Below are 230,686 nucleotides of genomic sequence, written 5' to 3' on the forward strand. Positions count from 1 at the left end.
ATTCCGATTGCGGCGCGCGACCTGCTGCGCGTGGTGGGCTCCTGTGTGGTGGCCTCGGCGGTAGCGGGAGGACTGATTATGGTATGGGGCGTTGAAAGCCCGGTTCCGCACGGCGGTATGTTCGTGGTCCCACTCTTTACGCACCCGCTGTTGTTTTGCCTGGCGCTGGGGATCGGCACGGTGATTTGCGGCGTCATGCTGTCGCTGTGGAAGAAACCGGTGACCGAGCGTGACGAAGAGTTTGACGAACTCAGCGATCAAAAGCTGAAAGACGAAGAAATCACCTTCACCCTGGAATAAGCGGAGGTCGTATGTTTGCCGATATGAAAAGCATGGTGACGAAAGCCTGGCGCGAGCAGTACGCGCTGCTGGCCATCAACTGCATGAACCTGGAAAGCGCCCGCGCGGCGGTTCGGGTGGCAGAGAAACATCGTGCGCCCATCATTCTGAATCTGTATCAGGGGCATCTGGAGCATTTTCCGGCCCCGATAGCGGCTGCGGTCGTCAAAACGCTGGCAGAGGAAGCCTCAGTACCGGTCGCGCTGGCGCTGGATCATGGAAAGGATCCTGTACGCATTCGTCAGGCTTTTCGCGCCGGATTCAGCGGGTTAATGATCGATGCCTCCGCCTTTGCGCTGGAGGAGAACATTCGCCAGACCCGGGCAGTGGTCGAGCTCGCAGCCAGCGTTTCTCTGTGCGTGGAAGGCGAGCTGGGCCATCTGGCCGATGCTCCGCGCTATGACCATGCCGCTAACGCTGATTTGATGACTCAGGCCGCCGACGTGGAACCCTTTATCCAACAGACCGGGATCGATTTGCTGGCGGTGTCGGTGGGTACGGCACACGGCATGTACGCGCCGGGTATCACACCTGCTATTGATTTCCTGCGGCTGGAGGAAATAGCCCGTTTATCAACGGTACCTTTGGCGCTGCATGGCGGCAGCGGGACGCCGTTTGATCAGCTACAGCGTTGCCCGACGTTTGGTGTCGCCAAGATAAACGTTGGTGCGGCGGTTTTCGAAGCCGGAAAGGTTGCGCTACTGCATACCCTGTGTCGTGACACATCCGGTGAGCTCGTTGATGCCCTGGCCCTGATGGAGCAGGCCTGCGAGGAAGCCATTATTCCGTACCTGCAGGCCAGCGGCGCTATCGGCAAAGCCTGATTCATTTTCTGTAACGCCTTCTATGCCTCTGCGATGACGCACTGGCAGGGCTTTCTACACCCTGAAACTGGAGAATTAACATGTTAGTTTCGATGAAAGAATTACTGCAACCTACTCGTCAGCACGGTTTTGCTATCGGCGCATTCAACGTGGCGGACAGCTGCTTTGTACGTGCAGTTGTGGAAGAAGCGGAAGCGACCAACACCCCGGCGATTATCTCCATTCACCCCAGCGAACATGATTTTGTCGGCGATGCGTTTTTTAGCTACGTCCGTGATATCACGATGCGTAGCTCAGTGCCGTTTACTCTGCATCTGGACCACGGTGCTTCGGTTGAGCATGTTCTGCGGGCGATTCAGTGTGGGTTTACCTCGGTGATGATTGATGGCTCGCTGCTGCCGTATGAAGAGAACGTGGCGCTGACCCGCGAAGTGGTCAAGCTGGCGCATGCGGTAGGTGTTTCCGTGGAAGGGGAGTTGGGTACGATTGGTCAGACCGGGACGTCAGTGGAAGGCGGCGTGTCGAAGGTTACTTATACCGATCCTGCTCAGGCAGAGGATTTTATCGCCCGAACCGGTGCAGACACGCTGGCGGTGGCGATTGGAACCGCGCACGGGATCTACCCGAAAGGGATGCAGCCAGAGCTGCAAATGAACATCCTGCGCGACATTGCCGGGCGTGTGGATATTCCGCTGGTGCTGCACGGTGGTTCCGCGAACCCGGATGCGGAAATTGCCGAATCCGTGACGCTGGGTGTTGGCAAAATCAACATTTCCAGCGATATGAAATACGCCTACTTCCAGAAAGTCCGCGAAATCCTGGCGAAAGAAACCTGGTGGGACCCGAACGTAATCTACCCAGAAGCCATTAGCGCCGCGCGGGACGTGATCCGCCACAAAATGAAATTGTTCGGTTCAACCGGCAAAGCATCACTTTACTAACGGCATGCAGGCGGGGTGACCCGCCTCTTTCGCAACAAGGAAAAGTGGAATGAAGCGTTCACATATTAATTATGCCGTCGATAAAGCGCATGCCATTGCCGAGACTTTTCGGGTCTGTCTGCCTGATTTTGCATATTTTACGATCGATGCCTGGCGACAACAGGATCAATCTCTGTGGCGTGAAGTGTGCGATCTCCAGCTGGGCTGGGATATTACCGACTTTGGGCGTGGAGATTTTGCGCAAACGGGACTGACGTTACTGACGTTGCGCAATGGTCTGCCAGGCTCAGCTAATTACCCCAAACCGTATGCTGAAAAGATGCTGCAAATTCAGCAGGATCAGCAAACGCCATGGCATTTTCATCGCCATAAAATGGAAGATATCGTGAATCGCGGCGGCGGTGACTTATGTATGCAGCTGGCATGGGCCGCGCCTGATGACGGGTATGACGCACGGCGTATTGTTGAAGTTAGCGTCGATGGTCAGCGGCGTACCGTTGACGCTGGCGAGACGCTGGTATTGAAACCGGGACAGGGGGTGTGCCTGCCGCCGCGCTTGTATCATCGCTTTTGGGCGGAGAAGGCGTTCGTGCTGGGCTGGGAAATCTCGATGGTCAATGACGACCAGCATGACAACCACTTTCTGGAGCCTGGCGGTCGCTTCCCGGCGATTGAAGAGGATGAGCCGGTGAAGTGGCTGTTGTGCAGTGAATATATTCGTTTATGAGCGTGAGTAAGCCCGGTAAGCGAAGCGCCACCGGGCAATAAATTATTGCGCAGGTGGTGGTGCTGTGACTTCACTCCCTGAAACCACACCCGCCTGCATAGTCTGCGTGACCTGCTGTTTCTCCACGTTCACCGCATGCAGTTGCCCGCTGACCGTTGGCTTGAGCGGCGCATCGGCCTGAATATTGCCGCTGGCGGTAAGCTGAATATTACCATCACCGGAAAGCGGCAGTGCGGGCCAGCCCCACTGCTGCAGGATCGTCATTGGCACGCCGCGTCCGTTCAGGCTGATCTGAGCCTGGCGCTGAGGCAACTGCGAAATGCTGGCGGTGGCCTCCAGCAGCCCTTTTTCCGTATAGGCGCTCAGTTCACTGATATTGATGGTGCTGTTGTTCGCCGTCAGCGCCAGCGAAGGACGACGTACATCCGTGCGGTTAAAGGTAGCGGCAGCGGCGTTGAGGGTGGCGCTCCCGCTCCAGATCCCCCACTGATTGTTCTGTACCAGCCCGAGGTTAGCGCCGTAACCGTCAAGCGCGGTGAGCTGCCACGGGAAACTCGGGTCGATATCAATTACCAGATTGCGGCTGGCGCTGAATTTCTTCAGCGTCAGGCTGTTTAGCCATGTTGGCAGAGGTTTCATCCACTGCTGCTTCCAGTTTTCCGGCAGCGTGTATTCCAGACCGGCAATAGCGGCATCATCGAGGACCAGCGCTTTGTTGCTGCGTAGCCAGTTTCCGGATGTTCTGACCATACCGCCTTCCCAGCGGGTGGTGAACTGGCGCAGCGCAATACCCTGTGGTGAGAACTCGGCGTTCAGAATCGGATCGAAGAAGTGCAGAGAGCCGTAGATAAACTCGCTGGCGTTCATCGACAATTTTCCTTCCTGAGTTTGCCAGTCGTCCTTGCTGAAGGTCATGTTGCGCAAGCTCAGATCGAGATCCGTCACCGCCCAGTCAGGGCCTTGCAGACGGGCATCCGTTACTTCCAGACGACCAATTTGCAGGGAAGGAATGGTGCTTAACGGGGCAAAAAAGTCGGCCAGCGATTTGTCGCTTTGCAGCCGGATATCGTTCAGGCGCAGATTCTCCACTAACCAGCTCCCGTCGGCATTGCGTTGCGCTACGCCGGTTAATGCTCCACGCGCCACGTCTGCGCCAATATTGCTAAGCGTCACCCGGTCATGGTCAATGCTGCCTTCAATCAAGACGTTGGTGGTCGGGACATCGTTGAGCGTCAACGAACTGGCGCTGAGCTGAATTTGCGCTTTGCTGCCGAGAATTTTACCTGCTTCAGGGCTCCAGGGAATGACGCCGCCGTTAACGCGCTGGGCGCTGAGGTTCCACTCGCTACCGGGGCTGTTAAGCGCCATATCCTGCAATTGCAGGCGATCGGCCTGAAACGGTAACGGCGCGGTTTGCTGGGAAAGATTCAGCGTGCCGTTTTGCAACAAAATGGTGTCTACGTGCAGCGGGTCGGTGATTTGGCGGCTACTGAGTCCAATATCGACCGTTTTGGCGACCAGCGTGGCGGGCTGACCATCCCGGCCAAAGGTGACGTTTTCCAGCAGAATATGGGAAGGGGAAGAAAACCGGTGATCGATGGCATCAAAGGCCAGATGGTAGCTGCTGTTCTGTGAAACCCAGGCACTGACGTGCTCTGCGCCCCAGCGGGTTTGCAGTAGAAAATAAAGGCCGAGGATCGCCACTGCAAGGGCGATCAGCACGTAAAGAAGCAGCTTTCCAATAAATTTCATGGTCTTCCATCCCGCGAAGTGCACATAGTCAAGTTATGCACGATTTAGACGCAATGCTCAAGGCGGGAATGGTGAAAGAGCGTTACAGCGGCGTTGATTCAGAATCAACGCCGTAGTTTGCTTATTGCTTTTCTGGTGGGAACACCAGGTTCAGAACGATAGCGGTAATACCGCCTGCGGCAATGCCGGAAGAGAGCAGGTTTTTCACCCAGTCCGGGGCGAACTGCAGGATCAACGGCTGCTGGGAGACGCCCAGGCCGACGGCCAGCGACAGCGCGATAATCAGAATCGCGCGGCGGTTCAGTGGCTCGCGGGACACAATACGCACGCCGGATGCGGCGATAGTACCGAACATTACCAGCGTTGCCCCGCCCAGTACTGGCTCAGGAATATGCTGTACAAAACCGCTAACCGCCGGGAACAGGCCCAGCGCGATCAACATCAACGCCACCACAAAACCGACGTAGCGGCTGGCAACGCCCGTTAACTGAATAACCCCGTTGTTCTGCCCAAAACAGGAGTTCGGGAAGGTGTTGAACACAGCGGAAACAAACGAGTTCAGGCCGTTCGCCAGCACGCCGCCTTTCAGGCGTTTCATATACAGCGGACCAGAAACCGGCTGCTCGGAGACATCAGAGGTGGCCGTAATATCGCCGATGGTTTCCAGCGAGGTGATCATAAAGACCAGCATCAGCGGCAGCAGTAAACTCCAGTCGATACCCAGGCCATAATACAGCGGCGTTGGCACCATTAGCAGGTCCTGGCTTACCGGTGCGGTATTTTGCGGCAGCATGTCCATAAACCAGGCCAGCAGATAGCCTGCCGCCATCGCAATCACCAATGACGCAACACGCAGGTAAGGGTTGCGTTGACGGTTAAGCAGGATGATTAGCGCCAGTACCACGCCTGCCAACAGTAAATTCTTCGGTGCACCAAAGGTGTTGTCGCTCATTGCGGCATAGCCACCACCAATTGATGTCAGACCCACCTGAATCAGCGACAGGCCGATAATCATCACCACCACGCCTGAGACCAATGGGGTAATGATCCGCCGCGCCAAATGCAGTACGCGTGAGATAACCATCTCGGTGCAGCTTGCCAGCATCAACGTACCGAACAGCGCCGCCATCATGGTTGGGACATCTGCGCCACCGGTTTTTAGCGCCGTACCGCCCATAATCAGTGGCGCAACAAAGTTAAAGCTGGTGCCCTGAATGGATAGCAGCCCTGAGCCTACCGGCCCCCAGGCTTTGATCTGAATGATAGAAGCTACGCCGGAGGCGAACAGCGACATACTGATAATGTGTTGAGTATCCTGAGCCGGTAAACCAAGCGCCTGGCAAATTAACAGAGCGGGAGTAATTACCGCGACGAACATGGCCAGCAGATGCTGACAGGCGGCAAACAAGGTCTGGGCTAACGGGGGGCGATCTTCAAGACGGTAAATCAGTTCACTGTTGTGAGTCTGCGCAACCGGTTGCGCATTTGTTGACTCTACGGCGTTAACGGACATCAGAGGCAATCCCATGGTGGAAAAGCGGTGATTTTATCTGACCAGGGCAGAAAAGCAAACGTTTGCTAGCAGGTATTCTTAATATTTAAAACGGATAAACAAACATTTTTATATAACTTTTCATCATTTTCTGCTTAAAATCCACCCCGAAAACTCAATAAGAGCTAAAAATCGGTCTGGAATGCATCGTGCGTGATTGTGCTAAACGCACTAATGGAGCTGTAAATGTTTTATCTCGATACGTTATCAACGCTGGTTGCGGCAACCCTTGTGTTGCTGCTGGGACGTAAGCTCGTCCAGTCTGTTTCCTTCCTGAAAAAATACACCATTCCCGAACCCGTAGCGGGCGGCCTGCTGGTGGCGATTGCGCTGCTGGTGCTGAAAAAAAGCATGGGCTGGGAAGTGAACTTCGACATGACACTGCGCGATCCGCTGATGCTGGCATTCTTCGCCACCATCGGCCTGAACGCCAATATCGCAAGTTTGCGTGCTGGCGGCCGCGTGGTGGGTATTTTTCTGATTGTGGTTGTTGGCCTGTTGCTGATGCAAAACGCCATCGGTATTGGTATGGCGACCCTGCTGGGTCTGGACCCGCTGATGGGTCTGATCGCTGGCTCGATCACCCTCTCTGGTGGACACGGAACCGGGGCCGCATGGAGCAAGCTGTTTATTGAACGTTATGGCTTCACCAATGCGACTGAAGTGGCGATGGCTTGCGCAACGTTTGGTCTGGTATTGGGTGGGCTGATTGGCGGCCCGGTGGCACGCTATCTGGTCAAACACTCCACCACGCCAGACGGTATGCCGGACGATCAGGCTGTGCCGACCGCATTTGAAAAGCCGGACGTTGGGCGCATGATCACCTCACTGGTGCTGATTGAAACCATCGCGCTGATCGCTATCTGTCTGACGGTGGGTAAAATCGTTGCGCAAATGCTGGTTGGAACGGTACTGGAACTGCCGACCTTCGTTTGCGTGCTGTTTGTTGGGGTGATCCTCAGCAATGGTCTGGCGCTACTGGGCTTTTACCGGGTGTTCGAACGTGCGGTTTCTGTGCTGGGTAACGTTAGTCTGTCACTGTTCCTGGCGATGGCGCTGATGAGCCTGAAGCTATGGGAACTGGCTTCTCTGGCCTTGCCGATGCTGGCAATCCTGGTTGTGCAGACCATTTTCATGGCGCTGTATGCGATATTCGTTACCTGGCGCATGATGGGTAAGAACTACGATGCCGCTGTGTTGGCTGCCGGACACTGCGGTTTTGGCCTCGGCGCGACGCCGACGGCGATTGCCAACATGCAGGCGATTACCGAGCGCTTTGGGCCATCCCATATGGCGTTTCTGGTGGTGCCGATGGTGGGGGCATTCTTTATCGATATCGTCAACGCGCTGGTGATTAAGCTGTATCTGCTGTTACCGATTTTTGCGCAATAACGGCTGTGCGGCGGGGTAACATCCGCCGCCGCTATGAATCGACTATGCGTTGGAGTAGCGTTCGGTTTCCGGCATCCAGCGCTCTATTAGCGCCACGGCCTGTTGCGGATAGCGTTCGTGAATATGGCGAGCAATGCGCTGAACTTCCGGGATAATCGCCTGATCACGCAGTAAATCTGCGACCTTGAACTCTGCCGTTCCGGTCTGGCGAGTACCTAACAGCTCGCCGGGGCCGCGAATCTCTAAATCTTTTTGCGCAATCACGAACCCGTCGTTGCTGTCTCGCAGAACCTGCAAGCGTTTCTGCGCGGTTTTAGACAGCGGTGATTTGTACAGCAGGACGCAGTGGGAGGCCACCGCGCCACGACCTACGCGGCCACGCAGCTGATGCAGCTGGGCTAGGCCCAGGCGCTCCGGGTTTTCAATAATCATCAGGCTGGCGTTTGGCACGTCCACGCCCACTTCAATCACCGTGGTGGCAACCAACAGATGCAGTTCACCCTGCTTAAAGGCCGCCATTACTGACTGCTTCTCGGCGGGCTTCATACGGCCGTGTACCAGGCCAATATTGAGTTCTGGCAGCGCAATCTTAAGCTCTTCCCACGTTGCTTCTGCTGCCTGAGCTTCTAACAGATCAGACTCTTCAATCAGCGTACAAACCCAGTATGCCTGGCGCGCTTCGTGGGTACAGGCGTTGCGCACGCGATCAATGATGTCGCTGCGGCGGGTATCCGGAATGGCGACCGTGGTGACCGGCGTACGTCCCGGTGGGAGTTCATCAATTACTGAGGTGTCGAGATCAGCATAGGCGGTCATCGCCAGCGTGCGCGGGATTGGCGTGGCAGTCATGATGAGCTGGTGCGGGTGGAAACCCTGCTGCTGACCTTTTTCCCACAGCGCCAGACGCTGATGCACCCCGAAGCGGTGCTGTTCGTCGATGATAACCAGTGCCAGACCGTTGAACTGAACCTGTTCCTGGAAAATTGCATGGGTACCGACAATCATCTGCACCTGACCGCTGGCGATGGCTTCCTGTTGCGCCAGACGCGCTTTGCCTTTCTGCTTGCCCGCCAGCCAGCCCACTTCAACGCCCAGCGGTGCGAACCAGCTGCGGAAGTTATTCGCATGTTGTTCAGCCAATAATTCGGTGGGGGCCATCAGCGCAACCTGCTTCCCATGTGCGATAGCGCGCAGGGCGGCTAACGCCGCAACCAGCGTTTTACCGGAGCCGACATCACCCTGTACCAGGCGCATCATTGGGACATCCAGTGCCATATCACGTTCGATCTCCGCGGTAACGCGAGCCTGTGCGCCAGTCGGTTTAAATGGTAGCGCCGCCAACAGCTTATCTTTCAGCGCATTGTTTGCGCTCAGCGGCTGGGCATGAAAACGCTGCGCCCCGGCGCGTAATGCCAGCATGCTGAGATTATGCGCCAGCAGTTCTTCGAGAATCAGACGTCGCTGCGCCGGATGTTGTCCTGTTTCCAGATCGCTGAGTTGCAGCGACGGTGGAGGGCGGTGCAACGTGCGCAGTGCTTCGGGCAGGCTCATCATGCCCTGTAACAGCTCTGGCGGTAGCAGTTCGGCAATGGCGCAAGTATCGAGCAGATCCAGTGCCTGATCGGTCAGCTTGCGCAGCGTGGCCTGCTTCACGCCTTCGGTAGTCGGATAAACAGGGGTCAGCGTTTCCTGTAATTCCGGCGTGCTGAGATCGCCCTGCACACGGTATTCCGGGTGGATCATCTCTGCGCCGTATTTCCCGCGTTTGGCTTCACCGTAGGCCAGCACCCGGCGACCGGTGGCTAGGCTGTTTTTCATTGCTGCGCTGAAGTTGAAAAAGCGCATGGTGAGAATGCCGGAGCCATCGCTGATCTGACAGGTCATCATCCGGCGACCGCCGAAGGTGATATTGCAGTTCAGCACTTCGCCTTCAACGGTGGCATAGACGCCCGGCAGTAGTTCGCCAATTGGGTACAGATGGGTACGGTCTTCGTAACGCAGGGGGAGGTGTAGCAGGAGGTCCTGTACGGTGTGCAGGCCAATTTTCGCCAGTTTACTGCTTTGCGCTGCGCCAACGCCGGTCAGAGAGTTGAGTGGGATGGCATCCAGTAAACGGCCTTTCATCGCGTTTATCTCGCAGATTGCATAGTGGCCCACCACGTTGCATCGGCTTCAATTTCGCCCTGCGTGTTTACGTGAGGGTAGGGAAGACCTTTGCGCTTAGCGACATTCGCCAGCACCGGATAACCGCCTTCAAACAGTAAGCGCTGCTGCTCGTCTTGTGGCAGCATGCTGTTTTCTCGTCGGTACATCCCAGCGTTTTGCCGCTGGCGTTGTGCTTCGTACAGAATCAGCGCGGAGGCGACCGAAACGTTCAACGACTGCACCATGCCAGTCATGGGAATGATGATGTCCTGATCAGCCAGATCCAACGCTTCCTGAGTGATGCCGGTTTTCTCCTGGCCCATCAGGATGCAGGTGGGGCGCGTGTAATCAATATCGCGAAAATCCACGGCTTTATCTGACAGATGAGTTGCCAGAACCTGCATGCCGCGGTTTTTTAAATGTGTGACCGCATCGCCAATAGTAAGGTGAGTTTTCACCTGCACCCAACTGTTGCTGCCTGCGGCAGAAGAGGCCATGGTGCGCATACGACTACCCGGCCAGACGGCGTGGACTTCATGCACGCCGACCGCATCTGCAGTACGAATGATAGCGGAAACGTTATGAGGTTTGTGAACCTGCTCCATGCAGACGGTCAGATCGGGCTGACGACGTGCGAGCATCTCGCGGATACGTGCATAGCGCTGTTCATTCATAAGACTAGTTTCGGTTACGGGTGACTTTTATCACGTCCGGCATGACGCGGATTTTGCGCATGATATTCGCCAGGTGCACGCGATCGCGAGCGGTCAAGCGAATAAAGGCGCTATAGACGCGACCATCTTTCTCTTCCGTATTCAGGCTTTGAATATTGGAGGTGGTCGTGTTGATTGCCGCCGTCAGGTTCGCCAAAGCACCCTGGTGGTTAAACATATCCACCTTAATCTCAGTGATGAATTCCTGCTCTGTTTCTTTATCCCATTCCACCGCCATAAATTTCTCTGGTTCTTTCTGGTAGCCACGAATATTACGGCAGGACTCATGGTGAATCACCAGACCTTTACCCGGACTGACGTGGGCAATGATGGGATCGCCTGGAATTGGACGGCAGCATTTCGCGAAGGTGATCAGCACGCCGTCTGCACCTTTGATCGGCAGATGACCATGGCCAGATTGTGCCGGTACGTTCGCTGTTGCTTCGCCCTGCTGGAGGTTTTTCGCTACCACCACGCTCATGGCATTACCCAGACCGATTTCTGCGAGCAGATCGTCAAGAGTGGCGAGCTTCATGCGCTCAAGCTCACGCTGGATGCTCTCTGGCGGGATCTCAGCCAGTTTACGGCTACCGCCCAGGGCATGGTTGAGCAGTCGACGGCCCAGACTGACGGAATCATCGCGCTTGAGGTTTTTCAGCAGTTGGCGAATCTTGGCGCGCGCTTTCGAACTGACGACGAAGTTGAGCCACGCGGCATTCGGGCGCGCACCCGGGGCGGTAATAATCTCAACTGTCTGACCGCTAAAGAGCGGTTGTGAAAGCGGGTAAGGCTGTCTGTCGACGCGCGCGCCGACGCAAGCGTGACCGATATCGGTATGCACGGCGTAGGCGAAGTCGACAGGCGTTGCACCGGCGGGCAGTTCGACAATGCGCCCTTCCGGTGTGAAAACATAAATCTCATCCGGGAAGAGATCAGATTTAACGCTTTCAATAAATTCAAACGAGCTACCGGCGCTCTGCTGCAGTTCCAGCAGGCTTTGCATCCAGCGCTGAGCGCGGATTTGCGCAGTGGTGCTGCTTTCGCCGCCGTGCTCTTTGTAAGCCCAGTGCGCTGCGACACCCATCTCTGCCATCTGGTCCATGTCTTCAGTACGAATCTGTACTTCAACCGGGACGCCATGAGGGCCGATCATTGAGGTGTGCAAAGACTGATATCCGTTCGCTTTTGGGATGGCAATATAGTCTTTCACGCGGCCAGGACGTGGTTTGTACAGGCTGTGCATCTGGCCGAGTACGCGATAGCAGGTATCGGAATCATGAACGATGACGCGAAATGCGTAGATATCCATGATGGAGTGAAAACGCTGCTCTTTGAGCACCATTTTGCAGTAAATAGAGTACAGGTGCTTCTCACGCCCGCTTACGCGACACGGAATACCTGCCTCCTGCAAACGCCCTTCGATTTCTGAGAGGATTTTTTGGATCATCTCTTTGCGGTTGCCGCGGGCGGCTTTAACCACTTCTTTAATCACGCGATAGCGGTTTGGGTACAGCGCTTCAAAACCCAGCTCTTCCAGCTCGGTTTTAATGTGATGAATACCTAAACGGTGTGCCAGCGGACTATAGATTTCGAGGGTTTCACGGGCGATGCGGCGACGCTTGTCCGGGCGTAATGAGCCCAGCGTGCGCATATTGTGGGTACGGTCGGCAAGTTTGATGAGAATGACGCGGATATCCTGCACCATCGCCATAATCATCTTGCGAAAGTTTTCGGCTTGCGCCTCTTTCTTATCGCGAAACTTAAGCTTATCAAGCTTCGATACCCCTTCTACCAGCTCTGCAACGCTTTTACCAAAAAGCTGTTCCATGTCCTGATAGGTGGCTGGGGTATCTTCAATCACGTCATGCAGCAGTGCAGCCATCAGCGTTTCGTAGTCGAGTTTCATCTCGGCCAGAATACAGGCTACCGCTACCGGGTGCGTGATATAGGGTTCACCGCTTGAACGTGTCTGGCCCTCGTGAGCGTCACGTGCAACGAGATACGCCTGCCGAAGACGCCTAATCTGGTCTTCCGGCAGGTAGTTTTGAATCAGTTGATTCAGGCTTTCAAACAGATACAAGGGCGACCCGCTTTGTGATTAACGACGACCTTCAGCAATAGCGGTAACGGCTTGTAATTCAGCGGCTTCCTGCTCTTGCTGTTCCTGGCGCTCACGCACGTCGAGGATCTGGTTGTTGATCAGACCTTCTTCGATTTCGCGCAGCGCGATAACGGTAGTTTTATCGTTTTCTTCCGGTACGAGCGGATCCTTTCCGCCTACCTGCATCTGACGAGCGCGACGCGCGGCGACCAGTACCAGGTCAAAACGGTTACCAATTTTCTCTACAGCGTCCTGAACAGTTACGCGTGCCATACTTAAAATGCTCCACAGGTGAAGAAATGACTGGGCATGATACTGAATGTGGGTTCAGTCTGCCAACAGTTTGCTGATTAAAGCGTCATGACGCTGCTTTTGGCGGCTCATGCGCAGACGTTCGGCGCGAATGATGGTTTTCAAATCGCCCAGGGCGGTATCGAAATCATCGTTCACAATAAGATAATCATATTCGGCGTAATGGCTCATTTCTGCAACAGCTTGCGCCATACGTTTTGCGATCACGTCTTCGCTATCCTGACCGCGGCCACGCAGACGGCGATCCAACTCAATCTTAGATGGCGGCAAAATAAAAATACTGCGCGCATGCGGCATTTTTTCACGAATTTGCTGCGCACCTTGCCAGTCGATATCTAAAAAGACGTCTACGCCGGATGCTAATACTTGCTCAATGGTTTCACGTGAGGTGCCGTAGTAATTACCGAAAACCTCCGCGTGTTCCAGGAACGCGTCTCTGCCAATCATGGTTCTGAATTCATCATGGTTCACAAAGAAATAGTGTTCACCGTGCACTTCCCCCGGGCGCGGTGCGCGCGTGGTGTGCGAAACAGAAACCTGGGTGTCATACAACGGTTGGGTCTTTAATAAAGCCTGAATCAGGCTGGATTTACCCGCGCCACTGGGGGCAGAAACAATATAAAGCGTGCCTTGAGCCATGAGTATCTTAATGTATGTGATTGTCGAAAGAGAGCCTACATACGGGCTTATTATACACGTAGCCGCTATGTGACGTAGCCCTTGTCACACTTTTTGCGCATGTTTATTGCGTTTTGCGTATCAGTTTCCTGTTTTATCGATGATTTGCAGCAATACGTGCAAATGTCAGGAACGGTGCTCGCAGGATGCTTTTTTGCCGCTCTGTTTCCCTATTATTTCGCGCTATACCTGCCAGGAAATGCAGTGCTCAGCGGAGGTAACATGGGATTATGGAAAGGCATAGGGCTGGTTTTGCTAATGGGGTATCTACCCGCATGGGCGGTATGCCCCGTCTGGTCGCCTGCCAGGGCAAACGAGGAAATTTCACGACTACAGCAGCAGATAACACAGTGGAATGACAGTTACTGGAAACAGGGTGAAAGTGCCGTAGATGACGGCGTTTATGACCAGCTCAATGCGCAACTAATTCAATGGCAGCGCTGTTTTGGCGATGAAGTTCCACCAGATCTGTCTGCGCCACCAATGGGTGGCACAGTATCACACCCCGTTCCCCACACGGGAGTTCGAAAACTTGCCGATAAGCAAGCGCTACAGCAATGGATGCACGCGCGCAGCGATCTCTGGGTGCAACCGAAGGTGGATGGCGTGGCAGTGACGTTAGTCTATCGCAATGGCAATCTGGTACGGGCGATTAGCCGTGGTAATGGCCTGAAAGGCGAAGACTGGACGCAAAAGGTTCTTCAGATCCCTTCCGTACCACATTCGACCAAGGGGAATCTCGCTAACAGTACGTTGCAGGGTGAGATTTTTTTGCAGCAAGAGGGGCATATTCAGAAGCAGAGAGGGGGAATGAACGCCCGCTCGAAGGTTGCTGGATTAATGATGCGCCAGAGCAATCCGGAATTATTAGGCTCGCTGGCTATTTTTATCTGGGCCTGGCCCGATGGTCCTGCGGTCATGTCGGAAAGGCTGGAGAAGCTCACTGCTGCCGGGTTCAGTTTCACGCAACATTTTACCAAGGCCGTGAAGAGTGCGGATGACGTAGAGCAAGTGCGAGCAAAGTGGTGGACTTCAGCATTACCTTTTGTCACTGATGGCGTGGTCGTGCGAACAGGAAAAGAGCCGCAGGCGCGATACTGGCTACCCGGACAGGGAGACTGGCTGGCTGCGTGGAAATATCCTCCCGTGGCCAGGGTATCTGAGGTAACCGGTATTCAGTTCTCCGTTGGTAAAAGCGGGAAAATTGCGGTGGTAGCATTGCTGACTCCCGTCATGCTGGATGATAAACGCGTACAGCGCGTCAATATTGGCTCCGTTCGACGCTGGAATGAATGGGATATCGCGCCTGGCGATCAGATTCTGGTGAGCCTGGCCGGACAAGGGATCCCCCGTATAGATGAGGTGGTCTGGCGCAGTACCCAGCGTAGTAAGCCAGTGCCACCTGAGGGGCGCTTCAATTCATTAACCTGTTTTTATGCCACAGCGGAGTGCCAGGAACAGTTTGTTGCCAGACTGGTCTGGCTGGGGGCCAATGAGGTGCTGGGGCTGGAGGGCATCGGCGAGGCGGGATGGCGGGAGCTCCATCAGGTGTATCGCTTTGAGCATATCTTTTCCTGGCTCGGGCTAACTCAGGAACAACTACAGTCGACATTTGGTATAAGCAAAGGGGAGAAGTTATGGCATCAATTCAACCTGTCACGCGATCTTCCGTTCACGCGCTGGGTGATTGCCATGGGAATACCGTTAACACAGGCAACGCTGAATGCTAGCCGGGATGGTTCGTGGCAGCAATTGCAAGAACGCGATGAACAAAGCTGGCGGCAGCTTCCTTTCATGGGGGAGCAGCGGGCACGGCAGGTTATTCAGTGGCTGGAGGATCGAGAGGTCACAGCGCTGAGCAACTGGTTAGCTGCTCAGCGGATCGCGGGCTTTATGCCTTAATGGCCTTCATGGCGATAGTAAAATACCGGCAGACCTAACTTCAGGCGCAGCGCCAGTAGTCGGGCAGTAAAGCCGAAGAGCAGGGTAGAGATAACCACCACATCATGACTGGAGACATAATGCTGTAGCACGATGTATAGCACAGCAGCGGCAAATGATACGCCGGCATACAGCTCTTTCTGGAACACTAACGGGATGCGTTTGCAGAACATATCGCGTAATACGCCGCCGAAAACCCCGGTAGTGACCGCAGCGACCACGGCGATAATCGGTCCATGGCCCATATCCAGTGCCACCTGAGCCCCGATAATAGAAAAGACCACCAGGCCCAGCGCATCCAGTACGAGGAATATTTTGCGCAGATAGGGCATCACGGGAGCAATAATAGTGGTCAGTACCGCGGCAGTGGCTACGATAATGACGTATTCAGGGTGCTTTACCCAGCCGAGCGGATAATGGCCGAGAAGAATATCACGTACTGAACCACCGCCAATGGCTGTCGCGGTGGCAATGATAATGACGCCAAATGTATCCATACGACGACGCCCAGCCGCAAGTGCACCGGTCATGGCTTCGGCAGTAATACCAATTAAGTATAAAACGTGTAACAGCATGTATTCCCCCTGATTTGCTGGGGGCTAAGGTTAACGATTTGTGCGCACTGTCACGATTGAGATTTTCTAAGGTGAAGTGATTTTAATTACTACAGCTAATGCGAAATTGTTGTAAACACGTTATGGCATGCGCTTTGTGATATGAATGGTGACAATAAATGATGAGAAAATATAATTCTTGTCGCATAGATGAGAACTGATAGCGTCGGGAAAAGCACGTAGCGCCGCCGTTTATTGACGGGCTACGTGAGGTGGTGACTTACTCGATATTCTGAATTTGCTCGCGCATTTGCTCGATCAATACCTTCAGTTCAATTGCGGAGTTAGTCACTTCGGCATTGATAGACTTCGATGCCAGAGTATTCGACTCACGGTTGAATTCCTGCATCATGAAGTCCAGACGACGGCCAACCGCCTCTTTTTTCTTCAGAATGTTGTAGGTTTCTTTGACGTGAGCTTCCAGGCGATCCAGTTCTTCAGCCACGTCGATACGCTGTGCCATCAGCACCAGTTCTTGCTCAAGGCGGTTATTTTCCAGCTGCACCTGAGCATCTTCCAGTTTGGCTACCAGACGCTCGCGCTGCCATTGCAGGATTTCCGGCATATGTGCGCGCACTTTTGTGACTTCAGCGCTGACGCCTTCCAGACGCTGCTCGATCAACGCCTTCAGTGCCTGACCTTCGGTTTCACGCGCAACGATAAAGTCATCCAGCGTACCGTCAAGCGCGGCGAGGATTTCGGCGGCAATGGCGTCCAGATCTTGCTCCTGGGCTGCCATTACGCCTGGCCAACGCAGGATATCAACCGGGTTAATTTCACCTTCATCACTCTGCATTTTGACCCAGTTAGCAGCGCTAACGAGCTGTTTAGCGAGTTTTTCATTCAGAATCAGCTCGCCTTGTGCACTGGCATCAGGCTCAAAACGCAGCGTACATTCGACTTTACCGCGCGTCAGACGCGTGCGAATACGTTCGCGAACTACGGGTTCGAGACTACGGAACTGCTCCGGCAGGCGAAAATAAGTTTCCAGATAACGCTGGTTTACCGAGCGCATTTCCCAGGTAGCGCTACCCCATTCACCCTTGATTTCACGCCGGGCGTAAGCGGTCATGCTGCGGATCATAGACGTTCCTGTTTTTAAAGATGAGATGGGAGGATTATAGCCATCCACGTCTTGTCAGGATAGGAATAACAGTCGGAAGTCCGTATAATGCGCAGCCACATTCGTTTCAAGCCGGAGATTTTATCATGCGTCCAGCAGGTCGTAGTGCCAATCAGGTGCGTCCCGTCACCCTGACCCGTAATTATACAAAACACGCTGAAGGCTCCGTGCTGGTCGAATTTGGTGATACCAAAGTGCTATGTACCGCTTCTATTGATGAAGGCGTACCGCGTTTTCTGAAAGGTCAGGGCCAGGGTTGGATCACCGCAGAATATGGCATGCTGCCACGCGCCACACACACCCGTAACGCCCGTGAAGCGGCGAAAGGTAAGCAGGGCGGTCGTACCATGGAAATCCAGCGTCTGATCGCTCGTGCGCTGCGCGCTGCCGTTGACCTGAAGACGCTCGGTGAGTTCACCATTACGCTGGACTGCGATGTTATCCAGGCAGATGGCGGTACCCGCACCGCATCAATTACCGGCGCATGCGTTGCGTTGGCGGATGCGCTGAACAAGCTAGTGGCGAGCGGTAAACTGAAAACTAACCCGATGAAAGGGATGGTCGCCGCGGTTTCCGTGGGCATTGTGAACGGTGAAGCACTCTGTGACCTCGAGTACGTTGAAGACTCTGCTGCAGAAACCGATATGAACGTAGTGATGACTGAAGACGGTCGCATTATAGAGGTTCAGGGCACGGCGGAAGGTGAGCCATTCAGCCATGAAGAACTTCTTACCCTACTGGCGTTGGCCCGAGGGGGAATCGAATCCATTGTAGCGACGCAGAAGGCGGCGTTAGAAAATTGATTTTAAAGGCGACTGATGAGTCGCCTTTTTTTTGTCTGTAATAAAGTGAGATGAGGAGCGAATCCATGAAACCGTATCAGCGCCAGTTTATTGAGTTTGCGCTTAGCAAGCAGGTACTAAAGTTTGGCGAGTTTACGCTGAAATCCGGGCGTAAAAGCCCCTATTTCTTCAACGCCGGACTGTTTAATACCGGGCGCGACCTGGCTCTGTTAGGCCGTTTTTACGCCGAAGCGCTGGTGGATTCCGGTATTGAGTTCGATTTGCTGTTTGGCCCAGCGTACAAAGGTATTCCGATTGCGACTACAACGGCCGTTGCGCTGGCTGAACACCACGATAAAGATTTGCCGTACTGCTTTAACCGTAAAGAGGCGAAGACCCACGGTGAAGGTGGCAATCTGGTCGGTAGCGCACTTGAGGGGCGCGTGATGCTGGTGGATGATGTTATCACCGCAGGTACGGCGATTCGTGAGTCGATGGAAATTATCCAGGCGAATGGCGCCACTCTGGCGGGGGTACTGATTTCTCTCGATCGTCAGGAACGCGGTCGCGGCGAGATTTCCGCTATTCAGGAAGTGGAACGTGATTACGGTTGCAAAGTGATCTCTATTATCACCCTGAAAGACCTGATTGCGTATCTGGAAGAGAAACCGGAGATGGCGGAGCACCTGGCGGCAGTACGAGCCTATCGCGAAGCATACGGTGTATAAGGACAGCCGGATAGCGCTGCGCTGATCCGGCCTACGCACTTACCGGGCCTACGGTATACGTAGGCCGGACAAGACGAAATCGCTACTGCAATTGAGCGGCAACCAACGGCCAGCGGGTGTCAAAATCATCCGTTGGGCGGTATTTAAATTCGCTACGTACAAATCGGGATAGCATACCTTCGCAGAAAGCCAGTAACTGGCTGGCCAGCAGCGTTTCATCCACGGTGTAGCCTTCACCTTCACGCATTCTTTTTTCTCGTAGAACCTGGCGCAACTGCGCTTCAATGCGCTCAAAAAGTTGGTTAATGCGACCTTGCAGACGGTCTTGCTCGAACATCAACGCGTGTCCGGTCAGAATTCGCGTCAGGCCCGGATTACGCTCACCAAACCCTAAAATCAGCAGAACGATCAGACGCAGACGCGCGCTGGTGTCTTTTTCATCTTTCAAAATCAGATTGATGCGCGTAATCAGACTATCTTCGATAAACTCAATCAGGCTATCGAACATACGGGTCTTGCTGGGGAAATGGCGATACAATGCCGCTTCGGATACGCCAACTGAGGCTGCCAGCTTTGCTGTGGTGATGCGTTGGCTACCATCGCTGGACTCAAGCATCAGTGCCAGAGACTGAAGTATTTCTTCGCGACGATTCCTTTTCGCAGTTTGCTTTTCTACCATGTTACAAAATACCCCTGAAAATAAGCTCTTGCCAGGCAGGCATCCACACAGCGACCGCAAACTGTTGTTTGCGGTGTGTTATTGCGTTATTACGCTATGGGATACTTTTCTGCGGGTTACTTGCGCCCGGAATGGCCGAAGCCACCTTCGCCACGATCGGTGGCTTCAAACTCTTCCACCAGATTAAATTCAGCCTGCACGACTGGTACAAATACCATCTGCGCGATACGTTCGCCCGGCTCAATAGTGAAGCTGTCCTGACCACGGTTCCAGATGGACACCATCAGTTGGCCCTGGTAGTCGGAATCAATCAAACCAACCAGATTGCCCAGCACGATACCGTGCTTATGGCCCAATCCGGAGCGCGGGAGCATCACCGCTGCCAGAGAAGGATCGGCAATGTGGATAGCTAACCCGGTTGGCACCAGCGTTGTTGCGCCCGGTGCCAGTTCTACGGCGTCATCAAGACAAGCACGCAGGTCAAGTCCGGCAGAACCAGAAGTGGCGTACGTCGGGAGCGGAAATTGTTGCCCTACGCGCGGGTCCAGAATCTTAACGTCGATTTTTTTCATCATAACGGGTCACGATCTCGTCGAGTAATAATTGGCCCAGGAGTTCTTTACGCTCAAGCGGTAAGACTTTGTCTCCATCCTGCCAAAAAAGGTGTAATGCGTTGCTATCGCTGTTAAACCCTTGAGTTGACAGCGAAACGTCGTTCGCACAGATCACATCAAGGTTTTTGCGGATGCGTTTTTGCCGGGCATATTCTTCCACATTATTTGTTTCGGCGGCAAACCCAACGACAAAAGGACGGTTAGCATCCAGTGCGGCAACACCGGCGATAATGTCCGGGTTTTTGACCATTTTTACAGTTAATTCATCACCCTGCGTCGCTTGTTTTTTTATTTTTTCGTGGGCGACAGTTTCAGCGCGATAATCAGCGACTGCAGCGCAGCCGATAAAAATATGCTGTTGTTGCACTGCAGACTGCACAGCGGCTTCCATTTCCAACGCGGTCATCACATCAACCCGCTGAACAAATGGTGGTGTGGATAACGAAACCGGACCCGATACCAGTGTGACGTTTGCCCCGCGCTTTGCTGCAGCTGCCGCGATAGCAAATCCCATCTTCCCGGAGCTATGGTTGGAAATATAACGCACGGGATCAAGCGGTTCACGCGTCGGGCCCGCCGTAATCATGATGTTGAGATGTTGCAGATCGTTGACAGGCGAAAAATGTTCTGCCGCCATATCCACAATCGTTAACGGATCCAGCATACGTCCAGGACCGACATCGCCACATGCCTGGCTACCGCTGTCCGGGCCCCAAATGAGCAAACCGCGTGAGGCAAGAATACCCAGATTGTGCTGGGTCGCGGCAGCGCGATACATCTGCTGGTTCATGGCTGGCAGTACAGCAACAGAAGCAGGCGTTGCCAGACAAATCGTTGACACCAGGTCGTTGGCCATACCTGCGGCGACACGAGCAATCAGGTCTGCTGTAGCGGGCGCCAGGATGACCAAATCGGCCCATTTTCCCAGCTCAATGTGGCCCATCGCAGCTTCGGCTGCAGGATCAAGCAGGCTGTCGGAAACGGGATAACCTGAAACTGCCTGTAAACTCAGGGGAGTAATAAATGCTTTTGCCGCTTCGGTCATTGCCACGCGGACGTCAGCGCCGCGTTCCCGTAAACGACGCACCAGCTCAGGGGTCTTGTACGCAGCAATCCCGCCACTGACGCCAAGTACGATTTTTTTACCGGCCAGGCTCATCATGATCTTTCCTGTTGGGTTTCACCAGAAGGCAGATATTTTATCACAATCCGCAATTTGTCGTGCTTTTGACCGCCTTCTACTTTGCGAGGCACTACGAAGAAGTGAAAACAGCGCGTCGATTCACCGTCGGTGTTATGCCACTATGCGGACGCGAAAGGAGGGAAAAGTATGGACAATACAGGAAGTATGATGCCCAGGGAAAAGCTGTTGGCACAGGGGGCCAGTTCGCTGACCGATGTTGAGTTACTGGCGCTTTTTTTACGTACCGGTATTCAGGGTAAAGATGTGCTTACGCTGGCGAAAGAGATGCTTCAGCATTTTGAGTCGTTGTATGGTTTGTTGTCTGCTGATTACATGGATTTTAGCTATGTTTCGGGAATCGGTATCGCGAAGTATGCACAGTTGAAGGGTATTGCGGAGCTGGCAAGACGCTACTACAACGTGCGAGTGATAGAGGAGCGTGCTCTACTTAGCCCGGAAATGGCGCGTGAATTTCTGCAAAGCCAACTCTCGCAAGAGGAACGCGAGATCTTTCTGGTGATCTTTATGGATTCTCAACATCAAGTGATTAAACACAGCAAACTTTTTTCCGGGACACTAAGCCACGTCGAGGTACATCCGCGAGAAATTGTCCGCGAAGCGATAAAAATGAATGCTTCCGCCGTGATCCTTGCGCATAATCACCCTTCGGGGTGTGCAGAGCCGAGTAAAGCAGATAAACTCATCACCGAGCGTGTTGTGAAATGCTGTCAGTTCATGGATATCCGGGTGCTTGATCATCTGGTCATTGGGCGCGGAGAGTACGTTTCTTTTGCGGAACGCGGTTGGATTTAACGCACTTTACGCGATCCATCGGGATCTTTGTCTGTTCGGGACTTGAGCATAACGCCGGGTCAGCGTATACTACGCCACCTTTGAGAATCTCGGGTTTGGCATTTGGGCCTGGCAATCGAGAGTTCACTTAGAACTATGCGATGACCGGGCTGTAAAGCCTGACGAGGCGCCGATACCCCATACGAAGCTCGAGCTAATTTGATTTTTGGAGAATAGACATGTCCCGAGTCTGCCAAGTTACTGGCAAGCGTCCGGTGACCGGTAACAACCGTTCCCACGCACTGAACGCGACTAAACGCCGTTTCCTGCCGAACCTGCACTCTCACCGTTTCTGGGTTGAGAGCGAGAAGCGTTTTGTCACCCTGCGTGTATCTGCTAAAGGTATGCGTGTAATTGATAAGAAAGGCATCGAAACAGTTCTGTCTGAACTGCGTGCCCGTGGCGAAAAGTACTAAGTACTAAGAGGAAATAAATCATGGCTAAAGGTATTCGTGAGAAAATCAAGCTGGTTTCTTCTGCTGGTACTGGTCATTTCTATACCACTACGAAGAACAAACGTACTAAGCCGGAAAAACTGGAACTGAAAAAATTCGATCCAGTTGTACGCCAGCACGTACTGTACAAAGAAGCTAAAATCAAATAATTTTAGTTTCGATGTAGCAAAAAACCTCGCCTCGGCGGGGTTTTTTGTTTTCTGGCCGTCCCCATATAAATGAGACCTGATACACCGCCGGAGATACTATGCCTGAATTACCTGAAGTCGAAACCAGTCGCCGTGGGATTGAGCCGCATCTGGTGGGGGCAACGATTATGCACGCGACTGTGCGTAACGGTCGTTTGCGTTGGCCGGTATCAGAGGAAATCTATCGCCTGAGCGATAAACCTGTCCTGAGCGTACAGCGGCGCGCAAAATACCTGCTTCTGGAGCTGCCGGACGGCTGGGTAATCATTCATCTGGGGATGTCGGGTAGTTTGCGTATCCTTCCTGAAGAGCTTCCGGCAGATAAGCACGACCACGTTGACTTAGTGATGAGCAATGGCAAAGTTCTGCGTTATACCGATCCCCGTCGCTTTGGTGCCTGGCTGTGGACTAAAGAGCTGGATGGACATAATGTCCTCGCCCATCTTGGCCCTGAGCCGCTGAGTGACGATTTCAACGCCGGTTATCTACAGCAGAAATGTGCAAAGAAGAAAACGGCGATTAAACCCTGGCTGATGGATAACAAGTTAGTGGTGGGGGTGGGAAACATCTATGCCAGCGAGTCGCTGTTTGCGGCTGGTATCCATCCTGACCGTCTGGCGTCATCGCTGTCACAGGATGAGTGCGAACTGCTGGTACGCGTTATCAAGGCGGTTTTGCTGCGTTCTATCGAGCAGGGCGGGACGACGCTGAAGGACTTTCTGCAAAGTGACGGTAAGCCGGGCTATTTTGCCCAGGAGCTGCAGGTCTATGGGAGAGAAGGTGAACCTTGCCGCGCATGTGGCGCACCGATTGTTGCGACAAAACACGCCCAGCGTACAACGTTCTATTGCCGTCGCTGTCAGAAATAGTGTCATTGCTGGCCGGATGCAGCATCCGGCCAGGCACATTACTTCAACTTACTCATTAACGCCTGATGGACGTTTTCCGGCAGAAAGTGCGTCACATCACCCTGATGGCGGGCGACTTCTTTCACCAGTGACGATGAGATAAATGACCACTCTTTAGACGGCATCAGAAAGACGCTTTCCAGTTGCGGCATTAGGTGGCGGTTCATGTGCGCCAGCTGCATTTCATACTCAAAATCTGCTACCGCGCGTAGGCCTCGGATCAGAATGTTAGCCTGATTATCACGGGCAAAATTTGCCATTAAGTCGCTGAATCCCAGAACTTCCACATTGCCGAGATGCGCCGTTGCCTGTTGCGCCAGCTCGACGCGCTCTTCAAGGGTAAACATCGGTTTTTTACTGGGACTTGCAGCAATCGCCAGGATCACGTGATCGAACATGCTGGTCGCACGCGTCACGATATCAAGATGGCCGTTAGTTATGGGATCAAAGGTTCCTGGATAAATCGCCCGTTTTTGCATGGCTTGCCTCAATGCGTTTTGGGTGGCAGATAAGGTTCCAGCAGCTGCAGCAGACGCTGTAACGCGCCCTGATTTTGATACAGAACTTCAACTGCGTGACGGCCATAAAAATTACGATAATCTGCATCGGTCAGTAAAGAAGATACTTCTTTTACCAGCGTAGGTGCGTCGGTGACGGTGATCAATCCGCTTGCCTGTTCGAGGCGGGCGCAAATATCTTTAAAATTAAACGTATGTGGTCCCATCAGCACTGGAATAGCATGTGCCGCGGCTTCCAGTGGATTGTGTCCACCACGTTCAACCAGTGAACCGCCGACAAAAGCAAGGTCGGCAATGCCATACAGCAACATCAGCTCACCCATGGTATCGCCGATCACAACCTGAGTGCCTGAGGACGGAACTTCACCCGAAGAACGAGTGGTATAACTTAGCCCAGCCTGGCGTACGAGGTTAATTGCATCCGGGAACCGTTCAGGATGTCTGGGAACCAGAATTAGTAAAAGATTCGGGAACTGATTTAATAACGCCTGATGGGCGGCAATGATGATGCTTTCTTCGCCGTCGTGGGTGCTGGTTGCAATCCATACCGGGCGGTGAGGCGCCCATTGACGACGTAATGTCACCGCTTTTGCGGCCAGTTGTGGCGTGACGGATATATCAAACTTCAGGCTGCCAGTAACGGTGACCTGGTTGCTTCTGGCGCCAAGCGTAATAAAACGTGCGCCATCTTCTTCGTTTTGTGCGGCAATTAACGTAATTCGACGCAGTAGTGTGCCAACAAATTTACCTAATTTCGCATAGCCAGCGGCTGAACGAGCAGAAAGACGTGCGTTGGCAATGACCAGAGGAATGTGACGCTTATGAAGTGCCGCGATCAGATTTGGCCACAGCTCGGTTTCCATAATTAACACCAGTTTGGGGTCAACTTTATTCAGAAAACGGTTCAGGGCATCCGGTAAATCGTAAGGCAGATAAATATGCTGAACGTCAGTGCCAAAAGCAGATTGTACGCGCTCGGAACCGGTTGGCGTCATGGTGGTGACCGTGATCGGTAAGTCGGGATAACGGTGACGCAGAGCGCGAACTAATGGGATTGCAGCCAGCGTTTCGCCCACAGAAACCGAATGAAGCATGATCCCGCCGGGTTTTAGCGAGCGGCGATAAAAGCCGTAACGTTCACCCCAGCGTTTACGGTAGGCCGGAGCCTTACGTCCGCGCACCCAAAGCCGTATCCAGATCAAAGGCTGAATAAGGTAGAAAAGGGCGGTGTAAAGCAATTCGAGCATAATGGTAGCTGACTTATGAATGTGCTGGGGATTCTATGTATTTAACTATGGCTTTACCATCATTTTTATCCAGGTTGTATCAAAACGATGGAATTGGTGGGGAACTGATTTCGCTGATGGCTATTTCAAAAATTCACATGGCCGCATTTATATGTCTTAACCTCTTGTGCGGTGTGCGTTTCCTGATGAACTGGTGTCTTATTTATCTGTATGTTTTTAATGATTTATTTTGTTTTTTGTTTAAAAAATATTCATTTCGGAATGCTTGGTAATAAATGATATACTACTGCGCAATTTCAGGTAGCTAGCGGGCAGAAACGTTTCGAAAGCACAGAAAGTCATCTTTGGATGCTTTAGGCAAGGATTACACGATTCTGATGCTTCAAACCTGATATGCCTGGCGACGCGATGCGGATATTAATGCATGAATATTGCTTTTTGTTTGTACAAGTATTTTCCCTATGGTGGGTTACAGCGTGATTTCTTGCGAGTAGCGCTGACGGTTGCTTCTCGTGGCCATCATGTTCAGGTATTTACCCAGTCATGGCAGGGCGAGCGTCCGGAAGGGCTGGAGATTATACTCGTCCCCGTTACATCCAGAACGAATCATGGGAAAAACGAGCAATATTATCAGTGGGTTCAGAATTATTTAACTCAACATCCCGTCGATCGTGTCGTTGGTTTTAATAAAATGCCTGGCCTGGATGTGTATTACGCTGCGGACGTTTGCTATGCGGAAAAGGTTGCCCGCGAGAAAGGCTTTTTCTACAAATTGACGCGCAGGTACCGACACTACTCTGCATTTGAAAAAGCCGTATTTCAGCAGGGTGCCGGCACTACGCTTTTGATGTTAACCGATAAACAAATTGGTGACTTCAAACATCATTACCAAACTGAGAGCCAGCGCTTTCGTATTCTGCCTCCAGGAATCTACCCTGACAGAAAGTACAGCCAGCAACCTGAAAACAGCCGGCTGATTGTTAGAGAAAAACATGGTATTGGTCTCGATCAGTTCTTGCTCTTACAGGTAGGTTCCGATTTCAAACGCAAAGGCGTGCCAAGAACATTACAGGCGTTGGCTTCTTTGCCTGATGTCATTCGCCACCGCACACGATTGATGGTTGTTGGTCAGGATAAGGCCGATCGCTATCGCGCTCAGGCTCGTCAATTGGGGGTTGAAGAACAAGTGCAGTTCTTCTCGGGGCGGGACGATGTCGCAGAATTGATGTCTGCTGCTGATTTATTACTTCACCCAGCTGTACAGGAAGCCGCCGGTATTGTCTTGCTAGAAGCTGTAGTTGCCGGACTGCCGGTTTTAACTACCGAAGTTTGCGGCTATGCGGGTTATATCAACGCCGCCCAATGTGGGGTGGTGATTCCTGAACCTTTTGAGCAGGAAAATCTGAATACAGCACTTTTCGATGCGCTGCAAAATAATGAGCAGAGAAGTCGTTGGGCCGGGAACGCACGGCATTTTGCTGATACAAAAGATCTCTACAGCCTGGCAGATAAAGCTGCAGATATCATTTTAGGTCCTAAGAATGATTGAATTAAAAGAACCATTTGCCACGCTGTGGCAAGTAAAAGACCCGTTTACTGAAGTCGCTAAGCTGGACGGTGAGGTTTTTCGCGCCCTGGAAACACGACGCACCCTGCGTTTTGAGATGATGGGTAAGGGTTATTTTCTTAAATATCATCATGGAACCACGCTTAAAGAAGTGGTGAAGAATCTTATATCTTTACGTATGCCTGTACTGGGCGCAGACCGGGAGTGGCTGGCAATTCATCGCTTACAGGAACTGAGTGTTGACACCATGACCGGCGTGGCATTTGGGCAGAAAGGACTGAATCCGTTAGAGCGTACCTCATTTATCATCACTGAAGATCTCTCTCCTGCTATCAGCCTTGAAGATTTTTGTGCAAGGTGGAAAGTTGAGCCCCCTGATTATGTATTAAAACGGACAATTATTACCCGGGTGGCAGAAATGGTGGGTAAAATGCATCGGGGCGGGGTAAATCACCGGGATTGCTATATATGCCATTTCCTGCTCCAGCAGCCGATGCCGGAAGACGTTGCGAATATCAAACTTTCCGTAATTGATTTGCATCGTGCACAAATACGCCAGCATGTGCCACGCCGCTGGCGGGATAAGGATCTGATTGGACTCTATTTCTCTTCACTTGAGATCGGGTTGACGTCCAGAGATATCTACCGTTTTTTACGTGTCTATTTTTCGAAGCCACTACGTGAAATCTTTCGTCAGGAAGTCAGGTTGTTTGAACAGGCTGTCACAAAAGCGCAAAAAATAAGACAAAGAACAATTAGAAAAGCGCTATAAATCACAGATAAAGTTTGAGGCCATTTTACTATGAACATTGATTTCCAAAAGCTAGTTATCCAAAAACACGTCATAGACAGCTCTACGCATGAGAAGAGTAAAAAATTAAGTGTTGCGTATGGTGTCGACCGTAATTTTTTATTTGGCTCTGGTATTTCAATGACCTCAGTATTAGTGAATAACCCTGATATTGATATTCACTTTTATATAGTAACAGACTATATAGATGACGATTATCTGGAGAGTGTAAAACGCCTGACCCAAATGTATAGTACGACTGTGACGGTTCTTATGTTCGATAACGCGGCGTTTCGTGAATTGCCGAGTACAAAAGCATGGACTTATGCAATGTACTATCGTTATTTCGCATTTGAATATTTAAGCACAGAGTTAAGCTCCGTACTATATCTTGATGCAGATGTTATTTGCAAAGGCTCTCTTCGCGAGCTTACCGAGATTAATTTCTGTGGAGAATATGCCGCTGTTATTAATGATATTGATGAAGTGCGTATTAAATCCGGTAACAGACTCGGTATTCCCGAATTGAGTAACGGTTACTTTAATTCCGGTGTGGTATTTGCGAATCTTCAAGTTTGGCATGAACAGCAGTTGCTGACCAAAGCATTTTCTATTTTAGATAAACGCCAAAAAGAACTCCTTTATTTTGATCAGGATGTATTAAATATATTATTTGTAGGGAATGTTATTTTCCTGAGAAGAGATTTTAACTGCATTTATGGTGTGGATCAGGAACTAAAAAACAAAAATGATAAAATTTATCAGGATTATATTACAGATAATACTGTTTTAATTCATTATGTCGGTGTTACTAAGCCATGGCATACATGGGCTAAATATCCGGTAGCTAAATTCTTCATTGATGCCTATAAAAAATCCGCATGGGCAGAAAAATCCTTGTTAAATGCAAACACAGCAAAACTGTATAAACGTAAATCACGGCATGAAAGAGTGCAGCGTAAATATATTCGCTCGGTACTTAGTCATGTAATGTATATAAAAAATAAGTTACACAATTCAAAAGCATATTGAATATAGAAACAGTAACTTATTGATAATCGATTAAATAGGTGTAGCGAATGAACTTTGATTGTCATCAGTCTATAAAAAAGATACTTGAGTTTAATCAAGCGCCGACCGAACAGAAAATACAACTTAACATCGCCTGGGGTGTTGACAGGAATTTTATGTTTGGTGCTGCAATTTCGATGACATCGGTACTATTGAATAATAAAGATTTAAATATCCATTTTCATCTTTTTACTGACTACATTGATGCTGATTACCAGCAGCGAATTGCTAAATTAGCAGAGCAATTTTCCACAAACATCTCAATTTATGTTATGGATGCTAATGAGTTAAAAGTTTTGCCAAGTGGTCACGCTTGGTCACACGCAATGTACTTCAGGTTTATTGCCTTTGAATATCTTGGTGAGAAAATTGATTCACTTTTATACATTGATGCGGATGTAATGTGTAAAGGTTCACTTTTTGAACTCACGCAGATTGATCTTGGAGAACATGTTGCAGCGGTAATTACCGATGTGGATGATAGCCCTGCCAGAGATATTGAGATAAATAAAGATTATTTCAATTCAGGTGTCATATTTGCAAACCTAAAAAAGTGGAAAGAGCAGAATTTTATCAATGCAGCTTTTGATATCTTATTAGACAAAAATAATAAACTTTCATTCCCGGATCAGGATGTCTTGAATATTCTTTTCTTTAAGAAAGTAATTTTTCTGGAGCGAAGGTTCAATGCTATCTATGGAATTAAGCAAGAATTAAAAAGCAGAGATCTTGCGAAATATAAAGAATATATTACACCTGATACTATTCTAATTCACTATGTTGGCGTGACTAAACCCTGGAATTCATGGGCAAATTATCCTTCAGCACAGTTTTTTGTTGACGCCTGGAAGGCTTCGCCTTGGGCGGATGTTCCATTGTTACCCGCCAGAACGCCAAAACAATATAAAAAGAAATCAAGGCATGAAAGATTACAAGGGAAGTATTTCGCCTCGATAATAAGCTATATTGGTTATTTGCGGGAAAAATTAAAAAAGTAAGTAAAAAAACTCCCGTAAGGGAGTTTTTTATTAACGTAATTTAGTCTTAAGGTATTTCAAATACCATTTGACAGATGCGCAGTAATTCCCTTTTTTAGCTTCCTGGCGTGAATAGACCCGATAATCAGTAGGTCTCATGCGTGGAGCATAGGAGCGCAATGCAGTATTTCGCCATGGCGTGAAATGATGGTAGAAGAGATAAAGTTGCTGTGAAAGCCCAGTATGTTCTTTATACCAGGGCTTCCTTCCACCAGTGAAGTGGATAATTCTTGGCAGAATATCTTTTTGGTAGAAGAATATCTCTTTTTGTTGATCGGTAAACCAGTTGAACAAAAAATTCCATCGGTTATCAATAAACTTAACGTTACCATCCATTGCGATATTCAGTGCATCCTGGTCAAAGTAAGGCAAGGATTTACCTTGTTCAAATAACACCGTGTTTGCTTTATTTTCAATATCATACTTGACCCAGTTTTCAATATTGATATACAAAAAACCGGCGTTGAAATAATTACCAGTACTCAGGCCCAGACGCTTGGCATTTTTTGTATCGTGAATATCGAGAGAGTCGTGACTGACAGCACAAATGACGTTGCTGATATCAATGCTGTTAATGTCATTTAGCTTATCAAAACACAGGGTATCGGCATCTAAGTAGATAAAACGCTCAACTGTATCTTTTAGTAAGCGCGGTACGGCCAGACGCATATAGGTCGAACGGTTCAAGTGTTTGATTGCAAAGTCATTATTATACTTTTCAATCTCTTCTTTATCGATATTGATAACCTGAATTTTATCACTGGTTGAACGCAGTTTATTGATTTCTTCGTCAGTAACGTCATAGACAAAGACAAAAAATGACAGGTCCTGTTCCGGGTTGTTCATTATGACAGACATAATGGACACTGCTACATATTCCAGATAATTGGCATCCGTGCAGTAAGCAATATTAATGACGTTATTTTTGTTGTCCATTTATGCTTTCTCATTACTTTTATTAAAGCCACTATCATGAAGTACCGTATCGATAGCGTCAATCACGGCCTGTTCCGGTATCCATGTCAGATATTTTTTTGACCGGTCGAGTTCATCCCGAGAAGGCATCGGATGATAATCGCCAGCCCAAATCAAAACGGCTTTATCCGACCATGGCTTCCACTGTTGATAATTGGTGGCGCCAAACAGGCAGACCTGTGGTGTCTTTAGCGCTGCTGCCATATGCATCGGTGCAGAATCGACACCAATGTACAAAACTGCATGATCGATCAATGCAGCCAACTGCAAAAAGGTGGTTTTACCTGCCAGCGTCAGGTCAGGGGAAGATTGACACAGTTCAGCAATGCGCTGAACCTGCTGCTGCTCACTTAGCGCTGGCCCACAGGTAAGATAGACGTGCAGACCTCGTTGGTGCAGGTGGTCTATAACATGCGCGAATTTATCATCATCCCAGCATTTAAACTCTTGCCTGGCAGTGGGCTGAATAACGACATATTTCTGCGCTGGCAACGTGGGTAACAGGGATACCAGATGTTGATAATCGTCCTGACGATAACTCAGCGACATCTCTTTCTTCAGTTCTGTTTCGCTAAACCCGATACCTTTTAGAATAGATAAATTTTGTTCAACAATATGCGTACCAATGAATGGCGTTACGCGCGTAAAAAGTCGATTCCACAGATCTTTTTCGCGCTCAAAAGCAATTGAAGGGCAACGTAAAGAGGCTATAAGAGCGCCGATCGGCCATTGTTCGGTGAGGTTAACGATCAGGTCGTAGTGATTTTTCTTCAGTTGTTTACGCACTGAAAGGTAATTTTTCACTGTTGACAGCAGGCCCTGCTTTTTCTCAATCAGATAAAAATTATTAATATCTTTATGGGCGGCTAAGATTGCTTTGGTATCTTTATAGAGTAGCAGATCGATCTTAGCTTGCGGATAACGAGCCCGAATGCTGGCAATAACAGGTGTAGTTAGCAGAACATCCCCATAAAACTTGAGCTTGCAAATAAGAATCCGGTCAATTTTTTCAAACATGTTAAAATCCCTTTCGCAAGAATAAGCTTTTGCAAGCAGATATTATCTTATATCTTGTTTCAGAAATAGAACGATCGATATGGGGATATTTCATCTTCAGAATTATTTTCTTCTTAACGATTTTCGTATCGCAGCATGCAAGTGCATTCTGAATGTCATTTAGCATACTTTCGCTATAACGATAATAGCCTTTTTTCTTGCGTAAAATTTTACGTCCTTCGAGAAAGCAATTGATAATCATAAATGTCGCAACAGTACGCTTGGCGCTATTTTCATTAATATATTTATACATTTTTCGCATAGCAAAGAAGATGCTGTCAGCATCACTATCAATAATGTTCTCGGTAATGCTTTTATCATTTACTCGGTAGTAATATAGCTTATTCTCGATTTTTAGAATCTTATTGCATTTAAAATACTGGAATGGGCAAAAAATCACGTCTTCGTAGCGATGATGTTCCTCGAACTTATCGCTACCAATGATATTGCGGTGAAAGATTTTTGTCATCAGATGCCATTGCCCAGCCTTGAATGTTGGTAACAGAGGAGCGTAATTATCATCTGATAATATTATTTCGCGCTGGGCAATGTTGTTTTCCATTTCCGGCGCGTTTTTATACAAATTGTTTATATCTCGAGTTAAGTTAAATTCGATAATGTCATATTTTTCGTCTCTTAACTTAGGCAGGAGAATTGTAAAATAATTCTGGCAGACAATATCATCACTGTCTACAAAGCCAATATATTTCCCTGTCGCATGGGCAAGCCCAACGTTACGAGTGATTGCAACGCCCTGATTTTTTTGGCTTATATATTTAACATTATGGCAATCTTTTTCGCGGTAAAACGCATTTATACGCTCTTCGGTTAAATCCGTAGAGCCATCATTAACAATTATTACCTCTACATCATCGGTGATGCTCTGATGTATAGACGCCAATGTCGCTGTGATGAGTTCAGCGTTGTTGTATGTAGGTATAATAATGCTCAGTAAATAACCGGAAGTGTTAACCATGGCATCGTTCTCTTGTTGGATTCGAGCTCAGTACTGCTGCTACACATAACGCCAGTACGCTGCTCAGGGCTTCACCTTTGGCATACAATAATAAATCACTCAAGCCATAGACAGCGATAGCGCCTGAGACGACGAACAACAGAGGACTACGTTGACAGTAACCTATTAAAAACATGGCAGTATAGAGCAAGAGTAGCACAACAACACCTGGGATGCCTTTCAGCGAGAAGGTATCAACTATTTCGTTATGCAGGTGAACGTTAATGAACTCAAGTGCCCCTTGTAAGGAAGTATCTTGCACGGCAAGTCGCTGAATTTCTGCTCCGCGTTGTTCAAGTGACTGCCCCCAGTAATGACCTTTCCCAGATTCAATCCCTGCCCGTTGCATCGCAAGTCGCGCACCAATAGAGGTATTACTATTGTCTTGATTATAAGAGTGCAGATCGACCAGGAAGTTCTGGTAGCGGCTTTCAATGATTGGTTTTAAGGGAATCGCAGCAACTCCCACCAGTATTACAAAACCCAGCAGTGCCCTTAATAGCATGGTGCGGTTGTGACGATAGTACATCAAGAATAGGCCGACACTCAGGATCGGGTATACCAAAATAGCAGCCCGAGTTTGCGTTGTGATGATGACTGCCAGCGATATCAAAAAATGTAACAGATAAAGTGCAACGGTGTGTTTTAGACGGAGATTAATAATAGCCTGAGACGCTAATAATGCAATTAGCGTCAGAGCGTAGGCTGTGCCGGTTTGGTGTTCAAAACCGAGAGCAACACGGTAGGTCATAATATCTGGTGCCCCGGCGACCTGATAGCCCGCGAAAAGATATAAACCCACTGCTGTAAGGATCGTCCAGAGACTGGTAATGCGAGTTTTGTTAGCACACGGCTCTCGCGTTGCCAGAGCTGTCATAACCAGTGCGGCAAAAATCATCACTTTGCCACCGTTCTGGTATGAACGATAGGCACCGGTAAAGGCTGAGCCAGATTGTTTAAATACTTCTACCCAAATAATCTGGAGTAAACCAAAGAGCAGCAACATAACAGGCAAAACCAGGTTTTGTTTGTTACTGCACACATGCTTTATATTTTTTCCTATAAGCGGCAGAGACAGAGCCGTGGAGAAAATAAATACCTTCAGCGCTTCATCTGGATTGACCAGGACCATCGCAAGAGTTGCCAGGATCCCAGCATAAAATAAGACGTATATAAAATCGAATGGATTATTTTTTATACTACAAACAAAGCGAGAAAACATGTGTTGGCGAAGCATGGTTCATCTCTTAAAGTTAAAGCAAATTATTCTCAACCAGCGATACGTTGACTAAGCTTGCGTCCAGATCCTGCAATTTTCCGGAATGGCTCTGCTGTGTGTATTGATTCTTCCCATATCCACCAATCAATCCCGGGTCTGTCGGGCCATACAACGTAATATTGGGGCGATCCAATGCGGCGGTTAAATGGCTGAGACCTGTATCAACCGACACCACAAATTTTGCTCCCGCCAGGATGCGCGCAACGTCTTCCAGACTCATTCGCGGCAGGACATCAACGTAGGGAAAACCTTCCGCCAGCCTTTTGGCACGCTCTTCTTCATGAGGGGCGCCCCAGGGGAGTTTAATACGGATGCCCGTATTATTTAACAGCCCGATCAGGTCCCGCCAGTTGGCTTCAGGCCAGTGCTTATCGTCACGTGTTGTGGCGTGCAGAAATACGGCATATTGGCCTGTATCAGCATTACATTCATTCACAAAATGCTGAGCGATAGCGTAATCACCCTGCGATTGCGGTTTGGCATATCCCAGACTTTTGGCGAACAATTCACGCGTACGTTCTACCGCATGCTGCTGTTTAGCAATGTGATGTTTGCGATTATAAAACAGGCTAGCCAGCGGCTCGCGGGCCGTACTCCAGTCCATACCATGCTTGACGCCACGTGCCAGACGCGTCACCAACGCCGCACTTTTAACCAGACCCTGCGCATCAATTATCGCGTCATACTGCTGCAAACGTACCGCATCGCGAAACGCTTTACGCTCGGCTTTAATCGGCGCTGAAAACCAGGCTTTACGCCAGCGGCGAATCGCCACTGGGATGACCCGGTCAACGGCTGCATGCCAGGAAGGGATCTGCGCGAATCCTTCTTCCACCACCCAATCAAATTGAATACCCGGAATAGCCTGCTGCGCATCGGTTAATGCGGGCAACGTATGCAGTACATCGCCCATAGACGACGTTTTAACGATCAGAACCCGCATCCGTCAGGCTTCCTCTTGTAACAACAGGTCGTTGAGTTCTTCCAGTACACGCTGGGGTGTGATGTCAATCAGGCTTTGGTGATAGCCTTCTGCCGCATCGCCCTTGCGCACTTTGTGATAGCCCGTAATCAGACGAATGACCCGTGCTTTGTGCGACAACGGCGGGGTAAAGTCCGGACTACTTGGGCCATACAACGCTACCAGAGGTCGATTCAACGCTGCGGCAACGTGCATTAATCCAGAGTCGTTGGTGACGACCGCTTTGCAGGCGGCGAGCAGAATAACGGCCTGCTCCAGCTGCGTTTCGCCCGCCAGATTACGACACCAGGCCTGCTGCTCAACGCTTAACGTTGCCAGGATTTCATTTCCGGCTTCATGATCTTTTGCCGAGCCAAACAGTACAATCTGATGACCTTCGTCGATCAGCTGTTTTGCCAGTTCAGCATAATGGTAGTGTGGCCAGCGTTTCGCCGGACCAAATTCCGCACCCGGGCAAAAACCGATGATGGGGCGTTCGGCAGAAAGGGAGAACTGACTACAGGTCAGAGACTTTTCACCTTCGCTGACCTGCAACTGTGGCCACAGCAGAGGCTGCGGCAAATCTTTAGCCGACAGCATCACACCTTTATCGTAGGCCAGGGCCACATAGCGTTCGACCATCAGCGGCCATGCGTCTTTGTCCAGCACGCGCGCATCGTTGAGCAGGCCGTAGCGCATTTCACCACGCCAACCGGTACGATGTGGAATACCTGCAAAAAAGGGCACCAGCGCGGATTTAAACGAGTTAGGCAGCACATAAGCGCGGTCATAGCGCTTCTCACGCAGGCTATGACCGAGCTTACGCCGTTCGCCAATTTCCAGAGCGCCATGCCCAAGCGGCATCGCGATCGCTTCATTGACTTCCGGCATCCGCGACAGCAGCGGACGGCACCATGCAGGTGCCATCACGTCGATTATCGCCTGGGGATAGCGCGCCTTGAGCGTGCGATAGAGACTTTGCGACATCATCATGTCGCCCACCCATGACGGGCCGATCACCAGTATTTTCATGCTAACTTCTTACGCGTCGCGGTTCAGCCAAGCCATATATTCCGTTACGCCTTCGGCAACGGTCTTAAACGGCTTGTCATAGCCCGCTGCGCGCAGGTTGGTCAGGTCTGCCTGAGTAAACGCCTGGTAGCGACCTTTCAGTTTTTCCGGGAATGGAATGTACTCAATGCTGCCTTTTTTGTGGTACGCCAGCGTTGCGTCAGCAACGGCCTGGAAAGATTCCGCACGACCGGTACCGAGGTTAAAGATGCCGGATACCCCGTTTTCCAGGAACCACAGGTTTACCGCAGCCACATCGCCAACATAAACGAAATCACGTTTGAAGTTTTCGCTGCCTTCGAACAGTTTTGGTGTTTCGCCATTGTTAAGCTGGGTATTGAGGTGGAAAGCAACGCTTGCCATGCTGCCTTTGTGGCCTTCACGCGGTCCGTAGACGTTGAAATAGCGGAAGCCAACAATCTGTGAGTTGGCTTCTGGCAGGATCTGACGCACGTACTCGTCGAACAGGAATTTTGAGTAGCCATAGACGTTCAGCGGTTTCTCATATTCACGGGATTCGATGAAATCAGAAGTGCGCCCGCCATAGGTGGCGGCAGAGGATGCGTACAGGAACGGGATTTCACGCTCCAGGCAGTAGTGCAGTAGCTCTTTGGAGTATTGATAGTTGTTATCCATCATATACTTGCCGTCCCACTCGGTGGTGGAAGAGCATGCGCCTTCGTGGAAAATCGCTTCGATATCGCCGAAATCTTCCCCGGCCATAATCTGGATCAGGAAGTCTTCCTTGTCCATGTAGTCAGCAATATTCAGATCCACCAGGTTAACAAACTTGGTGCCGTCTTTCAGGTTGTCCACCACCAGGATGTCGGTGATGCCTTTATCATTCAGGGACTTAACGATGTTGCTGCCGATAAAGCCCGCGCCGCCGGTAACGATGATCATAAATGTAACCTTCGAATTATGGAGTCAGAGACAATCTCAGACACGAATACTTTCTATCATATCACTACATGGCTCAGGCTTCAGCCATTCACCGATAAGCCGTGCGGGTACACGTGATTTATGCTTCATTTTGAAGAAGTGATGATGCGTCATCTCGTATCAACGTATAGCTTTGGGTAATATGTGCTGAAATTTGCCCAGTCTGGAGAATTGAAATGCGTGGGGATTTTTACAAACAGTTAATCAACGATCTCGACACCGCACGTGCGGAAGGATTGTTTAAAGAAGAGCGCATTATTACATCTGCCCAGCAGGCGGATATCACCGTGGCGGACGGAAGCCACGTTATTAACTTTTGTGCGAACAACTATCTGGGACTGGCTAATCATCCAGAACTGATTGCAGCAGCAAAAGCGGGTATGGATTCTCACGGATTTGGTATGGCTTCGGTTCGCTTTATTTGCGGTACCCAGGATAGCCATAAGCAACTGGAGCAAAAACTGGCGGCATTCCTCGGTATGGAAGATGCCATCCTTTACTCTTCCTGCTTCGACGCCAATGGCGGCCTGTTTGAAACGCTGCTGGGCGCAGAAGACGCAATTATTTCCGATGCCCTGAACCACGCTTCTATCATTGATGGCGTTCGTCTGTGTAAAGCAAAACGTTTCCGTTACGCCAACAACGATATGGTGGAACTGGAAGCTCGCCTGAAAGAAGCGCGTGAAGCGGGCGCTCGTCATATCCTGATCGCCACTGATGGCGTGTTCTCTATGGATGGTGTGATCGCTAACCTGAAAGGCGTTTGCGATCTGGCGGATAAATACGACGCGCTGGTCATGGTTGATGATTCCCATGCCGTCGGTTTTGTCGGCGAAAATGGTCGTGGCTCCCATGAATACTGTGACGTGATGGGTCGCGTGGACATCATCACCGGTACGCTGGGTAAAGCACTCGGCGGCGCATCCGGTGGTTACACCGCAGCGCGCAAAGAAGTTGTTGAGTGGCTGCGTCAGCGTTCCCGTCCTTATTTGTTCTCCAACTCACTGGCGCCAGCGATTGTTGCGGCCTCCATTAAAGTGCTGGAAATGGTTGAAGCTGGCAGTGACCTGCGCGATCGCCTGTGGGCGAACGCACGTCAGTTCCGCGAGCAAATGTCTGCCGCAGGCTTTACGTTAGCCGGTGCGGATCACGCGATCATCCCGGTGATGTTGGGTGATGCAGTAGTGGCGCAGGCGTTCGCCCGCGAGCTGCAAAAAGAGGGGATTTACGTTACCGGATTCTTCTATCCGGTGGTTCCAAAAGGCCAGGCGCGTATCCGTACCCAGATGTCTGCGGCGCATACCCCTGAGCAGATTACGCGTGCTGTTGAGGCGTTCACACGCATTGGTAAACAACTGGGCGTTATTGCCTGAGGATGTGAAATGAAAGCGTTATCCAAACTGAAAGCGGAAGAGGGCATTTGGATGACTGACGTTCCTGAACCGGAAGTCGGTCATAACGATTTGCTGATTAAAATCCGTAAAACAGCCATCTGCGGGACTGACGTTCACATTTATAACTGGGATGAATGGTCGCAAAAAACCATCCCAGTACCGATGGTCGTTGGACATGAATATGTCGGCGAAGTTGTTGGCATCGGTCAGGAAGTTAAAGGCTTTAAAATCGGCGATCGCGTTTCAGGCGAAGGTCATATCACCTGCGGACATTGCCGTAACTGCCGCGGTGGACGTACTCACCTGTGCCGCAATACCACCGGTGTCGGTGTAAACCGTCCGGGCTGCTTTGCGGAGTACCTGGTGATCCCGGCATTTAACGCATTTAAAATCCCGGACAATATCTCCGACGACCTGGCGTCTATCTTCGATCCGTTCGGTAATGCAGTGCACACGGCGCTGTCGTTCGATCTGGTTGGGGAAGATGTACTGGTGTCCGGTGCGGGTCCAATCGGTATTATGGCGGCGGCGGTCGCGAAGCACGTTGGCGCACGCCACGTGGTGATCACCGACGTTAATGAGTATCGCCTTGAGCTGGCGCGCAAAATGGGTATCACCCGCGCGGTCAACGTGTCGAAAGAGAATCTGACCGACGTGATGGCTGAACTGGGTATGACCGAAGGGTTTGATGTGGGCCTGGAGATGTCCGGGGCGCCGCCAGCGTTTCGCGCTATGCTGGACACCATGAATCACGGTGGCCGTATTGCTATGCTGGGTATTCCGCCATCTGATATGTCCATCGACTGGACCAAAGTTATCTTTAAAGGACTGTTTATTAAAGGTATCTACGGTCGTGAGATGTTTGAGACATGGTACAAAATGGCTGCACTGATCCAGTCTGGTCTGGATTTGTCGCCGATCATCACCCACCGATTCTCCATCGATGAATTCCAGCAGGGCTTTGACGCGATGCGTTCAGGCCAGTCAGGGAAAGTGATCCTGAGCTGGGATTAACCGTATCCACCCTGTGGATTCTGTGTGTTGTCCCCGGATGTTGATTATCATTAATCATCCGGGGCGTTTTTTGCCTGCACAATCTCTCCCGCCCGGCGCATTTTCCGCTAAAGAATTAATAATTTTTTCTGAAAATCTACCGCTTAATATGCTAAAAAGTGCCGATTACTCTATTGTCTGGCTGGATTTGATATGACCTATATCCCTGGTCTCCTGAGCGTCATTATGCCGCTTTACAACACGGGTGAACCGTTCATTGCGTGTATGGATTCGCTGATTGCGCAAACCTGGAAGAACCTGGAGATCATCATTGTTAATGATGGCTCTACGGATAACTCTGCGGAGCTTGCTCAGTCTTATGCGGATCGTTATCCGCACGTTCATCTGCTGCACCAGCGCAATGGGGGCGTTTCGGCGGCGCGCAATACCGGTATGAAAGTCGCCAGGGGGGAGTACATCGCGTACGTAGACGGCGATGATATTGCCTACCCGGAAATGTATGAAACGCTGATGACTATGGCGCTGAAAGACAACCTGGATGTTGCGCAGTGCAACGCTGACTGGTGTATTGCCGAGACGGGCCACACATGGGCATCCATTCCTACCGATCGTATTCGTTCTACCGGCGTGATGACCGGGCCAGACTGGTTACGCAAAGCGTTAGCCAGCCGCCGTTGGCGACACGTTGTCTGGATGGGCGTTTATCGTCATCAGACTATCCGCGACGCGGGGCTGACCTTCCTGTCTGGCCTGCATCACCAGGATATTATCTGGACGACGGAGTTTATGTTTAATGCGAAGCGCGCGCGTTACACGGAAATCCCTTTGTATAAATACTTCCTGCACGGCGCATCTGTTAGCCGTCTGCCGCGCACCGGGCTGAAAAACCTCGCTTACCAGCGCCACTACATCAAAATTACCCGTCTGCTGGATAAGATGAATCACGACTACGCTGGGCGTATTCCCATTTACCCGGAATTCAAACAGCAGGTGATTTACGAAGCGCTACGCGTTTGTCATTGCATCCGTAAAGAGCCGGATGAAAAAATCCGCCAGCGCATGATTGCTGAAGTATTCGTGTCGGGTATGTTCAAGCGTATGGTAAGCAATATTTGCAGCGTTAAGCTGGGTTATCAGGTGCTGTTGTGGGCCATCCGCTTTAGCCAGTGGCGCGATAAAGCACTGACGCCGCGCCGCCTGGCTCATTTAACGCTGGATAGCAAAGACTGATTATTGCCAGCCCTGCCACTGCAGGCGCATATACTGCACCAGCGTGCTTTGGGTAATGCTTTCGCCGAGCACGCTGAAGAAGCGGCTGGCGTACACTGGCTCTAACGGCTGCTTCGGTTTGCATAATTTCACCCCGCGGAAAGGATTACGCGGCGCATCAGGTGTACCGTTCTTCGGTGGCGTGAGGTTTGGTCTGGAGGTATCCACCTGCGGTTCATTGAGCAGGCTGCTTGGGCGAACCAACGTGATGTCGGCTGGCAGGCTATACAGCATCTGCTGCAGGACACGAACCGTAGACGGGTGAGGGTGGCCAATGGCGATTGCGGAACCGTTGCGGCGCGCCAGCTCGACTGCACGATTAAACTGACGGCGAATATCGGCTTCGTTTTGCGTGTCATCCAGGAAGACTTTGCGTTTGATGACTTTCACACCGGTCCCTGACGCTGCGCGCATTGCCTGGCTGTTACCAATGGTCATGCTGTCCAGGAAGTAGAGATCGTAGCGCTCCAGCGCCTGCATCACCTTCTGCATGCCAAACAGGCTGGAGGTCATCGCGCTGCCCATATGGTTGTTCAGACCGACCGCATTCGGTACTTTGCTTACCGCGTCGCGAATAATTCGCTCAATCTCTTCGCTGCTCATTTCAGGGCGTAAAGTGTCTTTCTCTAACGGCTGCTTGCTCAGCGGTGCCATTGGCAGATGGATTAAGACTTCATGCCCGCTGTTATGCGCTTTGATTGCCATTTCACGCGCATGTGGGGCGTTAGGCAGAACGGCAACGGAGATGGTAGAAGGCATCGCCAGTACCTGGTTTTCAGTGTGTGGGCGATAGCCGAAATCATCAATGACGATGGCGAGTTTGCCAGCAGAAACAGGTGTTGCGAAGGCCAGCAGGCTGGCGAGAGAGAGTAGTAGACGACGAAATTGTTGTGGCAAAACTTATCTTCCCAACCACGGCTGTGGATTGACCGCCTGACCCCGGCGACGAATTTCGAAATAGAGTGCCGGCCTGCCCTGACCGCCGCTGCTACCCACTAGTGCTATAGGCTGCCCGGCGCGAACCTGCGTACCGACGCTGACCAGTGCGCTCTGGTTATAACCGTACAGGCTCATATCGCCTTTACCGTGCTCAACGACGACCACCAGGCCATAGCCCTGCAACCAGTCCGCCAGAATGACGCGACCATCGGCAATGGCTTTAACTTCGGTGCCTTCGGATGCGCCAATAACCATCCCCTTCCAACGTAGCTCACCCTGCAGTTGTTCGCCATAACGATGTAGGGTTGGACCCCGAACGGGCCAGAATGCCTGGCCGCGTGGCGAACCCAAACCGCCGGTACGTGACATCAGAGATTTTTCACTTTCGGTCGGTTTGTAGGTTGAGCCTTTCCGTGATGCATCCTGTTGCTTATCGCGTACGGCCTGCGCCTCGCGGGCTTCACGTTCCGCGCGTGCTTTGGCTGCGGCTTCGGCGCGAGCAATGCTGTTGCGCAGGCGCGATTCGTTGGCGCGCATTTCGCCTAGCTGCTGCTGACCCTGTTGAATCGATGATTCCAGACTCGAAAGCGTTTTCTGGCGTTCGTTACGTGCCTGTTCCAGCTTAGCCTGCTGAGCGCGCTGTTCGTACAGTAGCGTCTGCTGTTCGCTTTGCTTATCTTCTAGCTCGGCTTTTTGCGAGTCGACTTCTTCGCGGGTTTGTTTCAACTGCGCGATAGTTTCTTGCCTCGCCTGGTTCAGGTAGCCGAAATAGGCCTGCAGGCGCTGTCCGCGCTGGCTCTCTTCACCGCTGAGGATAAGCTGAATACCGGTGTGTTCACCCTGGCGAAACGCGGCGTCTAACTGGGCTGCCAGACTGCGCTCTTGCGCTGCTCGTTGCTTTTCCAGCTTCGCGAGTGCTGCGTTCATCTCTGCGATTTGCGCGTTCAGCTGTGCCAGTGAGTTCTGCGTTTCGCGTAACTGCCTTGCGGCAACGGCGATGGCTTGTTCCTGAGCTTTAAGCTGAGCGAGGAGAGTGGAACGTTGTTGTTGCTGTTGGCGTACCGCGCGTTCTTTTGCCGCGATATCGGCCTGAATAGATTTAAGCTGGTCGCGTTCGTCCGCGTGGGCGGAAAAGGCGCACAGCAATACGCCAGCGCTAAGCGCGCTGGCGTAGAACAAGGGCCTGACTGAAAACTTACGCGGTTTCACGGCCCGAGTGATGGTATTAATCGCCTTTCCCCTCATGGGGAGGGATTATTCCACGATGAACAGCGGCTTACCAGTCATCTCTTGCGGGATTTCCATACCCATCAGCGTCAGCATGGTCGGGGCGATATCAGAAAGTTTGCCGCCTTCGACTGCTTTGACGTTCTTACCACCGACATAAATCAGCGGAACGGGCAGGTTGGTATGTGCAGTATGTGCCTGACCGGTGGACGGATCGCGCATCTGCTCTGCGTTACCGTGGTCTGCGGTGATCAGCAACTGGCCGCCAACGGACTCAACCGCTTTAGTCACCTGCTCAACGCAGTGATCCAGCGCTTCAACCGCTTTAACCGCTGCTTCCATCACCCCGGTGTGACCAACCATGTCGCCGTTCGGGTAGTTACAAATGATGGTGTCGTATTTACCGCTCTCAATCGCTGCAACCAGCTTCTCGGTCAGTTCAGCAGAGCTCATTTCCGGTTGCAGATCGTAGGTCGCAACTTTCGGAGAGTTGATCAGGATGCGGTCTTCGCCTTTGAACGGCTCTTCTACGCCGCCGTTGAAGAAGAAGGTCACGTGCGCATATTTTTCAGTTTCGGAAATACGCAGCTGCGTTTTTTCGTTCTTCGCCATCCACTCACCAAAGGTGTTGGCCAGAGATGCTGGTGGGTAAGCAACCGCAGTTTTGATGTCTGCCGCGTATTCGGTCAGCATCACAAAGTTGAGGTTAACGACTTTCTTACGGGCGAAGCCGTCGAAATCAGCGTTAACAAACGCACGGGTGATTTCACGCGCACGGTCAGCACGGAAGTTCATGAAAATCAGCGTATCGCCATCTTCCATAGCAGCATCTGCCTGACCTTCGGCACGGATCACGGTGGCTTTAACGAATTCGTCGTTTTCGTCGCGGGCATAAGCAGCCTGCAGACCTTCAACCGCCGTAGCGAACTGGAACTCGCCCTTCGCCAGCGTCATCAGATCGTAAGCCTGTTCAACGCGATCCCAACGGTTGTCGCGGTCCATAGCGTAGTAACGACCGATGATGGACGCTACGCGGCCTTTGCCCAGCGCGGCAAATTTCTCTTCGAATTTCTGCAGTGAATGTTCAGCGCTGCGCGGCGGAGTATCACGACCATCAAGGAAAGCGTGCAGATAGATTTTATCAGCGCCGCGTTCAGCGGCCATTTCTACCATCGCCATGATGTGATCTTCGTGGCTGTGAACGCCGCCAGCAGAGAGCAGACCCATGATGTGTACCGCTTTCCCGGCATTTTTTGCCTGGTCGACCGCATCGGTCAGCACCGGGTTAGCGAAGAAAGTACGTTCTTTGATTTCAACGTCCAGACGGGTAAGGTCCTGATACACGATACGGCCCGCGCCCAGGTTGACGTGACCCACTTCGGAGTTGCCCATCTGGCGATCGGGCAGGCCGACTTCCAGACCGGACGCATCAATCAGGGTATGCGGACGTTTTGCCCACAGCGCATCCATTACCGGGGTTTTAGCACTAAAAATGGCGTTATCCTGGCTGTCTTCGCGATAGCCGTAGCCATCCAGAATCACCAGTACCATAGGTTTTTTAGAAACCGACATTGCGACAACCTCACACTCAAGAGATAAAAAATAATTGCGTAATTTTACTACAGCTGAATCGATAAAGTAGCCCCCGAAGATCAAATAATGGGGGATCGCGTGCTAAGGGGAACACCGATTTACATTTTTTTTTCCGTAGCGCCCCGCAAAAATGCAATCCAATGCACGCTCTGGCTGTATTTGCGCCAACGCGCAGGTATACTCCTTTCCTGGTTTTTTAATCACTGAGTCGGGAGTTGTTACCCCCCATGCAAGAAATTATGCAATTTGTTAGTCGCCACCCTGTCTTGAGTATCGCCTGGATTGCGTTACTGGCGGCTGTATTATTTACCACGTTTAAGAGCCTGACCTCAAAAGTGAAGGTGATTACTCGCGGCGAAGCTACACGTCTCATCAACAAAGAAGACGCCGTTGTTGTGGATTTACGCCAGCGCGACGACTTCCGCAAAGGCCATATCGCAGGCTCCACTAACCTGCTGCCGAGCGAAATCAAAGCCAACAATTTTGGCGAACTTGAAAAACACAAAAACAAACCTGTGATTGTGGTTGATGGTTCAGGCATGCAGTGCCAGGATTCAGCAACTGCGCTGATTAAAGCCGGTTTTGAGCAGGTATCCGTACTGAAAGACGGCGTAGCGGGCTGGAGTGGTGAGAATCTGCCACTGGTTCGCGGCAAGTAATTTACCCGTCTTCTTTCATGCCGCAGGGTAAAAAGAACACTGGAGATAAGTCATGGCCAATATTGAGATCTACACCAAAGCAACCTGCCCGTTTTGCCATCGCGCAAAAGCGCTGTTGAACAGCAAGGGTGTGAGTTTCCAGGAGCTTCCGATTGACGGTGATGCCGTGAAGCGTGAAGAGATGATCAAGCGCAGTGGCCGTACGACGGTTCCGCAGATTTTTATTGATGCACAGCACATTGGCGGTTGTGACGACTTGTATGCGTTGGATGCGCGTGGTGGACTGGATCCCCTGCTGCGATAAGGCGTACTGAAAGTATTTAAAGGACAACACTAAGGGTTTTCTAAACATGTCAGAACAAAATAACACTGAAATGGCTTTCCAGATCCAACGTATCTATACCAAGGATGTGTCTTTCGAAGCGCCAAATGCACCGCATGTTTTCCAGAAAGATTGGCAGCCAGAGGTTAAACTGGATCTTGATACCGCATCTACCCAACTGGCAGATGACGTGTATGAAGTAGTGCTGCGTGTCACCGTAACGGCTTCCTTGGGTGAAGAAACTGCGTTCCTGTGCGAAGTTCAGCAGGGCGGTATTTTCTCCATCAGTGGTATCGAAGGGACTCAGATGGCGCATTGCCTGGGCGCATACTGCCCGAACATTCTGTTCCCGTATGCCCGTGAATGCATCACCAGCCTGGTATCACGCGGTACGTTCCCGCAACTGAACCTTGCGCCGGTCAACTTTGATGCGCTGTTCATGAACTATTTACAGCAGCAGGCTGGCGAAGGTACTGAAGAACATCAGGATGCCTGATGAACCAAAGTAATGCTTCAATGACTGTGATTGGTGCCGGCTCGTACGGCACCGCTCTTGCCATCACCCTGGCAAGAAATGGCCATCAGGTTGTCCTGTGGGGCCATGATCCGAAACATATCGCGACCCTTGAGCACGATCGCTGCAACGTCGCGTTCCTCCCTGATGTGCCTTTTCCCGAAACGCTGCGCCTGGAAAGTGATTTAGCCACTGCGCTGGCCGCCAGTCGTAATATCCTGGTGGTGGTGCCGAGCCACGTCTTTGGCGAAGTGCTGCGTAACATCAAACCGCTGATGCGTCCTGACGCACGACTGGTCTGGGCGACAAAAGGTCTGGAGGCGGAAACGGGACGTCTGCTGCAGGACGTCGCACGCGAAGCACTGGGGGATGCTATTCCACTGGCGGTCATCTCCGGTCCGACGTTCGCCAAAGAGCTGGCAGCAGGTATGCCGACGGCGATCTCTCTGGCCTCGACGGACGACGCCTTTGCTGACGATCTCCAGCAGTTGCTGCACTGCGGCAAAAGCTTTCGCGTTTACAGCAACCCGGATTTCATTGGCGTGCAGCTTGGCGGCGCGGTGAAAAACGTCATTGCGATTGGTGCGGGGATGTCTGACGGCATCGGTTTTGGCGCGAATGCGCGTACCGCATTGATCACCCGTGGACTGACCGAAATGTCTCGCCTTGGCGCGGCGCTGGGTGCCGATCCTGCCACCTTTATGGGGATGGCGGGTTTAGGCGATCTGGTGCTGACCTGTACCGACAACCAGTCGCGTAACCGTCGTTTTGGCATGATGCTCGGCCAGGGTATGGACGTGCAGGGCGCGCAGGACAAGATTGGTCAGGTGGTTGAAGGCTACCGCAATACGAAAGAAGTTCGTGAATTGGCGCACCGTTTTGGTGTCGAGATGCCAATAACCGAGGAAATTTATCAAGTATTGTATTGCGGAAAAAACGCGCGCGAGGCAGCATTGACATTATTAGGTCGTGCACGCAAGGACGAGCGAAGCAGCCACTAGCCGTCAGGAACCGTTTCAATCTAACGACCCGACCCGCGAAGAACGGGTCGGTCGTTTTGCTACCTTCTGGAGTACGCAATGCCGTGTGAAGAACTGGATATCGTCTGGAAAAACATTAAAGCGGAAGCCCGGGCACTGGCGGAATGTGAGCCAATGTTGGCCAGTTTTTACCACGCAACGCTGCTCAAGCATGAAAATCTCGGCAGTGCGCTAAGCTATATGCTGGCGAATAAACTCGCTTCTCCAATCATGCCCGCCATTGCGATTCGCGAAGTCGTGGAAGAGGCCTATGCCGCCGATCCTGAAATGATTGCCTCAGCGGCCTGTGATATTCAGGCGGTACGTACGCGTGACCCGGCTGTCGATAAATATTCCACCCCACTTCTGTACCTGAAGGGTTTTCATGCGCTTCAGGCCTACCGTATCGGTCACTGGCTGTGGCATCAGGGGCGTCAGGCGCTGGCGATCTTCCTGCAAAATCAGGTGTCCGTTACCTTCCAGGTAGACATTCATCCGGCGGCAAAAATTGGCCGTGGGATTATGCTCGATCACGCAACCGGCATTGTGGTCGGTGAAACGGCAGTGATTGAAAATGATGTCTCTATTCTGCAATCCGTCACACTCGGCGGGACCGGTAAAGCCGGCGGCGATCGTCATCCGAAAATTCGTGAAGGTGTAATGATTGGCGCGGGAGCAAAAATTCTCGGCAACATTGAAGTCGGGCGCGGCGCGAAGATTGGCGCAGGTTCCGTGGTTTTACAACCGGTACCCCCGCATACCACTGCGGCAGGCGTACCTGCACGCATTGTCGGTAAGCCTGACAGCGATAAACCGTCTATGGATATGGATCAGCATTTCAACGGGATACATCATACTTTCGAATACGGCGATGGCATCTGATTTCGAGCTATCTTACTTGTCATCTTGAACCCGGGCTGTGCTCGCCATCCTCAGGTACTGCGCGCAGTCCATGTTCAACCTGACTGCGCCGATAACGCTCGAAAAGTAAACGTTATATTCTGCTGTAGGTCGGATAAGGCGTTAGCCGCACCCGACACAAATCAACTACGCAATACCGCGCCGGGATAACCTAACTGGCGCCAGGCCTCATACACCACCACCGACACCGCATTTGACAGGTTCATGCTGCGACTGTCCGGCATCATCGGAATTCGAATTTTTTGTTCGGCTGGCAGCGCGTCGAGGATGCTGGGTGGCAGACCGCGAGTTTCCGGGCCAAACATCAGATAATCCCCATCCTGATAGCTTACTGCGCTATGCGCTGGCGTACCTTTGGTGGTCAGGGCAAACAGACGTTGCGGATTTTCTGCGGCGACGAAGCTGGCGTAATCAGGGTGGCGCAGCACGGCGGTAAACTCATGGTAATCCAGCCCCGCGCGACGCAGGCGCTTGTCGTCCCAGGTAAAGCCCATTGGCTCAATAATATGCAGACGAAAGCCGGTGTTGGCGCAAAGACGGATAATATTGCCGGTATTTGGCGGGATTTCTGGTTCGAATAAAACGATGTTAAGCATACTGCCCCCTTGATAACGGGGGGCAGAATAGCAGAAAGAGCGGGTACTATGCGACGGTCAGCGCGTGCGGTTTATAGCGTTGCAGTTTGTAAATCGTTGCGGCAGCCGCAACCAGCGCCGGAAGGCTGAGGAACATTAATATACTGTCTGCCTGCCATTGCAGGGAAAGCAACTGGGCGCTCATCATCGTTCCGGCTACGCCACCGAAGCGGCCCACGCCCTGCATCCAGGCAATGCCCGTCGCGCGACAGTGGGTCGGATAAAACGTGGCGGCCAGCGTCTGCAGCCCGGACTGCGCGCCGTTCATGGTAATCCCCATCAGGAAGATCAGTGCGCCGAACAAGATGATATGGTTATGTTCAAACCCGAGAGCGAGGGCAAACAGCATCGTCAGAATAAAGCCGAGTGACACCACTTTATGTGCTTCCCAGCGATCCATTAACCAACCGGCCAGCAGGATCCCCGCAGTACCGCCGAAGGTAAATAGCGATGTCAGCCAGGCGGATTCAGCCAGCGGATAGCCCATTCCCAGCATCAGCGTTGGCATCCAGCTCAACAGCACGTAATAGATAACCAATCCCATAAAGTAGGTCATCCAGAGCATCAGCGTGCCCGGCAGCCAGGGCATACTGAATAGCTGTGCCACGCTGCCTTTTTTGACCGTGACGCGGTCTTCATCCAGATAAAACTGGGTAACCTGTTCCAGACTTCCCGACATAAAGCGTTGAGCAATGCGTTTAACCTGTGCAACCCCTTTACCGCGGTGAACCAGATACTTCACCGACTCCGGCAGGAACAGCACCAACAATACGGTGAGGGCCAGCGGGGCGATCGCACCGGCAAGCAGGACGCTGTGCCAGCCGTAGTTAGGGATAAGCCAGGAGGAGATCACCCCGCCGCCTGCAGCCCCTAACGGAAAGCCGCAGTACATGGTGTTAATCGCCATTGAACGACAGCGTTTTGGTGCAAATTCTGACACCAGGGTGATGGCATTGGGCATTGCAGCACCAAGACCCAGCCCGGTGAGAAAGCGCCAAAATGTGAGCATATTCAGCGTCTGGGCATAGGCAGTTCCCAGACTGGCGAGGCCAAAAAACAGACAGGAAAAGACCAGAACACGCTTACGGCCCATACGATCGGAAATCGGCCCGGCCAGCAGTGCACCAAATGACAGGCCCAATAGCGCGGCGCTTAACACCGGTCCAAGGTCCTGCTTCTTGATGCCCCAGTCGGCTGAGAGCGTGGGCGCAATATAGCCCATCGCCGCCGTATCGAAGCCGTCGATGGCCAGGACCAGAAAACCCAGGACAATAATGACCCAGTGGAAGCGCGAAAAAGGACTGTCATCTATCGCCTGCTGGATATTCACTTTTCCGGAATAAGCCATGTTACCCTCGCCCGTTATGATGGTTGTTATCTGTATATTTCGCCCTTGTATTAGCTTGTATATACATCTGACAGGTGGATAAAAACTTGTCAAATATATTGGTTATAAATGTTAACTGGTCGTTATTTTTGGATGAAAAATGGCCGGACTGAGAACAGACCGACCATGCAGAAAGTGGGTTTTATGGGGATATTGTTACGCCGCGCTACCCTGAACCAGAGGTGCCAGCGCAGCAGGCAGGCTTTTTCCAAGTTCTTGTACCAGCGAATCATGACTGATGTCGCTAATCGATTTTGCACCGGTCAGGGTCATTGCCACCTTCATCTCTTTCTCGATCAGATTCAGCAGATTCGCTACCCCAGCCTGACCGTGGGTTGCCAGCGCGTACAGATAAGCACGTCCCAGCAGAACACTATCCGCGCCCAGCGCAATCATGCGTACGACGTCCAGACCGTTGCGGATCCCACTGTCTGCCAGAATGGTGATATCGCCTTTTACCGCATCGGCAATAGCGGGTAACGCGCGAGCTGAAGACAGCACGCCGTCTAACTGGCGACCACCGTGGTTAGAGACAACGATGCCATCAGCGCCGAAGCGTACGGCGTCGCGAGCATCTTCAGGATCGAGGATCCCTTTGATCACCATCGGACCATCCCAAAATTCGCGGATCCACTCGAGGTCTTTCCAGGAAATTGACGGATCGAAGTTATTCGCCAGCCAACCGATGTAATCCTCAAGGCCGGTGGGTTTGCCAAGATAGGTCGAGATATTGCCTAAATCATGCGGGCGACCGTTCAGGCCAACGTCCCATGCCCATTGTGGATGGGTGACTGCCTGCCAGTAGCGGCGCAGTGCGGCATTTGGGCCGCTCATCCCGGAATGGGCGTCACGGTAGCGTGCGCCAGGTGTTGGCATATCGACGGTAAAAACTAGCGTGGAGCAACCTGCCGCTTTGGCTCGTTCCAGGGCGTTACGCATAAAGCCGCGATCGCGCAGAACATACAGCTGAAACCACATCGGACGCTTGATAGTCGGGGCGACTTCTTCAATCGGGCATACGGATACTGTGGAAAGCGTAAACGGAATGCCTTTGGCATCAGCGGCGGCGGCGGCCTGAACTTCGCCCCGACGCGCATACATGCCGCACAGACCGACAGGTGCAAGGGCCACCGGCATGGAGAGCGTTTCGTTGAACAGCTTTGTCTCCAGGCTCAGGTCGGACATATTCTTCAGCACGCGCTGGCGAAGGGCCACCTCCGACAGGTCTGCCACGTTACGGCGCAAAGTGTGCTCTGCATACGCCCCACCGTCAATATAGTGGAACAAGAAGGGGGGTAGGATGCGCTGGGCTGCGGCGCGATAGTCGCTGGCTGCTGAAATAATCATGTGTTGTTCTCCCTGCTATTCTCACCAGGGTCACCGGGCAGGCGGGTGATTCGCGCCTGGCGGGCCTGATCTTCATCAAATCGTTTAATCGTGGTGTGGACAAAACTGAGGTGCGCCATCATCGCTTTACGCGCGCCGTCGGCATCTCCGGCAACAATCGCATCCAGTACAGCCTGATGCTGTGCCGTCAGTTGTGAAAATACGGGCGGCACGAGGTACATACGCTGGCGGCTCTGTTTCACCGAAGACTGCAATACGTCGAAGAAACCGCGCATGGTCTGTAACAGCACCACGTTGTGTGAGGCCTCTGCAATGGCGAGATGAAAGCGAACGTCTGCCTGCGAGGCGAGATCTGGATCTTCGCTTTGTGTGGCCTCGAAACAGAGCCTGATCTTCTCTTTGTCGGCAGCAGTGGCACGCATAGCTGCGTGCCAGGCGGTGCTGGCTTCGATGGCGTGGCGGGCTTCCAGAATATCGAAACTGTAATCAGGATCGTCCGCCAGCAGGGTTTTCAGCGGCTGAACGATGTTTTGTTCAGACCATGCCTCATGCTGCCAGCGGATAAACGTCCCACCGCCACGACGGCTAATCAGTACGCCTTCACTCACCAGCTTTGCTAACGCCTCGCGCAGCGAGTTGCGCGATACGCCGAGCTGTACGGCCAACTGACGCTCAGCGGGCAACTTCATGCCCGCTTCCAGCTGTTGTTCTTCAATCAGCGCCCGCACACGAGATGCGACTTCGTCTGACAGGCGTCTGGGCATCACTATCATGGAATCATCCAGGTTAAGACATAGGCCTGCAGTGTGGTAATCACACCCACCATGCAGGTGAAAATCAGACTGTGCTTCACGGTAAAGCGGAACAGGTCAGACTCTTTTCCCACTAATCCCACTGCCGCACAGGCGATAGCGATAGATTGCGGAGAGATCATTTTTCCGGTCACGCCGCCGGTGGTATTTGCAGCCACCATCAATACATCCGAAACACCGATTTGCTGAGCGGCCGTGGCCTGTAGGGCGGCAAACAGTGCGTTTGATGAGGTGTCGGATCCAGTCAGGAATACCCCCAGCCAGCCAAGGAACGGCGAGAAGAAGGTAAATGCGCTGCCGGTGTGCGCCAGGGCCAATGCCAGGGTGGATGAAAGCCCGGAGTAGTTAGAGATAAAGGCAAATGCCAGCACCATCCCGATGGAGTAGATAGGTAGCGCCAGATCTTTCAGCGTGCTACCAAAGGTCTGAAGCGCAGCAGACGGCTTCATCTTCAGCCAGACGATGGACAGCAGGGCGGCAAACAGTATTGCTGTACCGGTCGCGGAGAACCAGTCAAATTTGTACACCGCCGCGTAGGCTGTGGCTTCGTGTACGACCGGCGGCATACGGGCAACCAGCTTGTCGAGGAACGGAACCGGAATATTGACCACCCAGTGGTACATCGCGCCGCCTGGAGCAAACAGCGCTTTAAACGGCGGTATGCTCCACAGCGTGACGGTAGCTGTCAGGAACAGGAACGGCGACCAGGCGCGGATAATTTGCCCGGCGGTGTAGCGGGTGCGCGACAGATCCATATCGACCTGCGAAGCGCCCATATCACCAAAGCGGAAGATGCGTACCGGCTGCCAGCGCTTCAGGAACAGCGTCAGACAGACCAGGGAAACCAGAGAAGAGATGATGTCCGGCAGTTCCGGTCCGATAAAGTTAGAGCTGAGATACTGCGCGATAGCAAACGAGCCGCCAGCGACCATCACCGCAGGCCAGGTTTCTTTGACACCACGCCAGCCATCCATAATCGCCATAATCCAGAACAGCACGATAATGGTCAGGAACGGCAGTTGACGGCCCACCATCTGGCCAATCTCGAAGCTGTCCAGCCCGGTAACCTGACCGGCAACCAGAATCGGAATGCCCATTGCCCCAAAAGCGACTGGAGCGGTGTTTACGATCAAGCACAAGCCTGCCGCATACAGTGGGTTAAAGCCAAGGCCAACCAGCAGCGCGGCGGTAATCGCTACCGGAGCACCGAAGCCTGCCGCCCCTTCGAGGAATGCCCCAAAGGAGAAACCGACAATCAGCATTTGCAGACGCTGGTCTGGGGTAATCGAGAGTATCGAGGAGCGGATAATGTCGAACTGCCCGGTCTTCACCGAGATTTTATAGACGAATACCGCGGCGATAATGATCCAGGCAATTGGCCACAGACCGTAGAAGAAACCGTACACTACGGATGCCAGAGCGTGATCGACCGGCATTTTGTAAAACAGCAGGGCGACCGACAAAGCGATCACCACCGTCCATGACGCCGCAACGTAGCCTTTCAGCTTGAGCTTAATCAGGGCGAAGAAAAAGAACAGGATGGGGAGCGATGCGATCAGACTAGAAAGCCAGATGTTACCGGCCGGGTCGTAGTTCTGTTGCCAGAGATTCATTGCAGGTCTCCTGGGGCCGCCGACATAATGGAATGAGTCTTTGCTCAAATCTTCGTCACATTATGTGTAAAAGTGGCCCTGCCAATATTGTTGTGTAGGGGTAATGACAATGAATGGTTAATCAAGTGTTATTTATTGGCAACGGTATTGTACGCACATTTTAATGAAATGTGAGGTACTGGTATGATCTGGCTAAAATTGGTAGGGCCAATTGCGAGGGGGAAGTGAAGGACCGGGCAAGCGGATGTTGCCCGGTGGGAGATCAGAACTCGCTCTTCGCGAAGCCTGTCATTTCTTTCAGGCCCATTTCACGGCCAAGCTCGGTCATCGGGTGAACGACAATCAGGCCGCGCACGCTCTTCTTCAGCTTGCCCATGTCGGCCTGTTCTTTTTTGGTGATGGTACGACGGAAAGGGAGTTTCGTCAGTTTTTGCGCTTCTTTGCTCAGCTTCTGACCATGGACTTCACGCAGACGCGCAATCTCGTTTTCCAGAGTTTCTTTCTCTTGCTCTAGCTCGGCATATTTGTCGGCGGCTTCAACCAGAGACAGGTCAGCCTGCTGGTGGCGGATAGCGTCCAGACGATCGCTCAGGCGTTTAATTTCGTTTTTTTCGACTTCTTTCATAGGATAGCTTCTGATAAAAATAGGATGAATATCCTATAGTATGCGCGCAGAGCGGGATTATTCACAACTAATCGAAGATAAATAATCAAATGTTGCAAGTATTATTCAGCTAATGAAAATATTACTATTTTGATTAATAAGGAATTTTAAGCGATAAGATCGACCATGGCGCATTTTTTTGGCGGGTTCATAGTGAAGCACGTTTTCCTTAATGTATTTGCCAAACCGATCCTAAACTTAAATGATCAACCGCGCAGGCTGAGCGCGGTTAATACATGGAGGAGGGAAGATTATGGCGAAAATAGGTGAGAACGTTTCGGCTCTAATTGATAAGACGGTCGATTTTATGGCTTCAAGCCAGGCTTTTCGCGAGTATCTGAATAAAACACCGCCACGCAACGTTGTCCCTTCTGAAATACCGCAGGAGAATGCGCAGTTGTATCTGCAACGTCTGGCGTACTATCGGCAGCTTTATCGACCGCAGCAGGAAGAGAAATAAGCAAGCATCGTCTTATTTTTGAAAGGCTTTTTTTAAGCTGATTTTAGAAATCAGCTCGGTCAGGGAAAGTACCATCGTGGAGCGCACCATCTGCTGGTAGCGCTGGATCTGCATCGCGTGCAGACCTGAGTCTGAGGTATCAAACTGCGGTGGCGGCGGGAGTGCCGTCACGCAGTGGAGTTCGCCAAACGGACCAAGAATTTCGTCGTCGGTGAACGCATATTCATTGCCGTCATGGTTTAACTCTTCCCGCAGCGCCATCAGAAGCTCGGCGTCTTCATACTCCGGTCGGCTGAGCACGCCCAGACCGTAGATGAGCTTCAGGCGAACGGAAAGATCGCCCAGCGGACCGTCGCCGTCAAGCAGTGGTTCTACAGCATATTTCACCGCATAGTCGTCTTTGCGAAATACCTGAAGCACAAGAATATTCACCGCCTCGGTGAGCAGTTCTACGGCGGTGATGAGGAAGCTGCGTACGGTTTTGCCAGCATTCAGACGCTCAAGCACACGATTTTCAAAGGCCTGCGTTTGTTCCATTATTGCCTGCATATCTGACAATCTATTATTCAGGCGCAGGATATCCTGCGCCAGGTCCTGCATCATTTCTTTGCGTTATACGCGTTAACAGCCTCAAGCACGACATCGCTGTTGGCATCCAGACCGGAAACTTGCGCCAGCGCGGCCTGTGGACCTTTTTCGTCAATCAGCGCGGCCAGTTCCTGTGCCTGCGGATCTTCTTCGCTGCGATAGTGCATCGCTGCCGCAATACCGATAACCAGATTCGCATGCGGCAAACCATACTCCAGCGTACCCAGCAGCGGTTTAATCAGGCGATCTCCCGCACTCAGCTTACGCAGCGGCTGACGACCCACGCGCTCAACGTCATCTTTCAGATACGGGTTTTCAAAGCGACCGAGGATTTTCTGAATGTATGCCGCATGTTTTGCTGCATCAAAACCATAGCGTTTGATCAGTACCGCGCCGCTCTCTTCCATCGCACCTTTTACCACTGCGCGGATTTTCTCGTCGAGAATCGCGTCACGGATGGTCTGATGACCGGTCAATTTTCCGAGGTACGCGGTTATAGCATGCCCGGTGTTCAGCGTGAAGAGTTTACGTTCGACAAATGCCATTAGGTTATCAGTTAATTCCATTCCTGGAATATTTGGTAGTTCACCTTTGAACTGTGTTTTGTCGACAATCCACTCACTGAAGGTTTCTACGGTAACTTCCAGCGGGTCATTGGTTGCTGAAGCTGAAGGCGGAACAATGCGGTCCACGGCGGAATCGACGAAGCCAACATGTTCTTCAACCCAGGCTTTGTCTTCATCTGCCAGCGCGTTCATTACATGGCCTTTCAACTGGGTCGTTCCGCGCACCATGTTTTCACAGGCGATGATATTCAGCGGAGTAGCTATACCCTGTGCCTTGCGTTTAACCAGCCCTTTGGCGATGGCCGGAGCGATACGCTCAAGCACGACTGGACCGACGGCGGTAGTGACTAAATCTACATGGGCAATCAGGTCGACGACATCATCGCCGATGCTGCTCACGGCGTTGACGCCGGAGACGGTATCAACCTGTTCGTTTTCACCTACGACATGAACCTGATAGCTATGACGGGCATTCAGGGCATCGAGTACGACCTGATTTACATCCGCGAACGTCAGCTGTATCCCCGCGTCCGCCAGCAGTTTGCCGATAAAGCCACGACCGATATTACCTGCGCCAAAATGTAATGCTTTCATAGTATTAACCTTCATCAATGTTTTTACCCAAGAGGGCTGGGGTGAGGCTTTTCCCTCAACCTAACCCTCTCCACAAGGGAGAGGATATCGCCTTCATATTTCGAACTGCAGATGCGTTGGCTCTCCTCGCTCACCCCAGTCACGTACTTATGTACGCTCCTGGGGATTCACTGCGTTGCCGCCTTCCTGCAGCTCGAACTATTTTGGAGATACTTAACCGTTAAGCTTTTTTACCCGCCAGCAGCTCCAGAACTTCATCCACGCTGGTGGTATGGGCCAGACGTTCGATCACGGATTCGTCATCCAGCGCGTTGGTCAGGCTGGTAATCACCTGGATGTGCTCGTTGTTACGTGCTGCGATACCAATCACCAGGCGGGCAATATCGTCTTCTTCTTCACCGAAGCGAACGCCTTCCGGGTACTGGCAGAACACCACACCGGTTTTCAGCACACGGTCTTTGGCTTCAACCGTTCCGTGCGGTACTGCAATGGACTCGCCGAGGTAAGTCGGAGTCAGTTTTTCGCGGTCCAGCATCGCCTCGACGTATTCTGGCTCAACGTAACCGCCTTTCACTAGTTGCTCACCAGCAAAGCGAATTGCTTCCTCTTTGTTAGTGGCTTTACGACCGAGGAAGATATTCTCCGCACCCAGTTTGAACAGGTGGGTATCACCCTCTTCAAAGCTGTCTTTCAGGTGATCGCGGACTTTCTCTTCGTTCACGTTGTGGCGCTGTGCAGCGACCAGACGTTCGGTCAGGTTGGAGTACAGGCCGCTGTCGAGGAAGTTGGTCAGCGAAATGTGCTGTGCCTGAGGCACCTGGCGCATCGCGCGTTCGGTCAGGTCACGGTGGGTAATGACCAGATCCACATCCGGCGGCAGATTGTTAATCGCGCTGTTAGTGACGGAAATCTGAGACAGACCTGCATCCTGCACTTTCTTACGCAGTACGCCCGCACCCATGGCGCTGGAACCCATACCGGCATCGCAGGCAACAATGATTTTACGCACATGGCTCAGGTCGTTGGTCACGTCGCCAGCCGCCAGCGGAGATGCGCCTTTGGATTCCGCTTTCATGTCGTGCATACGACGGGTTGCGGCATCAATGTCATCATCTTCTTTCACTTTGCTGGTTTTCAGCAGAATGGCTGAAACCACAAAGGAGACTGCCATAGCAGCACAGATAGCAGCGATGTTAGCGAAGTAAGCACCCTTCGGCGTCATGGCCAGCACGGCCAGGATAGAACCCGGAGAGGCCGGAGAAACCAGACCGCCGTTCAGGATAGTCAGGGTAAATACGCCAGTCATACCGCCGAGGATAACGGCCAGGATCAGACGTGGGTTCATCAGCACGTACGGGAAGTAAATTTCGTGGATACCACCCAGGAAGTGGATGATTGCCGCGCCGCCCGCAGACTGCTTAGCGCTGCCGCGACCGAAGAACATGTATGCCAGCAGAACACCCATACCCGGACCCGGGTTAGCTTCAATCAGGAAGAAGATGGATTTGCCCATCTCATGGGACTGCTGAATTCCCAGCGGTGAGAAAATACCGTGGTTGATGGCGTTGTTGAGGAACAGGATTTTCGCCGGTTCAACGAAGATAGACGCCAGCGGCAGCATGTCATGGACAACCATGAAGTTAACGCCTGCCGCCAGGATTTTGGACAGTGCTTCAACCAATGGGCCAATGCCAAGGAATGCCAGAATGGCGAGGATCATCCCGATGATGCCTGCGGAGAAGTTATTCACCAGCATCTCAAAACCGGACTTGATCTTACCGTCTACCCAGTTGTCGAAATGTTTGATAGCCCAGCCGCCCAGCGGACCTGCGATCATCGCGCCGAGGAACATTGGCATATCTGCACCGACGATAACGCCCATGGTGGTGATAGCACCAACCACGCCGCCACGTTCGCCGCCAACCAGCTTACCACCGGTATAACCGATCAGCAGCGGCAGCAGATAGGTGATCATAGGACCGACAAGCTTCGCCAGCGTTTCGTTCGGCAACCACCCTGTCGGAATGAATAATGCGGTGATAATACCCCACGCGATAAACGCGCCGATATTTGGCATCACCATGTTGCTGAGGAATCGACCAAAGCTTTGCACCTTGATCTTAATATCGGATGACATAAAAACACCCCTTCTTATGTTTGCTATCGCGCAGGCTGAAAGCCCGAGGTTTGTTAATGTAGCGGCAGGAGGTAGCCGGACCCTGTAGATACTGCGAAATCTGGCACTGAATCGTTCAACTGTCCAGTCGACGACCTTTTATGTGATATTCGTCACGTAAATATAGGGTGTATGGCGTTAGTTAATGTGATCTTAATCACAAAATATCGGTACAAAAAAACATCACTGGATCAGAATTCGCCAAAAATGGGGGGTAAATGTGAACTGATTCACATTTTATCCTTTGCTGTTTGTTGAATCTTTGTGATGCAGATCGCAAAGTATTTTCATCTGCATTTGCTCGGATGTGATCTACAGCAGGTTCTACCCCCCGATATTTTTATTGCAAAAGAAAGCAACTTCTCACCAGAAAAAATATTTATTTTGTGGTATGGCGAAAACCCCAAACTGCAGTTATGTTCAAAACATCAGCCTGGGTGCATGCGGCTGCCGGCATAAAAAAACTCTAATTAGCGTGAATTCGAGGCAGGTATGTTTCTAAATTATTTCGCACTGGGCGTGCTGATCTTCGTCTTTCTGGTTCTGTTTTACGGAATCATCGCCATTCACGATATTCCCTATAACATGGCTAAAAAACGCAACCATCCTCATGCTGATGCCATTCATACGGCGGGTTGGATTAGCCTGTTTACACTCCATGCAATATGGCCGTTCCTGTGGATTTGGGCGACGCTCTACCAGCCTGAACGTGGGTGGGGCATGCAATCACACATCATGTCGAACGGAAAGGACCCAGACCCCGAGATTGCCGCACTGGCAGCGCGCATCACCCAGTTGGAAAAAAGACTGGATGGGGAGAAGAAAACAGATTACTCCACCTTTCCGGAGATTTAATCATGGATTTGTTGATAGTCCTGACCTATGTGGCCTTTGCCTGGGCCATCTTTAAAATATTCCGTATTCCGGTAAACCAATGGACGCTCGCTACTGCTGCATTAGGTGGGGTATTCATTGTTGCGGGACTGATCTTATTAATGAACTATAACCACCCGTATACCTTTACGGCGCAAAAAGCGGTTATTTCAATTCCGATCACTCCGCAAGTCACAGGAATTGTTAGTGAGGTAACGGATAAAAATAATCAGTTGATTAAAAAAGGCGAAGTGTTATTTAAACTCGATCCAGGCCGCTATCAGGCACGTGTTGACAGACTGCAGGCTGATCTTGTTACCGCCACACACAACATCGACAATCTGAAAGCCCAACTTTCTGAAGCCGTCGCCAACACTACCCGCGTTTCCGCTGAACGCGATCGTCTGTATAAAGATTATCAACGCTATTTGAAGGGCAGCCAGGCGAAGGTTAATCCCTTCTCTGAAAGCGATATCGACAACGCCCGGCAGAACTATCTGGCACAGGACGCGCTGGTAAAAGGTTCCGTTGCCGAACAGACGCAGATTCAGAGTCAGTTAGACAGTATGGTCAACGGGGAGCAATCTCAGGTTGCGTCTTTGCGTGCTCAGCTCGCTGAAGCCAAATACAATCTTGAGCAGACTATCGTCCGTGCCCCCAGCAACGGCTATGTTACGCAGGTGCTTATTCGGCCCGGGACCTACGCCGCCGCACTACCTCTGCGCCCGGTGATGGTATTTATTCCGGAACAGAAACGGCAAATTGTGGCGCAATTCCGCCAGAACTCGTTGCTGCGTCTTAAACCGGGTGATGAAGCGGAAGTGGTCTTCAACGCGCTGCCTGGTCAGGTTTTCTCCGGTAAGTTGACCTCCATTCTTCCGGTTGTGCCGGGCGGTTCTTATCAGGCGCAGGGGGCATTACAGTCCTTAACTGTGGTGCCGGGTACCGATGGCGTGCTGGCTACGATTGAGTTGGATCCTAATGCCGATGTGGATGCGCTGCCGGACGGTATCTATGCCCAGGTGGCGGTCTATTCCGACCATTTCGCTCACGTGTCAGTGATGCGTAAAGTGCTGCTGCGCATGACCAGCTGGATGCATTATCTTTATTTGGATCATTGAGACCGTCATCACCTGCCATTTACGGTGACCTGAGCCATACTGATATTTTTGTTGGCAAAAAGGACCCGGCATGAAACTCATTGGCAGCTATACCAGCCCTTTTGTGCGTAAAATTTCTGTTCTGTTACTGGAAAAGGGCATCACCTTCGAATTTGTGAATGAACTCCCCTATAACGTGGATAGCGGCGTGGCGCGATACAATCCATTAGGAAAAGTGCCCGCGTTGGTCACCGATGAGGGTGAGTACTGGTTTGACTCTCCGATCATCGCAGAATACATAGAGTTGCTGGATATTGCGCCAGCCATGCTACCGGGTGAACCGTTAGCGGCACTCAAAGTTCGTCAACTGGAAGCGCTGGCCGACGGTATTATGGATGCGGGATTAGTCTCGGTGCGCGAGCAGGCTCGCCCCGCCGCGCAGCAGTCAGAAACTGAATTGTTACGCCAGCGGGAGAAGATCACCCGCAGTCTGGATATGCTGGAAGGCTATCTGGCGGACGGTACGCTGAAAACGGATACGGTTAACCTGGCTACCATCGCGATTGCCTGTGCCGTCGGTTATCTCAATTTCCGTCGGGTCGCGCCCGGCTGGTGTGTGGACCGCCCACGTCTGGTCAAACTGGTGGAAACGCTTTTTCAACGCGAAAGTTTTGCCCGCACAGAACCGCCAAAGGCTTGATGCAGATAATACCTGCCTGAGCAAAGTCACGGTACAATCCTTCCTATATCGATAGCCCTCTCCGTGGTGGAGAGGGCCACCAACAGCCAGGCCCTTTCATGACAACCGACATGCGTTCACTCTACAGCCAGCTTCCCGCTATCGATCGTTTATTGCGCGATAGCGCCTTCCCAGCCTTACGTGATTCTCACGGTCATACCCGGGTGGTTGACCTGCTGCGTCATATGCTTGACGAAGCCAGAGATACGATTCGCGACACGCACGCGCTCCCGGCATGGTGTGAGGACTGGGCGCAAGAAGCCAGCGCCCGGCTGGAACGAGAATCGCAAAGCGCGCTGCGTCCGGTGATTAACCTGACCGGAACGGTGCTGCATACCAACCTTGGGCGAGCGTCGCAGGCCGAAGAAGCGATCGAGGCGGTGGTGCAAGCAATGCGCACGCCAGTGACGCTGGAATATAGCCTGGATGATGCCGGACGTGGACATCGGGATCGGGCGCTGGCGGATTTACTCTGTCGTCTGACGGGAGCGGAGGACGCCTGTATCGTCAATAACAATGCGGCAGCGGTTTTACTGATGCTGGCCGCCACGGCCAACGGCAAAGAGGTGGTCGTTTCGCGCGGTGAGCTGGTGGAAATTGGCGGCGCGTTTCGTATTCCGGACGTGATGTGCCAGGCCGGATGTGTTCTGCGCGAAGTCGGTACCACCAACCGGACCCATGCGAAAGATTACCGTCAGGCGGTGAATGAAAATACCGCTCTGCTGATGAAAGTCCATACCAGTAATTACAGCATTGAAGGCTTTACGAAGTCGGTGGATGAGGCTGAGCTGGCCGCTATTGGCAAGGAACTGGATGTGCCGGTGGTGGCGGATCTCGGCAGCGGATCACTGGTCGATCTCAGCCAGTATGGATTACCGCAGGAGCCGATGCCGCAACAGCTGATTGCCGCTGGCGTCAGTCTGGTGAGCTTCTCTGGCGATAAATTACTGGGCGGGCCGCAGGCCGGGATTATCGTCGGTAAAAAAGAGATGATCGCTCGCTTACAGAGCCATCCGCTGAAACGCGCATTACGGGCTGATAAAATGACACTGGCTGCGCTGGAAGCGACGCTGCGACTCTACCTGCACCCGGAAGCGCTGGCGCTGAAGTTGCCGACGTTACGCCAGCTCACTCGCTCGCAGGAGGCTGTCCACGCGCAGGCCCAACACTTACAGGCACGGCTTGCCGAGCATTACGGTGACGAATTCGCCCTGAACGTCATGCCTTGCCTGTCGCAAATTGGCAGCGGCTCGCTACCGGTTGATAGGCTGCCCAGCGCGGCATTAACCTTTACCCCCCATGACGGACGCGGTAGCCGCCTCGAAGCACTGGCCGCCCGTTGGCGTGCACTGCCCGTGCCGATCATTGGCCGGATTTATGATGGCCGCATGTGGCTGGATCTGCGCTGCCTTGAAGACGAGACCCGGTTTATGGAGATGATGCTGAAATGATTATTGCAACCGCCGGACACGTTGACCACGGAAAAACAACGTTATTACAGGCGATTACCGGCGTGAATGCCGACCGTCTGCCGGAAGAAAAAAAGCGCGGTATGACCATCGATCTCGGCTATGCCTACTGGCCGCAGCCGGACGGGCGGATACTGGGATTTATCGATGTACCCGGACACGAAAAGTTTCTGTCTAACATGCTGGCGGGTGTCGGCGGGATTGATCACGCGCTGCTGGTGGTGGCGTGTGATGACGGCGTGATGGCGCAAACGCGTGAGCATTTGCAAATTCTGCAGCTGACGGGTAATCCGCAGATCACCGTGGCACTCACCAAGGCCGATCGCGTGGATGAGGATCGCATCAACGCGGTGCGTGCTGAGGTGCACACTACGCTTGAGAACTATGGTTTCGCCGATGCGGTTCTGTTTGTGACGGCCGCCAGTGAAGGCCGTGGCATCGAGGAACTGCGCGAACATTTGCTGCAATTAACGTCGCGCGAGCATGCCCGCGATCACAGCTTTCGCCTGGCGATTGACCGTGCCTTTACGGTCAAAGGCGCGGGACTGGTGGTGACCGGGACGGCGCTCAGCGGTGAAGTGAATGTCGGTGACACACTGTGGCTCACGGGCGTCAACAAACCGATGCGCGTACGTAGCCTGCATGCACAAAATCAGGCCACCGATCGCGCGCAGGCGGGACAACGTATTGCGCTAAATATTGCCGGTGATGCGCAAAAAGAAGAACTTAACCGCGGCGACTGGCTGCTTGCTGATGCGCCGCCAGAGGCGTTTACCCGCGTGATTGTTTCTTTAGAACATGCCGCGTCGCTGATGCAGTGGCAACCGTTGCATATTCACCACGCTGCCAGCCACGTTACCGGGAGAATCTCGCTGCTTGAAGGGACGCTGGCGGAACTGGTGTTTGATACGCCGCTCTGGCTCGCCGATAACGATCGTCTGGTGCTGCGCGATATTTCGGCTCGCACGACGCTGGCCGGTGCGCGCGTGGTCACGCTCAATCCGCCGCGTCGCGGGAAGCGTAAGCCGGAATATTTGCAGTGGCTGTCGGCGTTGGAAAACGCACAGAGTGATGGTGACGCTCTGGCGCTGCACCTGACGCGTGGAGCGGTAAATATTCCCGACTTCGCCTGGGCGCGTCAGCTCAACGGTAACGGCATGCGTCCGTTGATCGAGCAGCATGGTTTTATTCAGGCAGGATACAGTCTGTTGGATGCCACTGTTGCAGCGCGCTGGCAGCGCAAAATCCTCGATACGCTGGCGACTTACCACGACCAGCACCGCGATGAGCCTGGACCTGGGCGCGAACGCCTGCGCCGGATGGCTTTGCCGATGGAAGATGAAGCGCTGGTCCTGCTGCTGATTGAAAAGATGCGCGAGAGCGGCGTCATCCATAGTCATCATGGCTGGCTGCATTTGCCCGATCACAAGGCCGGTTTCAGCGATGAGCAGCAGGCTATCTGGCAAAAAGCAGAACCGCTTTTTGGCGATGAGCCGTGGTGGGTGCGCGACCTGGCAAAACAGACGGGCACGGATGAGCAAATGATGCGTGTGGTGTTACGACAAGCGGCGCAGCAAGGCATCATCACCGCGATCGTGAAAGATCGTTATTACCGTAACGATCGGATAGTGGCCTTTGCCAATATGATCCGCGAACTGGATCAGGAAAGGGGATCGACATGTGCCGCTGATTTTCGCGACAGGCTTAACATCGGGCGCAAATTGGCTATTCAGATTCTGGAATATTTTGATCGCATTGGTTTTACTCGCCGTCGGGGAAATGATCATTTATTACGCGATGCATTGCTGTTCCCCGAAAAGTAATGAAACAATTAATTCAGGAATTAAATGAATTAATACAAAATAGATATTGATTGAAATAAGCACATTAGATTATGAACCTAATGTGCTTTTTAATTGTGGTTGTTATTAAAATAACAACCATGATCATATTCTGTTGGATATTTCACTCGTATGCTTCCTGACTCTTTTAGAGTAATTAAGGATCGTACAATGGCTGCTTCAACATTTTTTATTCCTTCCGTGAATGTAATCGGCGCTGATTCATTAAAAGACGCAATGAATACAATGGCGGAATATGGTTTTCGCCGTACGCTGATTGTCACGGATGCCATGCTGACGAAATTAGGTATGGCTGGCGAGATTCAAAAGGCATTACAGGAACGTGATATTTTCAGCGTAATTTACGATGGTACGCATCCTAATCCCACAACCAGCAACGTTGCCGCTGGCCTGCAAATGTTGACTGAAAACGACTGTGATAGCGTTATTTCTCTCGGTGGCGGTTCTCCACACGATTGTGCAAAAGGTATTGCGCTGGTGGCGGCTAATGGTGGGGATATTCGCGATTACGAAGGTGTAGACCGTTCTGCAAAACCGCAGCTGCCGATGATCGCCATCAACACCACGGCGGGTACGGCATCTGAAATGACCCGCTTCTGCATCATCACCGATGAAGTACGCCACATTAAAATGGCGATTGTCGATAAGCACGTTACGCCGCTGCTGTCGGTTAACGACTCCTCGCTGATGGTCGGCATGCCGAAGTCTCTGACGGCGGCTACCGGTATGGATGCGTTAACCCACGCTATCGAAGCCTACGTGTCGATTGCTGCCACGCCGATTACCGATGCATGTGCGCTGAAAGCGGTCACCATGATTGCGCAAAACCTGCCGGTCGCCGTTGAAGAGGGCAGTAATGCTCAGGCGCGCGAAGCCATGGCCTATGCGCAGTTCCTCGCAGGTATGGCCTTTAACAATGCCTCTCTTGGCTACGTGCATGCAATGGCGCACTAGCTGGGTGGCTTCTACGATCTGCCACACGGAGTATGTAATGCCGTACTGCTGCCGCATGTACAGGTATTTAATAGTAAAGTTGCTGCCGCCCGCCTGCGCGATTGCGCCTCGGCAATGGGTGTGAACGTTGCTGGTCTGAGCGAAGAGCAAGGGGCAGAAGCCTGCATCGCGGCGATCCGCGAACTGGCGCAGAAAGTGAATATACCGGCCGGTCTGCGTGAGCTGAACGTGAAGGAAGAAGATTTTGCCGTTCTGGCGACTAATGCCCTGAAAGATGCCTGTGGTTTCACTAACCCGATTCAGGCGACACATGAAGAAATCATGGCGATTTATCGTGCTGCCATGTAATTCGTGATACCTGTCGTAAAGCAGTAAAAGGCTGGCGAATAATTCGCCAGTCCCGTCTACCCTTGTAGTACCCCTACAGCAAGGAGACGGTCATGACCAATAACCCCCCTTCAACGCGTATTTACCCCGGCGAGTATGGTTACCCCCTGAAGTTAAAAGCCCGATACGATAACTTTATCGGTGGTGACTGGGTCGCCCCCGTGGACGGCGAGTATTACCAAAACCTGACGCCGGTAACCGGGCAATTACTGTGCGAAGTGGCCTCTTCCGGCAAAAAGGACATCGATCTGGCACTGGATGCCGCGCATAAAGTAAAAGATAAATGGGCGCAGACTTCCGTGCAGGACAGGGCGGCGATTTTGTTCAAAATTGCCGATCGTATGGAGCAAAATCTGGAGCTGCTGGCAACGGCTGAAACCTGGGATAACGGTAAACCCATCCGCGAAACCAGTGCGGCCGATGTGCCGCTGGCAATTGACCATTTCCGCTATTTTGCCTCCTGTATTCGTGCGCAGGAAGGGGGAATCAGCGAGGTTGATAGCGAAACCGTGGCTTATCACTTCCATGAACCTCTTGGCGTGGTAGGGCAAATTATCCCGTGGAACTTCCCGCTGCTGATGGCCAGCTGGAAGATGGCACCCGCGCTGGCGGCGGGTAACTGCGTGGTGCTTAAACCTGCGCGCCTGACGCCGCTGTCCGTACTGTTGCTGATGGAAGTCATCGGCGATCTGCTCCCGCCTGGCGTGGTGAACGTGGTAAACGGCGCGGGTGGGGAGATCGGTGAGTATCTGGCGACGTCAAAACGTATTGCGAAAGTGGCGTTTACCGGCTCAACGGAAGTTGGGCAGCAGATCATGCAGTACGCCACGCAGAACATTATTCCTGTCACGCTGGAACTGGGCGGGAAATCACCCAATATCTTCTTCGCGGACGTGATGGATGAAGAAGATGCGTTCTTTGACAAAGCGCTGGAAGGTTTTGCATTGTTTGCCTTCAACCAGGGCGAAGTGTGTACCTGTCCGAGTCGTGCGCTGGTTCAGGAATCCATTTATGAACGTTTTATGGAAAGAGCCATTCGTCGGGTGGAAAGTATCCGTAGCGGCAACCCGTTAGACAGCGTGACGCAAATGGGCGCGCAGGTGTCGCATGGTCAACTGGAAACTATTCTGAATTACATCGACATTGGTAAGAAAGAAGGAGCAGATGTTCTCACCGGCGGGCGGCGCAAGCAGCTGGATGGCGAGTTAAAAGAGGGGTACTACCTCGAACCAACCATTCTGTTTGGTAAGAACAACATGCGGGTTTTCCAGGAGGAGATCTTCGGGCCGGTTCTGGCTGTCACAACGTTTAAAACCATGGAAGAGGCGCTGGAAATCGCTAATGACACCCAATATGGGCTTGGTGCTGGTGTCTGGAGTCGTAATGGAAATCTGGCGTACAAAATGGGACGTGGGATTCAGGCAGGGCGAGTTTGGACCAACTGTTACCATGCGTATCCGGCACATGCGGCGTTTGGTGGCTATAAGCAGTCGGGCATCGGGCGCGAGACGCATAAGATGATGCTTGAACATTATCAGCAAACCAAGTGCCTGTTGGTGAGCTACTCTGATAAACCACTGGGGCTGTTTTAATTTCACGTCTCTTACTGCCCGGTCGCGTTTAGCGTACCGGGCATCAAGTTATGTCCTGCAGCTCGAAAGACGACGTGTATATATAGAAACCCATATATCGTTATATAAATAAGAAAATTGCATCCAGTCTGGTCATTCCAATACTATTATCAACTCTATTGTTTAAATCAAATTGCATCTGAATTCCTTAATTTAAATCCCTGAGGCAAATATGTTCCTTAATTATTTTGCATTAGGAGTGCTTATTTTTGTATTCCTGGTCATTTTTTACGGGATTATTATTCTGCATGATATTCCCTATCTAATTGCAAAGAAACGTAACCACCCCCATGCCGACGCAATACATGTTGCGGGTTGGGTTAGTTTGTTTACCTTACATGTTATTTGGCCCTTTTTATGGATCTGGGCAACGCTTTATCGTCCGGAGCGCGGATGGGGTATGCAGAGCGCGGATTCTTCCCTGATCCAGCTTCAGGCAAGGGTTGCGGATCTGGAAAAGAAACTGGGTGAGGCCAAGACCTCTCCGGCGGAGTAATATCGATGGATTTACTAATTGTTCTGACCTATGTGGCGTGTGCATGGTCAATATTTAAAATTTTTAAAATTCCTGTAAATAAATGGACAGTTCCTACCGCAGCATTAGGCGGTATATTCATTGTTTGCGGGCTTATATTACTGATGAATTATAACCATCCGTATACCTTTAAAGCACAAAAGGCGGTAATTTCTATTCCCGTGGTGCCGCAGGTAACGGGTGTAGTGACAGAAGTGACGGATAAGAAGAATACGCTAATCAAAAAAGGCGAGGTTCTGTTTAAGCTTAATCCAGGGCGTTATCAGGCACGGGTCGATCGCCTGAAAGCTGATATTGTCACCGCACAGCATAAAGAGCAGGCTCTGGTTGCGCAGTTAGACGAAATGATAGCCAACACGCAGCGGGCAAAGGCCACGCGTGACAAACTGGCAAAAGATTACCAGCGCTATGCGCAGGGTAGTCAGGCGAAGGTGAATCCTTTTTCTGAACGCGATATTGATGCGGCGCGGCAAAACTATCTGGCGCAGGAAGCGTCGGTGAAATCTTCCGTCGCGGAGCAGCAGCAAATCCAGAGTCAGTTAGACAGCCTGATACTGGGCGAGAATTCGCAAATTGCCAGCCTGAAAGCGCAGTTAGCCGAAGCGGAGTTCAACCTGGACCAGACGGTGGTTCGCGCACCCAGCGATGGCTATGTGACGCAGGTGCTGATGCGCCCGGGAACCTATGCCGCCGCGCTGCCGATGCGTCCGGTGATGGTATTCATCCCGGATCAAAAAAGGCAAATTATCGCCCAGTTCCGTCAGAACTCGCTGCTGCGTCTGGAACCTGGCGATGAAGCGGAAGTGGTATTTAATGCGCTGCCGGGTAAGGTATTCAGCGGTAAACTGGCTGCAATTAGTCCGGCAGTGCCGGGCGGGACATACCAGTCGAATGGGGCGCTGCAATCCTTAAATTCTACGCCCGGTTCGGAAGGGGTAATCGCCACGATTGAGCTGAATGATAATGCGGAGGTTAGCACGTTACCTGATGGGATCTACGCGCAGGTCGCGGTTTATTCTGACCACTTCGAACATGTGTCCGTCATGCGCAAAGTCTTGTTGCGCATGACCAGTTGGGTACATTACCTGTATCTCGATCATTAAACTCAGGCTATTTTGCTTGCTCAGTCTGCTGATCCAGCGACTGAGCAAGCTGCCGGCGAATCTCCGCCAACATCTCATCAAGAATAAACTGTACCCGCCATGGCTGATATTCACGTTTGCGGAAAATCGCCACCAGATCCAGCCACCATTCATGCTGTCCGGAGAAACACGGAACCAGCCCGTTAGGCTGACTTTCTTTTTGTACGCTCGCCTTCGGTGCAAAAACAATGCCCAGATGGTTTCGCGCCAACGACAGCGCAGATTGCGTATTGTCGCAAACATAATTACCCGTTACGCGATAATCATTCATCTCTTTACCACCGGGGGAGGAGAATCGCCAAATGTTAGCATCATCAATCATCATGGAATCAATCAGAATACAGGAGTGATGCTCAAGTTCTTCTGGAGTACTGATGGGATGTTGAGCCAGGTATTCCTTGCTGGCAAAAGCGGTAACCACATATTTGGTAATAAAACTGGCGACCAAAGATTCATCTTTTGGATGTGCATAAGTAATTAAAACATCACAGTCATCTGGAAATTCGACTCCTTCATAAAAGGCTTTACGTTCCAGGTTATAGGTTTTTAGCACCAGACTGATATCGCCAATATCCATAATTTTTGCAATAACATGTTGCGATAAGTAAGCGATAATTCCGGTTGGTGCATATACCGTTACTTTTCCACGTTTCTCGTGCTTATAATCAGCAATGAAATTATTTAACTGCTCGTTTCTGTCTAACATGTCATTGATGTAAGGAAGTAACGCTATACCAAACGGCGTGAGGGTCAGTTGCCGGGTGGTGCGGTCAAACACCTTTAATCCAACTTTTGATTCAAAATCAGCAAGATATTTACTGACGTTGGCCTGTGCGATGCCGAGAACAGTCGCGGCATGACTGATATTTTCACTGGCAGCGATTACCGAAATAATCTTCAACTCCCGGTGTTTAAGTTGTAATTTATTCATCGCCAAGCCCAATATATATAATTTTTTATATATTACTATATAAATATGAACCTTGCACCGATGAAATTGTAAGCATTATTATGCACCAGTTTTGTAGCTTATTTTAAAATGGAATGTTGGCATGTTAATTAAACACAATATTGTGGCGCTGCTCGCCTTTTCTTTTATGGCGAGTGCAACTGCCGCAGAGTTTTCTATTGGCGCTGGTGCTGTATATAATGAATCACCTTATCGCGGGTATAATGATAATGTTCACGCAGTACCGCTAGTCAGTTACGAAAGTGAATCATTTTATTTTAGGCAAACAACGCTAGGTTATATTTTGTCTAAGAGTGAAAGTAATGAATTTAGTATTACTGCCTCTTATATGCCGCTTGAGTTTGATCCCGGCGATAATGACGATCATGCGATGAAAAAGCTGGATAAGCGTGACGCAACTGCAATGGCGGGTGCCGCGTGGTATCACCATGAAAGATGGGGTAGCGTGAAAGTCTCCGCCGCTGCGGATGTGCTGGACAACAGTAATGGCTGGGTAGGGGAAGTTTCACTGTTCCGTCCAATGCCGATGGGCAAGCTGACGCTGACGCCATCGATTGGCGTGCTCTACTATGACGAAAACTTCAATGAATACTACTACGGCATATCGGGTAATGAGTCCCGTCGTAGTGGCTTATCAAGCTATTCCCCAGGCGATAGCTGGACACCGTATGTTGGCCTGTCCGCTAAATACGCATTGACCACTAACCTGACGCTGCTGGCAAGCGCCAATTATAGCGCACTGCCGGATGACATTAAAAATAGCCCGATGGTTGATCGCGATGACAGCTTTACCTTTATGTCCGGTCTGACCTGGCGTTTCTGATTCTCACCCGTTTGTCCTCAGGGAGGAGGGCAATCTTTTCATGAGACATTGACGGATGGGGGCTAACCGCCGCCATCCGCCTTATTATTACTGCTCGTTTATCCAGATACGCATTTCGCCTTCACCACGGTTTGCCCAGCTAAACCACGGAATAAACGTCAATGTATGCGCCTGACGCGAAGTTGGGGAAACATCGTAGTGCCACAACGATTGTTGTGCTGCATCGGCTGCACTTTGCTTCACACCTTCAGCCTGAATTAACATTTTATGGCTGAACAATCCCTTACCTTCGAATACTCTGAACTCACTCTCTTTTGGCAACCACAGATTATGTAATTCCTCGCCGTTGTCGGCCTGCTCCAGGCAATATACCAGTGGTCCACGCTGAATGGCGACTTTACCGGCAACATGACGCACTAATGGATTTCCGTATACCCGACGCACCGGCATTGGCAGGGTCAAACTGAGCGTATCGCCTTCCTGCCAGGTTCGACTGATGTGCAAATAGCCTTTGCGAATATCCTGCTCAATCGGCTGACCATTCAACAAAACCTGCGGCGCGGAGCACCAGTCTGGCAGGCGCAGAGCCAGGGTGTGATAAACCGACTGCGGTGATTCGATGGTGATTTTTACCTGCTCATGCCATGGGTAATCTCCGCTAATACGCAGTTTAAGCGAGCCGTTTACAACAGGGACCTCCATGCTATTGCCCACGTACATATTGATATACAGCGCGTCCTGACGCGGTGTATAGATGTAGTGGCCAATTGAGGTTAACACGCGGGCGATATTCGGCGGGCAACAGGCGCAGCCAAACCAGCGCTGACGAACGGGCTTCACGTGGTCATAAATATGATTTAATTTTAATGACTTAGGATGTACTTCCAGCGGGTTCACATAGAAGAAGTGCTTGCCATCGAGCGCCATCCCGCCCAATACGGTATTATACAGGGCGCGCTCCATCACGTCGGCATACTGGCTGTCGGCTTCCATTTCCAGCATTCTGCGGGCGAACATCATCAGGCCGATTGAGGCGCAGCTTTCCGCATACACGGTGTCGTTGGGCAGATCGTAATCGCTGCTAAACGCCTCGCCGCTGCTTTGTGAACCGATCCCGCCGGTAATGTACAACTGGCGCTGGGCCATGTTTTTCCACAGACGCAGGCAATCCTGACGCTTGCCTCCGTCCTGGCTTAAGCGTGCCAGATGAGCGACGCCGGTCATCAGGTAGACAAAGCGCACCGCATGCCCGATCGCCGTTTGCTGTTCTGAAATGGGCTGATGAGCCTGGCTATAGGGTTTATCCTTCACCATCCATGCCGGACCGTAAGTATGCCAGTAAGAGGTTTGGCCGCGCTTTTCGTACTCTTCGTCATAGAAATGGGGCTGTGCTCCGCGCTGTTCCACAAAGTAATTTACCAACGCCATATAGCGTGGTTGCTGGGTCACTTCGTATAAGCGCATTAACGCCAGTTCGATTTCCGGGTGTCCTGGGTAGCCGCGCAGTTGATTCTCCCTGAGTCCAAACACGCTGTCGATGTGATCCGCCAGGCGACACACCACCTCTAACAGACGGCGTTTACCCGTTGCCTGAAAGAACGCGACGCCTGCTTCGATCAAATGACCTGCACAGTACAACTCATGACACTCGGCGAGGTTGGTCCAGCGTTCATCCGGTGCTTTCACTGTGAAGTACGTATTGAGATAGCCGTCTTCACACTGGGCGGCCGCCACCAGTTCAATGACTTCATCGGCCGTTTGTTCAAGTTCCGCATCGGGTTTCTGGCACAGGGACCAGGCAACGGCCTCCAGCCACTTTGCTACGTCGCTATCCTGAAAAACCATGCCGTAAAATTCGCCATCCTGCAGGCCCGCGGCGATACGGAAATTCTCTATCGCATGACTTGGTTCCGCCTCTGCAATGCGGTCATTGAGCGCATCCCATTGATAGGGGATCACCACGTCACGCACCAACTGCTGATATTGTCCGAGGAACGGATCGCTGACGGTGAGCTTATGCAGGTCGACTTCCAGTACGTTCATTTCGTGCTCCTTAAGGCTGTACATGACGCTGACGCAGATCGGTGGCAATGCGCGACATCATCGGATTATTGAGTTTGCAGATGCGGATAGACAGCGCCAACAGCAGGTGGAACAGCGCGGGCAGCAGCGTCTCCATCGCGGTAATTCCTTGCAGCGAGCTGGTGGTTTGGTTACCAGCGCCTGGCTGATAGGCGACAAAAATAAACAGCAGGCTGATGATCCCCGCACTTGAGGCCCAGGCCAGCTTGATGAAGAACAGATTGAAGGCGAAATTCATGCCGGAGGAACGTACGCCGGTTTTCCACTCGCCGTAATCGTCGGCGAAGGCCATCAGTGAGAAGTGCAACGGCAGCGTGAAGCCTAAAATAATGCCGTTTCCGAGGATGACTGCCAGCCACAGCGTCTGATAAGCCGGGCCGGTTGGCAGGAACCACATCAGTATCGCCAGGGCCGTCAGCACCAGATTGGTGTAGTAATAGAGTTTGACAGTATCGATGCGGCGGGTCAGGGGGCTGACGATCACTGAACCGATGATGGACGCGAAAGTGACCATGGTGAAAAACAGCGACGTATAGGCGGTGCTGCCTTCCAGCACGTAGGTAATAAAATACATGTACCCGCCGCCGCGAATATTAAAGACGTTGATCAGCAGGAAAGACATTACCAGCATCAACAATAGCTGATCGTTTTTGCGCAGCCCGCCAATGTGTTCACGCAGGGTAAATTTCCCCATCATCGCCAGCGGCACACGCTCGCGAACCCAGAAGAAACAGCACAGGAACATCACCACCGCGATGGCACACAGGATGCCCACGCCAAACTGATAACCCTGCGCGGCATTGCCCTGACCCAGAATATCCACCATCCACGGCAGACCAACGGAAACCAGGAATCCCGCCACGCCGCACAGCACAAAGCGCCAGGACTGACAGGCGATCACCTCATTATGGCGGGTCGTCATGGTGTTGATCAGCGCACAATACGGTACGTTGATGGCGGTATAGCCGACAGAGAGCAGGAGATAGGTGCCGAATGCCCATGCGATCTTGACCCCCATGCTGGCGTCCGGGACGGTAAAAGTGAGCACGCCAATAATACCGATCGGAATCGCAACCCACAGTTGCCATGGGCGAAAGCGCCCCCAGCGGCTTTGCGTACGGTCGGCCAGCACGCCCATGATGGGGTCGGAAATGGCGTCAAATACACGCAGGGCAATAAATAATGTGCCGACCAGCGCAGGCGTTAACCCGAAGACATCGGTGTAGAAAAATGTCAGGAAGTTCATGATCAGGCAGGTAATTACCGTCCCGCCAGCATCGCCTAGCCCATAACCAAATTTTTCACGCAGGGATAATTTGTCGTCCTGGGCGCGCTGTGCCAAATCAGATGTTGTAATCGGAGCCGAAGTCATAAATAACTCCCGGAGAGGATGTTCAGAAAGTATCCCGCTACGTTGCGGGTTATTTGTTTGTAATTTGCAAAATACGTTATTTATTCTGCACGAAATGTTTGGGTCAACAAGGGAAGAGAAAAGTATAAAAAGATGACAATTCCGACTTCATTATAAAAATGTGATTTCGATCCGGCGGAAAGCGGATTTATCGTAAATAATCAATGATAAAGAGCGGTTTAAATAATGTAGAAAGCGGGAATTTGAATATATATGCTCGAATTATCCATGTCTCTTCCGATTAAAGTTCAAAATGGTGGGCTATTTATTTCCCGGGGCGTGGGCAGTCATCCTGCGCGACGATTGCAATCCTGGGAAATTATCTTTGTTGAAAAAGGGACATTAACAATTAGCGAAGGTCAGACAGTTTTTTGCGTGAATGCCGGAGAAAGTTTGCTGCTGTGGCCGCAGCGCTTGCATATTGGCGTTGGGCAATTTCCGGCTGATTTGAAATTTTACTGGTTGCACTTTGAGGTGACAGCAGAAAATGAAGCATCAATAGCAGGATCGTTACTTGCTATACCTCAGCATACCCGGGTGGGCGAGCCCCAATATATTATTTCGCTGTTTCGCCAGTTCTTACGCGAGCAGGAAAATATTCATCGCAGCATGGCGCTGGAACTGATCCTGCTGCTAATTTTGCAGCAAATTTCTGCGGCTGCCAGCGAGCACCTCGCCGAAAGCCCCGGTAATGCGCTAGCCTGGAAAGCGCAGCAAATCATTCACACCCGGTTCCACCTGCCGATTAGTGCTTCAACTCTGGCGAAAGAGCTGCATTGCAATGCGGACTATCTGGGGCGTGTTTTCCGTGGGGCTTTCCGGCTGACGCTAACCGAAGCGTTGCACCGTCAGCGGGTAAGGGCGGCAGAAAAACTGTTAATCAGCGATTCGCTGTCGCTAACCGAAGTGGCGATGAAATGTGGATTTAATGATGTGGGGTATTTTCGCAAAATATTCCACAAGCACACCAGCCTGACGCCCGCGGCGTGGAAACGGCGCTATTGCAAAGAACATATCAATAGCGCCTGACCCGTTATTGTCCGTAATACGCATTTGCCCCGTGTTTGCGCAGATAATGTTTATCCAGCAACTCAGACTGCATATCCGGCAATTGCGGGGCCAACTGGCGAGAGAACAGCCCCATGTAGGCGCACTCTTCGAGCACCACAGCGTTATGCACCGCGTCTGCAGCGTCTTTACCCCAGGCGAACGGTCCGTGGGAGTGCACCAATACCGCCGGAACCTGCAGCGGATTGAGATCGCGCTGCTCGAAGGTCTGAATGATCACCTCTCCGGTTTGATATTCATATTCGCCGTTGATCTCTTCAGCGGTCATCAGACGCGTACACGGAATAGAACCATAGAAATAATCGGCATGCGTGGTGCCCCATGCCGGGAGATCCAGACCCGCCTGCGACCAGATCGTCGCGTGGCGAGAATGGGTATGGACGATCCCGCCGATCTGTGGATAACGACGATACAGTGCCAGATGGGTTGGTGTGTCGGACGACGGTTTTTTGTTGCCTTCCACTACGTTGCCGCTGGCAATATCCACTACCACCATGTCGTCGGCGGTCATCACCTCATATTCCACGCCGGATGGCTTAATCACCATCAGTTTACGTGTTTCATCCACTGCGCTGACGTTGCCCCAGGTAAAGGTGACTAAGCCATGAGCCGGGAGCGCCAGGTTTGCCGCCAGCACCTCGGCTTTCAGTTGTTCTAACATGGAAATCCTCCTTCCTGCATGCGTGCTTCTATCCAGCGCCGTGCCTGGATAATTTCCAGTACCGGCTCTTTCGCTTTTTCAGTCCACATTTCAATCAGAAACGACCCGCGATAGTTCAGCTGATGCAGCGTTTTGAAGATGCCAACAAAGTCCACGCACCCTTCGCCAAACGGCACATCGCGAAACTGGCCCGGATGAGTTTCGGTTACCGGCAGCGTGTCTTTCAGATGGATAGCAGCGATGCGGTCAATGCCCAGTGTCAATTCGGCAGTGACGTCATTCCCCCAGGCGCTGAGGTTGCCCACGTCCGGATAAACGGTGAACCACGGCGATGACAGCATTTCATCCCACTTTTTCCACTTGCTGATCGAGTTCATAAACGCGGTATCCATGATTTCTACCGCCAGCATCACCTGCGCAGCAGCGGCTTGCTCGACTGCCCATGCCAGCCCTTCGGCAAAGCGCTGCTGCGTTCCTGCGTCATGTTCTTCGTAATAGACGTCGTAACCAGCCAGTTGAATAGTGCGGATACCCAGATCGCGCGCCAGACGAATGGCTTTGGTCATTATTTCTCGCGCCCGCTCACGCACGGCTTCATCGCGGCTACCAAAGGGAAAACGACGGTGGGCGGACAAGCACATTGATGGGATCGCCACGCCGGTTTCCAGCATCGCGCTCACCAGCGATGCGCGCTGAGCCGGACTCCAGTCGAGACGCGACAGACGTTCATCGGTTTCATCCACCGACATCTCGACGAAATCAAAACCGCAGCTTTTTGCCAGCACCAGCCGTTCCGGCCAGGAGAGGTCTTTCGCCAGCGCTTTTTCATAGATACCTAATGGATGATTACGCATGCTGTGTTCCCCAGATGGCGTCGATTTGCGCATGGAATTCGCCAGCAACCTGCGCTGGGTTTTGCGCTCCCGCCAGCGCGCGCCCGGCAATAAAAGCTTTGACGTTAATATCGCGAAACAACGACAGATCGGCGGGCGTGATCCCACCGGTAATCGACAGTTCCAGACCAATATCAGAAAGCGCCTTCATGCGCGCCAGGTCTGCTTCTCCCCACTGTTGTCCGCTGGCCTGAGCATCGCGGCCACGATGGTAAATCGCCTGGCGAACGCCAACGCGATACCAGTCGCGGGCATCATCCAGCGTCCAGTTACCGAACAGCTCCATCTGAATTTCACCGCCGCAGGACTGCGCGATGCCATGACCTTTCTCTACCGTCGCCAGCGGCGCAGCACAGATGATGGTCATCCAGTTGGCACCTGCTCCAAAGGCTTGCTGCGCGAGGGTTTCGCCCGCATCGGCCACTTTCCAGTCGGCGACGATGATTTTATTCGGGCACTGGGCACGCAGTGCTTTCACGGCGCTCAGCCCTTCGGTTAAGCAGAGAATCGTCCCCGCTTCAACGATATCGACGTTCTCTTGTAGCAGCGCGACGTCGCGTTGTGCGGCTTCAAGGCTGGTGTGGTCGAGCGCCAGTTGCAGTAATGGTCGACTCATCATTCGTGCTCCTTAATGCGGGCGTGGTAGCCCTGTAGTGCGGTAATTAAATCCAGGTATTGGCGGTATTTACGCTGGTAGCTCGCCTGCGCGGCGGCGTCCGGCAATAGCGTGCGTACCGGGTGCTGTAGGCTGCGCTGGGCGTCGCTGAAGTTGGAGTAAACGCCGGTGCCGACGCGGGCGGCGAGCGCAGCGCCAAAGCAACCGGTCTCTTCAATCTGCGGCAATTCGATACGTAAACCGCTGACGTCTGCCAGCATTTGCATCCAGATGTCGGAGTGCGCCGGACCGCCGGTGACGCGCAGGGTATGCGCCTTCGTAAAACGTTCGCGCATGCGGTTGAGGTGGGTCATGTGGCTAAAAACCACGCCTTCGTAGATGGCCTGTAATAAGTGGGCGCGAGTGTGTATTGCCTGCATGCCATAAAAGCCGCTGGTCATCTCCAGCCCGGCGTTGCTGCCGTACAAAAAGGGCAGGAAGAAAAGCTCGCTACCGGCTTTCGGTAAGCTGGCGACGGCCTGATTGATCTCAGCAAAAGAGAGTTCGCCCCACTGGGCGGTAAACCATTCCAGATTGCCGGAAGAGGTCGGGCTGGCTTCGTGAACGATGTACTGCCCGTCGTTGACATAGCGCCCATAAACATAGGGATGGGCCTCGTGGTCGCGCAGACCGTGAGCGATCCCGCTGGTGACGGCCCAGGTACCCATCACCGCGTTGAGGGTGTATTCATCTTCGATACCGGCGCAGAGTGCGGTGGAAACCACATCAAACAGTCCGCCGACGACGGGCGTGCCCGCCGCCAGACCGGTTATGGCGGCTGTCTGAGCGGTGATTTCCCCGCATATTTCTGCTGAACCGACAATCGGCGGTAGCGCATTGTCGATCTCACTGATGCCCAGCCACTGGGTCAGGCGCGAGTCGTACTGACCCGAAGCCATGTTGTAGAGGTTCGACTCGGAAATATTGCTCTCTTCACAGCCTTTGACGCCGGTTAAGCACCAGCGCAGATAGTCATGGCCCATCATGACGCAGCCAATTTGCGCGTAACGGTGAGGTTGATTCTCTTTCACCCAGCGCAGCAATGATGCCGGATGCCCGGTCCACAATGTCTGGCGGGTGACCGGGTAGAGCTGCTCAGGGATCCCATCCTGCTGCCAGCGCTGAACGATGTCCATCGCCCGGCGGTCGGAAGAGAGGATGGCATTGCCCAGCGGTTTATCCTGCTTATCGAGAAGGAACAGGCCTTTGCCCTGAGCGGAAATACCGACGCCTTTGATTTGATCGCCGCAGACGCCGGTGCGCGCTAACAGCCCGGCGATCGTGGCTACACACTGTTGCCACAACTGGTGCATATCGCGTTCGGCGTAACCGGGCAATGGCGATGCGGTCTGCAACGATTGCCGGTTAATGCCATGTTCATGACCTTTGGCGTCATACAACCCGGCTTTCAGATACGTACCGCCACAATCAATACCCAGCCAGAAGGTCTCTTTCTCACTCATCTTGTTATCTCATTTTTGCCGGATGGCGCTGCGCTTATCCGGCCTGGGACGGTTGCTACCTGTAGGCCCGGTAAGCGCAGCGCCACCGGGCATTGTTTTACGCTGTACGTTTATGTGGATTCAGTGTCTTTAGCGGAGCGGCACCGGCGTCGCATTTGGCTGGCAGCAGCAGCGCCATCAGCGCGGCCAGAGCCAGTGAGATAGCCAGGCAGTAAACCCCCGCATCTTTGCTATACAGGGTGATGAGTACGCCGACCGCATAAGGGCCGCAGAAGCCGCCGAGGTTGCCCAGCGCGTTGATGACTCCACGCGCGCCACCGGCCATTTCCGCACTGAACAAACGCGCCGGAATGGTCCAGAACACGCCCGCTGCCGATTGCAGGAAGAAGCCGCAGCCGACCAGCGCGGCATAAGCCAGCCAGACGTTATTTTTCAGCGCCACGGAAAGGAACATGCACAGGGCAAAGCCAATCAACGGCAGGCAGACGAACAGCTTGCGTTTACCGGTGCGGTCAGAGAGAGAAGAGAACAGGAACATCCCGGCAATGGCCCCGACGTACGGCAGAATGGCGAGCATACCGACCTGTCCCATGCTGCTGTGCGTCAACTCTTTGAGGATGGTCGGCAGCCACAGGGTGTAACCGTAAATCCCGGTCTGATAGAAGAAGTTCAGCGCGATGAGCTGCCACATGGTTTTATCGGAAAGCACCGCGCCCAGAGAGGCATTTTTGACTTCCGTTCCGGCAATGGCTCTTTGCTCGGCGGCCAGCGTTTCGACCAGGTAATTTTTCTCGGCCTCAGAGATCCAGCGCGCCTCCTGTGGACGGTCGTAAACGGTATAGGCCCACAACACCAGTACAACGACGGAAAGCAAACCTTCAATGATGAACAGCCAGCGCCAGTCGAGAACGGTGATAATCCAGCCCGAGAGCGGAGCGGTAATGATCCCGGCAATCGGCACAAACATAATCACAATCGCATTGGCGCGACCACGCTCGGCGTCGGGGAACCAGTTACTGATCATCGTCAGCACCACCGGCAGCATGCCGCCTTCGGCAACGCCGAGTAAAAAGCGCAGAACCAGCAGTTGGTACTGATTAGTGATTAACCCCGTGAGGACGGAAATAACCGCCCAGGCAACCAGCGACCAGCCGATAAATTTCTTGCCGCTACCGTGAACGGCAATTTTTCCGCCGGGAACCTGTAAAAACAGATAACCGATAAAGAAAATACCGCCAGCCAGTCCTGCCATGGTGGCGGAAATACCTAATTCCTCATCCATTCCGCCCGGCATCGCGAAAGCGATATTGACGCGGTCCATATAAGAAATAATACAGGCGATGAGAATAGGTGGAATAATCCGCAGCCAGCGCTGACGGGGTATATCTTTGAGTGTAGGGCGAGAGGTCATGTTCATATTATTATTCTCGTAGAGTAGTATTTTATTTTTATAGTTTTGCTTTATTTAATGCGGCGATACCGTCGCGCAATATTGCTACGCGATGGTTCACATCTGCATTGGCGTTTATTTCCAGCAATTTAATACCGGCAAATTGCAGTGGTTCGGCTTCTGCACAGGCGAATAATTCGCGGGCATGGTCGGTGGTCATCAGGCTTTGTGGGCAGAATGGGGCAAACGGCGCGTGTAAGTCCTGCCACTCACCGTATTCCCCCGCAAGCGTGGTACCGGAGAACATCAGCGCGCCCAGTTTTCCAGCCCGTTTGGCCTGCTGCGTGTGGTCCAGCGCCAGGGCGGGATTCTGCCCTTCAATGGTCGATCGCGCCCAGTTAATGCACACGCTGATGTCATACCCGGCAATGACCTCCAGCACATTGTCTAACGGCAGAAAGCCTTTGCGCGGCGCAATGCCGGTCATGGCGTCGCAATGTTCCAGCACCAGATCGCAGGACCAGTCCCAGGAGGTAATTTCTTTCAGCGAACGGGCAAACGCGTCGGTGGCCTGTGCAACATTTGGGTTGCTGGCATTGGGGGCGGCATGCAGTTCCAACGCAATCACTTTTCCGGCGTGTGCCGTATTGATATGGTTGATTTTCTGCTGTAGATGACGGTAATACGCCACGCAGGCTTTACGCTGTTCTTCGTCGCTGGAGGCCAGCCCAAAAGCGCTGTTTGCGCCGCGACGGCGCATGGTTTCCATAATGGCGGTGACCACGATTTGCCAGTCGCCCGGCGTATGACGTAATAACCATTCGTCGCCTAACGGGTGAAGATGTTCAAGGCAGGGCTGCTCCAGACCGCGAATATCCGGAGTATCGGCGAGCTGTCGCCAGAATTCCTTCTCTTCCTCTTCACTCTTTTGGTGAAATGAGGGTGCACAGGGGTACGCACCGATAATATAACCGGCATTATTAACGCTCATGTTGTGCTCCTTTTTATAAAACTGAAATAGCAACCTTCACGACTATTTTGCGGATCGGCGTGGCGACAGTTTTATGACATGCAGGGCGATGAACATCCTGCGGGAAAAATATGGCATAACTTCCCGGAATCATTTCAATGAAAGATTCATGTTCGCTGGCGTGATAAAAAATAATATCGCGCTGTTCTAATAACGATTCGCTGATTTGGTTATTCCCGGTATCAATCGCGATCCCGATTTTCTCTTCACCCCAGGCCAGAAATTGAATATCCAGGTAGCGGCGATGCACCTCCGGGCGATTTTCGGCAACGTCACGCGTGGTTAAATCGATAACCTGCGCGAAGATATTTTTACCGTCGATTTCTACTACGCCCGGTTCCAGATTGCGGAAATCTGTGCTGCGCAGAAAGTCGAGTGCCCTTTCAATCGCCGCGGGTAAACGACATGGGTTAGGCTGAGCAATATGTCCGAAGATCATGGTGTTGCTCCTTACAGGGCCTGAATTTTGGCCCAGACGCTGTCATCAACGGTGATACCGTTGCGGCGGTTTTCTTCCAGCAGCTTTGTAAACTCGTGGCCCGGCAGGCGGACAGGTGTGTTTTCATCGGCGCGTTCGGCGGAGGTGATGAAATCCATAATGCGCTGCAGTTTGGCGTCGCGGGTGGCGCCGTCGATAAGCTTATCCACTTCAATGGCGATAAAAATCTGTGAAACGCCATATTCATCGCTGTTGTCCTGGGTGACCTCGGCCACGGAAGAACCGTCTGAAAGCAGGGTGGCGATCATATCCAGCACAATCGACAGACCTGAACCTTTCCAGTAACCCATTGGTAAAATGCGGCGGTTTTTTTCGATAACGCCCGGCTCTTTAGTGAGATTGCCTTCATCATCAAAGCCACCATCTACCGGCAGTTCGCGACCGGCCAGGCGATTCACTTCCAGCATGCCGTAGGAGAACATCGACATCGACATATCAACCATGGTGATTGGCGATGAGGGGATCGCGACGATCAACGGGTTAGTACCAATGCGGCACTCTTTCGAACCCCACGGCGGCATGACGGCAATCGAGTTAGTCCAGCAGATACCGATGTAACCTTTCTCCGCCGCCTGCCAGCCATAGCTGCCGCCGCGCATCCAGTGGTTGGCGTTACGCAGTGCGACCAGGCCAATACCGTGATCGGAGGCCAGCTCAATGGCTCTATCCATCATCTTTTTCGCCGTCAGATTTCCGATCGAACGCTGGGCATCCCATTGTTCAATCGCTCCCAGGCTAGTAATGCGTTGCGGTTTGGCCTCAGGAATTATGTCGCCGTTATCTAATTGCTGAATAAAACGAGGAAAACGATTCACGCCGTGTGAATACACGCCGGACTCGGTGGTGCGCGCAAACATTTCGGCACAGGCATCGGCGGTTTCAACGGCGATACCGCGTGCCAGCAGTACCCGATTGAACGCATCTTTCAACTGCTCAAAAGTGACTTTCATTCCTGTTTCCTTGTTTAAATTTGATCGCTTTTTTATCTCTAAATTTCACTATGCGAAATCTGATTTTAAATATAGCGATCAAATTTTGACAGATCAACGGGGTGGTCTATTTTTTAAAATCATCAAAATCAAATAGTTGTGTTTTTTCGGTTCAGATCGTGAACTGAAACACACTTTGCGCTACCATCAGAGCGCGACGAAAAGGGGAGCGGAAGCGATGGGCACAAAAGAGAGTGAAATGACGCAAGACAAAGAGAGGCCAGCCGGAAGTCAGAGCCTGTTCCGTGGTTTGATGTTGATTGAGATTCTGAGTAACTATCCGAATGGGTGCCCGTTGGCGCATTTGTCTGAACTGGCAGGGCTGAACAAAAGTACTGTGCATCGACTCCTGCAAGGGCTGCAATCCTGTGGGTATGTCACCCCCGCGCCAGCGGCAGGGAGTTATCGCCTGACCACCAAATTTATTGCCGTGGGTCAGAAGGCGTTGTCGTCACTGAACATCATCCATGTTGCTGCGCCGCACCTCGAAGCGCTGAATATCGCCACCGGTGAAACCATCAACTTCTCAAGCCGTGAAGATGACCACGCGATTCTGATTTATAAGCTGGAACCGACGACGGGCATGCTGCGTACCCGCGCTTATATCGGCCAACATATGCCGCTGTATTGCTCGGCGATGGGTAAAATTTACATGGCGTTTGGGCATGCGGATTATGTGGAAGCCTACTGGGAGAGCCATCAGGATCTTATTCAGCCCCTGACCCGCAATACCATTACCGGTTTACCGGCGATGTACGACGAATTGGCGCAGATCCGCGAAAGCAGTATGGCGATGGATCGGGAAGAGAACGAACTGGGCGTTTCCTGTATTGCCGTGCCGGTGTTTGATATTCATGGTCGGGTGCCGTACGCGGTGTCAATTTCACTCTCTACCTCGCGACTTAAGCAGATAGGGGAAAAAAATCTACTCAAGCCACTACGGGAAACCGCGCAGGCGATTTCAAATGAGCTGGGTTTTACCGTTCGCGATTAGGCAGAGATCCATAGTTATTCAGGCACCTGACAATATTTAACCGTTTCCCCTGTCCGATCAAAGCGACAAGGGCGACCTCTCTGGCACTCTGTGGTTTTCACGCAGAGGGAGGGGACAATGAACGCGTTTATTATGGCGGATGCGGCAAAATGTATTGGGTGTCGTACCTGCGAAGTTGCCTGCGTCGTCGCGCACCAGCAAAACCAGGACTGTGCGTCGGTCTCTTCTTCTGCGTTTATACCGCGGATTCGGGTAATCAAAGATGACACCTTTACAACGGCGGTCGCCTGCCATCAATGCGAAGACGCTCCCTGTGCGAATGTTTGCCCAACGCACGCCATTCGTCGTGAACATGGGCATATCTTCGTTGAACAGACACGTTGTATTGGTTGTAAAAGCTGTGTGCTGGCCTGCCCGTTTGGGGCAATGAATGTCGTTGCCCGTTCGTCGCGGGTGCAGGCGATAAAATGCGATTTGTGCTGGCATCGTGAGACGGGGCCAGCGTGTGTAGAAGCCTGCCCGACCAGCGCGTTGCAGTGTATTGATGCCGTCAGTATTCAGCGACAGCGTCTGCGTTCACAACCGCTGTGAAGTGAGCCCGACCCGCACTTGGGTCGGGTTTGCGTTAGCCTTCCAGCCAGGCGCGTTCGATCTCTTCAGCCAGAATCTTCACACCAGCTTCGATTTTCTCTGGTTCTGGCACGTAGTTCATCCGCATGCACTGATGGGTATGTGGCCAGGGTTTATCCAGCCCCGGGAAGAAGTAGTCACCGGGAACCATCAGTACGCCGCGCGCTTTCAGGCGCTGATACAGCAGTTCAGTAGTAATGGGCAAATCTTTGAACCACAGCCAAAGAAAAATCGCGCCCTCTGGTTTATGGATAAGGCAGCGATCTTCTGATAAGTAGCGGCGAATAATCGCAATCGTCTCCTGAACGCGCTGATAGTAAAACGGTTTAATTACCGTTTCGGACAGGCGCAGTAGATCGTTACGTTTAATCATCTCGCACATCATCGCCGGTCCCATCCCGCCAGGAGCAAGGCTGATGATGCCGTTCATATTGGTAATCGCAGTGATGATTTTTTCATTGGCGATAATGATGCCGCAGCGGGAACCTGGCAGGCCCAGCTTGGAAAGGCTCATGCACAGCACAATGTTGGGGTTCCACAGCGGACGCGCTTCGCTAAAGATGATGCCAGGGAATGGTACGCCATAGGCGTTATCAATCACCAGCGGGATCCCATGCAGGTTGGCCAGCCGGTCCAGCTTCATCAGCTCGTCGTCTGTGATCACGTTGCCTGTCGGGTTAGTCGGGCGTGACACGCAGATCATCCCCGTCTCTTCACCGATGTGCAGGTGTTCAAAATCAACGTGATACTTAAACTGGCCTTCCGGTAACAGTTCGATGTTCGGACGCGCGGAGACGAAAAGATCTTCTTCTAGCCCGGAATCGGCATAGCCAATGTATTCCGGGGCTAATGGGAATAACACTTTTTGCGTTGTTCCGTCAGCGCGGCGTCCGGCGAACAGATTGAATAAGTAGAAAAACGCGCTCTGACTGCCATTTGTCAGTGCAATATTTTGTGGCTCGATATCCCAACCCTGCTTCTCACGTAGCAGTTTCGCCAACTCAGACAGGAGCTCGGTTTTCCCTTGCGGACCGTCATAATTGCAAAGCGCATCAGTGGCTTTGCCGTTTGCCAGCATATCTGTCAGCAGAGACTGGAAGTAATTTTGCATCTCTGGAATTTGCGCCGGATTACCACCGCCGAGCATGATGGCACCTGGGGTGCGTAAACCGTCGTTGAGGTCCTCCATCAGGCGGGTGATGCCTGAATGGCGGGTAAATTTGTCGCCAAAAAGTGAGAATGTCATAGCAGGGGGTCTGTCGAACTGAGTAGTAAAGTGGCTAACCATAGCGCTACCCATGGCAGGGTGCAAATCAGGGGAAGCGGACCGGATTGATGTTTTGTGCTGCAGATGTTTGCCTGGCTGGTTTTTTATTTTGTGTTGGGATTCCCGCCGTATGCACAGCGGGAAGCCTGTTGGGATCAGGGCTGGCCGGCCCACACCACCATCACCTTATCGTCGTCATGCTCGCGGATAAATCCGTATCCCTGCTTCAGGGTAAGCGTAGTCTGTTTACCGGTGCCGATGGCGGGATGTCTGGCTCGGAACTGACTGATGCGCTGCCAGTGTGCGACGCTGGCGGCAGATTTCCCGCTCACATCCTGCCAGTTCATTTCTGAGCGCGTGCCCTGCAATGGGTCTGAGCCTGTTGGTCCAAAGGGTCGGGCCGACTCGTCGCCGTAAAAGAGTTGTACCGCGCCAGGCGCCAGCAACAATAGCTCGGCGGCTTTGTCTCCACCTTCGCGAAACAGACGCGTATCGTGCGAGGAGAGATAGCTCAGGACGTTGAAATCCTGCAATTTTTCAGCCATTTGTTGCCAGGTGACATCCATATTTGCCAGACAATCGACGGCCTTTGCCGCCTGCTCCTGATAGTCGAAATTGATCATCGCATCAAAGCCGTGACGGTAATAGTCGCTTTGCATCACGCCGTGACCCCAGGCCTCGCCGGTCATCCAGAAAGATTTATCATCCAGCGCTTTATCCGGGTTGGCTTTCTTCCACTCAGCCAGCGCTGCGCTGGCCTGTGTTTTTAATTGCTGCCAGGCGGGAAGCTCGACGTGTTTGGCGGTATCAACCCGAAAGCCGTCAATCCCGTAATCACGCACCCACTGGCTGAGCCAGTGCGTCAGATAATCGCGGGGCGTGTAACCGGCAATAGCTTTAGCGTGCGTATCTGGTTTGTGCTGATAAAAGTTTGGCAGCCCGGAAGGTGTGGTGGATTCGGTTTTCAGATCGGGCAGGAAGGCCAGTGACATGGTCAGGTCGTCAAAGCCAGGATTGTCGTAATCGCCAATATCGGTACGGATCCAGTTTTTCCCCCACCATTTTTCCCAACCTGTTTTATCGCTGAAGTTGATGTAATCATTAAAGCTGTGCCAGTTTTGCCCGGCGGCTGGCTTCCAGTCCGTCCAGCGTTCACCGAGCGTGTTTTTCAGTTCATCGCCCGACAAGTACAGCGCTCCAAACTGATACTCCTGCATATCCGCCAGCGTGGCGTAGCCGGTATGATTCATGACGACATCGAACAGGATACGAATGCCGCGCTGGTGCGCACCCTCAACCAGGGCACGCAGGTCAGCTTCATTACCCATATTCGCATCGAGCGTGGTCCAGTCCTGAGTGTAATAGCCGTGATAAGCGTAGTGGGGGAAATCGCCTTTGGTGCCACCGCCGACCCAACCGTGAATTTGCTCAAACGGTGCGCTGATCCACAAGGCGTTGACGCCCAACTGTTGCAGGTAGTCGAGTTTACTGGTGAGTCCGCGCAAATCGCCACCGTGGAAAGTGCCAATTTCCTGCATGCCGTCGTTGCGACGTCCGTAGCTGTGGTCGTTGCCTGGGTCACCATTTACAAAGCGATCCGTCAGAACGAAATACACCGTAGCGTTATGCCAGTCGAAAGCAGCCGGGGCATCGGTTTCTGCCCGCTCCAGCAGCAACAGCCCGTTACTGGCTGCGGCAGGTTGTAGGGTAATCGACCCATTCTTTACCGTTGCCGTTTGTTTGCTGTAGTAATCGCGCACCACGGCACCTTCCGGAAAGGTCTGGCTCACATCCAGTGTTAACGGCGAACCATCCCATTTCGGGCACTGGCGAATCTGGGTCGTGACAGGGTCTGCGGCGCTTTTTACCGAGAGCATCAACGTTGGCGTTCCGGAGCGGGTATCGACTTCCAGCGTGTAATCGCCGTCTTTGAATAAACGCCACTGCGGCGGCGCGCCTTCACACGGTTTTAGCGATAGCATCTGGTTGAGTTTTATCACATCAGCAGGCTGCCAGCACTGTTGGTCAAAATTTAGGATTAAAGGACGAGTACCCTTCGTCAACGCTGCATGGCTGACGAATTTACCCGTACCTTCCGCTTCGAAGTTGGGGAATCCCTGAGAAGTCCATGATGAGGCGATGGCAATGCCGGGCATGAGCGCCAGCGCAACGGCGGCAAGTTTCATAATGCTGTCCTTGGTGCTGCTGTTTTCGCCAGTTTGCCAGTGAAATCAGGCTGGAAACTCATCCTTTGAGTCGATTCCGCCAGGAGGAGAAGTGAGGGTGAGCGATCGCGTTCAAAAAATGAACTTATTTTGCGATAACCTCCACATTTTCTTCGAATTAATGGCACCCTGAACCGTTAATGCGTGACATAGTTTCAGAATTGGACTATTCCTTTGGGTGCTCTTGACGGCTATTTTTGATATGATTTGAGATTCATCTCTCATTTTTGTGAAAAATATAAGGTGTTGGAATGTATAAATCCGACCAGGAGACCTAATGATATTGACTCCCATTCGACGATATGGGGCAATGATTCTTATGTTACTCACCGTTGCATTTTCGGGTGAGGTGCTGGCAAAGACACACACGGCGACAACGAGTCACAAGCCTCAGATAACCAAGGCAAGTAATAAACAGGTTAGCAGTAAACAAGAGTATTCTCGCAATAGTGCAAAGAGTAGTTCACTTCCTGATTTGCGAAAATACCCTTCCGGAACACCAAGGAAAAAAGCGTTTCTCCGGACGGTTATGCCTTATATTACCAGTCAAAATGCTGCCATTACTGCGGACCGTAACTGGCTGATTTCAAAACAGTACCAGAACCGCTGGTCACCGACTGAGCGTACGCGTATGAAAGACATCGCGAAGCGCTACAAGGTGAGCTGGTCTGGCAACACGCGTAAAATTCCGTGGAATACGCTGCTTGAGCGCGTAGACATTATCCCGACCAGTATGGTGGCAACCATGGCTGCGGCCGAAAGCGGCTGGGGTACGTCGAAGCTGGCGCGTAGCAATAACAACCTGTTTGGCATGAAATGTGGCAAAGGTCGCTGTAACAATGCCCCAGGTAAGGTGAAAGGCTACTCACAGTTTGAATCGGTGAAAGAGTCGGTGAATGCTTACGTCATCAACCTGAACACGCACCCGGCTTACTCTTCTTTCCGTAAATCACGTGCGCAGTTGCGTAAAGCCGATCAGGAAGTCACCGCTACCGCGATGATCCATAAGCTGAAGGGTTATTCCACTAAAGGACAGAGCTACAACAACTATCTGTTCGCAATGTATCAGGATAACCAGCGTTTAATCGCCGCGCATATGTAATTCTGTGTGCCGGATGGCGGCTTCGCCGTATCCGGCAATAATCCTCACAGCAACACTTCGCTGTTCACATCGCGATACTCTTTTGGCGTCGTGTCGTACTCTTTCTTGAAGACCGAATAGAAATACTGCAGAGACGGATAGCCACACATCTGTGAAATTTCGTTGATTGAAAGCGTGGTAGAAATCAACAGACTGCGCGCTTTTTCCAGCTTTTCGGCATGAATCACGGCGTGGATAGTCTCTCCGACCTCTTCTTTAAAACGCTTCTCCAGATTTGAACGTGAAATCCCTACTGAATCAAGAACTTGCTCAACCTTAATCCCTTTGCAGGCATGATTGCGGATAAAGTGCATCGCCTGAATGACGGCAGGATCGGTCAAGGAGCGGTAATCGGTTGAGCGCCGCTCAACCACGCGCACCGGAGGAACCAGAATGCGTTGCAGCGGCAGCGCCTCATTCGCCAGCAAGCGGTGCAGGAGTTTTGCGGCCTGGTAGCCCATCTGCCGGGCTCCCTGAGCTACGGATGACAGCGCTACCCGTGATAAGTAACGAGTCAGTTCTTCGTTATCTATTCCTATCACGCATAGCTTTTCCGGTACCGGGATATGTAGGTGCTCGCAGACTTGCAGGACGTGTCGTGCCCGCGCGTCGGTGACCGCGATAATGCCGGTTTGCGGCGGCAACGTTTGTAGCCAGTCTGCCAGACGATTTTGCGCGTGCTGCCAGTTTTCCGGCGCAGTTTCCAGCCCCTGGTAGACGACGCCGCGGTACTTTTCTTTAGCCACCAACTGGCAAAAGGCATATTCACGTTCTGCGGCCCAGCGTTTACCGCTTGAGGAAGGCAGGCCGTAAAACGCAAAACGGTTAACCCCTTTCTCTTTCAGATGCAGAAAAGCGCTTTCTACCAGCGCGTGGTTGTCGGTAGCAATGTAATGTACCGGGGGATAATCTTGCTCCCGATGGTAGGAACCCCCAACGCCGATGATCGGAACATCGACATCGGCAAGTAATTGCGCAATGTCATCATCGTCATAATCGGCAATAACGCCATCGCCTAACCAGTCTTTAATATTATCGATACGGGCGCGGAAATCTTCCTCAATGAATATATCCCACTCGGATTGCGATGCCTGTAAATATTCACCCACTCCTTCTACCACCTGACGGTCATAGGCTTTATTGGCATTGAATAACAGAGTGATGCGGTGACGTTTATCAAACATAAGAACCTGTCCTGGAAAGGTTAACGTGGGCCTGTCGATACTAGCAAAACCGCCGGTACGACTGCTTGATGAAGCGTGACAAATTTCCTGATTGCCTGAGGCCAGGCAAAATTTACATACTGTCAGCGGGATGACAATTGTCATTTTTCATCTGCGCATTACGGTTTTTTGTTTAATGGCTAACCTTCGATCGCGATCGCTTTTTTATTTCGTTTTTCAGCGCGTTTTTTTGGGAGCCAGCGCACGTTTGGGTATTCTCTTAATAGCGGTGTGAAATAACGTAATTGAGCAATAAATCAGGAAATTCCAGTATAGCCATATCGCAGTTTACTTACCGTATTACCTGATTATGGAGCTTATTATGCCGGCTTATTTTGACCAACTTGATCGTGTTCGTTTTGAAGGTACTCAATCCACCAACCCGCTCGCATTTCGCCATTACAATCCTGACGAAATCGTGTTGGGCAAACGTATGGAAGATCATCTGCGTTTTGCTGCCTGCTACTGGCATACCTTCTGCTGGAACGGTGCGGATATGTTCGGTATGGGCGCTTTCGATCGTCCGTGGCAGCAGCCTGGTGAAGCACTGGCGCTGGCGAAACGCAAAGCGGACGTGGCATTTGAGTTCTTCCACAAGCTGAACGTGCCTTACTACTGCTTCCATGATGTGGATGTCTCGCCTGAAGGGGCTTCACTGAAAGAGTACAAAAACAACTTTGCGCAGATGGTTGATGTGCTGGCGGCAAAACAGGAACAGAGCGGCGTGAAGCTGCTGTGGGGAACAGCAAACTGCTTTACCAACCCACGCTACGGCGCGGGTGCGGCAACAAACCCGGATCCAGAAGTGTTCAGCTGGGCCGCCACGCAGGTGGTTACGGCCATGGATGCCACGCACAAGTTAGGCGGTGAAAACTACGTTCTGTGGGGTGGTCGTGAAGGCTATGAGACGCTGCTGAATACCGATCTGCGTCAGGAACGTGAGCAAATTGGTCGCTTCATGCAGTTGGTGGTGGAACACAAACACAAAACCGGTTTCCAGGGCACTTTGCTTATCGAGCCGAAACCGCAGGAACCGACCAAGCACCAGTACGACTACGATGCGGCGACCGTCTACGGCTTCCTCAAGCAGTTCGGTCTGGAAAAAGAGATCAAACTGAATATTGAAGCTAACCATGCCACGCTGGCTGGCCACTCGTTCCATCACGAAATCGCCACCGCTATCGCGCTGGGTCTGTTTGGCTCTGTCGATGCCAACCGTGGTGACGCGCAACTGGGCTGGGACACGGATCAGTTCCCGAACAGCGTAGAAGAGAACGCGCTGGTGATGTACGAAATCCTGAAGGCGGGCGGTTTCACCACTGGTGGCCTGAACTTCGATGCCAAGGTGCGTCGTCAGAGTACCGATAAATATGATCTGTTCTATGGTCATATTGGCGCGATGGATACCATGGCACTGTCGTTGAAAATTGCGGCCCGTATGATTGAAGACGGTGGTCTGGATCAGCGCGTGGCAAAACGTTATGCCGGTTGGAATGGTGAGCTGGGCCAGCAAATTCTGAAAGGGCAGATGACGCTGACGGAAATTGCGCAGTACGCTGAACAACATAACCTGGCGCCGGTGCACCAGAGCGGTCATCAGGAATTGCTGGAAAATCTGGTGAACCATTATTTGTTCGACAAATAACGGGTTTCTGAGAACGTCCGTAAGCCCGGTCAGCTCGCGCTACCGGGCCTTTCTTTAAGGAACGATGCCTTATGTATATCGGGATAGATCTTGGCACATCAGGCGTAAAGGCCATCCTGCTCAACGAGCAGGGGGATGTGGTCGCTTCGCACACGGAGAAACTCACCGTCTCGCGCCCGCATCCGTTATGGTCTGAACAAGACCCTGAGCAGTGGTGGTCGGCAACGGATCGGGCTGTGAAAGCATTGGGCCAGCAGCATTCGCTTCGCGAGGTGAAAGCGTTGGGGATTGCCGGGCAGATGCACGGCGCGACGCTACTGGATGAGCAACAGAAGGTATTGCGTCCGGCTATTCTGTGGAACGATGGTCGCTGTGGTGAAGAGTGCGTGATGCTGGAGAATCAGGTTCCGCAGTCTCGTGCGATCACCGGCAACCTGATGATGCCTGGCTTTACCGCGCCAAAACTGCTGTGGGTGCAACGCCACGAGCCGGAGATTTTCAACCAGATTGATAAAGTCCTGCTGCCGAAAGATTACCTGCGTTTGCGCATGACCGGTGATTTTGCCAGCGATATGTCTGATGCGGCAGGGACAATGTGGCTGGATGTCGCGAAGCGTGACTGGAGCGATGTCATGCTGACTGCCTGTAAACTGACTCGCGCACATATGCCTGCGCTCTATGAAGGCAGCGAGATTACCGGAACCTTGTTGCCAGACGTCGCTAAAGCCTGGGGAATGCAGGAGATTGCGGTTGTTGCCGGAGGTGGTGATAACGCGGCGGGGGCGGTTGGCGTAGGCATGATGAATGCCGGTCAGGCGATGCTTTCGCTGGGGACGTCCGGTGTCTATTTTGCGGTGAGTGATGGTTTCCTTAGCAAACCGGAAAGTGCGGTTCACAGTTTTTGCCATGCTTTGCCTGAGCGATGGCATCTGATGTCTGTGATGTTAAGTGCGGCATCGTGTCTGGACTGGGCGGCAAAATTAACCGGACTGGCGAGCGTTCCTGCATTGATTGACGCTGCGCAACAGGCTGATGAACTCGCGGAGACGGTCTGGTTTTTACCTTATCTTTCCGGTGAACGTACGCCGCATAACAATCCGCAGGCCAAGGGCGTATTTTTCGGTCTGACGCATCAGCATGGTCCGGCAGAACTGGCGCAGGCGGTGCTGGAAGGTGTGGGGTTTGCACTGGCTGACGGTATGGACGTGGTACATGCCTGCGGCGTGCAGCCCGCCAGCATTACGTTGATTGGCGGCGGGGCGCGCAGTGAATACTGGCGTCAGATGCTATCTGACATCAGCGGATTGCAGCTGGATTATCGTACCGGCGGTGATGTCGGCCCTGCACTTGGTGCGGCGCGACTGGCGCAAATTGCCATGAATCCGCAGCGGCCTTTATCAGACCTTCTGCCTCAGCTTACGCTGGAACAAGCGCATTATCCTGACGCCGGTCGCCACGCGCTTTACCAACAACGTCGGGAAACCTTCCGCCGAATCTACCAGCAGTTGCAACCGCTGATGTCCTGATCCTCGTTCCCCTCTGGTAAACAGAGGGGATTTATCAAATGTATATTTCAATCCAATAAATAGTTAGTACGCATGGATTTATTCTGAAAGTCCGGCGTAGTGCCATTTTTCTGTGTTGTCTTTAGCGGGTTATTCATATTGTATCCATGATGGATAAGGAGATCCCAATGAAGACGACAAGGCTGTTGCCATGGATGTTATTTCTCTCAGGCATACTGACTTACAGTATTGGCTTATGGCGGGCATGCCCGTTATTGAGTGGCAAAGGCTATTTTTTCGGCGTGCTGATGACGGGAATGTTTGTGACATATGTTTATCAGCGTGCTGAAAATCTCGATCAGAGCGACGATCGCTTCGCCTCTGTATGTCAAATGGTCACACTCATCACGATAGGGTTGCTGCTGGTGGGCGTCTGGAACGCCCCGTTATCGCCCCTCGAAAAAGGGCTGTATCCGGTGGCATTCATCGTATGTTTACTGGGGCAAGTTTTGTTGCTACGTCTGCAAAATATGGGGGATTAACTCACCAGCCTGCGCGTATCGATGCGCTGCAACAGTATGGACAACAGTAAACTGCCTGCCAGCGTGGCGCTGAAAATCCACAGCATATCCAGCGGTGGCCAGTTTTTGAGTTCAATTCCGTTGGTTCGTAGTGCGTGAATGATCAGCGCATGAAAACCATAAATGCCCAATGAATGGCGAGAAATAAGGCCCAGTAGCGGCAGAGTACGTGTGCTGAGCGTATTTTTGACCAGCGTCAGGAGTGAGACGGCGCAAATAAATACCGCAGGGCCGCAGTAGAGGTACCAGGTGTCGGCAAAATTGCCTCGCCAGCGCAGTTCATGCAATGTGCCACGAGAAATAATAAATACTGCGGTAATGAATAACGCCGCACAGAGCCAGCTGAGCGCGCGCTTTTGCGTATCCATCATGCCAATCGCCCGGCCCAGCATGCCGTACAGGATGTAATAGAAGGTGTCGCCGCTGATGTACAGGTTAATGGGTAGCCATTCAAAACCGCCAATTTTTTGCGAGACGGTATTGGGATTGGCAATCACGCCTATCACCACCATCAACGCCAGCAGCATCTTGCCGCTGATATTTTTCACCTGTATCAGCGGAGAAACCAGGTAGATGACGGCGATCGCGAAGAAAAACCACAGATGATAGAACACCGGCTTTTGCAGCAGGTTCTTCAGCGACAGCTCAGCGTTGATCGAGGTAAACAGCAGGATATAGGCCAGCGCCACGCTGCTGTAAAACAGAATGCAGAGCGTGATGCGCAGGAAATGGCGCGGTTTGGCGCTACGCTCGCCAAAAAACAGATAACCCGAAATCATAAAGAACAGCGGGACGCTGACGCGAGAGGCTGAATTGAGCACGTTAGCCAGATCCCAATTCAACGGGCTGACGCTTTGCGCATTGGTGATGTACCAGGTCGTGGTGTGGATCATCACGACCATTAAACAGGCTATCCCGCGCAGGTTATCAATCCAGAAAATTTTGGGCTGCATCAGTTCCTCTGTGTCCATTAAAAAAAGTCTGACCGATATTTTGCGAACGTAGCTCACTGGAATAATCCGAGTTCTTACGCTAAAGCTTGAGATGGTCTGATGAGATTCTCAAAATAGGATCTGTTTCCAGACACTAATAATAAGACTGACCAGCAAACCAGGCGGTAATAAAATGATGATGAAGTATTTCTTTCCCACAATCGCTACCCTTTTGCTGGTAGCGTGCGCTGACACACAACCGTCTGCACCCGCGCAGAAAGCGCAAAAGGTTAAGGTCAGTGCCACACGTTCGCTGGATATGGAGTCATTGTGCAAAAATGAGGCGGCGCAACGCTACAACACTGGCGCGCAGAAAATTGATATCTCCGGCCTGGAGCAATTCCAGGGCAGCTATGAGATGCGTGGTTCTACCTTCCGTAAAGAGAGTTTTGTCTGTTCTTTTGATGCAGATGGGCAGTTTTTGCACCTTTCCATGCGCTAAGTTCCCCCTTTTTCCCGTTTCGTACTGTATATCTTGCAGCCAGCGGGTATACTGATCGCTTCCTTTAAATCCACACGTATCCAGCACGAAATAATATGCAAAAGTTTGATACCAGGACCTTCCAGGGCTTGATCCTGACCTTACAGGATTACTGGGCTCGCCAGGGCTGCACCATTGTTCAACCATTGGACATGGAAGTCGGCGCGGGAACATCTCACCCAATGACCTGCCTGCGTGCGCTGGGGCCGGAACCGATGGCGACTGCTTATGTGCAGCCTTCCCGTCGTCCGACCGATGGCCGCTATGGCGAAAACCCGAACCGCTTACAGCACTACTATCAGTTCCAGGTAGTGATTAAGCCGTCACCGGACAACATTCAGGAGCTGTACCTGGGTTCTCTGAAAGAGCTGGGTATGGACCCGACCATTCACGATATTCGTTTCGTGGAAGATAACTGGGAAAACCCGACGCTGGGTGCCTGGGGTCTGGGTTGGGAAGTGTGGCTGAACGGCATGGAAGTAACTCAGTTCACCTACTTCCAGCAGGTTGGTGGTCTGGAATGTAAACCAGTAACCGGGGAAATTACCTACGGTCTGGAACGTCTGGCCATGTACATTCAGGGCGTAGACAGCGTTTACGACCTGGTCTGGAGTGACGGCCCGCTGGGTAAAACCACTTACGGTGACGTGTTCCATCAGAACGAAGTGGAGCAATCCACCTACAACTTCGAATACGCCGACGTGGACTTCCTGTTCACCTGCTTCGAGCAGTACGAGAAAGAAGCGCAGCAGCTGCTGGCGCTGGAAAATCCGCTGCCGCTGCCTGCGTATGAACGTATTCTGAAAGCCGCCCATAGCTTCAACCTGCTGGATGCGCGTAAAGCCATCTCCGTCACCGAGCGTCAGCGCTATATCCTGCGCATTCGCACCCTGACCAAAGCAGTGGCAGAAGCTTACTACGCTTCCCGTGAAGCCCTTGGCTTCCCGATGTGCAACAAAGACAAATAAGAGGCGGCCATGTCTGAGAAAACTTTTCTGGTGGAAATCGGCACTGAAGAGCTGCCACCAAAAGCACTGCGCAGCCTGGCTGAGTCCTTTGCTGCAAACTTTACCGCGGAGCTGGACAACGCTGGCATCGCGCACGGCAACGTTGAGTGGTTTGCTGCACCGCGTCGCCTGGCGCTGAAAGTCGCGAATCTGGCGGAATCTCAACCCGATCGTGAAGTTGAAAAACGCGGTCCGGCCATTGCCCAGGCGTTTGACGCTGAAGGCAAACCGAGCAAAGCGGCAGAAGGTTGGGCACGTGGCTGCGGCATCACGGTTGATCAGGCTGAGCGTCTGACTACCGACAAAGGCGAATGGCTGCTGTATCGCGCGCATGTGAAAGGCGAAAGCGCTGAAACGCTGCTGCCAAACATGATTGCCACTTCGCTGGCGAAGCTGCCGATCCCGAAACTGATGCGCTGGGGCGCGTCTGACGTTCACTTCGTGCGTCCGGTTCACACCGTGACTCTGCTGCTGGGCGACAAAGTTATTCCGGCAACGATTCTGGGCATTCAGTCCGATCGCGTGATCCGTGGACACCGCTTTATGGGCGAGCCGGAATTCACTATCGATTCTGCCGATCAGTATCCGGAAATCCTGCGTGAGCGCGGCAAAGTCATTGCGGATTACGCTGAGCGTAAAGCGAAAATCAAAGCCGATGCTGAAGAAGCGGCCCGTAAGATTGGCGGTAACGCTGACTTGAGCGAAAGCCTGCTGGAAGAAGTCACCTCGCTGGTAGAATGGCCGGTAGTGCTTACCGCGAAATTCGAAGAGAAATTCCTCGCTGTTCCGTCTGAAGCGCTGGTACACACCATGAAAGGTGACCAGAAGTACTTCCCGGTTTATGCGAACGACGGCAAATTGCTGCCGAACTTTATCTTCGTTGCCAACATCGAATCGAAAGATCCGACCCAGATTATCTCCGGTAACGAGAAAGTCGTTCGTCCGCGTCTTGCGGATGCTGAGTTCTTCTTCAATACCGACCGTAAAAAACGCCTTGAAGACCATCTGCCGCGTCTGCAAACCGTGCTGTTCCAACAGCAACTGGGTACGCTGCGCGACAAGACTGACCGTATCCAGGCGCTGGCGGGCTGGATTGCTGGTCAAATTGGCGCTGACGTTAACCACGCAACGCGTGCTGGCCTGCTGTCCAAGTGCGATCTGATGACCAACATGGTCTTCGAGTTCACCGACACCCAGGGCGTGATGGGAATGCACTACGCGCGTCACGATGGCGAAGCGGAAGATGTCGCTGTGGCGCTGAACGAGCAGTATCAGCCGCGTTTTGCCGGTGATGACCTGCCGTCTAACCCGGTGGCTTGTGCCGTGGCGATTGCTGACAAGATGGACACCCTGGCGGGTATCTTCGGTATTGGTCAGCATCCGAAAGGCGACAAAGACCCGTTTGCGCTGCGTCGTGCTGCTCTGGGCGTGCTGCGTATCATCGTTGAGAAGAACCTGAATCTGGATCTGCAAACGCTGACGGAAGAGGCTGTTCGTCTGTATGGCGACAAGCTGACCAACGCCAACGTGGTGGATGACGTTATCGACTTTATGCTTGGTCGCTTCCGCGCCTGGTATCAGGACGAAGGTTATACCGTCGATACCATTCAGGCCGTGCTGGCGCGTCGTCCGACTCGTCCGGCTGATTTCGACGCACGTATGAAGGCGGTTTCGCACTTCCGTACACTGGAGGCCGCGTCCGCGCTGGCTGCCGCGAACAAACGTGTATCGAACATCCTGGCGAAGTCTGAAGAAACGCTGAATGACCGTGTGAATGCGGCAACGCTGAAAGAGCCGGAAGAAATTGCGCTGGCGATGCAGGTTGTGGTGCTGCGCGATAAGCTGGAGCCAGTTTTCGCCGCTGGCCATTACCAGGAAGCGCTGGTTGAGTTAGCGGAACTGCGTGAGCCAGTTGATGCGTTCTTCGAGAAAGTGATGGTCAACGTAGAAGATAAAGATCTGCGTATCAACCGTCTCTCCATGCTCGAAAAACTGCGCGAACTGTTCCTGCGCGTGGCGGATATTTCGCTGCTGCAGTAACGGTCCTGAGCTGACTTAGAAAATGCCGGATGGCGGCTTCGCCTTATCCGGCCTACGAGATAAACACCAGTAGGCCGGATAAGCATTGCGCCATCCGGCATTTTTTTATGTTGTTAGCGCAGCTGTAATTTAGTCAGACAGGTCTGGCTGTCTTCCATGGTCTTAATGGGATACTCCGCTTTTTTGCCGTTGTAGCTTACTGCGATGGTGCCTGCCATATTGCGCGGTAGCCAAACCCCGACGAAGCCATTTCGACCGCTCTTCATCTCTTTTTGTAGCACTACATCACCCTTGTTATCCGTCACTTTGACATTGAATGTCTTCTCCGGCATTTCGCCCTGGCAACCGGAAAGGCTGTGGTTGAAGCAAGGATGTGTTTGCCATTCATAAGGGGCAAATGACAGATAGAACTTGTCACCGAGCGGCAGGGTATAGATCTGATCGCCTGAAGAGAGCTTCAGTTCAGTGCTGGTGACGGATGCCGAGTAGGGCAGTGGGCGGCTCTGTGGAGACTGGTCAATGGCCTCGACGATTTGCTCGACGGATTTTCCGCTGAGCCCGTGTTCCGCCAAAAAAGTGGCTTCAGGGGTTGCGGCGAACGCGCTACCGGTGGTGAGTAAACCTAAAACCAGCAGTAATGAGGATTTCGACATAGCTTCAATTCCTTGTGAACGTTGTGGAATACAGACTGGCTCACTATAAAGCTTGCCCTTAGGGAAAGGTCAAAGGGGCGGCGGGTAAAGTAATGCAAAGACGCGTGTGGGCGAGGCGTTTTAAGAAGTACAGATAAAAAAAATCCCCGCCGTTTGGCAGGGATTCAGAATCTTGAGCTTTTTAAGCTTACAGGCTGGTTACGTTGCCAGCTGCCGGGCCTTTAGCGCCGCTTTCGATGGTGAAGGAAACTTTCTGACCTTCGTCCAGAGATTTGTAGCCATCGTTCTGGATAGCAGAGAAGTGTACGAACACGTCTTTAGAGCCATCGTCAGGAGTGATGAAACCGAAACCTTTGTCAGCGTTGAACCATTTTACGATACCAGTCATTTTACCGGACATAGTGTATTACCTTTTAAAAAATAAGTGTGCCTTTCGGCGATATGGCGTGCTTTACAGATTTTTTAACAGTAAAGGAAATGCTCACTACGAAGGGTATCAACGATAACTCTTGAAGGGACTTGCCTTACTAACTGCTGTAATGGTCTGTACGTCAAACCGTTGAGGGCATTAACTCATTTTACGCATGTGGATGCAACTACTATTTTCTTTTTTGTGGATAACCTTCGTAAGGGAACGGCCCCGTTACAGGACCGTTCTTAAGCAAAATTGAAAAATAGTTCAATCCATCAGTTGCTTACTTAATCTTGGATCTGCCTGGATCAGGCGCATTAACTTCAATTCGGTAGTGGAAGGCTTTACGCGTTTAGACTCCCATTCATGAACCATCGCGACTGTCACGCCCATTACTCGGGCAAAATCATCTGTTTTTAAACCCGTCCCTCGTCGTAACTGTTCAAATTCGGTGAAAGGGTTGGTTTTTTGCGTCAGAGTGACCGTCTGCGATACATCTTTAAAAACAATCTGCTCCAGACTGCTTAGCAGTTCAAACATAGGATCTTTGTATTCCATTGAGAACTCCTATAAATCACACAGCGGGATCGTGAATTTTCTCGAAGCTCATTAAGAGTAGTCGCAAAAAATGAAGTCGGATTCGGGGTTTGAGAGATGGATTCGTTTCAGCAGATCGCAGGTGACAATCTGTTGCTGGCTAACGAACTGATAAAGGTCGGGATCTCCGACCGATCGATTCCGATTGTAAAGATGACTAAAATATGACGCCGAGTAGTAAATGCAGCATTGTTTAGCAAAACGAACGGTGGTGGGAACGGTTATTTTCCCCCACAAGATTATGCGGAAAGGGTATCTTGCGGGGCTGACCTGGACTATCCTTGTTAACGTCAGGCACGCGGGTGTCGTTGTGCGCATTTTTGGGTGAAAGGAGTATTAAAATGGCGACAGGTAAGTCCTGCTCTCGCTGGTTTGCGCCTGTTTTGGCGCTCTTAATGGTAGTTGGCCTGAGTGGGTGTTTTGATAAAGAAGGCGATCAACGTAAAGCGTTTATCGATTTTCTGCAGAATACTGCAATGCGTAGCGGAGAACGTTTACCAACGCTGACCGCCGATCAGAAAAAACAGTTTGGCCCGTTTGTGTCCGATTACGCGATTCTGTATGGCTATTCGCAGCAGGTTAATCAGGCGATGGACTCCGGTCTGCGTCCGGTGGTTGATAGCGTAAATGCGATTCGTGTTCCTCAGGATTATGTGACTCAGCGTGAGCCGCTGCGTCAGGCAAATGGTGCGCTAGGTGTATTAGGGCAACAGTTGCAGAATGCGAAACTACAGGCAGATGCTGCGCATGGCGCGCTGAAGCAGGGCGAAGATCTGAAGCCGGTCTTTGACCAGGTTTACAATAAAGTCGTTACTGTACCTGCAGAGGCGTTACAGCCGCTGATCCCTGCAGCGCAAATCTTCACGCAGCAGTTAGTGCAGGTTGGTGATTTTGTGGCGCAGCAGGATACGCAGGTGAGCTTTGTCGCCAACGGTATCCAGTTCCCAACGTCACAGCAGGCAAGTCAGTACAACACGCTGATTGGCCCGTTGGCTGCTCAACATCAAGCATTTAACCAGGCCTGGACTGCTGCGGTGAATGCCGCTCAGTAATTAAGCCGCTGTAAGATATGAAGGGCCGGGTGAGTGTAAGCGCTACCCGGCCTTTTGTTTATCGCGCGACCTGCGGGTTTACGCAGTTCTTCTCAACGCGTCCTTGCAGCGCATCGATTAAGTTATCCACCGCACAGGCCGCCATGTTATAGCGCGTTTCGTGCGTGGCTGAACCAATGTGCGGCACAGCAACCACGTTTGGCAGCGACAGCAGCGGTGAGTCTGCCGGTAATGGCTCCTGCTCAAACACATCCAGGCCAGCGGCATGAATTTCGCCGTTTTGCAGGGCGGCAATCAGTGCTTTTTCATCGACCACCGGCCCACGTCCGGCGTTAATGAAAATGGCGGAAGACTTCATTTTGGCAAACTGTTCGGTGCTGAACAGATGATGCGTTTCGTCGGTTAACGGCAGGATCAGGCAGACAAAATCGGATTCTTGTAACAGCGTATCGAGGTCGCAGTAGCGCGCATTGAAGCGTTCTTCTGCTTCCTGATGATGACGGCGCGCATTATAGAGAATCGGCATGCTAAAGCCGAAATGCGCACGTTGTGCCAGCGCCAGCCCAATGCGGCCCATGCCGACAATCCCCAGCGTTTTGTGGTGCACATCCGTACCGAACCAGTCCGGCCCGATACTTTTGGTCCATTCACCGACCTTCACCCGTTCAGCCACTTCTACCACGCGGCGAGCGGTGCTTAACACCAGCGCCATCACAGTATCGGCGACGGTTTCTGTCAGTACGGTTGGCGTGTGCATCAACAGCACCTTACGCGCGTTAAGGGCATCGACGTCGAAGTTGTCATAGCCGACGGAAATCGTGGAGGTCGCACGCAGTTTCGGCATTTTCTCCAGTAGAGCGGTATTGACGGCTTCACTGGAGCCCAGCAGACCTTCCGCATTGGCAAAAGCCTCAGCGTGCTGTGCGACCGTTTCCGGGCGCAGGTTAGGCACCTGAGTCACAGTAAAATGCTCTTCCAGGCGATGCAGTAAATCGTCAGGTAACGCTTTATAGAGAATAATGGACGGCTTCATGCGAATCTCCGTAAGTTAAAATTTAAGCGTGGCGTGCGCCAATAGGTAGCTGTTGATTATTAGCAGGCTCAGGCCGAGTCCTGCCGTTGCACACGCACGTCGCTGGCGGTTATTTTTGCCCAGTGCAAGGCACGAGCAGAGAAGTTTGGTGAACCAAACGAGCTGGGAGTAACGCCGCAATGGGCAAAAATAGCCCCAGCCCTTCGGGACACGCGTCAGAACCACGAACTCTTCGTTGTCTGGCTTGGGCATAGTTCACTATGCCCAGCGCCCTCCGCCTTGATTACGCGGTTCTGCCACAGTGTCGACGGTGTGTTCAATGGCAGGACTCGGCCTCACAATGAGAGTTAGCCATACTGAGACAAAAAGCGCTACCCCCATAAAAATGTACGAGGCGGACGGACTGCCGGTAGCGCCATTGAGGTAGCCGACAAACCATGAACCAAAGAATGAGCCTAGCGCGCCCATACTGTTGATCAGCGCCATTGCACCCCCGGCAACGTTACGCGGCAGCATTTCAGGAATGATGGCAAAGAAAGGACCATAAGGGGCATACATTGCCGCACCCGCAATAACCAACAGCGTGTAAGAAATCCAGAAGTGGTCTGCGCCCACGGCCCAGGAGCCGATAAAAGCGAAAGCAGCTATCAGTAACAGTGGCCAGACAAACAGCTTACGATTTTGCAGTTTATCGGAGGCCCAGGAAACGAGGATCATCGCCGCCGTCGCCGCCAGATAAGGTACGGATGACAGCCAGCCAACCTCAACCATCCCCAGATTTGCACCGCCGTTGCGGATAATCGACGGCAGCCACAGGACAAAACCATAGACGCCAATACTCCAGGTGAAATACTGCATACACAGCAGGATGACGTTACGTGAGCGGAAAGCCTCGCTATAGTTCCGTACGGCTTTGATGCCTTGCTGCTCTTTTTCCAGTTGTGCCTGAAGGGCGGCTTTTTCAGATTCTGACAGCCAACCGACCTGAGACGGTTTGTCTTTTACCAGCACCCACCAGCAGAACGCCCAGATGATGGCCGGGAAGCCCTCGATGATGAACATTTCCCGCCAGCCCAGCGCCTGGATCAGATACCCGGAAACCACGGACATCCACAGGACGGTAACCGGGTTACCGAGGATCAGGAAAGTGTTTGCGCGCGAACGCTCGGACTTCGTAAACCAGTTACTGATATAAATCAGCATTGCGGGCATGACCGCGGCTTCAACGACGCCAAGAATAAAGCGGATGGCGGCAAGCATTGGAATATTGCTGACCATGCCGGTTAACGACGCACAGGCACCCCAGAGGATCAGACAGACAAAAATCAGTTTTCGTACGCTGCGGCGTTCGGCGTAAATTGCGCCCGGGATCTGAAAGAAGAAGTAGCCGAGGAAAAACAGCGCGCCCAGCAGGGAAGAGATCCCTTTGGTAATGCCGAGGTCCTCGTTGATACCTGCGGCGGAGGCGAAGCTGAAGTTCGCGCGGTCAAGGTACGCCAGGCTATACGTGATAAACACGATTGGCATGATGTACCACCAGCGTTTTGCTGCATTAGTTGAGCTATTCATAGACTGCCCTCTGGTTATGCTGTTACGCCGCCTCTGTATGTAGGGTACAGAGACAGAGTTGGCCGGGAATTTATTCCCCTAATTGTTCACGTGTGGGTAATCCTTCGCTGTCGCCCTGAACCTGAATGGCCAGTGCGCCAATTTTATTGCCGCGGGTCACAGCCTGATGCAGCGAGCGGCCTTCCAGCAGGGCGCTAATAACGCCCACGGCAAAACCATCACCTGCGCCGACCGTATCAACCACGTTGTCGACTTTTACCGGTGCAACGCAGCCTTGTTCACCGCCGGCGGTTTTGTACCAGGCGCCATCAGCCCCGGTTTTGATGATCACGGCCTTCACCCCGTGGCGCAGATAAAAGTTGGCGATGGCTTCAGGCGTCTCCTGACCGGTTAAAATCATGCCCTCTTTTAATCCAGGCAAAACCCAGTCGGCCTGGAATGCCAAACGGTTCAGTTTTTCCACCATCTCGGCTTCGCTTTTCCACAGCACAGGGCGTAAATTCGGGTCGAACGAGATGGTCTTCCCTTGTGCTTTCAGTGTGCGGGCGGTATGGGCTAACAGTTCATAAGAGCTGGCAGAAAGTGCCGCCGCTACGCCGCTCAGGTGTAGGTGGCGCGCGCTGGTGAAGTAGGCTTCGTGATAATCCTCAATGCTGAGGTGGCTGGCAGCGGAACCTTTGCGGAAGTATTCCACAATGGGATCGGTTCCATTTTCGACCTTAGATTTAAGCTGAAAGCCAGTAGCGTAACGCCCGTCCTGGGTGACTCCCTGCGCATCAATCCCTTCTTTTTCCAGCGACTTAACGATAAAACGGCCAAAACTGTCGTTGCCTACACGGCTTACCCAACCGACCTTCAGGCCCAGCCGGGCAAGACCGGTCGCCACATTGAGTTCAGCGCCAGCAACGCGCTTGATAAACTGCTCCACATCCGCCAGTTCGCCGGTTTGCGTGGCGACAAACATCGCCATCGCTTCACCAATCGTTACCACATCCAGTGAATTTTTCATGCGTTACTCCTCGCGTAACAACTCGACGTAACGGCGGGTAACCGCCGCCAAATCCTGCCCTTCCAGGGGAAACTCAATGCCGCGTGGAACATCGCCCGGCAGCGTTTTCAACAGCGTCAGCCAGCGCGGATCGGCTGCATCAGGCGGTACGGCACGGTAGCTGTCGCGATGTGCAACGGCGGCTTTGACATGGATATACCCAACGGTTGACGCCAGTTTCTGCGCCGCCTGTTCCGGGGAGTCGCCCACCCATAGCCAGTTGCCCATATCGAAGGTCAGAGATATCGGCAGATTTTGCGTCTGGCAGGCTTCGTTAAAGCGCTGCATCGGCTTCAGGCGTCCGCAGGCGGTCTGATCGTTTTCGACAACCAGTTCCATTCCGCTGTTGTCCAGCCATTCGCGTAACACGTTGAACTGTTCGGTATGGGAGAAATGACCGAGGGAGACTTTTAGCCACAGCGCCTGCAGGGTCTGTGCTTCTTCAAGTAGCGCAGGAAGTCGGGGATTGAGGCTACCGTCCTCAAGGAACAACGGCTCAGGCGCTGAGTAACATGCCAGCAGGCCGAAGATTTCGATAGCAGATGCCACCGTAGACAGCGTGTGCAGCTCGGCGTCGGTCAGCAATTCGCGGCGGATTTCGACGCCGTCAGCACCGGCTTCAGCGATAATGGGCAGCATTGCCGTTTGCCCGCCAGCGGCCCGTACCTGGTCGTGGCCGTAAGCGGCGGTGACCACCATAATTTTTCTTTTCATGGAAACTCCAGACTAGCGTTCTTGCTATAACGCTAGATGGAACCGGTTCCAAAGAAAAGCTTATGATGTTGAATTTATGATCACCATCACGAAGGAAATTTAACGGGCGGTAGAGCCGCGAACGATCAGTTCGCCGGAGAAGACCTGTTCCTGAATGGCAGCAGAGCCGCCATCGATCCGGCGTACAACCTGCTCAACGGCGGTGTAGCCAATCTGCCAGGTAGGTTGTTTCAACGTGGTAATACCAACGCCCGCCAGTTCGGCCCATTCCAGTTCGTCAAAACCGAGCAGGCCGATATCGCTGCCCCAGTTAAGGCCAATGCGTTTCAGGGCGCGGGCAACCTGTAGTGTGAGAGCGCCATTGGCTGAGATAACGGCTTTGCGCATTCCCCGGTGCTGCTGGTGGAACTGGCGCAGGGTGTCGTCCAGTTGCGTATTGTCCGTGAGCGGGACTTCGGCATTTTGCGCGATAACGCCGGGGTACTGTGCGAGGGTGGCGCGAAAAGCGCTCAGGCGCTCGCGGCGGGTATTCACCATGCCGAGTGGTTCGCTGAGGAACAGGATGGCTTCAAAACCTTGTTCGACCAGATGTTCCGTGGCAACCGTTGCCGCCTGGGTGTTATCCAGCCCGACCATATCACAGGCGAAATCGGGAATTTTACGGTCAATCAGCACCATCGGCAGCGCAGACTGCTGCAGCCGATTTAGTCCCTCTTCGCGCATCCCGACGGCGTTGACCACAATCCCTTCGACCTGGTAGCTGCGCAGCAGGTCAAGATAATGCAGTTCCTGATCCACTTCGTTGTTGGTGTTACACACCAGCGGGGTAAAGCCTTTATCACGACAGGCAGCTTCAATGCCGCTCAACACGTTGACGGAGTAGGGATTGGTAATATCGGCGATGATCAGGCCAATCAGGCGGGTACGACCGTGTTTAAGGCCTCTTGCCATCAGGCTGGGACGGTAGTCGAGATCGGCAATGGCTTGTTCAATGCGGGCCAGTAGCGCGTCGGAAAGCAGGTGCTTTTCACCGTTGAGATAGCGTGAAATGCTGGTCTTGCCGGTTTTTGCGGCTTTCGCCACATCGCTGATGGTTGCCCGTGTTGATTTGCTCATCGCTGATTTCCCTGAATTTCGTGTGAATACCTTAGCGGGAAAATCTGACGAAGCAAGTAATTTGCCGGGTGGCGCTGCGCTTACCGGGCCTACATGTCGAACGTAGGCCGGGTAAGGCGAAGCCGCCACCCGGCTCAACGATTACTGCACAGGACTCAACGTAATCTCTACGCGACGGTTCTGCGCTTTACCTTCCGCCGTGCTGTTGCTGGCGATCGGATTTGACGGACCCATGCCCTGAGTGCGGATACGATTAGCGGCAACCCCTTGCGTGATCAAGGCGCTGGCCACGGAGTCCGCGCGTTGTTGAGACAGACGCATATTCAGATCCTGGCTGCCGGTGCTGTCGGTGAAGCCCAGCACGTTGACGGCGGTTTTATTGTACTCTTTCAGTACCATTGCCACGCCGGTCAGAGTGTTGGCACCAGCAGGTTTCAGGTTGGCGCTGCTGCTGTCGAAGGTGACGTTATTCGGCATATTCAGAATGATGTTATCGCCACTACGCGTCACGCTGACGCCCGTTCCCTGCATTTTTTCGCGCAGTTTTGCTTCCTGCACATCCATGTAATAGCCGATACCACCACCAACGGCCGCACCCGCCGCCGCGCCAATCAGTGCGCCTTTACCGCGATCTTTCTTCGAAGAAGAGAGTGCGCCAATGCCCGCGCCGACCAGAGAGCCAATACCCGCGCCAATGCCGGATTTACCCGCTTCGCGTTCGCCGGTGTAAGGGTTTGTTGTGCAGCCAGAAACCGCCAGGGCGCCGCTCACGATGGCAGCAATAACAAAAACACGTTTCTTCATCTTAATTCCTTAATGACTTTTTCTTCTTTGCCACAGCGACCGTGGCGGTTGATTATGACGTGTGAACATGAAGAAAATTCCAGGGAAGACTCTGAAATTTGTAAGTAACATTGAACGGCATAATAAATAAGCCGTCACATCGCATTCAGGAGCGCCATCTTGGCTAATTCACCCGCACATTACTCGGTGTTAACCGCCGCCCACTGGGGACCAATTCTCGTCGACACCGATGGTGAGACGGTTTTCTCCTCGCGTGGCGCGCTGCCCACTTCCCATCCCAACTCTTTGCAAACCGTGGTGCGCGACCAGGTTCACAGTAAAACGCGGGTACGTTTTCCAATGGTGCGTAAAGGCTTTCTCGCCTCGCCGGAGAATCCCCAGGGCGTGCGTGGGCAGGATGAATTTGTTCGCGTCAGTTGGGACGACGCGCTGAATCTTATCCATACGCAGCATAAACGCATCCGTGACAGCTACGGCCCGGCCTCGATTTTTGCCGGTTCCTACGGCTGGCGATCTAATGGCGTGTTACACAAAGCGGCAACTCTGCTACAGCGTTATATGGCGCTGGCAGGCGGTTATACCGGGCATCTGGGGGATTATTCGACAGGGGCTGCACAGGCGATCATGCCGTACGTGGTGGGCGGTAACGAAGTTTACCAGCAGCAAACCAGCTGGCCTGTGGTGCTTGAGAACAGCGAGGTGGTGGTGTTATGGAGCGCTAATCCGCTGAATACACTGAAGATTGCCTGGAATGCTTCCGACGAACAAGGGCTCGCTTACTTTGAGGCTTTGCGCGACAGTGGTAAACGGTTGATCTGTATCGATCCGATGCGATCGGAAAGCGTCGAATTCTTTGGCGAAAAGATGGAATGGATTGCCCCGCATATGGGGACCGACGTGGCGCTGATGCTGGGCATCGCGCATACGCTGGTGGAAAACGGCTGGCATGACGAGGATTTTCTCGCCCGGTGTACCACCGGCTATGACCGTTTTGCAAACTATCTGTTGGGTAAATCTGATGATGTTGTGAAAACGGCAGAGTGGGCTGCGAAGATTTGCGGTATACCCGCAACAAAAATACGCGAACTTGCGGCGATATTTCACCAAAATACCACTATGCTGATGGCCGGATGGGGGATGCAGCGCCAACAGTATGGTGAGCAGAAACACTGGATGATCGTCACCCTGGCCGCCATGCTCGGGCAAATCGGGACGCCAGGCGGCGGTTTTGGGCTGTCGTACCATTTTGCCAACGGTGGCAACCCAACGCGCCGGGCTGCGGTGCTGGCTTCAATGCAGGGCAGCGTTAAAGGTGGTACCGACGCGGTAGATAAAATCCCGGTGGCGCGAATTGTTGAAGCGCTGGAAAATCCCGGTGGTTTTTACCAGCACAACGGCATGGACCGCCATTTCCCGGACATCCGCATGTTGTGGTGGGCTGGTGGTGCTAACTTCACCCATCATCAGGACACTAACCGTTTAATTCGCGCCTGGCAAAAACCGCAGCTGGTGGTTATCTCGGAGTGTTTCTGGACCGCCGCAGCGAAGCATGCCGATATCGTACTGCCAGCGACCACCTCCTTTGAGCGCAATGATTTGACCATGACCGGCGACTACAGCAACCAGCACCTGGTGCCGATGAAGCAGGTTGTGCCGCCGCAGGACGAAGCGCGAAATGATTATGATGTTTTTGCCGAGCTGAGTGAACGCTGGGAAGAGGGCGGTTACGAGCGATTCACCGAAGGCAAAAGCGAGCTGGAATGGCTGGAGACGTTTTACAATATTGCCGGGCAACGTGGGGCCAGTCAGCAGGTGACATTGCCGCCTTTCGCCGAGTTTTGGCAGCGCAACGCCCTGATCGAAATGCTGGAAAATGCCGCCAGCGCGCAGTTTATCCGTTTTGCGGATTTTCGCCGCGACCCGCAGGCTCATCCGCTGAAAACGGACAGCGGAAAAATTGAAATCTACTCCGCGAGGATTGCTGGTTACGGCTACGCGGACTGTGCGGGGCACCCGATGTGGCTGGAGCCGGATGAGTGGTTCGGTAACGCCGAACCGGGCCAGCTACAGCTGCTTTCCGCCCATCCGGCGCACCGTTTGCACAGTCAGCTTAACTACAGCGCGTTGCGTGAGCAGTATGCGGTAGCGGATCGTGAGCCGGTAACGATTCATCCGCAGGATGCCCACGCGCGCGGCATTGCGGATGGCGATACGGTCAGGGTGTGGAATCAGCGTGGACACGTTCTGGCGGGGGCTGTGGTGACGGAGGGCATCAAACCTGGCGTCATCTGTATTCATGAAGGCGCCTGGCCGGATTTGGAGCCGACAGCTGACGGTATTTGTAAAAATGGCGCCGTCAACGTGCTGACCAAAGATCTCCCCAGCTCGAAGCTGGGGAATGGCTGCGCAGGCAACACCGCGCTGGCGTGGCTTGAAAAATACAACGGACCCACGTTGACGCTTACGGCGTTTGATCCGCCTGCCAGCCCATAATCCATGTGGGATGGTGAGTCTCTTCCTGCCATGCGCCGTCTTCAATGCGAAAACCCAGCGCATGGTAGAAGTTCACCGCTGATTGATTCTTCTGGTAGACCTCCAGGCTGAGTAACGAAAAGCGCTGCTGCACATGCTGCACCAGCGCTTTGCCGATCCCGCTTCTGATGGCGGCAGGCGCGACAAACAGCGCGCCGAGGAAGCGGTCATCAATGACGCTGACAAAACCTTTGAGCTCGCCTTCTTCTTCCCACACCCAGGTTTGCGCGGCTGGCAGATAAACATCCCGCACCACGGATTCACTTTCGCGCCAGTAGCGCTCTTCGATAAACGGATGGGCATGGATTGTGCTTTCCATCCACAGCGTCAGAATCGCCGGTAGATCTTCAGCCTTTGATTCACGAATCATGTTGTTCTCCCGGATAACAGATGCAGCTGGTGACATGATCGTTGACCAGGCCGCATGCCTGCATAAAGGAGTAACAAATGGTGGTGCCGACAAACTTAAATCCGCGTTTTTTTAACGCTTTAGACAGCGCGTCTGACGCAGGCGTGGAGGTGGGAATATCGCTCAGGTTGGCGGCGCGGGTCACTTGCGGTTGGTTATCAACAAATGACCAGACGAACTCGCTAAACGACTCTCCGTTTTGTGCCATCGTCAGAAAGGCGCGAGCGTTGCCGATAATGGCCTGAATTTTTCCGCGATGGCGAATTATGCCGGCATCCAGTACCAGCCTTTCCACATCCTCTTCGGTCATGGCTGCCACTTTTTCCGGGTCAAAATGGTGGAAAGCGTGGCGATAATTTTCCCGTTTCTTGAGTACGGTAATCCACGATAACCCGGCCTGCTGGCCTTCGAGGCAGATCATTTCGAACAGCTTTTTGCCATCGGTTTCGGGGACGCCCCATTCCTTGTCGTGGTAGGCAATGTAAAGTGGATCCTGACTGACCCATCCGCAACGCTGCATATTCTTCCTCGCTGTTTTTACTGGCGTAAAAATTTCATTCGGCCCGCCTTGACGCGCCAGCTAAAAAGACAATATTTAATACAAGGCCTGCTGGCCCAAATACTTCACACAATGACAATAATATCGCCGAATTCGGCTCTTTTCTGGAGTCGCGTTGATGCTTATAAGAAACAGTAGTGGTCGCCAAAGGTTAACTCTGGCGAGCGTCATAGTTTGTGCGCTGTCCATCAATACAGCATATGGCTGGCAACAAGAATATATCGTTGATGCGCTGTCAGGGCATACGGCTGAACGTTATACATGGGACAGCGATCACCAACCACGTTATAACGACATTCTGGAAGAACGTATTCGTTCCACTCAGAACGTGGCGGGGCCCGTGGTGAATCTGGCGGATGAGACGCCAATGGATGCCACCAGCGGCATGAGTATGGGCTGGAACTTCCCGCTTTCAAGGCAGGTGACAACCGGTCCGGTTGCCGCGCTGCATTATGACGGTTCCACCACATCTACTTACAACGAATTTGGCGATAGCGCGACGTCGGCAACGCAGAACGATCCGCTGTGGCATGCCAGCGTGAGCTCGTTGGGCTGGCGAGTCAATTCGCAGTTCGGTGATGTGCGACCGTGGGCGCAAATCAGCTATAACCAGCAGTTTGGCGAAAATATCTGGAAGGCGCAGTCGGGTCTCAGTCGCATGACGGCGGCGGGTCAGGACGGTAACTGGGTAGATGTTACCGTCGGTGCGGATATGCTGTTGAACCCGCATATGGCGGCTTACGCGGCGCTGTCGCAGGCGGAAAATAGCACCAACAACAGCGACTATATGTACACCATGGGAGTGAGCGCCAAATTTTAACGTAAACAATCATCACATAAACATCTTGATTACATGTTGAGATCAACAATCACACGCACTCCAGCGATAGCGTGTACTAACTCATGCGATAAAATTCAGTAACCCGACTTTTTGTCTCGTCATTCATTCCGCATTCCAGGCATTTCATTCCGTCCTGGCGGCATTTCATGCCGTTTTCCCCTGCTCATAAAAACGCTTCGGTATGGTTGTTGGCAGAGAATTTCCCATTTTGTTTATGCAGGAAGACTGCCATGAAAACTTCTGATTATCAGCGTACCCGCTGGCTGACACTGATCGGCACCATCATTACCCAATTTGCTTTAGGTTCTGTTTATACCTGGAGCCTGTTTAACGGTGCGCTTTCTTCTAAGCTTGATGCGCCGGTGAGTCAGGTTGCCTTTTCCTTTGGCCTGCTGAGCCTCGGGCTGGCAATTTCTTCTTCCGTCGCCGGGAAACTGCAGGAACGTTTTGGCGTGAAACGCGTCACCATGGCCTCCGGTATTTTACTCGGTGTTGGCTTCTTCTTAACCGCCCACTCTGACAGCCTGATTATGCTGTGGCTGAGCGCTGGTGTGTTGGTTGGTCTGGCGGATGGCGCAGGCTACCTGTTAACGCTTTCCAACTGTGTAAAATGGTTCCCGGAGCGTAAAGGGCTGATTTCCGCCTTCGCTATCGGTTCTTACGGTCTTGGCAGCCTCGGTTTTAAATTCATCGATAGCCAACTGTTGAGCACCGTGGGTCTGGAAAAAACCTTCATGATCTGGGGCGCGATTGTGCTGGTAATGATCGTCTTTGGCTCCACGCTGATGAAAGACGCCCCGAATCAGGAAGTGAAAACGAAAAATGGCGTGGTTGAGAATGACTACACCCTGGCGCAGTCCATGCGTAAACCGCAGTACTGGATGCTGGCGGTCATGTTCCTGACGGCGTGTATGAGCGGGCTGTACGTAATTGGCGTGGCGAAAGATATCGCACAAAGTCTGGCACATATGGATGTGGCAACGGCGGCAAACGCGGTGACCGTGATTTCTATCGCTAACCTGTCCGGTCGTCTGGTTCTGGGGATTCTGTCCGACAAAATCTCTCGTATTCGCGTTATCACCATTGGGCAGGTCGTTTCGCTGGTGGGTATGGCGGCACTGCTGTTCGCGCCGTTGAATGATGTGACCTTCTTTACGGCGATTGCCTGTGTGGCATTTAACTTTGGCGGCACCATCACCGTGTTCCCGTCACTGGTGAGTGAGTTCTTCGGTTTGAACAACCTGGCTAAAAACTACGGTGTCATTTACTTAGGTTTCGGTATCGGCAGCATTTGTGGTTCCATTATCGCCTCGCTGTTCGGCGGATTCTATGTGACCTTCTGCGTTATCTTTGCGCTGTTAATTATCTCGCTGGCGCTTTCTACCACTATTCGTCAGCCGCAGCGTAGCGTCTATACCGAGGCACACGCCTGATCTATTAGTGGTCTGATTAATGCCCGGCGCATATATTTACAAAAATATATGCGCCGTTTGCATTCTCTATAAGCACTTTTCTTCCCTCCTGTGGTCTACTTACCTGCGCTGTAGAATTGTCTTATTATCTGCATTTGTCGCACTTTTCCCCTGTATGGCCTGACAGGCTTTTGCGCAGGGTGTTTTTATCCCTTCCTCCAGGGTTTGTTTGCATGAGATATATCAAATCGATGACGCAGCAGAAGCTGAGTTTCTTGCTGGCGATCTATATCGGTCTTTTTATGAATTGCGCTGTGTTTTTCCGTCGTTTTAGCGGATATGCGCACGAGTTTACCGTCTGGAAAGGACTCTCTGCGGTTGTTGAATTAGCTGGCACTGTGCTGGTGACCTTCTTTTTACTCCGTATTCTCTCTTTATTTGGCCGACGCGCCTGGCGTGTACTGGCAACGTTTGTGGTGCTCTGCTCTGCCGGCGCCAGCTATTACATGACCTTCCTGAACGTGGTCATTGGCTACGGTATTATTGCCTCCGTAATGACAACGGATATTGATTTATCGAAAGAAGTTGTTGGCTGGCATTTTATCGTGTGGCTGGTTTCGGTCAGCATTTTACCGTTGGTTCTGATTTGGAGTAATCGCTGCCGCTATACCCTGATGAAACAGATCCGCACGCCTGGCATGAGATGGCGTAGCGTGGCGGTGGTATTGTTGGCTGGCCTGATGGTATGGGCGCCGATTCGCTTGCTGAGCATGCAACAGAGAAGCGTTGAGCGAGAAACAGGAATCGATTTACCCAGCTACGGCGGAGTCGTTGCGAACTCCTATTTGCCGTCAAACTGGCTCTCTGCGCTGGGTTTGTACGCCTGGGCACAGGTGGATGAATCCTCAGACAACAAATCGCTGATGAACCCGGCGAAGAAGTTTACCTATGTTGCGCCCAAAAACCTCGACGACACCTACGTGGTCTTTATTATTGGCGAAACGACCCGCTGGGATCATATGGGGATTTTTGGCTATGAGCGCAATACCACGCCAAGGCTCGCCCAGGAGAAAAATCTGGCCGCGTTCCGAGGATATTCCTGTGATACGGCGACTAAACTTTCGCTGCGCTGTATGTTTGTGCGCGAGGGCGGGGCGGAAGAAAACCCGCAGCGTACTCTGAAAGAACAAAACGTCTTTTCTGTGCTCGGCCAGTTAGGGTTCAAGACCGATCTTTACGCGATGCAAAGCGAGATGTGGTTCTACAGCAATACTATGGCAGAGAACATTGCCTATCGTGAGCAGATTGGCGCTGAGCCGCGTAACCGTGGCAAAAACGTTGACGATATGCTGCTGATTAATGAGATGCAGCAATCTTTACAGAAGACTGATGATGGCGAAAAGCGTCTGATTATTCTGCACACCAAGGGCTCGCATTTTAACTACACCCAGCGCTACACCCGCGAATATGCACAGTGGAAGCCGGAGTGTGTCAACGTGGATAGTGGCTGCTCGAAAGCTGAGATGATTAATTCATTTGATAATTCGGTAACCTACGTTGATCACTTTATTACCAAAGTGTTTGATCAATTGCGCGATAAGAAAGCGATTGTGTTCTACGCCGCCGATCACGGTGAGTCAATTAACGAACGTGAGCACCTGCACGGAACGCCGCGTAAAATGGCGCCGCCTGAGCAGTTCCGCGTTCCTATGATGGTGTGGATGTCTGACAAATATCTGGAAGACCCTGACCATGCGAAGGCGTTTGCGCACCTGAAGCAGGAGGCGGATATGAAGGTGCCGCGTCGTCATGTGGAATTGTACGATACCGTTCTGGGTTGCCTTGGTTATACCTCGCCAAATGGGGGGATTAACGAGAATAACAACTGGTGTCGTATCCCGGACGCGAAGAAGGTTACAGCCCAGTAACAGAGCTGCTGACTTTCTCGCCGATCAAATGGCATTTTGATACTAAGGGATTGACGGGCGCGCGGCTGAGCAGTAAGATGCGCCCCGCATTCGGTGATTGGCGCAGCCTGGTAGCGCACTTCGTTCGGGACGAAGGGGTCGGAGGTTCGAATCCTCTATCACCGACCAAATTTAAAACCCTGCTCAACGAGCAGGGTTTTTTGCTTTATAGCCCAGGAGGATGAGAACCTCCGGGGGTAAGAGGTTCGACTCGAGCGTAGCGAGAGAACGTTGCGTCAGCAACGGCCCGCAGGGCGAGCCACGTAGTGGCGAGTAATCCTCTATCACCGACCAAATTTAAATCCTGCTCAACGAGCAGGGTTTTTTGCCTTATCCGGCCTACAGACTCAGTTTCATCCCGGCGTGTATGGCGTTATTCCAACCCCACCTTTGACCTTCCTTTTATCTGCAAAAATTGTGCATCACTTCCCACTGACAGTTAACGATTCTGTGACATATTCCATTGCCTTTTTTTATGTTTGCTTGAAACTTTTTTTGCGCTACTTATGGCTGGCGCTGGCATTTTCCGCTGTGCGTTTTAACGTTCATGGCATTAATCGCTCAGATATGCAGCATTCATTGGGAAAATTTGAATAAATTGCATAAATGTTAATCTCCAAATGTTGCGAAGTATGAAGATGTTTATTCTGGCATAGTGCGCGTAGCACAAATTTCCCTGCTGAAAATACCCGCTTGCACTTTTTTTAATCTTTGTTTGCCAATTCTCACCGTTGGTGTAAATCGCGGTTACCTGTATTGACGTTTTCACATTCTGTTGACAGATTGTAGGGTATGAGGGGCATTTCATGGAGAATCCGCACTGCAACTCAGTCGCTTATGTGAACGGAATCCCCATCCTCTTAACGCTGACCCGGCCGGGTAAAAAACAAAAAAGGCCAGGCGGTGCAAACCCATCGCAAATGGGTAAAACAACAAACATCACATTTGGAGCAGAAGAATGAGTATTTCCTTGAAGAAGTCAGGGATGCTGAAGCTTGGTCTGAGCCTGGTGGCTATGACCGTCGCAGCAAGCGTACAGGCTAAAACTCTGGTTTATTGTTCAGAAGGATCTCCTGAAGGCTTTAACCCGCAGCTTTTCACCTCTGGTACCACCTATGATGCCAGCTCCGTGCCGATCTATAACCGCCTGGTCGAGTTCAAAACCGGCACAACTGAAGTGATCCCGGGACTTGCTGAGAAGTGGGAAATCAGCGAAGACGGTAAAACCTATACCTTCCACCTGCGTCAGGGCGTGAAGTGGCAGGACAACAAAGATTTCAAACCGACGCGCGAATTAAACGCCGATGACGTGGTGTTCTCTTTCGATCGTCAGAAAAACGCCCAGAACCCGTACCATAAAGTTTCTGGCGGCAGCTATGAATACTTCGAAGGGATGGGTCTGCCAGACCTGATCTCCGAAGTGAAAAAAGTGGATGATAAAACCGTTCAGTTCGTGCTGACTCGCCCGGAAGCACCGTTCCTGGCTGACCTGGCGATGGACTTCGCTTCTATTCTTTCCAAAGAATATGCGGACAACATGCTGAAAGCCGGTTCCCCGGAGAAAGTGGATCTGAACCCAATCGGTACCGGTCCGTTCCAGCTGCAGCAGTACCAGAAAGACTCTCGTATTTTGTATAAAGCATTCGAAGGTTACTGGGGCACTAAGCCGCAGATCGACCGTCTGGTCTTCTCCATTACGCCAGACGCTTCTGTGCGTTACGCCAAACTGCAGAAGAACGAGTGCCAGGTGATGCCGTACCCGAACCCGGCTGACATCGCGCGCATGAAGCAGGATAAAAATATCAACCTGATGGAGCAGGCCGGTCTGAACGTTGGCTACCTCTCTTTCAACACCGAGAAGAAACCGTTTGATGATGTGAAAGTCCGTCAGGCGCTGACCTACGCGGTAAACAAAGAAGCGATCATCAAAGCGGTTTATCAGGGTGCTGGCGTTGCCGCGAAAAACCTGATCCCACCGACCATGTGGGGCTATAACGACGACGTTAAAGACTACACCTACGATCCTGAGAAAGCCAAAGCGCTGTTGAAGGAAGCCGGTCAGGACAAAGGCTTTACCGTTGAGCTGTGGGCTATGCCGGTACAGCGTCCATATAACCCGAATGCACGTCGTATGGCAGAAATGGTTCAGGCTGACTGGGCGAAAATTGGCGTTCAGGCCAAGATTGTGACCTACGAGTGGGGCGAGTATCTGAAACGCGCCAAAGCGGGTGAACATCAGGCGGTGATGATGGGTTGGACCGGTGACAACGGGGATCCGGACAACTTCTTCGCCACCCTGTTCAGTTGTGCGGCAGCGAAAGACGGCTCCAACTACTCTCGCTGGTGCTACAAGCCGTTTGAAGACCTGATCCAACCGGCGCGTGCGACCGACGATCACAACAAACGTATTGAACTGTACAAGCAAGCTCAGGTTGTTATGCACGATCAGGCCCCGGCTCTGATTGTTGCTCACTCCACCGTGTACGAACCAGTGCGTAAAGAAGTGAAAGGCTATGTGGTTGATCCATTAGGCAAACACCACTTCGAAAACGTCTCTGTCGAATAATTAAAAGCAATTAAGGAAGCGCTGCGCCCCGGTATTGTGTAGGCCGGATAAGCGCAGCGCCCTCCGGCGTAATGCTTTACCCGCGATGCAGTTTGCGTGGGATAAGATTTGTGAGCAATACAGACTCACGGTTCCAGGCCGTGCGTCATTAGAGAGAATCCGGGTTATGTTGCAGTTCATTCTCCGACGTTTGGGACTCGTCATCCCCACGTTTATCGGTATCACTCTTCTCACCTTTGCCTTCGTCCATATGATCCCCGGCGATCCGGTTATGATCATGGCAGGTGAACGTGGGATCTCCCCTGAGCGTCATGCTCAACTGCTGGCTGAACTCGGTCTGGATAAGCCGATGTGGCAGCAGTACCTCCACTATATCTGGGGGGTTATGCATGGCGATTTAGGTATCTCACTGAAAAGCCGCTTACCGGTGTGGGAAGAGTTCGTACCTCGATTCAAAGCCACGCTGGAACTCGGCGTCTGCGCGATGATTTTCGCCGTCGCAGTGGGTATCCCGGTGGGTGTACTTGCTGCCGTTAAGCGCGGCTCCATTTTCGATCACACCGCCGTTGGCCTGGCGCTGACCGGTTACTCCATGCCGATTTTCTGGTGGGGCATGATGCTGATCATGCTGGTTTCCGTGCAGTGGAACCTGACGCCAGTTTCTGGGCGGGTGAGCGACATGGTGTTCCTTGATGATTCCAATCCGCTGACCGGTTTTATGCTGATCGACACCGCCATCTGGGGTGAAGAGGGCAACTTTATCGATGCGTTGGCGCATATGGTCCTACCAGCAATGGTGCTGGGCACTATACCTCTGGCGGTCATTGTGCGTATGACCCGTTCATCGATGCTGGAAGTGCTGGGTGAGGATTACATCCGCACCGCGCGCGCTAAAGGTTTGACCCGTATGCGCGTCATCATCATTCACGCTCTGCGTAACGCGATGCTGCCCGTTGTCACCGTTATCGGCCTGCAGGTTGGTACGTTGCTGGCAGGGGCAATCCTGACCGAGACTATCTTCTCGTGGCCGGGGCTGGGACGTTGGCTGATCGATGCGCTGCAACGCCGTGATTATCCGGTAGTGCAGGGCGGGGTATTACTGGTCGCGACGATGATTATCCTCGTCAACCTGCTGGTAGACCTGCTGTACGGCGTGGTGAACCCGCGTATTCGGCATAAGAAGTAAGGGGCCATCATGTCACAGGTTACTGAAAATAAAGTTATTGCTGCACCGGTGCCCATGACCCCGCTGCAGGAGTTCTGGCACTATTTTAAACGCAACAAAGGTGCGGTTGTTGGGCTGGTGTACGTTGTGGTGATGATCCTGATTGCGGTCTTTGCCAACGTCCTTGCACCCTACAACCCGGCAGACCAGTTCCGCGATACGCTACTAGCTCCGCCTGCGTGGCAGGAAGGCGGTACCATGGCGCATCTGTTTGGTACTGATGATGTGGGCCGCGACGTGCTGTCCCGCCTGATGTACGGTGCGCGTCTGTCGCTGTTGGTTGGCTGTCTGGTGGTTGTACTCTCCCTGCTGATGGGCGTGGTTCTTGGGCTGATCGCTGGCTACTTTGGTGGAATTGTCGATAACGTCATCATGCGTGTGGTCGATATCATGCTGGCATTGCCGAGCCTGTTACTGGCGCTGGTGCTGGTGGCAGTATTTGGTCCCTCGATAGGCAACGCTGCGCTGGCGCTGACGTTTGTAGCATTGCCGCACTATGTGCGTCTGACGCGCGCCGCTGTGCTGGTGGAAGTTAACCGCGACTACGTCACCGCATCCCGCGTGGCGGGAGCCGGCGCGATGCGCCAAATGTTCGTCAATATTCTGCCTAACTGTCTTGCGCCGCTGATTGTTCAGGCGTCGCTTGGCTTCTCTAACGCCATTCTCGATATGGCTGCCCTCGGCTTCCTGGGGATGGGCGCACAGCCGCCTACGCCGGAGTGGGGCACCATGCTCTCTGACGTTCTGCAGTTTGCCCAAAGCGCCTGGTGGGTCGTGACCTTCCCGGGGCTGGCGATCCTGTTGACGGTGCTGGCATTTAACCTGATGGGTGACGGTCTGCGTGACGCGCTCGATCCCAAACTGAAGCAGTAAGAGGTTCGAGATGGCGTTATTAAATGTAGATAAATTATCGGTGCATTTCGGCGACGTAGGTTCCGAATTCCGCGCCGTAGACCGCATTAGCTACAGTGTGAATCAGGGTGAAGTGGTTGGCATTGTTGGGGAGTCTGGTTCTGGTAAGTCCGTCAGCTCGCTGGCGATTATGGGACTGATTGACTACCCTGGCCGCGTTATGGCCGAAAATCTGGAGTTTAATGGTCGCGACCTGAAGCGCATCTCTGAGAAAGAGCGTCGCCAACTGGTGGGTGCGGAAGTGGCAATGATCTTCCAGGACCCGATGACCAGTCTTAACCCCTGCTACACCGTCGGCTACCAGATTATGGAAGCCATCAAGGTGCACCAGGGCGGCAACAAAAAAACGCGTATTCAGCGGGCAATTGACCTGCTGACGCTGGTGGGGATCCCCGATCCGGCCTCGCGTCTGGATGTCTATCCGCACCAGTTGTCCGGTGGGATGAGTCAGCGCGTGATGATCGCGATGGCGATTGCCTGTCGTCCGAAGCTGCTGATTGCCGATGAACCGACAACGGCGCTGGATGTGACCATTCAGGCGCAGATCATCGAGCTACTGCTGGAATTGCAGCAAAAAGAGAACATGGCGCTGGTCTTAATCACGCACGATCTGGCGCTGGTGGCTGAAGCGGCACACAAAATCATCGTGATGTATGCTGGGCAGGTAGTGGAAACCGGGGCCGCGCAGGATATCTTCCGCGCGCCGCGTCATCCTTACACCCAGGCGCTGCTGCGCGCGCTGCCGGAGTTTGCTCAGGACAAAGCGCGTCTGGCCTCACTGCCGGGCGTGGTTCCCGGTAAATATGACCGCCCGAGCGGCTGTTTGCTGAATCCACGCTGCCCCTATGCGACCGACAAATGCCGCGCTGAAGAACCTGAACTGAACCTGCTGGAAGGCGGTCGTCAGTCAAAATGCCACTACCCACTTGATGATGCCGGGAGGCCTGGGCTATGAGTACGCAAAAGGCCGCCGCGCAACAGCCGCTGTTGCAGGCAATTGACCTGAAAAAACACTACCCGGTGAAGAAGGGCATGTTCGCCCCGGAACGCCTGGTGAAAGCGCTGGATGGCGTTTCCTTTACTCTGGAGCGCGGTAAAACGCTGGCGGTGGTAGGTGAGTCGGGCTGTGGGAAATCCACCCTTGGCCGTCTACTGACGATGATTGAAATCCCGACTGGCGGTGAGCTGTATTACCAGGGACAGGATTTACTCAAGCATGACCCGCAAGCGCAGAAGCTGCGTCGGCAGAAAATCCAGATAGTGTTCCAGAACCCCTATGGTTCTCTGAACCCGCGTAAAAAAGTAGGGCAGATTCTGGAAGAGCCGTTGCTGATCAACTCCACGCTCAGCAAAGAGGAGCGTCGTGAAAAAGCGCTGGCGATGATGGCGAAAGTGGGGCTGAAAACCGAGCACTACGACCGCTATCCGCATATGTTCTCCGGCGGCCAGCGTCAGCGTATCGCCATTGCCCGCGGTCTGATGCTTGACCCGGATGTGGTGATTGCCGACGAACCGGTCTCGGCGCTGGACGTTTCCGTACGTGCGCAGGTGCTGAACCTGATGATGGACTTGCAACAGGAACTGGGGCTGTCATACGTCTTTATCTCGCACGACCTGTCGGTGGTAGAGCACATTGCCGATGAAGTGATGGTGATGTATTTAGGCCGCTGTGTGGAAAAAGGAACCAAGGATCAGATCTTCAATAATCCACGGCATCCGTACACTCAGGCGCTACTCTCCGCAACGCCGCGCCTGAACCCGGACGATCGCCGCGAGCGTATCAAGCTGACCGGTGAGCTGCCAAGCCCGCTGAATCCGCCACCAGGCTGCGCATTCAACGCCCGTTGCCGCCGTCGCTTTGGTCCGTGTACTCAGCTTCAGCCACAGTTAAAAGACTATGGCGGTCAGCTGGTGGCCTGTTTCGCCGTTGACCAGGACGAAAACCCACAGCAATAAACGTGGGTTATGACCCGATAACCGGAGCCTTGTGCTCCGGTTTTTTTATATTTTGTTTTTCCGTCCACAATGTGAGTCCTCTGGCAGAACATTATTCCACAGCGTCTAAAATGTAGTCAGGATTCCTCTCGTCACAGAAATATCTATTTCGCAGTTGCTAACTATCAGGAGCAAATGTGGTCACGATACGCTGGGATATTAAAACAATTGATCGTCTGTCGATGGTTGAGGATGTCCTGAAGGAATTTTCCTGCTGCGATATCAATATCATCTCCATGAAAGTCACACCTGGACGGATCCTGATTAAATCCTGGTGCCGCCAGCTACAGGATATTTCCTGTGTGCAATCCTGTTTAAGCCAGCGCGCCGATATTATTAATGTCGCCTACCTCTGTGAGGAGATAAGCGAGCTGTCAACGCCGGAGCCGGAACGCCCGCGTTATTTCTCTGACATTATTTGCAGCAGCCAGAGCATGCACGCGCTTATCGAAAAGGCGATAAAAATTGCTGACAGCAAATATACCGTTCTGATCCGTGGCGATACGGGTACCGGCAAAGAGCTGCTGGCCCGGGCTATCCATAATTCCGGGCAGCGACGTTTTTATCCGTTTATTCCGGTCAACTGCTCTGCACTACCTGAGTCGCTTATGGAGAGTGAATTCTTTGGTTATGAGAAAGGGGCTTTTAGCGGCGCGGATTGTAAAGGCAAAAAAGGGCTGTTTGAAATGGCCGATAAAGGCACCCTTTTTCTCGATGAATTTGGTGAAATGTCGCTGGGCTTACAGGCTAAATTATTGCGCGTCCTGCAGGATGGCGGGATCCGTCGCGTTGGCGGGGCGCAAATTATTCCGGTTAATGTACGCATTATTGTGGCAACCAACGCCAATCTGGAAGATATGGTGGAACAACGTCTGCTGCGCGCCGATCTCTATTACCGCATCAATGTACTTTCCCTGACTATTCCGCCCTTGCGGGAACGCCCGCAGGACATCAGTCTGTTGATTCGCCACTTTGTGCAGAAATACGCAAAGGAATTCCAGCGGCGGATCATTCTGGATAAAGCTTGTTTTGATGCCTTGCACCATCACAGCTGGCCGGGAAATGTGCGCGAACTGGAAAATACCATTATTCGTCTGATGCTAATGGCGGAATCCGATGTCATTACGCCCGAAGAATTAGGGATGGTGAATTTGCCCGCCGCTGAGCAAGGCCCGACAGAACGTCCTTTTAAAGAGCAGGTTTTGTATGCGGAACGCCAGCTTATTGAACAGATGATGGAAGAGAATGTGTCGTCGCGGCATATCGCCAAAGCGCTGGGGGTATCACATACCACGGTACTGAATAAAATTCGCAGCTATCAACTGGAGAGTGTGAGCTAAGCGCCGCCAGGAGCTGACGGCGCAGTTTACGCGGGTTATTCAATCAGCTTCAGTAATGGCGACAGGCACAGCAGGATCCCGTACAACAGGATTAGCCAGGTTTTCAGCCCGCGTAGTTTTTCCAGCTGTGTGACTTTATAGATCAGGAAAAACGGAATAATACACGACACAATCCCGTACAGCGGGCTGCCTAACTGGAAGAACACCAGTACTGACACGCGAAATGATACCCAAATCACCAGGGTGATAACAATAAAGGTACAAATACCCAGCGTAAGCACCAGAGGATTAATTTTTTCCACGTCAATAACGCGGCTCAGTACGTTAAGAATAATTCCTTTGATCGCCTCGTGGAATCCCAAATAAATACCAAAGAACGCGGTTAATACGGCGAAGATATTTAATACCGTTGAGGTGATATGAATAATCTGTCCCGGAATGACCTGTGCCGCCAGCGCCAGTGCGGAAATATTTTGTTCGAAGGCCGAAACGGCTTCTTCATGGCTAATGGAAAAGGTAAAAGAAAAAGAGAAAAACAGGATGACCGCTATCAGCGTAATGTAACTGATCCGATGCGTGCGTATAGCCATACGTGTGGCCAGTACCCGGTCCGCCACCCGTTTGCGGTAGGCGATGTTCATAGGGTTCAACACCTGAATAAACACCGCGGAGAAGAAGCAGAACGGGATAGTCAGCAGCACATCGCGAAAGAACACCGAGGCTTCAGGGAAGGCGCTGATATTAGCGAAGTTCCAGTGCGGAACCATCGCAAAACCAAATACGATGATGATACCCACTTTGACCACTACCATCGGGCCGGAGATTTTGAATAGCAGTTTTTCTCCCCCGGAAGCAATGGCGACCAGCACGGCAAAAATGGCCACTTTGTAGATTATCGACTGTGAAAGATCGGACTCGGTCAAGCCGAAGGTTTTGATATATGAGGCGCTGTCAAAAACCACGGATAAGGAATAAATAAATATGCCGTGAATAATCATCAGAAAATAGATGACGCCAAGAAATACGCCCCAGTTTTTTCCCAGATAATGACTTATAATATCCGTGTAGTCATTACAGGTTTCACTTTCTGATAATGTTTTTAAATAAATATCCTGCACAATATAAGTTGCCGGATAAGCAATAATAAAGGCGACGATAAATACCCAAATGCCGGTTAAGCCAATTTGTACCGGCATCAGTACCGTTCCGGCACCAATGGCCATGCCTATGCACAGTAATACCCAGCCAAAATCGTATTTCGTAAATGGTATTTTTTTTGAGAATGGTACGGCGGTTGCTGTATTGTTGCTTAATTGTAATGTGTTGTCCTGCATAGAACCCCCTGCCCAAAATACACGTTCTCCCCGAAAGAGGATTGCGCGTATTGCCAGACTGTTGTGCCTTGATTCTCAACAACCTGAACCGAACGGCGTCGGTTCAGGCCATATTGGTCAGAATGTTGCCTTTCTGATGGCGTGTTCAAGGTCGTTAATAATATCTTCTGGATCTTCAAGACCCACAGAAAGACGGATAAGCCCGTCGGTAATACCTGCTTTAAGCCGTTCCTCTGGCGCAACGGGCGAATGTGTCATAGACGCTGGGTGCTGAATGAGGGTTTCGGTATCACCGAGACTGACCGCGAGGAGGCATAATTCTACAGAATTGATCATCCGTCTGCCAGCCTCGAGGCCGCCAGCGATTTCGAAGCTGATAATTCCACCTGGCAGGCTCATTTGTCGCTGGCCCAGCTCATACTGCGGATGCGATGACAGGCCTGGATAATACACCCGGGTAATGGACGGATGCCCTTCGAGGAAGCGGGCGATTTTCAGCGCATTTTCACAGTGACGCTCCATACGAATGCCCAGCGTTTTAACGCCGCGCAGCGTCAACCACGCATTGAAAGGACTCATGCAGCCGCCGGTGATATCTTTCAGGCCAACAAACCGCGCCTGGTCGATAAACTCCTGCTTACCAACAATGATGCCGCCAATCACATCCCCGTGACCGTTGATATATTTGGTGACGCTGTGCACCACAATATCTGCGCCCAGTTGCAAAGGCTGCTGACAGTACGGCGACATAAAGGTGTTATCCACCACCAGCAATGCGCCTTGCTGATGGGCGATACCGGCTACCGTTTCAATGTCGACCAGCGACAACGTCGGGTTAGCGGGCGTTTCGATATATACAACTTTGGTTTCCGGGCGCATGGCGGCGCGGATTTCTTCAGGCTTTGCCGCGTCGACAAAGCTGACGTTAATCCCAAACTTCGGCATGCTGTGCGACAAAAACGCGTGGGTACAACCGTAAATCGCGCTGGCGGAAACGATATGGTCACCCTGCTGACAAAGCGTCAACAGCGTTGTGGTGATAGCAGAAATACCGGACGCGGTTGCCAGCCCGGCTTCACCTCGTTCCAGTACCGCCAGCTTTTTCTCCAGCGCATCAGTGGTAGGGTTACCCAAGCGGGTGTAAATGTACCCGGACTCTTCGAGCGCAAAGCGGGCGGCACCTTGTTCGGCGCTGTCAAAAACAAACGTTGAAGTCTGGAAAATAGGCGTACTGAGCGCGCCAGTTGAAGGGTCGGGTTGTTGCCCCGCGTGAACGATCTGGGTGTTGAATCCGTAAGTACGACAGTCAGACATGATATCTCCTTTGATTCGGAACAGAACAGCTCACAGTCAAATAGCAATCGCTGTGCCAGAAAGTGAACTGATAGATATCAATAGGTTATGTATCTGCTGGCATTAATTGTCGGCAGGAATGTTGCCAGCTGGCAAGAATCTTTCCAGCGTACTGGCGAGAAAACCGGTGAAATGCGAAGCGCTACGCAGAGCGCAATATTGCGCAGTGATATGGCGAGTGGGCTACCGTAGAATCAGCGGCAAGCCGGGAGTTCCCGGTGAGGCGCAATGTTGCGGGGGCTTGATCCCCGGCGGCATCGGTTGCTGGAAAGAGAAAACCCCCGCACGTTGTTCGGTATAAACCAGGCAACTAAACGGGGGCTAACTTGACTCCAGACAAGTTAAGAATAGCCGCGAACAGTTGCCATTGCAACACAGGCGGCTATATGACGCTCGCACAGTTAGGCGTGGCTTTCTGGCACGATTTAGCGGCTCCAATTATCGCTGGCATTATTGCCAGCTTGATTGTGAACTGGCTGCGTAACAGGAAGTAATGCACTTTGCGGGCGTCTGCCTGCCGTAATGGCAACATGCGCCCGAACCAGGCCGCAGGGACTAACCTTGCGGCCTTTTTCGGCTTAAATGCAGATAAATCTCGTCGCCAGGTGCCTATCCTGTCGCGATAATGCACGCTGGGAAGTTTTCAGATACCGCCTCTCTTAATACCGCTACGATCGGGTATACTCTGACGGCAGTTTCGTCTATCCGTGGAGAGTCAGTTTGCGTGTCAGTCGCTCGTTAACAATTAAGCAGATGGCAATGGTTGCGGCCGTTGTTATGGTGTTCGTTTTTATTTTTTGCACCGTTTTGTTGTTCCATCTGGTCCAGCAAAACCGCTATAACACGGCTACGCAACTGGAAAGTATCGCTCGCTCTGTTCGTGAACCTCTGTCGAACACTATCCTGAAAGGGGATATTCCCGAAGCGGAAGCTATTTTAAGAAGTATTCGGCCAGCAGGCGTGGTAAGTCGCGCCGATGTGGTGCTGCCTAATCAGTTTCAGGCGCTGCGGATGAGCTTTATACCCGAACGTCCGGTTCCGGTTACGGTGACCCGCCTGTTTGAGCTTCCGGTACAAATTTCGCTGCCGATCTATTCTCTTGAACGTTCCGCTAACCCACAACCGCTGGCGTATCTGGTGCTGCAGGCGGATTCGTACCGCATGTACAAATTCGTGATGAGTACGCTCTCGACGTTAGTGACCATTTACTTACTTTTGTCGCTAATACTGACCGTCGCTATCTCCTGGTGCATTAACCGCTTGATTGTGCACCCCTTACGTAAAATAGCCCGTGAGCTGAACGACATTCAACAGCAGGACCTGATTGGTTATCAACTGGCATTGCCGCGTCTACATCAGGATGATGAGATTGGTATGCTGGTGCGTAGCTACAATCTTAATCAGCAGTTGATTCAGCGACATAGCGAAGATCAAAGCGACTTAGCAATGCGTTTCCCGGTTTCCGAACTGCCCAATAAGTCGTTTTTAATGGGGCTGCTGGAGCAGGTTGTTACCCGCCAACAGACGACGGCGCTGATGATTGTCACCTGCGAAACCCTACGTGACACCGCGGGTGTGTTAACCGAAACCCAGCGAGAAATCCTGTTACTTACGCTGGTCGAAAAACTGAAGTCGGTATTGGCTCCCAGGATGGTGCTTACCCAGGTGAGTGGCTATGACTTTGCCATTATCGCCCATGGTGTAAAAGAACCCTGGCACGCTATTACGCTAGGTCAGCAAGTACTCACTATCGTTAATGAGCGGTTATCGATTCAGGGTATTCAACTACGTCCTACCTGCAACATTGGGGTGGCGATGTTTTATGGTGATTTAACCGCAGAGCAGCTCTACCGCCGCGCCCTGTCAGCCGTGTTAACGTCGCGTCATAAAGGTAAAAACCAAATTCAGTTCTTTGATCCGTTGCAGATGGAAGAGGCGCAGCAGCGTTTAACCCAAGAGAACGATATTTTAACCGCCATGGATAACCAGCAATTTGCGCTCTGGATGCAGCCCCAGGTAGAGATGTCCAGCGGCAAGGTATTGAGCGCAGAAGCATTATTGCGGATGCAGCAGCCGGACGGTAGCTGGGAGCTGCCGGAAGGGTTAATCGACAGAATTGAGTCTTGTGGTCTGATGGTGACCGTCGGTTATTGGGTGCTGGAAGAAACATGCCGCCAGCTGTCAGCCTGGCAAGAACGCGGTCTCATGCTGCCGCTCTCGGTGAATTTATCCGCTCTCCAGTTGATGCACCCAAGTATGGTGTCTGATCTGCTGGAGCTGTTGACGCGCTATCGCATTAAGCCAGGCACATTAATTCTGGAAGTGACTGAAAGCCGGCATATTGACGATCCCCACGCCGCAGTGGCCATTTTGCGACCGCTGCGCAACGCGGGTGTGCGCATCGCCCTGGACGACTTTGGCATGGGGTATGCGGGCCTGCGACAGCTACAGCATATGAAGTCGCTGCCGGTGGATGTACTCAAAATCGATAAGATGTTTGTCGATGGCGTGCCCGAAGATTGCAGCATGATCTCCGCCATCATTCAGCTGGCACATAGCCTCAACTTGCAGATGATCGCCGAAGGCGTTGAAACCGAAGCGCAACGCGAATGGTTATCAAAAGCCGGGGTGGAAGTGGCGCAAGGATTCCTGTTTGCCCGACCCGTTCCGGCAAATATCTTTGAAGAACGTTATCTGGCACCGGAAAGCGCTGATTACAAAAGTTAAAAAAGGTCTCGCTTGTGCGAGCCAGCTCAAAATTTTTAACATTTTTGTATCAATTATGATCCAGGTGCATTTCTGTCATGTTGAGTGGGTGTTACTTTAAGGCCGCAGGTTAAACAAAACCTTACAAGACCTGTGGTTTTTACTTTAAGGACACCCTATGAAGACCTCTATATTCAAAAGCCTTTACTTTCAGGTCCTGACAGCAATTGCCATTGGTATTCTCCTTGGCCATTACTACCCTGAATTAGGCGCCCAAATGAAGCCGCTTGGTGATGCTTTCGTTAAGCTCATCAAGATGGTCATCGCACCTGTCATCTTCTGTACTGTCGTGACCGGCATTGCAGGCATGGAAAGTATGAAAGCAGTAGGCCGCACCGGTGCGGTTGCACTGCTCTATTTTGAAATTGTCAGTACGATTGCGCTGATCATCGGCCTTATCATCGTCAACGTGGTGCAACCCGGTGCCGGAATGAACGTCGATCCGGCGACGCTGGACGCTAAAGCGGTTGCCATTTACGCTGAACAGGCAAAAGACCAGGGGATCGTAGGCTTCCTGATGGATATTATCCCGGGTAGCGTGATTGGCGCGTTCGCCAGCGGTAACATCCTGCAGGTATTACTGTTTGCGGTAATGTTTGGTTTTGCGCTGCACCGTCTGGGCAGCAAAGGCCAGATGATTTTCAACGTGATTGAAAGCTTCTCGCAGGTTATTTTCGGCATCATCAATATGATCATGCGCCTGGCGCCGATCGGTGCTTTCGGGGCCATGGCCTTTACCATCGGTAAATATGGCGTCGGAACGCTGGTGCAACTGGGTCAGCTGATAATCTGCTTCTACATCACCTGTATTCTGTTTGTGGTTGTGGTTCTAGGCTCCATTGCTCGCGCAACCGGCTTCAGCATTTTCAAATTCATCCGCTATATCCGTGAAGAACTGCTGATCGTACTGGGTACGTCTTCTTCTGAATCCGCGCTGCCGCGTATGCTCGATAAGATGGAAAAACTGGGTTGCCGGAAGTCGGTTGTCGGGTTGGTTATACCCACGGGCTACTCGTTTAACCTTGATGGGACATCAATCTATCTGACGATGGCGGCGGTGTTTATCGCTCAGGCAACCAACAGCCATATGGATATCTTCCATCAGATAACCCTGTTGGTGGTGCTCCTGCTCTCCTCAAAAGGTGCAGCGGGTGTGACCGGGAGTGGCTTCATTGTTCTGGCCGCGACGATCTCTGCTGTGGGCCATTTGCCGGTTGCGGGTCTGGCTCTGATTCTTGGTATTGACCGCTTTATGTCTGAAGCACGTGCGCTGACTAACCTGGTCGGCAACGGTGTGGCAACTGTCGTCGTCGCTAAATGGGTCAAAGAACTGGACCATAAAAAGTTGGACGATGTGCTGAATAATCGTGCGCCGGATGGCAAAACGCACGATTTATCCTCTTAATCTCGTCACTTATGCCCGTAGTCCCTTCCAGGACTGCGGGCGTTTGCGCATAATTACCCCCTGTGCCTGAAACCGTCGATTCGGCGGCTCGGGATTTTTTCACTTCTTCCGTGACATTTTTATGTTCTCGCGGTCTAACACGAAGTGTTTTTAACGTCATATTCAGAGAGTCCTTTCGAGGGCTGTCTTTTTATTTCCAGGATAGTTGATCAGGGGTTCACATGCAGGGCACAAAAATTCGACTTTTAGCGGGCGGCTTGCTGATGATGGCCACTGCCGGCTATGTGCAGGCAGATGCGCTCCAGCCTGACCCGGCGTGGCAACAGGGCACGCTGGCAAATGGTCTACAGTGGCAAGTGTTAGCCACTCCCCAGCGCCCCAGCGACCGTATTGAGGTCCGCCTGCTGGTTAATACCGGTTCACTCACCGAAAGTACGCAACAGAGTGGTTTCAGCCATGCGATCCCACGTATCGCGCTGACGCAAAGCGGTGGCCTCGATGCCACGCAAGCCCGTTCATTGTGGCAGCAGGGGTTCGATCCCAAACGTCCCATGCCGCCGGTTATCGTTTCCTATGATTCCACGTTGTACAACCTCAGTCTGCCAAACAGCCGTAACGATCTACTGAAAGAGTCACTTTCTTACCTGGCGAATATCTCCGGCAATCTGAGCATCACCTCTGAAACGGTCAATCATGCGCTGAGCAGCGAAGATATGGTTGCAACCTGGCCGTCAGATACCAAAGAGGGATGGTGGCGCTATCGCCTGAAGGGATCAACGTTGCTGGGCCACGATCCAGCCGATCCGCTGAAAACGCCTATAGATGCGTCGAAAATTCAGTCTTTCTACCAGAAATGGTATACCCCGGACGCGATGACGCTGATTATCGTCGGTAACGTTGATGCACGCAGCGTAGCTGAGCAAATCAATAAAACCTTTGGCGAGTTAAAAGGAAAACGTGAAACGCCTGCGCCAGTACCCACGCTCTCTCCGCTGCGAGCAGAAGCCGTAAGCATTATGACCGATGCGGTACGCCAGGATCGCCTTTCCATCATGTGGGATACGCCGTGGCAGCCCATCCGTGAATCTGCCGCGTTGTTACGTTACTGGCGCGCTGATTTAGCTCGTGAGGCGCTGTTCTGGCACATTCAGCAAGAGCTAACCAAAAACAATGCCAAAGACATTGGCCTCGGATTTGACTGCCGGGTGCTGTTCCTGCGCGCGCAGTGTGCGATTAACGTTGAGTCGCCAAACGATAAACTGAACGCCAATCTGGGTACGGTTGCGCGTGAGCTGGCGAAAGTGCGTGATAAAGGACTTCCGGAAGAAGAGTTCAATGCGCTGGTCGCGCAAAAGAATCTGGAACTGCAGAAGCTGTTTGCCACCTATGGTCGTACCGATACCGATATTTTGATCAGCCAGCGTTTGCGCTCGCTGCAAAATCAGGTGGTGGATATTGCGCCTGAACAGTATCAGCGTTTACGCCAGAGCTTCCTCAACAGCCTGAGTGTTGAGATGCTGAATCAGGACCTGCGACAGCAGCTGTCGCAAGATATGGCGTTAATTCTGCTGCAGCCGAAGGGTGAACCTGAATTCAATATGAAGGATCTGCAGGCGACGTGGGATAGCATTATGGCGCCCGTTACCGCAGCGGCAACATCTGTTGAAACGGATGAATCACACCCTGAAGTGACAGATATCCCGCCGGTACAATAACCTGTAAGCCGGATAAGACGGTTACGCCGCCATCCGGCATTGGAGATGCCGGGGGCGCTTCGCTTGCCCGGCCTACGGTATGCAGACCGGATAATCGACGTTATTGCGGCATAGCGTCGCGTGGGATAATCGCCCCGCGGTGCTGAATCACGGCGCTTGCCGTCAGGTGGCCGCGTTTTGCGGCATCAGCGGCATTGCCACCGGTCAGACGTACCGCCAGATATCCGGCGCTGAAGGAGTCTCCGGCCGCAGTGGTATCGATCACCTTCTCTTTCGGCAATTTAACGGCCGGAACATCGATGAGCGCTTCGCCCGCGATGGAAACCAGGCAAGAGTCTGCGCCACGCTTCACAACCACTTCCTGTACACCAGCTGCGTGAGTACGGGCAATCACCTCAGCAACGGGTTTTTCACCCCACAGCGCGTCTTCATCGTCCAGCGTCAGGAATGCGATATTGGTGCATTCCAGCATCTGCTGATACACCTGCTGGGTTTCTTCTTTGCTGCTCCACAGACGCGGGCGGTAGTTATTATCAAAAATGACCTTTCCACCGTTGGCACGGCATTCACGCAGCAACGACAGCAGCTTGTCACGACTTGCCGGGCTTAAAATCGCCAGGCTGATTCCGCTCAGATACAAGTAATCAAATGTCGCCAGCTCTTCGCAAATCGCGGCAGACTGCTCGCTCTCCAGCCAGAATTTTGCGGCGGCTTCATTACGCCAGTAATAAAAGGTGCGCTCGCCAGTGCTGTCGGTCTCAATGTAGTAGAGACCCGGCAGGCGGTTTTCCATGCGCTGGGTTAATGAGGTATCCACGTTTTCACCCTGCCAGGACTCCAGCATTTGTTGGCTAAAACTGTCGGTACCCAGTGCAGTCACATAGTGTACGGAAAGTGCCGTAGCATCGACCTGACGGGCGATATAAACGGATGTATTCAACGTGTCGCCACCGAATCCGCGCTGAACGTCAGCGCCTTTCTGTGACAGCTCAATCATGCATTCGCCAATCACGGCAATCTTTCTGGACATAGTCGTAACCTGCTCTGAAAAAAATTAGCGTTAGTGTGCGCTGTGGGTGTTAAGCGGTCAACTATATTAAAACATCGTTCCATTATTTTTTTGAGCCAGCACGTGTTCTGCGTTGTTTTTGCCGCTTAGTTTTTATTTTTGCGCACAGCTGAACGTAAAGTTCTGCGTCTGAGCGCCGATAACCTTTGACGAGTCCGGTCAGTCACACTCTTATTTACAGGACATCTCAGATGATAAAGCAGGTTACCCAGCAGCTCATTACGCTCGATGCGAGTATTGAAAACTTGCAGGAGAGACGCTATTGGCTGCAGTGCGAGCGTGCTTACACCTACCAGCCAATTTACCAGACCAACGGACGACTGATGGCCGTTGAACTGCTGACTGTCGTGAGCCATCCTGATAATCCATCCCAACGTATTGCGCCAGACCGCTATTTTGCCGAAGTAACCGTCCGACATCGTGTTGATGTGGTGATAGAGCAACTTCTTCAACTTGAGCTGAAAGGGGACTTTTTCAGAGCCAACAACCTGCTGGCTTCCGTGAACGTCGACGGACCAACGCTCATTGCGATGCGCCAGGATCCCGAAATCCTGAAAATCATTGAAGGCCTGCCGTGGCTGCGTTTTGAGTTAGTGGAACATATCCGCTTACCGAAGGGGTCGTCCTTCGCCTCAATGTGCGAGTTTGGCCCGCTCTGGCTGGATGATTTTGGTACCGGAATGGCGAACTTCTCGGCGCTTAGTGAAGTGAATTATGACTATATCAAAGTGGCGCGAGACCTGTTCGTCATGCTGCGTAAGACGCCGGAGGGACGTAATCTCTTCACACTACTATTACAGCTGATGAACCGCTATTGCCGCGGCGTGATTGTCGAAGGCGTTGAAACGCTGGAAGAGTGGCGTGATGTGCAAAACTCACCAGCTTTTGCCGCGCAAGGCTATTTTCTCTCTCGTCCAGTACCTCTGGACACGCTTGAAGAGGTGATCCTGTCGCTTTGATGAGGACGTAGAACACCTCCTTTTCATCCTGCTGGACTATCTTTAGGACAGGCAAGGAAGGAAGTAGAGAGGTTAGACATGACGAAAGCAGGTAAAATAACCACTTCAGTAATAGGGGTTTTCTTGTTGTTGATCGTCGTACTCATCATTGTGATTGCGACATTTGACTGGAACCGGCTCAAACCGACCATCAACCAGAAAGTCTCTACAGAACTCAACCGGCCCTTTGCTATACGGGGTGACCTGGGCGTGGTTTGGGAACGCCAGAAGCAGGAAACCGGCTGGCGTAGCTGGGTTCCGTGGCCGCATGTTCATGCTGAAGATATCATCCTCGGCAACCCGCCAGACATTCCTGACGTTACCATGGTGCATCTCCCGCGTGTTGAAGCTACGCTCGCCCCACTGGCACTGCTGACAAAAACCGTCTGGCTCCCGTGGGTCAAGCTGGTCAAACCCGATGCGCGGCTGATCCGCCTGTCGGCTGGACCTTTAACTTAGCTGGGGACGAAAACCGCGCTCCTAATGCGCCGCCATCCGCGTGGTCGTTCCGGCTGGATAACATTCTGTTTGACCAGGGACGCATCGCCATTAACGATAAGGTGACGAAGTCGGAGATTGAGATCCTGGTCGATCCGCTGGGTAAACCGTTGCCCTTTAGCGAAGTGACCGGCGCAAAAGGTAAAGAGAGCAACGCCCACGTCGAGGACTACGTGTTTGGTCTGAAAGCGCAAGGGCGATATAACGGCGAACCGCTAAGCGGTAGCGGAAAAATTGGCGGAATGCTGGCGCTGCGTGGTGAAGATACGCCTTTCCCGATTCAGGCTGATTTCCGTTCGGGCAATACGCGCGTAGCGTTTATCGGCACGATAAACGATCCGATGAACATGGGTGGGGCGGATCTACGACTTAAATTCTCGGGAGATTCGCTAGGGGATTTATACGATTTGACCGGCGTGCTGCTCCCGGATACGCCGCCGTTTGAAACCGACGGACGTCTGGTAGCGAAAATTGACCCGGAAAAATCCTCTGTTTTTGATTATCGCGATTTCAATGGTCGCATTGGCGACAGCGATATTCACGGAACGCTGGCCTACACCACCGGCAAGCCGCGACCCATGCTGAAGGGCGATGTGGAATCACGCCAGCTGAGGCTGGCCGATTTGGGGCCGCTGATCGGGGTGGATTCAGGCAAAGGCGCGGAACGGGCAAAACAATCTGAACAGCGTAAAGGTGAGAAGAGCGTTCAGCCTGCGGACAAGGTGTTGCCGTATGACCGTTTTGAAACTGACAAATGGAACGTAATGGACGCTGACGTGCGTTTCAAAGGACGGCGTATTGAGCATGGCAGTAGCCTACCGATCAGCGATCTCTCCACTCATATCATCCTGAAAAATGCCGACCTGCGCCTGCAACCGCTGAAATTTGGTCTTGCGGGAGGCAGCATTGTTTCCAGCATCCATCTGGAAGGGGATAAAAAGCCGATGCGGGGGCAGGCGGATATCCAGGCTCGCCGCCTGAAGCTTAAAGCACTGATGCCGGATGTGGAACTGATGCAAAAAACGCTTGGTGAAATGAACGGTGACGCCAGGTTTAGTGGGAGCGGAAACTCGGTGGCGGCGCTGTTGGGTAACAGCAATGGCAACCTGAAACTGCTGATGAATGACGGTTTGATCAGCCGGAATCTGATGGAAATTGTGGGCTTGAATCTGGGGAACTATCTTGTCGGGCAGATATTTGGCGATGACGAAGTGCGGGTGAACTGCGCGGCGGCGAATCTGGATATTGTTAACGGCGTGGCGCGTCCGCAGATTTTTGCTTTTGATACGGAAAACGCAGTCATTAATGTCACCGGTACGGCAAGCTTTGCGTCGGAGCAACTGGATTTAACCATCGATCCGGAGAGTAAAGGGATTCGTATTATTACTCTGCGTTCGCCGTTGTATGTTCGCGGCACCTTTAAGAATCCGCAGGCAGGCGTGAAGGCCGGACCGCTGATTGCGCGCGGTGCGGTTGCTGCTGCGCTGGCAACGCTGGTGACGCCAGCGGCGGCCCTGCTGGCGCTGATTTCACCTTCTGAAGGGGATGCTAATCAGTGCCGGACAATCCTGTCGCAGATGAAGAAGTGATGAGAGCGCCGGATGAGGTGTAAACACCTTATCCGGCCTACGGGGGATTGCAGTTTGTAGGCCTGATAAGCATAGCGCCATCAGGCCATCAAATTACAGCGATTGATGCCGTGTCTCATGGGTTAACAGCAGCGCAATTAACGTTAACGCCGCCATTGATGCCAGATACGTACCGACTGCCGCCAGACCATAGTTCGCCTGCAACCATGCAGCGATGTATGGGGCAACGGAAGCACCAAGAATCGACGAAACGTTGTACGAGAACGACGCACCTGTGTAGCGCACTTCGGTCGGGAACAGCTCCGGCAGCAGCGCGCCCATCGGACCAAATGTCAGCCCCATCAGGCTTAAGCCCAGCAACAGGAAGGCGAAAACCAGCACCGGATTGCCAGAGCCGAGCAGTGGTTTAAAGGCAAACAGCGCAAACAGAATGATAAGCGTGGTGATGATGAGCATGCTCTTGCGACGACCAAATGCGTCGGCCAGCAGGCCCGCCACCGGCACCATGACGCCAAAGCCAATCACCGCCATCATCAGCATCCACAACACTTCATTACGCGGCAGGCCAAGTCCCACAGGCGCGGCAGCGGTGCTGAACGTCATCGAATAGACGGTCATGATATAGAACAGCGTATAGGTCGCCAGCATGATGAATGTGCCGAGGATCGTCACGCGAACATGTTTGGTCAGCAGGGTACCCAGCGGGATTTTTACCTGCTTTTTCGCCGCGGCTACTTTGGCGAAGACCGGGGATTCATGCAGCGAAACGCGAACGTACAGACCGATAATCACCAGTACCGCAGAGAAGATGAACGGTACGCGCCAACCCCAGCTCATGAACTGTTCGTCGGTCAGCAGCCAGGAGAGCAGCAGAAAGGTACCATTGGCGAAGAAGAAGCCGATAGGCGCGCCCAACTGCGGAAATGATCCGTACAGCGCGCGTTTGCGCGGTGGCGCGTTTTCCGTCGCCAGCAGCGCAGCACCGCCCCATTCACCGCCCAGACCTAAACCCTGACCAAAACGCGCCAGCGCCAGCAGCAAGGGGGCGAAAATGCCGATTGTTTCATAGCCCGGCAGCAGGCCAATCACAACCGTCGAGATCCCCATGGTGAGCAGTGAGGCAACCAGCGTGACTTTACGGCCGACGCGATCTCCGAAATGCCCGAATACCGCAGAACCGATCGGTCGTGCCACAAAGGCGATAGCAAAAGTCGCCAGGGACTGTAGCGTCGCGGCAGTCGGATCCCCCTGCGGGAAGAAGATATGCGGGAACACGATCACCGCGGCGGTGGCGTAAATATAGAAGTCGAAGAACTCAATGGCGGTGCCAATGAGCGAGGCGACGACGACTTTATTGCGCGAGTTGACCGGGGTGTGTTCCTGTTCGTTGTCGAGTGTTGTGGCTGTTGCTTGCATAATATTTTCTTATTTTTGGCCGAACGAAAGGTCATATTACGCACAGCAAAAGAGACATTTCAATCTGTAACAAACTTTGAGGTTGGTCAAAAATGGAGCAAAAAGGGGATAATTTTTAGGCTTGAGATTTCACTTCCATGAAATGCTTCACATAATTTAAAACTTAGATGATAAAACTAGTTTTTGGTTAAATAAAAGTTACGGGTTGGATTTATTCACTAAATCGGTGAGATCGGGCGGCATTATAATTGCCGGATGGCGCTGCGCTTATCCGGCCTACAAAACTCACCCGTAGGCCGGATAAGACGCGTGCGTCGCCATCCGGCAATTCACAACTAATCCAGCGGTGGCTACTGCGTTTTACCTGGCATACGCGGGTCGTCTTTGTATTCAGCCGTGGCAATCCAGGCAGCGCAAAACAGAGTCAGACGAGCGAAGAAGTAGAAGAACGCCATCAATCCAAGCACGGAACCAAATGCCGCGCCTGACGGCGATTGCACCAGTGACGGCAGGGTATATGTCATGATCATTTTGATGACTTCAAACCCCAGAGCCGCAATAAATGTCCCGCGAATCAGCGCCTTTTTACGCGGTCGGTGACGCGGTAGCCGCCAGAAAATCCAGAAGAACAGCAAGTAGTTGGCGAAAATAGAGATGGTCAGGCCGATCAGCCGCCAGGCGGGCTTCAGCCATTCGATACCGTCGAGATACAGCGCAGAGATAATCATCTGCTGGGCGGAACCGGCGATAGAGGTAATGGACAGGGTAACAATCAGCGCAACCAGTAAGCCAATCAATGAGATAAAATCACGCAGATATTTGACCCAAATTTTTTCCTGATCCTGTGGGGTACGCTCCCAGACATCCCGCGACTGAGCACGAATCGCTTCGCGCAGGTTTCCCATCCAGTTAATGCCGGAATAGAGCGCGATGCCAAGCCCTACCAGACCTACAGTGGTACGTTGCTGTACGGCGGTATTAATGGTGTTTTTCAGCGTAGAGGCGAGCGTCGGATCGCTGACGTTCAACAAAATCTTGCTGAAGATATCCTGCAACAGTGTAGGGTGCGAAGCGAGAATAAAACCCGCAGCGGCAAACGACACCATCAGGATCGGGATCATCGAGAGAAACGAGAAGTAGGTAATGGCGGCGCCAAACTGATTTCCCATACGATCGTTAAACCGCTCTGCGGCACGAATAAGATGGGCGATGATGGGCTGACGTTGAATTTTATCGGCGAAGGTCAGAGCCGTTTTCAGCGCCTGGTTCGCTTTAGCGTTTTTCTCCGGCGCGGCGGAGGCTGGTTTATGTTCTGGCGTAGGGTGTTTTGCGTCTTGTTCCTGCGTCATCCGATCGGTTGTCCTTATTTTGTTCACTCATGACATTATAGCCTGCTCAGGGGCGCATCCTGAAAAATGGACTAATCCACATAGTCTTTCATCACGCCAGTCAGCCATTCCATAAACAGATGCACCCGGCGAGAGAGGTTGCGTCGATGCGGATAAAGCAAAGAGACCGGCATTGGCTCGGCGCGATATTGCGGCAACACTTCGACCAGCGTACCGGCGCGCAGGGCATCACGCACGCCAACGCGCGGTACCTGAATAATGCCCAGACCGGCAAGGCATGCCGCGTGATAGGTTTCGGTACTGTTTACCGTTAGCATGCCGCCGGTTTTAACCCATTGCGTGCCGTTTTCTGTCGCCACTTCGAAACCTTGCGCACGCGTTCCCAAATTGACCGAGTAGTGCACCACTGCATGTGAAGCTAAATCCTCCAGGCTTTCCGGATAACCAAAGCGGGCGAGGTACTGTGGGCTGGCGCAGTTAATCTGCGTGAGTTTCCCCACTGGGCGCGCAATCAGCCCTGAATCTTTCAGCGTGCCTACGCGTACCACACAGTCGAAACCTTCGCGGACCAGATCCACCAGGCGGTCGCTGCTGCTGAGTTCGAGCTCAAGGCCGGGATACTGATGCAAGAAAGTGGGTAAGCGGGGCATCACCAGATTTCTCGCCACGCCAACCGGCATATCGACGCGCAGCTTGCCGCTGATGCTGGACGGATCGTGATGAAATAGTCCATCCAGCTCATCCAGATTGCTCAACAAATCTTTTGCGCGTTCGTAATAGATCATACCGTCTTGTGTGAGCTGAACGCGGCGGGTAGTGCGGTGCAACAACTGCGTGCCCAGATGATTTTCCAGGGCCTGGATTTGGCGCGATACGCTACCTTTAGGAAGACCAAGGGTGTCTGCCGCACGCGAAAAGCTCTCCAGTTCTGCGACGCGGATGAACAACTGCATTGCGTGAATTTTATCCATTCTTATGCCCTATTGTTGTTCCAAATGAAACAGTAATGCGCAACAGACGACATTTATTGTTTTTCTATCACCTAATAAGCTTTATCTCAATCATCACAACGTCGGAAATGAGGTTTCTTATGACGCAACGTATCGCATTAGTGACTGGTGGTAGTCGTGGGCTCGGTAAAAACGCCGCACTTAAGCTGGCTGACAGAGGAACGGACATTATCTTTACCTACAACAGCCAGCAGCAGGCGGCGCTGGATGTGGTTGCTGAAATTGAGCAAAAAGGCAGAAAAGCTGCGGCAATACAACTGAATGTCAGCGATGTGGCTGGCTTTGAGTCCTTTACCCATGAGGTACAAGCGCAACTGAAAAGTATGTGGAATCGTGAGGCGTTTGATTATTTAGTGAACAATGCCGGAATTGGTCTGTATGGCGCTTTTGCCGATACCTCCGAAGCGATGTTTGATCAATTAGTGAACATTCACTTTAAGGGCCCCTTCTTCCTGACCCAACGTCTGTTGCCGTTGATCCAGAATGGCGGCAGGATCCTGAATGTTTCATCGGGACTGGCGCGTTTTGCACTGCCAGGGTATGCCGCCTATGCCTCAATGAAAGGGGCGATGGAAGTACTGACGCGTTATCAGGCGAAAGAACTGGGAGAGCGGGGTATTTCAGTAAATATCATCGCGCCTGGGGCGATTGAAACCGATTTTGGCGGCGGTCGACTGCGGGATAATAAAGAGCTGAATGCATATGTGGCATCGCAAACGGCGCTGGGACGCGCGGGCTTGCCGGATGATATTGGCGACGCGATTGCCGCGTTGCTCAGTGATGAGCTGGCCTGGATGACAGCGCAGCGTATCGAAGTATCGGGCGGAATGTTCCTGTAAATCGCTCGTATCTTATGCAGCTTTTGAGCAATAGAAAACCGGTGCGCCACTCCAGGTAAAAATATAGCTGGTGGCGTTTACCGGTATTATCTGCAATCTAATTCAGCGATCGCGGTGCCGAAAGAAATCCGGGATAAACTTTCTGAATAACTCATTTTTCTTCGACAGCGGATTTGTCTCAGAAGAAACCATGATCACTTCCCCATCCCCCACAGATTCAGAATTTAATTCTTTGAAATGTTAAAAATTCGACATTAAAAATTGAGCGTTCGATCGCGTATGTGAAAACATGGCCTATGTGCTAAAAATTTCGCATAGGAAGAATAATAAATCGTGAATTTCATTTATAACCTCAAATCTACCATAAACGAATACTAAACGACCGCTTCCTCATAGTAGATTGGGATGAAGATTGGAAAGCATTTATAGCAGTCATATAATCCACCATACAAACGGTATGGATTATCTCAACGCTTATATGTAGAGGTGCATGTTCGTCTTCATTTAACGTGGGTATAAGATATGGGCTATCGTCTATATGGATTTATGATTGGTGCTGAAATTCATTTTGACATTTCTAATCGCCGACTGTATCGGCTTACGGGTAGCCATACCGAGAAAAACATCGTTTTTGCGTCAATTTACTTTAATGAAACAATGCTCAGGCTTTTCCTGTATTTATTAATAAATGCCAGGAGCCAGCCGGTACCGAAAGAAGAGTTATTTGAGAAAATCTGGGAAGCGCATAATCTGAGCCCCTCTGCACAAAGATTATGGCAAGTCCTGCACAATCTTAATAATAAACTTGGCCTGCTGGGGTTACCCAGGGATTTTATCCTTAATATAAGAGGTCAGGGTTATGTCATCAATTATCCTGATGTCATTCCCGTTTATTACAAAGTGAGCGAACTCCCAACTCATGCTGTCAAAAAAAGGGAGAAAATAGATAACCTGAGTGAGTGATGTCAACCCAGGTATTTGCCCCGAGCATGCAGCGCGAGGGGCTTTTTTTATCGTTATCTTTGCTTTCTATTTTCAATGAATGTTCGCTAAATAGCGTTATTGTTCAATAGATACCAATAACGGCCAGGGCGATTGGGTCAGGTTCTGATGATTGCTGTGCGGTTGTCCTCAATAGGCCACCGCACGCTTGAGGCTCGTGATGATTACCACAACCAGGCAACTCCCGATATTATTCTCTGACGCCAGCGAATTACTGGCCCGTTTCCTCACCTGTGCACCGGTAAAAACGCTGAATGCAGCCATTATTCAGCGCCAGTTCAGACCGGTGTATCAACCCATTTTTAACAGCCAGACGGGTGAAATTGCAGGTATTGAGGTGCTTGCCAGATGGACGCATCCCCAGTATGGCGCTATTCCCCCTGATATATTTATTCCCCTTGCGGAAGAGCATGGTCTTATCGCCTCGCTGACGCATCAACTTATTCAGCAAGTCATTGCCGACCTGCAGTCGCGGCTCCCCCTTTTCCCTAATGGACTTTATCTTAACCTAAATCTGAGCCCCGAAAACTGCCTCGATCCGCGTTTTAAGTCGGACGCCGTGGCGCTCATGCAAAAGCTTGCCCCGGTTCAGGTTCAACTGGTTATCGAAATTACCGAAAGACGCCCTCTGCACTTTACCCCTCAGCTAAGCGAGTGGTTTGCCGCGTTGAGAAAATCCAATATCGCCGTAGCGTTAGATGATTTCGGGACGGGATACTCGAATCTGTGTTACCTCCACGCGCTGGAACCGGAGTTTATTAAGATAGATAAACTGTTTGTCAGCCAGATTGGTGAGGGGGGCGATACCCGCATTGTCGATACGCTTATTGAGCTGGCGCAGAAGATGGGTCTGCGAATGATTGCCGAGGGCGTTGAGACTCAGGCTCAGGCCGATTATCTGCGCATGAAACGCTGTGATTTTTTACAAGGGTATTATTTATGTAGACCCGTTCCACTTGAAGATCTGATCGGAGTGATGCAATCGCCCGCAACCTTTAGTGTCGATTGATACAGCAATACTGCCTGGGGAAACCACAGGTGATGATCAATTGATGCGACATTTTATTTTGTAACATATTTGTCTGTTACTGTGAGTTCCTTATTTTTATTAGAAAATATAGACTCCAAAAAATTAATATTAATAAGCTGATTTTGAGTATTGGATATTAAGGATTTCCTTAATGTTTAGCGCCACTTTTGTCCCTTTGTGTGATTATTTGGTTTGAGCTGTAACTATTTTCGATTTCTACTTTTTTCTTCTCCGTCTATCGGTAAAATGGCCCCTGCCAAATGGTGACTTCTTATTTTACCCCTCGGGTAATACCCTTCCGCGTGTTAAGGCTAGTATCTTATTCAGACGGAGATAAGTAATGCAGGTAATAATGTTTGACAGGCAGTCGATATTTATTCATGGAATGAATGTAAGTTTACAAGAGCGTATTCCAGGAGTGGATGTTCAGGGTGTCAGTCAGGCAGATGACCTTTGGCAGAAACTGGAAGACACCCCTGATGCACTGATAATGCTGGATGGCGACCAGGACGCTGAGTTCTGCCGTAACTTGCTACAGCAGATAGCGCAACGCTTTTCGACAGTAAAAGTGCTGGTAACAGCAACGGACTGCCGTAAAAAATGGCTGCAGGAGGTTACGCAATTGAATGTGCTGGCCATTGTTCCACGCGACTCTGACGCGGAAACCTTCACGCTGGCTCTCAATAGCATTGCGATGGGAATGGTATTTATCCCCAGAGATTGCATGGCAACCCCCGAGTACAGCGGGCAAAATATCAGATCGCTTAGTGCGCGTCAGCGAGAGATTCTGACTATGCTTGCCGCCGGAGAATCAAATAAACAAATTGGTCGATTGTTAAATATCAGCACCGGAACGGTCAAAGCCCATCTTGAATCGCTGTATCAGCGCCTCGAGGTAAAAAACCGTACGCAGGCGGCAATGATGTTAAACGACGCTATTTAACGGGCGAATATTTCACAGTCAGAACGTTTCTGGCTGTGAAATAACCCCCGAGCAGAATTCTGCAGCACAAAACCGGCTTATCCCCACGCTGAGCATCCACGCAATTAACACTTCCTGTTGAAACCTTTCTTTTATTTGCGGCATTTTTTGGTGTATGAATTCCTCGCAGATTTCCAGATCCGCGAGCAGTAGTGTTTCTGCCTGCGTTACCGAAACAGGCGCAGGAAAGCTTTCATCGGATGTGATTTCGTGCCCGTAGCCAATCACCCAGACACCATTTTTGTCCTGATACTTTTCCAGTGACAGGCCTTGCCATTGTTTAATAAATGCAACACAGGCGGGCGTGAAATACGTTGAATGGAGTGGCATATTCATCTCTGTACAAAGAGACCTATTTTAAGAAACCACCCTCGTTACGCCAGTTGCCATACAGCCAGTTTTTTCAGCAAAACGTCTTATGCTGCGGGTGGCTGATAGTCGTGTTTTAACAGGCCGAAAATCCAGTCATCATTCCAGGTTTGATGCAGCCAGTAGCTTTCCCGTAGAGTGCCTTCGTGAATGAACCCGACCTTTTCCAGTAGACGCCGCGAAGCGTCGTTTCCTGCGGTGACGCGGGCCGTAAGCCGGCGTAGCCCTCCGGTGGTAAATGCAAAATCGCAAACTGCATGCAGGGATTCAGTACCATAACCTTTCCCCTGCGCTTCAGGGGCGAGCAGAAAACCGACCTCGGCACATTCATTGTTTTCATGAATATACCCAGTCACCCCAAGCGGTGCTCCCGATGCCTTATCGCACAGGACCAGACATAGCCAGTGCGGGCTGCCGGGAGACCATTCAGGCAGGCGGGAGTTGAAGGCTGTCCGTATCTCCTCTTCAGTACGCGCGTCAGTGACAAAGCGCATCACATCTGGATTCTGCTGTAGCGTTAAGAAGAACGTCCAGTCATTTTCTGTCAGTGGGCGGCAGAGTAGACGTGATGTTTGCAATACAGGCACAGGCTTATCTCCAGAATAATTTTCAATGATTGTGCGGAAGTCACTGTAAAACTTATTTATTTGCTATATGAATGTGTTTTAGTCTACATCGGCACAACGTTGCGTTTAAAAAAGATAATTACATACCATGATGAGGCCGCACGTTTTGGGTCCTTTTAGGGAAGATGATGACCAATAGCGCGTTACAAGCGACATGTACACCCTTTGAACATTGTCTGGGGATTATCCGTCAGGCGTCGACAGAAATATTACTGCTGTTAGGCGTACATGTCACAGAAGGCAAAGACCCTCGGTGGTTTCTCGAACAACTGGATCAGGCACGACTGAATCTGGGCGGCTGGGGGGCTGTCGCCAGACGGTTGCAGATGAATGATGCGCAATTGAGCCAGTTCACTCTGCGGCTACGCCATCTTCAACAGAGTGTACCCCAATATGAAAATGGCCAGGACGTCAGTGAAAACCAGCTGATTTCAGCGCTGCGCTTTGTGGCCTCTCTGGAACAATTACGCCAGCAACAGCCCATCCTGAAGTATCAAACCGAAATTACACCTGTAGAGCCGGATGCTCAGATGCGGGCGCAGCGTCAACTTCGCGCAATAGAATTAACCCTCAAATCCCTGATTGCGCGGGTATGGCCGGATCAGCATCCTCTCAACAGCTTTCTGAAACAGCACTTTGGCGGTGAACGTCTGCGTCGCTGGCTAAAGTTGGGCGAAGGACGAGATGCGCTGGACGGTATGATGTTTAGCGAGCTGGCACTGATGGTCGTCGATAAGAAATTATTTGTTCGCCACTTTACGCAGATTTTTAACGATACCTCGGTGCTGATGTCGTTTGTTGAACCGCGCATCACGCTACGCATGTTTTTGGATGATTGCCGCCTGGCTCGTAACTGCGTTATCGCGCAGCAGCCGCTGACGTCAGTACAACTGATGTTGCTGGACTACCAGTACCGGCAGATAACTCATCCTGTGCAACGGGCATTTGAAGAACGGCGTACGCGCATTAATCCTGCGTCGTATCTGGAATCTGATGAGTCCATGGTCCGCCAGTTTTGGGAAACGGCAAAGCAAAAAGACGAGCAAGCGAGAGGCGATAAGCATGAAATCGCAGACAGTATTGATCCGCCGGAGAAGCGGGCCAAACGCTCGGCGGAAGAACGTGAACAGCTGATTTCCGGCATGTTGTGGGTAGCGGTTGGCGTGATGGTGCTGGCGATTTCGCTGGGTGCGTTCTGGTTATTCACTTCGCCAGCGCCACAGGCGTCATCCGGACAATCCGTTGAAATTGTGCAGGAGGAACCGCGACGTGACGCCCCCAGCGCGCGGGAGGCGGTGACCCGAATGGGTATCACCTGGGATGCCTTTAACATGCGGGCGGCTATCGATCGCAATGACACCCGCGTGACGTCACTGTTCCTGCAGGGTGGGATGGACTGGAAGCTGGCGTGGACGGAGCAGGCGTTCTCAGCGGGCAATACCGAGGTGTTGAGACTGCTGCTGCGTTACCCTTCGCAGATGGATGAAAGCAAACCATGCCGACAGTTTATGACTACGCTCAGCCATGCAATGTCAAATGGGGCGTCACTCACATCGCTGCATAAAAGTTATCTGCAAAGTTTTTGTTCCGTGCCTGAGGTCGTTGCGCGTCAGCAATATGATCTTGAGCAGGCCGAGCTGCGTGTTCGCGCCCAGCCCAGCCCTGAGAACAAGAAATGGCAGAGAATTCATGCCGAGTTATACGATGCGATTAACTGACATCCTGATGACTCAGACCGTCAGCCGCTAGGGTTCGCCATACAAACCGATGAGTCGGCGCACCACGCCATTGGTCCAGCCAAAGCCGTCCTGCAACGGATATTCCCCGCCGCCGCCTTCGCGCGGCGCTGCGTCGGCTATATGGTATTTTTCGATCAGTTTGTGGTGCTCCTGATAAAAGAGATTCACCGTTTTCAACCAGTTACGGGCGATTTCATCCCCGAGGTGGTCATCACCGTACAGTTTGAAGCCCTGGATCGCCATCCACTGCAGCGGCGCCCAGCCGTTGGGTTTATCCCACTGTTCACCCGTTTCATGCTCGGTTGCTAAAATCCCACCGGGCGTGAGCAGGCGACTGCGAACCGCGTTAGCAAGCCGGTCGGCTTGTTCATGTGTTGCCATACCGACATACAGCGGCACAATACTGGCGGCAGAGAACAGGGCCATTTGTTCGCGCCGCCAGTCGTAATCGCGATAGCAGCCGTTTTCATCGTCCCACAGATAGCGGTTTACCGCATCGCGACGGTCACTGGCTTTCTGGCGAAACAGCGCTTCCGTTTCTTTGTCGCCTTTCAGCGCGGAAATATTGGCGATAGTGCTTTCCAGCTTGTAGAGGAAGGCATTCAGATCAATCGGGATGAACTGCGTGGTGCGTATGCTGGCAAGGCGGCCTGCATCGCGTAGCCAGCGCGAGGAATAATCCCAACCAGAGGCTGCACCCGCGCGCAAATCCCGATACACCTCATTGGGCGGGCGACCTGAATGCTTGGCGGTCTCAACGTCTTCAAGCCATGACTCATCGCGCGGCGTATCACGATCGTCCCAATAGCGGTTGAGCAGAGAGCCGTCCGACATTCTGATCACGTGACGGTAGGCCTGGTTGAGCACTAGGGAATCGGCGCCATCCATCCAGAATGCGTATTCCATTTTTAGATGTTCAAGGTAGCGACGCGCGCCGCGCACGCCATCCTCTTCAAACAGTTCCACCATCAGCGCAAAGACCGGTGGCTGCGAACGGCTCAGGTAGTAGGTACGGTTACCGTTGGGGATATGACCATAGTTTTCAATCATCCAGGCAAAGTTATCCGCCATACATTTCAGCAGATCTTCGCGACCGCTCTCTGCCAGACCCAGCATGGTAAAGTAGGAATCCCAGTAGTAGGTTTCGCTAAAACGTCCGCCGGGCACAATATATGACTGCGGTAATGCCAGCAGCGAGGACCAGGGAATGTGATCCTGCGGTTCGCGCGTCAGCACAGGCCACAGCTGATCGATATGCTCTTTCAGCGAGCTTGCCGGATCGGACACATATTCACTGGAGGGCGTTTCCGGTAGCCAGAAATGGTTTTCGATGAAACGTCGCAGATCAAAGTCGCGGTGGCGTTTAACTTTGCGATAGCGGATCAAAATGTCCAATGGGTCCATTTTGGGCGCACAATCAGGGAAAGTTTTGCTATCAGCAAATAGTTTGGATGACTGGACGTGTTCAAACAGCTCGAGGTAACGATCGGCGGGGGTTAACGCATCTGACGCGGGTAACCCTGCAATCATCTCCGGCTCTGGCTCTGCCTCAATCATTTCATCCAGCTTTAACTCGCACGGATCCATTTCATAAAGCAGATCGATATCGATCGTCATTTCTTCTGAAGGGGCGTGGGGTAGTTTCTGGTTGAGCATAATGAGAAAGACCTCCGATGGACGTTGAAAGATTAAGGCTATTGCCCGGTCGTCAGTTAAGCGTAGACATTCGCTTCGGTGTCTGGTGAGTAAAGCGTGCGGTTGATCACATTTTAGTGCTGTATATTATTTAGAAAATAAGACTATCCCAATGAATATAATGAAGAATTCATAATTCTGCGTGACCTGAAGATATTTCATTTTCAGAACATTCGATTGCAACGAGTTGTGAATGGAAAACCATAACGGCTTATCTCCGTAATAGGCACAGGCTATTCTATCGATAGTTATCCCCCATGTAATTGCTTGATACTTATCAAAATAATAAATCCCTTACTTTCTATGATGGTTAAGTCTGATAAAGACTATGCACTCATTATTCTAATTTTTCTGGGTCACAATAACTCACAACGGTGAGGGTAAAATAATGAAAATCATTACCCGTCTTACCGCGATAGCCATAGCTGGCGTCGTGATTTGTTATTTTGGATTATCCGGTTATGTGTGGTATCACGATAATCAACGTAGTAAACAGGCAGATGTTCAGGCCTCTACGCTGGAAGAAAATAATAAAGTATTAGGTTTTTTACGCGAAAAAGGATGCGATTATTGTCACACGCCTTCAGCTGAATTACCTTTCTATTCTTCTTTTCCTGTCGCTAAGCAGTTGATGAATTACGATATTCAACTGGGATACAAATCATTCAATCTTGAGGCCGTTCGTGCGGCGCTGGTCGCAGATAAACCCGTTTCGCAAAGCGACCTGAATAAAATTGAATGGGTGATGCAGTATGACACCATGCCGCCGACGCGTTATACCGCACTGCACTGGGCTGGCAAGGTAAGCGATACGGAGCGAGCAGAGATCCTGGGCTGGATTGCGAAACAGCGCGAGCAGTATTATGCCAGTAACGATACCGCCGCGCAGCATCGTAACGAGCCTGTGCAGCCGATACCGGAAAGCATTCCGACCGATGCCCGTAAAGTGGCGCTGGGCTTTACGCTTTACCACGACCCGCGTATTTCCGGTGACAGCACGATTTCTTGCGCGCACTGCCATGCCCTGAATGCGGGGGGCGTAGATGGTCGCAAAACGTCAATCGGCGTAGGCGGCGCGGTTGGTCCTATCAACGCGCCGACGGTATTTAACTCTGTCTTCAACGTGGAACAATTCTGGGATGGTCGAGCACCAACATTGCAGGCGCAGGCAGGCGGCCCGCCGTTGAACCCTATCGAGATGGCGTCTAAATCCTGGGATGAAATTATCCAGAAACTGGATAAGGATCCGCAACTCAAACAAGAGTTTATCGCGGTTTATCCGCAGGGATTCAGCGGAGATAATATTACCGATGCGATTGCTGAGTTTGAGAAAACGCTAATTACGCCAAATTCGCCGTTTGATAAATGGCTACGCGGTGATGAAGCGGCGTTAACCGCCCAGCAGAAACATGGCTATCAGTTGTTTAAAGATAATAAGTGCGCGACCTGTCATGGCGGTATTATTTTAGGCGGGCGTTCATTTGAGCCATTGGGTTTGAAAAAGGACTTTAATTTCGGCGAGGTCACTGCCGCAGATATTGGCCGCATGAACGTCACTAATGAACTACGTGACAAGCTGCGTCAAAAAGTCCCTGGCTTGCGTAACGTTGCGCTGACCGCACCTTATTTCCATCGAGGTGATGTGCCTACGCTCGACGGTGCGGTAAAACTGATGCTGCGTTATCAGGTGGGTAAAGAACTGTCGCAGGAAGATATCGACGATATCGTGGCGTTCCTTGAGAGTCTGAACGGGGTGTATACGCCGTATATGCAGGGTAAATAATCCCTGACATTATCCAGCCTGACGCGTTTTGCAGGCTGGATAATTTTTCTCCATGAACCGGTATAACATGCCTGCTCGGTCACAACAGTATGTCGATATCGGGTGATGAGTTAAGCAATGTATTCCTCTTCTTCCTGCACATAGCTTTCTTGTGCTTGCGCAAATATTTCTTCGGAGGAAACGAGAGCATGGTACCCCTGACCCTCAGGTTGAATAACAATCTTCAACGATTGAGAAAGGGGAACGCCGCTGTCTTTTTTGTTCTGGCCGATGACGGCACCGGGCGCAAAAGGCGCAACTGCACAAGCGAAAGCCTGAACCATTTTCTCGCGACTAGCGTAATGTGACTTCTTGATGCTGAGGGCGTTACTGATGATAGCGCTGTCAATCATTGTTCCGGTCAACCAGTCACAGGATGAAGAGTAACCTGCACACCAGCGCAAACCACTTCCCTGAGTGTACTCTTTCAACAGCTGAGTTTTGGTTCCTGCAAAACACGATCCCAGCATCAACCCACTGATGTTATTGTCTGCGGCTTTTTCACTGACTGTTTTTAGAATATCTTTCAGCAGAATGCCGCCAATGTGTGATTCGCTACCATGTGCGGCGACGTAAACAATTGTATTGCGAAAAACCTGCATACAAAGGCACTCAAGGGCAATTTCGAAGCTCTTCTTATTGTAGAAATTCAGAAAATAGACCTCAGTGTCGCCCTGGAGTCTGGCGATCCCTTGAATAAATGGAACGACCGAAGAACGATTGGAATCATGATCATCCAGTTTCCAGGGTGATTCAATGACCAGGATACAATTACTGCTTTTGCTTTTTGGCATGAAATATACACCTAAGTGAAATTATTCTTTTTGGTTTGTGTAATAACTGTGTTTTTGAACTTTTATATCGTTACGCAACTCTGCAAATAACTGGATAAAAACGGTCTTGTTTCCAGTTAGTTAAACAGGTCATTTAAAGGTTCCTCATATTTGTTATCCGTCCGGATAACGTCACAATTATTGGAATCTTTATGAACCTTAACGCTAAGCGCCAGGGGACTACCCCTTTGTGTTTGCAAAATACTCGTGAGAAGAATACTTTGCAACATCAAGGAGATAAACCCACACAATTTGCTGTGAATGGCTTACAAGAACACCAGCAATTCATAGGCCAGCATATTCAGAGTCAACCTGTAAAAGCGATATTCTTTCGCAGTAATTTAATTAATAGTAGTTTTAATAAAATTCTTTTCGCAAATTTAACTCTGAATCGTTGTTATCTTGAAAATCTTATTTTCGAAGATTGTGTCATGCGAAATGTTTGGTTTTCATACTGCGTGATCGTACAGCCTGTGGTTCTACGACGTTGCAATGTGGCGGGAATGCGTCTGCTGAATGTGCATCGGAGGATGTTTGTTTTTGAAGAGTGTACCGGTGTCGGGGAATTACTCATTTCCTGACACCGGTCATTCAGATTAACGCATGGTAACGAACTCTTCTGCTGCCGTTGGGTGAATCGCAACGGTGTTATCAAAGTCTTTCTTGGTTGCGCCCATTTTCAGTGCGACCGCGAAGCCTTGCAGCATTTCATCCATTCCAAAACCAATACCGTGAATACCGACAATCTTCTCTTCCGGACCGACGCAAACCAGCTTCATGCGGCACGGCTGACGATGTGAAGTGACAGCGGTATACATCGCGGTAAATGATGATTTATACACTTTCACCTGGTCATCGCCGTGCTGTTCACGAGCCTGCTGCTCGGTCAGGCCCACGGTGCCAATTGGCGGATGGCTGAAGACCACGGTCGGGATATTGCTGTAGTCCAGATGTTCGTCCGGTTTGTTGTTAAACAGACGCTCGGACAGGCGACGGCCCGCGGCAACAGCAACCGGCGTCAGCTCAACGGCGCCGGTATTATCGCCGACGGCATAAATACCCGGCACGCTGGTGTTCTGGAATTTATCCACGACGATGTAGCCTTTTTCGTTGGTTTTCACGCCAGTCGCTGCCAGGTTGAAGTTATCGGTAGCTGGTTCACGACCAATTGCCCAAATCAGGCAATCTACCGTTTCGCTACGACCATCTTCCAGTTGCAGGGTCAGGCTGCCGTCAGCGTTTTTAACGACCGCTTTCGGAATCGCGTGGGTATGCAGAGTCGGGCCTTCGGCGTTCATCACTTCAACCAGCGTGTCGACGATCATCGGGTCGAAGCTGCGTAGCGGCGCGTGTTTACGCACGAACAGATGCGTTTGGGCGCCCAGGCCGTTAATCACGCCTGCCAGCTCAACGGCGATGTAACCTGCGCCGACGACCGCAACGCGCTTCGGCAGCGCGGGCAGCTCAAAGAAGCCATCGGAGTCGATCCCGTATTCCACACCCGGAATGTTCGGATGGCTCGGGCGACCACCGGTAGCAATCAAAATATGATCGGCAGTAATGGTTTCACCGTTCACTTCAATGGTTTTGGCATCCACAAAGCGGGCAAAGCCTTTAATCACATCGACATTATTTTTGCCCAGCACATTGTCGTACGAGGTATGAATACGATCGATATAAGCGGTACGCGTGGCGATCAGTTTATTCCAGTCGAACTTATTGATGGTGGTGTCAAAACCGTAATCCGGCCCGTACATGTGGATCGCTTCGCGAACCTGGGCGGCATGCCACATCACTTTCTTTGGTACGCAGCCCACGTTAACGCAGGTGCCGCCTAACTCTTTGGCTTCAATCAGTGCGCATTTCTGGCCGTACATTGCTGCACGGTTAATGGAGGCAATACCGCCGCTGCCGCCGCCAATAGCGATGTAATCATAGTGCTTGGTCATGACCGCTCCTTCATGTTCATTGTAGGGCGGAGAAGCGTTACGCCATCCGCCAAAATATTCGCGATTGTATACCTGATATTAAAAGGTTCCACCGATGGCTGCGATTACTCCGGCACGATCCAGCTTACCGAGGTATGACCGGTTCCTGCCGGAACCAGTTTGCTGTGCAACCACGGCAGAACGTTGTTCATCTGCTGCTCCAGCTTCCACGGCGGGTTAATCACAATCATGCCAGACGCTGTCATACCGCGCTGATCGCTGTCCGGGCGCACTGCCAGTTCAATTTGCAGAATTTTGCGGATGCCGGTGTCTTCGAGATCGTGGATCATGCGCTTGATTTGTTGGCGCAGAACCACCGGATACCACAGCGCATAGGTGCCGGTCGCGAAACGCTTGTAGCCTTCGTTAATACCGGTGACCACCGCCTGATAGTCGCTTTTGATTTCGTAGGGTGGATCGATAAGGATCAGCCCACGACGTGAAACCGGCGGCAATTTTGCTTTCAACTGCTGATAACCATCGGCTTTGGCCACGCGTGCGCGCTCATCTTTCTGGAATTCGCCGCGCAGCAGAGGAAAGTCGCTCGGGTGCAGTTCAGTTAACTGCAGGCTATCCTGTTCGCGCAGCAGCTGGCGAGCAATTAACGGAGAGCCCGGGTAGTAGCGCAACTGACCGCTACGGTTGAAGTGTTGCACTACGCCAATGTAGGGTTCCAGTTCGGCAGGCAAATCGTCCTGCTGCCAGATACGGGCGATCCCTTCCAGATATTCACCGGTACGTTCGGCATGCTCACTGCTCAGCTGATAACGGCCAGCGCCAGCATGGGTGTCCAGATAGAGAAACGGTTTTTCTTTCTCTTTGAGCGATTCAATGATCAGGCTCTGGACGGTGTGTTTCAGGACGTCGGCGTGGTTGCCTGCGTGATAACTGTGGCGATAACTGAGCATGGGTAATGAAATTCCGCTGAAATGACGATTTGCCACAGTTTACAGCAGATCGGCACAGATTACCCGTAGGCCCGGTAAGCGCAGCACCACCGGGCGTCTTTCCGTCACGGTTAGCATTGAAATCCTCTACACTTAACCCCATTGTACAAATTAATATGCACAGCGCCGGATACGCGCTTCATTCACTCTTTTCAACAGGACCGCGCTAATGACCAATCCATTGCTGACTCCCTTCGAACTGCCGCCGTTTTCTAAAATTCAGCCTGAGCATGTCGTGCCTGCCGTCACTAAGGCGCTGAACGATTGCCGCGAAAACGTTGAACGAGTGGTTGCGCAGGGCGCGCCGTACACCTGGGAAAATCTCTGCCAGCCGTTGGCGGAAGTTGACGACGTACTGGGGCGTATTTTCTCTCCGGTCAGCCATCTGAACTCGGTGAAAAACAGCCCGGAACTGCGCGAAGCCTACGAACAAACGCTGCCGCTGCTGTCTGAATACAGCACCTGGGTTGGACAACATGAAGGCCTGTACAAAGCGTACCGTGACCTGCGTGATGGCGATCATTACGCCACCCTGAGTACCGCGCAGAAAAAAGCGGTCGATAACGCGCTGCGCGATTTTGAGCTTTCTGGTATCGGTCTGCCGAAGGAAAAACAGCAGCGTTATGGTGAAATCGCCACCCGTCTGTCTGAACTCGGCAACTTGTACAGCAATAACGTCCTTGATGCCACGATGGGCTGGACGAAGTTAGTCACCGATGAAGCCGAGCTGGCTGGTATGCCGGAAAGCGCGCTGGCTGCGGCGAAGGCCCAGGCGGAAGCCAAAGAGCAAAAAGGCTATCTGTTAACGCTGGATATTCCAAGTTACTTGCCGGTGATGACCTACTGTGACAACCAGGGACTGCGTGAAGAGATGTATCGCGCTTACTCCACGCGCGCGTCTGACCAGGGGCCGAACGCTGGCAAATGGGATAACAGCCCGATAATGGAAGAGATCCTCGCGCTGCGCCACGAACTGGCACAGCTGCTGGGCTTTGAAAGCTACGCCTTTAAATCTCTGGCGACCAAAATGGCGGAAAACCCGCAGCAGGTCCTCGACTTCCTGACCGATCTGGCGAAACGCGCCCGTCCGCAGGGGGAGAAAGAGCTGGCTCAACTGCGCGCCTTCGCGAAAGCGGAATTTGGTGTTGATGAGTTGCAGCCGTGGGATATCGCTTACTACAGCGAGAAACAAAAACAGCATCTCTACAGTATCAGCGACGAGCAACTGCGTCCTTATTTCCCGGAGAACAAAGCCGTTAACGGTCTGTTTGAAGTGGTTAAACGTATTTATGGCATCATTGCCAAAGAGCGCACCGATGTTGACGTCTGGCATCCGGAAGTTCGTTTCTTCGAGTTGTATGACGAAAACAACGAGCTGCGCGGCAGCTTCTACCTCGACCTGTATGCCCGTGAACATAAACGCGGCGGGGCGTGGATGGATGACTGCGTCGGCCAGATGCGTAAAACCGACGGCACGTTGCAAAAGCCGGTTGCCTACCTGACCTGTAACTTTAACCGTCCGGTGAACGGTAAACCTGCGCTGTTTACCCACGATGAAGTGATTACCCTGTTCCACGAGTTCGGCCACGGTCTGCACCATATGCTGACCCGTATCGAAACCGCGGGCGTTTCCGGTATCAACGGTGTGCCATGGGATGCGGTCGAACTGCCGAGCCAATTTATGGAAAACTGGTGCTGGGAGCCGGAAGCGTTGGCGTTTATCTCCGGCCATTATGAAACCGGCGAACCGCTGCCGAAGGAACTGCTGGATAAAATGCTGGCGGCGAAAAACTACCAGGCGGCGCTGTTTATTCTGCGTCAACTGGAGTTCGGTCTGTTTGATTTCCGTCTGCACGCGGAATTTAACCCGCAGCAAGGGGCTAAAATCCTCGACACGCTGGCGGAAATCAAGAAACAGGTCGCAGTGGTGCCGGGCCCAACCTGGGGCCGCTTCCCGCATGCCTTCAGCCACATTTTTGCTGGTGGCTACGCGGCGGGTTACTACAGCTATCTGTGGGCCGACGTACTGGCGGCAGATGCCTTCTCTCGCTTCGAAGATGAAGGGATTTTCAACCGTCAAACCGGACAATCGTTCCTCGATAATATCCTCACCCGTGGCGGTTCTGAAGAGCCTATGGAACTGTTCAAGCGCTTCCGTGGCCGCGAGCCACAGCTGGATGCAATGCTGGAGCATTACGGGATTAAAGGCTGATTATTCACGTGAAAATCTGCTTAGTCGATGAAACAGGCGCCGGAGACGGCGCCTTATCTGTTCTGGCCGCCCGCTGGGGACTGGAACACGATGAAGATAACCTGATGGCGCTGGTGATGACGACAGCACATCTGGAACTGCGCAAACGCGATGAACCTAAGCTCGGCGGTATCTTCGTCGATTTCGTGGGCGGTGCGATGGCCCATCGGCGCAAGTTTGGCGGTGGCCGCGGTGAAGCGGTGGCGAAGGCGGTCGGCATTAAAGGCGATTACCTGCCGGATGTGGTCGATGCAACCGCAGGGCTGGGGCGCGATGCGTTTGTACTGGCCTCGGTAGGCTGTCGCGTACGAATGCTGGAACGTAATCCGGTGGTTGCTGCGCTGCTTGACGATGGCCTGGCGCGCGGGTATGCCGACCCGGAAATCGGTCCGTGGCTGCAGGAGCGTTTGCAGTTGATTCACGCGTCGAGCCTGACGGCGTTAACCGATATCACGCCGCGCCCGCAGGTGGTGTACCTCGACCCGATGTTCCCACATAAGCAGAAAAGCGCGCTGGTGAAAAAAGAGATGCGCGTGTTTCAGTCGCTGGTGGGGCCGGATCTGGATGCGGATGGGTTGCTGGAGCCTGCTCGTCAGTTAGCCACCAAACGTGTGGTGGTGAAGCGTCCGGACTACGCGCCGCCGCTGGCGGATGTCGCTACGCCAAACGCGGTAGTTACTAAAGGGCATCGATTCGATATTTATGCGGGAACGGCATAGGCCAGATGGTTAGCAATAGTGCCCGATGGCGCTACGCTTATCGGGTCTACAGCTCAGTGCCGTTAGTAGGCCGGATAAGGCGGTAGCCGCATCCGGCATCACGGGTTAAACAAACGGTGCCAGCGGATCGGCAATCTCAAACGCTACCGCGCGGTCCGCCTTCGGCGGGTAAATCAGCTCGCTGACAATCGACACCTTCAGCTTCTTCGCTTCTGCACGCGTCAGTTTCACCTGCTGATCCCATCCTTCGCTATACACCGCACCCCAGGCACCGAGATCCAGGCAGGTGACGTAGTTTTCCTGACGATATGGCAGTGGTGTTATGTTTAACAGGTCTGCCGCGGCATTATTACCGGCGAATTTACCCAGCAAGATGGCGTGCTGGCAGGTCATCAGCGCATGATTGCCTTTGTCGTCGGTGGCGGCATAGGCTACATCGCCAGTGGCGTAGATATCATCGTGACCCACAACCTGCAGATTGGCATTTACATGCAGACGGCCCTGGCGATCGCGCGGGGCGTTAATCTGTGCTGTCAGGCTATTAGCCTGTACGCCGACGGTCCAGATAACTGTCTGGGAAGAAATCACCTGTCCATCTTTCAGCGTGACGCCAGAGGCATCCACGCACTCTACTTCCGCATTGACCAGCCACTCGACACCCAGTTCAGCAGAGGCTTCGATAATCACGTCACGTAATTCCTCGCTCCAGCGTCCGCCCGGCTGAGCGCCGCGTTCAACTACGACAACTCTGGTCTTAGCATCAGCGCCCAATATTTCGCGCAAACGACCTGGTAATTCCAGCGCCATTTCAATGCCGGTAAAGCCGCCGCCGCAGACCACTACCGTATTGCGAGCCTCACTTTCCGGTTGTAATGCCAGATCGTTAATGTGCTGCTCCAGTACGGCGGCGCTCTCAAGTTGGTCGAGGTCAAACGCGTGCTCGGCGGCACCGGTGACGGCGTCGCGGTTTACGTGACTTCCGCTGGCAAGCACCAGGCGGTCGTAGCGGCGCAGATGAATGTCACCGTTGGCATCTTTCCAGCTCACCTCTTTAGAGTCCGGGAGGATTTGCTCGACGTGACCTTGCAGGAAGTTGACGCCGGTAACGTCAAACAGCGGTTGCAGTGGTGCGACCAGCGTATGAACGGCGCTTTCATAAAAACGTGGGCGGACACGCAGCTCTGGCTGTGGCGCAATTACTGTAATATCAATGGCCTGCTGATGTTTATCCGCCAGTCGTGCGGCGCTTAATGCTGCCCACATACCGGCAAAGCCGGCGCCCACGATCAGAATTTGTTTACGCATTGGAGTTTTCTCACTGGTGACTACGAGTTATTTACTCGGATTTTATTTGTCGTAGTTATGAATTGCAATGCGATTGAGATCCTTTTTGCCTCAAAGGGTGAGGGTTTTTTATTATCTATTTGATAAATATGTATTTAAAGTTTTATTGTGAAGAGGGGTTACTTTGCTGTCTGGAATGAGTGAAACGAAAAAGCTACAATAAACTCAGATTAATTTTGACTGAGATAAGAGAATGGCATTCTACAGTTCTGGGGTTGAGTACGGCATTCATAGCCTGATGTGTATGGTCGACAGTAAGGGCGACGCGCGGGATATGAGCGTGCGGGAAATTGCCGAACTGCAAAGTGTGCCATATGACTATCTGGCAAAAATTTTCACCCGTCTGTCCAAAGCGGGTCTGGTGCGCAGCATTGAAGGCAAGGGCGGTGGTTTCCAGTTAGCTAAACCTGCTGAACACATCACTGTGCTGGATGTGGTGAATGCTATTGATGGTGATAAGCGCATCTTTGAATGTCGTGAAATTCGCCAGCGGTTGGCGGTATTTGAGGAGCATCCACCAGAGTGGGCCTGTGAAGGCATTTGTGGTGTGCGTTCGGTAATGGACATGGCCCAGCAGCGGATGGAAGAAGCGCTCGGTCAGCATACGATTCTGGACCTGGCGCGCAAAATGTACCGCAAAGCGCCGGACACCTTTGTGGTGGAAGTGCAGGAGTGGATAGACGCGCGTAAAGGGTAGTGAGTGAAAATGCCGGATAGGGCAATAGCCGCCATCCGGCACTGAAGGTTATTGTTCGGTGCTCGGCGTATTAATCATGCGGTTCAGCCATGGCACCATAATCGCCATCACCACCGTTACGGCCAGGGTCACCAGACCAATCTTACTGAAGACGTTGGTATAGATAGGCAGCGTTTGCAGCGGGTCGGTGATGTTCTCTGGTACGGCGGTGAACGTCGCGACATAACCCCCCATCAGGAAGGCTGCTGCCTGGGTCAGGAACCACATCCCGAGAATAAAGCCCATCAGGTGTTGTGGCACGAGAGCGGCGACCATAGCCAGCCCCAGGGCGCTAATCAGCAGTTCACCCAGGCTCTGGAACAGATACACCAGCACGATAAACCACGGCGACGTCAGCCCCTGCGCATCGGCAAACCACATTCCGGCTGCAGCGGCGGTCAGGAAACCCAGCGAGCACAGGAACATACCGAGCGTAAACTTCATCGGCATGGTCAGGTCTTTACCTTTGTTGCCCAGACGGGTATAGATTGCGGCCAGTACCGGACTCGCCAGTACCACCCAGAACGGGTTCAGCGCCTGGAAGCTTACCGGGTTGATGGCGAAACCAAGAATTTCATGGTGCACGTTATTGATAGCAAAGAAGTTCAGCGAAGTTGGCATCTGCGCGTACAGCACGTAGAACACCACCGCTTCCAGCATCAGGATAAAGGCCACAAACATTTTGTTGCGCCCGGTTTTATCCAGTTTGAAGGCCTGACGGAAGAAGATGATCGTCACGGCAATCGACAGGACGATCAGCACCAGGTTGGCAATCTGCACGTTGTGCATCAGCCAGGCGCAGATAAATACCATCACTACCGTTCCGGCCAGCACGCAGAATAGATTACGGAAATTCAGCGGCTTATGGTCTGGCTCTGAACCGATATTCTTCACCATTCCACGGCAGGCAAAGTAGACCAACAGCGCGACAATAAGCCCGGCCCCGCACAGATTATAGGTCACCGCATAGCCAAACTTATCGGCAATCACCGGTGCCAGCGACAACGACAGCAGTGAACCGATGTTAATCGACATATAAAACAGGGTGAAAGCACCGTCCAGACGGGCGTCTTTCGGTGGATAGCATTTTGACAGCAGGCTTGCCGGGTTGGCTTTAAACAGCCCGTTACCGACGGCAATGGTACCCAAAGCAATAAAAATCAGGTCGGGCTTAAGCAGTGACATCCCGGTCATGAAGTAGCCGATCGCCAGCACAATGGCGCCGAGTACCAGCGTACGCTTAGTGCCTAACAGATGGTCGCCGACGTAGCCGCCGATCGAGATCAGGCCGTAGACCAGCGCGGCAAATGCACCAAAGGTGACAAATGCCTGTTCCTGCGAAAAACCGAGCTGCTTAACAAAAAATACCGCCAGGATGCCCTGAACGCCGTAATAGCCAAATCGTTCCCATAATTCCACAAAGAAGATCATGAAGAACGGACGAGGTTGCTGCAGCAAGCCCGTAGGTGCAGTTTTATTCATATTCCATCGCCTTTCAAAGCCATCCCGAAAAGTATGAACGCGTATGCTTAAACGCGCCGAAAAAGTCTTATTTTGTTATAGACTGCGGTTATTGGCCGCAGGAGTAGAGTATTATAGAGATAGTTTTTGATCCAATTAGTTGATCACACTAATTATGATTTATTTGTTGGATTGATGTACTAATTGTGTCTGAATGATAAAAACAAAAACGCCCGCAAAGGCGGGCGTTTACAGGCTTAACGACTTGTAGCGCGTCGGGTAATCTCCCGACGGCCAGCATTTTATGCTTCTTCGTCGTCACGCAGCGGAACAATCAGCATGTCGACGTGGACAGTGTTGATCAGTTGGCGCGCGGAGGACATTAGCTTGCTCCAGAAATCCTGGTGATGACCACAAACGACCAGATCCATGTCGTATTTTTTGATGGCATCAACCAGAACCTGACCCAGGTCGCCGCTACCGCTCAGGGTTTCGGTGATAGGGTAGCCTGCGTTGGTGGAAAGCTCAGTTAGCGCGTGGTGGGTTTCTTCAGAAATGCGTTTCTGCATGTCGCCCAGATTCACGTCGATAAGCCCGGTGTACAGGTCGGAATAGTTTACGTCAACGTGGATAAGGGAGACTTTAGCATTGTAAGGCCGCGCCATAGAGACCGCTTTTTCAACCAGAACTTTGCTTTCCGGAGAAAGATCAACCGCGATAAGAATGTGTTTATAAGCCATAGTGTTACTCCTTCCATAAGTTGTCGATGACTAGCCTGCTGGCGTTTACCTGCCGCCGCGTCATCCGCATCCTGCGAACCTTGCGCGCGGGGCTAGCCCAGTCGTAAAAACGTACCATATAAGGACTATCCTTACATTATAGCGACCAGGATAATCCGTCAATCCGCCTTGCTTGCCAAGCAGTTAAACAAATTTTTTAGTTAATTGCATTGATAGCGATTAACCTTCTGGCAAAAAAATTAACTAATCTCCTACACTATCTAGAGAGGCGTTCGGATGCGTGATACTAATACGAACGGTTCGGCTGTACTCTTCACTGAATGGTTTGGCAGGGTATCGGGGAGCGGTAGTCCCGGAAAGGAGTTCCGTGGGCGGGTCGCCGGGGAGGAGGTATGATAAGCACCATTGCATTGTTCTGGGCTTTATGTGTCGTTTGCATTGTTAATATGGCGCGCTATTTTTCTTCGTTACGCGCACTGTTAGTGGTACTTCGTGGTTGCGATCCATTGCTTTACCAGTATGTAGATGGTGGGGGCTTTTTTACCTCGCATGGGCAACCGAACAAGCAGATGCGTCTGGTGTGGTATATCTACGCTCAGCGTTACCGCGATCATCATGATGATGAGTTTATTCGCCGCTGTGAGCGGGTTCGCGGTCAGTTCATCCTCACCAGCGCGCTATGTGGCCTGGTGCTAATCAGCATGGTTGCGCTGATTATCTGGCACTGATGCCAACGACAGATACAAAAAAAGCGGGTCAGAAAACTGACCCGCTTTTTTACCGTGCATTCGCTTAGATAAGCTTCAGAGAGAGCCAGTAAAGCCCGCCGGAAAGAAGAATTGCGGCTGGCAGGGTGAAGACCCAGGCCATCAGAATGCTGGTCACCGTTTTACGCTGTAAACCGCCGCCATCAACAACCATCGTCCCCGCAACGGAAGAAGAGAGAACGTGGGTGGTGGAAACGGGCATACCGGTGTAACTGGCGAGACCGATAGAGACTGCGGCAGTCATCTGTGCCGACATCCCCTGGGCATAGGTCATGCCTTTCTTACCGATTTTCTCACCAATGGTGGTGGCTACGCGACGCCAGCCGATCATGGTACCAATGCCCAGCGCCAGTGCGACGGCCATAATGATCCAGATAGGCGCGTACTCAATGGTGCTCAGCATGTCAGCTTTCAGTTTTTTCAGCAGACGCTGATCGTCAGTGCTTACGCCAGGCAGCTTAACCACTTTATCCGTGGTATCAGAGATGCACAGCATAATACGGCGCAGCTGACCACGCTGTTCGACGCTTAACTTGTCGTAGGTTTCCAGGTTCGCCAGCATACCTTTCGCACGTTCCAGCGCGTTGATGGTATTCGCCGGGTGGCAATGGAACTCTGTCGTCGTCGCTGGTGCCGCGTCCGTCGGGGACGGAATCAACTGGTCTACGCCTGTGGCCTGTTTAAGCAGGTCAGGACGCTGCTGGAAGAAGACTTCGACGTTATTGATGGCATCACGGGTACGGGTAATCTCGTAACCGGAAGCATTCATATTCACCACGAAGCCTGCAGGCGCTACGCCAATCAGCACCAGCATCACCAGACCAATGCCTTTCTGCCCGTCGTTAGCGCCATGAGAGAACGCCACGCCGATAGCGGAGAGGATTAGGGCAATACGCGTCCAGAACGGCGGCTTTTTCTTGCCATCTTTCTTTTCACGTTCTGCTGGCGTCAGGTGGATACGGGCACGTTTTTTTGTACCGCTCCAGTAGCGACGCAGAATGAAAATAAGACCACCTGCAACCACCAGGCCGACAATCGGCGAGATGATAAGCGAGGCAAAAATACCCATTACTTTCGGAATGTTAAGTGCATCTACCACAGAAGTGCCGGTCATCAGCGCATTGGTTAAACCAATACCGATAATGGCGCCAATCAGCGTGTGGGAGCTGGATGCAGGCAAACCAAAGTACCAGGTACCCAGGTTCCAGATAATTGCCGCCAGCAGCATGGAGAACACCATGGCGAGGCCATGTGACGATCCCATATTGAGCAGCAGATCCGTTGGCAGCATATGCACGATGGCATACGCCACGCTGAGACCGCCCAGCAAAACACCAAAGAAGTTGAACACCGCAGCCATGACCACCGCCAATTGCGAACGCATTGCACGGGTATAGATCACGGTTGCGACAGCATTGGCTGTATCATGAAAGCCGTTAATCGCTTCGTAGAACAGCACAAAAGCCAGAGCAAGCAATAGTAAAAGCCCGGTATGTAAATCCAGGCCAGCAAACAAATGTAGCATAGGACGTTACGCCATTTTGAGGACATGAACGCGGCGCATTATCAGTGACTTTGGCGGCGCGGGCAAAGTGAAATATAGAGTTTTTTTGATTTGTCTCCTGCTTTGTTTTACACCACTAAAGAATTATCCTATATATTTCAGATAAATACCCTTTATCGGTAGTTTGGTGCTGGTGCGACCACTGAGGAATCTTTACAATTCACACCCGCTTTTTAGAGAGGATCGCAACGTGGAAAGGTTTGATACCGTTATTATAGGCGCTGGCGCAGCGGGTATGTTTTGTGCCGCGCAGGCAGGACAAGCAGGTAGTCGCGTACTGCTGATTGATAATGGTAAAAAGCCAGGGCGTAAGATTCTCATGTCTGGCGGGGGACGCTGCAACTTTACCAATCTTTATGTCGAGCCTGCCGCCTATTTGAGCCAAAACCCCCATTTTTGCAAATCGGCGCTGGCGCGTTACACGCAGTGGGATTTTATCGACCTGGTGGGCAAACACGGTATTGCCTGGCACGAAAAAACGTTGGGTCAGCTGTTCTGCGATGATTCCGCCCAACAAATTGTCGATATGCTGGTGGCCGAGTGTGAAAAAGGTAACGTAACTATGCGGTTACGTAGCGAAGTCCTGAGCGTCGAGCGAGAGGGTGATGATTTCATTCTCGAATTGAACGGGATGACCGTGGGCACGAAAAAGCTGGTTATTGCCTCCGGTGGTCTCTCTATGCCGGGTCTGGGGGCAACGCCGTTTGGTTATAAAATTGCCGAACAGTTCGGTCTGAACGTATTGCCAACGCGCGCAGGGCTGGTGCCCTTTACGTTGCATAAGCCACTGCTGGAGCAGCTTCAGGTGCTCTCTGGCGTGTCGGTCTCCTCTGTTATCACCGCCGAGGACGGCACCGTCTTTCGTGAAAATCTGCTCTTTACACACCGCGGGCTTTCTGGTCCGGCCGTACTGCAGATTTCCAGTTTTTGGCAGCCAGGCGAATTTGTCAGCATTAATTTGTTGCCGGATGTTGACCTTGCGAGCTTCCTCGATGACCAACGCAGCGCCCACCCTAATCAGAGCTTAAAGAATACGCTTGCTATGCAGTTGCCAAAACGTCTGGTGGAATGTTTACAGCAGTTAGGGCAAATCCCGGACGTCTCGCTGAAACAGCTTAACGTGCGCGATCAACAAACGCTGGTTGAGACGCTGACCGATTGGCGGGTGCAGCCGAACGGTACGGAAGGGTATCGTACCGCTGAAGTCACGCTGGGCGGCGTTGATACCAATGAGCTTTCATCGCGCACGATGGAAGCACGTAAAGTGCCGGGACTCTATTTTATCGGCGAAGTGATGGACGTTACCGGCTGGTTGGGAGGCTATAACTTCCAGTGGGCATGGTCGAGTGCCTGGGCGTGTGCGCAAGATTTAGCGCCAGCCTGACTGTGACGCCCGACAACCTGAGCTGCCGGGCGTTATCATTAGTTCAGACCAAGAAAGTGCTGGGCGATTTTAAAGTAGATAATTAACCCGGTACCGTCGATAAGCGTGGCGATAAACGGGGCCGAAACCACGGCGGGATCAATGCCGATACGCTTGAGCACCATGGGGATCACTGATGACACCACGGCGCTCCACAGCGTAATGCAAACCAGCGTCAGGCTGACGATCAGCGTGATTTCCATGCCGATGCCCATCATCCACGCGCGTAAGCACCCTGCCAGGCCCAGCGTCAGAGCGATCAGCAGCGAAGTTGAAACTTCTTTGCGGATCACCCGGCCCATATCGCGCAGCCGCACTTCTCCCAGCGCCATTGAACGTACCAGCGTCGAAGTGATCTGCGTACCGCTGTTGCCGCCAGTACCAATTAATAGCGGAATAAAAAAGGCCAGGGCAATTGCGGATTCCAGCGCCTCTTCAAAATGCTGAAGCACGCTGCTGGTATAGGCTTCTGCGACAAACAGCAGCAGGAGCCAGACCGAACGTTTTTTCCACAATGTCCACGGACTAATTTCCAGATAGGGTTTTTCCAGCGGTAGCGTGGCGCCCTGAAGCTGAACGTCTTCAGTAACATCATCTTCCTGTAGATGAGCGATCTCTTTTTCCATCAGACAACCGACCAGCTCACCTCTCTCAACGACAGCAACCAGATCGACTTCGCGTTCGGCTAACTCGGCAACGACCTGCGCCCGTTCATCATCAGGCTTTACATGAAATAAACAGCTGTCCGTAAGATGGTTGATGTTCAGCGACGTATCTTTTTCCTGCAATAAGCGCTTGATGGATAACACCCCGCGCAGCGCTTTTCCGGCCACAACAAAGACCTGGCCTGGGATGTCATCCGTTGTGAGTTGGGAGACAAAGTACTCGCGAGCGCCGTTCACGCTGAGATGGTCCGGCAGAGTAATAAAATCGGTGCGCATATATTGGGCGATAGCGTCGCCGTTGAAATCCGGCATAGGATGATGAGCGGCGCAGAGTGGCATAGATGACATGGTGTAATTCCCTATAAAAATCTCTCATAGGGGCGAACAAGACAGGGTTAGCGCAGGCAGATCCCTACGTCCTGGTTTTAGCACTGAACAACGTATCTGCCCGATGGTGAAATCGTCAGAAGTTACCTTGGCAACACCTTGATTCGATGGATGCCTGTATTTCCCTGAGTGGTCTCTCTCGATACCAGCAGGGCGATAACTTGTATTTGTACAGGAGCCTCGCCATAACGAGATCGGTAAATGAGCCGCTATTATAAGGATGCCTAATCATTGATTATGTTTATAGTTGCGATTGTTTATCAATCGTTGATATACGAAATATTTCTTGTGCCAGGGCTGAACTGGAAACGACAACCGAATAGACATATTGAATCCAGGTGTTAGTATTCAATAGACAGCAGTTATGAGTATGCGTGTTTCATTTCCGGCCAGGAACGCTGATGATGACAACATTACTACCCGATTTCGCAGCATTTTCGTCACTCACTTCCTTCGCGGTGTGCGTTGCTATAACGCCTGTCCGCACTCTGGCCATTATTTCTCATTCCTTCTCATCCCGGATGGAATCTCCCGCTGAATAGCTGTTCAGTGGGCTTTGTGACACGCATCGTTTGATAACAGGGATTACGGCGGGTCGGATATGGAAAAGATTAAGCGTCATCTGGTGTGGTGGGGCGCGGGTATTGTGGTGGTGGTTGCTGCAATAGCATGGTGGATGTTGCGTCCTGCGGGGATTCCGGAAGGTTTCGCGGCCAGCAACGGCAGAATAGAAGCTACCGAAGTGGATATTGCCACCAAGATTGCCGGACGAATTGACACAATCCTCGTATCGGAAGGGCAGTTCGTTCGTCAGGGCGAGGTGCTGGCGAAAATGGATACCCGCGTGCTGCAGGAGCAGCGGCTGGAAGCTGTCGCGCAAATCAAAGAAGCCGAAAGCGCGGTGGCTGCGGCACGAGCGCTGCTGGAACAGCGGCAAAGTGAAATGCGCGCCGCGCAGTCGGTGGTAAAACAGCGCGAGGCGGAACTGCAGTCGGTCTCTAAACGTCACGTTCGCTCCCGTTCTCTATCCCTGCGTGGGGCTGTATCCGAGCAACAGCTGGATGACGACAGGGCCGCGGCTGAAAGTGCTCGCGCGGCACTGGAATCCGCCAAGGCGCAGGTCTCTGCGGCAAAAGCCGCAATTGAAGCCGCCCGTACCAGCATCATTCAGGCGCAAACCCGCGTAGAAGCCGCGCAGGCCACCGAACGTCGTATTGCCGCTGATATTGATGACAGCGAGCTGAAAGCCCCGCGCGATGGTCGCGTGCAGTACCGTGTCGCCGAACCGGGCGAGGTGCTTTCCGCGGGCGGTCGCGTACTGAACATGGTCGATCTCAGCGATGTCTACATGACGTTCTTCTTACCTACCGAACAGGCTGGTTTATTGAAGATTGGCGGTGAAGCTCGCCTGGTGCTGGACGCCGCGCCGGATCTGCGTATTCCGGCGACCATTAGCTTTGTGGCTAGTGTCGCGCAGTTCACACCGAAAACGGTCGAAACCAGTGATGAACGGCTGAAGCTAATGTTCCGCGTTAAAGCGCGTATCCCGCCAGAGCTGTTGCAGCAGCATCTGGAGTACGTGAAAACCGGTCTGCCGGGCATGGCGTGGGTGCGTGTTGATGAAAATCGCCCCTGGCCTGACGACCTGGTGGTGAGGTTGCCGCAATGACGCATCTGGCGCTGGTTCCCGTTCCTCCCGTGGCGCACCTTGACGGCGTGAGTCAGCATTACGGGAAAACGGTCGCGCTGAACAACATCACGCTGGATATCCCTGCCCGCTGTATGGTGGGGCTTATTGGCCCGGATGGCGTCGGAAAATCGAGCCTGCTGTCGCTCATCTCCGGCGCGCGGGTCATTGAACACGGCAACGTGATGGTGCTGGGCGGCGATATGCGCGACCCAAAACATCGACGGGATGTCTGCCCGCGCATTGCCTGGATGCCGCAGGGGTTAGGGAAAAACCTGTACCATACGCTGTCGGTGTATGAGAACGTCGATTTCTTTGCCCGGCTGTTTGGTCATGATAAAGCGGAACGCGAAGCGCGGATTACCGAGCTGTTGAACAGCACCGGCCTGGCACCGTTTCGCGACCGTCCCGCCGGGAAACTCTCGGGCGGGATGAAGCAAAAACTGGGATTGTGCTGCGCGTTAATCCACGACCCGGAACTGTTAATTCTCGATGAACCCACCACCGGTGTCGATCCGCTGTCCCGTGCCCAGTTCTGGGATCTAATTAACAGCATTCGCCAGCGGCAGACCAACATGAGCGTGCTGGTTGCGACCGCTTACATGGAAGAAGCCGAGCGCTTTGACTGGCTGGTAGCGATGAACGCCGGGGAGGTGTTAGCCACCGGGAGCGCCCAGCAGTTACGCGAACAAACCAACAGCAACACGCTGGAGCAGGCGTTTATCGCGCTGCTACCTGAAGCCCAGCGCCAGGCGCATAAGCCGGTGGTGATCCCGCCGTATCACGCTGAGCAGGAAGAGATTGCCATCGAGGCGAAAGACCTGACTATGCGCTTCGGTAAGTTTGTCGCCGTTGACCACGTTAACTTTCGTATTCCGCGCGGGGAAATCTTCGGTTTTCTCGGCTCCAATGGCTGCGGTAAATCCACCACCATGAAGATGCTCACCGGTCTGCTACCCGCAAGCGAAGGTGAGGCGTGGTTGTTTGGGCAAGCGGTTGACCCGAAGAATATCGATACCCGCCGCCGGGTGGGCTATATGTCGCAGGCGTTTTCGCTCTACAGCGAGCTAACTGTCCGGCAAAACCTCGAACTACATGCGCGGTTGTTCCATATCCCCGAAGCAGAAATCCCCGGGCGGGTACAAGAGATGAGCGAGCGCTTTTCGCTGACCGATGTCGAAGACGCGTTGCCCGGCGCGCTGCCGTTGGGGATCCGTCAACGTCTGTCGCTGGCGGTGGCGGTGATCCATCGCCCGGAAATGCTCATTCTTGATGAGCCGACCTCCGGGGTCGATCCGGTGGCGAGGGACATGTTCTGGCAACTGATGGTCGATCTGTCGCGGCAGGACAAAGTGACCATTTTTATCTCCACCCACTTTATGAACGAAGCGGAGCGCTGCGACCGGATGTCGCTGATGCACGCCGGAAAAGTACTGGCCAGCGGCACGCCGCAGGAACTGGTGAAACAGCGTGGCGCCGCCAGTCTGGAAGAGGCGTTTATCTCCTGGTTACAGGAAGCGGCAGGCCCGGCACCGGAAGCTCAGTTACCGCCAGCCAATGTTCCGATAGCGCATGAAAATAGTCAGCCGCCGCGGCAGGGCTTTAGCCTGCGGCGGTTGTTCAGCTACAGCCGCCGTGAAGCGCTGGAACTACGACGCGATCCGGTACGTTCAACGCTGGCGCTGATGGGCACAGTGATCCTGATGCTGATCATGGGCTACGGCATCAGCATGGATGTGGAGAACCTGCGTTTTTCGGTGCTCGATCGTGATCAGACCGTCAGCAGCCAGGCGTGGACGCTGAATCTGGCGGGATCGCGCTATTTTATCGAACAGCCGCCGCTCACCAGTTATGACGAGCTGGACAAACGGATGCGTTCGGGCGAAGTGGCGGTAGCAATAGAGATCCCGCCAAACTTTGGCCGCGATATCGCGCGTGGCACGCCGGTGAAGATTGGCGTCTGGGTCGATGGCGCAATGCCGAGCCGCGCTGAAACGGTCAGAGGCTACGTACAGGCGATGCATCAGACCTGGCTGCAGGATGTGATGGCGCGTCAACCCAATTCCAGTGGGCAAAACGGGCTGATGACCATTGAAACTCGCTATCGTTACAACCCGGATGTAAAGAGTCTGCCGGCGATTGTTCCGGCGGTGATCCCGCTGCTGCTGATGATGATCCCCTCGATGCTCAGCGCCCTCAGCGTAGTGCGTGAGAAAGAGCTGGGGTCGATTATCAACCTGTACGTTACGCCCACGACCCGCAGCGAGTTTTTACTCGGCAAACAGTTGCCGTACATCGTGCTGGGGATGCTGAACTTCCTGCTGCTGTGCGCGCTGTCGGTGTTTGTGTTCGGCGTGCCGCATAAGGGGAGTTTTTTAACCCTGACGCTGGCCGCGCTGTTGTACGTCACCATTGCCACCGGGCTGGGGCTGTTAATTTCCACGTTTATGAAAAGCCAGATCGCGGCCATTTTTGGTACGGCGATTATTACGCTGATCCCGGCGACGCAGTTTTCTGGGATGATCGATCCGGTCGCCTCGCTCGAAGGGCCTGGACGCTGGATTGGTGAAATTTACCCGACCAGCCATTTTCTGACCATCGCGCGTGGGACGTTCTCTAAAGCGTTGGATCTGACCGATCTCTGGCAGCTGTTTATTCCGCTGGTGGTAGCCATTCCGGTGGTGATTGGTCTGAGCGTATTACTGCTGAAAAAACAGGAGGGGTGATGCGCCGATTACGCAATATTTATAACCTCGGCATCAAAGAGTTGCGCAGCCTGCTGGGTGACAAAGCGATGCTGACGCTGATCGTCTTTGCCTTCACGATTTCGGTTTATTCTTCCGCGACCGTCCTGCCGGGTTCGCTGCATCTGGCGCCGATTGCTATTGCCGATATGGACCAGTCGCAGTTGTCGAACCGGATTGTGAACAGCTTTTATCGCCCATGGTTTTTACCGCCGGAGATGATCACCGCTGATGAGATGGATGCCGGACTGGACGCCGGGCGCTACACCTTCGCCGTGAACATTCCACCTGATTTTCAGCGTGATGTGCTGGCCGGGCGGCAGCCGGATATTCAGGTTAACGTCGATGCCACGCGGATGAGCCAGGCCTTTACCGGCAACAGCTATATCCAGAATATCATCAGCGGCGAGGTGAACAGCTTTGTGGCCCGATACCGTGACAATAGTGAGCCGCCGGTGGCGCTGGAAATGCGTATGCGCTTTAACCCTAATCTGGAACCCGCCCGCTTTGGTGCGGTGATGGCGATTATCAACAACATCACCATGCTGGCGATCGTGCTTACCGGGTCGGCGCTAATTCGCGAGCGCGAGCACGGGACCATTGAGCATCTGCTGGTTATGCCGGTGACGCCGTTTGAGATCATGATGGCAAAAATCTGGTCGATGGGTCTGGTGGTGCTGGTGGTTTCCGGTCTGTCGCTGATGCTGATGGTAAAAGGCGTGCTCGGCGTACCGATTGAAGGTTCGATACCGCTGTTTATGCTGGGCGTGGCGCTGAGCCTGTTCGCCACCACCTCGATCGGTATTTTTATGGGCACGCTGGCGCGCTCTATGCCGCAACTGGGGTTACTGATGATTCTGGTACTGCTGCCGCTACAGATGCTCTCTGGTGGTTCTACACCGCGTGAAAGCATGCCGCAGGCGGTGCAGGACATAATGCTGACTATGCCAACTACCCATTTTGTCAGCCTCGCGCAGGCGATACTTTACCGCGGCGCAGGGTTTGGCATCGTCTGGCCGCAGTTCCTGACGCTGTTGGCGATTGGCAGCGCGTTCTTCCTGATAGCGCTGCTGCGCTTTAGAAAGACGATTGGCACGATGGCGTAATTGGTTGGCTTCATATCTTGACTGCATTGTATGCTGTTATAATATGACTTCAAAGGATGAAGTCATAAGGACATGCGATGAAGGAAAAAGTGTTGTCTTTACGCAAAAAGCAAAAGAACACGCTGGATCAGCTTTTTAAAGCACCGACGCCGCAGGGAATCAAGTGGTCGGAAATTGAGTCACTGATCAAGGCGTTAGGTGGCGAAATCAAAGAAGGACGAGGCTCGCGATGTAAATTTCTTTTAAATAAGAGCATTGCGAGTTTTCATAGACCACATCCTTCTCCGGATACAGATAAAGGCGCGGTCGAAAACGTACGTGACTGGTTAACAAATATAGGGGTAAAACCATGATCAAACCCAAAACGCCAAACTCAATGGAAATCGCCGGTCAACCTGCGGTAATTAATTATGTCCCTGAGCTTAATGCGTTTCGCGGTAAGTTCCTGGGATTGTCAGGCTATTGTGATTTTGTCTCTGACAGCATTCAGGGGCTGCAAAAAGAGGGGGAGATCTCCTTACGAGAGTATCTTGATGATTGCTCTGCCGCAGGGATAGAACCTTACGCAAACCCGGAAAAGCTGAAGACGTTTACTCTGCGCTATCCAGAGTCTTTCGGAGAACGTTTAAGTTTTGCGGCAGCGGAAGAACAGGTATCAGTCAATACATGGATCATCGAAACGCTCAGCAAAAGTCTCAAACAGGCATAGTTGCTAGTTGGTTTGCTCATTATTGCCAGGGGCTTCGCTTGCCTGGCCTACAGACGGTAACGGAGTAGGCCGGATAAGGCGTAGCCGCCATCCGGCAACGAAACAGGCAATTACTCTTCTTTTGGCAGGCACTGCAAATGACCGTGGCGCACGCCGCGCTGGGAAATCACGTCATCGGCAAAATGCTGCACATCGCCCATGTCGCCTTTTAGTACGGCGATTTCCAGGCAGTCGTCATGGTTGATGTGCACGTGCAGCGTGGCGACCGATAAATCGTGGTGGTGGTGTTGGGTAGAAACAATGCGGCTCGCCAGGTCACGCTTCTCATGCTCATAAACATACGAGAGCACCGCGAAGCCCTGAGTGCCGTGTTCCTGAGTGGTTTCCTGCGCCAGTGCGCCGCGCAGAATATCGCGGATCGCTTCGGAACGGTTGTTGTAGCCACGGCGCTGACTCAGGCCGTCGAGCGTTTCCAGTAAATCATCATCGAGGGTAATGGTGATACGTTGCATCCGATTTCAACCTTACGATATGGCGCGGTGGCGCACGGGAATGAGGGCATTACAGACGCTGTACGGCGTCGGCGGTCAGGGTAAACGGCGTGGGGGTGCACACCGCCAGGCTCAGGGTATCGATCTGGCACTGGCTGACGGAGAGTGAGGAGGTCAGCGCGGTACTGTCGACGCTGACGATTTGCCAGGCACTGCCGCCGCGCTGTTTCACGATAGCTTCTTTACGCGTCCAGATGCGCCAGAACGCCGCCAGCTGTTGCTCCGGGTGTTCGGCTTCAACTTCAGCGTGTTCCCCAAGACTGAATACCGTATTTGCCAGCGTTTGCCAGTTATCGCGCGGGCGAACGACTTCAATATCGCAGCCGACTTCCCCTTCGTCGCTGAGCAGCAGGACGATGTCATCGCCGCTATGGCTGAGATTGAACCACAGCGGCGTGTCGGCGGAAAAGGCCGGTTTTCCTTGCTCGCCATAGATGATGTTCGGTAATGGCGAAAGGGCATGGGAAAGCAGCACGCGACCTGCCAGCCAGCGCGCACGGCGAACACCTTGCGGCGCTTGCTCTTTCATCGCGGCAGGCAGTTCGCCAGCGCTTAAAACAGAAACTTTCCCAAGAACGATCCGGTACATATCAGGACTAACCTTTAGTAATAATGGGGTTGTGTACCACTCTTCACATGCTGTTTGCAAGTTTATCCCGGTAATCGACTTTTGGGCCTGCCGGGTCCCAGTAAAATTGCCAGTTTGCTACCGCCTGTGGTCGTTTCCATCCAGATTTTACACACGCTGGTTAACGGCACAGAGAGCAGCATGCCTACCGGGCCGAGCAGCCATCCCCATACCAGCAAAGAGAGGAAGACGATAAGCGTCGATAATCCCAGCCGATGCCCCATCATGCGGGGTTCGAGGATATTGCCAATAACCATATGCACCACCAGGAACAGCGCACCAACCAGTACGCATTCGTAAATGCCGTTGAACAGCAGCGCCTGGATCATGGGCGGGACGGCGGAAATGACCGAGCCAATGTTGGGCACGTAGTTTAGCAGGAAGGCCAGCACGCCCCACATCAGAGCAAACTGAATCCCCATCAGTGCCAGACCCAGCCAGATAATGGCACCGGTCCATAAGCTGAGCAACGTTTTCAGTGCCAGATAGTGAGATACGCCCTTGAGCGCCCGATGCAGCCCCGCAATATGGATTTGTGGGTTGTTCAGCGAAAAGCGCAGCTTATAAGGAACATGACGTACCTCAAACAGCATAAAGACGACTGTCATCACCAGCAGAACGACGCTGGCCATGGCGCCGGAAAGACTTGTCATCAGCGTGGTGGTGAAGGTCATTATTTTGTCGGAGTCCATACGTTGCAGCATGCGCTCCGGGGACATATGCAGATTTAAAAAGGGAACCATCTCTTGCAGATGCAGGACCTTACGTGTCAGCTCCTTGTTGTATTTGGGTAGCATGGCCATGAATTCCGTGATCGAAGACGCGAGGACGCCGATCAGTGCCGTGAGGACGAACAGCATCACCACCACTACGAGCGTAATGGCAACCGGGCGACGTACTCCCCGGCGAATAAACCAGGCGACCAGCGGATTCAATACAATGGCAAAAAAGAGGGCCAGCAGCAGTTGCACAATGATATCCGCCGCGGCATGAATACCGGCGAGGATCACCACCAAAGCAGCCAGTTTGAGTAAAATGTGCAAACCCGTTTTATCGGGCTGAGCGGTTGTCATGTTTTCTTCCTGTTTGCGTTTTTGCATTAAGAGCTCATCCCAGTAGGCGTTATTGGCGCAGACAGTTTGAACACGGTCAGCGCGGAAGAACCGGAGCGTACACGCAGTACGTGAGGATTCTGAGCACTGCCCAGGTTCGAAATGGCAAGCAAAATAGCCCTAATGGGGTTGGCTCTAAGTGTAGCGGCTGGCTTGTGACTGATATTCCTAAACTGGCTGCTGATTTATAGTCTGCAACATGGTAGAAATGAAACACTGTTGTGAAAACGTGGTGACCCTCCATGCCCGAACCCGTCGCTGAACCGACGCTGAGTGGTTTACGCCTTAACCTGCGCATTGTCTCTGTGGTGATGTTCAACTTCGCCAGCTATCTGACCATCGGCCTGCCGCTCGCGGTCTTGCCAGGCTATGTCCATGATGTGATGGGGTTCAGCGCCTTCTGGGCTGGACTGGTTATCAGCCTGCAATATTTCGCTACGCTGCTTAGCCGTCCGCATGCCGGTCGCTATGCCGATCTGCTGGGGCCAAAGAAGATTGTGGTATTCGGGCTGTGTGGCTGCTTTTTAAGTGGTTTGGGCTATTTGCTGGCTGGATCAACGAACGGCTGGCCGTTGGTCAGCCTGCTGCTGCTGTGTCTGGGGCGGGTGATTCTCGGGATCGGGCAAAGCTTTGCCGGAACTGGCTCTACGCTGTGGGGCGTGGGGGTAGTTGGCTCAATGCACATCGGACGGGTGATTTCCTGGAATGGCATCGTGACCTATGGCGCGATGGCGATAGGCGCGCCGCTGGGCGTTCTGTTTTATGCCTGGGGGGGCTTACAGGGGCTGGCTCTGACCGTGATGGGCGTGGCGCTGGTGGCGATACTGCTGGCGCTCCCTCGTCCTGCGGTGAAGGCCAGCAAAGGCAAACCGTTGCCGTTTCGCGCGGTGCTCGGGCGCGTCTGGTTGTACGGTATGGCGCTGGCCCTGGCCTCCGCTGGATTTGGGGTGATCGCCACGTTTATTACCCTGTTTTATGATGCCAAAGGCTGGGACGGCGCAGCTTTCGCGCTGACGCTTTTTAGCTGCACATTTGTCGGCACTCGACTGTTGTTCCCAAATGGTATCAACCGTTTAGGCGGGCTGAATGTGGCGATGATTTGCTTTAGCGTCGAGATTGTCGGGCTGCTGCTGGTCGGGATGGCTTCCATGCCGTGGATGGCGAAAATCGGCGTTCTGCTGGCTGGGGCTGGGTTCTCACTGGTTTTCCCGGCGCTGGGCGTGGTAGCGGTAAAAGCCGTCCCGCAGCAAAATCAGGGCGCTGCGCTGGCGACCTACACGGTGTTTATGGATTTATCGCTGGGGGTTACCGGGCCGCTGGCCGGGTTGATAATGACGTGGGCGGGCGTGCCGGTTATCTATCTGGCGGCAGCTGGGCTGGTGGCGGTGGCGTTATTGCTGACATGGCGGCTAAAAAAACGGCCTCAGGTGGTGTCACCGGAGGCCGCGTCATCGTCTTAACCGTTACTGGATAACCAGCGTGTTAATGATGTTTTCTGCGGTAGTCTGCGCTTTTTGCTGATCGTCAGCAGGCAGCGTGATTTGCAGGGTCAGCAGTTGATTGTCCACTTTACCCAGCACTACGGAAGAGTAAGCGGTCTGGCCTTTGGCTGAGATGATGCTGTCTAACTGCTGCAGCGTGTGGCCTTTCAGCTCAATAGATTTATTGGTGACGACCTGCAGCTGTGGGTCGCGGCTACGCTGCTGATCTTCCAGACGTTTTGCCAGCACAGCCAGGTCTTCGTTGGTGTTGTCGCCAACAATCACAATCACCGCTTTCTGGCCGGTTGCGTCAGAATAGACGTGCATATTGTTCGCCTGGGTGCCCAGCTTGCCGCTCTGATCGGTCATATCCGCTGGCAGGGAAAAACTGAGTTTGCCGTCCAGCAGGCTGACCGGTTGTCCGCTGGCGCTACTTTCTGCGGCAGCACCCTCGGCTGGCGCTTTTGTATCGCTATTATCACAGGCTGCAAGCCCCATAACCAGCAGGCCAATACCGACATATTTAACCAGATTGCGCATTGACTTCTTCCTTTCGATAAACGGCCATAACGGCTCATTCGTCCATCTTATCACAACTCGGAAAATGAACCTTTAACTCGTCTGCAATGCAGCGATTTCGGATTTATCTGCCAGCCTTTTCAGCAACATATTCAGCAGCACGCCGTACATCGGCAGGAAGAAAATAATGCTGATCAGCACCTTGAAACAGTAATCGACCAGCGCGATTTCCATCCAGTGCTCGGCCATGAAGGCATCCGGGCTACGCCAGAAAGCGATAAAGAAGAAGGCCAACGTATCGCTGATATTGCCAAATAGCGTGGACGCTGTCGGTGCCAGCCACCAACGACGGTTCTGGCGCAGGCGGTTAAAGACATGCACATCCAGAATTTGTCCCAGCGCGTAAGCCATAAAGCTGGCGGCGGCGATACGGGCAACAAACAGGTTAAAGTGCAGCAGTGCGCCAAATCCCTGCCACGATCCCATATAAAACAGGGACGAAACGACATAGGAGATCAGCAACGCGGGGATCATCACCGCAAAGATGATACGTCGAGCCAGCGGCGCGCCAAAAATACGCACGGTCAGGTCGGTCGCGAGGAAAATAAACGGAAAGCTAAACGCGCCCCATGTGGTATGGAAACCAAAAATGGAGATTGGAAGCTGCACCAGATAGTTGCTGGAGGTGATCACCAGCAGATGAAATAGCGATAGCCAGAACAACGCTTTTAGGCGCTGAGTTTGTGTAAACGGAGTCATATTGTGACCTTTTTGTTGGATGGGGTGAGGGAACCCAATAAAAAACCGTCGCATGATACTGCTTTAAGAGCACATTGCAATGGTTGTTTTTCACGCAATCGTTAACCTGATTGGCTTACGCCACAACAGAGCGTAAAATAACGCCGTTTTTGTATGAATGAGACGACGATGAGCGACCTGTTTACTTCCCCCGACCATACTCTTGATGCCCAGGGACTGCGCTGCCCGGAACCGGTGATGATGGTGCGTAAAACCGTACGTGGCATGCAGGCCGGTGAAACACTGCTGATTGTCGCCGACGATCCGGCAACAACCCGCGATATTCCTGGCTTCTGTACCTTTATGGAGCATGAGCTAGTGGCCAAAGAGACCGACTCGCTGCCGTACCGCTATCTGCTGCGTAAAGGTCACTAGTTTTGTTTGCCGGATGGCGCTAACGCTTATCCGGCCTACAAAGAACGTGTAACCCGTAGGCCGGATAAGGCCACGCCGTCATCCGGCAAAAAACTATCCTTTACGTAACAACCGCAGCGCGTTAGCGGTCACCAGTACCGTTGCCCCCGTATCGGCCAGCACTGCCAGCCACAATCCGGTTATCCCGAGCAGCGTGGTGACGAGGAAAATCCCCTTCAGGCCCAGCGCAATCGCAATGTTCTGGCGAATATTGGCGTGGGTGGCCCGCGCCAGTTGAATCATTTGCACCAGACCGCGCAGGCGGTTGTGGGTCAGGGCGGCATCGGCGGTTTCCAGCGCGACGTCGGTACCGCTTCCCATCGCAATGCCGATGGTAGCCGCTTTCATTGCCGGAGCATCGTTGATACCGTCGCCAACCATCGCCAGCGGCGATTGTCGGTTGAGATGGGTAACGGCCTGCACCTTATCTTCCGGCAAGAGTCCTGCTTTAAATTCGAGACCCAGTTCACCGGCAATGGCGGCCGCTGCACGCGGGTTATCACCGGTCAGGATCACGCCTTTCACGCCAATCTGATCAAGCTCGGCGATAGCGTTGCGAGCGTCGTCGCGCAGCGTGTCCTGTAGGGCCAGCACGCCGAGTACAGTATCGTTACGCAGCACCAGCACCACCGTTTGGCCCGCGCTTTCCAGCTCGCTTATCTGCCCGGCAAAGGCATCAGCAGGCTGCTTACCGGCGGCGCAAATCAGCACGCGCTCGCCGTCGACCAGCGCTTCAATTCCAGAGCCAACCAGAGCCCGTTGCTCTCTTGCGACAGGAATAGTCAGTTCGCGTGTTTGTGCTTCCCGGACAATCGCTTGTGCCAGCGGGTGTGTCGCACCTTGCTCTACTGCTGCCGCCAGTGCCAGCAGTTCAGCTTCACCAATACCGCTTGCCGGATGAATCGCTGTGACGCGCGGTTTACCGATGGTCAGGGTGCCGGTTTTATCAAACGCCACCTGTGTGACTCTACCCAACTGTTCCAGCGCGGCACCGCCTTTGATTAACGCTCCACGACGCGCCGCGGCGGCAAGGCCAGAGGTAATGGCTGCGGGGGTTGAAATCACCAGTGCGCAAGGACAGCCAATCAACAGCAGCGTCAGTCCTTTATAAATCCACTCCTGCCAGGATGCGGCAAACAGCAGCGGCGGTACGAGGGTGACCAGCAGCGCAACCGCCATAATGGCTGGAGTGTAAATTCGACTGAAACGGTCAATAAAGCGCTCAATGGGGGCGCGACGTTCTTCCGCTTCTTCAATCAGCTTCAGAATACGATCAATGGCGCTGGCGCCCGGTTCGGAGAGCACTTCCAGCGTAACCAGACGGTCCACGCTGGTGGCACCTGCCGGGACTTTCTCGCCGGTGGCGCGTTCAACCGGGATCGATTCGCCGGTCAGGGCGCTTTCATCAAAGCTGGCAAAACCGGAAACCAGTTTGCCGTCGGCAGGTAAACGCCCACCCGCGGCAACTTCAATAACATCGCCAGGCCGGAGGGTATTGATAGCCACCTCTTCGCGCTCGCCGTTACGCAGGCGCGTGGCGGTTTCCGGTTTGAGCGCCATCAGTGCGCTGACCCCTTTACGGGCACGGCTGGCGGCCCATCCTTCCAGGCGTTCGCCAATTAAAAACAGCAGCAGCACCATGGCGGCTTCCGCCGTCGCGCCGATAAACAGTGCACCAATGGCGGCCACGCTCATCAATGTTTCAATGGCAAAGTAGCTGCCGGTTTTCATTAGACGCAGGGCCTGACGGGCAATGGGATACAGACCGACCAGCGTGGTGGCGATAAACGCTATCTGACCGAAGGGATGATTGAACTGCTCCAGCCCCCAGCTAATCGCCATCATGATAATCAGCGAAATCAGCGGTAGGTTTTCTTTAAAACGTGACTCGGGGGCGGCGTCCGTCGCGTGCTCATCGCGCAGGGTATAGCCTGCTTTTTGCACCGCGTTTTCAACTTGCTGGCGGATATCGGAACCGGCATCGACCACCAGTTTTTCAGTGGCGAACAGAACCTGGACCTGGTTGACGCCGCTGACCTGGCGGACCGCATTCTCTACTTTGCGGGCGCAGGCTGCGCAGTCCATGCCTGCCACTTTCCAGGAATAGCGGGTACCTAGTACGGTATCGGATACGGGCGGTGTAGTGGAGCAGCTTCCTTCGCAGCAGCAGTCATCCGCCTTTTGTGGCGCAGGCGCTGGTTTGAAAGAAGAAAATTGTGGGGCCTTTTTGCCACTGGTATCAGGTGTCGACATGGCATCCTCCGGTTGATAATCATTTCGTATTAACCGGAGGATACACTCTGGAGTCGACTCCAGAGTCAAGCGTTTTAAAGATACAACGAACGAACAATCAGGAAATGTCCGGCGAAGTAGCAGGCGGCGGCAATGGCGTTATCGGCGCGAAAGCGACGACGGTAATGGCTACCCAGCCAAACAATATTGCCAATGAACAGGAGCGATGCGCCCATAAATGCCGACAGCGCCGGAGCGGTCGGGCGGAAGAACCACAGTTCGCCAGCCATCCAGACCATCATCAGCGTGATGCCAATAAAGGTGCAGATAGCGACACGCAACTCTTCCAGACGCGTCCAGATCACGGCGATCAGCAACGCCCCCAGTACTACCAGCACCAACGGCAAAGGCCAGAAGAACGACAGCGTCATTTGGCTGGCGAAGTAAATGGTATACAGCAGATGCGACAGGAAGAATGCCCCCACTGCGTACAGCAGGCGTTGGCGCGGCAATAGCGTCAGCGCATCGCCCAGCAGCGAGGCCAGCAGACCAGCCAGCACCAGGTAACTGATAGCGTTAAACATTGGCGCCTGCCAGGCCAGCAGCGCCAGCAGGAGTAACGTCAGGGGTTTAAAGACCCAGCGTTGCCAGGCGGGCCCACGATAGGAAGCATCCACGAACAACCATGCGGAAAGGCAGACAGCGATAAACGACCAAAGCATCTTAGTTCCTTGAATTCGTTATTTTTTCGTAAGCGGGGTGCTTACGGCTCTACTGTCCAGTGTAGAGGTCGACACTGCCAGATGACAACACCATAACGGGCAATGTATGCTTATTTCCGCATTTTCTGATGGGTTAATACTATGAGCAAACCACCACTTTTTTTCATTGTTATCATTATCTTAATTGTTGTCGCCGCGTCGTTTCGCTTTGTTCAGCAGCGGCGTGAAAAAGCCGATAATGATGCGGCGCCGCTGGTGCAAAAGCAGGTGGTGGTGAGTAACAAACGGGAAAAACCGCTTAACGATCGACGATCCCGTCAACAGGAAGTGAGCCCGGCGGGAACCAGCATGCGCTATGAAGCCAGCTTTAAGCCACAAAACGGCGGCCTGGAGCAGACGTTTCGTCTGGATGCTCAGCAGTACCATGCGCTAACGGTCGGGGATAAAGGCACGCTAAGTTACAAAGGTTCGCGTTTTGTTGATTTTACGCTTGAACGCTAAGGTGTCATCTGACTGATGCCGGATGGCGGCTTACGCCTTATCCGGCCTACAGATTTTTTCGCCCCGGCTCGCAACGTGCCGCCGGGCGAAAAGATCGCAGTTACTTCTTCAACTGATCTTTAATCTTTTTCTGCCACACCAGTAGCTCAAAGACGCCGAACAGAAAAATACGGATTTTCTCTCCGTTGGTCATCTGCGGGCCATCTTTAGGCATGGTGCTTTTTAGCAGCGCCAGCTGCATGCCATGCATCAGCACCATAAATATCAGTGCGACGTTAACGAAGATGTTAAGCGGGCGTGGAAAGGGTTGGAAAATATTCAGTAGTAAAAATGCCCAGACGCACAGCATCAGCAGGCGTCCCAGGTTAATCAACATCGTGTTCTCCTCGTGCTTCACGTTGGTACAGGCGATAGGCGACCTGTCCGGCAACTTTCTCACGGTATAGCGACCAGTTCACCGGAACCGGCGGCAAACCGTTTTCTACTTCGCTTTCAACGTAAATATACGCTTCATTTGCCAGCCAGCCATGAGTTTCCAGAAGTGTTAATGTTTCTTCCAGTAACCCTTTGCGAAACGGCGGATCCACAAATACCACGTTATGCGGCGTACCCGTCTGAGCCAAAAATGTCAGCGTATTGGTATTGACGACGCGGGCATGGGAGGCTTTCAGCGTGGCGAGATTCTTTTGTAGCTGCTGAGATACCGCGCGATCCATCTCCAGAAGCGTCGCATTTGCCGCATAGCGAGAGAGGGCTTCCAGCCCCAGCGCGCCGCTGCCGGCGAAGCAGTCCAGACAGTGAGCATCGACCATTACCGGGGCCAGCCAGTTAAACAACGTTTCGCGCACACGGTCGGTGGTCGGACGCAGGCCGGGGCTGTCCGGAACCGGGAGTTTACGGCCACGCCATTGCCCGCCAATAATGCGGATCTGGCCGCTACCAGAGTGATTCGGTTTTTTCATTTCTATTATTGCTCAATCCGCCTATAGCATGTCATTCCAGGCGGTGATGTGAGTTAAGTTAACCCGTCGCTTTTCAAGTTACCTCTTCGTTGGCTGCACTTACTTACCCGAATCACTTACTAAAAGTAAGCTCATCGGGATTCGTGCGCTTGCCGCCTTGACGTAACTCGAAATTCATTGGGTATAAGTGATAGACTATTTCATCATTTTTTTAGCTGCTATGTACATAGCGTTGACGCTGTGCCATGAAGCAACAGCGGGGGAGTGTAGTCGCAAATGGCGAAAGAGAAAAAACGTGGCTTTTTTTCCTGGCTGGGCTTTGGTCAAAAAGAGCAGGCACCGGAAAACGAGACAGAAGTAAAAAACGAAGAACAACAACCGGTTGCTGAAGAAACTACCGTCGTTGACGAACAGCCGCGCGCCGAGGAAACCCGTAGCGAGGCGGAAACGCAAGCCTTTGCTGCTGAAGTCGTTGAAGTAACTGAACAGGTTGCGGAAATTGAGAAACTGCAGCCGGAAGAAGAACCTGTCGCCAAACAAGCGCAGCCGGAAATTGAGCCGGTTGCTGAACCCGTTGCTGAAACTGTAGTGGAAACGCCAGCGGCGGTGGTTATCGAACGCGAAGAATTGCCGCTGCCGGAAGAGGTGAAAACCGAAGAAGTTTCTGCCGAAGAGTGGCAGGCCGAAGCGGAAACCGTGGAAATCGTTGAGGCGGCTGAAGAAGAAGCTGAAAACGAGCCGCAACTGACCGACGAAGAGCTGGAAGCCCAGGCGCTGGCCGCTGAGGCTGCTGAAGAAGCGGTTATGGTGGCGCCGGTAGAAGAACCTGCTGTAGAAGAACCGGTAGAAGAAGAGGTGGTCCAGGAGCAGGAAAAACCAACCAAAGAAGGTTTCTTTGCGCGTCTGAAACGCAGCCTGCTGAAAACAAAAGAAAACCTCGGTTCCGGATTTATCAGTCTGTTCCGTGGTAAAAAGATCGACGATGATCTGTTTGAAGAGCTGGAAGAGCAGCTGCTGATCGCCGATGTGGGCGTAGAAACGACCCGTAAGATCATTGCGAATCTGACAGAAGGTGCCAGCCGCAAGCAGCTTAAAGATGCGGAAGCGCTGTACGGCCTGCTGAAAGAAGAGATGGGCGAGATTCTGGCGAAGGTTGACGAACCGCTGAATGTTGAGGGCAAAACACCATTTGTTATCTTAATGGTTGGCGTCAACGGTGTGGGCAAAACCACCACTATTGGTAAGCTGGCGCGTCAGTTTGAGCAGCAGGGTAAATCAGTAATGCTGGCGGCGGGCGATACTTTCCGTGCGGCGGCGGTAGAACAGCTGCAGGTCTGGGGTCAGCGTAATAATATCCCGGTGATTGCTCAGCATACCGGTGCGGATTCCGCGTCCGTTATCTTTGATGCCATCCAGGCGGCGAAGGCGCGTAACGTAGACGTGCTGATCGCTGATACCGCAGGGCGTTTGCAGAATAAATCGCACCTGATGGAAGAATTGAAAAAAATCGTTCGCGTCATGAAGAAGCTGGACGAAGATGCGCCGCATGAAGTTATGCTGACTATCGACGCCAGCACCGGGCAGAATGCGATAAGCCAGGCCAAACTGTTCCATGAAGCGGTGGGCTTAACCGGTATCACTCTGACCAAGCTGGATGGTACGGCGAAGGGCGGGGTTATCTTCTCGGTTGCCGATCAGTTTGGCATCCCTATCCGCTATATCGGTGTGGGCGAACGTATCGAGGATTTACGTCCGTTTAAAGCGGACGATTTTATAGAGGCACTTTTTGCCCGAGAGGATTAACAATGATTCGCTTTGAACATGTCAGCAAGGCCTATCTCGGTGGGAGACAAGCGCTGCAGGGAGTGACCTTCCATATGCAGCCTGGCGAGATGGCGTTTCTGACCGGCCACTCCGGCGCGGGGAAAAGTACCCTGCTGAAGCTGATTTGTGGAATTGAACGGCCCAGCGCCGGGAAAATCTACTTTAGCGGGCATGACATCAGCCGTTTGAAAAACCGCGAAGTGCCGTTTCTGCGTCGTCAGATTGGCATGATTTTTCAGGATCACCACCTGCTAATGGATAGAACCGTGTTTGATAACGTGGCAATCCCGCTGATCATCGCGGGCGCCAGCGGGGACGATATTCGTCGTCGCGTGTCAGCGGCGCTGGATAAGGTCGGGCTGTTGGACAAAGCGAAAAACTTCCCGATTCAGCTCTCCGGCGGTGAACAACAGCGCGTCGGCATTGCCCGTGCGGTGGTGAATAAACCTGCGGTGTTGCTGGCGGATGAACCAACGGGGAACCTGGATGACGCGCTGTCGGAAGGGATCCTGCGCCTGTTCGAAGAGTTTAACCGCGTCGGGGTCACGGTATTAATGGCCACGCACGATATTGGCCTGATCTCCCGTCGCTCCTATCGCCAAATGGTTCTGAGCGATGGACATCTGCATGGAGGCCTGGCGCATGAATAGACGTGACGCTATTAACCAAATCAAACAGTTCGGTGGCCGACTGGATCGCTTTCGTAAATCGGGCGGTGCGCCGGGTGATGGCGGTCGCAACGCGCCTAAGCGTGCGAAGGCCGCGCCAAAGCCGAACTCGCGTAAAACCAATGTCTTTAATGAGCAGGTACGTTATGCGTTCCAGGGCGCGTTACAGGACCTGAAAAGCAAGCCGCTGGCGACGTTCCTGACGGTGATGGTTATTGCCATCTCCCTGACGCTACCAAGCGTGTGCTACATGGTTTATAAGAACGTAAACCATGCAGCAAGCCAGTATTATCCGTCCCCGCAGATCACCGTTTACCTGCAAAAAACGCTGGATGATGATGCGGCGGCGCGGGTGGTTGGTCAGTTGCAGGCCGAGCAGGGCGTGGAGAAAGTGAATTATCTTTCCCGTGACGACGCGCTGGGCGAATTCCGTAACTGGTCTGGATTTGGCGGTGCGCTGGATATGCTGGAAGAGAACCCGCTGCCGGCCGTGGCGGTGGTGATTCCGAAACTGGACTTCCAGGGTACGGAGTCGCTAAACACGCTGCGTGACCGCATCGCACAAATCAACGGTATTGATGAAGTGCGGATGGATGACAGCTGGTTCGCTCGCCTGGCGGCGCTGACGGGCCTTGTCGGACGCGTTTCCGCGATGATTGGCGTGCTGATGGTGGCGGCGGTCTTCCTCGTCATCGGTAACAGCGTGCGTCTGAGTATTTTTGCGCGTCGCGATACCATTAACGTGCAAAAACTGATTGGCGCGACGGATGGATTTATCCTGCGTCCGTTCCTCTACGGCGGGGCACTGCTCGGTTTTTCCGGTGCATTTCTTTCACTGATTTTGTCAGAAATTTTGGTGATGCGTCTGTCGTCAGCGGTGACTGAAGTGGCACAGGTATTTGGAACCAAGTTTGATATCAATGGCTTATCATTCGATGAATGCCTGTTATTGCTGCTGGTGTGCTCGATGATTGGCTGGGTGGCAGCCTGGCTTGCCACGGTTCAACATTTACGCCACTTTACCCCCGATTAAAAAATCTCTGGTATAATCTTTCCCTGCACTGAGTAGTTCGCTCTGCAGGGAAAGAGTCCCTGTGATCTCTTCCCGGCGTATTCATTGTGATGTCACATTTTGTGCGTAATCTATACACATTACGACATGGAACTTGTGGATAAAATCACTGTCTGATAAAAGATTGAATGATATTCTCGTTGCTCATAAGCTCTGGCATGGTTGTTGCTATTGGTTTTAGCCAATGCGCCAGATGAAAAGATTGAGAGGATTTGAATGACCAAAGAAATGCAAAATTTAGCTTTAGCCCCTGTTGGTAACCTGGAATCTTACATCCGGGCTGCGAACGCGTGGCCGATGTTGTCGGCTGACGAGGAGCGGGCACTGGCTGAAAAGCTGCATTACCAGGGCGATCTGGAAGCAGCTAAAACGCTGATCCTGTCTCACCTGCGCTTTGTTGTTCATGTTGCTCGTAATTATGCGGGCTATGGCCTGCCGCAGGCGGATTTGATTCAGGAAGGTAATATCGGCCTGATGAAAGCCGTGCGCCGTTTCAACCCGGAAGTGGGTGTGCGCCTGGTTTCCTTCGCTGTGCATTGGATCAAAGCTGAGATCCACGAATACGTTCTGCGTAACTGGCGTATCGTTAAAGTCGCGACCACTAAAGCGCAGCGTAAGCTGTTCTTTAACCTGCGTAAAACCAAGCAGCGTCTGGGCTGGTTTAACCAGGATGAAGTTGAAATGGTTGCTCGCGAGCTGGGTGTTTCCAGCAAAGACGTGCGCGAAATGGAATCCCGTATGGCGGCGCAGGACATGACGTTTGACATGTCTTCAGACGATGAGTCTGACAGCCAGCCGATGGCCCCGGTGCTGTATCTGCAGGATAAATCTTCTAACTTTGCCGACGGCATTGAAGAAGATAACTGGGAAGATCAGGCCGCGAACAAACTGACCCACGCAATGGAAGGTCTGGACGAGCGTAGCCAGGACATCATTCGTGCTCGTTGGCTGGACGAAGACAACAAGTCGACGTTGCAGGAACTGGCCGATCGCTATGGCGTTTCCGCTGAACGTGTTCGTCAGCTTGAAAAGAACGCCATGAAAAAATTGCGCGCGGCGATCGAAGCATAATCTTCCAGCCGACCTGGAAATGCTGATAAACCCTGGATGAAAATCCGGGGTTTTTTGTTTTTATCTCTCCCCCTCTCTCCTGACGTTTATGCTTTTTGTCATCAAGTTGTTATCTGCATGTCAAATTTAGCTATTCCAAAATAATAAAAATCGGGTATGTTTTAGCAGAGTATGCTGCTAAAGCACGGGTGGCTATCCAATAATCGAAATAAAGTGCTGAACAACAACATCACAACACACGTAATAACCACAATAATGGGGATTGTCAGGATGAATATGAAGGGTAAAGCGTTATTGGCAGGATGTATCGCCCTGTCTTTGAGCAATATGGCGTTTGCTAAGGATATTAAAGTTGCTGTCGTCGGCGCGATGTCCGGTCCGGTAGCGCAGTATGGCGATCAGGAATTTACTGGCGCAGAGCAGGCGATTGCAGATATCAATGCCAAAGGCGGCGTGAAAGGCGACAAACTGGTCATGGTGAAATATGACGATGCCTGTGACCCGAAACAAGCGGTAGCGGTAGCTAACAAAGTGGTCAACGACGGGATTAAATATGTTATCGGCCACCTGTGCTCATCTTCCACTCAGCCTGCGTCAGATATCTATGAAGACGAAGGCATTCTGATGATTACCCCAGCGGCAACGGCGCCGGAGCTGACCGCGCGCGGCTATAACCTGGTGTTACGTACCACCGGTCTGGATTCCGATCAGGGCCCGACTGCTGCCAAATATATCGTTGAAAAAGTGAAGCCGAAGCGCATTGCGATCGTTCACGACAAACAACAGTATGGTGAAGGCCTGGCGCGTTCCGTGCAGGACAACCTCAAGAAAGCCAACGCTGACGTGGTGTTCTTCGATGGGATCACCGCTGGCGAGAAAGATTTCTCTACTCTGGTGGCGCGTCTGAAGAAAGAGAATATCGATTTCGTTTACTACGGTGGTTACCACCCGGAAATGGGGCAGATTCTGCGCCAGGCACGCGCTGCGGGTTTGAAAACCCAGTTTATGGGACCAGAAGGGGTAGCGAACGTGTCGTTGTCTAACATCGCGGGTGAGTCTGCAGAAGGCTTACTGGTAACGAAACCGAAGAACTACGATCAGGTTCCGGCGAACAAACCGATTGTGGACGCGATCAAAGCCAAGAAACAGGATCCGAGTGGTGCATTCGTATGGACCACCTACGCCGCGCTGCAATCCTTGCAGGCCGGTCTGAACCAGTCTGACGACCCGGCTGAAATTGCCAAATACCTGAAAGCAAACTCAGTGGAAACCGTAATGGGGCCGCTGTCATGGGATGCGAAGGGCGATCTGAAGGGCTTCGAATTCGGCGTGTTTGACTGGCATGCGAATGGTACGGCGACAGACGCTAAGTAATTTTCCTGGCGCCTTTCGCGCTGCAGGTGCGTTGGCTACGTTATTCAACCCCGGTCACTTACTTCTGTAAGCTCCCGGGGACTTCATAACTTGCCGCCTTCCTGCAGCGCGAAATTCTTGGAAAATTGCGAGGTGGTTTTTTATTTTTTCTCCCAGCATGTAGGCCGGATAAGCGTCAGCGCCATCCGGCTTTTTTATCTTTTTTCCCAGCCATTTTCCTGGGCCGTAAACCCTAACGCCTGCATAAACGCGGCCATCACGCTGCGGTCTTCAACGCCGACGTCGGCCATCCACCATGAACTCACGTCAGAGTTTTCCCGGATCACTTCTTCGATCAAATACTGCCCGACGCCGCGGCGGCGGGTGATATCGCGTACGCGCAAGGAATCCAATGCGCCTTGCGTGCCGCTCAGGGTTACGCGAACTGCGCCTAACAGACGCTCGTTAAAGCGCGCGGCGTAGATCCGGTGCGTTTCATCTACGCTTAATGATGAGGCGGAATATTCCGGCCAGATTTTGCCCAGATCAATCTGGTCCTGGTCGCTAAAGTTATCTAAACGAACGATGGTCAGCTTCATTAACAGCATGTCCAAATCACAAAAGATGGAATGAGTGTACCGAAATAATTCGCCCGGATGCTTTCTCTTTTTTATGTGAATAACCAGATTAATAATTTTGTAACAACAGTAATGACAGTTTGAAACCGTAGAGATTGAAAAACAGGCAGAATAATACCCTGGAATGCAGCATTTTATTCGGCTCTTTGTACCGTTATTTTATGCTGACAAACGTGCTTTTTTTTGTTTATCTATAGTGAAAAGCAGAATATTATCTTTTCTTAATCGACTGAAAAATAGAGATTTTAGCCTGATTTTGCTTAAATGACTGCGCTAAACCATTAATGAGACTGGTAAAAATAGTGCAGTTCAAAAAAAGCACAGACTGCTTTTTAACCACATAAATACAAAATATTAATTACGTCACGAATGGGGATTCAGGTAATGAAACGGAATGCGAAAACAATCATCGCAGGGGTGATAGCACTGGCAATGTCACACGCGGTCATGGCGGAAGATATCAAGGTCGCTGTTGTCGGCGCGATGTCAGGTCCGGTCGCGCAGTGGGGTGATATGGAATTTAATGGCGCACGTCAGGCCATTAAAGATATCAATGCCAAAGGCGGGGTCAAAGGCGACAAACTGGTCGCTGTGGAATATGACGATGCCTGCGATCCGAAACAGGCCGTTGCCGTCGCGAACAAAATCGTCAACGACGGCATTCAGTACGTAATTGGCCACCTGTGTTCTTCATCGACTCAACCGGCATCAGATATTTACGAAGACGAAGGCATTCTGATGATTTCTCCGGGCGCCACAAACCCGGAACTGACCCAGCGCGGTTACGCTCACATTATGCGTACAGCGGGCCTGGACTCCTCTCAAGGGCCGACCGCCGCGAAATACATTCTGGAGAAGGTGAAGCCGCAGCGCATTGCCATCATTCACGATAAACAGCAATACGGTGAAGGCCTGGCGCGTTCAGTGCAGGACAGCCTGAAAGCGGGCAAAGCCAACATCGTTTTCTTTGACGGTATCACCGCCGGGGAAAAAGATTTTTCTGCGCTGATCGCTCGCCTGAAAAAAGAAAATATCGACTTTGTTTATTACGGTGGCTACTACCCGGAAATGGGGCAAATGCTGCGCCAGGCACGTTCCGTCGGGCTGAAAACCCAGTTTATGGGACCAGAGGGCGTCGGCAATGCGTCGCTGTCTAACATTGCTGGTGATGCCGCTGAAGGCATGCTGGTGACCATGCCAAAACGCTATGACCAGGATCCGGCGAATAAAGCTATCGTCGATGCGCTCAAAGCTGACAAGAAAGATCCAACTGGACCGTACGTGTGGATCACTTATGCAGCCGTCCAGTCATTGGCGACAGCAATGGATCGCAGCGGTAGCAAAGAGCCGCTGGACCTGGTGAAAGATCTGAAAGCACACGGGGCTGATACCGTGATTGGGCCGCTGAAATGGGACGAAAAAGGCGATTTGAAGGGATTTGAGTTTGGTGTCTTCCAGTGGCATGCGGACGGTTCATCGACCGTCGCGAAGTAATACCTGAAGACGAGTTATCCCACCGCCCGTGTAAAATGGGCGGGTATAAAAAGGTTACCTTATGTCCGAGCAGTTCCTCTATTTCTTGCAGCAGATGTTTAACGGCGTCACGCTGGGAAGCACCTACGCGCTGATCGCCATCGGTTACACGATGGTGTACGGCATTATCGGCATGATCAACTTCGCCCATGGCGAGGTGTATATGATCGGCAGCTATGTCTCCTTTATGATCATCGCTGCGCTAATGATGATGGGCATTGATTCCAGTTGGCTACTGGTCGCGGCGGGCTTCGTTGGCGCGATTGTGATTGCCAGCGCCTACGGCTGGAGCATTGAACGCGTGGCGTATCGACCCGTGCGCAGCTCTAAGCGCCTGATCGCGCTGATTTCCGCTATCGGGATGTCCATCTTCCTGCAAAACTACGTCAGCCTGACGGAAGGTTCGCGCGATGTGGCACTGCCCAGCCTGTTTAATGGCCAGTGGACCGTTGGCAGTAGCGAAAACTTCTCTGCTTCCATCACCACCATGCAGCTGGTTATCTGGATTGTAACCTTCCTGGCGATGCTGGCGCTGACGCTGTTTATCCGTTACTCCCGTATGGGTCGCGCCTGCCGTGCCTGCGCGGAAGACCTGAAAATGGCCAGCCTGCTCGGCATCAACACCGATCGCGTGATTGCGCTGACCTTTGTGATTGGCGCGGCAATGGCGGCGGTCGCGGGCGTGCTGCTTGGTCAATTCTATGGCGTAATTAACCCGTACATCGGCTTTATGGCCGGGATGAAGGCCTTTACCGCAGCGGTGCTTGGCGGCATCGGCAGCATTCCTGGGGCGATGATCGGCGGCCTGATTCTGGGCGTCGCGGAAGCGCTCTCCTCTGCTTATCTGAGTACTGAATACAAAGACGTCGTTTCATTCGCGCTGCTGATTCTGGTGCTGCTGGTGATGCCGACCGGTATTCTGGGTCGCCCGGAGGTAGAGAAAGTATGAAACCGATGCATTTTGCAATGGCGCTGCTCTCTGCCGCCATGTTCTTCGTCCTGGCGGGCGTCTTTATGGGCGTTCAGTTAGAGCTTGACGGCACCAAACTGGTGGTGGATTCCGCGGCGGATATTCGCTGGCAGTGGGTGTTTATTGGTACAGGCGTGGTCTTCCTCTTCCAGTTGCTGCGTCCAGCTTTCCAGAAGGGCATGAAGAGCGTCTCCGGACCGAAGTTTATTCTGCCAGCGATTGACGGCTCCACCGTTAAACAGAAGCTGTTCCTGGTGGCGTTGCTGGTGATTGCCGTGGCGTGGCCGTTTATGGTCTCGCGCGGTACGGTGGATATCGCCACGCTGACGATGATTTATATCATCCTCGGCCTCGGCTTAAACGTGGTGGTGGGGCTTTCCGGCCTGCTGGTGCTGGGCTACGGCGGCTTTTATGCCATTGGCGCTTACACCTTCGCGCTGCTGAACCACTATTACGGACTCGGCTTCTGGACCTGTCTGCCGCTGGCGGGGCTGGTTTCCGCTGCTGCGGGCTTCCTGCTCGGCTTCCCGGTACTGCGCCTGCGCGGTGATTATCTGGCTATTGTGACCTTAGGCTTCGGTGAAATCGTCCGTATCCTGCTGCTCAACAACACCGAAGTGACCGGTGGCCCGAACGGTATCAGCCAGATCCCGAAACCGACTTTTTTCGGTCTGGAGTTTAGCCGTACCGCCCGTGAAGGCGGCTGGGATACCTTCAGCAACTTCTTTAACGTCAAGTACGATCCCTCTGACCGCGTCATTTTCCTCTATCTGGTGGCGCTGCTGCTGGTGGTCTTCTCGCTGTTTGTGATTAACCGTCTGCTGCGTATGCCGTTGGGCCGTGCGTGGGAAGCGCTACGTGAAGATGAAATTGCCTGTCGCTCGCTGGGCTTAAACCCTACGCGCATCAAACTGACAGCTTTTACCATCAGCGCCGCGTTTGCCGGTTTTGCCGGTACGCTGTTTGCCGCGCGCCAGGGGTTTGTCAGCCCGGAATCCTTCACCTTTGCCGAGTCCGCCTTTGTGCTGGCAATTGTGGTATTGGGCGGAATGGGCTCACAGTTTGCGGTGATCCTCGCGGCCATCCTGCTGGTAGTGTCACGCGAGCTGATGCGTGATTTCAATGAATACAGCATGTTAATGCTGGGTGGTTTGATGGTGCTGATGATGATCTGGCGTCCGCAGGGCTTGTTGCCGATGACCCGTCCACAGTTGAAGCTGAAAAACGGGGAAGCAAAAGGAGAGCAGGCATGAGTCAGCCATTATTATCCGTTAACGGCCTGATGATGCGCTTCGGCGGTCTGCTGGCGGTAAACAACGTTGAACTGGAACTGCGGCCGCAGGAAATAGTTTCGTTAATCGGGCCAAACGGCGCGGGAAAAACCACAGTCTTTAACTGTCTGACCGGTTTTTATAAGCCGACCGGCGGGACGATTAAGCTGCGCGACCAGCATCTGGAAGGACTACCGGGTCAGCAAATCGCGCGTATGGGCGTGGTGCGTACTTTCCAGCACGTACGTCTGTTTCGCGAAATGACAGTGATTGAAAACCTGCTGGTGGCGCAACATCAGCAACTGAAAACCGGCGTCTTCTCCGGCCTGTTGAAAACTCCGTCGTTCCGTCGCGCGCAGAGTGAAGCGTTGGATCGCGCCGCCACCTGGCTGGAGCGTATTGGTTTGCTGGAGCATGCCAACCGTCAGGCGAGTAACCTGGCCTACGGCGACCAGCGTCGTCTGGAGATTGCCCGTTGCATGGTGACCCAGCCGGAAATCCTGATGCTCGACGAACCCGCTGCGGGACTCAACCCGAAAGAGACCAAAGAGCTGGACGAGCTGATTGCTGAACTGCGTAACCATCACAACACCACCATTTTGTTGATTGAGCACGACATGAAGCTGGTGATGGGGATTTCTGACCGTATTTACGTGGTGAACCAGGGCACGCCGCTGGCGAATGGGACGCCGGAACAGATTCGTAATAACCCGGATGTTATCCGCGCCTATTTAGGTGAAGCATAATGGGGGCGAGGATTAATATGGATAAGGCGATGTTATCGTTCGACAAAGTCAACGCCCACTACGGCAAGATACAGGCGCTGCACGACGTCAGCTTGTATATCAACCAGGGTGAAATCGTTACTCTGATTGGTGCCAACGGCGCGGGAAAAACCACGCTGCTCGGCACATTGTGTGGTGACCCGCGAGCGACCAGCGGGCGAATCGTCTTTGATGGTAAAGACATTACCGACTGGCAGACGGCGAAAATCATGCGCGAAGCGGTAGCGATTGTGCCGGAAGGGCGTCGCGTGTTTTCCCGTATGACGGTGGAAGAGAACCTGGCGATGGGCGGTTTCTTTGCCGAGAAAGACCAGTTTCAGGAACGCATCAAGTGGGTGTATGACCTGTTTCCTCGCCTGCATGAGCGTCGTATTCAACGTGCGGGAACGATGTCCGGCGGTGAACAACAGATGCTGGCGATAGGCCGTGCGCTGATGAGCCAGCCGAGGCTGCTACTGCTTGATGAACCATCGCTGGGTCTGGCGCCGATTATCATCCAGCAGATCTTTAACACCATTGAGCAACTGCGCGAGCAGGGGATGACCATCTTCCTTGTCGAACAGAACGCTAACCAGGCGCTGAAGCTCGCCGATCGCGGCTACGTGCTGGAAAACGGTCATGTGGTGCTGGAAGACACTGGCGATGCGCTACTGGCTAACGAAGCGGTGCGCAGTGCGTATCTGGGCGGTTAATCATTCTCTGAATAGACAAGGGGCCCGCTGTGGCCCCTTTTTATTGCGCTATGTTATTATTGAGAATAGTTATCAATAATAAAAAATGAACATGGAGAAAGGATGATTCGTTCAGGTACCTGCATGATGAATGGCAGTTTGTTTTTGACGCTTTCTTTAACTACCCTGGCCTCGACACCGCCAGCGTTTGACCCGCGCGATCCCGCAATCTGGGAAGAGAAATCGGACAACCCGTTAGCGCAATCCGACTCGCCCTGCGAAGTGTTTACCAGCTCGGTATGCCCGGGCTGGGAAGATGATAAATCAGATATCCAACGTGAACGTGAGCGACGAGAGCAGCAGCGTTTACAGAATGAGTACGAACGACGCTGGCGCAGAGATTAATCTTTCTCCTGCAGCAACAGATAACGCCATCCTGGCCGGGTAAGGCATACCGCTACCCGGCTTTGTTGTGCACCACTCCGCATTTTCCTGTCACTACGCTTTCACCGCCTTGCCATCTGTTTGTCGCCTTACTATCTTTTTTTTGTAATAAAAAAGTTATTTTTCTGTCATTCGAGCATGTCATGTTACCCCCGCGAGCATAAAACGCGTGATATCGCGCATCCGGCACAACAAGAGAGATAACCGATGATATCGTTACGACATACAGCTTTAGGACTGGCACTTAGCCTGGCGTTTGCAGGTCAGGCACTGGCGGTCACCACCATCCCATTCTGGCACTCAATGGAAGGCGAACTGGGTAAAGAAGTTGATTCTCTGGCGCAACGTTTTAATGCCGCCAATCCCGACTACAAAATTGTTCCGCAGTACAAAGGCAACTACGAGCAGAGCCTGAGTGCAGGAATTGCCGCTTTCCGTACCGGAAACGCGCCTGCGCTGCTACAGGTTTATGAAGTGGGTACGGCAACGATGATGGCTTCGAAAGCCATTAAACCGGTCTATGAAGTATTCAAAGAGGCTGGCATCAACTTCGATGAGTCTCAGTTCGTACCGACGGTTTCTGGTTATTACACCGACTCTAAAAGCGGACATTTGCTTTCTCAACCGTTTAACAGCTCCACTCCGGTGCTGTACTACAACAAAGATGCCTTTAAAAAAGCTGGTTTAGACCCTGAGCAGCCGCCGAAAACCTGGCAGGACCTGGCGGAGTACACCGCGAAGCTGAAAGCGGCAGGCATGAAGTGCGGTTACGCCAGCGGCTGGCAGGGGTGGATTCAGATTGAAAACTTCAGTGCCTGGAACGGTCTGCCGGTCGCTACCAAAAACAACGGTTTTGACGGTACTGACGCGGTGCTGGAGTTCAATAAACCGGAACAGGTAAAACATATCGCTCTGCTGGAAGAGCTGAACAAAAAAGGCGATTTCAGCTACTTCGGGCGTAAGGACGAATCCACTGAGAAGTTCTATAACGGGGATTGTGCCATTACCACCGCCTCTTCCGGTTCGCTGGCTGATATCCGCCATTACGCGAAATTCAACTATGGCGTCGGAATGATGCCGTACGATGCCGATGTGAAGGGCGCGCCGCAGAACGCAATTATCGGTGGGGCCAGTCTTTGGGTGATGCAGGGCAAAGACAAAGCCACCTACGAAGGCGTGGCGAAGTTCCTCAACTTCCTGGCGAAGCCTGAAATTGCTGCCGAATGGCATCAGAAGACCGGCTATCTGCCGATCACCACAGCTGCCTACGACCTGACCCGTGAGCAGGGCTTCTATGATAAGAACCCTGGGGCTGATATTGCCACCCGCCAGATGCTGAACAAGCCGCCGTTGCCGTTCACCAAAGGGCTGCGTCTGGGCAACATGCCGCAGATCCGTACCATTGTGGATGAAGAGCTGGAAAGCGTCTGGACCGGGAAGAAAAACCCGCAGCAGGCGCTGGATGCCGCCGTTGAGCGTGGCAATCAGTTACTGCGCCGCTTTGAGCAATCGACCAAATCGTAATGTGAAATGCCGGGTGGCGGCTGCGCCTTACCCGGCCTACAAATGCGCGTAGGCCGGATAAGCGTAGCGCCATCCGGCGCTGTTCAGGAATCAAACTTCCATGTCCTCATCCCGTCCGGTGTTCCGTTCGCGCTGGCTTCCCTATTTACTGGTGGCTCCGCAGCTGGTTATCACCGTTATTTTCTTTATCTGGCCTGCCGGTGAAGCGCTGTGGTACTCGCTACAATCCGTTGATCCGTTTGGTCTTTCCAGCCAGTTTGTCGGACTGGAAAACTTTGTCGCGCTGTTTCATGACCCGTACTACCTCGACTCATTCTGGACCACCATTAAGTTCAGTACGTTAGTCACGCTAAGCGGTCTGCTGGTGTCGTTATTTTTTGCGGCGTTGGTGAATTACGTGGTGCGCGGCAGCCGTTTTTACCAAACGCTAATGCTGTTGCCTTACGCCGTTGCGCCCGCCGTTGCCGCCGTATTGTGGATCTTCCTGTTTAACCCCGGGCGCGGGCTGATTACCCATTTTCTCGGTGAGTTTGGCTATGACTGGAACCATGCGCAAAACAGCGGTCAGGCAATGTTCCTGGTGGTGTTTGCGTCGGTCTGGAAGCAGATTAGTTACAACTTCCTGTTCTTCTTTGCCGCACTGCAGTCTATTCCTCGCTCGCTGATCGAAGCCGCCGCGATTGACGGTGCGGGGCCGGTTCGCCGCTTCTTTAAACTGGCGCTGCCGCTCATTGCCCCGGTGAGCTTCTTCCTGCTGGTGGTGAATCTGGTGTATGCCTTCTTTGACACCTTCCCGGTGATTGATGCTGCCACTGCAGGCGGGCCGGTACAGGCGACCACGACGCTGATTTATAAGATCTATCGCGAAGGTTTTGTCGGGCTGGATCTGGCTTCTTCCGCTGCACAATCGGTGGTGCTGATGTTCCTGGTCATTATTTTGACGGTGGTGCAGTTCCGCTATGTGGAAAGTAAGGTGCGTTACCAATGATTGAGAACCGTCGTGGGCTGACAATATTCAGCCATGCCATGTTGATTATGGGGATCATGGTGATCCTGTTTCCGTTGTACGTCGCGTTTGTCGCGGCGACGCTGGACAACAAAGCGGTGTTTGAGACGCCGATGACGCTGGTTCCCGGCTCGCAGCTGCTGGAAAACATGAAATACATCTGGGTCAACGGCGTGGGCGTCAACAGCGCGCCGTTCTGGCTGATGATGCTCAACAGTTTCATCATGGCGTTCAGCATTACGGTAGGGAAAATTACTGTCTCTATGCTTTCCGCATTTGCCATCGTCTGGTTTCGCTTTCCGCTGCGCAACCTGTTCTTCTGGATGATTTTTATCACCCTGATGCTGCCGGTTGAGGTGCGTATTTTCCCGACGGTAGAAGTGATCGCCAACCTGAAGATGCTCGACAGCTATGCGGGTCTGACGCTGCCGTTGATGGCATCTGCGACAGCGACTTTCCTGTTCCGTCAGTTCTTTATGACCCTGCCGGATGAACTGGTTGAGGCGGCGCGTATTGACGGCGCGTCACCAATGCGTTTTTTCCGCGATATCGTACTACCGCTGTCAAAAACCAATCTGGCGGCGCTGTTCGTTATTACCTTTATCTACGGCTGGAACCAGTATCTGTGGCCGTTGTTAATTATTACCGACGTCAATTTGGGCACTGCGGTGGCGGGTATCAAAGGCATGATTGCCACCGGTGAAGGCACCACGCAGTGGAACCAGGTAATGGCCGCCATGCTGCTGACGCTCATCCCTCCGGTAATCATCGTGTTAGCCATGCAGCGCGCGTTTGTGCGTGGTTTAGTGGACAGTGAGAAATAAAAATGGCTGGTTTAAAACTACAGGCAGTAACCAAAAGCTGGGACGGTAAAACCCAGGTGATTAAACCGCTGACGCTTGACGTCGCGGACGGGGAATTTATTGTGATGGTTGGACCATCCGGTTGCGGTAAGTCTACGCTGCTGCGGATGGTGGCCGGGCTTGAACGGGTAAGCGGCGGCGATATCTGGATTGATAATAAACGCGTTACCGAGATGGAGCCGAAGGATCGCGGCATTGCGATGGTCTTTCAAAACTATGCTCTCTACCCGCATATGAGCGTGGAAGAAAACATGGCCTGGGGGCTGAAAATCCGCGGGATGGGCAAGGAACACATTGCTGAGCGGGTAAATGAGGCGGCGCGTATTCTCGAGCTGGGTGAGCTGCTCAAACGTCGTCCGCGCGAACTTTCCGGCGGCCAGCGCCAGCGCGTAGCGATGGGACGAGCGATTGTACGTGACCCGGCGGTATTCCTGTTCGATGAGCCGCTTTCTAACCTTGATGCCAAGCTGCGCGTACAGATGCGTCTGGAGTTACAACATTTGCATCGCCGACTGAAAACCACCTCGCTGTACGTGACGCACGATCAGGTTGAAGCGATGACCCTCGCCCAACGGGTAATGGTAATGAACAAAGGTATTGCCGAGCAAATCGGTACCCCAGTTGAGGTGTATGAAAAACCCGCCAGCCGCTTTGTGGCGAGCTTTATCGGCAGCCCGGCGATGAATCTGCTCGATGGGCGCATCAGCGCTACGGGTACCCATTTTGAGCTGGAGGGCGGCATGACGTTGCCCATCGGCAGAAGCGCCAGGGAGTGTATTGGGCGTAACATGACGTTGGGTATCCGCCCGGAGCATATTGCGCTAAGCTCGCAGGCCGAAGGCGGCGTGCCGCTGGTCGTCGACACGCTGGAAATGCTGGGTGCGGATAATCTGGCACATGGACGTTGGGGTGAGCAAAAGCTGGTGGTGCGGTTGGCGCATCAGCATCGCCCGACGGCAGGCAGCACGCTGTGGCTGCATCTGCCAGAACATCATCTGCATCTTTTTGATGGCGAAACAGGACAACGCGTATGAATAACTGGCCTTACCCTCATATTGTCGCCCATCGCGGCGGCGGTAAGTTAGCCCCGGAAAACACCCTGGCGGCGATCGACGTGGGGGCGCGATATGGGCATACCATGATCGAGTTTGACGCTAAATTGTCGAAAGACGGTGAGATCTTCTTACTGCATGACGACAACCTGGAACGCACCAGCAACGGCTGGGGCGTGGCTGGCGAATTGAACTGGCAGGATCTATTGCGCGTGGACGCCGGCAGCTGGTTTAGCGGTGAGTTTAAAGGCGAACCGTTGCCGCTGCTCTCGCAAGTTGCTGAGCGCTGTCGCCAGCACGGCATGATGGCAAATATTGAGATTAAACCCACCACCGGGACGGGGGCGCTCACCGGGAAGGTCGTGGCACTGGCTGCGCGTGAATTGTGGGCGGGAATGACGTCACCACTGTTGTCATCCTTTGAAATTGATGCGCTAGAAGCTGCGCAGCAGGCGGTGCCTGAACTGCCGAGAGGTTTGCTGCTGGATGAATGGCGCGAGGACTGGCGTGAGCTGACCACGCGGCTTGGCTGCGTCTCTATTCATCTTAATCATAAGCTGCTGGATGAGGCGCGCGTGGATGCGCTGCGCGATGCTGGGCTACGTATTCTGGTTTATACCGTCAACCGACCCCAGCGCGCGGCAGAACTGCTGCGCTGGGGCGTAGACAGCATCTGTACCGATGCCATTGATACCATTGGTCCGGATTTCCAGCCCAGTTAAGGCCCAATCGTTTTTAACGGAACGTTAGGTTGCGGCGTGCTGGAGGGCTTCAGCATGTCGCCGTTCTTTTTCTCCGACAGCATATGTTGCTTATTCAGCGAGCTGTCCGGATTACGGGTTCCACTCAACATCCCTCCGTTGCTGTTAGGCAGCATTTGCTGCTGTCCAGGATTCAACTCGCCCGGCTGAGACTGCAGCACGCGCTGGGTGTTGGTGTTGATTTGGTTTTCCATATGCTGTTGCTGCATGCGCGTCTGCGTTTGCAACTGCTGGTTGAGCATCCCTTTCTGCTGAATCTGCTGTGATTGCATTTGGGTTTGCATACGCTGCTGACTCGGGATCTGATAACCGGGTTGATTCGGGTTATTCATGGTGTTGATGGGCTGTGCAAAGCCTGTAAACGGCAACAGCATGGCTAAAAGTAAGAGTCGTTTCATCGCTTTTCTCCTCTCGGGGATCGTTTAAGTTTACTCCTTTCTCGCCGTTACGATGATTATTTCAGAGTTATGCACCAGGCTTAGTGGGGGCCGACCCCCGTACATCTGGAGAATAACGATGATAAAACCGACGTTTTTACGCCGGGTAGCCATTGCTGCTCTGCTCTCAGGAAGTTGTTTTAGCGTGGCTGCCGCGCCGGCTGCGCCACCGCCGGTATCCTACGGTGTCGAGGAAGATGTGTTCCATCCCGTTCGCGCGCAACAGGGGATGGTGGCTTCCGTAGATGCTTTAGCCACCCAGGTTGGGGTGGATATTCTGAAACAGGGCGGGAATGCCGTTGATGCCGCTGTTGCCGTGGGCTACGCGCTGGCGGTGACGCATCCGCAGGCGGGTAATCTGGGCGGCGGTGGGTTTATGCTGCTGCGTACCAAAGACGGTAACACCACGGCGATCGATTTTCGTGAAATGGCTCCCGCTGGCGCGACCCGTGATATGTTCCTTGATGAACAGGGCAACGCCGATGCGAAAAAGTCGCTAACCTCACATCTGGCATCCGGTACGCCGGGTACCGTGGCGGGTTTCTCGCTGGCGCTGGAGAAATACGGCACGATGCCGCTGAACAAAGTCGTGCGCCCGGCGATGAAGCTGGCGGAAGAAGGCTTTGTGGTTAACGACGCGCTGGCCGACGATCTGAAAACCTATGGCAGCGAAGTGCTCCCTAATCACGAGAACAGCAAAGCCATTTTCTGGAAAGACGGCGAGCCGCTGAAAAAGGGCGACAAGCTGGTGCAAACGAACCTGGCGAAAAGCCTGGAGATGATTGCCGAGAACGGTCCGGATGCGTTTTATAAAGGGGCAATTGCCGAACAGATTGCTGGGGAAATGCAGAAAAACGGCGGGTTGATGACCAAAGAGGATTTAGCCAGCTATAAAGCCGTGGAGCGTACGCCGATTAGCGGCGACTATCGCGGGTATCAGGTCTTCTCGATGCCACCGCCGTCCTCTGGCGGTATTCACATCGTGCAGATCCTCAATATTCTTGAAAACTTCGATATGAAGAAGTACGGGTTTGGCAGCGCTGATGCCATGCAGGTGATGGCTGAAGCGGAGAAATATGCCTACGCCGACCGCTCGGAGTATCTGGGCGACCCGGACTTTGTGAAGGTGCCGTGGCAGGCGCTGACCAATAAAGCCTATGCCAAATCGCTTGCCGATCAAATTGATATCAACAAAGCCAAGCCTTCCAGCCAGATCAAGCCCGGCAAGCTCGCGCCGTATGAAAGCAATCAGACCACCCATTTCTCGGTGGTGGATAAAGACGGTAATGCCGTGGCGGTGACGTATACCCTGAACACCACCTTTGGCACCGGGATTGTGGCGGGTAACACCGGCATTCTGCTTAATAACGAAATGGACGATTTCTCCGCCAAGCCGGGCGTGCCGAACGTTTATGGGCTGGTGGGTGGCGATGCTAACGCGGTTGGGCCGAAGAAGCGTCCGCTGTCATCAATGTCGCCGACTATCGTGGTAAAAGACGGGAAAACCTGGCTGGTTACCGGCAGCCCTGGCGGGAGCCGAATCATCACCACCGTGCTGCAAATGGTAGTCAACAGCATTGATTTTGGAATGAACGTCGCCGAAGCGACCAACGCGCCGCGCTTCCATCATCAGTGGTTGCCCGATGAACTGCGCGTTGAGAAAGGGTTTAGCCCGGACACCATTAAGCTGCTGGAGCAGAAAGGGCAGAAAGTCGCACTGAAGGAAGCGATGGGCAGCACGCAGAGCATTATGGTAGGACCGGATGGCGCACTGTATGGCGCATCCGACCCGCGTTCTGTGGATGATTTAACGGCGGGATACTGATTTTTGATTAATAGCCCGGTGTCAGGCACCGGGCGTTTTGTTGGCTATGCCGTGAGCAACCGCGCTGGGTTATCAATACAGAGCCTGCGTAGAGTATCGTTGTCTACTCCACGGGCGGCCAGATAGGCGAGGAAAACATTCGGGACAAATCCCCAACCGTTCCCCCCATTTTTTGCCCACATCTGTTTGAGAAAAACATCATGGCTTAAAACTATCTGATCGGCGTAACCCAATTCAATCAGATGTGCTACCGCATCTGCGGTTTCCTGAACGCCTGGGGCGATACCTTCTTTTGGGAAAGTGATGTCCAGGCCAATCATGTCAAATTCAAGCCATACGCCGCGATCGAGCATTTTTCGTTGATAGGCAACATCTTTTCCCGAAGGATCTGAATGCGCCAGCGAGACTTTTGCCGGAGAGACGTTCATCTCTTCAAGGACAATATCCAGCACCTCATCACCCAGCCGCAGCCACCCTGGCATATGGATATTCATCGCAGTATGAGGATTATTACGTTGTGCCAGAGAAGCCGCTCGCAGACTGTTGCGTTCCGCCTGCGTAAAAGCGGGTGATACGCCAATTTCACCTATCATGCCGGCGCGAATATCCGTCTCGCCTATCCCCTGATTCAGTTCCTTATCAATAAGTGAGGCTAACAACTCGACAGGTTTGTGGATCCTGGCACTTTCAAACTTCTCCAGATAAGGTCCTGATGAAGCTACGATGTTCAAACCGGTTTTTAATGCCACTTCTCGCAATGACAAGACATCTCGACCGATAGATTCAGAACCTGTCGCGTCGACAATCGTCCTGCCTCCCAGTGACATAAAGTTGTTGATTTCAAAGATGACATCATCAATCTCCTTTCTGTCCATGTTATCGGCGCAGCAGTAGGGATCATGTTTCAATCCCCACTGCAGATCAGCGCTGACCTTTTTCCCCACGAGTTGCTGTGAGAATTCATAATGCGGTTCGTCAACAACCGATGATAAATCGTTAAACAGATGCTCATGCGGTAGCGTCAGACCCATATCCGTGTGCGCCACTGGGCCTGTCACGGTTTGCAGGAAACCTTTCATCCTGACACCTCCATTTTTTGCGCCATTTTGGATGCTCTGTATTCGGGGATGGTGGTAACAATTGCGCCTATTAGCGCAAACAGCGTCCCAATGATCGTGACCAGATAGACCGTATTACCCAGTGATGGGATAAGTTCATCAATCAACACTGAGCCAAGCAATTGACCCGCGGTAGAAGCAACACCGAGCATCAACAGCCCTAAGCCTCTGACCAGAATCGCCATCAGCCCGATGGACAGCAGACCCAGCGGGCCACCGAGATACATCCACCACGTATCGGGTAACTGGACGGTGACATGACCTAATGCGACACGTATCGCCAGCGCAGCGCCCAGCACACAAAAGCCGACGATGAAGTTCCAGGTAATGGAAACCAGCATAGAGCCCGTTGCCTCGGCAACTTTGGCATTTCCAGCGGGCTGCCAGCCAGCGAGTAATCCTGCCAAAAATGGAAGGATAGCGAGCAGGATAAAGGAGGTTGAATGCCACTGTGGTGACACGACAAAAATCGTGGCAATAACAGCGAACAATGCGCCAGTAACGCGCCATGGCGTGAAGTATTTCTTCTCGTCCACACCGACACCAAAACGGTCGCACAGCAGGCCGGAAAGGAGGAGGGCGGAAATTAATGCAGTTTGAAACGTGGCAACGCCCAACGCGCTGGCTGATGCCCCTTCCGAAAATACAACCATCGCCCCGCATAATCCGGCAAACCAATTCCACAAAGGGATTTTCCGCGTTTTTATCAGAGCTGGGATCGACGCGAATTGCTGGCGTGTTTCTTTGCGCGCAATAATAATAAAAAACATGACGACCAGACCACTGGCGAACGAGATTACTGCGCAAGCATTTCCATCCTGCAACCAGTGTCCCAATTGCCCATTAACGGCAGACTGCATAGGGGAAAGCATACCGGCTAAGATAGTTGCAAGCATCAGTAAGGGGGTTGAGTACTTATTCTTGTTCATACATCAATCCTTATATTTTATAAAAGGAGTAACTTTCGTTACTCCATTGTTTTTTATTTTCTGGCGATGAATTGAAGCGTGTTAACCCACAGGTCGGTATAAAACGACCAGGACATAAATTGCTGTGTTCCCCAGTGCGGCGAACAGTCGCTCATGAAGCAGGCGGTTTTACCCTGTTGGTATTCACCAAACACTAACAGCGGGTCATTATTTATTGTTAAGACAACATCGGCATCTTCTCTGGAGACAACCTGGTTATATCCAAGAAATGCCGGGTAGTCGGTGAATCCGTTAACGACAGGATGTTCAGGGGAAATAGCCTCAGCGTAGATACCCTCTGGTTTTTCTACCCGGTCATCGCCGTCAAGCATAATAACTGGCAAAACCTCGGCAAGAATGGTGTTCTTGTAATTAGCTTTTGCCTCAATACCCATAAATGACAGATAGCCGCCAATCATGAGCAGTCCACCACCATTTTTGACATACTCTTTAATTGATTCCAGAGCATTGGGCTTTATTTTTAGCTGATAGAACGTCTCGTTTTGCAACAGGAACGTATTGCTGCCGATATCGCTAATGACAATGACATCGTAACGGTTTAGGTCATCAATGCTTTCTGGAAATGCGATTTGCACGGTGTGAGCAGGCATGTAATCAACTTCTACTCCGCCTTTCTTTAAGCATTCCAGTAACCATGTGGCACCCTCTTCATATTTACTGGAGGTAAAACTGTCATAGCCTTTTGAATGGATCATGTGAATATGCCAGGATTCTCCAATAAAGAGCACCTTTAGTTTTTTCTGTGTATTATTCATAGTCTGCTCCTTGATTTAGTGAGTCGAGATAGTTTGTTTGTAATGCGAACCTTGAATGCGATGAAGAACGGATTCGTTTTCTGGCATGTCAGAGGCATTGGGTGTTTCAACAGCAAGCGAGGCGAATGCACTGGCGTAGCACAATGCAGATGCCAGTGATTTTCCTTTAGCAAGGCCAGATGCGAGTGCACCATTGAAGGCATCACCCGCTCCTGCGGTATTTTTTACAACTGCCGGGAATGCCGGAGAATAGATGAATTGTGTTCCGTCATAAGCGAGGGAGCCTTTGCTCCCTAGGGTGATAATGGTATTTTTGACGCCTTTCTGATGAATAATCTTTGCCGCACTTTTTGCCGACTCAATATCATTGACGGACATGTTTGCCAACAGACCCGCTTCGGTTTCATTTGGCGTGATATAATCAATATTATCAATAATGGTATTGACCATTTCATTGTATGGTGCTGGATTTATAATGACAGGGATATCATTTTTCTGTGCGAGACGAATGGTTTGGTGAAGCGCTTCGTAATTTGTCTCCAGTTGTACGAGAACAATATCTGAATGAACGATGGCTTCTTTTTGTATGGTGATTTCATCAGGGGAAATTGTCATGTTAGCACCGGGGTAGATAGCGATGACGTTATCCCCGGTATCTCCATTCACCATAATAGTAGCTGTACCTGTTTGTGTTTCTTTGGTCTGATAGATAACGCTTTTATGGATTTTTGATGAGTTTATAAAATTAATAGCGTAATCACTGAAATGGTCTGACCCTACTTTAGTAATAAAATGCACATCAGAATCGGCATAGCTTGCAGCTAATGCCTGATTGCATCCTTTACCTCCGGGCGAAAAAATAAATTTATCGGCAAGTAATGATTCGCCTGTCGAGGGGAGCCTCGGTAGGTAACTGATAATATCAACATTGAACGAGCCAATAACACATACATTATTCTTCATGGCAGAGAGACCTTTTTTTATTTTCTGCGCTGATTCATATTTTTCCAGCACATAAGCAATTTCGTTTTTTGCAACGTTATCAAGAGAGTCAAGGGTAATAAATGCACCACCATGACAGCGAGTGAGATATCCCTGTCCGGCAAGTTCATTGAGATCTGAGCGAATAGTTTCCTTTGTTACCTTGAGACTTTTCGCCAGATTTGAAACTTTTACAACTCCCGAAATACTGATTTCTTTCAATATTCTATGATGGCGTTCAAATTTCATTTTTTACCTCACCGTGGTTAAGTTAGTCCCAGGGGAAGTATATTGTTGTGATTGTCACCATAAAGTGATGGCAGAAACCAAAAAAAAACAAAAATGTAATATTAATATTATTAAAGTTAAGATAAATAGCGATGAAGATAGTAAGTAAAATAACCCTATGATTCAGGCGGTTGTTACGCCTGAAGATGACGGCGGAGGCGATGGACTGCAATCAACAACTTTATGCCAGGATTGGATGGCAATTCCGCTTTTGCATGTAACGACGGGGAAATTAAGGATAATGACCTACAGCCTTCTGAACGTTGCAGGTCTTATTAGTTCCTTAAGGAACATACTGTTGCAGTGATTCAGACCAGTGAAATATTTGGCTGCTTTTATCCTGCAGGTTCACGACCTCTAAATCATAAAATCCCTGCGTCTTTGCCGACCGCAATTTCAGGATGTACTTACTCTCGCTGATGTCGTGCTGCCTTGTGCCGTCTTTATTCCAGTCTCCGGCGATATCCGAATAGTAATAAACAAGGTCAGAAAACACGTTGATTATCTTGCTGTCTTTGATGGTGTAGAGTTCCAGCACTTCATAAAATGCCCCACCGCCGGAGTAGGCATCGGAGTAGCCACCGCGCACCCCGAACGCCAGAGTATCGGGAGCGATCCGGTACGGTGCCAGATCCAATTTTGTATAATAAGCCAGCGGTCTGACGGACTCATCATCGCTCTCTTTCTCGGCAGCTTTATTCCACGCTGAGATCTGGTTTAATGGTTTTTCCAAGCGGGCAATCGGCTGCAGCTGTTGGTTCTGCCAGGAGAAAACGCCGAGATATAATTTATTGGCGCGTCCGTTGTTGTAGTTTTCCGGACAGGTGTTATCTGCGTACTTTTTTGCCTGCCCGGCATCGGCCTGATTGTCAGCAAAACAGGCGACGCCAATGTATTTCCCGTCTTTTCCCCAGGCTTTGGCGCCAGTGAGGATCAGATTATTAGGATTTTCGTTCGGCGCAACCCAGCCAATCCACTGGTTCTCTGATAATCCCTGTGGAAGTTCACCAAATCCTTTCGCAGGTGTTGCCCCTGCCATTTGCTCAGAAAAAATCTGTTTACCTTCAGTATGTTGAATAGCGCCGGGTACGGCATCGAGATTTTGTACGGTAGTGGCAAAAGCTGGGGAGAGCGAGGCCAGTAAAACCAGGGGAACAAACTTTTTCACTATTGCGTCCTTTCAATAAGCAGGGCGATAAGACTCGCCCTTAAATTTATTTCACGCGTGCCATTAAATACGCATCCACGTACTCGCCGTTGCGCAGGCCGTATTTCTTACCTGTCCCTTCGATCTCAAAGCCATGCTTTTTATAGACCGCAACAGCAGGTTCGTTATCAACAAACACCGTTAACTCGATACGGTCGACGCGCAGCCAGTTGTCGCACATGTCGATCATCGTACGGAGAAGCGCGCTGGCAACGCCGCGATTCTGCCAGCGGGCATCAACGCAGATACCAAAATCGGCGACATGGCTGCGGCGCGGGCGCTGCGCGACCTCAATACAGAGATGTCCGACGACGATATCATCAATGCACGCGACCAGTTGTTTGATTCCGACCCGTTCGGTTAGTCGCTCTTGCCACATCTCCATGGAAGGATGAGGAACCTGTAGCGTGTTGTGATACACCTCTGGCTGGGCATGGATCTGACGAATTGCGTCGTAATCTTTCGGTTCAGCGTGGCGTATCACTATCTCACTCATTCCTTATCTCCTTCAGGGTTAATTGAGTCTTTACCCTCGCTGAGAAAGAAAATTACGTCAACTGCATTTTTTTGCAAAAAGAAGTAGACAAGTGCGAATGAGAATGATTATTATTGCTCTGCGTTCAGGGGAACCCCTACGGAGAACCTGAAAGCACGACATTGCTCACATTGCTTCCAGTATTACTTTAGCCAGCTTTTGCTGGCTTTTTTTTGGGGTTTTGTTTCAGCCTGGCTTACTTGTCATTTTGTCCCCGGGAAGTGCTCGTGCTCCTCACGTACATTTAGTACGCTCCGGGCCCTGCGCGCTTGCCGTGAACAAACTGACCGCGACGCCGACGGCCTATCTTGAGGCATCTGCTTTTGTAGGCCGGATAAGGCTACGCCGCATCCGGCAAAGAATCCAACATTCAGTCTCCAGCCGCTTTGCGCTATGGTGTAGATAATCATCTTCAAAAGGACTGTCTCATGACCTTACACTGCGCATTTATTGGTTTTGGTAAAAGTACCACTCGCTACCATTTGCCGTACGTCCTCAACCGCAAAAATAGCTGGCATGTCGCGCACATTTTCCGCCGTAACGCCAGGCCGGAAGAGCAGGCGCCGCAGTATTCACATATTCACTTCACCAGCGACCTCGACGAGATCTTAAACGATCCGCAGGTGAAGTTAGTGATCGTTTGTACCCATGCTGACAGCCATTTTGACTACGCCAAACGTGCGCTGGAGGCGGGTAAAAACGTGCTGGTTGAGAAACCGTTCACGCCGACGCTGGCAGAAGCAAAAGTGCTGTTCGAACTGGCGCAAAGCAAAGGGCTGACCGTTACGCCGTATCAGAATCGCCGTTTTGACTCCTGCTTTCTCACTGCTAAAAAAGCGATTGAGAGCGGCAAGCTCGGCGAAATTGTTGAGGTTGAAAGCCATTTCGATTACTACCGTCCCGAGGCGGAAACTAAGCCGGGATTGCCACAGGATGGCGCATTTTATGGCCTGGGCGTACACACCATGGATCAGATTATCTCGCTGTTCGGACGCCCCGATCATGTGGCCTATGACATCCGCAGCCTGCGTAATAAAGCGAACCCGGACGATACCTTTGAAGCACAGCTGTTTTACGGCGACCTGAAAGCCATTGTTAAAACCAGTCATCTGGTGAAAATCGACTATCCGAAGTTTATCGTCCATGGCACCAAAGGCTCGTTTGTGAAGTACGGCATCGACCAGCAGGAAACCAGTCTGAAGGCCAATATTATGCCGGGTGAGCCAGGTTTCGCTGCTGATGATTCCATCGGAATGCTGGAGTATGTCAACGATGACGGCATCACAGTAAAAGAAGAGGTGAAGCCGGAGGTGGGGGATTACGGTCGCGTCTATGATGCGCTGTACCAGACGCTGACCGCCGGTACGCCTAATTACGTCAAGGAATCTGAAGTTCTAACCAACCTGGAGATTCTCGAACGCGCCTTCGAACAGGCATCTCCGGCGACGATAACCCTCGCCAAATAGCCTGCACAGACTCCTCTGGGTTTATTCATATTTTTTGAACAGAGGAGTCAATTTTCACCCTCTATGATCCCAGGCGGATTGAGTCCACACTTACTCCATCGAAAACATCTGGGGGTGAACACAATGATCTATTTACGCAAAGCTAACGACCGCGGTCATGCGAATCATGGCTGGCTCGATTCCTGGCATACCTTCTCTTTTGCCAACTACTATGACCCGAACTTTATGGGGTTCTCGGCACTGCGCGTGATTAACGATGACGTGATTGACGCAGGCCAGGGCTTTGGCACTCACCCCCATAAAGACATGGAAATCCTGACCTACGTGCTGGAAGGTGCAGTAGAACATCAGGACAGCATGGGCAACAAAGAGCAGGTTCCTGCCGGTGAGTTCCAGATTATGAGCGCCGGGACGGGGATCCGTCACTCGGAGTACAACCCGAGCAATACTGAGAAGCTGCATCTGTATCAGATCTGGATCATGCCGCAGGAAAACGGTATTACGCCGCGCTATGAACAGCGCCGTTTCGATGCCGCTCAGGGTAAACAACTGGTGCTGTCGCCTGATGCCCGCGATGGCTCGCTGAAAGTGTACCAGGATATGGAGCTGTACCGTTGGGCGTTGGTCAAAGATGAGCAGTCGGTGCATCAGATTGCCGCTGAACGTCGCGTCTGGATCCAGGTCGTAAAAGGCAACGTCACCATTAACGGAACCAAAGCGACCACCAGCGACGGTCTGGCAATCTGGGATGAACAGGCAATTTCGATTCATGCCGACAGCGACAGCGAAGTGTTACTGTTTGACCTGCCGCCTGTATAAAAATACACGGCATCCTTCAAGCCGCATCTGTGTTGGCTTTCCTCGCTCACCCCGGTCGCGTACTTAATGTACGCTCCCGGGGATTCACTGCGTCGCCGCCTTGATGCAACTCGAATGATTTTGTGTATTTCTCACAATAAAAACTCCTTTTTTTCTCTGCAAAGGTTCATGCACGTCCGTGGTAAACTGGGGGAATCTATCCCTTTTTAACGCTTCAGGACGATGAAAAAGAAAAGACCCGTACTTCAGGATGTAGCCGACTGCGTGGGCGTGACTAAAATGACGGTCAGTCGCTTTTTGCGTAATCCGGAGCAGGTCTCCGTGGCGCTGCGGGGCAAAATTGCCGCTGCACTTGATGAGCTGGGTTATATTCCCAATCGCGCTCCTGATATCCTTTCTAACGCCACCAGCCGCGCTATCGGCGTGTTGTTACCGTCTCTTACAAACCAGGTTTTTGCTGAAGTGTTACGCGGCATTGAGGCCGTCACCGACGCCCATGGTTATCAAACTATGCTCGCACACTACGGCTATAAGCCAGAGATGGAACAAGAGCGCCTGGAATCGATGCTGTCGTGGAATATCGATGGCCTGATCCTCACCGAACGTAGCCATACGCCTCGTACGCTGAAAATGATTGAGGTCGCCGGTATCCCGGTGGTTGAGCTGATGGACAGCCAGTCCCCGTGTCTGGATATCGCCGTCGGTTTCGACAACTTTGAAGCCGCGCGCCAGATGACTGCCGCTATCATCGCCCGAGGGCACCGTCATGTTGCCTATCTTGGCGCACGTCTTGATGAACGTACTATCATCAAACAGAGAGGCTACGAGCAGGCAATGCGCGATGCCAACCTGGTGCCGTACAGCGTGATGATGGAACAGTCTTCTTCCTACTCCTCCGGTATTGAACTCATCCGTCAGGCGCGACGCGAATACCCGCAGCTCGACGGCATTTTCTGTACCAACGATGACCTGGCGGTAGGGGCGGCCTTCGAATGCCAGCGTTTAGGGCTAAAAATCCCGGATGACATGGCGATTGCCGGATTCCACGGTCACGACATCGGACAGGTGATGGAGCCGCGTCTGGCGAGCGTGCTCACGCCGCGTGAACGCATGGGCAGCATTGGTGCTGAACGCCTGCTGGCGCGCATCCGTGGTGAAGCAGTCACACCTAAAATGTTAGATTTAGGTTTCACCTTGTCACCGGGCGGATCTATTTAAGCCAACAAGTTTGAAGTAGCTCACACTTATACACTTCGAGCACGAATGGATATTGCTTCTCTATTTATCCGGCTGGACAATGTTACCGATAACAGTTACCCGTAACAATTTCCAGATTCTTGTACCAGTGGGGGCAACGCTTTGAGCACGACTAATCATGATCACCACATTTACGTTCTGATGGGCGTATCGGGCAGCGGTAAATCTGCTGTCGCCAGCGAAGTGGCGCATCAACTGCAGGCCGCGTTTCTTGATGGCGATTTTCTCCATCCGCGCAGCAACATCATGAAAATGGCTTCTGGTGAGCCACTCAACGATGATGACCGTAAACCGTGGTTACAGGCGCTGAATGACGCCGCCTTTGCGATGCAGCGTACCAACAAGGTTTCGCTGATCGTCTGTTCCGCTCTGAAAAAAGTCTATCGCGACCAGCTGCGCGACGGTAACCCGAACCTCTCTTTCATCTATCTGAAAGGGGATTTTGACGTTATCGAAAGCCGTCTGAAAGCGCGTAAAGGCCACTTCTTCAAAACGCAGATGCTGGTGACCCAGTTTGAAGCGCTGGAAGAACCAGGTGCGAATGAAAACGATGTACTGGTGGTCGATATCGATCAACCACTGGACGGTGTGGTCGCCAGCACCATTGAGGTTATTAACCAGGGCAGTAAGTAGTGAGTACATTAACGCTTGTTTTAACAGCAGTAGGGTCCGTTTTATTACTGCTGTTTTTAGTGATGAAGGCGCGTATGCACGCCTTCCTTGCTTTGATGGTGGTGTCTATTGGTGCAGGTCTCTTTTCCGGTATGCCGCTCGATAAAATCGCCGCGACTATGGAAAAAGGGATGGGAGGCACGCTTGGTTTCCTGGCGATTGTTGTGGCGTTGGGGGCGATGTTCGGCAAGATTTTGCATGAGACCGGCGCAGTCGATCAAATTGCCGTCAAAATGCTGAAATCCTTCGGCCACAGCCGCGCACATTACGCGATTGGCCTGGCCGGTCTGATTTGCGCGCTACCGCTGTTCTTTGAGGTGGCGATTGTGCTGCTGATTAGCGTAGCGTTCTCGATGGCGCGTCACACCGGTACCAACCTGGTTAAATTAGTCATTCCGTTGTTTGCAGGCGTAGCGGCGGCTGCGGCGTTTTTACTGCCGGGGCCAGCGCCGATGTTGCTGGCTTCGCAGATGCACGCTGACTTTGGCTGGATGATCCTGATTGGCCTGTGTGCCGCGATTCCGGGCATGATTATCGCCGGGCCGCTGTGGGGTAATTTCATCAGCCGTTACGTTGAGCTGAACATTCCTGATGACATTACCGAGCCGCATCTGGGCGAAGGTAAAATGCCGTCCTTCGGCTTTAGCTTGTCGCTGATCCTGCTGCCGCTGGTATTGGTTGGTCTGAAAACCATCGCCGCGCGCTTTGTGCCGGTTGGTTCTTCAACTTACGAATGGTTTGAGTTTATCGGCCACCCGTTTACCGCGATTCTGGTTGCCTGTCTGGTGGCGATTTACGGTCTGGCGATTCGCCAGGGTATGCCAAAAGACAAAGTGATGGAGATCTGCGGTCATGCGCTGCAACCGGCGGGGATTATCCTGCTGGTGATTGGTGCAGGTGGCGTGTTTAAACAAGTGCTGGTTGATTCCGGCGTCGGTCCGGCGCTGGGCGAAGCGTTAACCGGAATGGGTCTGCCGATTGCCATTACCTGCTTCGTGCTGGCGGCAGCGGTGCGTATCATTCAGGGTTCTGCGACCGTGGCGTGCTTAACGGCGGTCGGTCTGGTGATGCCGGTGATTGAACAGCTAAACTTCTCCGGCGCACAGATGGCGGCACTGTCTATTTGTATCGCAGGCGGCTCGATCGTGGTCAGCCACGTTAACGACGCCGGTTTCTGGTTGTTCGGTAAATTTACCGGTGCAACGGAAGCACAAACGTTGAAGACCTGGACGATGATGGAAACCATCCTCGGTACGGTCGGCGCAATTGTCGGTATGATTGCCTTCCAGCTGTTGAGCTGAGTCTTGTTGCCCGGTGGCGCTTGCGCTTACCGGGCCTGGAAATGAGCACACATCCACATCGTAGGCCGGGTAAGCGCAAGCGTCACCCGGCTTTTTTACAGCACCATCACCCCATCCTCGGTTTTCAACCAACGCGGCGCTTTCAGCGTGTCGGCGAAATAGCCCACCAAATCCTGCAGCAAATCACCCGCTACTCGCTCCATATCATCAGAAAGCGTTTTGCTCATCAGCAAATGCGCCAAAAGCTGGCAGTAACGCCCCATCTGGTCTGACTCAGGCTCGAAAAGGGGAAAACGGGTCGGTAAGGTTTCTACCGTCAGGCTGGCCTGTAGATGCTGCGGTACAGGCTCCGTTAAGGTCGGTTGCAATAATGCGAGACAGGCCGACAAACGTGCACAAATCGCCAGTTTTTCAACCGGGTCATGGCATTCAACCAGTCCTTCGACAAAACGCTCGCAGTTATCCGCCAGTTCGGTGAAATCCGTGGCATGGCTAAAGGGCAGGGTAAATAAAGAGTGTGAAAAGAGAGGGGTAGTCGCCATAGGGCAGCCTCCAGTATGTTTTATTTAAACCACCACCGGAGAGGCTAATCTCGCGGGTGGCGGAATCGAGCGGAGTTAGCCTTACCGGTCATACTGGATACCGGCGCGTCTTGCGACGCCCCCGCTCGACCCGCCATTGAGACGAAATCGGTCGCACGACATAGAAGTATATGTCGCCAGTATGATTTTCAGAAGGCTAATTCTGACACCTGATTTTGCAGGTGCAGCGAGAAGATAAGGCTTATCCACAATGCTGACAAGAGGGCATTCCGGAAGGCGCCTCGCAGAAATGAAAATACGTTTTTTCAGGGGATTAGATGATTGAGGTGTTTCTCATAAACACATTCACGGCGCGGATTGCCCGGTGGCGCTATGCTTACCGGGCCTACAAATGAGCACACATCCACATCGTAGGCCGGGTAAGGCGAAGCCGCCACCCGGCGTGAAACGAGTACATCACCCCTTCATCCACATCCGTACGCCGTCGAGGAACATCTGGGTGGCCATCATCACCAGAATCAGCCCCATCAGGCGCTCCAGCGCGTTCACCCCTTTTTCCCCCAGCAGACGCAAAAACAGCGACGACTGCAACAGAATCACAAACGTACCGCCCCAGGCGATCAACAGAGCAATCACCAGATGCCCCATCTGGTTTGGGTATTGATGCGACAACAGCATTAATGAAGCCAGGATTGTCGGACCGGCTACCAGCGGGATCGCCAGCGGCACGATAAACGGCTCTTCACCCGCCGGAAGCCCGGTGCTATTCCCGGTGGCGCTGGGGAAAATCATCTTAATGGCGATCAGGAACAAAATGATGCCCCCGGAGATAGAAACGGTTTCCGCGCGCAGGTTAAGAAATGCCAGAATTTTCTCGCCCGCAAACAGGAATATCAGCATCACCAACAGCGCAATGAACAGCTCGCGAATCATAATCGCGCGGCGGCGTTTTGGTTCGGTATGTTTCAATACGGACATGAAAATGGGCAGATTTCCGAGTGGATCCATAATCAGGATCAATAAAACTGCCGCTGAAATGATTTCATTCATAACTCAAATTCCCTGATAATTACCACGGACTTTCTGCTTGCTTGCGCAGCGGGATAAGTCGCATTACTGATGGCTTCGCTATCATTGATTAATTTCACTTGCGACTTTGGCTGCATTTTGTATGGTGAAGGATATGCCACCAGGACACTGGCATACATACACAGCACACATCTCTGCAGGAAAAAAACGCTATGAAAAATGTTGGTTTTATCGGCTGGCGCGGTATGGTCGGCTCTGTTCTCATGCAACGCATGGTTGAGGAGCGTGACTTCGACGCCATTCGCCCTGTTTTCTTTTCTACTTCCCAGCTCGGGCAGGCGGCACCGACATTCGGTGGAACCGCGACCGGCACGCTTCAGGACGCTTTTGATCTGGATGCGCTGAAGGCGCTCGATATCATCGTGACCTGTCAGGGCGGCGATTATACCAACGAAATCTATCCAAAGCTTCGTGAAAGCGGTTGGCAGGGTTACTGGATTGACGCGGCCTCTTCGCTGCGTATGAAAGACGACGCCATCATTATTCTCGATCCGGTTAACCAGGATGTCATCACCGATGGCCTGAATAAAGGTATTAAGACCTTTGTCGGCGGTAACTGTACCGTTAGCCTGATGCTGATGTCCCTTGGTGGCCTGTTTGCCAATGACCTGGTCGACTGGGTCTCCGTGGCGACCTATCAGGCGGCTTCCGGCGGCGGCGCGCGTCATATGCGCGAGCTGTTGTCTCAGATGGGTCATCTGTATGGCCATGTGGCCGAGGAGCTGGCGACCCCTTCCTCTGCTATTCTCGACATCGAACGTAAAGTGACGACCCTGTCCCGTAGCGGTGAACTGCCGGTTGATAACTTTGGCGTACCGCTGGCCGGTAGCCTGATTCCGTGGATCGACAAACAGCTCGATAACGGTCAGAGCCGTGAAGAGTGGAAGGGACAGGCGGAAACCAACAAAATTCTCAACACGTCTTCCGTGATCCCGGTTGATGGTCTGTGCGTGCGCGTCGGCGCGCTGCGCTGCCACAGCCAGGCGTTCACCATAAAACTGAAAAAAGATGTGTCTATTCCGACCGTGGAAGAACTGCTGGCGGCGCACAACCCGTGGGCGAAAGTAGTACCAAACGATCGTGAAATCACCATGCGTGAGTTAACCCCGGCGGCCGTTACCGGCACGTTGACCACGCCAGTAGGTCGTCTGCGTAAGCTGAATATGGGACCGGAGTTCCTGTCAGCCTTTACCGTAGGTGACCAGCTGCTTTGGGGTGCTGCGGAGCCATTGCGCCGCATGTTACGTCAACTGGCGTAATGGTTTGTTAATGATCAAAGGGTGCTGAGTCACCCTTTTTTTTGCGTAATACAGGAGTAAGCGCAGATGTTTCATTTTTTACCAGGAGTAAGATAAAGCATTGGCTATTCTTTAAGGGTGACTTAGTACCGGAGGTATTAAGTTGTTGCCTGAAGGTGGGACGACGCAGAGAGGATGCACAATTGTGCTGCGCCGTTCAGGTCAAAAAAAGTGTCGCTACCTGATGTCGAAAATCAGTTGGAAGGGGTGACACCATAAAACAGGATGACAACCATGTCCGTTCGTATCGATAGAGACGTGATTAATGCGCTAATTGCAGGCCATTTTGCGGATCCTTTTTCCGTACTCGGTATGCACCAAACTGACGCTGGACTTGAAGTCCGCGCCCTATTACCTGACGCCACCGAAGTGTGGGTGATCGAACCCAAAACCGGACGCAAAGTCGGCAAGCTGGATTGCCTCGACTCTCGTGGTTTTTTCTGTGCAGTACTTCCCCGCCGTAAAAATTTCTTTCGCTATCAGTTGGCCGTTGTCTGGCATGGACAGCAGAATCTGATTGATGACCCTTATCGTTTTGGCCCATTGATCCAGGATATGGATGCCTGGCTGCTATCTGAAGGTACGCACCTGCGACCTTACGAAACGCTGGGTGCGCATGCGGATACCATGGATGGTGTAACCGGCACGCGCTTCTCTGTCTGGGCACCTAACGCTCAACGCGTGTCAGTGGTTGGGCAGTTCAACTACTGGGATGGCCGTCGCCACCCGATGCGCCTGCGCAAAGAAAGCGGTATCTGGGAGCTGTTTATCCCCGGTGCGCAGCATGGTCAGCTGTATAAATATGAGATGATCGATGCCAACGGTAAGCTGCGAATCAAAGCGGACCCTTACGCCTTCGAAGCGCAAATGCGCCCGGAAACAGCGTCGCTTATCTGTGGTCTGCCGGAAAAAGTGGTGCAAAGCGAGGAGCGTAAAAAAGCCAACCAGTTTGATGCGCCAATCTCTATCTATGAAGTGCACCTGGGGTCATGGCGTCGTCATACCGATAACAACTTCTGGCTGAGCTACCGCGAGCTGGCGGATCAACTGGTGCCTTACGCCAAGTGGATGGGCTTTACCCACCTTGAACTGTTGCCGATTAACGAGCATCCGTTCGACGGTAGCTGGGGTTACCAACCTACCGGCATGTATGCGCCGACCCGTCGATTTGGTACGCGCGATGACTTCCGCTATTTTGTGAATGCCGCGCATCAGGCGGGGCTGAACGTCATTCTTGACTGGGTGCCGGGCCATTTCCCGTCGGACGATTTTGGTCTGGCAGAGTTTGATGGCACTAATCTGTATGAGCACAGCGACCCGCGAGAAGGGTATCACCAGGACTGGAACACGCTGATCTACAACTATGGCCGCCGTGAAGTCAGCAACTATCTGGTGGGCAACGCCCTGTACTGGATTGAGCGCTTTGGTATCGACGCGCTGCGCGTGGATGCCGTGGCATCGATGATTTATCGCGACTACAGCCGTAAAGAAGGGGAATGGGTCCCAAATGAATTTGGCGGTCGTGAAAACCTCGAAGCCATCGAGTTTTTACGCAATACCAACCGTATTCTTGGCGAACAGGTGCCTGGTGCGGTGAGCATGGCGGAAGAGTCCACTGATTTTGCTGGCGTTTCAAGACCGCAGGACATGGGCGGTTTAGGGTTCTGGTATAAGTGGAACCTCGGCTGGATGCACGACACGCTGGACTACATGAAGCTGGATCCGGTTTATCGCCAACATCACCACGATAAGCTGACCTTCGGCATGCTGTACAACTACACCGAGAACTTTGTCCTGCCGTTGTCGCACGATGAAGTGGTGCACGGCAAGAAATCGATTCTCGACCGCATGCCGGGCGATGCGTGGCAGAAGTTTGCCAACCTGCGCGCCTACTACGGCTGGATGTGGGCCTTCCCCGGTAAGAAACTGCTGTTTATGGGCAACGAGTTTGCGCAGGGACGTGAATGGAACCATGACGCGAGCCTCGACTGGCACCTGCTGGAAGGCGGTGATAACTGGCATCACGGCGTACAGCGTCTGGTGCGCGATCTGAACCTCACCTATCGTCATCACAAAGCGCTGCACGAGCTCGACTTTGACGCCTATGGCTTTGAGTGGCTGGTGGTGGATGACAAAGAACGTTCGGTGCTGGCTTTCGTGCGTCGTGACAAGGTCGGCAATGAAATCATCGTGGTCAGTAACTTTACGCCTGTGCCCCGCCACGGCTATCGCTTCGGTATCAATCAGCCGGGGAAATGGCGTGAGATCCTCAATACCGATTCGATGCATTACCACGGCAGCAATACTGGCAACGGCGGTGCGGTGCACAGTGATGAAATCGCCAGTCATGGTCGTCAGCATTCACTGAGCCTCACGTTGCCGCCGTTGGCAACGATCTGGCTGGTTCGGGAGGGGGAATGACGCAACTGGCAACCGGCAACGCCACCCCCCATGGTGCAACGTATGACGGCCATGGCGTTAATTTTACTCTCTTCTCAGCCCATGCTGAACGCGTTGAATTATGCGTATTTGACGAGCAAGGGTGTGAACTTCGCTATGACCTGCCGGGGCGTAGCGGTGATGTCTGGCACGGCTATCTGGCCAACGCCCGGCCCGGTCTGCGCTATGGCTATCGCGTTCATGGCCCATGGCAACCGCAGCAGGGCCACCGGTTTAACCCAGCCAAGCTGCTGCTCGACCCTTGCGCCCGTCGGGTCGAGGGCGAGTTAAAAGATAACCCGCTGCTGCACGGCGGGCTAAATGAACCGGATCACCATGATAATGCCACCATCGCGCTGAAGGGCGTGGTGGTGTCCGACCATTATGACTGGGAGGATGATGCCCCGCCGCGCACGCCGTGGGGCAATACCGTGATTTACGAAGCGCATGTCAAAGGGTTGACGTATTTGCATCCTGACCTGCCGGAAGAGATTCGCGGAACCTATAAAGCGCTGGGTCATCCGGTGATGATCGACTATTTCAAGCGTCTCGGCATTACCGCGCTGGAGCTGCTGCCGGTGGCGCATTTTGCCAGCGAACCGCGACTTCAGCGGCTGGGCCTGTCGAACTACTGGGGCTACAACCCGGTGGCCATGTTCGCGCTGCATCCGGCCTATGCCTGTTCGCCGGAGAGTGCGCTTGATGAGTTTCGCGACGCGGTAAAAGCGCTGCACAAAGCGGGGATTGAGGTCATTCTCGATATCGTTTTGAACCACAGCGCCGAGCTGGATCTCGAAGGGCCTGTCTTCTCGCTGCGCGGAATTGATAACCGTAGCTATTATTGGATCAGGGACGATGGTGATTACTACAACTGGACCGGTTGTGGGAACACCCTCAATTTAAGCCATCCCGGCGTTGTGGAATACGCATGTGAATGCCTGCGCTATTGGGTTGAAACCTGCCATGTAGATGGTTTTCGTTTTGATTTGGCTTCCGTCATGGGGCGTACACCTGCGTTTCGTCAGGATGCGCCGCTGTTTACCGCGCTCCAAACCTGTCCGCTACTCTCACGCGTGAAGCTGATTGCGGAACCGTGGGATATTGGTGAAGGCGGGTATCAGGTGGGGAATTTCCCCCCTCCGTTTGCCGAGTGGAATGACCATTTCCGCGATGCGACGCGACGCTTTTGGCTCCAGCGTAATCTCTCGTTGGGCGAGTTTGCCGGGCGTTTTGCCGCATCCAGCGATGTGTTTAAACGCCAGGGCCGCAAACCCAGCGCCACGGTCAATCTGGTGACTGCGCACGACGGTTTTACGCTACGCGACTGTGTGTGCTTCACAAATAAGCACAATGAAGCGAATGGTGAGGAAAATCGCGACGGCACTAGCAATAACTACAGCGACAATCATGGTAAAGAAGGATTAGGCGGCACGCTGGACCTGATTGAGCGGCGGCGCGACAGCATTCATGCGCTGTTAACCACGCTGTTGCTCTCCCAGGGGACGCCGATGTTGCTGGCGGGCGATGAGCATGGTCATAGCCAGCACGGCAACAATAACGCTTACTGTCAGGATAACGCCTTAACGTGGCTGGACTGGCAGCAGGCAAACAGTGGGCTAACCACATTTACCGCCGCGCTGATTCATCTGCGCCGGCAAATCCCAGCATTAACAGGGGATTGTTGGTGGGAAGAGGGCGATGGCAATGTTCGTTGGCTGAATAAGTACGCACAACCCTTAAGTGCGGATGAGTGGCAAAACGGCCCGAGGCAGATGCAAATCCAGCTTTCAGACCGTTTTCTGATTGCAATAAACGCCACGCTTGAGGTGACAGATATCGTTTTACCTGAAGGGGAATGGCATGCCATTCCCCCATTTGCCGGAGAGGATAATCCGGTGCTTACGGCTGTCTGGCAGGGACCTGCGCACGGACTGTGTGTGTTCCAGAGAAGATAAAAAAGGAGTTAGTCATGGTGAGTTTAGAGAAGAACGATCGTGTAATGTTGGCGCGCCAGCTGCCATTAAAATCTGTTGCCCTGATCCTGGCCGGTGGCCGCGGTACCCGCTTAAAAGATTTGACCAACAAACGTGCCAAACCTGCTGTGCACTTTGGCGGTAAGTTCCGCATTATCGATTTTGCCTTATCCAACTGTATTAACTCCGGGATCCGCCGTATTGGCGTGATCACCCAGTACCAGTCCCATACGCTGGTGCAGCATATTCAGCGCGGCTGGTCGTTTTTTAGCGAAGAGATGAACGAGTTTGTCGATTTGTTGCCTGCCCAGCAGAGAATGCAGGGTGAAAACTGGTATCGCGGTACGGCGGATGCGGTGACCCAAAACCTGGACATCATTCGACGCTATAAAGCGGAATACGTGGTGATCCTCGCGGGCGATCATATTTATAAGCAGGACTACTCACGCATGCTGATCGACCACGTCGAGAAGGGCGCGCGTTGCACCGTGGCCTGTATGCCAGTGCCTATTGAAGAGGCCAGCGCGTTTGGCGTGATGGACGTGGACGACACCGATAAAATTATTGAGTTCGTTGAAAAACCCGCCAACCCGCCAGCGATGCCAGGCGACCCGACCAAATCTCTTGCCAGTATGGGGATCTACATTTTCAACGCCGATTATCTGTATGAACTGCTGGCGGAAGATGATCTCGATGAAAAATCCAGTCACGATTTTGGCAAAGACATCATTCCAAAAATCACCGAAGCTGGCATGGCATATGCGCATCCATTCCCGTTGTCCTGCGTGCAGTCTGACCCGGAATCCGAACCGTACTGGCGCGATGTGGGGACGCTGGAAGCCTACTGGAAAGCGAACCTTGATCTGGCTTCGGTGACGCCTGAACTGGATATGTACGACCAGGACTGGCCAATCCGTACGCATATGGAATCGCTGCCGCCAGCGAAATTTGTGCAGGACCGTTCCGGTAGCCACGGAATGACGCTGAACTCGCTGGTTTCCGGCGGCTGTATTATTTCGGGTTCGGTGGTGGTGCAGTCCGTTCTGTTCCCGCGTGTGCGGGTGAATTCATTCTGTAACATTGATTCGGCAGTGTTATTACCTGAAGTGTGGGTGGGACGTTCATGCCGCTTACGTCGTTGCATTATTGACCGCGCCTGCGTTATTCCTGAAGGCATGGTGATAGGTGAAAACGCGGAAGAAGATGCGCGTCGTTTCTACCGTTCAGAGGAAGGCATTGTGCTGGTCACGCGTGAAATGCTGCGCAAACTGCAGATCAAACAGGAGCGATAATGCAGGTTTTACACGTTTGTTCAGAGATGTTCCCCCTGTTAAAAACCGGGGGACTGGCGGATGTTATTGGGGCGTTACCTGCCGCGCAAATTGCGGACGGCGTGGATGCCCGCGTGTTGCTCCCGGCGTTTCCTGATATTCGTCGCGGCATTCCCGATGCACAGGTCGTGACGCGTCGCGATACCTTCGCTGGACGTATCACGCTGCTTTTCGGGCATTTCAACGGCGTGGGTATTTACCTGATTGACGCGCCACATCTCTACGACCGTCCCGGTAGCCCGTATCACGACACCAACCTGTTCGCTTATACCGATAACGTCCTGCGTTTTGCGTTGCTTGGCTGGGCCGGATGTGAAATGGCCTGCGGCCTTGACCCATTCTGGCGCCCGGATGTGGTGCATGCGCACGACTGGCATGCCGGTCTGGCCCCGGCGTATCTGGCGGCGCGCGGCCATCCGGCGAAATCGGTGTTCACCGTACACAACCTGGCGTATCAAGGCATGTTTTATGCAAAGCATATGGATGACATCCAATTGCCATGGTCGTTCTTTAATGTGCACGGGCTGGAGTTTAACGGCCAGATTTCGTTCCTGAAGGCCGGGTTGTACTACGCAGACCACATTACAGCGGTGAGTCCAACTTACGCGCGGGAGATTACCGAGCCGCAGTTTGCCTATGGTATGGAAGGTCTGTTGCAGCAGCGTCATCGGGAAGGACGGCTTTCCGGCGTGCTGAACGGTGTGGATGAAAAAATCTGGAGCCCGGAAACCGACCTGCTGCTGGCGTCGCGCTATACGCGTGACACGCTGGAAGAAAAGGCGGAGAACAAACGTCAGCTACAGATCGCGATGGGACTTAAGGTTAACGACAAAGTGCCTCTGTTTGCCGTAGTCAGCCGTCTGACCAGTCAGAAAGGGTTGGATCTGGTGTTGGAGGCTCTGCCGGGTCTGTTAGAGCAGGGCGGACAACTGGCGTTGCTCGGCGCGGGCGATCCGGTATTGCAGGAAGGTTTCCTCGCCGCGGCGGCGGAACATCCGGGGCAAGTGGGCGTGCAGATTGGCTATCACGAAGCCTTCTCGCACCGCATCATGGGTGGGGCCGATGTGATATTGGTTCCCAGCCGTTTTGAGCCATGTGGCTTAACGCAATTGTATGGACTGAAGTACGGCACGCTGCCGCTGGTGCGGCGCACCGGTGGGCTGGCTGATACGGTCTCTGACAGTTCGCTGGAAAACCTGGCGGACGGTATCGCCAGTGGGTTTGTATTTGAAGATAGTAATGCCTGGTCGCTACTACGTGCGATCCGGCGTGCTTTCGTATTGTGGTCCCGGCCTTCGCTGTGGCGGTTTGTACAACGCCAGGCCATGACCATGGATTTTAGCTGGCAAGTCGCGGCGAAGTCATACCGTGAGCTTTACTATCGCTTGAAATAGTTATCCAGGAATCACCTATATGAATGCTCCATTTACTTATGCATCGCCCACACTCAGCGTAGAGGCACTTAAGCATTCTATCGCCTACAAGCTGATGTTCACGATTGGTAAGGACCCGGTCATTGCCAATAAACATGAGTGGCTGAACGCCACATTGTTCGCGGTGCGCGATCGTCTCGTGGAGCGCTGGCTGCGTTCTAACCGTGCGCAATTGTCACAGGAAACTCGACAGGTTTATTACCTGTCTATGGAGTTTTTGATTGGCCGCACGCTTTCCAATGCACTGTTATCGTTGGGTATTTATGACGATGTCAAAAATGCGCTGGAAGGTATGGGGTTGGATCTTGAAGATCTGATCGATGAAGAAAACGACCCGGGCCTAGGCAACGGTGGCCTCGGGCGCCTGGCGGCCTGCTTCCTGGACTCGCTGGCAACGCTGGGACTGCCGGGACGCGGCTACGGTATTCGCTATGACTACGGCATGTTCAAGCAAAACATTGTTGATGGCCGACAGAAAGAGTCGCCGGACTACTGGCTGGAATACGGTAACCCATGGGAGTTCAAACGCCACAATACGCGCTACAAAGTGCGCTTTGGCGGGCGTATACAGCAGGAAGGCAAGAAAACGCGCTGGATAGAAACCGAAGAGATCCTCGCGGTTGCCTACGACCAGATTATCCCCGGTTACGACACCGATGCCACTAACACGCTGCGCCTGTGGAATGCCCAGGCCAGTAGCGAGATCAACCTCGGTAAATTTAACCAGGGCGACTACTTTGCGGCGGTGGAAGATAAAAACCACTCCGAGAACGTCTCCCGCGTGCTCTATCCGGATGACTCCACCTATTCAGGACGCGAGCTGCGCTTGCGCCAGGAGTATTTCCTGGTCTCCTCCACGGTGCAGGACATTCTGAATCGTCATTATCAACTGCACAAAACCTACGATAATCTGGCGGATAAAATCGCCATTCACCTCAACGACACCCATCCGGTGCTGTCGATCCCTGAGCTGATGCGTCTGTTGATTGATGAGCACAAGTTCAGTTGGGATGATGCGTTTGAAGTGTGCTGTCAGGTTTTCTCGTATACCAACCACACTTTGATGAGCGAAGCGCTGGAGACCTGGCCGGTGGATATGCTGGGTAAAATTCTGCCGCGCCATCTGCAAATCATTTTTGAGATTAACGACTACTTCCTGAAAACGCTGCAGGAGCAGTATCCGAACGATACCGGTCTGCTGGGGCGGACGTCGATTATCGATGAATCTAATGGTCGTCGTGTGCGTATGGCATGGCTGGCGGTCGTGGTGAGCCACAAGGTTAATGGTGTGTCTGAACTGCACTCCAACCTGATGGTGCAGTCGCTATTTGCTGACTTTGCGAAGATCTTCCCGACCCGCTTCTGCAACGTTACCAACGGCGTAACGCCGCGTCGCTGGCTGGCGCTGGCTAACCCGCCGCTCTCCGAGGTACTGGATGAGAATATTGGTCGCACCTGGCGTACCGATCTCAGCCAGTTGAGCGAGCTTGAACAGCACTGCGATTTCCCGTTGGTGAACCAGGCGGTACGCCGGGCGAAGCTGGAGAACAAAAAACGTCTGGCCACGCTCATTGCCCAGCAGCTTAATGTGGTAGTGAATCCGAAATCGCTGTTTGACGTGCAGATAAAGCGTATTCACGAATACAAACGTCAACTGATGAACGTGCTGCATGTGATCACCCGCTACAACCGCATTAAGGCCGATCCTGACGCCGAGTGGGTGCCGCGTGTGAATATCTTCGCCGGTAAAGCGGCTTCGGCCTATTACATGGCGAAGCACATCATTCATCTGATCAACGATGTCGCGAAAGTGATCAATAACGATCCGCAAATTGGCGACAAACTGAAAGTGGTGTTTATCCCCAATTACAGCGTCAGCCTGGCGCAGGTGATAATTCCTGCTGCCGACCTGTCTGAACAGATTTCACTGGCCGGGACCGAAGCCTCCGGGACCAGTAACATGAAATTTGCGCTGAATGGCGCGTTGACCATCGGTACGCTGGATGGTGCCAACGTCGAGATGCTGGAACATGTGGGCGCAGAAAATATCTTTATCTTTGGTAATACGGCGGAAGAGGTTGAAGCCTTGCGTAGTCAGGGCTATAAGCCGCGTGAATATTACGAGAAAGACGAGGAGTTGCACCAGGTGCTGACGCAGATCGGCAGCGGCGTATTCAGCCCGGAGGAGCCGGGACGCTATCGCGACCTGGTGGACTCATTGATCAACTTTGGCGACCACTATCAGGTGCTGGCGGATTATCGCAGTTACGTTGATTGTCAGGATAAGGTTGATGAACTGTATCGTCACCCGGAAGAGTGGACTACCAAGTCGATGATTAATATCGCCAACATGGGTTACTTCTCATCGGACAGGACGATCAAAGAGTACGCCGAAAACATCTGGCATATTGATTCGGTGCGGTTGTAAAACACGAGGCCGGGGGCGTTTCGCTTGCCCGGCCTACGTTTATGCACTTTTGTAGGCCGGATAAGGCGTCGCCGCCATCCGGCATTTTTATCAGGACGCCAGCGACAGCTGGTGCTTCTCAATGTATTCTGCCAGCCACTGGGTCATGCGCGACTGCTGCTCAGCGTTCAGCCACATACCTTCTTTCGTGCGACGCCACAACGCATCTTCTGCACGACGAACCCATTCGTGATCGACCAGATATTTCAGCTCGGCTTCATAAAACTCATGGCCAAAGTCTTCACCTAACTCGGCAAGCGAGGTGGCTTCGCCGATGACCCATTCGGTGTTGCTGCCGTAGGTGCGAGAATAATGGCGCGCCAGCGACTCGGTCAGGAACGGGTAGCGACGGCGCAGTTTGGCCGCGTAGTCTTCGCGATCGCCGCCAATGTCACCGCCTGGCAGAATGCACTCTTTGGTCCACGCCGGACCAATTCCCTGATAGTACGATGCCAGTTTTTCCATCGCGTGTTCAGCCAGCTTACGATAGGTCGTCAGCTTACCGCCAAAGACCGACAGCAGCGGCGCTTTGCCGTTTTCGTCGTGGATATCCAGCGTGTAATCACGGGTGATTGCCTGCGGTGAGTCAGACTCGTCATCGCACAGCGGACGCACGCCCGAGTAAGTCCAGACGATATCATCACGGCCCAGCTGCTTCTTAAAGTGCGCGTTGTAAACCTTCAGCAGGTAATTGATCTCGCTTTCATCAATTTTCACGGCTTTCGGATCGCCTTTGTATTCAACGTCTGTCGTCCCGATGATCGAGAATTCGTCCATCCATGGGATGACAAACACAATGCGTTTATCTTCGTTTTGCAGAATATAAGCCTGCTTCTGGGTATGTACACGCGGCACCACGATGTGGCTGCCTTTAATCAGGCGAATACCGTACGGTGATGGCAGGTGCATACCGTCGTCGAAGAACTCTTTCACCCACGGACCGGTGGCGTTGACTAGGCCACGCGCCTGCCAGGTGTGTTTTTTGCCGGTATCGATATCTTCAGCTTCAACAATCCACAAACCGTTTTCACGGCGAGCAGAGGTGGCGCGAGTGCGGGTTAATACTTCTCCGCCTTTGCGTACGACCATTTGGGCGTTTGCCAAAACCAGTCGTGCATCGTCTACCCAGCAGTCAGAATATTCGAAACCGCGCACAATCTCAGGTTTCATTACGGAATCTGCGCCAAAACGCAAACCGGTAGAACTTGGCAAACTGGTGCGTTTGCCCAGATGATCGTACATAAACAAACCAATGCGGATCATCCACGCCGGACGCAGGTGCGGGCGGTGGGGCAGACGAAAGCGCATCGGGAAGGCGATGTGTGGTGCCATTTTCAACAGCACTTCACGTTCGGCCAGCGCTTCGCTCACCAGACGAAATTCGTAGTGTTCCAGGTAGCGCAGGCCACCGTGGATGAGTTTGGAGCTAGCGGAAGAGGTGGCGCAGGCTAAATCCTGCGCTTCCAGCATCAGCACGGATAAACCGCGTCCAGCGGCATCTGCCGCGATACCGGCACCGTTGATGCCTCCACCTATCACAATCAGATCTTTGGTTTCCATGCTGGCCTCTCGCACTTTCGTTATAGCTCATTAATGTTCGTTATCGAGCATAATAGCAAAGAATCGCGCCATTGGTAACATCGGATAAACAATTTACAGTGATACATATAACATTATGGCGTTTAACTGCCGTCGGGACGTACACTAAGCAGTAACATGTCCGAAAAGCGTCACCTGCCATATAAAGAAGAGAGAGCAATGGATCAGTTTGAATGTATTAATGTCGAAGAAGCGCATCAGAAGCTGCATCAGGGGGCGGCGGTGTTAGTGGATATTCGCGACCCGCAAAGCTATGCAATGGGCCATGCCCCACAGGCCTTTCATCTGACCAACGACACGTTGGGGACGTTTATGCGTGACCATGATTTTGATACTGCCGTAATGGTGATGTGTTACCACGGCAACAGCAGTAAAGGCGCGGCGCAATATCTTCTGCAGCAGGGCTATGACGCGGTTTACAGCGTTGACGGCGGCTTCGATGCCTGGCATCGACATTTTCCGGCAGAAGTGGCATACGGTTCGTAAGCTAACAAAGATGCAGCCTGAAACAGGCAGGATAGATATACTGTCCTCTTTTGTGTGGAATAAGCGACAGCAACCATGTTGATGATTACCTCTTTTGCTAACCCCCGCGTGGCGCAGGCATTTGTTGATTATATGGCGACACAGGGCGTTATCCTGACGATTCAACAACATCAGCAAACGGATGTCTGGCTGGCGGATGAGTCCCAGGCTCAGCGCGTGCACGCTGAACTGGTGCGGTTTCTGGAAAATCCGGGCGATCCGCGCTACCTCGCGGCAAGCTGGCAGTCGGGTCAGACCGACAGCGGTCTGCGCTACCAACGTTATCCGTTCCTGGCCACATTGCGCGAACGCGCAGGTCCGGTAACCTGGTTGGTGATGGCCGCGTGTGTGCTGGTGTTTATCGCGATGAACGTGCTGGGCGATCAGGCTGTGATGCTCTGGCTGGCATGGCCGTTTGACCCTTCGCTGAAATTTGAATTCTGGCGTTATTTCACCCACGCTTTTATGCACTTCTCGCTGATGCATATTCTGTTCAACCTGCTGTGGTGGTGGTATCTCGGCGGTGCGGTTGAAAAGCGTCTGGGCAGTGGAAAACTGATTGTTATTACCGTGATCAGCGCCCTGTTGAGCGGCTATGTTCAGCAGAAATTTAGCGGCCCGTGGTTTGGTGGATTGTCTGGCGTGGTATATGCGCTGATGGGCTACGTGTGGTTGCGCGGCGAGCGCGATCCGCAGAGCGGTATTTTCCTGCAGCGTGGTTTGATTATCTTTGCCTTGATCTGGATTGTTGCCGGTTGGTTTGATCTATTCGGCATGTCGATGGCGAATGGCGCTCATATCGCCGGGTTGGCCGTGGGTTTGGCAATGGCGTTTGCCGATACTATAAATGTACGAAAACGAACTTGATTCAAGTTTTGTGGTGCCGGAAGGCGGTGTGCGTTTGGACCAATTTGTAGGCCGGATAAGCGTCAGCGCATCCGGCAAAATTTCAGGGAACAATAATGAAGCAAACACAACGACATGACGCGATTATCGAGCTGGTAAAAAAACAGGGATACGTCAGTACTGAAGAGCTGGTGGAGCATTTCTCCGTCAGCCCGCAGACGATTCGCCGCGATCTTAACGATCTGGCCGATCAGAACATGATTTTGCGCCATCACGGCGGCGCGGCGTTGCCATCCAGCTCCGTTAACACCCCGTGGCATGACCGTAAAGCAACGCAGACGGCGGAAAAAGAGCGCATTGCCCGCAAAGTTGCCACGCAGATCCCGAACGGTTCTACGCTGTTTATTGATATCGGAACTACGCCGGAAGCGGTGGCTCACGCGCTGCTCAATCACAGCAATTTACGCATTGTGACCAACAACCTCAATGTGGCGAATACGCTGATGGCGAAAGAGGATTTCCGCATAATCCTCGCCGGTGGTGAACTGCGTAGCCGCGACGGCGGTATTATGGGCGAAGCGACCCTCGACTTTATTTCTCAGTTCCGTCTGGACTTCGGCATCTTAGGCATCAGCGGTATCGACAGCGATGGTTCGCTGCTGGAATTTGATTATCACGAAGTTCGCACCAAACGCGCGATCATTGAGAATTCACGTCATGTGATGCTGGTGGTGGACCACTCGAAGTTTGGGCGTAACGCGATGGTGAATATGGGCAGCATCAGCATGGTGGATGCGGTGTATACCGATACGCTGCCGCCTGCTGGTGTGATGCAGGTGATTGCTGACCATCATATTCAGTTAGAGCTGTGCTAAGGTAATTCCAGGCCTGATAAGCGTCGCGTATCAGGCATTAACTAAACGCCGTATCCCATCATTTTCAGCAGCTTCTGCGCATGTTGCACCGCATCCTGGCGGTGTGCGACGCCGAGCTTTTGGTACAAATTGCGGATGTGCGTCTTGATGGTCGTTGCCGCGACGGCCAGCTCTGCGGCGATCTGCTCGTTGCTGTAGCCCGAATAAATTAGTCCCAGAACCTGCCATTCGCGCTGGGTCAGCGGGCTGGTGCGGATAAGCTCTGGTACTTCCGGGTGAGTCAGCAGACGCTCAACGAACCCTTCATCGAAGTGAGCGAATTTATGGCGATGATGCTGGTTAATTTCACGCAAAATGCGCTGGGCGCGGTGCTGATCGAGTTCCGGTAAGGTATTGAGCTGAATCAGCTGACGCAGTTGTTGCGCCATGGCCTCGCCTTCGATAACAAAGTGGCTGATAAACCCGGTGCGGTTCGCCAGCTGTAGGGCCTCGAGTAACACACGCTGGGCGTCATTTTTGCGCCCTGCCTGCCAGTAGAGCTGATTAAGCAGCAGCAGGTTACGGTTCAGATCGCTCATCAGGCGCAGATTGCGCGCATTTTCATTCAACTCTTCCAGC

General features: G+C 52.5%; 211 protein-coding genes, 1 tRNA gene, 1 other RNA gene, 3 pseudogenes and 1 riboswitch (2 of these 217 only partly in view). Of the genes and pseudogenes, 117 read left to right on the forward strand and 99 right to left on the reverse strand.

The genetic code is table 11. From position 1 onward, the window contains the following. The 4 genes from OGX67_RS02610 to OGX67_RS02625 all read left to right on the forward strand — a co-directional run. Nucleotides 1-300 carry the end of a PTS fructose transporter subunit IIC gene (locus OGX67_RS02610; RefSeq protein WP_181509930.1) on the forward strand. Its footprint begins 792 nt before the window's first position, so only the last 300 of its 1,092 coding nucleotides appear in the window; the start codon falls outside the window, past its left edge; its stop codon occupies nucleotides 298-300. 11 nt (nucleotides 301-311) lie between these two features. After that, nucleotides 312-1,163: a class II fructose-bisphosphate aldolase gene (locus tag OGX67_RS02615; protein ID WP_257651360.1), complete on the forward strand. Its 852-nt coding sequence runs from the start codon at nucleotides 312-314 to the stop codon at nucleotides 1,161-1,163. Nucleotides 1,164-1,243: 80 nt separating this feature from the next. Beyond that, nucleotides 1,244-2,104 carry a ketose-bisphosphate aldolase gene (locus tag OGX67_RS02620; protein WP_257651359.1) on the forward strand — a complete coding sequence of 287 codons (861 nt, stop codon included), beginning with the start codon at nucleotides 1,244-1,246 and terminating at the stop codon, nucleotides 2,102-2,104. Between the two features lie 49 nt (nucleotides 2,105-2,153). Continuing rightward, entirely contained in the window at nucleotides 2,154-2,831 is a 678-nt protein-coding gene (locus OGX67_RS02625; protein ID WP_257651358.1) for a D-lyxose/D-mannose family sugar isomerase, read from the forward strand. Between the two features lie 42 nt (nucleotides 2,832-2,873). Here OGX67_RS02625 and OGX67_RS02630 read toward each other — a convergent pair whose 3' ends face one another. Together OGX67_RS02630 and xanP are read right to left on the reverse strand one after the other, a co-directional pair. Continuing rightward, on the reverse strand, nucleotides 2,874-4,583 hold the full coding sequence (locus tag OGX67_RS02630) for an AsmA family protein (RefSeq protein WP_071696653.1): 1,710 nt from the start codon (nucleotides 4,581-4,583) through the stop codon (nucleotides 2,874-2,876). Nucleotides 4,584-4,704: 121 nt separating this feature from the next. Then, entirely contained in the window at nucleotides 4,705-6,096 is a 1,392-nt protein-coding gene (gene xanP / locus OGX67_RS02635) for a xanthine/proton symporter XanP (RefSeq protein WP_003024026.1), read from the reverse strand. 225 nt (nucleotides 6,097-6,321) lie between these two features. Between xanP and gltS the strand changes: the two genes are divergently transcribed. Next, nucleotides 6,322-7,527, forward strand: coding sequence for a sodium/glutamate symporter (gltS, locus tag OGX67_RS02640; protein WP_003024029.1), 1,206 nt, complete (start codon nucleotides 6,322-6,324; stop codon nucleotides 7,525-7,527). A gap of 42 nt (nucleotides 7,528-7,569) precedes the next feature. On the opposite strand, the gene recG is transcribed toward gltS, so the two are convergent. From recG to gmk, 5 genes are read right to left on the reverse strand one after another with little or no spacing between them, the layout of a single operon-like run. Then, nucleotides 7,570-9,651: an ATP-dependent DNA helicase RecG gene (gene recG, locus OGX67_RS02645; protein WP_003837591.1), complete on the reverse strand. Its 2,082-nt coding sequence runs from the start codon at nucleotides 9,649-9,651 to the stop codon at nucleotides 7,570-7,572. Between the two features lie 5 nt (nucleotides 9,652-9,656). Then, the gene (trmH, locus tag OGX67_RS02650; RefSeq protein WP_032950540.1) at nucleotides 9,657-10,346 is read right to left on the reverse strand and encodes a tRNA (guanosine(18)-2'-O)-methyltransferase TrmH; all 690 of its coding nucleotides are present in this window, start codon (nucleotides 10,344-10,346) and stop codon (nucleotides 9,657-9,659) included. Between the two features lie 4 nt (nucleotides 10,347-10,350). Then, on the reverse strand, nucleotides 10,351-12,465 hold the full coding sequence (gene spoT / locus OGX67_RS02655; RefSeq protein ID WP_257651357.1) for a bifunctional GTP diphosphokinase/guanosine-3',5'-bis pyrophosphate 3'-pyrophosphohydrolase: 2,115 nt from the start codon (nucleotides 12,463-12,465) through the stop codon (nucleotides 10,351-10,353). Between the two features lie 18 nt (nucleotides 12,466-12,483). Further along, nucleotides 12,484-12,759 (reverse strand): DNA-directed RNA polymerase subunit omega, encoded by a 276-nt coding sequence (gene rpoZ, locus OGX67_RS02660; RefSeq protein WP_000135058.1) that lies wholly within the window; start codon nucleotides 12,757-12,759, stop codon nucleotides 12,484-12,486. Between the two features lie 54 nt (nucleotides 12,760-12,813). Then, nucleotides 12,814-13,437, reverse strand: a complete 624-nt coding sequence (gene gmk / locus OGX67_RS02665) for a guanylate kinase (RefSeq protein WP_003024042.1) — start codon at nucleotides 13,435-13,437, stop codon at nucleotides 12,814-12,816. Nucleotides 13,438-13,698: 261 nt separating this feature from the next. Between gmk and ligB the strand changes: the two genes are divergently transcribed. Further along, entirely contained in the window at nucleotides 13,699-15,378 is a 1,680-nt protein-coding gene (gene ligB, locus OGX67_RS02670; RefSeq protein ID WP_257651356.1) for an NAD-dependent DNA ligase LigB, read from the forward strand. Here ligB and OGX67_RS02675 read toward each other — a convergent pair. Together OGX67_RS02675 and OGX67_RS02680 are read right to left on the reverse strand one after the other, a co-directional pair. Further along, nucleotides 15,375-15,992 carry a trimeric intracellular cation channel family protein gene (locus OGX67_RS02675; RefSeq protein WP_003024049.1) on the reverse strand — a complete coding sequence of 206 codons (618 nt, stop codon included), beginning with the start codon at nucleotides 15,990-15,992 and terminating at the stop codon, nucleotides 15,375-15,377. The genes ligB and OGX67_RS02675 overlap by 4 nt on opposite strands. Nucleotides 15,993-16,251: 259 nt before the next feature. Continuing rightward, nucleotides 16,252-17,115, reverse strand: a complete 864-nt coding sequence (locus tag OGX67_RS02680; protein WP_003024052.1) for a YicC/YloC family endoribonuclease — start codon at nucleotides 17,113-17,115, stop codon at nucleotides 16,252-16,254. Nucleotides 17,116-17,240: 125 nt separating this feature from the next. On the opposite strand from OGX67_RS02680, the gene rph reads away from it, so the two are divergent. Together rph and pyrE are read left to right on the forward strand one after the other, a co-directional pair. Next, nucleotides 17,241-17,957: a ribonuclease PH gene (rph, locus tag OGX67_RS02685; RefSeq protein ID WP_003024054.1), complete on the forward strand. Its 717-nt coding sequence runs from the start codon at nucleotides 17,241-17,243 to the stop codon at nucleotides 17,955-17,957. Between the two features lie 65 nt (nucleotides 17,958-18,022). Continuing rightward, a complete protein-coding gene (pyrE, locus tag OGX67_RS02690) occupies nucleotides 18,023-18,664 on the forward strand; it encodes an orotate phosphoribosyltransferase (protein ID WP_003024058.1) in 642 nt (213 codons plus the stop codon). 82 nt (nucleotides 18,665-18,746) lie between these two features. Here the strand turns inward: pyrE and slmA are convergent, their stop codons facing one another. The 3 genes from slmA to coaBC all read right to left on the reverse strand — a co-directional run bounded on the left by slmA (nucleotide 18,747) and on the right by coaBC (nucleotide 21,116). Beyond that, the gene (slmA, locus tag OGX67_RS02695) at nucleotides 18,747-19,343 is read right to left on the reverse strand and encodes a nucleoid occlusion factor SlmA (protein WP_003024060.1); all 597 of its coding nucleotides are present in this window, start codon (nucleotides 19,341-19,343) and stop codon (nucleotides 18,747-18,749) included. 116 nt (nucleotides 19,344-19,459) lie between these two features. Then, a complete protein-coding gene (gene dut / locus OGX67_RS02700; RefSeq protein ID WP_006687626.1) occupies nucleotides 19,460-19,918 on the reverse strand; it encodes a dUTP diphosphatase in 459 nt (152 codons plus the stop codon). Then, nucleotides 19,896-21,116, reverse strand: a complete 1,221-nt coding sequence (gene coaBC, locus OGX67_RS02705) for a bifunctional phosphopantothenoylcysteine decarboxylase/phosphopantothenate--cysteine ligase CoaBC (RefSeq protein WP_003024066.1) — start codon at nucleotides 21,114-21,116, stop codon at nucleotides 19,896-19,898. The genes dut and coaBC overlap by 23 nt, the downstream gene beginning before the upstream one ends. A 171-nt stretch (nucleotides 21,117-21,287) precedes the next feature. Here coaBC and radC point away from each other — a divergent pair, with 171 nt between their 5' ends. The 4 genes from radC (at nucleotide 21,288) to mutM (ending at nucleotide 23,504) form a co-directional block, all read left to right on the forward strand. Next, on the forward strand, nucleotides 21,288-21,953 hold the full coding sequence (gene radC / locus OGX67_RS02710; RefSeq protein WP_086504682.1) for a RadC family protein: 666 nt from the start codon (nucleotides 21,288-21,290) through the stop codon (nucleotides 21,951-21,953). A gap of 218 nt (nucleotides 21,954-22,171) precedes the next feature. Further along, on the forward strand, nucleotides 22,172-22,408 hold the full coding sequence (gene rpmB / locus OGX67_RS02715; protein WP_003024071.1) for a 50S ribosomal protein L28: 237 nt from the start codon (nucleotides 22,172-22,174) through the stop codon (nucleotides 22,406-22,408). Between the two features lie 20 nt (nucleotides 22,409-22,428). Continuing rightward, a complete protein-coding gene (gene rpmG, locus OGX67_RS02720) occupies nucleotides 22,429-22,596 on the forward strand; it encodes a 50S ribosomal protein L33 (protein WP_003024094.1) in 168 nt (55 codons plus the stop codon). A 98-nt stretch (nucleotides 22,597-22,694) separates the two neighbouring features. Next, entirely contained in the window at nucleotides 22,695-23,504 is an 810-nt protein-coding gene (gene mutM, locus OGX67_RS02725; protein WP_003024097.1) for a bifunctional DNA-formamidopyrimidine glycosylase/DNA-(apurinic or apyrimidinic site) lyase, read from the forward strand. 38 nt (nucleotides 23,505-23,542) lie between these two features. Here mutM and coaD read toward each other — a convergent pair whose 3' ends face one another. Both coaD and waaA read right to left on the reverse strand, forming a co-directional pair. Then, entirely contained in the window at nucleotides 23,543-24,022 is a 480-nt protein-coding gene (gene coaD, locus OGX67_RS02730) for a pantetheine-phosphate adenylyltransferase (RefSeq protein WP_003024099.1), read from the reverse strand. Between the two features lie 8 nt (nucleotides 24,023-24,030). Next, complete coding sequence (gene waaA, locus OGX67_RS02735) at nucleotides 24,031-25,308, reverse strand: lipid IV(A) 3-deoxy-D-manno-octulosonic acid transferase (RefSeq protein ID WP_071696650.1); 1,278 nt, start codon at nucleotides 25,306-25,308, stop codon at nucleotides 24,031-24,033. Nucleotides 25,309-25,732: 424 nt separating this feature from the next. Here waaA and OGX67_RS02740 point away from each other — a divergent pair, with 424 nt between their 5' ends. Genes OGX67_RS02740 through OGX67_RS02755 form a run of 4 tightly spaced genes read left to right on the forward strand, consistent with a single transcriptional unit; the run spans nucleotide 25,733 to nucleotide 29,734 of the window. Then, nucleotides 25,733-26,857, forward strand: coding sequence for a glycosyltransferase family 4 protein (locus OGX67_RS02740; RefSeq protein ID WP_257651355.1), 1,125 nt, complete (start codon nucleotides 25,733-25,735; stop codon nucleotides 26,855-26,857). Beyond that, nucleotides 26,850-27,647, forward strand: a complete 798-nt coding sequence (rfaP, locus tag OGX67_RS02745) for a lipopolysaccharide core heptose(I) kinase RfaP (RefSeq protein ID WP_286525839.1) — start codon at nucleotides 26,850-26,852, stop codon at nucleotides 27,645-27,647. The genes OGX67_RS02740 and rfaP overlap by 8 nt, the downstream gene beginning before the upstream one ends. Before the next feature lie 30 nt (nucleotides 27,648-27,677). After that, the gene (locus OGX67_RS02750) at nucleotides 27,678-28,697 is read left to right on the forward strand and encodes a glycosyltransferase family 8 protein (RefSeq protein ID WP_071696648.1); all 1,020 of its coding nucleotides are present in this window, start codon (nucleotides 27,678-27,680) and stop codon (nucleotides 28,695-28,697) included. A gap of 47 nt (nucleotides 28,698-28,744) precedes the next feature. Then, entirely contained in the window at nucleotides 28,745-29,734 is a 990-nt protein-coding gene (locus OGX67_RS02755; RefSeq protein ID WP_086504679.1) for a glycosyltransferase family 8 protein, read from the forward strand. 30 nt (nucleotides 29,735-29,764) lie between these two features. Here the strand turns inward: OGX67_RS02755 and OGX67_RS02760 are convergent, their stop codons facing one another. The 7 genes from OGX67_RS02760 to rfaD are packed head-to-tail and all read right to left on the reverse strand — an operon-like array spanning nucleotide 29,765 to nucleotide 37,033. Then, nucleotides 29,765-30,709 carry a glycosyltransferase family 8 protein gene (locus OGX67_RS02760; RefSeq protein WP_257651352.1) on the reverse strand — a complete coding sequence of 315 codons (945 nt, stop codon included), beginning with the start codon at nucleotides 30,707-30,709 and terminating at the stop codon, nucleotides 29,765-29,767. Beyond that, the gene (rfaQ, locus tag OGX67_RS02765; RefSeq protein ID WP_257651351.1) at nucleotides 30,710-31,765 is read right to left on the reverse strand and encodes a lipopolysaccharide core heptosyltransferase RfaQ; all 1,056 of its coding nucleotides are present in this window, start codon (nucleotides 31,763-31,765) and stop codon (nucleotides 30,710-30,712) included. Nucleotide 31,766: 1 nt separating this feature from the next. Continuing rightward, complete coding sequence (locus tag OGX67_RS02770; protein WP_257651350.1) at nucleotides 31,767-32,780, reverse strand: glycosyltransferase family 2 protein; 1,014 nt, start codon at nucleotides 32,778-32,780, stop codon at nucleotides 31,767-31,769. Beyond that, a complete protein-coding gene (locus OGX67_RS02775; protein ID WP_257651349.1) occupies nucleotides 32,773-34,056 on the reverse strand; it encodes an O-antigen ligase family protein in 1,284 nt (427 codons plus the stop codon). The genes OGX67_RS02770 and OGX67_RS02775 overlap by 8 nt, the downstream gene beginning before the upstream one ends. 16 nt (nucleotides 34,057-34,072) lie before the next feature. Then, entirely contained in the window at nucleotides 34,073-35,041 is a 969-nt protein-coding gene (gene rfaC, locus OGX67_RS02780) for a lipopolysaccharide heptosyltransferase RfaC (protein WP_257651348.1), read from the reverse strand. A 3-nt stretch (nucleotides 35,042-35,044) separates the two neighbouring features. Further along, nucleotides 35,045-36,091, reverse strand: coding sequence for an ADP-heptose--LPS heptosyltransferase RfaF (rfaF, locus tag OGX67_RS02785; protein WP_071685699.1), 1,047 nt, complete (start codon nucleotides 36,089-36,091; stop codon nucleotides 35,045-35,047). 9 nt (nucleotides 36,092-36,100) lie between these two features. Further along, on the reverse strand, nucleotides 36,101-37,033 hold the full coding sequence (rfaD, locus tag OGX67_RS02790; protein ID WP_003827312.1) for an ADP-glyceromanno-heptose 6-epimerase: 933 nt from the start codon (nucleotides 37,031-37,033) through the stop codon (nucleotides 36,101-36,103). Nucleotides 37,034-37,248: 215 nt separating this feature from the next. Here rfaD and kbl point away from each other — a divergent pair, with 215 nt between their 5' ends. From kbl to OGX67_RS02805, 3 genes are all read left to right on the forward strand, one after another. Next, on the forward strand, nucleotides 37,249-38,445 hold the full coding sequence (kbl, locus tag OGX67_RS02795) for a glycine C-acetyltransferase (protein WP_257651346.1): 1,197 nt from the start codon (nucleotides 37,249-37,251) through the stop codon (nucleotides 38,443-38,445). 9 nt (nucleotides 38,446-38,454) lie between these two features. Further along, nucleotides 38,455-39,480, forward strand: a complete 1,026-nt coding sequence (tdh, locus tag OGX67_RS02800; protein ID WP_003024132.1) for an L-threonine 3-dehydrogenase — start codon at nucleotides 38,455-38,457, stop codon at nucleotides 39,478-39,480. A gap of 192 nt (nucleotides 39,481-39,672) precedes the next feature. Then, nucleotides 39,673-40,710 carry a glycosyltransferase gene (locus OGX67_RS02805; RefSeq protein WP_003844540.1) on the forward strand — a complete coding sequence of 346 codons (1,038 nt, stop codon included), beginning with the start codon at nucleotides 39,673-39,675 and terminating at the stop codon, nucleotides 40,708-40,710. Here OGX67_RS02805 and OGX67_RS02810 read toward each other — a convergent pair whose 3' ends face one another. Genes OGX67_RS02810 through gpmM form a run of 3 tightly spaced genes read right to left on the reverse strand, consistent with a single transcriptional unit; the run spans nucleotide 40,711 to nucleotide 44,487 of the window. Continuing rightward, the gene (locus OGX67_RS02810; RefSeq protein ID WP_257651345.1) at nucleotides 40,711-41,646 is read right to left on the reverse strand and encodes a divergent polysaccharide deacetylase family protein; all 936 of its coding nucleotides are present in this window, start codon (nucleotides 41,644-41,646) and stop codon (nucleotides 40,711-40,713) included. A 3-nt stretch (nucleotides 41,647-41,649) separates the two neighbouring features. After that, entirely contained in the window at nucleotides 41,650-42,909 is a 1,260-nt protein-coding gene (gene envC / locus OGX67_RS02815; RefSeq protein ID WP_257651380.1) for a murein hydrolase activator EnvC, read from the reverse strand. A gap of 33 nt (nucleotides 42,910-42,942) precedes the next feature. After that, the gene (gpmM, locus tag OGX67_RS02820) at nucleotides 42,943-44,487 is read right to left on the reverse strand and encodes a 2,3-bisphosphoglycerate-independent phosphoglycerate mutase (RefSeq protein ID WP_032950516.1); all 1,545 of its coding nucleotides are present in this window, start codon (nucleotides 44,485-44,487) and stop codon (nucleotides 42,943-42,945) included. Nucleotides 44,488-44,735: 248 nt separating this feature from the next. Here gpmM and OGX67_RS02825 point away from each other — a divergent pair, with 248 nt between their 5' ends. The 5 genes from OGX67_RS02825 (at nucleotide 44,736) to cysE (ending at nucleotide 47,904) form a co-directional block, all read left to right on the forward strand. Continuing rightward, nucleotides 44,736-45,167, forward strand: a complete 432-nt coding sequence (locus OGX67_RS02825) for a rhodanese-like domain-containing protein (RefSeq protein WP_003024148.1) — start codon at nucleotides 44,736-44,738, stop codon at nucleotides 45,165-45,167. A 52-nt stretch (nucleotides 45,168-45,219) separates the two neighbouring features. Next, nucleotides 45,220-45,471: a glutaredoxin 3 gene (gene grxC, locus OGX67_RS02830; protein WP_003024152.1), complete on the forward strand. Its 252-nt coding sequence runs from the start codon at nucleotides 45,220-45,222 to the stop codon at nucleotides 45,469-45,471. A gap of 46 nt (nucleotides 45,472-45,517) precedes the next feature. Beyond that, a complete protein-coding gene (secB, locus tag OGX67_RS02835; RefSeq protein ID WP_003024155.1) occupies nucleotides 45,518-45,985 on the forward strand; it encodes a protein-export chaperone SecB in 468 nt (155 codons plus the stop codon). After that, on the forward strand, nucleotides 45,985-47,004 hold the full coding sequence (gpsA, locus tag OGX67_RS02840; protein WP_257651344.1) for an NAD(P)H-dependent glycerol-3-phosphate dehydrogenase: 1,020 nt from the start codon (nucleotides 45,985-45,987) through the stop codon (nucleotides 47,002-47,004). The genes secB and gpsA overlap by 1 nt, the downstream gene beginning before the upstream one ends. Before the next feature lie 78 nt (nucleotides 47,005-47,082). Continuing rightward, on the forward strand, nucleotides 47,083-47,904 hold the full coding sequence (cysE, locus tag OGX67_RS02845) for a serine O-acetyltransferase (protein ID WP_003024160.1): 822 nt from the start codon (nucleotides 47,083-47,085) through the stop codon (nucleotides 47,902-47,904). 161 nt (nucleotides 47,905-48,065) lie between these two features. Here cysE and trmL read toward each other — a convergent pair whose 3' ends face one another. From trmL to OGX67_RS02875, 6 genes are all read right to left on the reverse strand, one after another. Beyond that, nucleotides 48,066-48,539, reverse strand: a complete 474-nt coding sequence (trmL, locus tag OGX67_RS02850) for a tRNA (uridine(34)/cytosine(34)/5-carboxymethylaminomethyluridine(34)-2'-O)-methyltransferase TrmL (protein ID WP_003024163.1) — start codon at nucleotides 48,537-48,539, stop codon at nucleotides 48,066-48,068. A 46-nt stretch (nucleotides 48,540-48,585) separates the two neighbouring features. Continuing rightward, a complete protein-coding gene (locus OGX67_RS02855; protein ID WP_003024165.1) occupies nucleotides 48,586-49,926 on the reverse strand; it encodes an MFS transporter in 1,341 nt (446 codons plus the stop codon). 195 nt (nucleotides 49,927-50,121) lie between these two features. Next, nucleotides 50,122-51,312, reverse strand: a complete 1,191-nt coding sequence (gene lldD, locus OGX67_RS02860) for an FMN-dependent L-lactate dehydrogenase LldD (protein WP_044714161.1) — start codon at nucleotides 51,310-51,312, stop codon at nucleotides 50,122-50,124. Next, nucleotides 51,309-52,085: a transcriptional regulator LldR gene (gene lldR / locus OGX67_RS02865; protein ID WP_003024170.1), complete on the reverse strand. Its 777-nt coding sequence runs from the start codon at nucleotides 52,083-52,085 to the stop codon at nucleotides 51,309-51,311. Before lldR ends, lldD begins: the two co-directional genes overlap by 4 nt. Beyond that, complete coding sequence (lldP, locus tag OGX67_RS02870; protein ID WP_003837651.1) at nucleotides 52,082-53,737, reverse strand: L-lactate permease; 1,656 nt, start codon at nucleotides 53,735-53,737, stop codon at nucleotides 52,082-52,084. Before lldP ends, lldR begins: the two co-directional genes overlap by 4 nt. A 262-nt stretch (nucleotides 53,738-53,999) precedes the next feature. Further along, complete coding sequence (locus OGX67_RS02875; RefSeq protein WP_003024174.1) at nucleotides 54,000-54,362, reverse strand: YibL family ribosome-associated protein; 363 nt, start codon at nucleotides 54,360-54,362, stop codon at nucleotides 54,000-54,002. A 292-nt stretch (nucleotides 54,363-54,654) separates the two neighbouring features. Here OGX67_RS02875 and OGX67_RS02880 point away from each other — a divergent pair, with 292 nt between their 5' ends. After that, the gene (locus tag OGX67_RS02880) at nucleotides 54,655-54,861 is read left to right on the forward strand and encodes a hypothetical protein (protein ID WP_003024176.1); all 207 of its coding nucleotides are present in this window, start codon (nucleotides 54,655-54,657) and stop codon (nucleotides 54,859-54,861) included. Between the two features lie 12 nt (nucleotides 54,862-54,873). Here the strand turns inward: OGX67_RS02880 and mtlR are convergent, their stop codons facing one another. The 3 genes from mtlR to mtlA form a co-directional block, all read right to left on the reverse strand. Beyond that, nucleotides 54,874-55,461 carry a mannitol operon repressor MtlR gene (mtlR, locus tag OGX67_RS02885; protein WP_003024179.1) on the reverse strand — a complete coding sequence of 196 codons (588 nt, stop codon included), beginning with the start codon at nucleotides 55,459-55,461 and terminating at the stop codon, nucleotides 54,874-54,876. Next, on the reverse strand, nucleotides 55,461-56,609 hold the full coding sequence (mtlD, locus tag OGX67_RS02890) for a mannitol-1-phosphate 5-dehydrogenase (protein WP_003024180.1): 1,149 nt from the start codon (nucleotides 56,607-56,609) through the stop codon (nucleotides 55,461-55,463). Before mtlD ends, mtlR begins: the two co-directional genes overlap by 1 nt. A gap of 220 nt (nucleotides 56,610-56,829) precedes the next feature. Then, on the reverse strand, nucleotides 56,830-58,746 hold the full coding sequence (gene mtlA / locus OGX67_RS02895) for a PTS mannitol transporter subunit IICBA (protein ID WP_003024181.1): 1,917 nt from the start codon (nucleotides 58,744-58,746) through the stop codon (nucleotides 56,830-56,832). A 531-nt stretch (nucleotides 58,747-59,277) separates the two neighbouring features. Between mtlA and OGX67_RS02900 the strand changes: the two genes are divergently transcribed. The 9 genes and pseudogenes from OGX67_RS02900 to OGX67_RS02940 all read left to right on the forward strand — a co-directional run bounded on the left by OGX67_RS02900 (nucleotide 59,278) and on the right by OGX67_RS02940 (nucleotide 69,438). Then, nucleotides 59,278-59,640, forward strand: coding sequence for a DUF3302 domain-containing protein (locus tag OGX67_RS02900; protein WP_003024186.1), 363 nt, complete (start codon nucleotides 59,278-59,280; stop codon nucleotides 59,638-59,640). A 2-nt stretch (nucleotides 59,641-59,642) separates the two neighbouring features. Next, the gene (locus OGX67_RS02905; RefSeq protein ID WP_003024188.1) at nucleotides 59,643-60,779 is read left to right on the forward strand and encodes an HlyD family secretion protein; all 1,137 of its coding nucleotides are present in this window, start codon (nucleotides 59,643-59,645) and stop codon (nucleotides 60,777-60,779) included. Nucleotides 60,780-60,849: 70 nt separating this feature from the next. Then, nucleotides 60,850-61,458, forward strand: coding sequence for a glutathione S-transferase (locus OGX67_RS02910; RefSeq protein WP_257651343.1), 609 nt, complete (start codon nucleotides 60,850-60,852; stop codon nucleotides 61,456-61,458). Nucleotides 61,459-61,556: 98 nt separating this feature from the next. Beyond that, nucleotides 61,557-62,948: an L-seryl-tRNA(Sec) selenium transferase gene (selA, locus tag OGX67_RS02915; RefSeq protein WP_257651342.1), complete on the forward strand. Its 1,392-nt coding sequence runs from the start codon at nucleotides 61,557-61,559 to the stop codon at nucleotides 62,946-62,948. After that, nucleotides 62,945-64,789: a selenocysteine-specific translation elongation factor gene (gene selB / locus OGX67_RS02920; RefSeq protein WP_257651341.1), complete on the forward strand. Its 1,845-nt coding sequence runs from the start codon at nucleotides 62,945-62,947 to the stop codon at nucleotides 64,787-64,789. Before selA ends, selB begins: the two co-directional genes overlap by 4 nt. A gap of 189 nt (nucleotides 64,790-64,978) precedes the next feature. After that, a pseudogene (gene yiaY / locus OGX67_RS02925) lies at nucleotides 64,979-66,130 on the forward strand (L-threonine dehydrogenase). 92 nt (nucleotides 66,131-66,222) lie between these two features. After that, on the forward strand, nucleotides 66,223-67,761 hold the full coding sequence (gene aldB, locus OGX67_RS02930; protein ID WP_003837670.1) for an aldehyde dehydrogenase AldB: 1,539 nt from the start codon (nucleotides 66,223-66,225) through the stop codon (nucleotides 67,759-67,761). 211 nt (nucleotides 67,762-67,972) lie between these two features. Then, on the forward strand, nucleotides 67,973-68,296 hold the full coding sequence (locus tag OGX67_RS02935; protein WP_003024200.1) for a DUF3302 domain-containing protein: 324 nt from the start codon (nucleotides 67,973-67,975) through the stop codon (nucleotides 68,294-68,296). A 5-nt stretch (nucleotides 68,297-68,301) separates the two neighbouring features. After that, a complete protein-coding gene (locus OGX67_RS02940) occupies nucleotides 68,302-69,438 on the forward strand; it encodes an HlyD family secretion protein (protein WP_257651340.1) in 1,137 nt (378 codons plus the stop codon). A 7-nt stretch (nucleotides 69,439-69,445) separates the two neighbouring features. Here OGX67_RS02940 and OGX67_RS02945 read toward each other — a convergent pair whose 3' ends face one another. Then, entirely contained in the window at nucleotides 69,446-70,408 is a 963-nt protein-coding gene (locus tag OGX67_RS02945; protein ID WP_003024204.1) for a LysR family transcriptional regulator, read from the reverse strand. A gap of 121 nt (nucleotides 70,409-70,529) precedes the next feature. Here OGX67_RS02945 and OGX67_RS02950 point away from each other — a divergent pair, with 121 nt between their 5' ends. Continuing rightward, nucleotides 70,530-71,270 (forward strand): MipA/OmpV family protein, encoded by a 741-nt coding sequence (locus tag OGX67_RS02950; protein ID WP_003024206.1) that lies wholly within the window; start codon nucleotides 70,530-70,532, stop codon nucleotides 71,268-71,270. Between the two features lie 87 nt (nucleotides 71,271-71,357). Here OGX67_RS02950 and OGX67_RS02955 read toward each other — a convergent pair whose 3' ends face one another. Then, nucleotides 71,358-73,313 (reverse strand): glycoside hydrolase family 127 protein, encoded by a 1,956-nt coding sequence (locus OGX67_RS02955; RefSeq protein ID WP_257651339.1) that lies wholly within the window; start codon nucleotides 73,311-73,313, stop codon nucleotides 71,358-71,360. A 10-nt stretch (nucleotides 73,314-73,323) separates the two neighbouring features. Beyond that, on the reverse strand, nucleotides 73,324-74,724 hold the full coding sequence (locus tag OGX67_RS02960) for an MFS transporter (RefSeq protein ID WP_257651338.1): 1,401 nt from the start codon (nucleotides 74,722-74,724) through the stop codon (nucleotides 73,324-73,326). Between the two features lie 252 nt (nucleotides 74,725-74,976). Here OGX67_RS02960 and OGX67_RS02965 point away from each other — a divergent pair, with 252 nt between their 5' ends. Further along, complete coding sequence (locus OGX67_RS02965) at nucleotides 74,977-75,792, forward strand: helix-turn-helix domain-containing protein (RefSeq protein ID WP_003024213.1); 816 nt, start codon at nucleotides 74,977-74,979, stop codon at nucleotides 75,790-75,792. Between the two features lie 4 nt (nucleotides 75,793-75,796). Here the strand turns inward: OGX67_RS02965 and araD are convergent, their stop codons facing one another. The 8 genes from araD to yiaK form a co-directional block, all read right to left on the reverse strand. Further along, nucleotides 75,797-76,492 carry an L-ribulose-5-phosphate 4-epimerase gene (araD, locus tag OGX67_RS02970; RefSeq protein ID WP_003024215.1) on the reverse strand — a complete coding sequence of 232 codons (696 nt, stop codon included), beginning with the start codon at nucleotides 76,490-76,492 and terminating at the stop codon, nucleotides 75,797-75,799. After that, the gene (locus OGX67_RS02975) at nucleotides 76,486-77,346 is read right to left on the reverse strand and encodes an L-ribulose-5-phosphate 3-epimerase (protein ID WP_046671010.1); all 861 of its coding nucleotides are present in this window, start codon (nucleotides 77,344-77,346) and stop codon (nucleotides 76,486-76,488) included. The genes araD and OGX67_RS02975 overlap by 7 nt, the downstream gene beginning before the upstream one ends. Continuing rightward, a complete protein-coding gene (ulaD, locus tag OGX67_RS02980) occupies nucleotides 77,339-78,001 on the reverse strand; it encodes a 3-keto-L-gulonate-6-phosphate decarboxylase UlaD (protein WP_003837682.1) in 663 nt (220 codons plus the stop codon). The genes OGX67_RS02975 and ulaD overlap by 8 nt, the downstream gene beginning before the upstream one ends. After that, nucleotides 78,001-79,503, reverse strand: coding sequence for an FGGY-family carbohydrate kinase (locus OGX67_RS02985; RefSeq protein ID WP_061547439.1), 1,503 nt, complete (start codon nucleotides 79,501-79,503; stop codon nucleotides 78,001-78,003). Before OGX67_RS02985 ends, ulaD begins: the two co-directional genes overlap by 1 nt. A 97-nt stretch (nucleotides 79,504-79,600) precedes the next feature. Next, the gene (locus tag OGX67_RS02990) at nucleotides 79,601-80,920 is read right to left on the reverse strand and encodes an MFS transporter (protein ID WP_204583183.1); all 1,320 of its coding nucleotides are present in this window, start codon (nucleotides 80,918-80,920) and stop codon (nucleotides 79,601-79,603) included. Nucleotides 80,921-80,951: 31 nt separating this feature from the next. Beyond that, the gene (locus tag OGX67_RS02995) at nucleotides 80,952-81,884 is read right to left on the reverse strand and encodes a DUF4862 family protein (RefSeq protein WP_003024231.1); all 933 of its coding nucleotides are present in this window, start codon (nucleotides 81,882-81,884) and stop codon (nucleotides 80,952-80,954) included. 13 nt (nucleotides 81,885-81,897) lie between these two features. Continuing rightward, nucleotides 81,898-82,362 carry a YhcH/YjgK/YiaL family protein gene (locus OGX67_RS03000; protein ID WP_003024232.1) on the reverse strand — a complete coding sequence of 155 codons (465 nt, stop codon included), beginning with the start codon at nucleotides 82,360-82,362 and terminating at the stop codon, nucleotides 81,898-81,900. 11 nt (nucleotides 82,363-82,373) lie between these two features. Next, the gene (yiaK, locus tag OGX67_RS03005; protein WP_003024235.1) at nucleotides 82,374-83,372 is read right to left on the reverse strand and encodes a 3-dehydro-L-gulonate 2-dehydrogenase; all 999 of its coding nucleotides are present in this window, start codon (nucleotides 83,370-83,372) and stop codon (nucleotides 82,374-82,376) included. A gap of 217 nt (nucleotides 83,373-83,589) precedes the next feature. Here yiaK and yiaJ point away from each other — a divergent pair, with 217 nt between their 5' ends. After that, nucleotides 83,590-84,405: an IclR family transcriptional regulator YiaJ gene (gene yiaJ, locus OGX67_RS03010; protein WP_003024237.1), complete on the forward strand. Its 816-nt coding sequence runs from the start codon at nucleotides 83,590-83,592 to the stop codon at nucleotides 84,403-84,405. Between the two features lie 117 nt (nucleotides 84,406-84,522). After that, nucleotides 84,523-84,996 (forward strand): 4Fe-4S dicluster domain-containing protein, encoded by a 474-nt coding sequence (locus OGX67_RS03015; protein ID WP_071667604.1) that lies wholly within the window; start codon nucleotides 84,523-84,525, stop codon nucleotides 84,994-84,996. 34 nt (nucleotides 84,997-85,030) lie between these two features. Here the strand turns inward: OGX67_RS03015 and avtA are convergent, their stop codons facing one another. After that, nucleotides 85,031-86,281, reverse strand: a complete 1,251-nt coding sequence (avtA, locus tag OGX67_RS03020) for a valine--pyruvate transaminase (RefSeq protein WP_003844572.1) — start codon at nucleotides 86,279-86,281, stop codon at nucleotides 85,031-85,033. Between the two features lie 176 nt (nucleotides 86,282-86,457). Further along, nucleotides 86,458-88,488: an alpha-amylase gene (gene malS / locus OGX67_RS03025; RefSeq protein WP_204583186.1), complete on the reverse strand. Its 2,031-nt coding sequence runs from the start codon at nucleotides 88,486-88,488 to the stop codon at nucleotides 86,458-86,460. Nucleotides 88,489-88,804: 316 nt separating this feature from the next. On the opposite strand from malS, the gene OGX67_RS03030 reads away from it, so the two are divergent. Continuing rightward, nucleotides 88,805-89,629: a protein bax gene (locus OGX67_RS03030; RefSeq protein WP_003024247.1), complete on the forward strand. Its 825-nt coding sequence runs from the start codon at nucleotides 88,805-88,807 to the stop codon at nucleotides 89,627-89,629. A gap of 44 nt (nucleotides 89,630-89,673) precedes the next feature. Here OGX67_RS03030 and xylR read toward each other — a convergent pair whose 3' ends face one another. Beyond that, nucleotides 89,674-90,852 carry a D-xylose utilization transcriptional activator XylR gene (gene xylR / locus OGX67_RS03035; protein WP_003024250.1) on the reverse strand — a complete coding sequence of 393 codons (1,179 nt, stop codon included), beginning with the start codon at nucleotides 90,850-90,852 and terminating at the stop codon, nucleotides 89,674-89,676. A gap of 361 nt (nucleotides 90,853-91,213) precedes the next feature. Between xylR and xylA the strand changes: the two genes are divergently transcribed. From xylA to yiaB, 3 genes are all read left to right on the forward strand, one after another. Further along, the gene (xylA, locus tag OGX67_RS03040; RefSeq protein ID WP_003024252.1) at nucleotides 91,214-92,536 is read left to right on the forward strand and encodes a xylose isomerase; all 1,323 of its coding nucleotides are present in this window, start codon (nucleotides 91,214-91,216) and stop codon (nucleotides 92,534-92,536) included. A gap of 71 nt (nucleotides 92,537-92,607) precedes the next feature. Further along, nucleotides 92,608-94,062 carry a xylulokinase gene (xylB, locus tag OGX67_RS03045; RefSeq protein WP_268045686.1) on the forward strand — a complete coding sequence of 485 codons (1,455 nt, stop codon included), beginning with the start codon at nucleotides 92,608-92,610 and terminating at the stop codon, nucleotides 94,060-94,062. Between the two features lie 167 nt (nucleotides 94,063-94,229). Then, a complete protein-coding gene (yiaB, locus tag OGX67_RS03050; protein WP_257651335.1) occupies nucleotides 94,230-94,583 on the forward strand; it encodes an inner membrane protein YiaB in 354 nt (117 codons plus the stop codon). On the opposite strand, the gene OGX67_RS03055 is transcribed toward yiaB, so the two are convergent. Next, complete coding sequence (locus tag OGX67_RS03055; RefSeq protein WP_003024258.1) at nucleotides 94,580-95,575, reverse strand: acyltransferase; 996 nt, start codon at nucleotides 95,573-95,575, stop codon at nucleotides 94,580-94,582. The genes yiaB and OGX67_RS03055 overlap by 4 nt on opposite strands. Before the next feature lie 172 nt (nucleotides 95,576-95,747). On the opposite strand from OGX67_RS03055, the gene OGX67_RS03060 reads away from it, so the two are divergent. The 3 genes from OGX67_RS03060 (at nucleotide 95,748) to glyS (ending at nucleotide 99,142) form a co-directional block, all read left to right on the forward strand. After that, nucleotides 95,748-96,056 (forward strand): YsaB family lipoprotein, encoded by a 309-nt coding sequence (locus tag OGX67_RS03060; RefSeq protein ID WP_003024259.1) that lies wholly within the window; start codon nucleotides 95,748-95,750, stop codon nucleotides 96,054-96,056. A gap of 95 nt (nucleotides 96,057-96,151) precedes the next feature. Next, nucleotides 96,152-97,063, forward strand: coding sequence for a glycine--tRNA ligase subunit alpha (gene glyQ / locus OGX67_RS03065; protein WP_001168551.1), 912 nt, complete (start codon nucleotides 96,152-96,154; stop codon nucleotides 97,061-97,063). A 9-nt stretch (nucleotides 97,064-97,072) separates the two neighbouring features. Further along, nucleotides 97,073-99,142: a glycine--tRNA ligase subunit beta gene (gene glyS, locus OGX67_RS03070; protein ID WP_003837705.1), complete on the forward strand. Its 2,070-nt coding sequence runs from the start codon at nucleotides 97,073-97,075 to the stop codon at nucleotides 99,140-99,142. Between the two features lie 113 nt (nucleotides 99,143-99,255). Here glyS and cueP read toward each other — a convergent pair whose 3' ends face one another. From cueP to OGX67_RS03085, 3 genes are all read right to left on the reverse strand, one after another. Further along, nucleotides 99,256-99,795 carry a copper-binding periplasmic metallochaperone CueP gene (cueP, locus tag OGX67_RS03075; RefSeq protein WP_003024269.1) on the reverse strand — a complete coding sequence of 180 codons (540 nt, stop codon included), beginning with the start codon at nucleotides 99,793-99,795 and terminating at the stop codon, nucleotides 99,256-99,258. 187 nt (nucleotides 99,796-99,982) lie between these two features. Next, a complete protein-coding gene (cspE, locus tag OGX67_RS03080; protein ID WP_000014594.1) occupies nucleotides 99,983-100,195 on the reverse strand; it encodes a transcription antiterminator/RNA stability regulator CspE in 213 nt (70 codons plus the stop codon). Between the two features lie 279 nt (nucleotides 100,196-100,474). Beyond that, a complete protein-coding gene (locus OGX67_RS03085) occupies nucleotides 100,475-100,765 on the reverse strand; it encodes an HTH-type transcriptional regulator (RefSeq protein WP_003024273.1) in 291 nt (96 codons plus the stop codon). Nucleotides 100,766-101,145: 380 nt separating this feature from the next. Between OGX67_RS03085 and OGX67_RS03090 the strand changes: the two genes are divergently transcribed. Beyond that, nucleotides 101,146-101,856 carry a DUF3053 domain-containing protein gene (locus OGX67_RS03090; protein ID WP_003024276.1) on the forward strand — a complete coding sequence of 237 codons (711 nt, stop codon included), beginning with the start codon at nucleotides 101,146-101,148 and terminating at the stop codon, nucleotides 101,854-101,856. Nucleotides 101,857-101,914: 58 nt separating this feature from the next. Here the strand turns inward: OGX67_RS03090 and ghrB are convergent, their stop codons facing one another. The 7 genes from ghrB to OGX67_RS03125 all read right to left on the reverse strand — a co-directional run bounded on the left by ghrB (nucleotide 101,915) and on the right by OGX67_RS03125 (nucleotide 108,140). Next, a complete protein-coding gene (ghrB, locus tag OGX67_RS03095; RefSeq protein ID WP_003024278.1) occupies nucleotides 101,915-102,889 on the reverse strand; it encodes a glyoxylate/hydroxypyruvate reductase GhrB in 975 nt (324 codons plus the stop codon). Between the two features lie 15 nt (nucleotides 102,890-102,904). After that, a complete protein-coding gene (locus OGX67_RS03100) occupies nucleotides 102,905-103,141 on the reverse strand; it encodes a hypothetical protein (RefSeq protein ID WP_127790525.1) in 237 nt (78 codons plus the stop codon). Between the two features lie 6 nt (nucleotides 103,142-103,147). Continuing rightward, nucleotides 103,148-104,458 (reverse strand): MFS transporter, encoded by a 1,311-nt coding sequence (locus OGX67_RS03105; RefSeq protein WP_032939182.1) that lies wholly within the window; start codon nucleotides 104,456-104,458, stop codon nucleotides 103,148-103,150. Nucleotides 104,459-104,528: 70 nt separating this feature from the next. Beyond that, entirely contained in the window at nucleotides 104,529-105,467 is a 939-nt protein-coding gene (locus OGX67_RS03110; protein WP_204583189.1) for a sugar kinase, read from the reverse strand. A gap of 3 nt (nucleotides 105,468-105,470) precedes the next feature. Beyond that, nucleotides 105,471-106,220, reverse strand: coding sequence for a sugar phosphate isomerase/epimerase family protein (locus OGX67_RS03115; protein WP_257651334.1), 750 nt, complete (start codon nucleotides 106,218-106,220; stop codon nucleotides 105,471-105,473). Between the two features lie 99 nt (nucleotides 106,221-106,319). Beyond that, nucleotides 106,320-107,336 (reverse strand): LacI family DNA-binding transcriptional regulator, encoded by a 1,017-nt coding sequence (locus OGX67_RS03120; protein WP_005133828.1) that lies wholly within the window; start codon nucleotides 107,334-107,336, stop codon nucleotides 106,320-106,322. A gap of 141 nt (nucleotides 107,337-107,477) precedes the next feature. Beyond that, nucleotides 107,478-108,140, reverse strand: a complete 663-nt coding sequence (locus OGX67_RS03125; protein ID WP_003024287.1) for an OmpA family lipoprotein — start codon at nucleotides 108,138-108,140, stop codon at nucleotides 107,478-107,480. A 159-nt stretch (nucleotides 108,141-108,299) separates the two neighbouring features. Here OGX67_RS03125 and OGX67_RS03130 point away from each other — a divergent pair, with 159 nt between their 5' ends. Then, a complete protein-coding gene (locus tag OGX67_RS03130) occupies nucleotides 108,300-110,633 on the forward strand; it encodes a molybdopterin guanine dinucleotide-containing S/N-oxide reductase (protein WP_257651333.1) in 2,334 nt (777 codons plus the stop codon). Here the strand turns inward: OGX67_RS03130 and OGX67_RS03135 are convergent. Together OGX67_RS03135 and tag are read right to left on the reverse strand one after the other, a co-directional pair. After that, entirely contained in the window at nucleotides 110,602-111,042 is a 441-nt protein-coding gene (locus tag OGX67_RS03135; RefSeq protein ID WP_016151144.1) for an N-acetyltransferase, read from the reverse strand. The two genes, OGX67_RS03130 and OGX67_RS03135, sit on opposite strands and share 32 nt — an antisense overlap. Continuing rightward, entirely contained in the window at nucleotides 111,032-111,601 is a 570-nt protein-coding gene (tag, locus tag OGX67_RS03140) for a DNA-3-methyladenine glycosylase I (protein ID WP_003846107.1), read from the reverse strand. The genes OGX67_RS03135 and tag overlap by 11 nt, the downstream gene beginning before the upstream one ends. Before the next feature lie 157 nt (nucleotides 111,602-111,758). Here tag and OGX67_RS03145 point away from each other — a divergent pair, with 157 nt between their 5' ends. The 12 genes from OGX67_RS03145 (at nucleotide 111,759) to OGX67_RS03200 (ending at nucleotide 123,898) form a co-directional block, all read left to right on the forward strand. Next, the gene (locus OGX67_RS03145; RefSeq protein WP_003024299.1) at nucleotides 111,759-112,460 is read left to right on the forward strand and encodes an autotransporter outer membrane beta-barrel domain-containing protein; all 702 of its coding nucleotides are present in this window, start codon (nucleotides 111,759-111,761) and stop codon (nucleotides 112,458-112,460) included. Between the two features lie 251 nt (nucleotides 112,461-112,711). After that, entirely contained in the window at nucleotides 112,712-113,914 is a 1,203-nt protein-coding gene (locus tag OGX67_RS03150) for an L-lactate MFS transporter (RefSeq protein WP_003024301.1), read from the forward strand. A gap of 212 nt (nucleotides 113,915-114,126) precedes the next feature. Next, nucleotides 114,127-115,821: a kdo(2)-lipid A phosphoethanolamine 7''-transferase gene (gene eptB / locus OGX67_RS03155; RefSeq protein ID WP_204583191.1), complete on the forward strand. Its 1,695-nt coding sequence runs from the start codon at nucleotides 114,127-114,129 to the stop codon at nucleotides 115,819-115,821. Nucleotides 115,822-115,912: 91 nt separating this feature from the next. Continuing rightward, nucleotides 115,913-115,989, forward strand: a tRNA-Pro gene (locus OGX67_RS03160). Between the two features lie 31 nt (nucleotides 115,990-116,020). Next, nucleotides 116,021-116,154: non-coding RNA, RtT sRNA (locus OGX67_RS03165), on the forward strand. A 512-nt stretch (nucleotides 116,155-116,666) separates the two neighbouring features. Beyond that, nucleotides 116,667-116,822: a hypothetical protein gene (locus OGX67_RS03170; RefSeq protein WP_257651332.1), complete on the forward strand. Its 156-nt coding sequence runs from the start codon at nucleotides 116,667-116,669 to the stop codon at nucleotides 116,820-116,822. Continuing rightward, complete coding sequence (dppA, locus tag OGX67_RS03175) at nucleotides 116,819-118,426, forward strand: dipeptide ABC transporter periplasmic-binding protein DppA (protein WP_044700383.1); 1,608 nt, start codon at nucleotides 116,819-116,821, stop codon at nucleotides 118,424-118,426. Before OGX67_RS03170 ends, dppA begins: the two co-directional genes overlap by 4 nt. 166 nt (nucleotides 118,427-118,592) lie before the next feature. Further along, a complete protein-coding gene (dppB, locus tag OGX67_RS03180; protein ID WP_003837733.1) occupies nucleotides 118,593-119,612 on the forward strand; it encodes a dipeptide ABC transporter permease DppB in 1,020 nt (339 codons plus the stop codon). Between the two features lie 9 nt (nucleotides 119,613-119,621). Then, nucleotides 119,622-120,524, forward strand: a complete 903-nt coding sequence (dppC, locus tag OGX67_RS03185; protein WP_003024315.1) for a dipeptide ABC transporter permease DppC — start codon at nucleotides 119,622-119,624, stop codon at nucleotides 120,522-120,524. A gap of 10 nt (nucleotides 120,525-120,534) precedes the next feature. Continuing rightward, nucleotides 120,535-121,518 carry a dipeptide ABC transporter ATP-binding protein gene (gene dppD, locus OGX67_RS03190; RefSeq protein ID WP_003024317.1) on the forward strand — a complete coding sequence of 328 codons (984 nt, stop codon included), beginning with the start codon at nucleotides 120,535-120,537 and terminating at the stop codon, nucleotides 121,516-121,518. Beyond that, nucleotides 121,515-122,519: a dipeptide ABC transporter ATP-binding subunit DppF gene (gene dppF / locus OGX67_RS03195; protein ID WP_003024319.1), complete on the forward strand. Its 1,005-nt coding sequence runs from the start codon at nucleotides 121,515-121,517 to the stop codon at nucleotides 122,517-122,519. The genes dppD and dppF overlap by 4 nt, the downstream gene beginning before the upstream one ends. Nucleotides 122,520-122,695: 176 nt before the next feature. Further along, nucleotides 122,696-123,898: a sigma-54 interaction domain-containing protein gene (locus OGX67_RS03200; RefSeq protein WP_003024321.1), complete on the forward strand. Its 1,203-nt coding sequence runs from the start codon at nucleotides 122,696-122,698 to the stop codon at nucleotides 123,896-123,898. A gap of 35 nt (nucleotides 123,899-123,933) precedes the next feature. Here OGX67_RS03200 and OGX67_RS03205 read toward each other — a convergent pair whose 3' ends face one another. Together OGX67_RS03205 and megL are read right to left on the reverse strand one after the other, a co-directional pair. Further along, complete coding sequence (locus tag OGX67_RS03205) at nucleotides 123,934-125,232, reverse strand: aromatic amino acid transport family protein (RefSeq protein WP_016151142.1); 1,299 nt, start codon at nucleotides 125,230-125,232, stop codon at nucleotides 123,934-123,936. Nucleotides 125,233-125,349: 117 nt separating this feature from the next. Next, entirely contained in the window at nucleotides 125,350-126,546 is a 1,197-nt protein-coding gene (gene megL, locus OGX67_RS03210) for a methionine gamma-lyase (protein WP_003023295.1), read from the reverse strand. Between the two features lie 106 nt (nucleotides 126,547-126,652). On the opposite strand from megL, the gene OGX67_RS03215 reads away from it, so the two are divergent. From OGX67_RS03215 to OGX67_RS03235, 5 genes are all read left to right on the forward strand, one after another. Then, a complete protein-coding gene (locus OGX67_RS03215) occupies nucleotides 126,653-126,886 on the forward strand; it encodes a hypothetical protein (RefSeq protein WP_286525877.1) in 234 nt (77 codons plus the stop codon). Nucleotides 126,887-126,971: 85 nt separating this feature from the next. After that, on the forward strand, nucleotides 126,972-127,079 hold the full coding sequence (locus OGX67_RS03220) for a type I toxin-antitoxin system toxin Ldr family protein (protein ID WP_003023297.1): 108 nt from the start codon (nucleotides 126,972-126,974) through the stop codon (nucleotides 127,077-127,079). A 226-nt stretch (nucleotides 127,080-127,305) separates the two neighbouring features. After that, nucleotides 127,306-129,312, forward strand: coding sequence for a biofilm formation regulator HmsP (gene hmsP / locus OGX67_RS03225; protein ID WP_257651331.1), 2,007 nt, complete (start codon nucleotides 127,306-127,308; stop codon nucleotides 129,310-129,312). Between the two features lie 157 nt (nucleotides 129,313-129,469). Then, on the forward strand, nucleotides 129,470-130,756 hold the full coding sequence (dctA, locus tag OGX67_RS03230) for a C4-dicarboxylate transporter DctC (RefSeq protein WP_003837746.1): 1,287 nt from the start codon (nucleotides 129,470-129,472) through the stop codon (nucleotides 130,754-130,756). A 221-nt stretch (nucleotides 130,757-130,977) separates the two neighbouring features. Then, nucleotides 130,978-132,471, forward strand: a complete 1,494-nt coding sequence (locus OGX67_RS03235; protein WP_257651330.1) for a M16 family metallopeptidase — start codon at nucleotides 130,978-130,980, stop codon at nucleotides 132,469-132,471. Nucleotides 132,472-132,571: 100 nt separating this feature from the next. On the opposite strand, the gene kdgK is transcribed toward OGX67_RS03235, so the two are convergent. Continuing rightward, nucleotides 132,572-133,501, reverse strand: a complete 930-nt coding sequence (gene kdgK / locus OGX67_RS03240) for a 2-dehydro-3-deoxygluconokinase (RefSeq protein ID WP_257651329.1) — start codon at nucleotides 133,499-133,501, stop codon at nucleotides 132,572-132,574. A 230-nt stretch (nucleotides 133,502-133,731) separates the two neighbouring features. Between kdgK and pdeH the strand changes: the two genes are divergently transcribed. Together pdeH and OGX67_RS03250 are read left to right on the forward strand one after the other, a co-directional pair. Then, nucleotides 133,732-134,499: a cyclic-guanylate-specific phosphodiesterase gene (gene pdeH / locus OGX67_RS03245; RefSeq protein ID WP_003023308.1), complete on the forward strand. Its 768-nt coding sequence runs from the start codon at nucleotides 133,732-133,734 to the stop codon at nucleotides 134,497-134,499. A 78-nt stretch (nucleotides 134,500-134,577) separates the two neighbouring features. Next, nucleotides 134,578-136,625: pseudogene (locus OGX67_RS03250) on the forward strand (AsmA family protein). A 93-nt stretch (nucleotides 136,626-136,718) separates the two neighbouring features. Here OGX67_RS03250 and OGX67_RS03255 read toward each other — a convergent pair. The 3 genes from OGX67_RS03255 to OGX67_RS03265 all read right to left on the reverse strand — a co-directional run bounded on the left by OGX67_RS03255 (nucleotide 136,719) and on the right by OGX67_RS03265 (nucleotide 140,361). Continuing rightward, nucleotides 136,719-138,041, reverse strand: a complete 1,323-nt coding sequence (locus OGX67_RS03255; protein WP_003023312.1) for an MFS transporter — start codon at nucleotides 138,039-138,041, stop codon at nucleotides 136,719-136,721. A 350-nt stretch (nucleotides 138,042-138,391) separates the two neighbouring features. Next, nucleotides 138,392-139,390 (reverse strand): inner membrane protein YhjD, encoded by a 999-nt coding sequence (gene yhjD, locus OGX67_RS03260; protein ID WP_003023314.1) that lies wholly within the window; start codon nucleotides 139,388-139,390, stop codon nucleotides 138,392-138,394. Nucleotides 139,391-139,461: 71 nt separating this feature from the next. Next, a complete protein-coding gene (locus OGX67_RS03265) occupies nucleotides 139,462-140,361 on the reverse strand; it encodes a LysR family transcriptional regulator (RefSeq protein ID WP_048218807.1) in 900 nt (299 codons plus the stop codon). A gap of 119 nt (nucleotides 140,362-140,480) precedes the next feature. On the opposite strand from OGX67_RS03265, the gene OGX67_RS03270 reads away from it, so the two are divergent. The 4 genes from OGX67_RS03270 to OGX67_RS03285 all read left to right on the forward strand — a co-directional run bounded on the left by OGX67_RS03270 (nucleotide 140,481) and on the right by OGX67_RS03285 (nucleotide 144,214). Continuing rightward, nucleotides 140,481-141,239 (forward strand): SDR family NAD(P)-dependent oxidoreductase, encoded by a 759-nt coding sequence (locus tag OGX67_RS03270; protein WP_003023319.1) that lies wholly within the window; start codon nucleotides 140,481-140,483, stop codon nucleotides 141,237-141,239. Nucleotides 141,240-141,761: 522 nt separating this feature from the next. Next, nucleotides 141,762-142,202 (forward strand): winged helix-turn-helix domain-containing protein, encoded by a 441-nt coding sequence (locus OGX67_RS03275; protein WP_032937221.1) that lies wholly within the window; start codon nucleotides 141,762-141,764, stop codon nucleotides 142,200-142,202. A 199-nt stretch (nucleotides 142,203-142,401) separates the two neighbouring features. After that, nucleotides 142,402-143,250, forward strand: a complete 849-nt coding sequence (locus OGX67_RS03280; protein WP_204583197.1) for an EAL domain-containing protein — start codon at nucleotides 142,402-142,404, stop codon at nucleotides 143,248-143,250. Nucleotides 143,251-143,611: 361 nt separating this feature from the next. Then, on the forward strand, nucleotides 143,612-144,214 hold the full coding sequence (locus tag OGX67_RS03285; protein ID WP_071687962.1) for a response regulator transcription factor: 603 nt from the start codon (nucleotides 143,612-143,614) through the stop codon (nucleotides 144,212-144,214). Between the two features lie 18 nt (nucleotides 144,215-144,232). Here OGX67_RS03285 and OGX67_RS03290 read toward each other — a convergent pair whose 3' ends face one another. Both OGX67_RS03290 and OGX67_RS03295 read right to left on the reverse strand, forming a co-directional pair. Next, complete coding sequence (locus OGX67_RS03290) at nucleotides 144,233-144,583, reverse strand: glycoside hydrolase family protein (protein WP_071687963.1); 351 nt, start codon at nucleotides 144,581-144,583, stop codon at nucleotides 144,233-144,235. Between the two features lie 86 nt (nucleotides 144,584-144,669). Further along, nucleotides 144,670-145,209, reverse strand: a complete 540-nt coding sequence (locus OGX67_RS03295; protein ID WP_204583198.1) for a GNAT family N-acetyltransferase — start codon at nucleotides 145,207-145,209, stop codon at nucleotides 144,670-144,672. A 167-nt stretch (nucleotides 145,210-145,376) separates the two neighbouring features. On the opposite strand from OGX67_RS03295, the gene OGX67_RS03300 reads away from it, so the two are divergent. Next, nucleotides 145,377-146,966, forward strand: coding sequence for an STY4199 family HEPN domain-containing protein (locus OGX67_RS03300; protein WP_286525964.1), 1,590 nt, complete (start codon nucleotides 145,377-145,379; stop codon nucleotides 146,964-146,966). Between the two features lie 27 nt (nucleotides 146,967-146,993). Here OGX67_RS03300 and OGX67_RS03305 read toward each other — a convergent pair whose 3' ends face one another. Next, on the reverse strand, nucleotides 146,994-148,643 hold the full coding sequence (locus OGX67_RS03305) for an alpha,alpha-trehalase (RefSeq protein ID WP_257651327.1): 1,650 nt from the start codon (nucleotides 148,641-148,643) through the stop codon (nucleotides 146,994-146,996). Between the two features lie 427 nt (nucleotides 148,644-149,070). Between OGX67_RS03305 and OGX67_RS03310 the strand changes: the two genes are divergently transcribed. Further along, a complete protein-coding gene (locus tag OGX67_RS03310) occupies nucleotides 149,071-150,465 on the forward strand; it encodes a cytochrome-c peroxidase (protein WP_257651326.1) in 1,395 nt (464 codons plus the stop codon). A 110-nt stretch (nucleotides 150,466-150,575) separates the two neighbouring features. On the opposite strand, the gene OGX67_RS03315 is transcribed toward OGX67_RS03310, so the two are convergent. Continuing rightward, the gene (locus OGX67_RS03315) at nucleotides 150,576-151,298 is read right to left on the reverse strand and encodes a hypothetical protein (RefSeq protein WP_032950454.1); all 723 of its coding nucleotides are present in this window, start codon (nucleotides 151,296-151,298) and stop codon (nucleotides 150,576-150,578) included. A 191-nt stretch (nucleotides 151,299-151,489) separates the two neighbouring features. Here OGX67_RS03315 and OGX67_RS03320 point away from each other — a divergent pair, with 191 nt between their 5' ends. Next, nucleotides 151,490-151,918, forward strand: a complete 429-nt coding sequence (locus OGX67_RS03320; protein ID WP_032950452.1) for a hypothetical protein — start codon at nucleotides 151,490-151,492, stop codon at nucleotides 151,916-151,918. A 15-nt stretch (nucleotides 151,919-151,933) separates the two neighbouring features. Here OGX67_RS03320 and gorA read toward each other — a convergent pair whose 3' ends face one another. Together gorA and OGX67_RS03330 are read right to left on the reverse strand one after the other, a co-directional pair. Further along, entirely contained in the window at nucleotides 151,934-153,286 is a 1,353-nt protein-coding gene (gene gorA / locus OGX67_RS03325) for a glutathione-disulfide reductase (RefSeq protein WP_257651325.1), read from the reverse strand. A gap of 104 nt (nucleotides 153,287-153,390) precedes the next feature. Next, nucleotides 153,391-154,233 carry a 23S rRNA (adenine(2030)-N(6))-methyltransferase RlmJ gene (locus OGX67_RS03330; RefSeq protein ID WP_003023347.1) on the reverse strand — a complete coding sequence of 281 codons (843 nt, stop codon included), beginning with the start codon at nucleotides 154,231-154,233 and terminating at the stop codon, nucleotides 153,391-153,393. A 208-nt stretch (nucleotides 154,234-154,441) separates the two neighbouring features. Between OGX67_RS03330 and prlC the strand changes: the two genes are divergently transcribed. Both prlC and rsmJ read left to right on the forward strand, forming a co-directional pair. Continuing rightward, nucleotides 154,442-156,484 carry an oligopeptidase A gene (gene prlC / locus OGX67_RS03335; RefSeq protein ID WP_257651324.1) on the forward strand — a complete coding sequence of 681 codons (2,043 nt, stop codon included), beginning with the start codon at nucleotides 154,442-154,444 and terminating at the stop codon, nucleotides 156,482-156,484. 8 nt (nucleotides 156,485-156,492) lie between these two features. Continuing rightward, complete coding sequence (gene rsmJ, locus OGX67_RS03340; RefSeq protein ID WP_003023353.1) at nucleotides 156,493-157,242, forward strand: 16S rRNA (guanine(1516)-N(2))-methyltransferase RsmJ; 750 nt, start codon at nucleotides 156,493-156,495, stop codon at nucleotides 157,240-157,242. 105 nt (nucleotides 157,243-157,347) lie between these two features. Here the strand turns inward: rsmJ and OGX67_RS03345 are convergent, their stop codons facing one another. After that, the gene (locus tag OGX67_RS03345; protein WP_071696358.1) at nucleotides 157,348-158,547 is read right to left on the reverse strand and encodes an NAD(P)/FAD-dependent oxidoreductase; all 1,200 of its coding nucleotides are present in this window, start codon (nucleotides 158,545-158,547) and stop codon (nucleotides 157,348-157,350) included. Nucleotides 158,548-158,779: 232 nt separating this feature from the next. Between OGX67_RS03345 and OGX67_RS03350 the strand changes: the two genes are divergently transcribed. After that, entirely contained in the window at nucleotides 158,780-159,283 is a 504-nt protein-coding gene (locus OGX67_RS03350; RefSeq protein WP_003023361.1) for an RrF2 family transcriptional regulator, read from the forward strand. A 48-nt stretch (nucleotides 159,284-159,331) separates the two neighbouring features. Here the strand turns inward: OGX67_RS03350 and dtpB are convergent, their stop codons facing one another. Both dtpB and uspA read right to left on the reverse strand, forming a co-directional pair. Then, the gene (gene dtpB / locus OGX67_RS03355) at nucleotides 159,332-160,804 is read right to left on the reverse strand and encodes a dipeptide/tripeptide permease DtpB (RefSeq protein ID WP_003023364.1); all 1,473 of its coding nucleotides are present in this window, start codon (nucleotides 160,802-160,804) and stop codon (nucleotides 159,332-159,334) included. 281 nt (nucleotides 160,805-161,085) lie between these two features. Then, the gene (uspA, locus tag OGX67_RS03360) at nucleotides 161,086-161,523 is read right to left on the reverse strand and encodes a universal stress protein UspA (RefSeq protein WP_003023368.1); all 438 of its coding nucleotides are present in this window, start codon (nucleotides 161,521-161,523) and stop codon (nucleotides 161,086-161,088) included. Between the two features lie 392 nt (nucleotides 161,524-161,915). Here uspA and uspB point away from each other — a divergent pair, with 392 nt between their 5' ends. Then, nucleotides 161,916-162,251: a universal stress protein UspB gene (uspB, locus tag OGX67_RS03365; protein ID WP_003023371.1), complete on the forward strand. Its 336-nt coding sequence runs from the start codon at nucleotides 161,916-161,918 to the stop codon at nucleotides 162,249-162,251. A 64-nt stretch (nucleotides 162,252-162,315) separates the two neighbouring features. Here uspB and pitA read toward each other — a convergent pair whose 3' ends face one another. Then, entirely contained in the window at nucleotides 162,316-163,815 is a 1,500-nt protein-coding gene (gene pitA / locus OGX67_RS03370; protein ID WP_061547455.1) for an inorganic phosphate transporter PitA, read from the reverse strand. 229 nt (nucleotides 163,816-164,044) lie between these two features. On the opposite strand from pitA, the gene OGX67_RS03375 reads away from it, so the two are divergent. After that, nucleotides 164,045-165,238, forward strand: a complete 1,194-nt coding sequence (locus OGX67_RS03375; protein ID WP_057101814.1) for a BaiN/RdsA family NAD(P)/FAD-dependent oxidoreductase — start codon at nucleotides 164,045-164,047, stop codon at nucleotides 165,236-165,238. Nucleotides 165,239-165,276: 38 nt separating this feature from the next. Here the strand turns inward: OGX67_RS03375 and OGX67_RS03380 are convergent, their stop codons facing one another. Further along, nucleotides 165,277-166,290, reverse strand: a complete 1,014-nt coding sequence (locus OGX67_RS03380) for a magnesium transporter (RefSeq protein WP_003837796.1) — start codon at nucleotides 166,288-166,290, stop codon at nucleotides 165,277-165,279. Between the two features lie 55 nt (nucleotides 166,291-166,345). Next, nucleotides 166,346-166,529, reverse strand: a riboswitch (M-box (ykoK) riboswitch). A 401-nt stretch (nucleotides 166,530-166,930) separates the two neighbouring features. On the opposite strand from OGX67_RS03380, the gene OGX67_RS03385 reads away from it, so the two are divergent. From OGX67_RS03385 to OGX67_RS03405, 5 genes are all read left to right on the forward strand, one after another. Continuing rightward, on the forward strand, nucleotides 166,931-167,998 hold the full coding sequence (locus tag OGX67_RS03385; RefSeq protein WP_003023381.1) for an HlyD family secretion protein: 1,068 nt from the start codon (nucleotides 166,931-166,933) through the stop codon (nucleotides 167,996-167,998). Then, entirely contained in the window at nucleotides 167,995-170,742 is a 2,748-nt protein-coding gene (gene rbbA / locus OGX67_RS03390) for a ribosome-associated ATPase/putative transporter RbbA (RefSeq protein ID WP_048218800.1), read from the forward strand. The genes OGX67_RS03385 and rbbA overlap by 4 nt, the downstream gene beginning before the upstream one ends. Beyond that, the gene (locus OGX67_RS03395) at nucleotides 170,742-171,866 is read left to right on the forward strand and encodes an ABC transporter permease (RefSeq protein ID WP_048213609.1); all 1,125 of its coding nucleotides are present in this window, start codon (nucleotides 170,742-170,744) and stop codon (nucleotides 171,864-171,866) included. Before rbbA ends, OGX67_RS03395 begins: the two co-directional genes overlap by 1 nt. 77 nt (nucleotides 171,867-171,943) lie before the next feature. Further along, complete coding sequence (locus OGX67_RS03400; protein WP_257651323.1) at nucleotides 171,944-172,219, forward strand: type II toxin-antitoxin system HicA family toxin; 276 nt, start codon at nucleotides 171,944-171,946, stop codon at nucleotides 172,217-172,219. Continuing rightward, on the forward strand, nucleotides 172,216-172,575 hold the full coding sequence (locus tag OGX67_RS03405) for a type II toxin-antitoxin system HicB family antitoxin (RefSeq protein ID WP_003837808.1): 360 nt from the start codon (nucleotides 172,216-172,218) through the stop codon (nucleotides 172,573-172,575). Before OGX67_RS03400 ends, OGX67_RS03405 begins: the two co-directional genes overlap by 4 nt. A gap of 110 nt (nucleotides 172,576-172,685) precedes the next feature. Here OGX67_RS03405 and nikR read toward each other — a convergent pair whose 3' ends face one another. From nikR to OGX67_RS03420, 3 genes are all read right to left on the reverse strand, one after another. Continuing rightward, nucleotides 172,686-173,087: a nickel-responsive transcriptional regulator NikR gene (gene nikR, locus OGX67_RS03410; protein WP_003023387.1), complete on the reverse strand. Its 402-nt coding sequence runs from the start codon at nucleotides 173,085-173,087 to the stop codon at nucleotides 172,686-172,688. A 49-nt stretch (nucleotides 173,088-173,136) separates the two neighbouring features. After that, the gene (acpT, locus tag OGX67_RS03415; RefSeq protein ID WP_257651322.1) at nucleotides 173,137-173,715 is read right to left on the reverse strand and encodes a 4'-phosphopantetheinyl transferase AcpT; all 579 of its coding nucleotides are present in this window, start codon (nucleotides 173,713-173,715) and stop codon (nucleotides 173,137-173,139) included. 62 nt (nucleotides 173,716-173,777) lie between these two features. Beyond that, a complete protein-coding gene (locus tag OGX67_RS03420) occupies nucleotides 173,778-174,827 on the reverse strand; it encodes an AI-2E family transporter (RefSeq protein WP_003023393.1) in 1,050 nt (349 codons plus the stop codon). Between the two features lie 281 nt (nucleotides 174,828-175,108). Between OGX67_RS03420 and OGX67_RS03425 the strand changes: the two genes are divergently transcribed. Then, nucleotides 175,109-176,326 (forward strand): MFS transporter, encoded by a 1,218-nt coding sequence (locus OGX67_RS03425; protein WP_086504651.1) that lies wholly within the window; start codon nucleotides 175,109-175,111, stop codon nucleotides 176,324-176,326. 3 nt (nucleotides 176,327-176,329) lie between these two features. On the opposite strand, the gene OGX67_RS03430 is transcribed toward OGX67_RS03425, so the two are convergent. Beyond that, a complete protein-coding gene (locus OGX67_RS03430) occupies nucleotides 176,330-176,887 on the reverse strand; it encodes a DcrB family lipoprotein (protein ID WP_003837816.1) in 558 nt (185 codons plus the stop codon). 72 nt (nucleotides 176,888-176,959) lie between these two features. After that, nucleotides 176,960-177,625, reverse strand: coding sequence for a 7-cyano-7-deazaguanine/7-aminomethyl-7-deazaguanine transporter (locus OGX67_RS03435; protein WP_003023401.1), 666 nt, complete (start codon nucleotides 177,623-177,625; stop codon nucleotides 176,960-176,962). 168 nt (nucleotides 177,626-177,793) lie between these two features. Between OGX67_RS03435 and tusA the strand changes: the two genes are divergently transcribed. Further along, nucleotides 177,794-178,039, forward strand: a complete 246-nt coding sequence (tusA, locus tag OGX67_RS03440; RefSeq protein ID WP_003023404.1) for a sulfurtransferase TusA — start codon at nucleotides 177,794-177,796, stop codon at nucleotides 178,037-178,039. 93 nt (nucleotides 178,040-178,132) lie between these two features. Here the strand turns inward: tusA and zntA are convergent, their stop codons facing one another. Beyond that, on the reverse strand, nucleotides 178,133-180,331 hold the full coding sequence (gene zntA / locus OGX67_RS03445; protein WP_003837820.1) for a Zn(II)/Cd(II)/Pb(II) translocating P-type ATPase ZntA: 2,199 nt from the start codon (nucleotides 180,329-180,331) through the stop codon (nucleotides 178,133-178,135). Nucleotides 180,332-180,405: 74 nt separating this feature from the next. After that, a complete protein-coding gene (locus OGX67_RS03450) occupies nucleotides 180,406-181,032 on the reverse strand; it encodes a lysoplasmalogenase (RefSeq protein WP_003827558.1) in 627 nt (208 codons plus the stop codon). Between the two features lie 141 nt (nucleotides 181,033-181,173). Between OGX67_RS03450 and OGX67_RS03455 the strand changes: the two genes are divergently transcribed. Further along, complete coding sequence (locus OGX67_RS03455) at nucleotides 181,174-181,533, forward strand: DUF2500 domain-containing protein (RefSeq protein WP_003023413.1); 360 nt, start codon at nucleotides 181,174-181,176, stop codon at nucleotides 181,531-181,533. Between the two features lie 100 nt (nucleotides 181,534-181,633). Here OGX67_RS03455 and OGX67_RS03460 read toward each other — a convergent pair whose 3' ends face one another. Together OGX67_RS03460 and rsmD are read right to left on the reverse strand one after the other, a co-directional pair. Next, nucleotides 181,634-181,909 carry a DUF1145 family protein gene (locus tag OGX67_RS03460; RefSeq protein WP_003023415.1) on the reverse strand — a complete coding sequence of 92 codons (276 nt, stop codon included), beginning with the start codon at nucleotides 181,907-181,909 and terminating at the stop codon, nucleotides 181,634-181,636. Further along, entirely contained in the window at nucleotides 181,899-182,495 is a 597-nt protein-coding gene (gene rsmD / locus OGX67_RS03465; protein ID WP_003837832.1) for a 16S rRNA (guanine(966)-N(2))-methyltransferase, read from the reverse strand. Before rsmD ends, OGX67_RS03460 begins: the two co-directional genes overlap by 11 nt. Before the next feature lie 276 nt (nucleotides 182,496-182,771). Here rsmD and ftsY point away from each other — a divergent pair, with 276 nt between their 5' ends. From ftsY to livJ, 5 genes are all read left to right on the forward strand, one after another. Beyond that, entirely contained in the window at nucleotides 182,772-184,298 is a 1,527-nt protein-coding gene (gene ftsY, locus OGX67_RS03470) for a signal recognition particle-docking protein FtsY (RefSeq protein WP_071696364.1), read from the forward strand. Nucleotides 184,299-184,300: 2 nt separating this feature from the next. Continuing rightward, nucleotides 184,301-184,969: a cell division ATP-binding protein FtsE gene (gene ftsE, locus OGX67_RS03475; protein ID WP_003023420.1), complete on the forward strand. Its 669-nt coding sequence runs from the start codon at nucleotides 184,301-184,303 to the stop codon at nucleotides 184,967-184,969. Beyond that, nucleotides 184,962-186,020 carry a permease-like cell division protein FtsX gene (ftsX, locus tag OGX67_RS03480; RefSeq protein WP_003837835.1) on the forward strand — a complete coding sequence of 353 codons (1,059 nt, stop codon included), beginning with the start codon at nucleotides 184,962-184,964 and terminating at the stop codon, nucleotides 186,018-186,020. Before ftsE ends, ftsX begins: the two co-directional genes overlap by 8 nt. Nucleotides 186,021-186,275: 255 nt before the next feature. Next, nucleotides 186,276-187,130, forward strand: coding sequence for an RNA polymerase sigma factor RpoH (rpoH, locus tag OGX67_RS03485; protein ID WP_003023425.1), 855 nt, complete (start codon nucleotides 186,276-186,278; stop codon nucleotides 187,128-187,130). A gap of 270 nt (nucleotides 187,131-187,400) precedes the next feature. Beyond that, nucleotides 187,401-188,504: a branched chain amino acid ABC transporter substrate-binding protein LivJ gene (gene livJ, locus OGX67_RS03490; protein ID WP_003023428.1), complete on the forward strand. Its 1,104-nt coding sequence runs from the start codon at nucleotides 187,401-187,403 to the stop codon at nucleotides 188,502-188,504. Nucleotides 188,505-188,587: 83 nt separating this feature from the next. Here livJ and OGX67_RS03495 read toward each other — a convergent pair. Further along, nucleotides 188,588-188,714 (reverse strand): annotated as a pseudogene (locus OGX67_RS03495) (hypothetical protein). Then, nucleotides 188,699-189,082 (reverse strand): aspartate 1-decarboxylase autocleavage activator PanM, encoded by a 384-nt coding sequence (gene panM, locus OGX67_RS03500; protein WP_003023430.1) that lies wholly within the window; start codon nucleotides 189,080-189,082, stop codon nucleotides 188,699-188,701. Before panM ends, OGX67_RS03495 begins: the two are co-directional and overlap by 16 nt. 423 nt (nucleotides 189,083-189,505) lie before the next feature. Here panM and livK point away from each other — a divergent pair, with 423 nt between their 5' ends. The 11 genes from livK (at nucleotide 189,506) to ugpQ (ending at nucleotide 199,962) form a co-directional block, all read left to right on the forward strand. After that, nucleotides 189,506-190,615, forward strand: coding sequence for a high-affinity branched-chain amino acid ABC transporter substrate-binding protein LivK (gene livK / locus OGX67_RS03505; RefSeq protein ID WP_003023433.1), 1,110 nt, complete (start codon nucleotides 189,506-189,508; stop codon nucleotides 190,613-190,615). 61 nt (nucleotides 190,616-190,676) lie between these two features. Then, nucleotides 190,677-191,603 carry a high-affinity branched-chain amino acid ABC transporter permease LivH gene (gene livH, locus OGX67_RS03510; protein ID WP_003023435.1) on the forward strand — a complete coding sequence of 309 codons (927 nt, stop codon included), beginning with the start codon at nucleotides 190,677-190,679 and terminating at the stop codon, nucleotides 191,601-191,603. Beyond that, nucleotides 191,600-192,877 (forward strand): branched chain amino acid ABC transporter permease LivM, encoded by a 1,278-nt coding sequence (livM, locus tag OGX67_RS03515; protein ID WP_032950432.1) that lies wholly within the window; start codon nucleotides 191,600-191,602, stop codon nucleotides 192,875-192,877. The genes livH and livM overlap by 4 nt, the downstream gene beginning before the upstream one ends. After that, nucleotides 192,874-193,641, forward strand: coding sequence for a high-affinity branched-chain amino acid ABC transporter ATP-binding protein LivG (gene livG, locus OGX67_RS03520; protein WP_003023438.1), 768 nt, complete (start codon nucleotides 192,874-192,876; stop codon nucleotides 193,639-193,641). The genes livM and livG overlap by 4 nt, the downstream gene beginning before the upstream one ends. Nucleotides 193,642-193,658: 17 nt before the next feature. Continuing rightward, the gene (gene livF / locus OGX67_RS03525; RefSeq protein ID WP_003827581.1) at nucleotides 193,659-194,372 is read left to right on the forward strand and encodes a high-affinity branched-chain amino acid ABC transporter ATP-binding protein LivF; all 714 of its coding nucleotides are present in this window, start codon (nucleotides 193,659-193,661) and stop codon (nucleotides 194,370-194,372) included. Between the two features lie 102 nt (nucleotides 194,373-194,474). Further along, complete coding sequence (locus tag OGX67_RS03530) at nucleotides 194,475-194,756, forward strand: hypothetical protein (protein WP_257651321.1); 282 nt, start codon at nucleotides 194,475-194,477, stop codon at nucleotides 194,754-194,756. Between the two features lie 246 nt (nucleotides 194,757-195,002). Continuing rightward, on the forward strand, nucleotides 195,003-196,319 hold the full coding sequence (gene ugpB / locus OGX67_RS03535) for a sn-glycerol-3-phosphate ABC transporter substrate-binding protein UgpB (protein WP_003023445.1): 1,317 nt from the start codon (nucleotides 195,003-195,005) through the stop codon (nucleotides 196,317-196,319). A 100-nt stretch (nucleotides 196,320-196,419) separates the two neighbouring features. After that, nucleotides 196,420-197,307: a sn-glycerol-3-phosphate ABC transporter permease UgpA gene (ugpA, locus tag OGX67_RS03540; RefSeq protein ID WP_032937238.1), complete on the forward strand. Its 888-nt coding sequence runs from the start codon at nucleotides 196,420-196,422 to the stop codon at nucleotides 197,305-197,307. Continuing rightward, nucleotides 197,304-198,149: a sn-glycerol-3-phosphate ABC transporter permease UgpE gene (ugpE, locus tag OGX67_RS03545; RefSeq protein WP_003837843.1), complete on the forward strand. Its 846-nt coding sequence runs from the start codon at nucleotides 197,304-197,306 to the stop codon at nucleotides 198,147-198,149. Before ugpA ends, ugpE begins: the two co-directional genes overlap by 4 nt. 2 nt (nucleotides 198,150-198,151) lie before the next feature. Then, nucleotides 198,152-199,222 (forward strand): sn-glycerol-3-phosphate import ATP-binding protein UgpC, encoded by a 1,071-nt coding sequence (locus tag OGX67_RS03550; protein WP_003023452.1) that lies wholly within the window; start codon nucleotides 198,152-198,154, stop codon nucleotides 199,220-199,222. Then, a complete protein-coding gene (gene ugpQ, locus OGX67_RS03555) occupies nucleotides 199,219-199,962 on the forward strand; it encodes a glycerophosphodiester phosphodiesterase (protein ID WP_204583206.1) in 744 nt (247 codons plus the stop codon). Before OGX67_RS03550 ends, ugpQ begins: the two co-directional genes overlap by 4 nt. Here ugpQ and OGX67_RS03560 read toward each other — a convergent pair. Then, the gene (locus OGX67_RS03560) at nucleotides 199,959-200,399 is read right to left on the reverse strand and encodes a DUF2756 family protein (protein WP_071687975.1); all 441 of its coding nucleotides are present in this window, start codon (nucleotides 200,397-200,399) and stop codon (nucleotides 199,959-199,961) included. The genes ugpQ and OGX67_RS03560 overlap by 4 nt on opposite strands. 118 nt (nucleotides 200,400-200,517) lie before the next feature. On the opposite strand from OGX67_RS03560, the gene ggt reads away from it, so the two are divergent. Beyond that, entirely contained in the window at nucleotides 200,518-202,263 is a 1,746-nt protein-coding gene (ggt, locus tag OGX67_RS03565; protein ID WP_003023458.1) for a gamma-glutamyltransferase, read from the forward strand. 44 nt (nucleotides 202,264-202,307) lie between these two features. Here ggt and OGX67_RS03570 read toward each other — a convergent pair whose 3' ends face one another. The 6 genes from OGX67_RS03570 to yhhY form a co-directional block, all read right to left on the reverse strand. Further along, nucleotides 202,308-203,342: a phosphotriesterase family protein gene (locus OGX67_RS03570; RefSeq protein WP_003023461.1), complete on the reverse strand. Its 1,035-nt coding sequence runs from the start codon at nucleotides 203,340-203,342 to the stop codon at nucleotides 202,308-202,310. Further along, entirely contained in the window at nucleotides 203,339-204,310 is a 972-nt protein-coding gene (locus OGX67_RS03575) for a DMT family transporter (RefSeq protein WP_003023463.1), read from the reverse strand. The genes OGX67_RS03570 and OGX67_RS03575 overlap by 4 nt, the downstream gene beginning before the upstream one ends. 53 nt (nucleotides 204,311-204,363) lie before the next feature. Next, nucleotides 204,364-205,125: a glutamine amidotransferase gene (locus OGX67_RS03580; protein WP_046671270.1), complete on the reverse strand. Its 762-nt coding sequence runs from the start codon at nucleotides 205,123-205,125 to the stop codon at nucleotides 204,364-204,366. A 15-nt stretch (nucleotides 205,126-205,140) separates the two neighbouring features. Then, on the reverse strand, nucleotides 205,141-206,355 hold the full coding sequence (locus OGX67_RS03585; RefSeq protein WP_003023466.1) for a PfkB family carbohydrate kinase: 1,215 nt from the start codon (nucleotides 206,353-206,355) through the stop codon (nucleotides 205,141-205,143). 322 nt (nucleotides 206,356-206,677) lie between these two features. Then, complete coding sequence (locus tag OGX67_RS03590) at nucleotides 206,678-207,562, reverse strand: hypothetical protein (RefSeq protein ID WP_204583208.1); 885 nt, start codon at nucleotides 207,560-207,562, stop codon at nucleotides 206,678-206,680. Nucleotides 207,563-207,608: 46 nt separating this feature from the next. After that, a complete protein-coding gene (gene yhhY, locus OGX67_RS03595; protein ID WP_138828002.1) occupies nucleotides 207,609-208,097 on the reverse strand; it encodes an N-acetyltransferase in 489 nt (162 codons plus the stop codon). A gap of 467 nt (nucleotides 208,098-208,564) precedes the next feature. On the opposite strand from yhhY, the gene OGX67_RS03600 reads away from it, so the two are divergent. From OGX67_RS03600 to gntU, 5 genes are all read left to right on the forward strand, one after another. Beyond that, a complete protein-coding gene (locus tag OGX67_RS03600; protein WP_003837856.1) occupies nucleotides 208,565-209,602 on the forward strand; it encodes an oxidoreductase in 1,038 nt (345 codons plus the stop codon). A gap of 123 nt (nucleotides 209,603-209,725) precedes the next feature. Continuing rightward, nucleotides 209,726-210,421 carry a quercetin 2,3-dioxygenase gene (gene yhhW / locus OGX67_RS03605; RefSeq protein ID WP_003023472.1) on the forward strand — a complete coding sequence of 232 codons (696 nt, stop codon included), beginning with the start codon at nucleotides 209,726-209,728 and terminating at the stop codon, nucleotides 210,419-210,421. Between the two features lie 222 nt (nucleotides 210,422-210,643). Continuing rightward, nucleotides 210,644-211,639: a gluconate operon transcriptional repressor GntR gene (gntR, locus tag OGX67_RS03610; RefSeq protein ID WP_257651320.1), complete on the forward strand. Its 996-nt coding sequence runs from the start codon at nucleotides 210,644-210,646 to the stop codon at nucleotides 211,637-211,639. A 141-nt stretch (nucleotides 211,640-211,780) separates the two neighbouring features. Continuing rightward, nucleotides 211,781-212,311 (forward strand): gluconokinase, encoded by a 531-nt coding sequence (gene gntK, locus OGX67_RS03615; RefSeq protein ID WP_257651319.1) that lies wholly within the window; start codon nucleotides 211,781-211,783, stop codon nucleotides 212,309-212,311. Beyond that, on the forward strand, nucleotides 212,311-213,651 hold the full coding sequence (gntU, locus tag OGX67_RS03620) for a gluconate transporter (RefSeq protein ID WP_003023477.1): 1,341 nt from the start codon (nucleotides 212,311-212,313) through the stop codon (nucleotides 213,649-213,651). The genes gntK and gntU overlap by 1 nt, the downstream gene beginning before the upstream one ends. A gap of 95 nt (nucleotides 213,652-213,746) precedes the next feature. Here the strand turns inward: gntU and OGX67_RS03625 are convergent, their stop codons facing one another. Both OGX67_RS03625 and yhgN read right to left on the reverse strand, forming a co-directional pair. Further along, nucleotides 213,747-214,193 (reverse strand): lipoate--protein ligase family protein, encoded by a 447-nt coding sequence (locus OGX67_RS03625; protein WP_257651318.1) that lies wholly within the window; start codon nucleotides 214,191-214,193, stop codon nucleotides 213,747-213,749. A 456-nt stretch (nucleotides 214,194-214,649) separates the two neighbouring features. Continuing rightward, the gene (yhgN, locus tag OGX67_RS03630) at nucleotides 214,650-215,243 is read right to left on the reverse strand and encodes an NAAT family transporter YhgN (RefSeq protein ID WP_003023480.1); all 594 of its coding nucleotides are present in this window, start codon (nucleotides 215,241-215,243) and stop codon (nucleotides 214,650-214,652) included. 191 nt (nucleotides 215,244-215,434) lie between these two features. On the opposite strand from yhgN, the gene asd reads away from it, so the two are divergent. The 6 genes from asd to glgP all read left to right on the forward strand — a co-directional run bounded on the left by asd (nucleotide 215,435) and on the right by glgP (nucleotide 226,184). Further along, a complete protein-coding gene (gene asd / locus OGX67_RS03635) occupies nucleotides 215,435-216,541 on the forward strand; it encodes an aspartate-semialdehyde dehydrogenase (RefSeq protein WP_003837862.1) in 1,107 nt (368 codons plus the stop codon). A 273-nt stretch (nucleotides 216,542-216,814) separates the two neighbouring features. Further along, nucleotides 216,815-219,001, forward strand: coding sequence for a 1,4-alpha-glucan branching enzyme (glgB, locus tag OGX67_RS03640; RefSeq protein ID WP_071697063.1), 2,187 nt, complete (start codon nucleotides 216,815-216,817; stop codon nucleotides 218,999-219,001). Continuing rightward, on the forward strand, nucleotides 218,998-220,974 hold the full coding sequence (gene glgX, locus OGX67_RS03645; protein WP_257651317.1) for a glycogen debranching protein GlgX: 1,977 nt from the start codon (nucleotides 218,998-219,000) through the stop codon (nucleotides 220,972-220,974). Before glgB ends, glgX begins: the two co-directional genes overlap by 4 nt. A 14-nt stretch (nucleotides 220,975-220,988) precedes the next feature. Next, a complete protein-coding gene (gene glgC, locus OGX67_RS03650; RefSeq protein ID WP_003023489.1) occupies nucleotides 220,989-222,284 on the forward strand; it encodes a glucose-1-phosphate adenylyltransferase in 1,296 nt (431 codons plus the stop codon). Continuing rightward, on the forward strand, nucleotides 222,284-223,717 hold the full coding sequence (glgA, locus tag OGX67_RS03655; protein ID WP_003023490.1) for a glycogen synthase GlgA: 1,434 nt from the start codon (nucleotides 222,284-222,286) through the stop codon (nucleotides 223,715-223,717). Before glgC ends, glgA begins: the two co-directional genes overlap by 1 nt. 19 nt (nucleotides 223,718-223,736) lie before the next feature. Next, nucleotides 223,737-226,184 carry a glycogen phosphorylase gene (gene glgP / locus OGX67_RS03660; protein ID WP_003023492.1) on the forward strand — a complete coding sequence of 816 codons (2,448 nt, stop codon included), beginning with the start codon at nucleotides 223,737-223,739 and terminating at the stop codon, nucleotides 226,182-226,184. Nucleotides 226,185-226,274: 90 nt separating this feature from the next. Here glgP and glpD read toward each other — a convergent pair whose 3' ends face one another. Further along, a complete protein-coding gene (gene glpD, locus OGX67_RS03665) occupies nucleotides 226,275-227,783 on the reverse strand; it encodes a glycerol-3-phosphate dehydrogenase (protein ID WP_003023494.1) in 1,509 nt (502 codons plus the stop codon). A 198-nt stretch (nucleotides 227,784-227,981) separates the two neighbouring features. Here glpD and glpE point away from each other — a divergent pair, with 198 nt between their 5' ends. From glpE to OGX67_RS03680, 3 genes are all read left to right on the forward strand, one after another. Beyond that, nucleotides 227,982-228,308 (forward strand): thiosulfate sulfurtransferase GlpE, encoded by a 327-nt coding sequence (gene glpE, locus OGX67_RS03670; RefSeq protein ID WP_257651316.1) that lies wholly within the window; start codon nucleotides 227,982-227,984, stop codon nucleotides 228,306-228,308. Between the two features lie 75 nt (nucleotides 228,309-228,383). Then, nucleotides 228,384-229,214 carry a rhomboid family intramembrane serine protease GlpG gene (glpG, locus tag OGX67_RS03675; protein WP_003023496.1) on the forward strand — a complete coding sequence of 277 codons (831 nt, stop codon included), beginning with the start codon at nucleotides 228,384-228,386 and terminating at the stop codon, nucleotides 229,212-229,214. A 95-nt stretch (nucleotides 229,215-229,309) separates the two neighbouring features. Next, nucleotides 229,310-230,068, forward strand: a complete 759-nt coding sequence (locus tag OGX67_RS03680) for a DeoR/GlpR family transcriptional regulator (protein WP_003023499.1) — start codon at nucleotides 229,310-229,312, stop codon at nucleotides 230,066-230,068. Nucleotides 230,069-230,109: 41 nt separating this feature from the next. Here the strand turns inward: OGX67_RS03680 and malT are convergent, their stop codons facing one another. Beyond that, nucleotides 230,110-230,686: the 3' portion of an HTH-type transcriptional regulator MalT gene (gene malT, locus OGX67_RS03685; protein WP_003837876.1), read on the reverse strand. 2,129 nt of this gene lie beyond the right edge of the window; 577 of the gene's 2,706 nt are visible here — the last part of the coding sequence; its start codon lies beyond the right edge, outside the window; its stop codon occupies nucleotides 230,110-230,112.

Origin of the sequence: Citrobacter sp. Cf118, from assembly GCF_030334095.1 — a bacterium.
Taxonomy (GTDB): domain Bacteria; phylum Pseudomonadota; class Gammaproteobacteria; order Enterobacterales; family Enterobacteriaceae; genus Citrobacter; species Citrobacter freundii.

Coding starts and splice junctions, on each gene's coding strand:
- OGX67_RS02615 (WP_257651360.1), top strand. CDS start 312: ATGTTTGCCGATATGAAAAGCATGGTGACGAAAGCCTGGCGCGAGCAG.
- OGX67_RS02620 (WP_257651359.1), top strand. CDS start 1,244: ATGTTAGTTTCGATGAAAGAATTACTGCAACCTACTCGTCAGCACGGT.
- OGX67_RS02625 (WP_257651358.1), top strand. CDS start 2,154: ATGAAGCGTTCACATATTAATTATGCCGTCGATAAAGCGCATGCCATT.
- OGX67_RS02630 (WP_071696653.1), bottom strand. CDS start 4,583: ATGAAATTTATTGGAAAGCTGCTTCTTTACGTGCTGATCGCCCTTGCA.
- xanP (WP_003024026.1), bottom strand. CDS start 6,096: ATGTCCGTTAACGCCGTAGAGTCAACAAATGCGCAACCGGTTGCGCAG.
- gltS (WP_003024029.1), top strand. CDS start 6,322: ATGTTTTATCTCGATACGTTATCAACGCTGGTTGCGGCAACCCTTGTG.
- recG (WP_003837591.1), bottom strand. CDS start 9,651: ATGAAAGGCCGTTTACTGGATGCCATCCCACTCAACTCTCTGACCGGC.
- trmH (WP_032950540.1), bottom strand. CDS start 10,346: ATGAATGAACAGCGCTATGCACGTATCCGCGAGATGCTCGCACGTCGT.
- rpoZ (WP_000135058.1), bottom strand. CDS start 12,759: ATGGCACGCGTAACTGTTCAGGACGCTGTAGAGAAAATTGGTAACCGT.
- gmk (WP_003024042.1), bottom strand. CDS start 13,437: ATGGCTCAAGGCACGCTTTATATTGTTTCTGCCCCCAGTGGCGCGGGT.
- ligB (WP_257651356.1), top strand. CDS start 13,699: ATGGGATTATGGAAAGGCATAGGGCTGGTTTTGCTAATGGGGTATCTA.
- OGX67_RS02675 (WP_003024049.1), bottom strand. CDS start 15,992: ATGCTGTTACACGTTTTATACTTAATTGGTATTACTGCCGAAGCCATG.
- OGX67_RS02680 (WP_003024052.1), bottom strand. CDS start 17,115: ATGATCCGCAGCATGACCGCTTACGCCCGGCGTGAAATCAAGGGTGAA.
- rph (WP_003024054.1), top strand. CDS start 17,241: ATGCGTCCAGCAGGTCGTAGTGCCAATCAGGTGCGTCCCGTCACCCTG.
- pyrE (WP_003024058.1), top strand. CDS start 18,023: ATGAAACCGTATCAGCGCCAGTTTATTGAGTTTGCGCTTAGCAAGCAG.
- slmA (WP_003024060.1), bottom strand. CDS start 19,343: ATGGTAGAAAAGCAAACTGCGAAAAGGAATCGTCGCGAAGAAATACTT.
- dut (WP_006687626.1), bottom strand. CDS start 19,918: ATGATGAAAAAAATCGACGTTAAGATTCTGGACCCGCGCGTAGGGCAA.
- coaBC (WP_003024066.1), bottom strand. CDS start 21,116: ATGAGCCTGGCCGGTAAAAAAATCGTACTTGGCGTCAGTGGCGGGATT.
- radC (WP_086504682.1), top strand. CDS start 21,288: ATGGACAATACAGGAAGTATGATGCCCAGGGAAAAGCTGTTGGCACAG.
- rpmB (WP_003024071.1), top strand. CDS start 22,172: ATGTCCCGAGTCTGCCAAGTTACTGGCAAGCGTCCGGTGACCGGTAAC.
- rpmG (WP_003024094.1), top strand. CDS start 22,429: ATGGCTAAAGGTATTCGTGAGAAAATCAAGCTGGTTTCTTCTGCTGGT.
- mutM (WP_003024097.1), top strand. CDS start 22,695: ATGCCTGAATTACCTGAAGTCGAAACCAGTCGCCGTGGGATTGAGCCG.
- coaD (WP_003024099.1), bottom strand. CDS start 24,022: ATGCAAAAACGGGCGATTTATCCAGGAACCTTTGATCCCATAACTAAC.
- waaA (WP_071696650.1), bottom strand. CDS start 25,308: ATGCTCGAATTGCTTTACACCGCCCTTTTCTACCTTATTCAGCCTTTG.
- OGX67_RS02740 (WP_257651355.1), top strand. CDS start 25,733: ATGAATATTGCTTTTTGTTTGTACAAGTATTTTCCCTATGGTGGGTTA.
- rfaP (WP_286525839.1), top strand. CDS start 26,850: ATGATTGAATTAAAAGAACCATTTGCCACGCTGTGGCAAGTAAAAGAC.
- OGX67_RS02750 (WP_071696648.1), top strand. CDS start 27,678: ATGAACATTGATTTCCAAAAGCTAGTTATCCAAAAACACGTCATAGAC.
- OGX67_RS02755 (WP_086504679.1), top strand. CDS start 28,745: ATGAACTTTGATTGTCATCAGTCTATAAAAAAGATACTTGAGTTTAAT.
- OGX67_RS02760 (WP_257651352.1), bottom strand. CDS start 30,709: ATGGACAACAAAAATAACGTCATTAATATTGCTTACTGCACGGATGCC.
- rfaQ (WP_257651351.1), bottom strand. CDS start 31,765: ATGTTTGAAAAAATTGACCGGATTCTTATTTGCAAGCTCAAGTTTTAT.
- OGX67_RS02770 (WP_257651350.1), bottom strand. CDS start 32,780: ATGGTTAACACTTCCGGTTATTTACTGAGCATTATTATACCTACATAC.
- OGX67_RS02775 (WP_257651349.1), bottom strand. CDS start 34,056: ATGCTTCGCCAACACATGTTTTCTCGCTTTGTTTGTAGTATAAAAAAT.
- rfaC (WP_257651348.1), bottom strand. CDS start 35,041: ATGCGGGTTCTGATCGTTAAAACGTCGTCTATGGGCGATGTACTGCAT.
- rfaF (WP_071685699.1), bottom strand. CDS start 36,091: ATGAAAATACTGGTGATCGGCCCGTCATGGGTGGGCGACATGATGATG.
- rfaD (WP_003827312.1), bottom strand. CDS start 37,033: ATGATCATCGTTACCGGCGGCGCGGGCTTTATCGGCAGCAACATCGTT.
- kbl (WP_257651346.1), top strand. CDS start 37,249: ATGCGTGGGGATTTTTACAAACAGTTAATCAACGATCTCGACACCGCA.
- tdh (WP_003024132.1), top strand. CDS start 38,455: ATGAAAGCGTTATCCAAACTGAAAGCGGAAGAGGGCATTTGGATGACT.
- OGX67_RS02805 (WP_003844540.1), top strand. CDS start 39,673: ATGACCTATATCCCTGGTCTCCTGAGCGTCATTATGCCGCTTTACAAC.
- gpmM (WP_032950516.1), bottom strand. CDS start 44,487: ATGTCGGTTTCTAAAAAACCTATGGTACTGGTGATTCTGGATGGCTAC.
- OGX67_RS02825 (WP_003024148.1), top strand. CDS start 44,736: ATGCAAGAAATTATGCAATTTGTTAGTCGCCACCCTGTCTTGAGTATC.
- grxC (WP_003024152.1), top strand. CDS start 45,220: ATGGCCAATATTGAGATCTACACCAAAGCAACCTGCCCGTTTTGCCAT.
- secB (WP_003024155.1), top strand. CDS start 45,518: ATGTCAGAACAAAATAACACTGAAATGGCTTTCCAGATCCAACGTATC.
- gpsA (WP_257651344.1), top strand. CDS start 45,985: ATGAACCAAAGTAATGCTTCAATGACTGTGATTGGTGCCGGCTCGTAC.
- cysE (WP_003024160.1), top strand. CDS start 47,083: ATGCCGTGTGAAGAACTGGATATCGTCTGGAAAAACATTAAAGCGGAA.
- trmL (WP_003024163.1), bottom strand. CDS start 48,539: ATGCTTAACATCGTTTTATTCGAACCAGAAATCCCGCCAAATACCGGC.
- OGX67_RS02855 (WP_003024165.1), bottom strand. CDS start 49,926: ATGGCTTATTCCGGAAAAGTGAATATCCAGCAGGCGATAGATGACAGT.
- lldD (WP_044714161.1), bottom strand. CDS start 51,312: ATGATTATTTCAGCAGCCAGCGACTATCGCGCCGCAGCCCAGCGCATC.
- lldR (WP_003024170.1), bottom strand. CDS start 52,085: ATGATAGTGATGCCCAGACGCCTGTCAGACGAAGTCGCATCTCGTGTG.
- lldP (WP_003837651.1), bottom strand. CDS start 53,737: ATGAATCTCTGGCAACAGAACTACGACCCGGCCGGTAACATCTGGCTT.
- OGX67_RS02875 (WP_003024174.1), bottom strand. CDS start 54,362: ATGAAAGAAGTCGAAAAAAACGAAATTAAACGCCTGAGCGATCGTCTG.
- OGX67_RS02880 (WP_003024176.1), top strand. CDS start 54,655: ATGGCGAAAATAGGTGAGAACGTTTCGGCTCTAATTGATAAGACGGTC.
- mtlR (WP_003024179.1), bottom strand. CDS start 55,461: ATGCAGGACCTGGCGCAGGATATCCTGCGCCTGAATAATAGATTGTCA.
- mtlD (WP_003024180.1), bottom strand. CDS start 56,609: ATGAAAGCATTACATTTTGGCGCAGGTAATATCGGTCGTGGCTTTATC.
- mtlA (WP_003024181.1), bottom strand. CDS start 58,746: ATGTCATCCGATATTAAGATCAAGGTGCAAAGCTTTGGTCGATTCCTC.
- OGX67_RS02900 (WP_003024186.1), top strand. CDS start 59,278: ATGTTTCTAAATTATTTCGCACTGGGCGTGCTGATCTTCGTCTTTCTG.
- OGX67_RS02905 (WP_003024188.1), top strand. CDS start 59,643: ATGGATTTGTTGATAGTCCTGACCTATGTGGCCTTTGCCTGGGCCATC.
- OGX67_RS02910 (WP_257651343.1), top strand. CDS start 60,850: ATGAAACTCATTGGCAGCTATACCAGCCCTTTTGTGCGTAAAATTTCT.
- selA (WP_257651342.1), top strand. CDS start 61,557: ATGACAACCGACATGCGTTCACTCTACAGCCAGCTTCCCGCTATCGAT.
- selB (WP_257651341.1), top strand. CDS start 62,945: ATGATTATTGCAACCGCCGGACACGTTGACCACGGAAAAACAACGTTA.
- aldB (WP_003837670.1), top strand. CDS start 66,223: ATGACCAATAACCCCCCTTCAACGCGTATTTACCCCGGCGAGTATGGT.
- OGX67_RS02935 (WP_003024200.1), top strand. CDS start 67,973: ATGTTCCTTAATTATTTTGCATTAGGAGTGCTTATTTTTGTATTCCTG.
- OGX67_RS02940 (WP_257651340.1), top strand. CDS start 68,302: ATGGATTTACTAATTGTTCTGACCTATGTGGCGTGTGCATGGTCAATA.
- OGX67_RS02945 (WP_003024204.1), bottom strand. CDS start 70,408: ATGAATAAATTACAACTTAAACACCGGGAGTTGAAGATTATTTCGGTA.
- OGX67_RS02950 (WP_003024206.1), top strand. CDS start 70,530: ATGTTAATTAAACACAATATTGTGGCGCTGCTCGCCTTTTCTTTTATG.
- OGX67_RS02955 (WP_257651339.1), bottom strand. CDS start 73,313: ATGAACGTACTGGAAGTCGACCTGCATAAGCTCACCGTCAGCGATCCG.
- OGX67_RS02960 (WP_257651338.1), bottom strand. CDS start 74,724: ATGACTTCGGCTCCGATTACAACATCTGATTTGGCACAGCGCGCCCAG.
- OGX67_RS02965 (WP_003024213.1), top strand. CDS start 74,977: ATGCTCGAATTATCCATGTCTCTTCCGATTAAAGTTCAAAATGGTGGG.
- araD (WP_003024215.1), bottom strand. CDS start 76,492: ATGTTAGAACAACTGAAAGCCGAGGTGCTGGCGGCAAACCTGGCGCTC.
- OGX67_RS02975 (WP_046671010.1), bottom strand. CDS start 77,346: ATGCGTAATCATCCATTAGGTATCTATGAAAAAGCGCTGGCGAAAGAC.
- ulaD (WP_003837682.1), bottom strand. CDS start 78,001: ATGAGTCGACCATTACTGCAACTGGCGCTCGACCACACCAGCCTTGAA.
- OGX67_RS02985 (WP_061547439.1), bottom strand. CDS start 79,503: ATGAGTGAGAAAGAGACCTTCTGGCTGGGTATTGATTGTGGCGGTACG.
- OGX67_RS02990 (WP_204583183.1), bottom strand. CDS start 80,920: ATGAACATGACCTCTCGCCCTACACTCAAAGATATACCCCGTCAGCGC.
- OGX67_RS02995 (WP_003024231.1), bottom strand. CDS start 81,884: ATGAGCGTTAATAATGCCGGTTATATTATCGGTGCGTACCCCTGTGCA.
- OGX67_RS03000 (WP_003024232.1), bottom strand. CDS start 82,362: ATGATCTTCGGACATATTGCTCAGCCTAACCCATGTCGTTTACCCGCG.
- yiaK (WP_003024235.1), bottom strand. CDS start 83,372: ATGAAAGTCACTTTTGAGCAGTTGAAAGATGCGTTCAATCGGGTACTG.
- yiaJ (WP_003024237.1), top strand. CDS start 83,590: ATGGGCACAAAAGAGAGTGAAATGACGCAAGACAAAGAGAGGCCAGCC.
- OGX67_RS03015 (WP_071667604.1), top strand. CDS start 84,523: ATGAACGCGTTTATTATGGCGGATGCGGCAAAATGTATTGGGTGTCGT.
- avtA (WP_003844572.1), bottom strand. CDS start 86,281: ATGACATTCTCACTTTTTGGCGACAAATTTACCCGCCATTCAGGCATC.
- malS (WP_204583186.1), bottom strand. CDS start 88,488: ATGAAACTTGCCGCCGTTGCGCTGGCGCTCATGCCCGGCATTGCCATC.
- OGX67_RS03030 (WP_003024247.1), top strand. CDS start 88,805: ATGATATTGACTCCCATTCGACGATATGGGGCAATGATTCTTATGTTA.
- xylR (WP_003024250.1), bottom strand. CDS start 90,852: ATGTTTGATAAACGTCACCGCATCACTCTGTTATTCAATGCCAATAAA.
- xylA (WP_003024252.1), top strand. CDS start 91,214: ATGCCGGCTTATTTTGACCAACTTGATCGTGTTCGTTTTGAAGGTACT.
- xylB (WP_268045686.1), top strand. CDS start 92,608: ATGTATATCGGGATAGATCTTGGCACATCAGGCGTAAAGGCCATCCTG.
- yiaB (WP_257651335.1), top strand. CDS start 94,230: ATGAAGACGACAAGGCTGTTGCCATGGATGTTATTTCTCTCAGGCATA.
- OGX67_RS03055 (WP_003024258.1), bottom strand. CDS start 95,575: ATGCAGCCCAAAATTTTCTGGATTGATAACCTGCGCGGGATAGCCTGT.
- OGX67_RS03060 (WP_003024259.1), top strand. CDS start 95,748: ATGATGATGAAGTATTTCTTTCCCACAATCGCTACCCTTTTGCTGGTA.
- glyQ (WP_001168551.1), top strand. CDS start 96,152: ATGCAAAAGTTTGATACCAGGACCTTCCAGGGCTTGATCCTGACCTTA.
- glyS (WP_003837705.1), top strand. CDS start 97,073: ATGTCTGAGAAAACTTTTCTGGTGGAAATCGGCACTGAAGAGCTGCCA.
- cueP (WP_003024269.1), bottom strand. CDS start 99,795: ATGTCGAAATCCTCATTACTGCTGGTTTTAGGTTTACTCACCACCGGT.
- cspE (WP_000014594.1), bottom strand. CDS start 100,195: ATGTCCGGTAAAATGACTGGTATCGTAAAATGGTTCAACGCTGACAAA.
- OGX67_RS03085 (WP_003024273.1), bottom strand. CDS start 100,765: ATGGAATACAAAGATCCTATGTTTGAACTGCTAAGCAGTCTGGAGCAG.
- OGX67_RS03090 (WP_003024276.1), top strand. CDS start 101,146: ATGGCGACAGGTAAGTCCTGCTCTCGCTGGTTTGCGCCTGTTTTGGCG.
- ghrB (WP_003024278.1), bottom strand. CDS start 102,889: ATGAAGCCGTCCATTATTCTCTATAAAGCGTTACCTGACGATTTACTG.
- OGX67_RS03100 (WP_127790525.1), bottom strand. CDS start 103,141: ATGCCCAAGCCAGACAACGAAGAGTTCGTGGTTCTGACGCGTGTCCCG.
- OGX67_RS03105 (WP_032939182.1), bottom strand. CDS start 104,458: ATGAATAGCTCAACTAATGCAGCAAAACGCTGGTGGTACATCATGCCA.
- OGX67_RS03110 (WP_204583189.1), bottom strand. CDS start 105,467: ATGAAAAATTCACTGGATGTGGTAACGATTGGTGAAGCGATGGCGATG.
- OGX67_RS03115 (WP_257651334.1), bottom strand. CDS start 106,220: ATGAAAAGAAAAATTATGGTGGTCACCGCCGCTTACGGCCACGACCAG.
- OGX67_RS03120 (WP_005133828.1), bottom strand. CDS start 107,336: ATGAGCAAATCAACACGGGCAACCATCAGCGATGTGGCGAAAGCCGCA.
- OGX67_RS03125 (WP_003024287.1), bottom strand. CDS start 108,140: ATGAAGAAACGTGTTTTTGTTATTGCTGCCATCGTGAGCGGCGCCCTG.
- OGX67_RS03135 (WP_016151144.1), bottom strand. CDS start 111,042: ATGATTCGTGAATCAAAGGCTGAAGATCTACCGGCGATTCTGACGCTG.
- tag (WP_003846107.1), bottom strand. CDS start 111,601: ATGCAGCGTTGCGGATGGGTCAGTCAGGATCCACTTTACATTGCCTAC.
- OGX67_RS03145 (WP_003024299.1), top strand. CDS start 111,759: ATGCTTATAAGAAACAGTAGTGGTCGCCAAAGGTTAACTCTGGCGAGC.
- OGX67_RS03150 (WP_003024301.1), top strand. CDS start 112,712: ATGAAAACTTCTGATTATCAGCGTACCCGCTGGCTGACACTGATCGGC.
- eptB (WP_204583191.1), top strand. CDS start 114,127: ATGAGATATATCAAATCGATGACGCAGCAGAAGCTGAGTTTCTTGCTG.
- OGX67_RS03170 (WP_257651332.1), top strand. CDS start 116,667: ATGGAGAATCCGCACTGCAACTCAGTCGCTTATGTGAACGGAATCCCC.
- dppA (WP_044700383.1), top strand. CDS start 116,819: ATGAGTATTTCCTTGAAGAAGTCAGGGATGCTGAAGCTTGGTCTGAGC.
- dppB (WP_003837733.1), top strand. CDS start 118,593: ATGTTGCAGTTCATTCTCCGACGTTTGGGACTCGTCATCCCCACGTTT.
- dppC (WP_003024315.1), top strand. CDS start 119,622: ATGTCACAGGTTACTGAAAATAAAGTTATTGCTGCACCGGTGCCCATG.
- dppD (WP_003024317.1), top strand. CDS start 120,535: ATGGCGTTATTAAATGTAGATAAATTATCGGTGCATTTCGGCGACGTA.
- dppF (WP_003024319.1), top strand. CDS start 121,515: ATGAGTACGCAAAAGGCCGCCGCGCAACAGCCGCTGTTGCAGGCAATT.
- OGX67_RS03205 (WP_016151142.1), bottom strand. CDS start 125,232: ATGCAGGACAACACATTACAATTAAGCAACAATACAGCAACCGCCGTA.
- megL (WP_003023295.1), bottom strand. CDS start 126,546: ATGTCTGACTGTCGTACTTACGGATTCAACACCCAGATCGTTCACGCG.
- OGX67_RS03220 (WP_003023297.1), top strand. CDS start 126,972: ATGACGCTCGCACAGTTAGGCGTGGCTTTCTGGCACGATTTAGCGGCT.
- dctA (WP_003837746.1), top strand. CDS start 129,470: ATGAAGACCTCTATATTCAAAAGCCTTTACTTTCAGGTCCTGACAGCA.
- OGX67_RS03235 (WP_257651330.1), top strand. CDS start 130,978: ATGCAGGGCACAAAAATTCGACTTTTAGCGGGCGGCTTGCTGATGATG.
- kdgK (WP_257651329.1), bottom strand. CDS start 133,501: ATGTCCAGAAAGATTGCCGTGATTGGCGAATGCATGATTGAGCTGTCA.
- pdeH (WP_003023308.1), top strand. CDS start 133,732: ATGATAAAGCAGGTTACCCAGCAGCTCATTACGCTCGATGCGAGTATT.
- OGX67_RS03255 (WP_003023312.1), bottom strand. CDS start 138,041: ATGCAAGCAACAGCCACAACACTCGACAACGAACAGGAACACACCCCG.
- yhjD (WP_003023314.1), bottom strand. CDS start 139,390: ATGACGCAGGAACAAGACGCAAAACACCCTACGCCAGAACATAAACCA.
- OGX67_RS03265 (WP_048218807.1), bottom strand. CDS start 140,361: ATGGATAAAATTCACGCAATGCAGTTGTTCATCCGCGTCGCAGAACTG.
- OGX67_RS03270 (WP_003023319.1), top strand. CDS start 140,481: ATGACGCAACGTATCGCATTAGTGACTGGTGGTAGTCGTGGGCTCGGT.
- OGX67_RS03275 (WP_032937221.1), top strand. CDS start 141,762: ATGGGCTATCGTCTATATGGATTTATGATTGGTGCTGAAATTCATTTT.
- OGX67_RS03280 (WP_204583197.1), top strand. CDS start 142,402: ATGATTACCACAACCAGGCAACTCCCGATATTATTCTCTGACGCCAGC.
- OGX67_RS03285 (WP_071687962.1), top strand. CDS start 143,612: ATGCAGGTAATAATGTTTGACAGGCAGTCGATATTTATTCATGGAATG.
- OGX67_RS03290 (WP_071687963.1), bottom strand. CDS start 144,583: ATGCCACTCCATTCAACGTATTTCACGCCCGCCTGTGTTGCATTTATT.
- OGX67_RS03300 (WP_286525964.1), top strand. CDS start 145,377: ATGACCAATAGCGCGTTACAAGCGACATGTACACCCTTTGAACATTGT.
- OGX67_RS03305 (WP_257651327.1), bottom strand. CDS start 148,643: ATGCTCAACCAGAAACTACCCCACGCCCCTTCAGAAGAAATGACGATC.
- OGX67_RS03310 (WP_257651326.1), top strand. CDS start 149,071: ATGAAAATCATTACCCGTCTTACCGCGATAGCCATAGCTGGCGTCGTG.
- OGX67_RS03315 (WP_032950454.1), bottom strand. CDS start 151,298: ATGCCAAAAAGCAAAAGCAGTAATTGTATCCTGGTCATTGAATCACCC.
- OGX67_RS03320 (WP_032950452.1), top strand. CDS start 151,490: ATGAACCTTAACGCTAAGCGCCAGGGGACTACCCCTTTGTGTTTGCAA.
- gorA (WP_257651325.1), bottom strand. CDS start 153,286: ATGACCAAGCACTATGATTACATCGCTATTGGCGGCGGCAGCGGCGGT.
- OGX67_RS03330 (WP_003023347.1), bottom strand. CDS start 154,233: ATGCTCAGTTATCGCCACAGTTATCACGCAGGCAACCACGCCGACGTC.
- prlC (WP_257651324.1), top strand. CDS start 154,442: ATGACCAATCCATTGCTGACTCCCTTCGAACTGCCGCCGTTTTCTAAA.
- OGX67_RS03345 (WP_071696358.1), bottom strand. CDS start 158,547: ATGCGTAAACAAATTCTGATCGTGGGCGCCGGCTTTGCCGGTATGTGG.
- OGX67_RS03350 (WP_003023361.1), top strand. CDS start 158,780: ATGGCATTCTACAGTTCTGGGGTTGAGTACGGCATTCATAGCCTGATG.
- dtpB (WP_003023364.1), bottom strand. CDS start 160,804: ATGAATAAAACTGCACCTACGGGCTTGCTGCAGCAACCTCGTCCGTTC.
- uspA (WP_003023368.1), bottom strand. CDS start 161,523: ATGGCTTATAAACACATTCTTATCGCGGTTGATCTTTCTCCGGAAAGC.
- uspB (WP_003023371.1), top strand. CDS start 161,916: ATGATAAGCACCATTGCATTGTTCTGGGCTTTATGTGTCGTTTGCATT.
- pitA (WP_061547455.1), bottom strand. CDS start 163,815: ATGCTACATTTGTTTGCTGGCCTGGATTTACATACCGGGCTTTTACTA.
- OGX67_RS03380 (WP_003837796.1), bottom strand. CDS start 166,290: ATGTCATCTATGCCACTCTGCGCCGCTCATCATCCTATGCCGGATTTC.
- OGX67_RS03385 (WP_003023381.1), top strand. CDS start 166,931: ATGGAAAAGATTAAGCGTCATCTGGTGTGGTGGGGCGCGGGTATTGTG.
- rbbA (WP_048218800.1), top strand. CDS start 167,995: ATGACGCATCTGGCGCTGGTTCCCGTTCCTCCCGTGGCGCACCTTGAC.
- OGX67_RS03395 (WP_048213609.1), top strand. CDS start 170,742: ATGCGCCGATTACGCAATATTTATAACCTCGGCATCAAAGAGTTGCGC.
- OGX67_RS03400 (WP_257651323.1), top strand. CDS start 171,944: ATGAAGGAAAAAGTGTTGTCTTTACGCAAAAAGCAAAAGAACACGCTG.
- OGX67_RS03405 (WP_003837808.1), top strand. CDS start 172,216: ATGATCAAACCCAAAACGCCAAACTCAATGGAAATCGCCGGTCAACCT.
- nikR (WP_003023387.1), bottom strand. CDS start 173,087: ATGCAACGTATCACCATTACCCTCGATGATGATTTACTGGAAACGCTC.
- acpT (WP_257651322.1), bottom strand. CDS start 173,715: ATGTACCGGATCGTTCTTGGGAAAGTTTCTGTTTTAAGCGCTGGCGAA.
- OGX67_RS03420 (WP_003023393.1), bottom strand. CDS start 174,827: ATGACAACCGCTCAGCCCGATAAAACGGGTTTGCACATTTTACTCAAA.
- OGX67_RS03425 (WP_086504651.1), top strand. CDS start 175,109: ATGCCCGAACCCGTCGCTGAACCGACGCTGAGTGGTTTACGCCTTAAC.
- OGX67_RS03430 (WP_003837816.1), bottom strand. CDS start 176,887: ATGCGCAATCTGGTTAAATATGTCGGTATTGGCCTGCTGGTTATGGGG.
- OGX67_RS03435 (WP_003023401.1), bottom strand. CDS start 177,625: ATGACTCCGTTTACACAAACTCAGCGCCTAAAAGCGTTGTTCTGGCTA.
- tusA (WP_003023404.1), top strand. CDS start 177,794: ATGAGCGACCTGTTTACTTCCCCCGACCATACTCTTGATGCCCAGGGA.
- zntA (WP_003837820.1), bottom strand. CDS start 180,331: ATGTCGACACCTGATACCAGTGGCAAAAAGGCCCCACAATTTTCTTCT.
- OGX67_RS03450 (WP_003827558.1), bottom strand. CDS start 181,032: ATGCTTTGGTCGTTTATCGCTGTCTGCCTTTCCGCATGGTTGTTCGTG.
- OGX67_RS03455 (WP_003023413.1), top strand. CDS start 181,174: ATGAGCAAACCACCACTTTTTTTCATTGTTATCATTATCTTAATTGTT.
- OGX67_RS03460 (WP_003023415.1), bottom strand. CDS start 181,909: ATGTTGATTAACCTGGGACGCCTGCTGATGCTGTGCGTCTGGGCATTT.
- rsmD (WP_003837832.1), bottom strand. CDS start 182,495: ATGAAAAAACCGAATCACTCTGGTAGCGGCCAGATCCGCATTATTGGC.
- ftsY (WP_071696364.1), top strand. CDS start 182,772: ATGGCGAAAGAGAAAAAACGTGGCTTTTTTTCCTGGCTGGGCTTTGGT.
- ftsE (WP_003023420.1), top strand. CDS start 184,301: ATGATTCGCTTTGAACATGTCAGCAAGGCCTATCTCGGTGGGAGACAA.
- ftsX (WP_003837835.1), top strand. CDS start 184,962: ATGAATAGACGTGACGCTATTAACCAAATCAAACAGTTCGGTGGCCGA.
- rpoH (WP_003023425.1), top strand. CDS start 186,276: ATGACCAAAGAAATGCAAAATTTAGCTTTAGCCCCTGTTGGTAACCTG.
- livJ (WP_003023428.1), top strand. CDS start 187,401: ATGAATATGAAGGGTAAAGCGTTATTGGCAGGATGTATCGCCCTGTCT.
- panM (WP_003023430.1), bottom strand. CDS start 189,082: ATGAAGCTGACCATCGTTCGTTTAGATAACTTTAGCGACCAGGACCAG.
- livK (WP_003023433.1), top strand. CDS start 189,506: ATGAAACGGAATGCGAAAACAATCATCGCAGGGGTGATAGCACTGGCA.
- livH (WP_003023435.1), top strand. CDS start 190,677: ATGTCCGAGCAGTTCCTCTATTTCTTGCAGCAGATGTTTAACGGCGTC.
- livM (WP_032950432.1), top strand. CDS start 191,600: ATGAAACCGATGCATTTTGCAATGGCGCTGCTCTCTGCCGCCATGTTC.
- livG (WP_003023438.1), top strand. CDS start 192,874: ATGAGTCAGCCATTATTATCCGTTAACGGCCTGATGATGCGCTTCGGC.
- livF (WP_003827581.1), top strand. CDS start 193,659: ATGGATAAGGCGATGTTATCGTTCGACAAAGTCAACGCCCACTACGGC.
- OGX67_RS03530 (WP_257651321.1), top strand. CDS start 194,475: ATGATTCGTTCAGGTACCTGCATGATGAATGGCAGTTTGTTTTTGACG.
- ugpB (WP_003023445.1), top strand. CDS start 195,003: ATGATATCGTTACGACATACAGCTTTAGGACTGGCACTTAGCCTGGCG.
- ugpA (WP_032937238.1), top strand. CDS start 196,420: ATGTCCTCATCCCGTCCGGTGTTCCGTTCGCGCTGGCTTCCCTATTTA.
- ugpE (WP_003837843.1), top strand. CDS start 197,304: ATGATTGAGAACCGTCGTGGGCTGACAATATTCAGCCATGCCATGTTG.
- OGX67_RS03550 (WP_003023452.1), top strand. CDS start 198,152: ATGGCTGGTTTAAAACTACAGGCAGTAACCAAAAGCTGGGACGGTAAA.
- ugpQ (WP_204583206.1), top strand. CDS start 199,219: ATGAATAACTGGCCTTACCCTCATATTGTCGCCCATCGCGGCGGCGGT.
- OGX67_RS03560 (WP_071687975.1), bottom strand. CDS start 200,399: ATGAAACGACTCTTACTTTTAGCCATGCTGTTGCCGTTTACAGGCTTT.
- ggt (WP_003023458.1), top strand. CDS start 200,518: ATGATAAAACCGACGTTTTTACGCCGGGTAGCCATTGCTGCTCTGCTC.
- OGX67_RS03570 (WP_003023461.1), bottom strand. CDS start 203,342: ATGAAAGGTTTCCTGCAAACCGTGACAGGCCCAGTGGCGCACACGGAT.
- OGX67_RS03575 (WP_003023463.1), bottom strand. CDS start 204,310: ATGAACAAGAATAAGTACTCAACCCCCTTACTGATGCTTGCAACTATC.
- OGX67_RS03580 (WP_046671270.1), bottom strand. CDS start 205,125: ATGAATAATACACAGAAAAAACTAAAGGTGCTCTTTATTGGAGAATCC.
- OGX67_RS03585 (WP_003023466.1), bottom strand. CDS start 206,355: ATGAAATTTGAACGCCATCATAGAATATTGAAAGAAATCAGTATTTCG.
- yhhY (WP_138828002.1), bottom strand. CDS start 208,097: ATGAGTGAGATAGTGATACGCCACGCTGAACCGAAAGATTACGACGCA.
- OGX67_RS03600 (WP_003837856.1), top strand. CDS start 208,565: ATGACCTTACACTGCGCATTTATTGGTTTTGGTAAAAGTACCACTCGC.
- yhhW (WP_003023472.1), top strand. CDS start 209,726: ATGATCTATTTACGCAAAGCTAACGACCGCGGTCATGCGAATCATGGC.
- gntR (WP_257651320.1), top strand. CDS start 210,644: ATGAAAAAGAAAAGACCCGTACTTCAGGATGTAGCCGACTGCGTGGGC.
- OGX67_RS03625 (WP_257651318.1), bottom strand. CDS start 214,193: ATGGCGACTACCCCTCTCTTTTCACACTCTTTATTTACCCTGCCCTTT.
- yhgN (WP_003023480.1), bottom strand. CDS start 215,243: ATGAATGAAATCATTTCAGCGGCAGTTTTATTGATCCTGATTATGGAT.
- asd (WP_003837862.1), top strand. CDS start 215,435: ATGAAAAATGTTGGTTTTATCGGCTGGCGCGGTATGGTCGGCTCTGTT.
- glgB (WP_071697063.1), top strand. CDS start 216,815: ATGTCCGTTCGTATCGATAGAGACGTGATTAATGCGCTAATTGCAGGC.
- glgX (WP_257651317.1), top strand. CDS start 218,998: ATGACGCAACTGGCAACCGGCAACGCCACCCCCCATGGTGCAACGTAT.
- glgC (WP_003023489.1), top strand. CDS start 220,989: ATGGTGAGTTTAGAGAAGAACGATCGTGTAATGTTGGCGCGCCAGCTG.
- glgA (WP_003023490.1), top strand. CDS start 222,284: ATGCAGGTTTTACACGTTTGTTCAGAGATGTTCCCCCTGTTAAAAACC.
- glgP (WP_003023492.1), top strand. CDS start 223,737: ATGAATGCTCCATTTACTTATGCATCGCCCACACTCAGCGTAGAGGCA.
- glpD (WP_003023494.1), bottom strand. CDS start 227,783: ATGGAAACCAAAGATCTGATTGTGATAGGTGGAGGCATCAACGGTGCC.
- glpE (WP_257651316.1), top strand. CDS start 227,982: ATGGATCAGTTTGAATGTATTAATGTCGAAGAAGCGCATCAGAAGCTG.
- glpG (WP_003023496.1), top strand. CDS start 228,384: ATGTTGATGATTACCTCTTTTGCTAACCCCCGCGTGGCGCAGGCATTT.
- OGX67_RS03680 (WP_003023499.1), top strand. CDS start 229,310: ATGAAGCAAACACAACGACATGACGCGATTATCGAGCTGGTAAAAAAA.